We start from the raw sequence: 230,686 nt of genomic DNA on the forward strand, positions 1-230,686 counted from the left end.
CTCGGCGTCGGTGTTGAGCACCTCGACGGTGGTGCCGTCGAGAAGGCGCAGCACGTCGCCCGGGCGGGTGGCCCGGCCCGAGGGCATGTTGTCGGCGATGCAGAGGAACGCCGTCACCCGCACCGGCGCGGCCAGAGCGGCGACCGCACGGAGCACCGCCAGCGCGGTGGCGGCGCCGCACATGTCGTACTTCATGCCGACCATCCCCGACGGGGGCTTGAGCGAGAGTCCGCCGGTGTCGAAGGTGATCCCCTTGCCGACGAGGCTGACGTGACGGGTCGCGCCCTCGGGCGCGTACTCCAGGCGAACCAGCCGCGGCGGCCGGTCGGAGCCCTGTCCGACGCCGAGGATGCCGCCGTAGCCGCCTTCGCGCAGCGCGTTCTCGTCGAGAACCTCCACCTCGACGGGAAGGCCCGCGAGCGACTCCCGGGCGCGCTCGGCGAAGTCCGCCGGGCCGAGCCACTCGGCCGGGACGTTCACGAGGTCCTTCACGAGGGCGACCGCGGACGCCTCGGCGCTGACCGCCGCCAGGGCGGCGGCGTCGGCCGGTGCGGACCCGTGCACGACGATGCGGGATGCGCGGGGCTTGGGCGCCTCGGACTTGTACCCCTCGAAGCGGTAGGCACCCAGCGTCGCCCCTTCGGCGAGTTCGCGCCAGCGGGCCGGGTCGGCCAGCGGCGCGGCGAGTGCGACGGTGGCGAACCCCGTCAGCACGCGCGCCGCGGTGCCCGCGGCATCCCGCACCGCCGCCGCGTCCGGATCGGCTCCCGTGCCGACGACGGCCAGCGGGAGGGCGGTGGCGGCGGGGGCGTGGACCCGCTGGAACGAGGACGGCGATCCGGTGAAGCCGATCGCGGCGAGAGCCTCGACCAGACCGGGCCAGTCCTGCAGTCGAGCCTTCGTCTCGTCGTCGTCGATCGGGGGGAGCGCCAGCACGATCGCGTCGGCATCGGTGTCTCGAATGTCTGAGTCGGTGTAGTCCAGGTCGGGGTACGACATGCGCTCCATCCTAGGGATGCGCCTGTTCGCTGTGAGCGGGATGCGACCGGGCCGGGGTGGGGGAGACGGCTCGTAGCATGGAGGCATGCCCCGTTCCGGATCTCTTTTCGAGCGCGCAGCCTCGGCCCCGCCCGTGCCCGCGGGTCTGCCGCTGGTCATCGCGCTCACCGGGTTCACGGATGCCGGGAGCGCCGTCTCCCGCATGGTCGAGTACTTCCGCGACGAGCTCGACCCGACCCCGCTCGTCGTGTTCTCCAATGATGTGCTCCTCGACTACCGTGCGCGCCGGCCGATCATCACGTTCGAGCAGGACCACCTGACGTCGTTCCGGCCGCCGCGGCTCGAGCTGTCGATCGCACACGATTCGCTGGGCCAGCCGCTTCTCCTGCTCGCCGGGTACGAGCCGGATTTCGCGTGGGAGGCGTTCGCCGAGGCGGTGATCGCCCTCGCGGAGGCGTATGCGGTGTCGACCGTGACATGGGTGCACGCCATTCCGATGCCCGTGCCGCACACGCGTCCCCTGGGTACCACCGTCAGCGGGACCCGCGCCGATCTGACCGAGGCGCACTCGGTGTGGCAGCCGCACACCCAGGTGCCCGCCACCGCCGGGCACCTGCTCGAGTACCGGTTCGCCGAGGCGGGCGCCCGGGTGTCGGGGTTCGTGCTGCTGGTCCCTCACTACCTCGGCGACACCGAGTACCCCGCGGCGGCGCTGGCCGGTCTCGACAGTCTCACCGTCGCCACGGGGCGCGTGTTCTCGGGCGACTCGCTGCGCGAGGAGAATCGCGAGTACCTGGACAAGGTCGAGGAGCAGGTCGCCGGCAGCGAGGAGCTGACCCGGATGGTCGCGGGGCTCGAAGAGCGCTATGACGCGTACATGGCGGGCTCTACCCAGGCGACGGCGATGGTGCACACCGGCGACCTTCCCAGCGCCGACGAGATCGCCGCCGAGCTCGAGCGCTTCCTCGCCTCCAACCCTTCGGGCGACGACGACAAGCGTCCCTCATCCTGAGTGCGTGGGCCGAACGCGGGGATCAGGGGAATGATGTGCGGCGGCCCGGTGTTTCCCTCAGGAGGGCCGCACACGCGTCATTCAGGGTGTGTGCCGCAAGTATGAGACAATGGACGCCTTGACCCGTTGTCGACCGTGATGGCGAGACCTGTTCTCGTCGCCGCAGACTTGACAAGGGTCTTACTAGTGTCCGAAATCGACCGGGGCGTGTGATCGACGTCCGCCGGTGAAAGGCGAAACGTGACCTCAGCCACGAAGACCAGCTCCCGCGCGAGCTCTGCGAAGGACACCGAGAACGAGGCGACCGACGCAGCGGCTTCCGAGGAGGCGACGCAGCAGCCGGCCGCCAAGAAGCCGGCCGCCAAGAAGACTGCGACCAAGGCGAAGGCCAAGGCCGCACCCAAGAAGGCGTCCAAGAAGTCCGCTTCCGACGACGAGGACGACGAAGACGTCGACCTGGCCGACGCCGAGATCGAAGACGACGCCGACGCGGCGAAGACGGACGCCAAGTCCGACGACGACGCGGACGGCGATGACGACGAGGACAAGAAGCCGGCCTTCAGCGAGCCGCTGCCCACCGGGGCGATCGTCATCTCGTCGAGCGACGAGGACGACGTGCCCGTCTACTCGACGCAGATCACCGGTGCGACCGCCGATCCGGTCAAGGACTACCTGAAGCAGATCGGCAAGGTTCCGCTGCTGAACGCGGCCGAAGAGGTCGAGCTCGCGATGCGCATCGAGGCGGGTCTGTTCGCCGAGGAGAAGCTGTCGCAGATGTCGGAGGCCGACAAGCGCAGCCAGCTCGGGCTCGACCTGCAGTGGGTCGCCCGCGACGGCCAGCGCGCCAAGAGCCACCTGCTGGGGGCGAACCTGCGCCTGGTGGTGTCCCTCGCCAAGCGCTACACGGGCCGTGGCATGCAGTTCCTGGATCTCATCCAGGAGGGCAACCTCGGTCTCATCCGCGCGGTCGAGAAGTTCGACTACACCAAGGGCTTCAAGTTCTCGACGTACGCGACGTGGTGGATCCGTCAGGCCATCACCCGCGCCATGGCCGACCAGGCCCGCACCATCCGCATCCCCGTGCACATGGTCGAGGTCATCAACAAGCTCGCGCGCGTGCAGCGGCAGATGCTGCAGGACCTGGGTCGCGAACCCACGCCCGAAGAGCTCAGCCGCGAACTCGACATGACCCCCGAGAAGGTCATCGAGGTGCAGAAGTACGGCCGCGAGCCCATCTCGTTGCACACGCCCCTCGGCGAGGACGGCGACAGCGAGTTCGGCGACCTGATCGAGGACACCGAGGCCGTGGTGCCCGCCGACGCGGTCGGCTTCACCATGCTCCAGCGTCAGCTCGAGTCTCTGCTCGACTCGCTCTCCGAGCGCGAAGCGGGGGTCATCCGCATGCGCTTCGGACTGGGCGACGGCCAGCCCAAGACCCTCGACCAGATCGGCGACACGTTCGGCGTCACGCGCGAGCGGATCCGTCAGATCGAGTCCAAGACGATGGCGAAGCTGCGGCACCCCAGCCGTTCGCAGTCGCTCCGGGACTACCTCGAGTGAGCGCCGAAGCGAACGCCGGCAAGGCGCTGACGGTCGAACTCGAGGGCACCGCCTATTCGCGTATCCCGATCCGCACCCGGGTGGTGATGCCCGGCGATGATCTCGACGCGTTCGTCCGCGAGTACGCGGGCGGTGCGGTGCAGCCCGGGGACATCCTGTTCGTGACCGAGAAGATCGTCGCGATCACCCAGGGTCGCTCGTTCCCGATCGATTCCATCCAGCCGCGCAAGCTCGCCTTCTTCCTTTCGAAGTACGTGACGCGCACGCCCTACGGAATCGGCCTCGGCATGCCCGAGACGATGGAGATGGCGCTGCGCGAGTGCGGGACGCCCCGCATCCTGGTGGCGGCGGCGGTGTCGGCGGTGACCAAGGCCTTCGGTCGCAAGGGCGACTTCTACCGGGTCGCCGGCGACAAGGCTCGCGCCATCGACGGCCCCACCAGCGGAACGATCCCGCCGTACAACAAGGCGGTCGTGCTCGGCCCCGAGCGTCCGCGCGAGGTCGCCCAGCGGGTGAAGTCGCTGCTCGGCGGCGTCCCAGAGGTCGCCGTCGTGGACATCAACGACCTGGGCGGGAACATCCTCGGCTCCACGCTGGACAAGGCGGGGGAGAAGCGCCTCGTGGCGATCCTCAAGGACAACCCGCTCGGTCAGGGCCACGAGTCCACGCCGCTCGGCATCGTCCGCGACGCCTGAGCACCGGCATCACGCACGGAAGGGGGCGAGGGAGCAGTTGCGCTCCCTCGCCCCCTTCCGTGCGTGTCAGAAGCCGATCGCCGCGCGGTAGCGGGGCTTGTGTCCGGTGCGGATGCCGGTGACGCTGGGCTTGTTCTCGTAGACGCCGGCCCCCCAGTTGCCCTCCACGAGCACGGGACCGTCGGGACCGACCACGATGTCCCAGCCGACGTACTGCACCTGCGGGACGACCCGGGCGACCCGGTCGACGAACGCGATGACCTCGTCGACCATCGGCAGCTGGAAATCGGCGATGCGGAAACCGGTGTCGGGGTGGCGCTCATGCACGTGCCCGTGGGAGTCGTATCCCGCGCCGACCGCGCGGCCGCTCTCGTCGAGCATCGTGTAGAAGCCGCCGAAGGTCATCTGGTCGCTCACCGCGCCGCGGCCGAACTTCTGCGCCATCGCGAGGATGTGCGTCTTCTCGCCGTCGAAGAAGGCCGTGACGCGGGTGGTGTTGACCGTGCCGGGGCAGACGGCGGCGAGGTCGTCGTGCTGACGGATGACCTCCTCGATGAGGAGTTCGCCGCGGTCCACGAGCCCGCGGTGGAACTGCCCCCAGTCCGCCACCTCGGCGGCATGATACCGGTGCACGCCGGTGCCGGCCTGACCGACGGGCTCCTTGGTGACCACGGTGCCGTGGCGTTCGACGAACGCCCGCACGGCATCGGCGGAGCCCTCGTCGACGACCATCCACTCGCGGCGCAGGTGATCGCTGAAGACCCGGTCGAACTCGACCTTGTCCTGGAAGATGTAACGGAAGTCGGGGTGATCGAACTTCTGCGAGAGCTGGTTCGACACCGGGTGCGTCATGTACGTCGCGCGCTCGTGCGGCCGGAGGATCGCGAAGTCGTAGTCGATGTAGTCCTGGAATCCGACGTTGCGCAATCCCGCCTGCCAGAGCATGTCGACGACGACGGCGGGAGTCCACTTGCCGTGCTGGACGGACGCCTCCTTCGCGCGCTCGAGGACGGATCCGACGTTGATGCGGCGCGCGCGACCGGCGAGGTAGCGCAGGCGCGGCGCAAGGCCGAGGCCTTCAGTAGCCATGTGTGCTCCGGAATGGGTGGTGGGGGACCCGGATAGTCTAGGGGCGTGAGTTCGACGAACCCTGGGCACGCTCCGTCGGGCTCGGTTCCGCGTGGCGGGCTGCGCACGCGGATCGATCTGGCCGCGCTGGCGCGCAACCTCCGCCGCGCCCGTGCCGCGCTCCCCGAAGGAGTGGCTCCCGCGACAGATCTGAGCGCCGACGCGTGGGGACACGGCCGCACCGCCTGCGCAGCCGTCCTGCGGGAGGCGGGGTTCTCCGTCGATCCCGCGGAGGCGTCGACGGTCGCGCCCGAGGTCGTCTGGGGGCTGGATGCGACGGCTCTCACCGAGCCGGTGATGCGCGCCGCCGGAATCGTGCTCAGCACGAAGGCGCTCCGAGCGGGGGAGGGCGTCTCCTACGGCTACCTGCATCGCGCTCCCCGCGACACCCGGATCGCGCTGGTGACCGGAGGCTATGCGCAGGGAGTCGTGCGCAGTCTCGGCGGCCGCGCCGTCGTCGTCATCGATGGTCTGCGCCATCCCATCGTCGGCCGCGTCGCCATGGATGTGTGCGTCGTGGACATCGGGGATGCCGCCGTCGATCGCGGCGCCGAGGCGGTCTTCTTCGGAGACCCCGCCGATGGCGCTCCCTCGGTGCGCGAATGGGTGACGGCGACGGGGATGACCGCGATCGAACTCGTCGCGGCGGTCGGGGTGCACAGCGAGCGGGAGCACGTCGCATGAGCGCTGTGCTCACCGTCGACCTCGACGTCTTCGCCGCGAACCTCGATCGCGTCCGGGCCGCGGTGGCCCCGGCGCGACTGATGCTGGTCGTGAAAGACGATGCCTACGGCCATGGGCTGCCCGCGATCGTCGGGCGTGCGGTGCGCGAAGGCATCGACTGGTTCGGCGCCTTCGATGTGACCACCGCCCTCGCCGTTCGCGAGACCGCGGGGCCGCGGGCGCGCGTGTTCTCATGGATGGCCGCGAGCGAGGAGGACATCGCGCGGGCGGTCGGCGCCGACATCGACCTCGGGATCGGCGACGAGGCGCTGCTGGAGGATGCCGCGGCCGTCGCCCACCGCACCGGCCGAACCCTCTCCGTGCACCTCAAGATCGACACGGGCCTCCATCGCAACGGCGTGCGCCCCGAGCGATGGCCCGCGTTCGTCGCGCGCGCCGCAGCGCTCGAATCGGCCGGCGCACTGCGTGTGCAGGGCATCTGGAGCCACATCGCAGAAGCCTCGGACGCCGACGACGACGCAGCCCGGTCGGCGTTCGAGACCGCCCTCGCGCAGGCGGCGGAGGCCGGACTGCGCCCCGCGGTGCGCCACCTCGCCGCCAGCGCCGCGTCGTTCGCGCGGCCCGAGTTCCGCTACGACATGGTGCGCGTGGGGGCGTTCACCTACGGCATCCGCCCGGCAGGGGGGCCGTCGAGCGCCGAGCTCGGCATCCACCCGATCGCCGCCCTCCGCACTCGCGTCCACGCGGTGGAGGGCGCGCACGCGGTGCTCGAGGCGGGAATGGGCGACGGGATCCCGTCGCTGCTCGGGGGCCGGGTGGAGGTCGCCACTCCGGCGGGGCCGCGACGGATCCGCGAGGTCGCGGTGCGCACGATCGTGGATGCCTGGCCCGGCGCCGCCGTCGGCGACGAGGTCGTCGTGTTCGGCGCCCGATCGCACGGTGCCGCCGAGGCGACGGACCTGGCGGAGGCGATCGGCACGATCGGCGAGGAGATCGCGCTGCGCGTGTCGCCGCGCGTGCCGCGGGAGTACCGGGGTCGGTGACCCCGGCGCCGGCTCAGCCGGTCAGACGGGTTCGCTCAGACGTGCCGTCTCGTCGTGCCAGGAGGTGGCGACGGCGCGCAGCTTCTCCTCGTACTTGCGACCGTGGTGCGCGCAGAACAGCAGTTCGGATCCGTTGACCTCGGCCGCGATGTAGGCCTGGGCGCCGCAGGAGTCGCACCGGTCCACCGCCGTGAGGCGGTACTCGAGGACGGCGGCGGGCTCGGTCGGTGTGGAAAGCGTGGTCATCTCGGTGCCTCCTCGGTGTCGCGTCGTGCTTAGCGGGTCATGACATACAACCACGGCAATGTTTCGAGAATGCCGCGAACGGGTCACAGTTCGCTCACCGCGTATCCGATCGCGGACCCTCGTGTCTGTGGAGAGGTCCGCATCACTGCACAGATACCCTTGAAGATTGTGACCGCTGAATATTCCGCCCACCACCTGCAGGTGCTCGAGGGACTGGAGGCGGTGCGCAAGCGCCCTGGCATGTACATCGGCTCGACCGATTCGCGCGGGCTGATGCACTGTCTCTGGGAGATCATCGACAACTCCGTCGACGAGGCCCTCGGCGGGCACGGCTCGAGGATCGACATCGTCCTGCACGCCGACGGCAGCGTGGAGGTGCGCGACCGCGCGCGCGGCATCCCCGTCGACATCGAGCCGCGCACGGGGCTGTCCGGCGTGGAGGTCGTCTTCACCAAGCTGCACGCCGGCGGCAAGTTCGGCGGCGGATCGTACGCGGCATCGGGCGGCCTGCACGGCGTCGGCGCCTCCGTGGTCAACGCCCTCTCCGAGCGACTCGACGTCGAGGTCGACCGTGGCGGGAAGACGTGGGCGATGTCCTTCCACCGGGGTGAGCCCGGCATCTTCGACGGCCCGGCGCCGGAGTCGGACTTCCGACCTTTCGAGAGCAGCAGCGAGCTGCGCGTCGTCGGCAAAGCCGCCCGAGGGGTGACGGGGACCCGCATCCGCTACTGGGCGGACCGACAGATCTTCACCAGGGACGCGGCCTTCAACCTCGCCGAGCTCGAGCAGCGCGCGCGGCAGACCGCATTCCTCGTGCCCGGCCTCGAGATCGTGATCCGCGACGAGCGCGGCGACGAGCCGGTGGAGACGGTCCACCGCTACGACGGCGGGATCTCGGAGTTCGCCGAGTTCCTCGCCCCCGACAGCGCGATCACCGACACGTGGCGGCTCACCGGCAGCGGAGGATTCACCGAGACGGTTCCGGTGCTGCAGGCCAACGGCTCGATGGTGCCCACCGAGGTGCAGCGCGAGTGCGAGGTCGACATCGCCCTGCGATGGGGCACCGGGTACGAGACGGTCGGACGCTCGTTCGTGAACATCATCGCCACGCCCAAGGGCGGCACGCACCAGCAGGGCTTCGAACAGGGGCTCATGAAGGTGCTGCGCACCCAGGTGGAGCAGAACGCCCGGAAGCTCAAGGTGGGCAACGACAAGCTCGAGAAGGACGACATTCTCGCCGGCCTCAGCGTCGTGCTCACCGTGCGCCTCCCGGAGCCGCAGTTCGAAGGGCAGACCAAGGAGGTGCTCGGCACGCCGGCCGTGCGCCAGATCGTCTCCAACGTCGTCACCCGGGAGCTCACCGCGCGGTTCTCCTCACCCAAGCGCGACGACAAGGCTCAGACCGCGCTGCTGCTGGACAAGGTGGTCTCGGAGATGAAGGCGCGCATCTCGGCGCGCACGCACAAGGAGACCCAGAGGCGCAAGAACGCCCTGGAGTCCTCGTCTCTGCCCGCGAAGCTCGCCGACTGCCGTTCGAACGACGTCGCCGACTCGGAGCTGTTCATCGTGGAGGGCGACTCGGCCCTGGGGACGGCGAAGCTGGCGCGCAACAGCGAGTACCAGGCGCTGCTGCCCATTCGCGGCAAGATCCTCAACGTGCAGAAGGCGTCGGTGAGCGACATGCTCTCGAACGCCGAATGTGCGGCCATCATCCAGGTGATCGGCGCCGGTTCGGGCCGCTCGTTCGATCTCGATACGGCGCGATACGGCAAGATCATCCTGATGAGCGACGCCGACGTCGACGGCGCGCACATCCGCACCCTGCTGCTCACTCTCTTCTTCCGGTACATGCGCCCGCTGATCGATGAGGGCCGTGTCTATGCCGCGGTTCCGCCGCTGCACAGGGTCGTGGTGATCAACCCGGGTTCGAAGCCGAACGACACGATCTACACGTACTCCGAGCAGGAGCTGCACACGCTCCTGGCGAAGCTGACCAAGTCGGGCAAGCGCTGGCAGGAGCCGGTGCAGCGCTACAAGGGTCTGGGCGAGATGGATGCCGACCAGCTCGCGACCACGACGATGGACCGCACCGGTCGCACGCTGCGCCGGGTGCGCATGCAGGACGCCGAGGCGGCCGCCGCCGTGTTCGAGCTGCTCATGGGCAACGACGTCGCCCCCCGCAAGGAGTTCATCATCGACTCGAGCGATCGCCTGGCCCGGGAGCGCATCGACGCGTGACGCGTCGCCGGCGCCGCTCAGCGGATGCCGGTTCCCACCGAGGCGATCACGCCGTCCAGCGGCATACCCGAGGCGTCGCGCTTGGCGCCCTCCGCGGGGAGCGTCCGGGCCGCGCCGTCGGCAGCCACCGCGCGCGGTCCGGTGCCGACCCACGCGAGGGCGAGGGCGTCCTCGCCCTTGAGGAAGCGCTGCGCGCGAACGCCGCCGGTCGCACGGCCCTTCGCGGGGAACTCGCTGAACGGCGACACCTTGGCGGTTCCCGCATCCGTTCCGGCGATCGCGCCCGTCGCGCCGGCGACGGTGACCACGACCGCGTCGAACTCGGCCGCACCGACCACCTGGAAGGAGACCACGCGGGCGCCTTCCGACAGACGGATGCCGGCCATGCCGCCCGCGGCGCGCCCCTGCGGTCGCACCGAGCCTGCGTCGAAGCGCAGCAGCTGCGCGTCGGACGCGATGAAGACGAGCTCGTCCCCGTCGGCGGCCGGCGCCGCCCCGACGACGCGGTCGCCGGACTTCAGCGAGATGATCTCGATGTCGTGCTTCGTACCGATCTCGGCCGCCGAGACACGCTTGACGATGCCCTGCGCGGTGCCGACGGCGAGGGGCACGGCACCCTCCAGCGGAACGATCGCGACCACGTGCTCGTCGGCGGACAGTCCCAGGTACTGGTCGGCTTTCGTGCCGGCGGCCAGCTGAACCGAATTGCCGGGCACCGACGGCAGGTCGACCGGCGTGAACCGCACCAGGCGCCCCGCGCTGGTCACCGCGCCGAGGTCGCCGCGGGTGGTGGTGTCGACGGCGCTGCGGACGGCGTCGTGCTTGGCGCGGCGCGTGGGCGCGACGATCCCGCCGCCCGGTGCCTCGGCGGTCAGCTCCGCGCGTGCCATGCGTCCCGTCGTGGAGAGGAAGACGCGGCACGGCGCATCGGCGATCTGCAGGTCGGCGACAGCGGCGGCGGCGCGGGAGCGGGGCGCGACCGGGCCGCCGTTGAGCAGGAGGGTGCGTCGCGGCGTCCCGTACGTGTCTGCGGCCGCTTCCAGCTCGCGCGCGACCTGAGCGCGCAGCAGCGTGTCCGAGGCCAGGAGCTCTTCGAGGTGCGCGATCTCGGCCTGGAGGCTGTCGCGCTCCGCCTCCAGCTCGATGCGCGAGAACTTCGTGAGGCGGCGCAGACGCAGCTCGAGGATGTACTCCGCCTGGGGCTGCGAGAGGTCGAACACCTGCATCAGGCGGCCGCGCGCCTGCTCCCCGTCGTCGGAGGCGCGGATGACCTGGATGACCTCGTCGATGTCCAGGATCGCGATCAGGAGCCCCTCGACGAGGTGGAGGCGCTCACGGCGGCGAGCGAGGCGGTACTCGCTGCGGCGGGTCACGACCCGCAGCCTGTGGTCGAGGTACACGCTCAGCATGTCCTTGAGCCCCAGGGTCTGGGGCTGCCCGTCGACGAGGGCGACATTGTTGATGCCGAACGAGTCCTCGAGCGGGGTGAGGCGGTAGAGGTGCTCGAGCACGGCCTGCGGATCGAACCCCGTCTTGATGCCGATCACCAGGCGCAGACCCTTGTGCCGATCGGTGAGGTCGGTCACATCGGCGATGCCCTGGAGCTTCTTCGCCCCCACGGCATCCTTGATCTTCTCGATGATCCGCTCGGGGCCGACGAGGTAGGGCAGTTCGGTGACGATGAGTCCAGTGCGACGGGGGCCCAGGGGCTCGATCGAGACCTTCGCACGCGTGCGGAAGGTGCCCCGCCCGTTCGCATAGGCGTCCTTGATCCCGTCGAGACCCACGATGATTCCGCCGGAGGGCAGATCGGGACCCGGGACGAACTCCATCAGCTCCTCGAGCGTGGCCTCGGGGTGGTCGAGGAGGTGAACGGCCGCCGAGACCACCTCGACGAGGTTGTGCGGGGCCATGTTGGTGGCCATGCCCACCGCGATCCCGCTCGCGCCGTTCACGAGCAGGTTCGGGAAGGCGGCCGGCAGCACCTCGGGCTGCTGGAACTGCCCGTCGTAGTTCGGCACGAAGTCCACGACGTCCTCGTCGAGGTTCTCCGTCAGCGCGAGCGCCGGGGGCGCCAGTCGCGCCTCGGTGTAGCGGGGCGCGGCCGGGCCGTCGTCGAGCGAGCCGAAGTTGCCGTGCCCGTCGACGAGCGGAACCCGCAGGGAGAAGGACTGCGCCAGCCGCACGAGGGCGTCGTAGATCGCCGCATCTCCGTGCGGGTGGAGCTTGCCCATGACCTCGCCGACCACGCGCGCACTCTTGACGTGGCCGCGGTCGGGGCGCAGCCCCATGTCGGCCATCTGGAAGAGGATGCGCCGCTGGACCGGCTTGAGTCCGTCGCGGGCATCCGGCAGGGCGCGGGAGTAGATCACGGAGTACGCGTACTCCAGGAAGGAGCCCTGCATCTCGGTGGCGACATCGACGTCTTCGATGCGCCCGTGGTCTGCGGGGGAGGAGTCTGTGCGGGAAGCAGGCATGACGATTCGGCCTCGGGTGACGGCGGTCGGAGAGGGCGGCTCAGCGGTGTGCGAGACTTGCCCGGATGTCCCTCAGCCTACCCGTCGACTCGCCGCGGACCCGGAGCCTCACCGAGGTGGTGCCCGAGATGCTGGCGGCCATGGAGGGCGGCGGGTCGTGGCTCGCCCCTGCCACCAGCGCGATCGTCGTCGTCCTCGACGGCCTGGGTGCGCGCAATCTGGCTGCGCGGGCGGGGCATGCACGCTACCTCGCTCAGGCGGGTGGCCGGCGTGACGTGGCCCGCTCGGTGTTCCCGAGCACGACGGCCACGGCCCTGACCGGGCTGCTGACCGGGGCGAGCGCGGGGGAGCACGGCGTGGTGGGCTACCGCGCGCGGGTTCCGGGGACCGATGCCGTGGTCAACCAGCTGCGCGGCTGGGAGGGGGGCGAGCTCCCCGACGGGTGGCAGCGGGCGGCCCCGCTCACCGCCGGCCGCCGGTCGTTCGCCGTCTCCAAACGCGAGTATGCGGAGACGGGCTTCACGCGGGCGACCCTCGGCGGTGCGCAGTTCCATGGCGAGGACGACCTGTCCGCACGCGTCGACATCGCCGTCGACCTCGCTGCGCGGCATCCCGGATCGTTCACGTACCTGTACGCCCCCGACCTCGACATGGTCGGGCATCGGCGCGGGTGGGAGTCCGACGAGTGGATCGCCGCGCTCGAGGGCGTGGATGCCGCGATGCGGCGCCTCGGCGAGTCGCTGGCCCCGGAGGTCGGAGCGATCGTGACCGCGGACCACGGCATGGTCGACGTGCCACGTCACCGACACGTGCTGCTCTCCGACGGCGACGACCTCGTCGAGGGCGTGCGGCTGATCGGCGGCGAACCGCGGATGCTCCACCTCTACACGCAAGGCGGTGCGGCCGCCGACGTGCTTCGGCGCTGGGACACGGCCGAGGGGCACCGCGCGTGGGTGCTCAGCCGTGCGGACGCGATCCAGGCCGGCCTCTTCGGAGCGGTCGACGCGGCCGTGCGCGAGCGGATCGGTGACGTGCTGGTCGCGGCGCGCGGCGGGATCGCCTACTACGACGATCGGCTCGCCGACAAGGGACCGCAGCGGATGGTGGGCCAGCACGGCTCACTCACCGATGAGGAGCGCACGGTGCCGCTCATCAGGCTCGGCGCTTTCGCGACGCGCTGACGACGCCCGGTCAGTCCTCGCTGCGGGCGCCGAAGACGATCTCGTCCCAGGACGGCATCGAGGTGCGGCCCTTGCGCCGCCCACCCGCCTCGGCGACCGCCGCCGGCGAGGGCGGCGCCGCGTCTTCGGGCTCCTCCGGCGTCGCCGGCTCGTACCCCGGCTCGAGGGCGTCGAAGAGCGCGACAGGCGCGGCGGGACGCGTGGGTGCGGGGTCGGTGATGCCCGGCAGCGGCTCGCGCTGACCACGCCGCCGGCGCAGCGCCTCCAGCAGATCTGCGGTCTCCGCCGACGTCATGACGGGCTCCGTGGCGCGCTTGATCGCCGCCTCCTGGACGGCGGTGGCAGCCGGTGTCGGAAGCTCGGGTGCCTCATCGGTCTCCGAGGTGCGGCGCGGGCCGAACGCGCCACTGTCGAACCGCGGCTCGTCGGCGCCCGAGTCGGAGTCGAGGGCGCGCAGGCGCGGGATGAGGCCGTCGGGGAGGGACCCCTGCCGCGACAGCTGCACCGCGTCGGCGTTGGAGGGCGAGAGGGTGCTGCGGCGCGGGTCGAAGCCCCAGCGCGCGTCGTGCTCGACCTCGTTCGCCGTGAATGAGAGCTTGACGATCCAGCCGGTCGGCTCCTTCCAGCTCGTCCACCGCTCACCGGTGGCTCCCGCGTCGGCGAGCTTGGCGCGAACCGCGGAGCCGAAGGTGTGCGGTGCGTCGGCGTCGAAGTCCCCGCCGAGGAGCACGGGCACCGCCAGCGCCTGTCCGACCACGTGCTCGCGCTCGGCGAGCACCGGGCCTTCGAAGCGGCGGACGTCCTCCACCCGGCATCCGAGCAGCTCGGCGACGTCCGGAGCGGACAGTCCGGCGCGGATCTGGGCCTGGATCTCTCGGGGGCTGGGACGAGACTCCCGGGGTTCGATCTCACGCTCGCGCCGCGCCCGGCGCAGCTCCAGCCTGAGCACGTCGTCGACGGCGAGAGCGAACCTCTCGCCGGAATCGGTCGCCAGGACGAGTCGATCGTCCTCCGTTCCGATGACCTTGAGCTGTTCCATGCGAACGCCCCTCCGATCCAGCCGTGTGCGCCCCATGGTGTCACAGACGTCCCCGGGTGCCGGGAATATCGCGCGCGTGGCGTGGGTTTCAGGCGTCGCACCACGGATCGCGCAGATGACATTTGCGAAATGCGCCGCGTTCGTGCAAACTATGCCCGCCCGTTTTGCGGGCGCACCGACTTCACCACCGGAAGAAGAGATATCACCGAATGGCCACCGACTACGACGCCCCCCGGAAGTCCGAAGACGACAGCGAGTCGATCGAGGCGCTCAAGGAGCGCGTTCCCGACAAGATGTCCGGCTCGGTCGACGCGGAGGACGCCGACAACCCGTCGGGCTTCGAACTGCCCGGCGCCGACCTCTCGGACATCGATCTCGACGTGGTGGTGCTGCCCCCGCAGGACGACGAGTTCACCTGCATGAGCTGCTTCCTCGTGAAGCACCGCTCGCAGCTCGACCACGACGGCGCGTCGGGTCCTATCTGCGCGGAGTGCGCAGCCTGACCTCGCTCTGAGCGCGGCGCACCGCCGCAGCCAGACGATCCGGCGTCCGGGTGGAGATGATCCATGCGGGCGCCGGATCATTCTCATCGCGCACCTCGACGACCACGATCCCGTCGATCCCCCGCGGACCAGGTGCCAGGCACGTCGGTCCAGACCCGGCCCCGCGCGTGGGCGGCCTCGTCGCCTGTGAGCGCGACCGCTCGGCCCAGATGCTCCACCTCGATGCGCGCGCGGCCGGCACGCAGCATCCCGTTCTCGACGACCACCAGGGGGGATGCCGCCACCAGCAGCGCGACGACGGCGATCGCCACGACCGCACCGGCGATGAGCGCGACGGTGGTGTCGAGCGGCACGAACACGAGCGCCGCCATGGGCGCGACGACCGCTGCCGCCACCAGCACCCACAGCGACGGCGCGAGGCGCTCCCGGTAGCGTGATCCGACCTCGACACCGCTCATCGTGATCTGCATTACCCTCGTTGCGTGACTCAAACCGTGGACGTCCCCATTATCGCCCCCGACGTTCCGGCCTACGCCCACCCCGGCGATGCCGGGGCCGATCTGGTCGCCGCCGAAGCGGTGCGCCTGGCGCCCGGAGCGCGCGCGCTCGTCGGAACGGGCGTGCGCATCGCCCTGCCCGAGGGGTTCGCCGCGTTCGTCGTGCCGCGCAGCGGATTGGCGGCCCGGCACGGCATCACCATCGTCAACGCGCCCGGGACCGTCGATGCGGGCTACCGGGGCGAGATCAAGGTCGCGCTGCTGAACACCGACACCCAGCAGCCCTATGACATCGCTGTCGGCGACCGCATCGCACAGCTCATCGTGATGCCGGTGACCACGGCCCGATTCCTGCCCGTCGACGCGCTCCCCGACAGCGCGCGCGGCGAGGGCGGGTTCGGATCCACCGGCTACCAGAAGGACGGAACCCCCGCATGACCGATACCACCCCCGCCGACAACTCTGGCAAGTCCGCGCCTGCAGACCGCGCGTCCGCAGGGCCGTTCGACGAGTCCGAGGCCAACCCGGTACGGCCGTACATCGACCTCGGCGGCATCAAGGTGCTCCCGCGCGAGGGGCTCAATCTCCGCCTCGAGGTCGAGGAGCAGACCAAGCGCATCGTCGCGGTCGGTCTCGACTACGCCGGATCCACGCTGCAGGTGCAGCCCTTCGCGGCGCCCCGCTCGTCGGGGCTGTGGGAGGAGACCCGAGAGCAGATCCGGGCACAGGTGCGCCAGCAGGGCGGGCGCGTCGAAGAGCGCGAGGGGCCGCTCGGCCCGGAGCTGCTCGCGGAGGTTCCGGTCGTGGCCGGCGCCGACGGTGCGGTCGGCAAGCGGCTGGCGCGCTTCATCGGCGTGGACGGACCGCGCTGGTTCCTGCGCGGCGTGATCGGGGGAGCCGCCACCGGCGACCGCGAGGCCGCTGCGAAGATCGAGGACCTGTTCCGTTCGATCGTGGTCGTGCGCGGCGGCACCCCCATGCCGCCGCGCGACCTCATCCCGCTGAAGATGCCCGCGGCCCCGGGAACGGCGTGAGCGGCGGCGGAGGCGACCAGACCGGCCGACCCGGCGAGGAGCGGCCCGATCCGGATGCCCCCCGGGCCTCCGAGGTGCTGGGCGCGGCACTCGGCGACGCCGCCCGCCGCGCAGGACTCGATCCGGCCGACGGCGCCGGCACCGGCCATGTCGTCTGGCGCGCGATGGGCGGCTGGCGCGGAGTGCTGGAGTCCGTCCTGCCGACGCTGGTGTTCGTGGTGGCCTTCACCGTCACCTACGACGCGCAGTCCGGCACGGGCGATCTCTGGCTCTCGCTCGGCCTGTCGGTGGGCCTCGCCGCGGTGTTCACCGCGGTGCGCCTCATCCAGAGGTCTCCGGCGACGGCGGCCTTCGGGGGACTGATCGCGACCGCCGCCGCGGCCGCACTCGCCCTGTTCACCGGCCGCGGGCAGGACAACTTCGTCTGGGGCTTCGTCACGAACGGCGCCTACGGCACCGCCCTGCTGGTCTCGGCCCTCGTGGGCTGGCCGCTGATCGGACTCGCCGTGGGGTTCCTCATGAACGAGGGGACGCGCTGGCGGACGGATCGACGCAAGCGACGCGTCTTCTTCTGGCTCACGATCGCCTGGGCGGGGCTGTTCGCCGCGCGCCTCGCGGTGCAGCTGCCGTTCTACTTCGCGGGCGATGTCACGGCCCTCGGTACCTTCAAGCTCGTCATGGGACTGCCGCTGTTCGCGCCGATGGTGGCCGTCACGTGGCTCGCCGTGCGTGCACTCTATCCGCCGCGCACCACCTGATACATTTATCTTGACATCAAGATAATTTCGCCCCGGCTCCGGTAAGGCCGCCCTCACTGGCAGCGAACCGCGGAGCGGGGGAAGATGGGCGGTGGCGAATCGCATCGCCCCCGCCGACGAAGGAGACCCGCGTGTCCACGGTTGACAGCTTCGGTGCGAAGAGCACCCTGACGGTCGGCAGCACCGACTACGAGATCTTCCGCATCGACAAGGTCGAGGGCTTCGAGAAGCTGCCCTTCAGCCTCAAGGTGCTGCTCGAGAACCTCCTGCGCACCGAAGACGGCGCCAACGTCACCGAGCAGCAGATCCGTGCGCTCGGCTCGTGGAATCCCGACGCCGAGCCCGACACGGAGATCCAGTTCACGCCCGCGCGCGTGGTGATGCAGGACTTCACCGGCGTGCCCTGCATCGTCGACCTCGCCACGATGCGCGAGGCCGTCACGGCGCTCGGCGGAGACCCCAGCCGCATCAACCCGCTGTCGCCGGCCGAGATGGTCATCGACCACTCGGTCATCGCCGACCTGTTCGGCTCGGAGAACGCGCTGGAGCGCAACGTCGAGATCGAGTACGAGCGCAACGGCGAGCGCTACCAGTTCCTCCGCTGGGGCCAGACCGCCTTCGACGACTTCAAGGTCGTGCCCCCCGGGACCGGCATCGTCCACCAGGTCAACATCGAGCACCTCGCCAAGGTCATCTACGACCGCAACGTCGGTGGAGTGCTGCGGGCCTACCCGGACACGTGCGTCGGCACCGACTCCCACACCACGATGGTCAACGGCCTGGGCGTGCTCGGCTGGGGCGTCGGCGGCATCGAGGCCGAGGCGGCCATGCTCGGCCAGTCCGTGTCGATGCTGATCCCGCGCGTGGTCGGCTTCAAGCTCACCGGCGAGATCCCGGCGGGCGTGACCGCGACCGACGTCGTGCTCACGATCACCGACCTGCTCCGCAAGCACGGCGTCGTCGGCAAGTTCGTCGAGTTCTACGGCGAGGGCGTCGCCTCGGTTCCGCTGGCCAACCGCGCCACCATCGGGAACATGAGCCCCGAGTTCGGCTCGACGGCCGCCATGTTCCCCATCGACGACGTGACGCTCGAGTACCTGCGCCTCACCGGGCGCGACGAGCAGACGGTCGCCCTCGTGGAGGCGTACGCCAAGGAGCAGTCGCTCTGGCACGACCCGGCACGTGAGCTCGTGTTCAGCGAGTACATGGAGCTCGACCTGTCGACGGTCGTCCCCTCCATCGCCGGACCCAAGCGTCCGCAGGACCGCATCCTGCTCGCCGAGGCGAAGACGCAGTTCAACGCCGACCTCACCAACTACGCCGACGCCGACCACGACCTCGTCGACCTGACGATCTCGGAGTCGTTCCCGGCGTCCGACCCGCCCGGGTTCACCCCCGAGGACGAGCACAGCCACCACGAGCACCACCACCACTCGCACGCCCCCGTGTCGGTGTCCAAGCCCACTCCGGTCACGACGGCCGCAGGCGATGCGTTCACCCTCGACCATGGTGCCGTGGCGCTTGCCGCCATCACCTCCTGCACGAACACGTCGAACCCGTCGGTCATGATCGCCGCCGGCCTGCTGGCGAAGAAGGCGCTCGACAAGGGCCTCAAGAGCAAGCCGTGGGTCAAGACCACGCTCGGCCCCGGCTCGAAGGTCGTCACGGACTACTACGAGAAGTCGGGACTGGACAAGGCGCTCGAGGGACTCGGCTTCTTCACGGTCGGCTACGGCTGCACCATCTGCATCGGCAACTCCGGTCCGCTGATCGAGGAGGTCTCGGCCGCCATCAACGACAACGACCTCGCGGTCACCGCGGTGCTCTCGGGCAACCGCAACTTCGAGGGACGCATCAGCCCCGATGTGAAGATGAACTACCTCGCCTCGCCACCGCTGGTGGTCGCGTACGCGCTGGCCGGTTCGATGAACTTCGACTTCGAGACCGACCCGCTGGGCAAGGACTCCTCCGGCGCCGAGGTGTTCCTCAAGGACATTTGGCCCGCTCCCGACGAGGTGCAGGAGATCATCGACTCCTCGATCTCCCGTGAGCAGTTCATCACCCAGTACGCGACCGTCTTCGAGGGCGATGACCGCTGGCGGAACCTCCCCACCCCGACCGGCCCCGTCTTCGAGTGGGACGCCGACTCGACCTACGTGCGCAAGGCGCCGTACTTCGACGGGATGACGATGGAGCTGACGCCGGTCTCCGACATCCACGGAGCGCGCGTGATGGCGACGCTCGGCGATTCCGTCACGACCGACCACATCAGCCCCGCCGGCAACATCAAGGCGGGCACTCCCGCCGCGCAGTACCTCACCGAGCACGGTGTCGGGCAGAAGGACTTCAACTCCTACGGCTCGCGCCGCGGCAACCACGAGGTCATGATCCGCGGCACCTTCGCGAACATCCGCCTGAAGAACGAGCTGGTCTCGGCCGTCAACGACGGACAGATCGTCGAGGGCGGCTTCACGCGCGACTTCACGCAGGAGGGCGGCCCGCAGTCGTACATCTACGACGCGAGCATGAACTACCAGGCGCAGGGCACCCCGCTCGTCGTCTTCGGCGGCAAGGAGTACGGCTCGGGCTCGTCGCGCGACTGGGCGGCCAAGGGCACGAGCCTGCTCGGCGTGAAGGCCGTCATCACCGAGAGCTTCGAGCGCATCCACCGCTCGAATCTCATCGGCATGGGGGTCGTGCCGCTGCAGTTCCCCGCCGGCGAGAGCTGGAAGTCGCTGGGCCTCGACGGCACCGAGATCGTCTCGATCGAGGGCCTCGAGCAGCTGAACGCGGGGGAGACCCCCAAGACGGTCACGGTCACCGCCGCGCCGAGCGAGTTCTCGCCCGCGGGCAAGGAGCCGGTCGTCTTCGAGGCTGTCGTGCGCATCGACACCCCCGGTGAGGCCGACTACTACCGCAACGGCGGGATCCTGCAGTACGTGCTGCGTTCTCTCGTCTGACACCCATCGTCGCGGAGGGCCGGGTGCTGTGGCATCCGGCCCTCCGCCGTGTCCGCAGGTACACTGGACTGGCCCTTCCGGGCCCGGAAAGGAGCGGGAATGTCGTTGTTGAGGACGATCACCGGCCCCCGTGATCTCGATGCGCTGAGCGTCGCCCAGCTGGGTGAGCTGGCCACCGAAGTACGAGAGTTCCTCGTCGAGAACGTGTCCCGCACCGGCGGACACCTCGGACCGAACCTCGGGGTCGTGGAGCTGACGATCGCGCTGCATCGCGTCTTCGACTCGCCCGCCGATCCGATCATCTTCGACACCGGGCACCAGTCCTACGTGCACAAGCTGCTCACCGGTCGTCAGGACTTCAGCGGCCTGCGCACGCGGGAAGGACTGGCCGGCTACCCCCAGCGCGCGGAGAGCGAGCACGACGTCGTCGAGTCCTCGCACGCATCGAGCTCCCTCAGCTGGGCCGACGGCGTGTCTCGCGCGCTCACGCGCACCGGCCGGCGTGACCGGCACGTCGTCGCCGTCGTGGGCGACGGCTCGCTGACCGGCGGCATGACGTGGGAGGCGCTGAACAACATCTCCGACGACAACGACCGCAATCTCGTCATCATCGTCAACGACAACGGCCGCTCGTACGCGCCCACGATCGGCGGGATGGCCCGCTACCTCAACCGCGTCCGCACGGCCGACAGCTATGAGAGCCTGCGTCGGGGATCGACGACTCTCTTCTCGAAATTCGGTCCGGCGGGGCGTGCGCTCTATCGCGGCGTTCGCGGCGGCACGCACGGGTTCCTCTCCCGGTTCACCAACAACGCGGCGCTCTACTCGAACCTCGACATCAAGTACCTCGGCCCTGTCGACGGCCACGACATCGCCGCGCTCATCGAGACGCTGAAGCTCGCGAAGTCGTATGGGGCGCCGGTGATCGTGCATGCGATCACCGAGAAGGGGCGCGGCTTCCAGCCCGCCCTCGACGACGAAGCCGATCAGTTCCATGCCGTCGGCCGGATCGATCCCGTGACGGGCGTCACCATCGGCGGCTCCTCCGGTGCGCAGGCGTGGACCGAGGTGTTCGCCTCCGAACTCGTGGCCGTCGGCGAAGAGCGCGAGGACATCATCGCGATGACCGCGGCGATGCTGCGCCCGACGGGTCTGCTTCCGTTCGCGCAGCGATTCCCCGAGCGCGTCTTCGACGTCGGCATCGCCGAACAGCACGCGGTCGCCTCCGCGGCCGGCCTCGCCTTCGGGGGTCTCCACCCCGTCGTCGCCATCTACGCGACGTTCATGAACAGAGCGTTCGACCAGGTGCTGATGGATGTCGCGCTGCACCGCGCCGGGGTCACCTTCGTGCTCGACCGTGCGGGTGTGACCGGTCCCGACGGACCCAGCCACCACGGCATCTGGGATCTGGCGATGCTGCAGATCGTGCCGCACATCCGCATCGCCGTGCCGCGCGACGAGACCCGATTGCGCGAGGAGCTGCGCGAGGCTGTCGCGGTTTCCGACGCGCCGACGGTCGTCCGCTTCCCCAAGGGCGCGGTGAGCGCGGAGCTTCCGGCTCTGGAGCGTCTCGATGACGGCGTCGATGTGCTGGTGCGCTCCGAGGCCGAGGACGTGCTGCTGGTGGGCATCGGCCCCATGGCGCACATCGCCGTGGCTGTCGCGGAGCGGCTGCGCGATCAGGGCATCGGCGCGACGGTGATCGATCCGCGCTGGGTCGTCCCGGTGCAGCCCTCGGTCGTCCGCCTCGCGGCATCCCATCGTCTGGTCATCACGATCGAGGACGGCATCCGTGTCGGCGGGATCGGCACGCGCGTGCGCCAGGTGCTGCGCGAGTCAGGCGTGGACACCGCTGTCGACGAGCTCGGCGTGCCCGACGAGTTCATCGACCATGCCAGCCGCGAGCAGATCCTCGAAGACGCCGGGCTCACCCCCGCGAAGATCGCCCAGGACGTCGTCGCGCAGGTGCTCGGCACGCGCATCCCCGTGGCCCGGGGAGCGCAGACCAGCGAGATACCGGTGCAGCGTCTGACGCGCGTGCCCGACGGCGACGACACCGACCTGGCCTGACGCTTCCGCCGCTGCTCACCCGGTCCGTCTGGGGTTCGCGGGCGTGAAAACATGGAGGGATGCGCGCTTCCGACCACGACCGCTCCGCCGTCCTCACCCGTGACGAGACCTCGGCCCGGGCCGAGCGGATCACGCTCCACACCGCATCTGTCGCCCTCGATCTTCGCGAGGCGCGCGACCTGACGCGGGCGAGCTTTGCGACGACGACGACGCTGACTTTCGATGCGGAGGGCGACCGGACGTGGGTCGATTTCATCGGCGAGTCGGTCGACGAGGTGGTGGTCAACGGCGAGTCGCACCGAGTCGACTGGGATGGCGCGCGGGTGAGGCTCTCGGGACTGCGCGCGAGCAATGTCGTGACGATCGCGGGCCGCGGGCTCTACAGCCGCTCGGGCGAGGGGATGCACCGGTTCGTCGACCCGGTGGACGGCGCGGTCTACCTGTACACGCAGTACGAGCCGGCGGACTGCCGCCGGGTGTACCCGTGCTTCGAGCAGCCCGACCTCAAGGCGCGCTGGAGCGTGCGCGTAACGGCGCCCGCCGATTGGGTGGTTCTCGGCAACGGTGCGCAGATCTCCCGCGACGAGCGCGGCGACGACGCCGTGGTGTCGTTCGCCGAGACGCCCCCGCTCTCCAGCTACGTCACCGCCGTCGCGGCCGGCCCGTATCACCGGGTCACCGGGGAGTGGGCGGCGGACGACGGCCGGGCCCGTGTCGACCTGGGGGTGCTGTGCCGCGCGTCCCTTGCCGAGCACCTCGACGCCGACGAGATCCTCGACGTCACCCGCAGGGGACTCTCGTTCTTCACGGCGGCCTTCGCGCAGCCGTACCCGTGGGGCAAGTACGACCAGATCTTCGTGCCCGAGTACAACCTCGGCGCCATGGAGAACCCGGGGCTGGTGACCTTCACCGAGGCGTACGTGTTCCGCGGCGCATCCACGCTGGCCCAGCACGAAGCACGCGCGAACACGATCCTGCATGAGATGGCGCACATGTGGTTCGGCGATCTGACCACGATGACGTGGTGGAACGATCTGTGGCTGAAGGAGTCGTTCGCCGACTTCATGGGAGCTCATGCCGCGGTCGAGGCGGGCGGGTTCCCCGACGCCTGGGTCACCTTCGCGAGCCGGCGCAAGGGCTGGGCGTACGAGCAGGACCAGCTGCCGACGACGCACCCGATCGTGGCCGAGATCCCCGACCTCGAGGCGGCGAAGCTCAACTTCGACGGCATCACCTACGCGAAGGGCGCATCCGTGCTCAAGCAGCTGGTGGCCTTCGTCGGAGAGGACGCCTTCTTCCGTGGGGCGCAGCGCTACTTCGCCGAGCACGCGTACGGCAACACGACCCTTCCCGACCTGCTGGCGGCGCTGGAGGCTGCCTCGGGACGCGAGCTCGGCGTCTGGAGCCACGCGTGGCTCCAGACGACCGGGGTCTCCGAGCTGCGTGTGGAACGCTCGGCCACGGGCGAGGCCGCCGTGGTGCAGACCGATCCGCGTCCGCACCGGGTCTCCGTCGGACTCTACGGGGAACACCGTGGTCGGCTGGTGCACCGCGATCGCGTCGAGATCGACATCGTCGGCGAGCGCACGGCGCTTCCGGTCGCAGCGGCGGCCCTCGACGGCATCCTGCTCATCATCCCGAACGTGGACGACCGCACCTACGCGAAGGTGCGGCTCGACGCGCGCTCGGTCGACGCGGTGGAACGGAGCCTGGCGACGCTCGACGATCCCCTCGCGCGCTCGGTCGTGTGGGCGGCCCTGTGGAACGCCGTGCGCGACGGCGAGCTGGCGGTGGCGCGCTATCTCGGCATCGTCGGCCGTCACGCGCCGACCGAGACGAACACCGCGCTGCTGGCCGACGCGATCGCGCACGGCCGGTTCGCCGTCGCGCACTATGCCGCCGATGCGGCGCGCGAGGAACTCGCGGCGCAGTGGCTCGAGACGGCCTGGGCGGCGCTGTGGGATGCCGCGCCCGGCAGCGACGCGCAGCTGGCCTGGGCCCGAGGCGTCGGAGCGGCGGCGACGGCCTGCGCCGCGCGCGCGAGCGAGCTTCGCCATCTGCTCTCCGGCGAGGCCGACGCCCCGCGAGGGCTCTCCCTCGATGCCGATCTGCGCTGGCTCTGGCTCATCGCCCTCAGCAGCACCGGCGATGCCACGGTCGCGGAGGTCGACGCCGAGCTCGCGGCGGACCCGACGGCGGTCGGACGACTGGCGCATCGCACCGCGCTGGCCGCCCGGCCCGATGCCGATGTCCGCGCACAGGCATGGTCCGCGGCGTGGAACGACGCGGCGCTCAGCAACGACGAGTTGGATGCGACGATCGCGGGCGTCCGCGCGGGCGGGCGCAGGGACCTCGTCGCCGCGTTCGACGACGACTACTTCTCGCGTATCCGGCCCGTGTGGTCGCAGCGCAGCATCGAGATCGCACGTCGCCTCGTGCGGGGTCTCTTTCCGGCCTCGGAGTCGCTGGACGCCGCCGACGCGTGGCTCGACGCCAACGCCGACGCGCCCGCGGCGCTGCGGCGCATCGTGCTCGAGCAGCGCGATGGGCTGGCCCGGGACCTTCGCGTGCGTGCCGCGCAGTCGCGCGCCGCGGCGCACCTGCAAGCGGGCGCGTGACGAGAAGGGGCGCGCCCGGCCGGACGCGCCCCTTCTGTCGGTCAGCCGCCGATGCCGCGGATCACGGGGTCATGGAAGGTCGCCCCGAAGACGCGCTCCGATGCTCCCTCACGATCGAGGTAGGGGGATGCCCCGCCATCGATGAACGGCCATCCTGCCCCGAGGATGAGGCACAGGTCGATGTCCTCGACCTCGGGAACCACACCCTCGTCGAGCATGATCTTGATCTCCTGGGCGAGCCCGTCCTGCACGCGGGCGAGGATCGTCGCCGGCGCGGCCGGCTGGGTGCCGACAGCGGGCTTGAGCACCTTCTCCGCCGCCTTCGTCCAGCCGGTGACCCGCCCGCCCTTGTCCTTCTCGACGACCTCGGGCAGCTCGGCCAGAGCGTGGAAGTTCTCGTTCGCGTAGAAGCGCTCCGGGAACGCCCGCACCATCGTGTCCTGTACGTGCGCGGCAACCTTCCATCCCACGAGATCGATGAGCTGGAACGGACCCATCGGCAGCCCGAGCGGCGCGAACGCCTTCTCGACCTCGGCGACCGGCGTGCCCTCGTAGACCGCGCGGGCCGCCTCGCCCATGACCTTGGCGAGCAGTCGGTTCACCACGAAGCCGGGCGCGTCGGCGGTGAGCACCGCGTTCTTGCCGAGTCCCTTGGCGACGACGAACGCCGTGGACAGCGCCGCCTCGGCGGTGCGGGGGGTCTTCACGATCTCGATGAGAGGCATCACCGCGACCGGATTGAAGAAGTGGAAGCCGACGAGACGTTCCGGGTGGGCCAGCTTCGCGCCGATCTCCTCCACCGACAGCGAGGAGGTGTTGGTCGCGAGGATCGCGTCTTCGGCGATGATCTGCTCGATCTCGCCGAAGACCTGCTGCTTCACGCCGACCTCTTCGAAGACGGCTTCGATCACGAAGTCGCAGTCGGCGTAGAGGCTCTTGTCGGTCGTGCCCGTGACCAGCGATCGGAGCTTGTTCGCGGCATCGCCGTCAAGGCGCCCCTTCGCCTCGAGCTTGCCGATCTCGTCGTGGATGTAGGCGATGCCCTTGTCGACGCGCGCCTGGTCGATGTCGGTGATGAGCACGGGAACCTGGAGCTTGCGCACGAACAGGAGCGCGAACTGGCTGGCCATGAGGCCCGCCCCGATGATTCCGACCTTGGTGACCTTCTTGGCCAGCGCCTTGTCGGGGGCTCCGACGGGACGCTTGGCACGCTTCTGCACGAGGTCGAACGCGTACATGGATGCCGCGAACTGGTCGCCGGCGACGAGATCGGCCAGCGCCTCATCCTCGCGGGCGAAGCCTTCGGCCTTCGTGCCGCCCTTCGCCTTGTCGAGCAGGTCGAGTGCGGCGTAGGGGGAGCGCGGAACCGTGCCGATCTTCGACTCGAGCATCCCGCGCGCCATCTTGATGGCGATGGGCCACTTGGTCAGGCGCTCGATCTTCCCGGGCTCGTTCTTCCGCTCGACCTTGACCTTGCCGGTGAGCACGCCATCGGCCCAGCGCAGCGAGTCCTCGAGGTAGTTCGCGGCCGGGAAGATCGCGTCGACGACCCCGTAGTCGAACGCCTGCTGCGGCTTGAGCATGCGGTTCTGCTTGAGAGGGTTGGAGATGACCACCTCGAGCGCGTTCTCGATGCCGATGAGGTTGGGCAGCAGATACGCACCGCCCCAGCCGGGGATGATCCCGAGGAACACCTCGGGGAGCGCGATCGCGGCAGCGGAGGAATCCACCGTGCGGTAGGTCGAGTTCAGCGCGATCTCGAGACCGCCGCCCAGGGCGAGGCCGTTGACGAATGCGAACGTCGGCACGCCCAGCTCCGTGAGCTGTCCGAACACCTTGTGGCCGAGCTGCGCGACCAGGCGCGCGTTGTCCTTCGAGCCGACCTTGGTGATGTCGGACAGGTCGGCGCCGGCGGCGAGGATGTACTGCTTGCCGGTGATGCCGACGGCCTGGATCTCACCGGCCGCGGCACGCTGGGCGAGTGCGGTCAGCGTCTCGCCCAGCTGGAACATCGTCGCCGGGCCGAGGGTGTTCGGACGGGTGTGATCGCGGCCGTTGTCCAGCGTGATCAACGCGAGCACCTTTCCCGAGGCGAGCCGGATGTCGCGCACGCGGGAGTGCGTGATCACCTCGCCCTCGGTGAGCGCCAGGATGGGGGAGAAGTCGATCTCGTCGTAGTTCGTCATCGGTGATTACTTCCGCTTCCTGCCGTCGAAGTGCGGGTTCTCCCAGACGACCGAGCCGCCCTGGCCGAGGCCCACGCACATCGCCGTGAGGCCGTAGCGCACATCGGGACGTTCGGCGAACTGGGCCGCCAGCTGGATCATGAGACGGACGCCGGATGCCGCGAGCGGGTGGCCCAGTGCGATGGCGCCGCCCCACTGGTTCACACGCGGGTCGTCATCGGCGATGCCGAAGTGGTCGAGGAGCGAGATCACCTGGATGGCGAACGCCTCGTTCAGCTCGAACAGGCCGATGTCGTCGATGGTCAGGCCCGCCCGGCGCAGTGCCTTCTCGGTGGACGGAATCGGGCCGATGCCCATGATCTCGGGCTGCACGCCCGCGAACGCGAACGACACCATGCGCATCTTGGGCGCGAGGCCCAGTTCCTTGACGGCGGCGCCGCCCGCCAGCAGCGACATGGTCGCGCCGTCGGTGAGAGGCGAGGAGGTGCCGGCGGTGACCCGCCCGTGCGGCCGGAACGGCGTCTTGAGAGCGGCGAGGTCGTCCATGGTCGTCTGCGGACGACGGCCCTCATCCTCGGTGGCGAGGCCCCACGAGCCGTCGGCATCCTTGATCGCCACCGACACCAGGTCGGGCTGGATCCTGCCTGCGTCGTACGCGGCCTGCGCCTTGTGCTGGCTCAGCATGCCGAAGCGGTCGGAGCGCTCCTTGGTCAGGTGCGGGAAGCGGTCGAAGATCCGCTCTGCGGTCACGCCCATGTTGAGCGCTCCCGGGTCCACCATGCGTTCCGCGACGAAGCGGGGGTTGGGATCCGCGTTGCCGCCGATCGGGTGGTGACCCATGTGCTCGACGCCGCCGGCGAGGGCGAGGTCGTACATGCCCATGCCGATGGAGCCGGCCATCGTCGTCACGCTCGTCATCGCGCCGGCGCACATGCGGTCGATCGCGAAGCCGGGCACCGACTGGGGGAGCCCCGCGAGGATCGCGACCGAGCGGCCGAGGGTCAGGCCCTGGTCGCCGGTCTGCGAGGTCGCGGCGATGGCGACGTCGTCGATCCGGTCCCTGGGAACGCTCGGGTTCCGCTCCATCAGGCCGATCGTCGCCTTCACTGCAAGATCGTCCGATCGGGTGTTCCAGTACATGCCCTTCTCGCCGGCGCGCCCGAAGGGGGTGCGCATTCCATCGACGAAGAAGACGTCCGAAATCTCGGCCACTCTGCCTCCAAAAATAGGGATGCCGTCAGCCTAGGAGCCGGTCGGAACGGGGATGAATCGGTTGGGTCGAACCTACGAAGCGCTCTCCGGGGCGCCCGACGTCGATTGCACGGAATCCACAAAGGCTTGCGCGATGACCTGTGCAGTCTGCTCAACCTGCCATGCCCGCGCACCCAGGGCGATGAGCGCTTCGCCGATCGAAAATGCCGTCAGGTCCGCCGGCGGCTGCCACGCGACGCGGCGGAGCAGCTCCGGTGTGAGGAGGTTCTCGGTCGGCATCGACAGCGCCTCGGCGCGCTGCTCGACCTGGGGCCGTGCGGCCTTCAGGCGCGCGTCCGCTGCCGGGTTGCGGTCCGCCCACGCCCGCGGAGGCGGGAGGGAGTCGCCGCCCGATGCGCGCTCGGGAGGGAGATCCTTCGCCGCGCGCCCCGCCTCGATCGCGGCCCACCAGCGATCGATCTGCGATCGGCTGGCGCGGCCGGTGAACTCCTTCAGCCCGGCCAGCGCCTGCTTGGACGGCGGATCGGCGAGCACCGCGGCGACGAGGGATCGGTCGGGAACGAGCCTGCCCGGTGCGACATCCTGCTCGCGCGCGTACTCCTCGCGTGCTGTCCACAGGGCCCGCGCGACCGCCAGCGACCGCCGGCCGCGCACGGTGTGCAGGCCGCTCAGACGGCGCCAGGGGTCTTCGCGGGCAGGCTTGGGCGCACGATCGAGCACCGCCTGGAACTCCTCGCGCGCGAACGCGGACTTGCCCTGCTCGGCGAGCTCTTCGACGAGCACATCGCGCACGTCCACCAGATGGAGCACATCGAGCGCGGCGTACTCGAGCCAATCCTGGGGGAGCGGACGGGTGGACCAGTCGGAGGCCGAGTGCGCCTTGGCGAGCGTGATGCCCAGGGCGTCTTCGACGACCGCACCCAGTCCCACCCGCTCGTGGCCGAGCAGCCGCGCGGCCAGTTCCGTGTCGAACATCGAAGGCGGCTCCAGTCCGAGCTCGCGCAGCGACGGAAGGTCCTGACTGGCGGCGTGGAGGATCCACTCCACCTCGCCGATGGCGTCCTGCAGGGACGTGAAGTCCTCGATGGGCGGGGGATCGAACAGGAAGACGCCGGCGTCGCGGCGGAAGACCTGCACGAGGTAGGCCCGCTGCGAGTACCGGAACCCCGACGCCCGCTCGACGTCGACCGCAACCGGACCTGTCCCCGCCCGAAGACGGTCCGCCGCTTCCTCCAGGCCGTCGAGGCCATCGATCACGCGGTAGTCACCCACGCGGCGACCTGCGCGTTCCGAGCATCGCGATTCCTTCCGATCCGGGCGGGAGCCCCGCCAGCATGCACACGAGCTCCGCCCACGCCTCGACATGCGGCGTCAGCGCTCCGTGCGGGGACCACGACGCGCGCAACTCGATCTGCGCCCCGTCGCCTTCGGCGGCGAGTGAGCCGAATCCTTTGGACTGGGTCTTCGTCACGGTCCCCGAAGCCGAATGGTACCCCGCACCCCGGGAGTCCAGCGCATCGGTCAGCCACGCCCAGGCCACATCCATCACGAGGGGGTCGGCGCCGATCTCCGGCTCGAACGGCGCCTGAGCGAAGGTCACGATGCGCCATGGCCCGTTCCACTGCGCGGGCTCGTCGTGGTCGTGCAGCAGCACGAAGCGCCCCGTCCCGTAGACGGAATCGCCCGTCACCTCGTCGGGCCGCACATCCCCGGCCAGGGCGATCGCCGCGGGTGCGAGGCCATTCGGAGCGGAGATCTCGTGCACCGCCAGATCCGCTCGGAAGGCGGTGGCGCGCACCTGCTCGGCGGCGCGTGCGAACGCCGCCGACGACGGTGGATCACGGTCCTCGGCCACGTCGACAGACTAGAGTGATGCCTCGATGGTCTCCTCCAGGCGCGCCGCCTCTCCCGCATTCATCGCCGCGATCCGCACGTCGCTCACCCTGTTGAGCGCTGCGCTGGCGGCCTCGCTCGCGCTGTTCTCGCTCGCGGCGCTGCGCATGGCGCGCAAAGTCGTCACTCCGGCCGGACGGGTGCCCGACACCCGCATCGTCGCGCTCGACACGAGCGCGCAGACCATCACGCTCAGCCGCACCCCCGACACCGCCCTTCCCGGCCGGTACGGCCTGTTCACCACGGGCACGAGCGCGTACGTGAAGCTCGGCTCGGTTCTCTCCGAGAACGACGCGACGGTCACCAGGAAGCTCCTGACCCACGTGCCCGACACCGCGCAGCTCGCCGCCGATGCGGCCTTCAGCGGGTGGTATTACGACCGGCCCGACCAGCTTCAGCTGCCCTACAGCCCCGAGCTGATCGGCTCAGCCGTAGGCCCGTGCCCGGCGTGGCAGTTCCCGGCCGGCGACGGAGACGTCTGGGTCATCCAGATCCACGGGCGCGGCACCAACCGCGTCGAGTGCCTGCGCGCCGTGCCCGTCTTCCACGCCGCAGGGATCACGTCGCTGCTCGTCTCGTACCGCAACGACGGCGAGGCGCCGCGCAGCCGGGCCGGCTCCTACACCCTCGGTGCGACCGAATGGCGCGATGTGGATGCCGCGGTCGGCTTCGCCCGACGGCGGGGCGCCCGGCGCATCCTCCTCATGGGCTGGTCGATGGGCGGAGCGATCGCTCTCCAGCTCGCACTGAACTCCGCGCACCGCGACATCATCGCCGGCGTGCTGCTGGAGTCGCCGGTGATCGACTGGCGGATCGTGCTGGACTACCAGGCGCGCATGCTGCATGTCCCGTCCGCCGTGACGGGGATGGCCATCGGCGCGCTCGGGTCGGACTGGGCCTCGCCCGTCACCCGCACCGGCGGAGCGATCCCCTTCGACCGGCTCGACATCGTCGCGCGCGCGGCGGAGCTGCGCCATCCGGTCCTCATCCTCCACAGCGACGACGACGGCTACGTGCCCTCCGATGCGTCGCACGACCTCGTCGTCGCCCGTCCGGACATCGTCGAGATGGAGACGTTCGAGGTCGCCCGCCACACGAAGCTGTGGAACTACGACCAGGAGCGGTGGAGCGGACGCATCCGCACCTGGCTCGACACGCACGGATTCAGTGCGGAGCGCACCGCGTGAGCGCGGACGCCGCGCGCACGGGCATCGTCCACCTGGTCGATCGCGCGCCGCAGATCTCCGGCGCCGAGATGGTCGACGCTCTCGTTCCTCCGCCGCAGTTCGCCGACGCGTCCTTCGCGTCGTACCGCGCCGACGGCGACTTCCCCTCCCAGCAGGAGGCGAAGGATCTGCTGACCGCCTTCGCCGGCGGCGCGGGAGCCGCGCCGGTGCGCGGCGGACTCTTCCGCCGGGCCAAGCGCGCCCCGGAGATGAAGCCGGGCGTGTACCTGGACGGCGGGTTCGGTGTGGGAAAGACCCACCTGCTCGCATCCATCTACCACGCCATGCCTGCCCGCCGGAAGTACTTCGGGTCGTTCATCGAATACACGGCCCTGGTGGGCGCCATGGGCTACCAGCGCACGGTCGAGCTGTTCCGTGGCGCTGATCTCCTCTGCATCGACGAGTTCGAGCTGGACGATCCGGGCGACACGATGGTGATGACCCGTCTGCTCGGCGAGCTCGTCTCGTCGGGGACGCGGCTGGCGGCGACCTCGAACACGCCGCCCAACGCACTCGGTGAGGGCCGGTTCGCGGCGCAGGACTTCCTCCGGGAGATCCATGCGATGGCGGCGAGCTTCCAGACCATCCGCATCGACGGGACCGACTATCGCCACCGCGCCGTCGACGGGCACGCGGTGGCCCTCGACTCCGGCTCGTACGAGCGGGCCGTCACCGACGCGGCCGCGACGGCCGTGGCATCGGACGACGACTTCGAGGCGCTCGTCTCGCACCTTTCCACCGTGCATCCCTCTCGGTACGTGCGGCTCCTCGACGGAGTGGATCTCGTCGGGCTGCGCGATGTCCACCCTTTCGAGGATCAGTCGGCCGCGCTGCGGTTCGTGGCGTTCGTCGACCGCGTGTACGACGCGCAGCTGCCGATCCGCGCCACCGGCCTCACCCTCGACCTCGTGTTCCCCGACGAGATGCTCGCCGGCGGCTACCGCAAGAAGTACCTCCGCGCGGTCTCGCGCCTGGTCGCCTCTACCCTCGCGTCATCTCCCGCACCGCGCGCGTCGCACTGATTCTCGGCGCGCTCACGTCCAGCCGAAACGTGATGTTTACGTTCGGGTCGGTCGCGTAACCGTTGCGAAACACGACACGCACGGCGCTCGAAATCCTCACTCGGGAGACTGGCTTCGCCCGGACAGCCCGCGACCCGAAACGCGGCGGCTTCGGCACCTCGAGTAACACGACACATGGATGAGGAATCTCATGGATAGCGGAAATTTCGCGTGGTCGATCACAGCAACCGCGTTGGTTCTGTTCATGACCCCGGGCGTCGCCTTCTTCTACGGCGGCCTGGTCAAGGCGAAGAGCGTCGTCAGCATGATGATGATGAGCTTCGGCGCACTGGGTCTGATCAGCGTGCTGTGGATCCTGTACGGGTTCAACATGAGCCTGGGCGGCGGCACGTTCGCCTTCTCGGGCAACCCGTTCGCCGACTTCGGCCTGGCCGGCGCTGACAGCGCCACGCTCGTGGGAGCCACCTTCGGCGCCACGTTCGCCATCATCACGGTGGCGCTCATCTCGGGCTCGATCGCCGACCGCGCCAAGTTCGGCGCGTGGATGATCTTCGCGGGCATCTGGGCGACCGTCGTCTACTTCCCCGTCGCGGCCTGGGTCTGGGGCGACGGCTGGATCTTCAACTGGGGCGACAACACCGGCCTGCCGGCGGTCATCGACTACGCCGGTGGAACCGCGGTGCACATCAACGCGGGTGCCGCGGCCCTCGCCCTCGCGCTCGTGCTCGGCAAGCGCATCGGCTTCCAGAAGGGCATCCAGAAGCCCCACAACGTGCCGCTGACGCTGCTGGGCGCCTCGATCCTGTGGTTCGGCTGGTTCGGCTTCAACGCCGGTGCCGAGGGCACCTTCGGGCTGCTGGGCCCCGAGAACACCGGCGCGGGCCTCATCGTCGTGAACACCCTGGGCGCGACCGCAGCGGCCATCCTCGGCTGGCTGATCGTCGAGAAGCTCAAGGACGGCAAGGCCACGTCGGTGGGCGCCGCCTCGGGTGCTGTCGCCGGCCTCGTCGCGATCACCCCGGCCTGCGCGAACCTCACGCCCGGCTGGGCCCTGCTCCTCGGTGTCATCGCCGGTGCCGTCTGCGCGCTCGCGATCGAGTTGAAGTGGAAGCTCGGCTACGACGACTCGCTCGACGTCGTGGGCATCCACATGGTCGGCGGCATCCTCGGCACGCTGTACCTCGGCTTCTTCGCCACCGGTACCGGCCTGTTCCTCGGCGGCGGCGCCGGCCAGCTGGTCTCGCAGACGGTGGCCGCCCTGGGCGTCCTGCTCTACTCGTTCATCGTCGCGTTCATCATCGGCTTCGTGATCGAGAAGACGCTCGGCTTCCGCATCAAGAACGAGGACGAGCTCGCCGGTGTCGACACCGTCGTGCACGGCGAAGAGGGCTACCTCCTCGACGAGCGCGTCTGATCTGCTCCACAGCACGGCGAGGGCGTCGCGGCGAAAGCCGCGGCGCCCTCGCCGCGTCCGCACGGTCGCTGCTCTCCCGTGGAGCTAGGGTGCAGGGGTGAGTGCGCGCACCGGCATCCTCGGCTTCCTGTCCAGGCTTCTGAAGCCCTCGTCATCCGCACGCTCGTCCGCACGCGTCGCCGCGCCCATCGACGGACGCGCCGGCGCGACGGCGACCGTGGAGATCCGCCCTCCCGCGGCCGACGCCCTGCGCATCACGTACGCGCCGGAGCGCGACGGCGACCCGGATGCGGGGGAGATCGTGTGGACCTGGGTGCCGTACGCCGAGAACGACGGGCGGGGCAAGGACCGTCCCGTGCTCGTGATCGGGCGGCAGGACGCGGACCGCGTCTACGCGGTGCGACTGACGAGCAGGTCGCACGAGGGCGACCGGGACTATCTGGCGATCGGTTCGGGTCCGTGGGACGGTCGCGGACGCGATTCGTGGGTCGACGTCGATCAGCTCTACTCCGTGCACCGGCGCGGGATGCGTCGCGAGGCGGCGGCGCTGGATCTCGACCGATTCGTGCGCGTCGCCGACGTGCTGCACCGCCGCTACGGATGGGCCGTGGGGGAGTAGGTCGAACGCGACGAAGGCCGCTGCTCCCGGGAGCAGCGGCCTTCGTCGCGTGGTGGGCGATACCAGACTCGAACTGATGACCTCTTCCGTGTGAAGGAAGCGCGCTACCAACTGCGCCAATCGCCCGTGTCCCCGAGGGGCACGAGTAACGATACTAGCCCATCCCGGCAGGTGTCGTTGACCACTCCCACCCACGCGAACGTGACACGCGCGAGGCGCGCTCGGTTTTGCGCTCGCACGCGAATCAGGTAATGTTCTTGGAGTCGCCGGAGAGATCCGGAGGACGGAATGCGGATGTAGCGCAGTTGGTAGCGCATCACCTTGCCAAGGTGAGGGTCGCGAGTTCGAGTCTCGTCATCCGCTCGAGTGCAGAGGTTTCCAGCCAGGAAGCCGGGCACGTGGGGTCAAACCACACGCGGTGGCGTGGCCGAGCGGCTAGGCACCGGCCTGCAAAGCCGTTTACACGGGTTCGAATCCCGTCGCCACCTCGCCTCTTCAACTGAATAGCCTTTTCAGGCGCGATTGGCGCAGCGGTAGCGCGCTTCCCTGACACGGAAGAGGTCACTGGTTCGATCCCAGTATCGCGCACGACAGAGCCCCCGGAGATCCGGGGGTTTTCTCGTCGGCCGGAGCGATCCGGCACGCGGATGTAGCGCAGTTGGTAGCGCATCACCTTGCCAAGGTGAGGGTCGCGAGTTCGAGTCTCGTCATCCGCTCCATGAACAAGCCGCCGGCCCCGGGCCGGCGGCTTTCGTCTTCCCCGGCATCCCCGCGTACACTGGGCGGCATGGAACCGCGCCGTCTGACCATCGCGACGATCGTCGCCGTCACGGGCACGCGAACGCTCCAGGCCTGAGCGGGCAGGACGCCGCAGCGTCCGAAGCTGAGCCGAACCCCGGCACCCTCGCGCACGCGCGCGGCGACGCGCCGGGTAGCCTTGATCCGAGCCACCCCAGGAGAGTTCCCTTGACTGACCTCGCCCTTCCGTCGGACGTGTCGTACCCCGCCGACGGCTTCGCCCTGTTCCCCGATCGCTCCGTCGTCGCGCTGCGCGTCAACGGCGAGCTGAAGGACCTCGCCACCACGGTGACCGCCGACGACATCGTCGAACCCGTCGTCGTCAGCAGCCCCGATGGCCTCGACATACTCCGCCACTCGACGGCGCACGTGCTCGCCCAGGCCGTCCAGCGCATCAAGCCGCAGGCGAACCTCGGCATCGGCCCTCCCATCCAGGACGGCTTCTACTACGACTTCGGCGTCGACGAGCCCTTCACCCCGGAGGACCTCAAGGCGATCAAGAAGGAGATGGAGCGCATCGTCCGCGAGGGCCAGCGCTTCGTGCGCCGCGTCGTGACCGATGACGAGGCCCGTGCGGAGCTCGTCGACGAGCCCTTCAAGCTCGAGCTCATCGGCCTCAAGGGCGGCGGCGCCGAGGCCGCAGAGGGTGCCTCCGTCGAGGTCGGCGCCGGCGAACTGACCATCTACGACAACGTCGCCCGCGACGGCGAGACGGTCTGGAAGGACCTCTGCCGCGGACCTCACGTGCCCGGCACCCGCATGGTCGGCAACGGGTGGGACCTCACCCGTGTCGCGGGCGCGTACTGGCGCGGCAGCGAGACGAACCCTCAGCTGCAGCGCATCTACGGCACCGCGTGGCCGACGAAGGACGAGCTGCGCGCGTATCAGCACCGTCTCGAGGAGGCGGCGCGACGCGATCACCGCAAGCTGGGCGTCGAGCTCGACCTCTTCTCGTTCCCCGACGAGATCGGTCCGGGCCTCGCGGTCTTCCACCCGAAGGGCGGCATCGTCCGCTACGAGATCGAGCGGTACATGCGCGAGCGTCTCCTCGCCAACGGCTACGAGGTCGTGAACACCCCGCACATCACCAAGGGCGACCTGTTCATGACCAGCGGCCACCTGCAGTGGTACGCCGACGGCATGTACCCGCCGATGCACCTGGACGAGTTGCACGACGACGAGGGAAACGTCACCCGAAAGGGCCAGGACTACTACCTCAAGCCCATGAACTGCCCGTTCCACAACCTCATCTTCCGGTCGCGGGGTCGCAGCTACCGCGAGCTGCCGCTGCGGCTGAGCGAGTTCGGGTCCGTATACCGCTACGAGAAGAGCGGCACGCTGTCGGGGCTCACCCGTGTGCGCGGCATGACCCAGGACGACACGCACATCTACGTGACCCCCGATCAGGTCAAGGACGAGCTCACCCACAGCCTCGAGTTCGTGCTCCAGACGCTGCGCGACTACGGGCTGAACGATTTCTACCTCGAGCTGTCGACCAAGGAGGAGGGCAACCCGAAGTTCATCGGCGACGACGCGCTGTGGGCGGACGCCACCGCGACCCTCCGCGAGGTCGCCGAGTCCTCCGGACTCGAGCTCGTGCCCGACCCCGGTGGGGCGGCCTTCTACGGGCCGAAGATCTCGGTGCAGGCGCGTGATGCGATCGGCCGCACCTGGCAGATGTCGACGATCCAGCTCGACTTCAACCAGCCTGAGCGCTTCGAGCTCGAGTACACCGGACCGGACGGCGCGAAGCACCGCCCGGTGATGATCCACCGTGCACTGTTCGGATCCATCGAGCGCTTCTTCGCGATCCTCGTCGAGCACTACGCCGGTGCATTCCCCGTGTGGCTGGCTCCCGTCCAGGTCGTCGGCATCCCCGTCGCCGAGGAGTACGCCGACTACCTGTCCGAGATCGTCGCGCGCCTGCGGGCCGCCGGCGTCCGCGCCGAGGTCGATCACTCCGACGACCGGATGCAGAAGAAGATCCGCACCCACACGACGCACAAGGTGCCGCTGCAGCTGATCGCCGGTGAGCAGGACCGCTCCGGGGGACCGTGTCGTTCCGCTTCCGGGACGGCTCGCAGACCAACGGGGTGCCGGTGGACGACGCCGTTGCGCTCATCCTCGCGTCGATCGAGGCGAAGCGCCTCGTCGACACTGCCGAGGATCTCGCGTGACCGACACGCCGGCGGGGGAGCGGGCGGAGGATGCCACCCGCCTCGCCGGCGTGCCGGACGGCTTCCAGCGCCTGTGGACGCCGCACCGCATGGCCTACATCGCCGCGGGCCCTGAGGTGCTTCGCAAGGCCTGCCCCTTCTGCGAGGCCCCGGAGAAGTCCGATGCGGACGGTCTCGTCGTCGCGCGCGGCCGCACCGCCTACGCGCTGCTCAACCTCTTCCCGTACAACTCCGGGCATCTTCTGATCTGCCCGTACCGCCATATCGCGACGTACGACGAGGCGACCGCCGAGGAGGTCGCCGAGATCGGCGAGATGACCCAGACGGCGATGCGGGTGCTGCGCGGCGTCTCCCGCTGCGACGGCTTCAACATCGGGATGAACCAGGGCAGCGTCGCCGGTGCCGGCGTCGACGAGCACCTTCACCAGCACGTCGTGCCGCGCTGGGCGTCGGACGCGAACTTCTTCCCGATCATCGCGCGGACCAAGGCCCTGCCGCAGCTGCTGGGGGAGGTCCGCGAGGCGGTCGCCGGGGCGTGGCCGGCCTGAGCCTGCCGACGCCCCCGCGGGTCAGCGCACGCGCTCGACCGCGAACTGCATGCGCGGATTCGCGTAGAACTCCTGCGCCTCGATGAGCTGAAGCTCACGTCGTCCGGATTCGTGGGTGAGCGCGAGCAGGTCGAAGACGCTCGAGGTCGTCCGCGCGAGGGCGTCGGCCGCATCGCCCGAGGCACGCAGATGAGCCGTGAACAGCGCGGCCGTGACATCGCCCGACCCGTTCGCCTTCATCGGGATGTGCGGGGTGCGCACGATCCAGGCGCCCTCGTCGGTGACGGCCATCATCTCGATGGTCCCCTCCGGACGCTCGGGGCGCTCGACGCTCGTCACGAGCACCGTGCGCGGGCCCATCTCGCGGGCGAGGTCCGCCGATGCCAGCGTGGATTCGAGGTCGGTGGGCTCTGTCTCGGTGAGGAATCCGAGCTCGAACTGGTTCGGCGTGATGATGTCGGCTGCCGGTACGACGCGGTCGCGCAGCAGCACGGGGATGGCCGGGGCGACGAAGCAGCCCGACTTCGCGTTGCCCATGACCGGATCGCAGGCGTACACGGCCGCGGGGTTGGCCTCCTTCACGCGGGCGACCGCGTCGAGGATCACGTCGGCGATGCCCTCTCCGCCCTGGTAGCCGGAGAGCACGACATCGGTCTCGCCGAACACGCCGCGCTCCTCGACGCCGGTGATCACCTCGCGCACGTCGTCGGGGGCGATGAGCGGTCCGCGCCAGGCACCGTAGCCGGTGTGATTGGAGAAGTTGACGGTGTACACCGGCATCACCTCCACGCCGATGCGCTGCAGCGGGAAGACGGCGGCCGAGTTGCCGACGTGCCCGTAGGCGACGGCGGACTGGATCGAGAGGATCTTCACCGATCGATCATCCCACCTCGGCGCGGGCGCGCTGCGCCGAGGCGGCGGCGATGGCCGCGGCGATGTCGTCCGCCAGCTGGAGCGCATCGCCGTCGCCGAGGTCGTGGATCGTGAGGCGCAGATGGTCGGGGCCGGCCCCGGGGCCGAGCAGGAACTCGTCGCCGCCGCGCGCGAGCCACCCGCGCCGCATCAGCTGCTCCGACACGTCGCGCGCCGGAACCGGCAGCGGCACCCAGAGGTTGAGCCCGTCGCCGACGGGGGTCGGGATGCCGCGCGCGGCGAGCAGACCGGCGAAGTGCTCGTTCCGTCGTGCGTAGTGGGCGCCCGCCTCACCGATTGCGCGACGGACGCCCGGGTCGCGCACCAGGGCGAGAACCAGTCGCTGGAGGAGGTGGCTCACCCAGGTGGTGCCGGGGGTCAGTCGCATGGCGAGGCGGTCGGCGGTGTGGGTGTCGGAGGCCACGACAGCCAGGCACATGTCGGGTCCGAGGAATTTCGACACGGAGCGGATGAGGGCCCACCGGCGCTGCCCGGGGCCGATCACGCTGTGGAAGGGCTGACGGGAGAGCATCGAAAAGTGGTCGTCCTCGATCACCAGCACGTACGGGTGATCGCTCAGAACCTCCTGCAGCTGCGCGGCGCGGGCCGCCGTGAGGCTCGCGCCGGTCGGATTGTGGGCGCGCGGGGTGCAGATGACCGCACGCACGCCCTGTTCGAGCGCCGCCCGCAGCCCCGCCACCGTCATCCCCTGGTCGTCGACGGCCACCGGGACGGGCCGGTACCCGCCGACGCGGATGGTGTGGATGCTGGTCAGGAAGCACGGGTCCTCCAGCGCGATCGCGTCATCACGGGTGAGTGCCTGCGCGAGCAGCCGATCGATCGCATCCGCCGCGCCGCTGGTGACCGTGATGTGCCCGCCATCGACGGCCGCGAGATCGCCCGCGATCCACTCGCGCGCCCAGGCCTCCAGCTCGGGGTCCACGACGGGCTCGCCGTAGAGCACGGGGCGGCCCGCGATCGCCCCCAGCGCGCGCGAGGGGTCGGGGATGAGCGAGGGATCGGGGTTGCCCGTCGCGACATCGCGCAGCACGCTGTCGGATGCGAAGCCCTCGAGGGCGACCGCGGATCGGGGTGCGACCCTCGTGCCGCCGCGCCCGCGCGCGACGAGCAGCCCGGCTTGCGTGAGCTGCCGATAGGCGGCGACCGCGGTGTTCCGGTTCACCCCGAGGCTCTCCGCGAGGGCGCGCACCGGGGGCAGCGGGTCTCCCGGGCGCAGCGCGCCGCGCTCGACCAGGGTCCTCAGGCTCTCGGCGATCTCCGCCGCCGTGCGTCCGTGGATCTCGAGGGTCATGTCACCATCCATCGCCGTTCCGAGTGTAGGGCGGATGCCATGCTATCTTTTGGCCTAGGCCAATGCCATCCATCGTTTGCTCGTCTTGCGCGTCGCCCGGCGCGATCCAGGAAGGAAGACCCGTGACCACTCCCGACACCGGAACCAGCCGCGTCAAGCGCGGCCTCGCCGAGATGCTGAAGGGCGGCGTCATCATGGATGTCGTCACCGCCGATCAGGCGAAGATCGCCGAAGACGCCGGGGCCGTCGCGGTGATGGCGCTCGAGCGCGTACCCGCCGACATCCGCGCGCAGGGGGGCGTCGCGCGCATGAGCGACCCCGACCTCATCGACGACATCATCGCGTCGGTCTCCATCCCCGTGATGGCCAAGGCGCGCATCGGGCACTTCGTCGAGGCGCAGGTGCTGCAGGAGCTCGGCGTCGACTACATCGACGAGTCCGAGGTGCTCTCGCCCGCCGACTACGTCAACCACATCGACAAGTGGAACTTCACCGTGCCCTTCGTGTGCGGAGCCACCAATCTCGGGGAGGCCCTGCGCCGGATCACCGAGGGAGCGGCCATGATCCGCTCCAAGGGCGAGGCCGGCACGGGTGACGTCTCGGAGGCCACGAAGCACATCCGCAAGATCCGCGGGGAGATCAACGCCCTGCGCTCGATGAGCCCCGACGAGCTCTACGTCGCCGCGAAGGAGCTGCAGGCCCCCTACGAGCTGGTCGCCGAGGTCGCCGCCACCGGCACCCTCCCGGTCGTGCTGTTCGTCGCGGGCGGCGTGGCCACACCCGCCGACGCCGCCATGATGATGCAGATGGGCGCCGACGGCGTGTTCGTCGGCTCGGGCATCTTCAAGTCGGGAAACCCCGCGCAGCGCGCCGCCGCGATCGTGAAGGCGACCACGTTCTTCGACGACCCGAAGGTGATCGCCGACGTCTCGCGGGGGCTCGGCGAGGCGATGGTGGGCATCAACGTCGCCGACCTCGCCGCCCCGCACCGCCTTGCCGAGCGCGGCTGGTAGCGCGCCCGTGTCGCGACCTCGCGTCGGAGTGCTCGCGCTGCAGGGCGATGTCCGCGAGCACGCGCGGGTGCTCGCGGACCTCGGCGCAGATGTCACCCTCGTCCGCCGCCCGGAGGAGCTCGCCGTCGTCGACGGCCTGGTGATCCCGGGCGGCGAGTCGAGCGTGATCGACAAGCTCTCACGCTCCTTCGGCATGCAGCAGCCGATCCGCGACGCCATTCAGGGAGGGATGCCGGTGTACGGCACGTGCGCCGGGCTGATCCTGCTGGCAGACCGGATCGTCGACGGGATCGCCGGCCAGGAGACGTTCGGGGGACTCGATGTGACAGTCCGCCGCAACGCCTTCGGGAGCCAGGCGGACTCGTTCGAGGTCGATCTCGCGGTCGATGCGTTCGACGGCCCCCCGGTTCATGCCGTCTTCATCCGTGCGCCGCTCGTGGAGACGGCCGGCCCCGGAGTGGAGCCGCTGGCCGCCCTGCCCGACGGGCGGATCGTGGCGGTGAGGGCCGGAGCGCTGCTCGGCACGGCGTTCCACCCCGAGGTATCGGGCGAGCACCGCTTCCATCGCCTGTTCCTGGACACGGTGGGCGCGGTGTGAGCAGGCCTCACGGCATGCCTAAGATTCCATAGATGATCAACGACTGGTGGCGCGAGCGCCCGGAAGAGCGCTACTGGATGATCGCACCCTCGCGCAGCGGTGTGGGCGAGGCGCTGTCGGCTCCCAAGGCCTCCGACGAGCGCCGCTTCGAGTGGTCGCACGAACTCGTCGGCTTCACCGAGCCCGGCGACACCCTGTTCGTCTGGGACCGCACGCTGCCCGTTCCGGGCATCGCCGCGTGGGGACGGGTGCTCGGTCCGCTCGGCGAGGAGTCGCGCACGCGGCGCGGGGAGGAGCTCGCGCACTGGCACATGCCCGTCAGCGACACCCTCCGTCTCGCCTCGCCCATCACGATCTCGAGCCTCCGGCGCATCGGCGGTGAGGTCGTCTCGGTGCGCGACGACCTCGAGGCGAACACGGACGGCCCGGTGTACTTCCCGTTCATCGGATCGGCCGACACGCTCGGTCCGGCTCCCGCCTACCTGACCAAGATGCCGCGCGACCTCGTCGCCCTGCTCTCCGCGCGCTTCGGATTCGCCTTCGCGCTGTAGAGGCGTCCGGCCGGCATGTATCACGGGGCGCCCGGCGAGCTCCTCTTCCCCGTGACCACGAACGACTCCGCCGCGAAGGCTCAGCCTGCTCCCGCCTGGGGATGCCGCACCGACGACATCCTCGTGGCCCACGCCGTCTTCCGACGGCTCTTCTCCCTGCTCCCACCCGCCGTGCGCGCCGCCGAAGACTTCGACCAGGCGCACGCTCGGCGCGTCTGCGCGCGCATCCGACTCGCCACCAGCGGCCTGCACCATCACCATCGCACCGAGGACACCATGCTGTGGGATCGGCTCGAGGACCGCGCGCCGACGTGCGCGCTGCACGTCGGCCTCATGCGCGCCCAGCACGATGACATCGCCGCCCAGCTCGAGGTCATCGACGGTCTCGCCGCCGCGTGGCGCCTCGACGGCGATCCTGACATCCGCGACCGGCTCGCCGAGCGCCTCGTCGATGTCGATCACGCACTGCGCACGCATCTGCGCGACGAAGAGGCGAAGGTGCTCCCGGTCGTGGCGGTCGTCATGTCGCAGCTCGAGTGGGACGACGTCGGCGCGCGGGCGCGGCGCGGCACCGCGCCGCAGACGGCCTTCGCGATGCTCGGGCTGATGCTCGCGGAGGCCGATCCCGCGCAGCGCGCCGAGTTCGAAGCCCACATCCCGCGCATCGCACGCGTGCTCTACTCGCTGTTCGGGCATGTCCAGTACGACCGCCTCCTCGCCGACCTCGCCCCCGCGCCGGCGTCGCCCGGCACCGGCTTCGGCGCGGCGCCGTCGACCGGCGCCCGCGTTCCGCGCGCGGCCTGAGCGGCCGGCATCCACACATCGACTCGGCGCGACCGAGCCCGCCCGTAGACTGGAGCGCATGTCCGGACACTCCAAATGGGCGACGACGAAGCACAAGAAGGCGGTCATCGACGCGCGCCGTGCCAAGTCGTGGGCCAAGCTCATCAAGAACATCGAAGTGGCTGCCAAACTCGGCGGCCCCGATCTTCAGGGCAACCCGACGCTGTTCGACGCCGTGCTCAAGGCGAAGAAGACGTCGGTCCCCAAAGACAACATCGACCGCGCGATCAAGCGCGGCGCGGGGATCGGCGGCGAGTCCGTCGAGTACGCGTCGATCATGTACGAGGGCTACGGCCCGAACGGCGTGGCGCTCATGATCGAGTGCCTGACCGACAACAAGAACCGCGCCGCCGCCGAGGTGCGCACCGCCCTCACCCGCAACGGGGGCACCCTCGCCGACCCCGGCAGCGTCGCCTACAACTTCTCTCGCAAGGGCGTGATCGTCGTCTCCGGCGACGGGACCAGCGAAGACGACGTGATGCTCGCGGTGCTCGAAGCCGGCGCCGAGGAGGTCGAGCCCCACGCGCAGGGATTCGAGGTGATCACCGAGGCCTCCGACGTCGTCACCGTGCGCACCGCCCTCCAGGACGCGGGCATCGAGTACGAGTCCGCCGACGTGGAGTTCGTGCCCAACCTCAAGGTCGAGATCGACGCCGACACGGCGCGCAAGATCTTCCGCCTCATCGACGCGCTCGAAGACAGCGACGACGTCCAGAACGTATACAGCAACTTCGACCTGACCGCCGACGTCCAGGCCGAGCTCGAGAACGACGACTGACCGGCTCGGCCGGCCCGCCGACGGCGGCCCGCGCGCCTCGGGCGCGCGCGGCCGCCGTTCGCCTACCGTGGGGGAGTGTCAACCACCGTGCGCAATCGGCTCCGGGTGCTCGGCATCGATCCGGGGCTCACGCGCTGCGGGGTCGGCGTGGTCGATGTCGCGGACGACCGGACGGCGCGCCTCGTGCACGTCGGGGTGATCCGATCGGCCGCGGACGCGCCGATCGAGGATCGCCTCGCCACCATCGCACGCGGCCTCCGCGCGGTGATCGCCGAGCACACCCCCGACGTCGTCGCCGTCGAGCGGGTCTTCGCCCAGAACAACCGTCACAGCGTGATGGGCACCGCCCAGGCAAGCGGCGTGGCGCTGCTGGTCGCCCGCGAGCACGGGCTCGCCGCCGCCACGCACACGCCCAGCGAGGTGAAGGCGGCCGTCACCGGCTATGGGTCCGCCGACAAGCTCCAGGTGCAGACGATGGTGGCCCGGATCCTCCGACTCGACGAACTGCCCACTCCCGCCGACGCCGCCGACGCGCTCGCCCTCGCCCTCTGCCACGCGTGGCGCGGCGCGCCGGCGGGCTCCGCGCGCGGCGCCGCCGTGCTGACGCCGGCGCAGCGGGCCTGGGCCGAGGCGGAGCGCCGCGGCCGTCGATGAGGGGGATGCCGCGACCGAGCGTGTCGCTCGAACAAAACTCCGAATCGCTTCGTAGGATCGACGCATGATCTCGTCAGTCCGGGGCGCGTGCCTCCACATCGATTCCGACCACCTGGTGGTCGAGGTCGGCGGTGTCGGCCTCTCGGTCGCGGTGACCGCCCAGCAGGCGCGCTCGTGCCACGTCGGCGATATCGTGATGCTGCACACGGCGCTGATCGTGCGGGAAGACGCGCTCTCGCTGTTCGGCTTCGCGACCCGCGACGAGCTCGCCGTCTTCCAGCTGCTGCTCGGAGTCACCGGGGTCGGGCCGAAGTCCGCGCTCGGCGTGCTGTCGGCCCTCACCGTCGGCCAGATCGCCGACGCGGTGGGCGCCGACGACGACGCTCCGTTCCGACGCGTATCCGGGATCGGGCCGAAGACCGCGAAGCTGATCGTCGTGCAGCTGGCGGGCAAGCTGGCCTCCGTGACGCCCGCATCTCCGCCCCGCGTGGGCGCGAGCGCCGATCTGTCGAGCCAGGTCGTCGCGGCGCTGGTCGGCCTCGGCTGGTCGGAGCGGATCGCGACCGACGCCCTGGCCACCGTCCTCGAAGATGCGGGCGACACCGAGCGCGCCTCGGTGCCCGCACTCCTCAGACTGACGCTCGGCGCGCTCGGTCCGGCGCGCAAGGAGACGGCCGTTGGCTGAGGACGTGCGGGATTCGACCGAGCCGGTCGACGAGGCGGAGCTCGCCATCGAAGGCGCGCTGCGCCCCACCTCGCTCGGCGACTTCGTCGGGCAGCAGAAGGTGCGCGGCCAGCTGCAGCTGCTGCTGGATGCCGCCCGCATCCAGCAGCGCCCCGCCGACCACATCCTGCTCTCGGGCCCGCCGGGTCTGGGCAAGACGACTCTGGCGATGATCGTCGCCCACGAGAGCGGCCGACCGCTTCGCATGTCGAGTGGTCCGGCCATCCAGCACGCGGGCGACCTGGCGGCGCTCCTGTCGAGTCTCACGCCCGGCGAAGTGCTGTTCATCGACGAGGTCCACCGCATGGCGCGCGCGGCCGAGGAGATGCTGTACCTGGCCATGGAGGACTTCCGGATCGACATCATGGTCGGCAAGGGCGCCGGGGCCACCAGCATCCCGCTGGATCTCGCACCGTTCACGCTGGTGGGCGCGACGACGCGCTCGGGCCTGCTGCCCAACCCCCTGCGCGACCGTTTCGGCTTCACCGCCCACCTCGAGTACTACGAGCCCGCGGAGCTCGAGCGGGTGATCGGCCGCTCGGCCGCGATGCTCGGCGTCGAACTGACGCCCAGTCCGCGGGCGGAGATCGCGCGGCGATCGCGCGGCACTCCGCGCATCGCCAACCGGCTGCTGCGCCGCGTGCGCGACTACGTGCTGGTCCACGGGCGCGGGCAGCTGGCCGACGCCGCGATCGTCGACGCCGCCCTCGATCTGTACGACGTCGATCCGATCGGGCTCGACCGCCTCGACCGGGCGGTGCTCGATGCCCTGATCCGGCGCTTCCGCGGAGGTCCGGTCGGGCTCAACACCCTCGCGGTGACGGTGGGCGAGGAGGCGGAGACGATCGAGTCGGTCGTCGAGCCCTACCTGGTGCGCATCGGATTCATGGGGCGGACCCCGCGCGGGCGCGTGGCGACTCCCGAGGCGTACCGCCACCTGGGCGTGCCGACCGCGGAATCGGTGCTCGGACTCGATGACCTATAATCACTGGAGGCTTTCGCCCACCCCCCACTTCAAAGGCAGCGCCGCCACGGTGCGCGCCTGACCCGAAAGGTCCCACCGCAGCCATGCCGATCGACTTCCTGCTCCCGGCCCTCCTCGTCGTCCTCCTGATCTTCATGTTCTGGAGTTCGCGCCGCCGCATGCAGAAGCAGAAGCTCGAGCAGGAGCAGAAGGCCCGCGAGACCGTTCCCGGTGCGGAGGTCCTGCTGCAGGGCGGCCTGTACGGCACGATCGTGGCCTTCGACCCCGACAACCTCGACCAGCCCGCCCTCGTGGAGATCGCCCCGGGCGTGGAGATCAAGGTGCACAGCCAGGCGATCCTCCGCGTCGTGACCGCGACCGAGGACGACGAGCTCGAGGCCGATGAGGAGCACGACGACGCGGACGACGCGACGGTCGACGAGGTCGAGCAGACGCCGGCCGTCGACGCCGAGCCCGACGCCGACGGCACCACCGCCCCCAAGGCCTGACCCGCTCTCGCGGGTCCGTGAGAAAGCTGATCTCGTGGCGACATCCACACCTGTCCGGCACGCCTGGCGCGCCCTGACCGGACTGCTCACCATCACCGCCGTCCTCTTCGGCATCAACGCGCTCGGCGTGTACGTCTTCCAGCAGAGCTCCTGGACGCCGGAGCTCGCGCTCGATCTCCAGGGCGGCACGCAGATCATCCTCGAGGCCCAGACCGCCGATGGCGCGAACCCTTCGGCCGAGCAGATGGACCAGGCGGTCACCATCATCCGCCAGCGCGTCGACGCCTCGGGCGTCGGCGAAGCCGATGTCACCACCGAGGGCGGCAAGAACATCGTCGTCCAGATCCCGGGCCAGGCCGACGAGGAGACGCGCCAGCGCATCGAGGCCTCCGCGCAGCTCCAGCTGCGCGCGGTTCTGGTGGCAGGCGCCCCCGCGAACACCTTCGTGGGCGAGGACGGGAACGCCACGCCGTACCCCAGCCCCGATCCGACCCTGGTCGCCACCCCGACCGTGGAGCCGACGGACGGAAGCGACCTGAACTGGGTCACGCCGGCGCTCGAGGCGGAGTTCCTCGCGTACGACTGCAACGACCCGGCGAACGACCCGGCCAGCGCGCCCGCCGACGAGCCGCTGATCACGTGCGACATCGACGGCACCGGCAAGTACATCCTCGGCCCGGTGGAGCTCGACGGCTCCTCGATCACCGACGCGACGTTCGGCCTTCAGCAGACCAACGGCCTGTGGGCGGTCAACCTCACCTTCGACGGCGAGGGCACCACCACCTTCGGCGAGATCAGCCAGCGTCTGTTCGGGGCGCAGGATCCGCTGAACCGCTTCGCGTTCGTGCTCGACGGCTCGGTGCTGTCGGCACCCTCGATGAACGGCGTGATCCTCGACGGCAAGCCGAGCATCACCGGCAGCTTCACGCAGGAGACCGCCAAGGTGCTCGCCGACCAGCTCAAGTACGGCGCACTGCCGTTGAGCTTCGAGGTGGTCAGCTCCGACACGATCTCGGCGACCCTCGGCTCGCAGCAGCTGCAGATCGGCCTCATCGCCGGTCTGATCGGTCTCGCCCTGGTCGCCGTCTACTCGCTGATCGTCTATCGGGCCCTCGGCTTCGTCATCATCGCCTCTCTCGTGGTGATGGGCGTTCTCACGTATGTGACGCTGTGCATCCTGGCGTGGCGCATGGGCTTCCGCCTGTCGCTGGCCGGCGTCGCGGGTCTGATCGTGTCGATCGGCTTCACCGCCGACTCGTTCATCGTCTACTTCGAACGCATCCGCGACGAGCTGCGCGACGGCAAGTCGATCACGGGAGCCGTCGAGGACGGCTGGGCGCGCGCCAAGCGGACGATCTACATCTCGAAGTCGATCAACATCCTCGCCGCCGTCGTGCTCTACATCCTCGCCGACGCGACCGTGAAGGGCTTCGCCTTCACGCTGGGTCTGACCACGGCCATCGACGTGCTGATCTTCATCCTGTTCACCCACCCGGTGATGCAGCTCCTGGCCCGCACGCGGTTCTTCGGCTCCGGCCACCCCCTGTCGGGCATGGATCCCGAGGCCCTCGGAGCGGTCTACCGGGGACGCGCGCAGTTCCGCGCCCCGGCAGCCGCCACAGCCACCACCCAGGCGGGCAAGCGCGCGGCGCGATCGCGCAACGAAGCGGTGCGCCGACAGACGATCGCCGAGCGCAAGCAGGCCGAGCTGGCGAGCTCGGACAGCGCACGAACGACCACCGCCACGAAGGAGGGAGACCGCTGATGCGCTCCATGAGTCAGCTGGGCAACGACCTCTACACGGGCAAGACCTCCTTCCCGTTCGTCGGCCGCCGCCGCCTGTGGTTCATCATCGCCGCCGCGCTGGTGATCGCCTCGGCCCTCGTGCCGCTGGTGCGCCCCGTCCAGTTCTCGATCGAGTTCACGGGCGGTTCGCAGTTCACCGTGTCGGGCCTGTCCAGCCCCGACCAGTCCCTTGCGACCGACGCCGTGCAGACGGTCGTGCCGGGCGCCGCCACCAAGGTGACCACCGTCGGCGACACCGCCGTGCGCGTGCAGACCGACCAGCTCACCGACGCCGACACCCGGGCGGTCGCCACGGCCCTCGCCGACGCCTACGCGGTGCCCGAGTCCGAGGTCACGACCTCCTTCATCGGGCCCAGCTGGGGCGCCGACGTGACGCGGCAGTCGCTGTGGGGACTCGCGATCTTCCTCGCCCTGACCTTCATCATCCTGTCGCTGTACTTCCGCACCTGGAAGATGTCGGCCGCCGCCATCATCGGCCTCATCGACGTGCTGGTCATCACCGTGGGCGTCTACGCCCTCTGCGGGTTCCCGATCTCGCCGGCCGCCGTCATCGGATTCCTCACGATCCTCGCGTACTCGCTCTACGACACCACCGTCGTGTTCGACAAGATCCGCGAGAACACCAGTGAAGACGGCGAGGTCTCCGGCCGCACGTTCGGCGAGTCGGTCAACCTGGCCGTCAACCAGACGCTGGTGCGATCCATCAACACGTCGGTCGTCGCCGTGCTGCCTGTGGGCGCGATCCTGTTCATCGGCTCCTTCTGGCTCGGTGCCCAGACGCTCACCGACATCTCGCTGTCGATCTTCGTCGGCATCATCGTCGCCGCCTACTCGACGCTGTTCGTCGCGGCGCCGCTGTACTCGCTTTTCCGCGAGAACGAGCCCGGCATCAAGGCGCGCGACCAGCGCGTGAGCGCGGCCCGCGAACTGGCCGGGACGCCCTCCTGACTCCGACCATCCCCTCCGCAGGCGTAGGATTGACGAATCCTGCGGAGGGGAGGCGAGAGTGACAGAGACGGTTCCACCCGCCCAGTCCTCGTCGCTCCGGCGTCTCGTTCCGCGAATCTTCTCGCGCGCCGCGCGCCGCGACGACGTCGAGCAGCTCCTCCGCACGGTGCGCACGCACCATCCGAAGGGTGATCTGACGATCGTCGAGCGGGCATACGGCGTCGCCGACCGTGCGCACGCGGGCCAGACCCGCCAGAGCGGCGAGCCGTACATCACCCACCCGCTGGCCGTCGCCCAGATCCTCGCCGACCTCGGGCTCGGTCCCAAGGCGATCGCCGCAGCGCTGCTGCACGACACCGTCGAGGACACCGACTACCCGCTCGACACGCTCGCCGCGGACTTCGGAGACGAAGTGGCGATGCTCGTCGACGGGGTGACCAAGCTCGACAAGGTCAAGTACGGCGAGAGCGCACAGGCGGAGACCGTGCGCAAGATGATCGTCGCGATGTCCAAGGACATCCGCGTGCTCCTCATCAAACTCGCCGACCGACTCCACAATGCGCGCACCTGGGGGTTCGTGCCCCCGGAGAAGGCCGCCAAGAAGGCGACCGAGACGCTGGAGATCTACGCTCCGCTGGCGCACCGCCTCGGCATCCAGACGATCAAGTCGGAGCTCGAGGACCTGAGCTTCGCCGTGCTCCACCCCAAGCTCTACGCGGAGATCGAGAGTCTGGTCCGTCAGCGCACGCCGCAGCGCGAGCAGTACGTGCAGAACGTGATCGACGCCGTCGACGGTGATCTGAGGGAGCTGCGCATCCGCGGCCGGGTCATGGGCCGCCCCAAGCAGCTCTACTCCGTGTATCAGAAGATGGTCGTGCGCGGACGAGAGTTCGACGACATCTACGATCTCATCGGCATCCGGATCCTCGTGGGCAGCGTGCGCGACTGCTATGCCGTGCTCGGGGCCATCCATGCGCGCTGGACTCCGCTTCCGGGGCGGTTCAAGGACTACATCGCCACGCCGAAGTTCAACCTCTACCAGTCGCTGCACACGACGGTCATCGGCCCGGCGGGCCGCACCGTCGAGATCCAGATCCGCACCAATGAGATGCACCAGCAGGCGGAGTACGGTGTCGCCGCCCACTGGAAGTACAAGGAGCGGATGAACGGCGGCAAGACCGACGCCAAGGCGCTCGACACCGACATGGCGTGGCTCGCGCACATCTCCGACTGGCAGGCCGAAACGGCCGATCCGGGCGAGTTCCTCGATTCCCTCCGCTTCGAGATCGGCGCCAAGGAGGTGTATGTCTTCACCCCCAAGGGGCGCGTGATCGGGCTGCCCGCCGGCGCGACACCGGTGGACTTCGGCTACGCGGTGCACACCGAGGTGGGCCACCGGACGATGGGCGCGAAGGTGAACGGCCGTCTCGTGCCGCTGGAGTCCGAGCTCAAGAGCGGCGACGTCGTCGAGGTGTTCACATCGAAGAATCCGGATGCAGGCCCGAGCCAGGACTGGCTCACCTTCGTCAAGAGCACGCGGGCGCGCAACAAGATCCGCGGGTGGTTCACCAAGGAACGCCGCGAGGAGGCCATCGAGCAGGGCAAGGAGTCGATCGCCCGGGCGATGCGGCGGCAGAACCTGCCCCTGCAGCGTCTGATGAGCCAGGACTCCTTCACCGAGGTCGCCCAGCAGCTGCGCTATGAGGACGTCTCCGCCCTGTACGCCGCGGTCGGCGAGGGGCACGTGTCCACGCAGTCCGTGATCGAGAAGGTCACCGCGCTGGTCAGTGCGAACGACACCGCGACCGGCCCGATCGACCTGCCGCCGGTCGGACGCGCGCGGGCCCCCCGCAATGGCGACTCCGGGGTGCTGGTGCGCGGCGCCCCCGACATCCTGGTCAAGCTCGCCAAGTGCTGCACCCCCGTGCCCGGCGACCAGATCCTCGGCTTCGTGACGCGCGGCAGCGGTGTCTCGGTGCACCGTGCGGACTGCACGAACGTGAAGAGCCTCATGGCGTCGCCCGATCGACTCATCGACGTCGAGTGGGGTGCGACGAGTAAGAGCGTCTTCCTCGTGCAGATCCAGGTCGAGGCACTCGATCGTTCGGGGCTCCTCAGCGATGTGACGCGCGTGCTCAGCGAGCACCATGTCAACATCCTCTCGGCGACGGTCTCCACCTCGAACGATCGGCTCGCGCTGAGCAGGTTCGTCTTCGAGATGGGCGACATCGTGCACCTCGACCGGGTGCTCAACGCCGTGCGCCGCATCGACGCCGTATACGACGTCTATCGCGTCACCTCGTCGTGAACTGATCCCGCAGGAGGCTCAGCGCACGGCGCTTGTGGGGGAGGACCGGCGCGGCCTCGAGCCAGGAGATGGCTGCCGCGACCGCATCGGGGAAGGCGGCCGCCATGCGCGCGGCGACGAGGTCGTCCACCGCATCGGCGGTCCGCGCGAGATCGGCGAGCGTGCGCGCGGGAGTGGTCACGCGCGCGCCGCAGTGCACTTCGAGGTCGGCCTCGCCGATGTGCGGATCCCGGTAGATCGTGCGACGTCCGATCACGTGGTGCAGCCGCTTGGGCACGGCGCGCTGCACGCTGTGACGGGCGGGCGGATCGTCGAGCGCCCCGTGGACCCACGCGGCGCTCGCATGGGTCGCCGCCAGATTGTCGCCCAGGAGCGGACGGAGGGAGCCGGCGCGCAGCGCCCGCGTCTCGACCGCGTCGCCGGGGATGTACGCCTCGCCCAGTCCGTACAGATCGCCATCGAGGCACGCGGCGGACAACTCGGCCACCGACAGCCGATCATCGGCGAAGTACAGCAGATGCGAAGCCATGAGGGCAGTGTGCCCGACCTCCGCACCGCACGACGCAGCCCGCGGGCATCCTGTGGAGAACGGATGCCCGCGGGCTACGGTGCAGGACGGTCGGCGTCAGCCGCCGATGGCGCGGAGCCAGGCCTTGCGGGCGTCGAGCGCCTCGGCCGCTTCCGCGACGGCCTTCTTGTCGCCGGCCTTCTCGGCGGCGGCCAGTTCGTCCTCGAGCTTCTCGATCGCGTCGCTGAGCTGGCGCGTCATGTCGTTGGTGCGCGCCTTGGTCTCGGGGTTGTTGCGCTTCCAGTCGGCGTCCTCGCGCGTGCGCAGCGCCTGCTCGATCTTGCGGAGGTCGTCGTCGAGAGCACGCTCGGAGTCGCGGGGGAAGATCCGCCCGATGTCATCCCACTGGCGCTGGATCGTCGTCAGGAGCGCGCGAGCCTTCCCCAGATCCGCTTCGTCGGCGACGGCGGCGGCCTCGGTCAGGAGTTCCTTCTTCGCGTCGATCTTCTCTCGCGACGCCTCGGCGTCTGCGGCCTCACGCTCGCTGCGGGCGCCGTAGAGGGCGTCGCCCGCTGCCTTGAAGCGGGCCCACAGCGCATCGTCGGCCTTCTTGCCGGCGCGTCCGGCCGTCTTCCACTGGTCGAGGAGCTCCCGGTACGCGCCGATGCCGTCCTCTCCCTTGGGGGCGAGCGCCTCAGCCTTCTCGACGAGGCGCGTCTTGCGATCGCGCACCACCTTGTGGGCCTCGTCGAGCTCGGCGTAGAACTCCCGACGGTGCTTGTCGACCGTGGTCCGGGCGTCGCGGAAGCGCTTCCAGAGCTGCTGGCCGGCTGCGCGGGGCAGGCGCGGACCGTTCTGCTGGTGGGACTGCCACTGGTCGAACAGGGCGGTCATCTCGGCGGAGGCCTGTTTCCACTGCACGGTGCGCGGGTCGCGGGCGGCGATCGCCTCGGCCTTCTCGACGATGTCGGTGCGGACCTTCAGCGCCTCGTCGACCGCTTCGCGCTGCGCGGCCGATTCGGCCTCCGTCGCGGCGGCGAGGGTCTCGGTCAGTGCCGTGATGCGCCCCTCGAGCGCGGCGAGGTCGCCGACCGCGGAGGCGCCCACGATCTTCTCGCGCACAGCGGCCGCAGCCTTGCGCAGGTCGGCGGCGGATGCGCCGCCTCGACGGTGTCGCACCTCCAGGAGCCCGACCTCGGAGGCCAGATCCGCGTATTTGCGCTCGAAGTACGCGAGCGCCTCCTCGGGCGGTCCGTCGGGGAACTGACCCACCACACGCCAGTCGTCGCCTTCGCGCACCGACACGGTGCCGTCGTCGTCGACACGGCCCCAGGGCTGGTCGGGAGTGATCTCGGGGGTGGGTTCTGCTTCGGCAGTCACGGAATGCACCTCATCGCGGCGGCGCCGCCTGTGGGGGGATGGACGGCCCCAGCCTAGTACGGCCGACGGTCGCGCCGGGATGCCGCATTCACTCCGAGGGGGAGTCGGTGGGGGAGGGCGACGGCGTCGTCGAACCCGACGGCGAGGGCTCGGGCGTCTCGACGGGCTCCTCGGTCGGGGCGGGCGAGGTGCTCGGCGCGGGGGTGGAGACCGGGCTCGGGGCGGGAGCTCCCGGACCGCTCGTGAAGTAGATCGCCTGCGAGGCGATCAGCCCGGCGATCAGAAGCCCGCCCACGATGCCCGCGACGAGGTTGTCGCGCCGGCGGCGCGCGCCCTGCCCATCGTGGAACGCCTGGCGCGCCTGGTACACCCGGGTGCGCTCGCGGGCCTCACGGGCCTCACGGTCCTTGCCTCGGCTGGCCACGGATCCTCCTCGCCCGGACGGGGTGGACGCGGCGCCGGGCGCGACGATCCTATGGCGCCCGCCGAGCACGGGCCAAACCGTCTCCGCAGCGGGCGCCGGTGTGTCCCCTCCCGCCGTTAGCCTGGTGGGGTGACGAGTCCGACGGCCCTCTTCCAGGGGCAGACGCCGCTCGCCGTGCGGATGCGTCCCACCTCGCTCGCGGAGGTCGCCGGTCAGGGCCACCTGCTGCGACGCGGATCGCCCCTGATGACCCTCGCCGACGCCGACGCGCGCGCCACGGCGACATCCGTCATCCTCTGGGGGCCGCCCGGCACCGGCAAGACCACGCTCGCCCAGGCGATCGCGCGGTCGTCGGGTCGTCGGTTCGTCGAACTGTCGGCCGTCACGGCGGGCGTGCGCGACGTGCGCGAGGTGATGCAGGAGGCTCTCACCCAGCGCGACCTCTACGGTCAGTCCACGATCCTGTTCCTCGACGAGATCCACCGCTTCACCAAGGCGCAGCAGGATGCCCTGCTCCCCGGGGTCGAGAACGGCTGGGTGGTCCTCATCGCCGCGACGACCGAGAACCCGTCGTTCTCGGTCATCTCGCCGCTGCTCTCGCGCAGTCTCCTGCTCACTCTCAAGCCGCTCACCGACGACGACCTGCGCATGCTCGTCGATCGTGCCGTCGCCGACCCGCGGGGCCTGGCCGGCCGGGTCGTCGTCACCGACGAGGCGAAGGACGCGCTCGTGCGCCTGTCGTCCGGCGATGCGCGCCGGGCGCTCACCGCGCTGGAGGCGGCGGCGACGCTCGTTCCGGCCCCCGAGGGCGATGCCGAGGACGCCGAGGGCGCCGACGAGGCCGGTGCCGCCACCCTGCCCGAGATCGGACCCGACCACGTCGCGCAGGCCGTCGACCGGGCCCTCCTGCGCTACGACCGGCAGGGCGATGAGCACTACGACGTGATCAGCGCGTTCATCAAATCGATCCGCGGCTCGGACGTGGATGCCGCGATGCACTACCTCGCGCGGATGATCGAGGCGGGCGAAGATCCGCGCTTCATCGCCCGGCGCCTAATCATCTCCGCCGCCGAGGACATCGGCCTGGCCGACCCGCAGGCGCTGCCCATCGCCGTGGCCGCCGCCGATGCGGTGCAGTTCATCGGCATGCCGGAGGGTCGAATCCCGCTGGCCGAAGCCACCGCCTACCTCGCGACGACGGCGAAGTCCAACGCCGCCTACCTGGCGATCGACGCGGCGATCGCCGATGTGCGCGCGGGCGGGTTCGGGCGCGTCCCCACGCACCTGCGCGACGCGCACTATCCGGGAGCGAAGCGCCTCGGGCATGGGCGGGGCTACGTCTACCCCCACGATCTCGAGGTCGGAGTGGCGGCCCAGCAGTACCTTCCCGATGAACTGCAGGGCAGGCGCTACTACCAGCCGACCGGCCGCGGCGTCGAGCGCGACATCGCCGCGCGCGTCGAGAAGATCCGCCGGATCCTCGGCCCCGAGTCCTGAACCGCTCCTCGGCGCGGCGCACGATGCCGCCGCTCAGCGGCCGATCGGCCGCCGTCTGCTAAGCTTGACCGGCTCGAAACGGAGTTTTCGGGCATCCCCTCTTCTCTACAGACCTTCCGGCATGCCCCGGCGTGCAGTCCGGATCGGGCGGGGAGAGGGCGATACGCCCGCGAGCCGTGAAAGACACGGCCGCGTCACCGAAAGGAACACTTCGTGGTCACGAAGTCCCAGGACCGCCGCAAGGTCCGCCTGTCGCGCGCGCTCGGCGTCGCGCTCACCCCGAAGGCCGCCCGCTACCTCGAGAAGCGTCCCTACGCTCCGGGCGAGCACGGCCGCACCAAGCGCAAGGCCGACAGCGACTACGCCGTCCGTCTCCGCGAGAAGCAGCGTCTGCGCGAGCAGTACGGCATCCGCGAGAAGCAGCTGCGCATCCAGTTCAACGAGGCACGTCGCACCCAGGGTCTGACCGGTGAGAACCTCGTCGAGCAGCTGGAGATGCGTCTGGACGCGCTCGTCCTGCGCGCCGGCTTCGCCCGCACCACCGCACAGGCCCGCCAGCTCGTCGTGCACCGTCACATCCTCGTCGACGGCCAGCTCGTCGACCGCCCGTCGTTCCGCGTGAAGCCGGGTCAGCTCATCCACGTCAAGGCCAAGAGCGAGGGCCTCGAGCCCTTCCAGGTGGCAGCCGCCGGCGGTCACGCCGAGGTCCTGCCCCCGGTTCCGGGCTACCTCGAGGTCGAGCTCGACAAGCTGCAGGCCCGTCTCGTGCGTCGCCCCAAGCGCGCCGAGGTCCCGGTGACCTGCGAGGTCCAGCTCGTCGTCGAGTACTACGCGGCCCGCTGAGGCCCGCGTTCCGCAACGCGCACACGGAGGGCGTCGGGGAGACCCGGCGCCCTTCGTCGTTTGCGCTTACGATGGGGGATGCCGCGCCCGGCGGCATCCAAGGAAGTGGTGACATGAAGAACGTGCTGTGGTTCGTGCTCGGCATCGCGGGCGGCTTCGTGCTCGCCCACTTCGTCAACAAGGACCCGCGCGGGGCCGAGGTGCTCGCCGATGTCGACGCCCGGATCTCCGAGTTCACCGACCGCATGGCGGACGCCTACCGGGAGCAGGAGGCGCGCTTCTCCGACATCGTCGACGAGGTCAAGGACGCCGCGGCCGGCGCTGCGGGCGCCGTCAAGGACGCCGCCTCGGGTGCTGCCGGCGCCGTCAAGGACGCCGCCTCCGACGCCTTCGACGCCGCGGGCGGCGCCGCCTCCGACGTCGCGAAGAAGCTCGACGACTAGACCCCACGATTCCCGCTCCCTCGCCGACGCGGGGGAGCGCACGCACGCACGAGGACGACGTACCACCGCATGAAGACCGCTGAGATCGCCAAGCGCTACCTCGACTACTTCGAGAAGCAGGGGCACACGATCGTGCCCTCGGCCTCGCTCGTCACCGATGACCCGGCCCTGCTGTTCACCGTGGCCGGCATGGTGCCGTTCATCCCGTACCTCTCGGGCGACGTGCCCGCGCCGTACCCGCGCGCAGCGGACAACCAGAAGTGCATCCGCACGAACGACATCGAAGAGGTCGGCAAGACCCCGCGCCACGGCACCTTCTTCCAGATGCTCGGCAACTGGTCGTTCGGCGACTACTTCAAGAAGGGCGCGATCACGTTCGCGTGGGAGCTGCTCACCTCGCCGGAAGCCGAGGGCGGCCTCGGCTTCGACCCGGAGGATCTGTGGGTCACCGTCTACGAGGAGGACGACGAGGCCCTCGCGCTGTGGCTCGAGATCGCCGGGCTCCCTGAAGAGCGCATCCAGCGCCTCGGCAAGGACACGAACTACTGGTCGACCGGTCTGCCCGGCCCCGCCGGACCCTGCTCGGAGATCTTCTTCGACCGCGGCCCGGCGTACGGCATCGACGGCGGCCCGGCCACCGACGACGACCGCTACGTCGAGATCTGGAACCTCGTGTTCATGCAGTACGAGATCACGAACGTTCGCTCGAAGTACGACTTCGACATCGTGGGGGAGCTGCCCGCGAAGAACATCGACACCGGCATGGGGCTCGAGCGCGTCGCCTTCATCAAGCAGGGCGTCGACAACATGTACGAGACCGACCAGGTGCGTCCGGTGCTCGACAAGGCCGTGGCGCTGTCAGGCCGCACATACGGCGCGAACCACGACGACGACGTGCGCTTCCGCGTGGTCGCCGACCACGTGCGCTCGTCGCTCATGCTCATGTCCGACGGCGTGACCCCCTCCAACGACGGGCGCGGCTACATCCTCCGCCGCCTCATGCGTCGTGCGATCCGCTCGATGCGGCTGCTCGGCGTCGACGGACCGACGTTCGAGGTCCTGTTCACCGTGTCGCGTGACGCGATGAAGGAGGCGTATCCGGTCGTCGAGACGGACTGGGCGCGCATCTCGCAGTACGCCCTCGCGGAGGAGGCGACCTTCCTGCGGACCCTCGCCGCGGGGGAGACGCTCCTCGACGAGTCCGTCGCGGCCACCCGGAAGTCCGGCGGCGCCGCGATCGCCGGGGCCGAGGCCTTCCTGCTGCACGACACGTACGGCTTCCCCATCGACCTCACCCTCGAGATCGCCGAGGAGGCGGGCCTCACCGTCGACCGCGCGGCGTTCGACACGCTCATGCAGGAGCAGCGCGCCCGCGCGAAGGCCGACGCGCGCTCGCGCAAGCGCCAGCTCGCCGACACCAGCGTGTACCGCGACCTGCGCGCGCAGGGCGAGACCGTCTTCACCGGCTACACCGATCTCGAGGCCGAGAGCCGCGTGCTCGGCATCCTCGTCGACGGAGTTCCGGTCGACCGCGCCTCCAGCGGCCAGATCGCCGAGGTCATTCTCGCCGAGACCGCTCTGTATGCCGAGTCGGGTGGCCAGGTCGCCGACAAGGGCGTGATCGTCGGCCCCGGCTTCGAGCTCGAGGTGCTCGACGTGCAGAAGCCCGTTCCGGGCCTGGTCAGCCACACGGTCGAGGTCACCTCGGGCGAGGTGGGTGTCGACCAGACGGCGCGGACGATCGTGGATGCCGCCAACCGGCGCTCCGCCCGCCAGGCGCACTCCGCAACCCATCTCGTGCACGCGGCCCTGCGCGACACCCTCGGCAAGACCGCGACGCAGGCCGGCTCGCTCAACCGCGCCGGCTACATGCGCTTCGACTTCTCGTGGGGCCAGGCGCTGTCCGAGGCGACCAAGAGCGAGATCGAGGAGATCGCCAACAACGCCGTGCGCGACAACCTCGAGGTGACCACCCGCGTCCTTCCGCTCGACGAGGCCAAGGCGCTCGGCGCCATGGCGCTGTTCGGCGAGAAGTACGGCGACACCGTGCGCATGGTCGACATCGGCGGCCCGTGGTCGCGCGAGCTCTGCGCCGGCACGCACGTGGCCACCAGCGCAGAGGTCGGCCTCATCAACCTCGTCGGCGAGCAGAGCGTGGGCGCGTCGAACCGCCGCGTCGAGGCGCTGGTGGGGCTCGACGCCTTCCGCTCGCTCGCCTCCGAGCGTGCGATCGTCTCGCAGCTGAGCTCTGCGCTGAAGACTCCGCGGGAGCAGCTGCCCGATCGCATCGCGGAGCTGACGGCCAGCCTCAAGGCCGCCGAGAAGAAGATCGCGGCCTTCGAGGCCAAGGCGCTCGGCGATCGCGTCCCCGCGCTCGCCTCGTCGGCCACGCAGGTCGGAGCGTACCGCGTCGTCGCGCAGTCCGTCGGCGCCGCGGGCTCCGGCGACGACCTCCGCTCCCTCGCGCTGCAGGTGCGCGAGCGCCTCTCCGCAGAGACCGCCGTGATCGCCCTGGGCGCCGAGGTCTCGGGCCGCCCGGTCGTGATCGTCGCGACGACCGAGGCGGCGCGCGCAGCCGGCGCCAAGGCGGGCGTGCTGGCGAAGACCGCGGCCGGCGTGCTCGGCGGCGGCGGCGGCGGTCGCGACGACGTCGCGCAGGGCGGCGGCAGCGATGCGGCGGCCCTGCCGGCAGCGCTGACCGCCGTGACGGAGGCACTGACCGCGTGAGCGACTTCCGCCGCGGCAGGCGGCTCGGCATCGACGTCGGCAAGGCCCGCGTCGGAGTCGCCTCGTGCGATCCCGACGGAATGCTGGCGACGCCGGTCGAGACGGTGCGGCGCGACGCGGCGGCCGTCTCCCGCGTCACGGCGCTCGCGCAGGAGTACGACGCCGTCGAGATCCTCGTGGGACTGCCGCTGAACATGCGCGGTGAGGACACCGCCTCGACGGCCGACGCCCGCGCCTTCGCTGCGGAGATCGCGCGGGTCGCGGGCCGACCGGTGCGGCTGGTCGACGAGCGTCTCAGCACCGTGTCGGCGCACGCCGCGCTGAGGGAGTCGGGGCGAACTCAGCGTTCGTCTCGTACCATAGTTGATCAAGTCGCGGCCGTCGTGCTCCTCCAGCAAGCTCTCGATGTCGAGAAGCGCACGGGTCGGCCCGCCGGAATCCCCGTCCCCCAGGAGCCCGCCTGATATGTCCGACACCCGTTCCGACGATCCCTTCGCGGATCTGTTCGGCCCCCGACCTGCCGCCCCGACCGGCGCGGTGACCTCCGGCGGTGCCGCCGCACCGGTCCCGCCGGAGACCTCGTCGACACCCGCCGCGCCCGGATCGCGCCGTGCGGCCCGCGAGGCCGCCGCTCGCCAGACGCCGGCCGACGGCATCCCCGCTGCGAGCACCCCTCCGACGCAGGGCGCGTCGCCGGACCCGCAGGGCACGACACCCGCCGGACGGAGCACGCCGGCACCCTCGTTCGACGTCGCACCCGGCGATGATGCGGCGACGCCGGCACCCGCTCCGGCCGCCGCACCCGCATCCGCATCCTCCGCCGCCACGGCGTCGTTCGCCGCGACGGCGGCCGCCGCCCCGACGCCCCGCGATCCGGAGCCCGTCCGCACCGCCGCGATGCCGGTCGCCGACGAGGACTGGCTGTTCGCGGCCGACCGCCCGGGTGGCGCCCCCGCGATGCCGTACAGCCGTAGCGCCGGCGCCCGCACCGCCGACGCCGAGCAGGTCGCCTCCTCGCGCGCCGCCTCGACCGCCACGCTCGAAGACCTCTTCAGCGGTGCGAGCTCGACCGACGACATCGGCGCCCCCCCGCCCCCGCCCGACCGTCGGCGCCGCCGCATCGCCGGCTGGGTCGCCCTCGGGGTGATCCTCGCGATCCTCGGCGGCATCACCGCGGGCGTCTGGTACGTCTGGACCACGTACGAGGAGCAGATCCGCGAGGTCATGGGCTGGGAGGAGCCGAAGGACTACGAGGCGGGGCTCGCCAACGGCGAAGCGTTCGTCACGATCGCCTCCGGCGACACCGGCTCGCCCATCTCGCAGAAGCTGTACGAGGCAGGGGTCACCAAGACGCCCGAGGCGTTCTACGACTACCTCATCGACAACGGCGAGAACCCGCCGTTCGTGCCGGGTGTCTTCCAGCTCCAGAAGCAGATGACCTCGGCGGCGGCGCTCGAGGCGATCCTCGACCCGGCCAACAAGCTGGAGAACACCGTTCAGCTCCGCGAAGGGCTCACGGTCGAACAGTCGCTCCCGCTCCTCGCCGAGGGCCTGGAGATACCGCTCGCGGACTTCGAAGCCGCCGTCGCGGACCCGTCCGCTTACGGTGTCGAGGCGGACAGCCTCGAGGGATGGCTGTTCCCCGCAACCTATCCGTTCGAGCCCGGCGTGACGGCTCAGGATGTCATCGCCCGGCTCGTCGAGCAGACGCGCACCGAACTCGGCAACGCGGGCGTGCCCGCGGAGCTCCAGCAGGAGATCCTGACCGAGGCATCCATCATCCAACGCGAGGTCCGCTTCGAGGATGAGATGAAGAAGGTCGCCCGAGTGATCGAGAACCGCCTCGACCCGAGCAACCAGGAGACCTTCGGCCTTCTCCAGATGGACTCGACGGCACAGTACGGCGCCGGCGAGGTGGGGCTCACGGCCAGTACCTCGGAGGCAGCCCAGAACGACCCCAACCCGTGGAACACCTACGTGCATCCCGGGCTGCCGATCGGGCCGATCTCCAACCCCGGCTTCGCCGCGATCGACGCCGCCATGCATCCGGCCGACGGCCCCTGGCTGTACTTCGTCACGGTGAACATGATCACGGGCGAGACCGTCTTCACGGAGACCTACAACGAGCACCTGCGATATGTCGACCAGATGGTCGACTGGTGCGCCGACAACCCGGGCTCGGGGTGCTGAACCCCGAACGCACTCGGCTCGCCGTCTGGGGGGACCCGATCGCCCACAGCCGCTCTCCGCAGCTGCATGACGCCGCCTATGCGGTGCTCGGCCTGCCGTGGTCGTACGACAGGCGGCGTGTCGACGATTCGTCGTTCGCCGAGGCGCTCGGGGGACTGGATGCCTCGTGGCGCGGGCTGTCGCTGACGATGCCGCTGAAGGGCGCCGCCTCCGCGGCCGCGGCGGTGCGGGATCGGCCGGCCGAGCTGACCGGTGCCGTCAACACACTGCTGCTGGGCGCGGACGGTCCCCGCGGCTTCAACACCGACGTCGGCGGCATCGTGCGCGCCCTCGCCGACGGCGGAGTGCACGAGGCGACGACCGCGCGCATCATCGGCGCCGGGGCGACAGCGACCTCGGCGCTGGTCGCGCTCGGCGCGATCGGCGTGCGGCAGGTCACGGTGGTCGCCCGTCGCCCCGCCGCGTCCGCACCTCTGGCCCGGCTCGGAGATCGCCTGGGGATCGCCGTGGCCGCGGCATCCATCGATGCGCCCGCGCAGGCGTCGAGCGACCTGACCATCGCGACTCTTCCCGGCGATGCCCCCCTGGCCGACGACACCGCCGACGCCCTCGTGGCCGGCGGCGGCCCCCTGCTGGATGTCGTGTACGGCCACTGGCCGACCGCGCTGTCCCGCGCGTGCGCACGTGCCGGCACCGCCGCCGCGTCGGGACTCGGGATGCTGCTTCATCAGGCGCTGCTGCAGGTGCGCATCTTCGCCACCGGTGATCCCGACGAGCCGCTCCCGCACGAGGACGCCGTGCTGGCGGCGATGCGCGAGGCGCTCGAACACACCGCGTAACCACGCCGGGCGCTCGTGGGAGACTAGAGCAATGCTTCGCGTCATGACGGCCGGCGAATCGCACGGCCCCGAGCTGATCGCCATCATGGAGGGTCTGCCGTCGGGCGTCCCCGTCTCGCGGGAGGCCATCCAGGCCGACCTCGCCCGCCGGAAGCTCGGCTACGGGCGCGGGTCGCGGATGAAGTTCGAGGAGGACGAGCTCTCGATCTCCGGCGGCGTGCGCCACGGGCTCAGCCTCGGCAGCCCCGTCGCGCTGCGCATCGGCAACACCGAGTGGCCGAAGTGGGTCGAGGTGATGAGCCCGGATCCCGTCGAGCTCACCGACAAGTCCCGCGGCCGCGGCGCGGCGCTCACCCGTCCCCGCCCCGGGCACGCCGACCTCGTCGGCATGCAGAAGTACGATTTCGACGAGGCGCGACCCATCCTCGAGCGCGCCAGCGCGCGGGAGACCGCCGCACGCGTGGCGCTCGGCGCCGTCGCACGCTCGTTCCTCGCCGAGCTCGGGATCCGCCTGGTCAGCCACACGCTCTCGATCGGTCCCGTGCGCGTGCCCGACAACGCCGCACTGCCCGCCCCCGACGACGTCGATGCGCTGGATGCCGATCCGCTGCGCTGCTTCCACGCCGCGACGAGCGAGCGGATGGTGGCCGAGGTCGACGACGCCCGCAAGGACGGCGACACGCTCGGCGGCATCGTCGAGGTGCTGGCCTACGGGCTTCCGCCCGGCCTCGGCTCGCACGTGCACTGGGATCGCCGCCTCGATGCCAAGCTCGCGCAGGCGCTCATGAGCATTCAGGCCATCAAGGGGGTCGAAGTCGGGGACGGCTTCGAGACCACCCGTCGTCGCGGCTCCGCGGCGCACGACGAGCTGTTCGTCACCGGCGAGGGCATCTCGCGCTCCAGCGACAGGGCCGGCGGCACCGAGGGGGGCATGTCGACCGGCACCGTGCTGCGCGTGCGGGCCGGCATGAAGCCGATCGCCACCGTGCCCCACGCGCTGCGCACCGTGGACGTCGCCACGGGCGAGACGGCGTCTGCGCACCACCAGCGCTCCGACGTGTGCGCGGTGCCCGCCGCGGGCGTCGTCGCCGAGGCGATGGTCGCGATCGTGCTGGCCGACGTCGTGCTCGAGAAGTTCGGGGGCGACAGCGTCGGGGAGACGCGACGGAACCTCCGGTCCTACCTCGCCGCCATCCCCGACACCCTGCGCACCACCACCGCGAGCGACACCGCCCTCGCCGAGCATGACCTCGCGCGCTGACGCGATCGTTCTGATCGGCCCGATGGGCGCGGGCAAGACGAGCATCGGCAAGCGCGTGGCCAAGGCGCTCGGGGTGGCCTTCTACGACTCCGACGTCGCCGTGGTGCGTGCGCACGGTCCGATCGAGGCGCTGTTCGCGACCCACGGCGAGGGCCACTTCCGCGCGCTGGAGCGCGAGGCCGTGCGGGCGGGGCTGGATGCCGGGGGAGTGGTCTCGCTCGGCGGCGGCGCCGTGCTCGATCCCGCCACCCGCGCCGCGCTGGACGCGCACCGCGTGGTGCTGCTGACCGTGGAGCCCCAGGTCGTGGCGGGGCGCGTGCGCGACAGCGCGCGTCCGCTCTTGGCCGGCGCCGACGCGATGGCCCGGTGGAGCGAGATCTACGCCGAGCGCCTGCCCCTGTACGAACAGCTGGCCGATGTCGTGTTCGACACGTCGCACGGCCCGCTGCAGAACGTCGTCGACGACATCGTCGCGTGGGCGCGCAGCACCGAGGAAGAGGAACGATGACCGACGCCACCACCATCTCCGTCGCGGGTGAGTCCGCCTACGACATCACCGTCGGCCGAGGGGTCCTCACCCGCCTCGGCGCCACGCTGCCGCCGGCCGCCCGCAAGGTTCTGGTGATCCACCCGCCCACGCTCGCCGCCCCGGCCGAGTCGCTGCGCGCCGCGCTGGTCGGCGATCGCGAGGTCCTTCTCGCCGAGATCCCCGACGCCGAGGCGGGCAAGCGCATCGAGGTGGCCGCCTTCTGCTGGCAGGTCATGGGCAAGGCCGATTTCACGCGCACCGATGTCGTGGTCGGCTTCGGCGGCGGCGCGGTGACGGACCTCGCCGGCTTCGTCGCAGCCACATGGCTGCGCGGTGTCGAGGTCGTGCAGGTCCCGACGACCGTGCTCGGCATGGTGGATGCCGCCGTGGGCGGCAAGACCGGAGTGAACACCGCCGAGGGCAAGAACCTCGTGGGCGCCTTCTGGGCGCCGCGGGCGGTGCTGTGCGACCTCGACCTGCTCGACTCGCTGTCGCGCAACGAGCGGGTCGCCGGCTACGCCGAGGTCGTCAAGGCCGGCTTCATCTGGGCGCCCGAGATCCTCGACCACATCGAGGCCGACCCCGAGCGCGCCACGGACCCCCGCAGCGACGAGTTCCGACGCACGATCGAGCTCGCGATCGAGATGAAGGCGCGCGTGGTGGGGGAGGACCTCCGCGAGGCGGGACTGCGCGAGATCCTGAACTACGGTCACACGCTCGGCCACGCCATCGAGCACGCCGAGCGCTACCGGTGGCGCCACGGTGCCGCGATCTCGGTCGGCATGGTCTTCGCCGCCGAGCTGTCGCGCCTGGCGGGGCGCCTCTCCGATAGCGCGGCGCAGCGTCACCGCGACGTGCTCGACAGCCTCGGCCTCCCGACCACCTACCGCTCCGGTGCGTGGCAGCAGCTTCTGGCGACGATGCAGCGCGACAAGAAGAGCCGCGGCGGCATGCTCCGCTTCATCGTGCTCGATGACATCGCGAAGCCCACGGTGCTGCAGGCGCCCGACGAATCGCTGCTGTTCGCGGCGTACCAGGAAGTCGCCGGGTGACAGCGCCGGTCGCCGTGCGCCGCGTCCGCCTCCACGAGTGGGAGCAGGTCCGCGCGCTGCGGGTGGAGGCGGTCGGCGACCCGGATGCCGCGATCGCGTTCCTGTCCACCCGGGAGGACGAGCTGGCCCGCGATGAGGCGTTCTGGCGCGAGCGCGCCGCCGGGGCTGCGCTCGGGGAGAACGCGGCGCAGTTCGTGGCCGTCGAGGGCGAGCGCTGGGTCGGAACGGCGACCGTACTGCTGCGCGAGGCGGGCGAGCGCGATCACCTCGGCCGCGAGCTGTCGGCATCGCGCGCGGACGTCGTCGGCGTCTACATCGCTCCGGACCACCGCGGCACCGGTGTCCTGGGTCTGCTGATGGGCGCGGCGCGCACGTGGGCGGCCGATCGCGGCCACGGTGCACTCACCCTCGATGTCCACGTCGAGAACATCCGGGCGCAGTCGGCGTACCGGAAGGCCGGCTTCGCTCCCACGGGAGTGACGTTCACGAGCGTGATCGGTCCGGAGCTGGAGATGCGCTCGACGTCGGCGGGTTCTTCGGGGCAGTAGGGTGCTCAGGTGACCGCTCCTCGTCGACTGCTGCTCGTCAACGGCCCGAACCTGAACCTGCTCGGAACCCGGGAGCCTGCGGTGTACGGCTCGCAGACCCTCGACGACGTCGAGCGCCTCGTGGCCGCCTCGGCGGCAGCCCACGGCTTCGAGACCCGGTCGGTGCAGAGCAACCACGAGGGCGTGCTGCTGGACGCGATCCACGCGGCGCGGACGGACTGCGCGGGCATCGTCATCAATCCCGGCGGGCTGACCCACACCTCCGTCATCCTGCGCGACGCCCTCGCCGGGGTGGCCCTCCCGGTCGCCGAGGTGCACATCTCCAACGTGTACGAGCGCGAGCCGTTCCGCCACCACTCGCTCGTGGCGGATGTCGCCATCGTGCACGTGGTCGGGGAGGGTGTCGCCGGCTACGCGACGGCCGTCGACCGCCTCATCGCCGTGCTCACCGGGCAGGCGGAGGGCTGAATCCGGGGCGCCGGGCGCGGCATCCCGTAGAATGATCTGTCGGCTGTGTCGCGCCCAGGCGCACCGGCCTCCCCGAACTCTCACGAAACGGAACGCAACGCGCATGGCATCGACCGCAGACATCAAGAACGGCGTCGTCCTCAGCATCGACGGACAGCTCTGGAGCGTCATCGAGTTCCAGCATGTCAAGCCCGGCAAGGGCGGCGCGTTCGTCCGCACGAAGCTCAAGAACGTCCTGACCGGCAAGGTCGTCGACAAGACGTACAACGCGGGCGCCAAGATCGACATCGAGAACGTCGACCGCCGTGACTTCCAGTACCTGTACAACGACGGCGACAGCTTCGTGTTCATGGACCAGCAGGACTACGACCAGATCAACGTCCCCGCCGCCACCGTCGGCGACGCGGCCAACTTCCTGCTCGAGAACCAGCAGGTTACGATCGCCCTCAACAACGGCAACCCGCTCTACGTCGACCTCCCGGCCTCGGTCGTGCTCGAGATCACCTACACCGAGCCGGGCCTGCAGGGCGACCGCTCGTCGGCCGGCACCAAGCCCGCCACCGTCGAGACCGGCTACGAGATCCAGGTGCCGCTGTTCCTGGAGACCGGCACCAAGGTGAAGGTCGACACCCGCACGGGTGACTACCTCGGCCGCGTGAACTGACGCGACGGCGCCTCCTGCATGAGTGCCCGCACCAAGGCGCGCAAGCGCGCCCTCGACATCCTCTTCCAATCCGACGTCCGCGGTGAGGCGCTCTCGACGACGCTGGCCGCCGAGGCCAAGCGCGCCGTGAACGAGCCCGCCCGCGAGGCGTCGTGGCTGTACGCGCGCGACATCGTCGATGGCATCATCGACAACCGCGAGGCCATCGACGAGCAGATCACCACCTTCGCCAAGGACTGGTCGCTGGCCCGCATGCCCGCCGTCGATCGCGCCCTGCTGCGCATCGGGGTGTGGGAGATCGTGTACAACGACGAGGTCCCCACCGGCGTCGCCATCGACGAGGCGGTGGAGCTCGCCAAGGAGTTCTCCACCGATGAATCCGGCTCCTTCATCCATGGGGTGCTCGCCCGCATCGCCCGCGGCTCCTGAGCGACCCCGACGTCGGCGGACGCTGGCAGGATAGCCGCATGCGTTCGCCGTACGTCGACCCGGAGGCGATCCGGCGGCAGGCCGATGGCGGCGGCTACGACCGCGGCGTGGCCTACTACCGCGGCGGCGCGGTCGAGAAGGTCGCGTGGGACGATGAGACCGGCATCTTGAGCGCCGAGGTGCGCGGGAGCGGATCCCGCCCCTATCGCTGCGCCGTCCGGCTCGCCCCGGGCCAGCCACGGCCGATCCTGTCGGCCCGCTGCACCTGCCCGATGCAGGTCAACTGCAAGCACACCGTGGCGGCGCTGCTGGCGGCCAACTCGATCACCGAGGGCCGCCCGACTCCGGCGGGCTCCGCGGCCGCGCCCGCCGCGGGTCGCCCATCCCGCATGCCCGAGTCGGCGGGGCCGTCCTGGCGCGACGTGCTCGGCGGCGCTGCGCCGACCGGCGACGCCGTGGCACTGGCGCTGTGCGTCGATCTCCGCCAGCGCGGCCGGCGCCAGAGCTCGGCGTGGGGTCCCCGCCGCGTCGAGGCCGCCACGCCCCGAAGCATCCTCGAGCGACCCCACGACGTCGTCGTCGGCCTTCGCCCCTTCATGCGCAGCGCGAGCACGGGTGCCTGGGTGAAGGGGTCGGCGTCGTGGGACGCGGTCCGCCGTCCCGGAGGGCCGTTCCTGGCGGCCCACGCGCGCTGGTTCGCCGAACTCCACAGCATCGCCCGCGAGGTGCGGAGTCTGACGACCTACTCCGATCTGGCGGACTGGCTCGTGCTCGACACCATCGAGTCCTCGTTGCTGTGGCATCATCTCGCCGCGGCTCCCACGCTGGGCATCCCGTTCATCGGCACGAGCGGGCGGCGCCCCGTGCGGCTGGCCGGCTCCGCCCACGCGGCGGTGCGCATCGACCGGGCCCCCGGGGGCGGACTCCTGCTGGCCCCGCAGGTGCGCATCGACGACGAGCCGGTGGATGCCGCCTCCGTGCGCGCGATCGGGGCGACGGGCATCTACCGGTTCGCCGTCGAGGGCGAGGAAGTGTCTCTCGTGCTCGCACCTGCCGCCCTCGACCCCCGCACCCGCGCGCTGCTGGCGGCGGACGGGCCGGTGCCGGTCCCCGCGGAGGACACGGCGGAGTTCTGGCAGGAGCACGCGCCTCGCCTCGCCCGCCGTGTGCCGATCGAGCCGGGCGAGGGCGTCGAGATGCCGGCGCCCCCGGCGCCGGCGCTGCGGCTGCGCATCGCGCATCGCCCGAACGACCATGTCGAGATCGACGCCGCATGGGTGTATGCGGGGCTGGCGCCGATGCCGATCGGCAGCGCCGGCGGTCAGGCCGAACCCGATCGCGATCCCGAGGGCGAGGCGGTGGTCGAAGCAGCCGTCGTCGGCGCGTGGCAGGCCGTCCTCGACGAGCCGTTCTCCGCCGCGACCTCGCTCGAGGGCGTCGCCGCCGCCGAATTCTCCGTGCACGTGCTGCCGGCGTGGGAGGCCCTGGAGGGCGTGCGGGTGGAGATCACCGGCACGCCGCGCCGCTACCGCGAGCTCACCGGGTCGCCGCACATCTCCGTCACCACCGTCGACAGTCCCGACCCGGACTGGTTCGACCTCGGCGTGATCGTGACCATCGACGGGCGCCGCATCCCGTTCACGCCGCTGTTCACCGCACTGTCGCAGCGGCGCAGGAAGCTCCTGCTCGCCGACGGCGGCTACTTCTCGATCGCCCATCCCGCGCTCGATCGCCTGCGCGAGCTCATCGACGAGGCGAAGGACCTCGTCGAGTGGGAGGCGGGCCCGCGCATCAGCCGCTACCAGCTCGCGCTGTGGAGCGATTTCGAGGACCTCGCCGACGAAGCCGAGCCCGCGCTCGCGTGGAGGGCGGCGGCCGCCGCGCTGCGCGACGTGACCCGCGTGCCCGCCGCACCCCCGCCCGAGCGCCTGCGCGCGACCCTCCGCCCCTACCAGCGCGCCGGATACGACTGGCTGGCCTTCCTCTGGCAGCACCGGCTGGGTGGGATCCTCGCCGACGACATGGGCCTCGGCAAGACCCTGCAGGTGCTCGCGCTGATCGCGCGCACCCGCGAGACGGGGGAGACGCGCCCGTTCCTGGTCGTCGCCCCCACCAGCGTGCTGTCCACGTGGGCCGAGGAGGCCGCGCGGTTCGCGCCGCACCTGCGCGTGCACGTCGCCGGCCAGACCAGCGGCCGATCCTCCGTCCCGCTGCGGGAGGCGGTGCCCCTCGCCGACGTCATCGTGACCTCCTACACGCTCCTGCGACTGGACGAGGACGACTACACGAGGGTGGAGTGGGCGGGCGCGGTGCTCGATGAGGCGCAGTTCGCCAAGAACCCGCAGACTCGCGTGCACCGGGCCGCCAAGGCCCTCCGGGCCGACGTGCGCTTCGCCCTCACCGGAACGCCCCTCGAGAACAGCCTCACCGAACTGTGGGCGCTCCTGTCGATCACCTCGCCCGGCCTGTTCCCCTCGGCGCGGCGCTTCCGCGAGGAGTACGTCGGCCCGATCGAGAAGGGCAAGGTGCCCGAGAACCAGGAGGGCGGGGCGTTCCGCGCCGGCCGCCTCGCGCGGCTGCGCCGCCGCATCCATCCGCTCGTCCTGCGCCGCACGAAGGAGGTCGTCGCCGCCGACCTCCCGCCCAAGCAGGAGCAGCACCTCCACATCGAACTCAGCCCCGCCCACCGCGCGGCCTACGACACGACCCTGCAGCGCGAGCGGCAGAAGGTGCTCGGCCTTCTCGACGACCTCGACCGGAACCGCTTCATCGTCTTCCGCTCGCTCACCCTGCTGCGCATGCTGAGCCTGTCGCCGCGCCTGGTCGACCCGGCCTCGACGGTCGCCTCCAGCAAGCTCGACGCGCTGCTCGGCCACCTCGCCGAGGTCGTGGCCGAGGGGCACCGCACCCTGGTGTTCAGCCAGTTCACCTCGTTCCTGGACATCGTCGCCGAGGGGCTGGATGCCGCGGGCATCGCCCACACCCGTCTCGACGGCGCGACCCGCCGCCGCGGCGAGGTCGTGGAGGGCTTCCGCGCGGGCGACACGCCCGTCTTCCTCATCAGCCTCAAGGCCGGCGGATTCGGTCTGACCCTCACCGAGGCCGACTACGTGTTCCTGCTCGATCCGTGGTGGAACCCCGCCGCGGAAGCCCAGGCGGTCGACCGCGCCCACCGCATCGGCCAGACCCGCACCGTGATGGTCTATCGCCTGATCGCGGCGGGAACCATCGAGGAGAAGGTCATGGCGCTGCAGGAGCGCAAGGCGCGGCTGTTCCGGGCTGTGCTCGACGATGACGACCTGTTCTCCCGGGCCCTCGACGCCGACGACATCCGCGCGCTGCTCGAGCCCTGACGTGCGCGCCGGCGGTGCCGTCGCATCGGAGCGGCGGGGTGCGCCAAGTAGACTCCCCTGAGGTTCGAACCAGGAGGAGTCATGCGGATCACGGGCCTCGGTCACGCCGGGATGTTCATCGAGACGGCGGGCGGCAGCATCCTCTGCGACCCGGTCGTCAAGCCGTCGTTCTTCGGCTCCTGGTTCGTCTTCCCCGACAACCGCGCGCTCGACTGGGAGCGCTACGGCAAGGCCGACTTCCTCTACATCTCGCACCGCCACCGGGACCACTTCGATCCGTGGCTGCTGCAGAGCCACGTGCCGAAGGACATCAAGGTGCTCCTCCCGGAGTATCCGACCGACGACCTCGAGCAGGACATCCGCGGGCTGGGGTTCGAGAACATCGTCTACACGCAGGCGGGCATCCCGCTCGAGTTCGGCCCCCTGAAGCTGATGGTAACCCCGCTGCGCGCCCCCTCGGACGGCCCGATCGGCGACTCGTCGCTGTCGGTCGACGACGGGACGGCCAGCATCCTGAATCAGAACGACTCGCACCCGCTCGATCTCGAGAAGCTGCTCTCGTTCTCCAAGCCCGAGGCCTACTTCACGCAGACCTCCGGTGCGATCTGGTGGCCGATGGTCTACGACCTGCCGCAGGATGCGAAGCAGAATTTCGCCAAGCTCAAGCGCGACGCGCAGAACAAGCGGGCGATGTACTACATCGAGAAGGTGGACGCCCCGCACGTCTTCCCGATGGCGGGGCCGCCGATGTTCCTGCGCGAGGAGCTGTTCCGCTACAACGGCTTCGGCCTCGAGGACGACGCGATCTTCACCGACTCGGTGCAGTTCCTCGCGCACATGAAGCAGGAGCGCCCCGAGCAGGCCGGTCACCTGTTCATCCCCGGCACGGTGGTCGACATGGACGGCGGCGAGCTGACCGTCACGCAGTCGCTGTACTCGGATGCCGAGATCGAGCGCATCTACAACGACAAGTGGGCGTACCTGGCCGAGCAGCGCGACACCCGCCAGCACGAGATCGCCGAGGAGGAGGCGACCCGCGCGGCCGTGCTGCCGCCCGCCGAGATGCTCGCGGCGATCAAGGAGTGGTGGGAGCCGCTGCTGCGCCGCGCCCGCACGATCCGCAACGGCGTGGGGGGCAACGTGCGGTTCCGCATCGGCGACCTCGACATGGTCGTGGACTTCCCCAAAGCGAAGGTGCGCGAGTACGCGGGGGAGGAGTGCGTGTACTGGTACACGATCCCCGCCGACCTGGTCTCGACGAACATCGCCGACCACGAGATCGACTGGTCGAACTCGATCTTCCTGTCGATGCAGTTCGAGGTGGGCCGCAGCGGCAAGTTCAACGAGTTCCTCACCACGTTCCTCAAGTGCCTCTCGCGCGACCGCATCGAGTACGTGGAGAACTGGTACGCGGAGCAGACCGACCAGACCGAGGACGCGCAGCTGGGCGACTGGGTCGTGCAGCGCCGCTGCCCGCACCTGCGCGCCGACCTCACCAAGACCGGCAAGATCGAGGACGGCGTGCTGACCTGCAGTCTGCACGACTGGAAGTGGGATCTCGCCACCGGGCGGTGCCTCACCTCGCAGGGGCACCCGATCCGCGCCGGTCGCGCCGAGGAGCAGGAGAGCGACGCGGCGACTCCGGCCGCGTAGCCCTTTGTGGCATTCCCACAACGGAATGCCGCACGCCGCCTCCGTCGGCTGTCGCTGGGCGGAATCTCGCCGGCCCGCGGTATCAGCGGGACCGTGCTCGAGGTCTTGATCCGCGTGTCCGCATTCGGGCGGACCGCCGATCACGATCCGAGGAGTCTCACGCCATGACCACCGTTCCCCTCTCCGGCGGCACCGCCGGCGTCGTCCGACCCGTCCGTCCGTCGATCACCGGGCTCGTCACCGCCTCCCTCGCCCTCGAGCGCCGTGCCGAAGCATCCGTCAAGGCCGTCCTGCAGCGCTGGAGCGTCCCCGCCCTGCGCGTCGCACTCGGCACGGTCTTCGCCGTCTTCGGCGCGCTCAAGCTCATCCCCGGCGCAAGCCCCGTGGAGCAGCTGGTGATGCAGACCTGGGAGAAGCTCACCTTCGGGCTCGTGGGCGGGCAGGCCGCGATGATCGCCACGGCGGCGATCGAGGTCGCCGCCGGCGTGCTGCTGATCCTCGGCGGCGCCTTCGCACGGGTCGGGCTGATCGTCGTCGCGTTCGCGTTCGTCGGCATCCTCTCGCCGATCGTGCTGCTGCCGCAGGAGGTCTTCGGTGCGGCGGGACCCACCCTGACCGGCCAGTACATCTTCAAGAACGTCGTGCTCATCGCCGCCGTGCTCGTGGTCGCCTCCGCGGCGCTGCGCGGTCCGCGTGACGCGCGCGACTGATCAGCGGGCATTGCGCGCGACGTCCGATTCGACGAGGTGGCCGGTCCCGGTTCGGGATCGGCCACCTCTCGTTCTAGACTGGTCTGTCGACAGCAACCTTTAACACCGTCCTGTGAGGCGGAGAAGGGAGCGGCGGATGAGCACGCGCACCGTGCTGCATGAGGCCGACATCGCCCGGGCCCTGACTCGGATCTCCCACGAGATCCTCGAGTCCAACAGGGGACCCGATGACCTGGTGCTGCTGGGCATCCCGACGCGCGGGGTGACCCTCGCCGCCCGCATCGCCGGCCTCGTGGCCGAATTCGGCGGCGCAGCGGTGCCGGTCGGCGCGCTCGATGTCACGATGTACCGCGACGATCTGCACCGCAACCCGACGCGGGCGCCGCAGCCCACCGAGATCCCCGGAGGCGGCATCGACGGCAAGGTGGTCGTGCTCGTGGACGACGTGCTGTTCTCGGGCCGCAGCATCCGCGCCGCGCTCGATGCGCTCCAGGACATCGGCCGCCCGCGCGCGGTTCGGCTGGCCACCCTGATCGACCGCGGCCACCGCGAGCTGCCGATCCGCCCCGACTTCGTGGGCAAGAACCTGCCGAGCGCCCGCGATGAGCGGGTGAACGTGCGCCTGTCGGAGATCGACGGCGCGGAGGAGGTGACGATCGAGTCATGAGGCACCTGCTCGACACGCGATCGCTCGCGCGCGAAGACGCCATCCGCATCCTCGACGTCGCCGAGGACATGGCCGACACCCAGCAGCGCGAGGTGAAGAAGCTCCCGACCCTGCGCGGCAAGACGGTGGTCAACCTCTTCTTCGAGGACTCCACGCGCACCCGCATCTCCTTCGAGGCGGCCGCCAAGCGCCTGTCCGCCGACGTCATCAACTTCTCGGCCAAGGGGTCCAGCGTCTCCAAGGGCGAATCGCTCCAGGACACCGCACAAACCCTCCAGGCGATGGGCGCCGACGCTGTCGTGATCCGCCACGGCGCCTCCGGCGCACCCCGCACGCTCGCCACGAGCGGCTGGATCACCGCCGGCGTGGTCAACGCCGGCGACGGCACGCACGAACACCCCACCCAGGCGCTGCTCGACGCCTTCACGATGCGCAAGCGCCGGTTCGGCGCCGACAGCCGCGGCCGCGACCTGACGGGAATGAAGGTCGCCATCGTCGGCGACATCCTGCACTCGCGCGTCGCGCGCTCGAACGTGTGGCTGCTGCGCACGCTCGGGGCGGAGGTCACCCTGGTGGCGCCGCCCACGCTGGTGCCGCAGGATGTCTCGGCCTGGCCGGCCACCGTGCGCTACGACCTCGACGAGGCGATCGCCGACGCACCCGACGCCCTCATGATGCTGCGCATCCAGCTCGAGCGCATGAACGCGGCGTATTTCCCGACTGAACGGGAGTATTCCCGCCGCTGGGGCCTGGACGCACGACGGCTTTCGGCGCTCGGCTCGACTAGCATTGTCATGCACCCGGGTCCGATGAACCGGGGTCTGGAGATCTCCGCCGAAGCCGCCGATTCCCCGCGCTCGACCGTGCTCGAACAGGTCGCGAACGGCGTCTCGGTGCGCATGGCGGTGCTGTACCTGCTGCTGGCTGGAGCCGGCGACGAGATGAAGGAGGGCGAACGGTGAGCGAAACCCTCCTGTTCCGCGGAGCACGAATCGAGGGCGTCGAACCCGCCGACATCCTCGTCCACGACGGTGTGATCGCCGAGATCGGCCGCGGCCTCAGCCGTGACGGCGCCACCGTCGTCGACGTCGCCGACCTCATCGCGCTGCCCGGCCTCGTCGACCTGCACACGCACCTGCGCGAGCCCGGCTACGAGGCCTCCGAGACCATCCTCACCGGCTCGCGCGCCGCGGCCGCGGGCGGCTATTCCGCCGTCTTCGCCATGCCCAACACCTCGCCAGTGGCCGACACGGCCGGGGTCGTCGAGCAGGAGCTCGCCCTCGGCGAGGCGGCCGGCTTCGTGACCGTGCAGCCGATCGGGGCCGTCACAGTCGGCCAGAAGGGGGAGCGGCTGGCCGAACTCGGCGCGATGGCCGATTCCCGCGCACGGGTGCGCGTGTTCAGCGACGACGGCTTCTGCGTGTGGGACCCGCTGATCATGCGCCGCGCGCTCGAGTACGTGAAGGCGTTCGACGGCGTCATCGCCCAGCATGCGCAGGACCCGCGCCTCACCGAGGGCGCGCAGATGAACGAGGGCGCCGTCTCGGCGGAGCTCGGCCTCGCGGGCTGGCCCGCCGTCGCCGAGGAGTCGATCATCGCTCGCGACGTCCTACTGGCCGAGCACGTCGGCTCCCGCCTGCACGTGTGCCATCTCTCCACGGCAGGCTCCGTCGAGATCATCCGGTGGGCGAAGAAGCGCGGCGTGAACGTCACCGCCGAGGTCACGCCCCATCACCTCCTCCTCACCGACGAACTCGTGCGCGGCTACGACGCGCGCTTCAAGGTGAACCCGCCGCTGCGCCGCGAAGAAGACGTCCTCGCCGTGCGCGAGGGCCTCGCCGACGGCACGATCGACATCGTCGCCACCGACCACGCCCCGCACCCTGCCGAGGCGAAGGCCTGCGAGTGGCAGGCCGCCGCCAACGGAATGGTGGGGCTGGAGAGCGCACTGCGGGTCGTGCATCAGGCGATGGTCGAGACCGGCCTGCTCACGTGGGGCGATGTCGCGCGGGTCATGTCGCGCGAACCCGCCCGCATCGGTCGCCTGAGCGGACACGGAACCCCCGTGACGGTCGGCCAGCCGGCATCGCTCGCCTTCTACGACCCGGCGCCCGCGCGCCCGTTCACCGCCGACGACCTCCGCGGCCGCAGCATGAACTCGCCGTACCTCGGCAGGGACCTGCCCGGCGAGGTGCGCTGGACGCTCCATCAGGGCACGGTGACCGTCGCCGACGGCGCGGTGCTCGAGGCACCGGGGGTGCGCGCATGACCCGTGAGGGCGCCCTCGTGATCATCGTGCTCGTCGCGGTCGGCCTTCTCGCACTGCTGGTCTGGGCGTGGTCGCGGCGGTCCCGCCGCGACGCCCAGCCGCTCGTGCAGGCGGGGGAGCTTCCGGAAGATGCGCGCGTGGTCGCCGTCTTCGAGGCCCTCTACGTCGCCACGACCGCCTACGAGCTGCCCCTCGAGCGGATCGCCGCGCCCGGGCTGGGCATGCGCTCGCGCGCGACGCTCACTGTCACCGACGCCGGCGTCGCGGTCGACCTCACCGGGCAGGCGCGCTTCGTGCTGCCGACCTCGCGGATCCTCGCGGTCGGTCAGTCCACGGTGGCCATCGACCGCGTCGTGGAGCCTGGCGGCTTGACCCGCCTCACCTGGCGCACCGACGCCGACACGGTCGTCGACACCTACTTCCGACCCCAGGATGCCTCGGCGCGCGCCCTCGCGGACGCGATCGCCGACACGCTCCCCACCACCACCCCGACGGGAATGGACGCATGACCCTCTTCACCACCGAGCCCGCCGTGCTCGTGCTCGAGGACGGCACCCGCCACGTCGGCCGCGCCTACGGTGCGCGCGGCACGACGCTGGGCGAGGTCGTCTTCGCGACCGGCATGACCGGCTACCAGGAGACCCTCACCGACCCCTCGTACGCGGGCCAGATCGTGCTGCAGACGGCGCCGCACATCGGCAACACCGGCATGAACGACGAGGATCCCGAATCGCGCCGCATCTGGGTGTCCGGATACATCGTCCGCGACCCCTCCCGCGTGGTCTCGAACTGGCGCGCCGACGAGTCGCTCGACGAGGCGCTCGTCAGCGACGGGGTCGTCGGCATCAGCGGGATCGACACGCGCGCGGTGACCCGCCGCATCCGCTCCGAGGGCAGCATGCGCGGAGGGATCTTCTCTGGCGAGGCCGCCGCCCTCGACCCCGACGAGCAGCTGCGCATCGTGCGCGAGGCCCCGCCGATGGCGGGCCGCAACCTGTCGGCCGAGGTGTCGGTCGCCGTCGCGGAGGTCACCCCCGCGACGGGCGAGCGCGTCGGCGCTCTCGCGGTGCTCGACCTCGGCGTCAAGCAGGCCACCGTCGACAACCTCGCCGCGCGGGGATTCGACGTGCACGTGCTGCCGCAGGCGGTCACCATCGATGAGATCCGCGCGATCGATCCGGTCGCGGTGTTCTACTCCAACGGCCCCGGCGACCCCGCGGCCTCCGACGACCACGTCGACCTGCTGCGCGGCGTCCTCGACGACGGCCTCCCATTCTTCGGCATCTGCTTCGGCAACCAGCTCCTGGGCCGCGCCCTGGGCCTGGGCACCTACAAGCTGCCCTTCGGCCACCGCGGCATCAACCAGCCGGTGCTCGACAAAGCCACCGGCCGCGTCGAGATCACCGCGCACAACCACGGCTTCGCCGTCGACGCCCCGCTGGAGGGAACCTTCGACAGCCCGCACGGGTACGGCAAGGTCGAGGTCAGCCACGTCGGGCTCAACGACAACGTGGTGGAAGGGCTGCGCGCCCTCGACATCCCCGCGTTCTCGGTGCAGTACCACCCCGAGGCCGCGGCCGGCCCGCACGACGCCAACTACCTGTTCGATCGCTTCCGCGACCTCGTCGTCGCCACCCTGGAGAAGAAGAATGCCTAAGCGCGACGACATCAAGAGCGTCCTCGTCATCGGCTCGGGACCCATCGTCATCGGCCAGGCGTGCGAGTTCGACTACTCGGGCACCCAGGCCTGCCGCGTGCTGCGCGAGGAGGGCGTGCGCGTCATCCTCGTCAACTCCAACCCGGCGACGATCATGACCGATCCCGACTTCGCCGACGCGACCTACATCGAGCCGATCACGCCCGCCGTGATCGAGACGATCATCGCCAAGGAGAAGCCCGACGCGATCCTCCCGACCCTCGGCGGCCAGACCGCGCTCAACGCCGCCATGGCGCTGCACGAGCAGGGCATCCTCGACAAGTACGGCGTCGAGCTGATCGGCGCGAAGGTCGACGCCATCCAGAAGGGCGAGGACCGCCAGATCTTCAAGCAGCTCGTCCTCGACGCGGGCGCCGATGTCGCGGCATCCGTCATCTGCCACACCATGGATGATCTGCTCGCCGGCGCCGAGAAGCTCGGCTACCCGCTCGTGGTGCGTCCGTCGTTCACGATGGGCGGGCTCGGCTCGGGCTTCGCCTACGACGAGGAGGATCTGCGGCGCATCGGCGGCGCGGGCCTGCGCGACTCGCCGACCACCGAGGTGCTCCTGGAGGAGTCGATCCTCGGCTGGAAGGAGTACGAGCTCGAGCTCATGCGCGACACGGCCGACAACACGGTGGTCGTCTGCTCGATCGAGAACGTCGACCCGGTCGGCGTGCACACCGGCGACTCGATCACCGTCGCCCCGGCGCTCACGCTGACCGACCGCGAGTACCAGAAGCTGCGCGACATCGGCATCGACATCATCCGCGCCGTGGGCGTGGACACCGGCGGCTGCAACATCCAGTTCGCGGTGAACCCCGAGAACGGGCGCATCATCGTCATCGAGATGAACCCGCGCGTGTCGCGCTCGTCGGCGCTCGCCTCGAAGGCGACGGGCTTCCCGATCGCCAAGCTCGCCGCCAAGCTCGCGATCGGCTACCGCCTGGACGAGGTGCCCAACGACATCACGCGGGCCACCCCGGCCAGCTTCGAGCCCACGCTCGACTACATCGTGGTGAAGGTCCCGCGCTTCAACTTCGAGAAGTTCCCCGCCGCCGACACCACCCTCACCACGACCATGAAGTCGGTGGGCGAGGCGATGGCCATCGGCCGCAACTACGCCACCGCGCTGCAGAAGGCGCTCCGGTCGCTGGAGAAGCGGGGCTCCAGCTTCCACTGGGGCGAGGAGCCGCGCTCGATGGAGGAGCTGCTCGAGATCGCGCAGACGCCCACCGACGGCCGCATCGTGGTGCTGCAGCAGGCGATGCGCAAGGGCGCGACGATCGAGCAGGCCTTCGAGGCCACCAAGATCGACCCCTGGTTCCTCGACCAGATCGCGCTGATCAACGAGGTCGCCGAGTTCGTCCGGCAGGCCGGTGAGCTGGATGCCGCGACCCTGCGCATCGCGAAGGAGCACGGCTTCTCCGACGCGCAGATCGCGCAGCTGCGCGGCGACACCGAGGCCCAGGTGCGCGGCGTGCGGCACGGCCTGGACGTGCGCCCGGTGTACAAGACGGTGGACACGTGCGCGGGGGAGTTCCCGGCCCTGACCCCGTACCACTACTCCAGCTACGACCACGAGACCGAGGTCACCCCGTCGGAGCGCACCAAGGTGGTCATCATCGGCTCCGGGCCCAACCGCATCGGGCAGGGCGTGGAGTTCGACTACTCGTGCGTGCACGCCTCGTTCGCGCTCTCGGACGCCGGCTATGAGACCGTCATGGTCAACTGCAACCCGGAGACCGTGTCCACCGACTACGACACGTCCGACCGGCTGTACTTCGAGCCGCTCACGCTCGAGGACGTGCTCGAGGTGCTCCACGCCGAGTCGCAGTCGGGCACCATCCTGGGCGTCATCTGCCAGCTCGGCGGCCAGACTCCGCTGGGCCTGGCCAAGGGCATCGAGGAGGCCGGGTACAACATCCTCGGCACCAAGCCCGCCGCGATCGATCTGGCCGAGGAGCGCGAGCTGTTCTCCCGCCTCCTCGACGAGGCCGGCCTCGTCGCACCGCGCAACGGCACGGCGATCGACGTGGAGGGCGCGGTGGCGGTCGCCGAGGAGATCGGCTATCCCGTGCTCGTGCGCCCGAGCTTCGTGCTCGGCGGCCGCGGCATGGAGATCGTGTACTCGACCGAGGCGCTGCGCGACTACTTCGTGCGGGTCGCCGGCGAGGCGATCATCGGCCCGGGCCTGCCGCTCCTCGTGGACCGCTTCCTCGACGACGCCATCGAGCTCGACGTCGACGCGCTCTACGACGGCCAGGAGCTGTACATCGGCGGTGTCATGGAGCACCTCGAGGAGGCCGGCATCCACTCGGGCGACTCGTCGTGCACGCTGCCGCCCATGAGCCTCGGCCGCAGCGATGTCGACCGGGTGCGCGAAGCCACCCGCGCGATCGCGGAGGGCGTCGGCGTGCGCGGCCTGCTCAACGTGCAGTTCGCGATCTCGGCGGGCGTGCTCTACGTCATCGAGGCGAACCCGCGCGCGAGCCGCACCGTGCCGTTCGTGTCGAAGGCTCTCGGCATTCCGCTGGCCAAGGCCGCGTCGCGCATCATGGCGGGCGCGACGATCGACGAGCTGAAGGCCGAGGGCCTCCTGCCCGCGCAGGACGGGTCGCGCGTTCCGCTCGACGCCCCGGTCGCCGTCAAGGAGGCCGTGCTTCCCTTCAAGCGCTTCCGCACCGCCGACGGCCAGACCGTCGACTCGGTGCTCGGCCCCGAGATGCGCTCGACCGGTGAGGTCATGGGCATCGACCGCGACTTCCCGACGGCGTTCGCGAAGTCGCAGGATGCCGCGTACGGCGGCATGCCGCAGACCGGCACCGTGTTCATCTCCGTGGCCGACGCCGACAAGCGCGCGGTGATCCTGCCCGCCCACCGCCTGCAGGAGCTCGGCTTCGACCTGGTGGCGACCGAGGGCACCGCCGAGATCCTCGCGCGCAACGGCATCGCCGTGCGCGTGGTGGGCAAGTACTCCGAGACCCAGGCCTCCGGCGCGACGAACATCGTCGACCTCATCAACGCCGGCGAGATCGACATCGTCGTGAACACGCCTTCGGGCGGTGCCGCGCGCGCGGACGGGTACGAGATCCGCGCCGCCGCCGTCGCCGGCGACAAGGCGCTGTTCACCACGATGGCCGTCCTCGGAGCCGCCGTCAGCGCGATGCCGGTGCTGCGCCAGGGCTTCGAGGTCAGAAGCCTGCAGGAGTACGCGGCCGACCGGGCGGTGCGCGCGTGAGCTCGTTCGGACAGCGTCTCGGCGCCGCCCTCGCGGCGCACGGTCCGCTGTGCGTGGGTATCGATCCGCATGAGCACCTCCTCGCGCAGTGGGGGCTGGATGCCGGCGCCGCCGGCGCCCGCGAGTTCGGCCTGCGCGTGGTCGAGGCCGCCGCGGATCACGTGGGGGTCGTCAAGCCGCAGGTCGCGTTCTTCGAGCGCTTCGGCTCGGCCGGGTTCGCCGCGCTCGAAGACGTGATGTCGGCCGCCCGGGCGGCGGGGCTCATCGTGATCGCCGACGCGAAGCGGGGCGACATCGGCTCGACGATGGACGGCTACGCGGCCGCGTGGCTCGCAGCCGGATCGCCGCTGGAGGCCGACGCCGTGACGGTGACGCCCTATCTCGGGCCGGATTCGCTGCGCGAGACGCTCGCGTTCGCCGTGCGCGGGGGCAAGGGCGTGTTCGTGCTGTCGGCAACGAGCAACCCGGAGGCGGCCCCCGTGCAGACGGCCCGCACCGTCGATGTGGCGTCCGAGGACGACCAGACGGTGGCTGCGCGCGTGGCCCGCGACATCGCGTGGGTGAACGGCTCGGCCGCGTTCGAGGGCGGGCTCGGCCCCGTCGGCCTCGTGATCGGCGCGACGATCGATCGGGCGGAGTTCGGCCTGACCGACGAGCTGCTCCAGCGCGCTCCCATACTGGCCCCGGGGTTCGGCACGCAGGGTGCGGAGCCCGCCGACCTCGGCGCGCTGTTCGGCGCCGTCGCGGCGCAGGTCGTCGCCTCGGAGAGCCGCAGCATCCTCTCGGCCGGACCCGACGGCATCGCGGCCCGCATCGTGGAGCGCGCCGGGCTCTACCAGGAGGCCGTCCATGGCTGATTCGCGTACCCCGCCGGAGGTCGACCGCGCCGCAGCGTCCCGCCGGGCCGTGGCCGCGCGCCGCGAGAGGGCGTCGCTGAAGAAGGATGTCGCGATGCGCGTCATCTCTCCGCAGGAGCTGCTGCGCCGCGCGCTGGCCGCGCCGGATTCTGCGGCCGGCGCCATGCGGGTCACGGAGTTCCTCACCAGCATCCCCGCGATCGGAGAGGGCAAGCGCGATCGCATCCTCGCCGACCTCGGCATCTCGCCCGTGAAGCGGCTGGGCGGTCTCGGCGTGCGTCAGCGTGTCGCGCTGCAGGGGTACCTCGATGCGCGCTGGCCCGAGCCCGCCCCGCGCGAGGGGCGCAGCCGTCTGGTCGTGCTCGCCGGCCCCACCGCGGTGGGAAAGGGCACGGTCGCGGCGCACATCAAGGCGCACCATCCCGAGATCCACCTGTCCGTGTCGGCGACGACGCGCGCACCGCGCCCGGGCGAGGTCGACGGCGAGCACTACTTCTTCGTCGACGACGCCGAGTTCGACCGTCTGATCGCGGCGGGCGAGCTGCTCGAGCATGCGACCGTGCACAACCGGCACCGCTACGGCACGCCGCGCGGCCCCATCGAGCGGGTGCTCGCCGAAGGACGCACGGCCCTGCTGGAGATCGACCTCCAGGGCGCGCGCCAGGTGCGCGAGGCCGATCCGTCCGCCACGCTCGTGTTCCTGCTGCCGCCCAGCTGGGACGAGCTGGTGAGCCGCCTCGTCGGGCGCGGCACCGAGGGCGACGAGGAGCGCGCCCGGCGCCTGCGCACGGCCAAGGGCGAGCTGGCGGCCCAGCAGGAGTTCGATTTCCGCGTCGTCAACGACGATGTGGCACGCGCCGCGGCGGAGGTCGCGAGCGTTGCGCGCTGACCCCGGCGCTCTCACGTAGAATGGTGGGATGCCTCGACGCCGTGCGAGGCATCCCACCGTCTTCGCATCCGTCATCCGATCCAGGAGGTCACCATGGCCGGAACGAACCAGGGCATCATCGAGCCCCCCATCGACAAGCTTCTCGAGAAGGTCGACTCCAAGTACCAGCTCGTCATCTACGCATCCAAGCGGGCGCGTCAGATCAACGACTACTACTCCGACCTGCACGAGGGGAACCTCTTCGACAACGTCGGCCCGCTGGTCGACTCGAACGTCGAGGACAAGCCCCTCACCATCGCGCTCCACGAGATCCACGAGGACAAGCTGCGCCTCCGCCACGCCGAGTGATCTCCCGCACCGCCGGTGCCGTGACGTCCTTCGTCATCGGCACCGGCGGTGTCGCACGTACCGGGCATACTGGTGCCCGACCCCACCCGATCGTCACTCCCCGGGAGCCGCGATGACCGCCCTGCGCCTGTTCACCTCCGAGTCCGTCACCGAGGGTCACCCCGACAAGATCTGCGACCAGATCTCCGACAGCATCCTCGACGCGCTGCTGGCCGTCGACCCGGGCAGCCGCGTCGCCGTCGAGACCCTCGTGACCACGGGCCTGGTCCACGTGGCGGGGGAGGTGCGCACCGAGGGCTACGTCGACATCCCCGGCACCGTCCGCCGTGTCGTGAACCAGATCGGCTACACCTCCAGCGACACCGGCTTCGACGGCGACTCGTGCGGGGTCAGCGTGTCCATCGGCGAGCAGTCCAGTGACATCGCCAGCGGCGTCGACACCGCGATCGAACATCGCGAGGGCGGTTCGACCGACCCGATCGACGCGCTCGGCGCGGGCGACCAGGGCATCATGTTCGGATACGCCACGAACGAGACCCCGCAGCTCATGCCGGTCGCGATCCACACGGCGCACCGCATCGCCGAGCGCCTCACCGAGGCCCGCCGCACCGGGCACCTGCCCTTCCTGCGCCCCGATGGCAAGACCCAGGTCACGATCGGCTACGACGGCACGACGCCGCGCACCGTGGAGACCGTCGTGCTGTCGACGCAGCACAACCCCGGCATCACCCTTCCGGCGCTGCGCGCCGCCGTGCGCGCCGAGGTCATCGATCCCGTGCTCGAGCAGACCGGCCTCGACATCGGGCACGTCGATGCGATCATCAACCCGGCGGGCGACTTCGTCATCGGCGGCCCCAAGGGCGACGCCGGGCTCACCGGCCGCAAGATCATCATCGACACCTACGGGGGAGCCTCCCGTCACGGAGGGGGCGCCTTCAGCGGCAAAGACCCCTCGAAGGTCGACCGCTCGGCCGCCTACGCCATGCGCTGGGTCGCCAAGAACGCCGTCGCCGCCGGACTCGCCGACCGCCTGGAGGTGCAGGTCGCGTACGCGATCGGCCGCGCCCGCCCCGTCGGCCTGTACGTCGAGACGTTCGGAACGGGCCACGTCTCCGACGAGGCGATCACGCGGGCGATCCTCGACGTGTTCGACCTGCGGCCGCAGGCGATCATCGACGACCTCGACCTGCTGCGCCCGATCTACGCGCAGACGGCCGCCTACGGCCACTTCGGGCGCGAGCTCCCCGACTTCACGTGGGAGCGCACCGACCGCGCCGACGACCTGCGCGCGGCCGCCGGACTCTGACGTGGAGGCACGGCGCGTCGCGCGCGTGCTCATCGACTCCCCGCTGCCCCAGCTGGACCGGCTCTTCGATTACCTCATCCCGGCCGGGCTCGGCGACGAGGCGGCTCCCGGCGTCCGCGTGCGCGTGCCGCTGCGCACCGCGGGCCGCGTCGTCGACGCGTGGATCGTGGAGATCGCGCCCCACACTCCCGGGGAGCGACCGCTGTCCGAACTGGAGAGCGTCGTCTCGCCCGTGTCCGTGCTCACCTCCGGGCTGTACCGGCTCGCCCGCCGCGCGGCCGATCGCGCCGCCGGCTCGGCGAGCGACATCCTGCGCCTGGCCATCCCCAAGCGCATGGTGCGCGCCGAGAAGGCGCATCTGGCGGCCTCTGCGCCGGAGCGTCCGCGCGTGGACGCGACGTGCGCGGCGGCTGCGCGCGACGAGCTGGCGCGATTCCCGGGTCTGGAGCAGGCGATCGTCGGCGGCGACCGCATCGCTGTCGACGCCCCGCCCGCGCCCGCGCTCCGTGCCGACGGCTCGACCGTCGGATCGTGGGCGCTGCTCCTGGCCGCCGCCGCGGTGCGCACCCTCGAGGCCGGCCGCAGCGCGATCCTCGTCGTGCCCGACCATCGGGACCTGGCGCAGCTCGATGCGGCACTGGCCGGCATGGCGCCGGCCGACGCGGTCGTGCGCGACGACGCGAAGCAATCCGGGCCGAGCCGCTATGCGGCCTTCCTGCGCATGCTCGCCGACGCACCGTGCATCGTGATCGGCAACCGCTCGGCGGTGTACGCCCCCGTCTCCGTGCTGGGCCTGGTCGCCATCTGGGATGACGGCGACCCGCTGCTCGCCGAACCCCTCAGCCCCGGCGTGCACGCGCGCGATGCGGCGCTGCTGCGGCAGGAGCTCGATGGCGGCGCCCTGCTCCTGGCCGGCCACACCCGCACCACCGACGTGCAGAGGCTGGTGGAGATCGGGTGGCTGCGCGAGGTGGCCGCCGCCCGGCGAAGCAGTCCGCGCGTCGTGCTCAGCGCCACGCGCGAAGGGGAGGGGCGCGGCCAGCGCGTGCCGTCGGCGGCGTTCGCCGCAGCCCGGGAGGCGCTCGGCCACGGGCCCGTGCTCGTGCAGGTGGCGCGGCCGGGCTACGCGCCGGTGCTCGTGTGCGCGCAGTGCCGCCGGCCCGCCCGCTGCGCCCACTGCGCAGGCCCCCTTCACGCCGCCCGGCCAGGCGCCGCACCCGCGTGCAGCTGGTGCGGTCGCACCGCCCACGGATGGTCGTGCGGAGACTGCGGCTCCCCCCGCGTGCGCATGGCGTCGTCGGGCAGCGAGCGCACCGCCGACGAGCTGGGTCGCGCATTCCCCGGGGTGCGCGTCATCCTGGCCGACGGAGAGCACCCGGTGCGCGAGGTCGACGCGCGTCCCGCGCTGGTGGTCGCCACCCGTGGGGCCGAGCCGGTGGCATCCGGCGGCTATGCCGCCGTGATCCTCCTCGACGGGGATCGCATGCTGCAGGCCGACGACCTGCGCATCGGCGAGTCGTGCCTGCGGTGGTGGTCGAACGCCGCCGCCCTGGCCTCGCCCGGGGCGCCCGTGCACCTGGTCGGCGTGACCGGCGGCGTCGCGCGAGCACTGGCCACGTGGACGCAGCCCTCCTACGCCCGGGCCGAACTCGCCGACCGCGCCCCGCTGCGCATGCCCCCCACCGTGCGCGTCGCCGCGGTCGAGGGCACGCGCGCCGCCGTGGATGCCGCACTCGCCGCGGTACGAGCCGGGGTCGCGGACCTCGACACCGGCGGAGTCCTCGGCCCCGTGCCGACCAAGGACGATAGGGTCCGCGCCCTGGTGCGGTTCGATTACGCCGCCGGCGCGCGGGTGGCCGCCTCCCTGCGGGCCTCCGTCGTCGCCCAGGCCGTCTCGTCGCGCAAGCGCCCGAAAGGGCGCGAGGGCGGCGTGCGCAATACACTCAAAGTTCGGGTCGACGTGCCCGACCTGGATCTGTGAGGAACCCGATGCGCCTCGTCTTCGCCGGCACCCCCGAGCCTGCAGTCCCCTCTCTGCGGCGCCTGGCCTCGTCGCGCCACGAGATCACGGCGGTGGTCACCCGGCGGGACGCACCGCTCGGACGCAAGCGCGTGCTCACGCCGTCGCCGACGGCGCAGGCCGCCGAGGAGCTGGGGCTCCCGACGATCCGCACCGACCGTCTCGACGCCGCCGCGACCGAGCAGATCACCGCCCTCGCGCCCGATCTCGGCGTCATCGTCGCCTACGGCGGCCTCGTGCGCGAGCCGCTGCTGTCGGCGCCGCGGCACGGCTGGATCAACCTGCACTTCTCGCTGCTGCCGCGCTGGCGCGGCGCGGCGCCGGTGCAGCACGCCCTGATCGCGGGCGAGGCCGAGACGGGGGCGAGCGTCTTCCAGCTGGTGGCCGAGCTCGACGCGGGAGACGTGTACGCCGAGCGGAGGATCACGCCCGCCGAGACGGCGACGGCCGGCGACCTGCTCGCGATCCTCGCCGAGGAGGGCGCCGACCTGCTCGCCGAGGTCGTCGACGGCATCGCCGACGGCACGGCCCGCGCCGTGCCCCAGGTCGGCGAGCCGACGTACGCTCCGAAGCTCTCGCTCGCCGACGGACTGCTCGACTGGACGCGACCGCGTGCGGAGATCCTCGCGCGGCTGCGCGGGGTCACCCCGGAGCCGGGCGCCCATACGACGTACGACGGCGAGCGTCTCAAGATCGCGAGCGCGCGTGCCGCGAGCCCGGACGCGCCGAACGGTTCCCCCGGTGCCCTGTCGCTCCACGCACGCCAGGTGATCGTGCAGGCGGCCGATGCTCCTCTGGTGCTCGAGCGCGTGCAGCCGGCGGGGAAGGGCGTCATGAACGCCGCAGACTGGTGGCGAGGGCTTCGCGCAGAGGCTCCGGTGGTGGGCCGATGAGCGGTGCACGCGCCTCGCGACGCGTCGCGTTCGACACCCTCCGCGCCGTCCACGAGTCCGACGCGTACGCCAACCTCCTCCTGCCGAAGGCGATCCAGCGCGCGGGCCTCGATCAGGCCGATGCCGCCCTGGCGACCGAGCTCACCTACGGGACGCTGCGGCGTCAGGGGACCTACGACGCCGTCGTCGAGCTCGCCGCCGACCGCGCGGCCGCGGAGATCGATCCCGCGGTGCTCGACGCGCTGCGACTCGGTGTGCATCAGCTCCTCTCGACCCGCGTGGCGTCGCACGCAGCGGTGAACGAGTCCGTCGAGCTGGCGCGTTCGGCCTCCGGACGCGGCGCGGCGGGATTCGTCAACGCCGTGCTGCGCCGCGTCTCACGGGACACGCCGGGGGATTGGATGACCCGCGTCGCCGACAGCGCACGTTCCGACGACGAGCGGATCGGGCTCTCGTTATCCCACCCGGTGTGGATCGTGCGTGCGTTGCGGCGCGCGCTGGCCGCCGAGGGGCGCGCCGACGAGCTCGAGGCGCTGCTGCGCGCCGACAACGCCTCCCCGCGGGTGACGATGGCCGCCCTGCCCGGACTCGCCGAGGCGCCGGAGAACGCCCGCCGCACGCCCTACTCGCCGTTGGGCTTCCGCACCGCCGGCGGTGACCCCGAAGGGATGGTCCGCGGCTCCGAGGGGCGCATCCGGGTGCAGGACGAAGGATCGCAGCTGGCCGCGCTCGCACTGACCCGCGCGGTCCCCGTCGCCCCGGGCGAGCGCTGGCTCGACCTGTGCGCCGGCCCCGGCGGCAAAACGGCGGTGCTCGCGGCGGAGGCGCTCGCACACGGCGCGCACCTCGAGGCGAACGAGATCTCCCCGGCGCGGGCCGGACTGGTGCGGCAGGCCATCGCCGGCGTGCCGCTGGAGGTCGTCGTGTCAGAGCAAGACGGCCGCACGCGCGCGGCTCAGGCTCCCGAGACCTACGATCGCATCCTCGTCGATGCGCCGTGCACGGGCCTCGGAGCGCTGCGCCGGCGCCCGGAAGCCCGCTGGCGCAAGGTCCCCAGCGACGTGCCCGCGCTCACGCAGCTGCAGATGGAGCTGCTGACCGCCGCCCTCGGCGCGCTCAAGCCCGGCGGCATCGTCGCATACGTGACCTGTTCTCCGCACCTCGCGGAGACCGCGGGGGTCGTCGCCGAGGTGATGCGCGCATGGGGTCCCGGAGTCGAGGAGATCTCCGCGCGCGAGGTGGTCGCCCGCGTCGCCGAGGCCGACCCGGACCTTCCCGAGCAGTCGGACGGCTCCGGGCGGGCCCAGCTGTGGCCGCATCGTCACAACACCGACGCCATGTCGATCTCGCTGCTGCGGCGCGTCTGACGCTCACTCGCGAAGTCGGAACCCGGCCGGCATCACCGCGAACTCGTCGCGCAGCGCGACCATGGCGGCGGGGTGCGTGCGGGCGAGCTCGCGCGCGTCCACGGTCACCCGCGTCCCGGGAGCGACGGCGCCGGCGAGCTCCTTCAGCACGGCGGCGACCCGCTCGGTACCGGCGAAGCCCAGCTCGCCGCTCAGCTGCACGATGCGTTCGGCGCCGCGCGAGCGCACGGTGATCGCGGGCACCGCGATGCTGTCGTGCGGCTCGAGCAGGTGCATCCCGAACCGATCGGCGATGGATGCCACGGCCGCGCCCGCGCGCACGCTGTTGCCGTGCTCGTCGAGGCGGGGGCTGAACGCCGCCACGCCGAACTGGGAGGGAGCGACGGCGAGCAGGCCGCCGCTGACGCCGCTCTTGGCGGGAAGACCCACCCGCAGCAGCCACTCGCCGGAGAAGTCGTACATGCCGCAGCCGGCCATGATCGAGAGCACGTCCCGCGCCACGTGCTCCTCGATGACACGATCCCCGGTGGCCGGGTTCACACCGCCGAAGGCAAGAGTCGCCCCCATCACTGCGAGGTCGCGCACGGTCACCAGCAGCGCGCACTGACGGAAGTAGGTCTCGACCGCGGTGTCGACCGCGCCTTCGATCACGCCGTACGAGCGCAACAGATGGGCGAGAGCGCGATTGCGGTCGCCGGTGGCCGACTCCGAGGCGTAGACGGCCTCGTCGACCCACAGCGAGCGGCCCGCGAACGCGGAGAGCGTCTCGACGATGCGGGTCGTGCGCTCCTCGATTCCCGCGCCGGGAACGAGCGACGTGGTGGCGATCGCGCCGGCGTTCACCATCGGGTTGGCGGGCCGGCCGGTGCCCTCCTCCAGGCTGATCGCGTTGAAGGGCTCGCCGCTGGGCTCGACGCCGACGGTCGCCAGCACCGCGTCGCGACCTCGCTCCTGGAGGGCCAGAGCCAGGACGAACGGCTTCGAGATGGACTGGATCGTGAACTCGACCCGGTCATCGCCCACCCCGCGCACGCGCCCGCGCGGTCCGACCACCGCCAGCGCAAGGGGCTCCGGGTCGGCGTCGGCGAGCTCGGGGATGTAGTCGGCGGTCGCGCCGTGGCGCAGGGAACGGCTCTCCTCGAGCACGCCGTCCAGCAGCGCGGTGATCGGATCCACGGCTCGACCATAATGGACGCGTGCCCACCCCCGACCAGACCGGCCGCAGCGACGGCATCCGCATCAATCCGAGCATCCTCGCCGCAGACTTCGTCAATATGCAGGCCGAGCTCGCGCGCATCGCCGCCGCGGACTTCGTGCACGTGGACGTGATGGACAACCATTTCGTGCCGAACCTCACCTTCGGACCCCAGATGGTCGAGCGCATCCAGGCGACGAGCCCCGTTCCGCTGGATGTGCACCTCATGATCGCCGACCCGGATCGCTGGGCGCCCGGCTACGCGGAACTCGGGGCCGCGTCGGTCACGTTCCACCTCGAGGCGGCCACCGAGCCGGTGGCGCTGGCGCGGCGCCTGCGCGCGATCGGCGCGCGGGCCGGAGTCGCCGTGAAGCCCGCCACCGCCGTGGAAGGGCTGTTCGATCTGCTCGAGGACTTCGATCAGATCCTCGTGATGACCGTCGAGCCGGGCTTCGGCGGGCAGTCGTTCATGCCCGAGACGATGCCCAAGCTCCGGCGGCTCGCCGACGAGGCGCGCCGGCGCGGCTCGCAGGTCTGGCTGCAGGTCGACGGCGGCATCGGCGAGTCCACGATCGCGCAGGCCGCCGAAGCGGGCGCGGACACCTTCGTCGCCGGCAGCGCCGTCTTCGGCGCCGGCGATCCGGCGTCGGCGATCGCGGGGCTGCGGGCCGCGGCATCCCACGCACACGTCCACTGAGCACCCCCGTCGTCGACGCGGCGCGTCATGCGGCGCCGAGCGCGGGCGGCCGTTCGCTACCCTGTCAGGGTGAAGACGTTCGACACGCTGTTCGCTGAACTGGCCGCCAAGGCGACCGAGCGCCCGGAGGGCTCGGGCACCGTCGCGCAGCTGGATGCGGGCGTCCACGCCATCGGCAAGAAGATCGTGGAGGAAGCCGCCGAGGTCTGGATGGCGGCCGAGTACGAGTCGGACGAGGCGGCCGCCGAGGAGATCTCCCAGCTGCTCTACCACCTGCAGGTGCTCATGCTCGCGAAGGGCCTGTCGCTCCAGGACGTCTACCGACATCTCTGAGCCGCTCCGCCCCCGTTCCCGCGACTTCAGAAAGCCATTCATGCTCCGCATCGCCGTGCCGAACAAGGGCTCGCTCGCCGAGACCGCCACCGACATGCTGCGCGAGGCCGGATACACCGGCCGCCGCGACCCCAAGGACCTCCACGTCGTCGACGCCGACAACGAGGTCGAGTTCTTCTACCTGCGCCCCAAGGACATCGCCACCTACGTCGGGTCCGGCGCGCTCGATGTCGGCATCACCGGGCGCGATCTGCTCCGCGACGCGCGGATGCCCGGCGCCCGCGAGATCGAGGCGCTCGGCTTCGGCCGGTCGACGTTCCGCTTCGCCGCGCCGCCGGGCCGCTTCGCCGAGATCGGCGATCTGGAGGGCGTGCGCATCGCCACGTCGTACCCGGGCCTGGTCGACGCCTTCCTCGACGAGCACGGCGTCGCCGTCGACCTCGTGCCGCTGGACGGCGCGGTCGAGTCGGCGGTGCGCCTGGGAGTGGCCGACGCGGTCGCCGACGTCGTCGAGACGGGCACCACTCTCCGCCAGGCGGGGCTCGAGGTCTTCGGGCCGCCGATCCTGCAGTCGGAGGCCGTGCTGATCACGGGGCCGTCCGATGCCGCGGGCACGGACACGCTCCTGCGACGCCTGCGCGGCGTGATGGTCGCCCGCCGCTACGTCATGGTCGACTACGACCTGCCCGCAGCGCTGGTCGACGAGGCGGTGGCCATCGCCGGCGGCGTCGAGTCGCCCACGATCTCGCCGCTGCGCGACCCCGAGTGGGTGGCCGTGCGGGTCATGGTGGCCCGCTCGAGCGTCAACAAGGTGATGGACGCGCTGTACGCGATCGGCGCGCGGGCCATCCTCGTCACCGCGATCCACAACGCGAGGCTGTGATGAGCCTCGTCTGCCGTGTGATCCCGTGCCTGGACGTGGCGGCCGGCCGGGTCGTCAAGGGCGTCAACTTCGAGAACCTGCGCGACATGGGCGATCCGGTCGAGCTTGCCCGCGAGTACTTTCGCCAGGGCGCCGACGAGCTCACGTTCCTCGATGTGACGGCGACGGTGGATGACCGGGCGACGACCTACGAGGTGGTGCAGCGCACCGCCGAGGAGGTCTTCATCCCGCTCACCGTGGGCGGCGGCGTGCGCTCCGCCGACGACGTCGCGCGCCTGCTCGGGGTGGGCGCCGACAAGATCGGCGTGAACTCCGCCGCCATCGCCCGCCCCGACCTGCTCGACGAGATCGCCGACCGCTTCGGCGCGCAGGTGCTCGTGCTCTCCCTGGATGTGAAGCGCTCCTCTGCCACGGCATCGGGCTTCGTGGTCACCACCCACGGGGGCCGCACGGAGACCTCGCTCGACGCCCTCGAGTGGGCGCGGGAGGCCATCGAGCGCGGCGCCGGCGAGCTGCTGGTGAACTCCATCGATGCCGACGGCACCAAACAGGGCTTCGACCTCGAGCTCGTCTCGCTCATGCGGGAGCTCTCCAGCGTCCCCGTCATCGCCTCCGGCGGGGCGGGCAGGGCCGAGGACTTCGCCCCGGCGATCGCCGCGGGCGCCGACGCGGTGCTCGCCGCATCCGTCTTCCACTCCGGGCAACTGACGGTGGGCGACGTGAAATCGGCCATGAAGGCCGGGGGAGTGGCCGTACGGGAGGTCGGATCGTGAGCACGCCGGTCGACGATCGCATCGCGCGCGTCGCCTTCACCGAGAACGGGCTCGTCGCCGCCGTCATCCAGCAGTGGGACACCCGCGAGGTGCTGATGCTGGGCTGGATGGATGCCGAGGCCCTGCGCCGCACGCTGACCGAGGGGCGCGTGACCTTCTGGTCCCGCTCGCGGCAGGAGTACTGGCGCAAGGGCGACACATCGGGCAATATCCAACTCGTGAGGGGCGCCCGGCTGGACTGCGACGGCGATGCCGTGCTGATCTCGGTCGAGCAGGTCGGACCGGCCTGTCACACCGGAACCCGCACGTGCTTCGACGCCGACGATCTCACCCCGCTGGTCGCCGACCTGCGTGCCGATCCCTCCGCCGCCGACCCGGGCATCGACGTCCCCGGAGCATAGGGCGATGCGGGGGCGGGGCCGGCAGCGCTCAGGCGCGCTGGTCCTGGCCGCCCTCACCGTCGCGGCCCTGTTCGCCGCCCCCGCCGCGCCCGCGGCAGCCGCCGTCGCCTCCGTGCAGCGGCTCGCCGGCGACGACCGCTTCGAGACGTCGGCGGCCATCAGCGCCTCGACCTTCTCGCCGGGAGTCGCGACGGCCTACATCGCCGCGGGACTCGACTTCCCCGACGCGCTGTCGGGGTCGGCAGCGGCTCGGGCACGCTCGGCGCCGGTGCTGCTCACCCTCGCTGCGTCGCTGCCGGCCGCGACCGCGGGCGAGCTCACCCGGCTCCGCCCCGGCCGCATCATCGTGCTCGGCGGAGAGGGCGTCATCTCGGCGGGGGTGATGAACGCGCTGGCCGCGTACACCGCGGGCGCGGTCACCCGCATCGCCGGCGCCGACCGCTACGCGACCTCCGCCGCCGTCAGCGCCGCGACCTTCGCCGCCGGCGCCCCCGTCGCCTACCTCGTCGACGGGACGACCTACGCCGATGCGCTGGCGGCGGCGCCCGCCGCCGGACGACAGGGCGGCCCGATCCTGCTCACGGGGCGCACGGCGCTGCCGGCGGCGGTGCGGGCCGAGCTCGTCCGGCTGCGCCCCGCACGCGTCGTCATCGCCGGCGGCACCGGCGCGGTGAGCGCGGCGGTCGCCGATGCCGCCGCGGCCGCCACCGGGGCGCCCGTCCAGCGGCTGGCCGGCGCCGATCGGTACGCGACCGCCGCCGCCATCGCCGCGGCCACGTTCCCCGACGGCGCGCCGACCGTGTCGGTGGCGAGCGGAGCCGACTTCCCCGATGCGCTCTCCGGTGCCGCGGCGGCGGCGGACGGACCGCTGCTGCTGACCACACCGGGCTCCGTGCCCGTCGCGACGGCGCGCGAGATCATCCGTCTCGCCCCCGGCCGCATCCTCGTGCTCGGCGGCGCCGGCGCGGTCTCGGCCACCGTCTCCGACCGGCTCACGGTCGTCGGAACCTCTCTCACCGCGGCGACCGGCGGAGTCATCACGTCATCGACCGAGGTGCGCGCAGGCTCCTGCCTGACCTCGCCCGATGCATCCCATCGCCTCTGCGTCGGCATCGACGGCGAGATCAGCGTGCACCGCGGAACGACGCTGCGGTGGCGATCGTGGTCGGCGGACGCATCGCCGCGCGCCCTCCGCGTCCGCGGCGACGGCAACGCCGTGCTCTACAGCGTGGACGGCCGGATCATCTGGCAGACGAGCACCTCGGGAACCGCCGCGACCTCGCTGACGATGGCCGACGCCGGAGACGCCCTGCTGCGCACCTCCGCCGGCGCCGTCCTGTGGTCGACGATGACGAGCCCCGGCTCGCCGGTCTGGCGCCTCCCGTACGCCACCGGGCAGAGCTGGGCCGCCGGCGCGCCGCACTCGTCGTTCGGCACCGGACAGGGCGCACGCGGCTCGCTCGACTTCGGACCGCGAGCAGGGGGGTCCACGCGGGTGCTCGCGATCGCGCCCGGCACCGTCTACCGCGTCCAATGCGGCGCCGGATCCTACCTCGGCATCAGTCACGCCGGCGGCTGGCAGTCCACCTACTACCACCTCGTCAACGAGCAGACGCAGCTGGTCGGCACGACCGTGGCCGCCGGCACCTACCTCGGCGATGTCGGGCGGACGCTGCCGTGCGGCGGGGGAGCGACCTTCGACCACGTGCACCTGACCATCCGACGCGCCGGTGCGCCGGTCTCCGTCGAGGGGATGACCTTCGGCGGCTACACCGTGCGCAGCGGCGGCTCCGACTACTGGGGCCACTGGGTGGATGCCACGGGCCGGCGCGTCGTCACAGCACCCGGCGGCGCCGCCTGCTGCCTGCTGGCGCGCTGACCGCGTCCGATCCCGACGGCGCCGGTCGCCGACTACCCTGGACAGGTGATCCGCCGTGCCCGCCTCCTGTCCGTCGTGGCCGTCGTCGCCTCCGGTGCGCTCGGTGTCATCTCCTCGACCCAGGTCTGGCTGGAGGTCTTCCTCGCCGACGGCGCCGCCGAGCCGCTCGCCGTCCCGGGTGCCGACGCGGTCGCGCTGCTGGCACCGCTGAGCCTCGCCGCGCTCGCGCTCGGGGGCGCGCTGAGCATCGTCGGCCTCGCGCTGCGCTACGCCTTCGGCGCGCTGTCGCTCGTGATCGGCGTGACGCTGCTGATCCTCACCGCGCGTGTGGCGCTGGAGCACCCCGTCGATGCCGTGGCGGGCGCCGTCACGGCGGCGACCGGCATCACCGGCCCTGCCGCGGTGTCGGAGCTCGTCCTGTCGATCAGCGCGACCCCGTGGCCGGCGGTCACGGCAGCGGTGTGGGTGGTGCTGATCGCCGCGGGCGTGTTCACCCTCGCCACGGCGCGGCATTGGCGCGGCGGCGACCGGCGCTACCGCTCGGAGGCCCCGAGCGCTCAGCCCTCCGGCCCGGCGGGCTCGCGCCCCCACGACGCGATCGACTCCTGGGACGACCTGTCACGCGGCGACGACCCGACCGCGTGAAACGCTAGACTGACCAGGCCCACGCACTTCCGGAGGACATCCATGAGCAACCCCATCGGCGATCCCGGCCACGGACACTCGCCCGCCGCCTGGACCGCTGTCGTGATCATGCTGGTCGCCGTCGCGATCGGCACGACCGCATTCTTCTTCGAAGTCGTCTGGCTCGTCTGGGCCTCCGCGGTCCTCGTCGTCATCGGACTCGTGGTGGGCTGGGCCATGGCCAAGGCCGGCTACGGCGTGAACGGTCCGAAGTACACGCCGAAAGCGCACTGATCGTGCTCGCCGACCTCACGGCCGGCGCGGTGGAAGACGCCGAGACGCGCGCACTCGGGCGGCCGCTGGCCGCGGTCGAACGCGACGCCCTCGCGCAGCCCTCCGCACTCGACGCACTCGGCGCGCTCGCACCGGCTGATCGGGTGAAGATCATCGCCGAAGTCAAGCGCGCGAGTCCCTCGCGCGGCGATCTGGCCGAGATCCCCGACCCGGCGCTGCAGGCGCGGCGGTACGAGACCGGTGGCGCGTCGACCATCTCGGTGCTCACCGAAGGCCGACGGTTCAAGGGCAGTCTCGCGGACCTCGAGGCCGTGAAGTCGTCCGTGTCGCTGCCGGTGCTGCGCAAGGACTTCATCGCCACGGAGTATCAGGTGCTCGAGGCGCGCGCCGCCGGCGCCGACCTCGTGCTGCTGATCGTCGCCGCCCTCCCGCAGGACGTGCTCGCACGTCTGCACGCCCTCGCGCTCGAGCTCGGGATGACGCCGCTGGTCGAGACCCACTCCGCGGAGGAGGTCGACCGGGCAGCCGACATCGGCGCGCGCCTGATCGGGGTCAACGCGCGCGACCTGTCGACATTCGAGCTCGATCGGGATCTCTTCGGCCGGCTCGCCGAGCGCATCCCCGCCGATGCCGTGCGGATCGCGGAGTCGGCGGTGCTCGCGCCGGCCGACGTCGAGCACTACCGGCGCGCGGGAGCCGATGTCGTCCTCATCGGCGAGGCTCTCGTGACCAACGACCCTGTTTCGACGCTCGCCGCGTTCCTCGCGGCGGGATCGTTCGACACCCCGAGCGATCGGAGCGAGATCCCGTGAGTCTGCGCGAGGTCACCGGCCCCTTCTTCGGCGAGTTCGGCGGGCGCTACATGCCCGAGTCGCTCATCGCCGCCATCGACGAGCTCACCCTCGAGTACGAGGCGGCCAAGGCCGACCCCGAGTTCCAGGCCGAGTTCGTCCGGCTTCTGAATTCGTACGCGGGACGCCCGTCGCCCATCACCGAGGTGCCGCGCTTCGCCGAGCACGCGGGCGGTGCGCGCATCTTCCTCAAGCGCGAGGACCTCAACCACACCGGCTCGCACAAGATCAACAACGTGCTCGGCCAGGCGCTGCTGACCCGGCGGCTGGGCAAGACACGCGTGATCGCCGAGACCGGCGCGGGGCAGCACGGCGTCGCCACCGCCACGGCGGCCGCGCTGTTCGGCCTGGACTGCACGATCTACATGGGCGAGGTCGACACCGAGCGCCAGGCGCTCAACGTCGCGCGCATGCGGCTGCTGGGCGCGGAGGTGGTGCCGGTGACGACCGGATCGCGCACCCTCAAGGACGCCATCAACGACGCGTACCGCGATTGGGTCGCCTCGGTCGAGACCACCAACTACATCTTCGGCACGGCGGCCGGACCTCACCCGTTCCCCGCCATGGTGCGGGACTTCCAGAAGGTCATCAGCGAAGAGGCGCGCTCCCAGCTTCTCGAGGAGGCCGGACGCCTGCCCGACGCGGTGCTCGCCTGCGTCGGCGGCGGCTCCAACGCGATCGGCATGTTCGACGCGTTCCTGGACGACGCCGAGGTGCGCCTCTACGGTGTCGAGGCCGCCGGTGACGGCGTGGACACGACCCGTCACGCGGCCTCGATCGAGCGCGGCCGTCCCGGCGTGCTGCACGGCGCGAAGACCTTCGTGCTGCAGGACGAGGACGGGCAGACCATCGAGTCGCACTCGATCTCGGCGGGTCTGGACTACCCCGGCGTCGGACCGGAGCACGCGTGGCTGGCGTCGATCGGCCGCGCCGACTACATCCCGGCCACCGACGACGAAGCCATGCAGGCCCTGCGGCTGCTGTCGCGCACCGAGGGGATCATCCCCGCGATCGAGTCCGCCCACGCGCTGGCGGGCGCTCTGCGCATCGGCCGCGAGCTCGGGCCCGACGCGATCCTCGCCGTCTGCCTGTCCGGCCGCGGCGACAAGGACATGGACACCGCAGCCCGGTACTTCGGCCTGTACGACGAAGGAGCCGCCTCGTGACGTCCCGGGTCGCCGCGGCCATCGACGCCGCGCGTGCGGCGGGGCGCGGCGCGTTCGTCGGGTACCTTCCGCTCGGCTTCCCCGACCTCGAGACGAGCATCGAGGCCGCCGTCGCACTGGCCGACAGCGGCGCCGACGTGCTGGAGCTCGGGCCGCCCTATTCCGACCCGGTCATGGACGGAACGGTCATCCAGGAGGCCACGCAGACCGCCCTCGCGGGCGGATTCCGGCTGCGCGACACCTTCACGGCCGTGCGCGAGATCACGCGGCGCGTCGATGTGCCGGTGCTCGTGATGACGTACTGGAACCCGGTGCTGCAGTACGGCGTGGACCGGTACGCCGACGACCTGCTCGCCGCCGGCGGAGCCGGACTGATCACCCCGGACATCACGCCTGAGGCCGCGGGGGAGTGGATCGCCGCGAGCACCCGCACGGGTCTGGACCGCGTCTTCCTCGCCGCCCCCACCTCCACCGACGACCGGCTCGATCTGATCGTCGAGCATTCCACCGGATTCGTGTACACGGTCTCGACCATGGGCATCACCGGTGAGCGCGCACAGCTCGACGCGGCGGCCCGGACGCTCGTGACCCGTCTGCGGGCGCGCGGCGCGCAGCACGCGTGCGTCGGCATCGGCATCTCCACCGCCGAGCAGGTCGGCGGCGTCGTCGACTACGCCGACGGGGCGATCGTCGGCACCGCGCTCGTGCGCGCGCTCCGCGACGGAGGCCTCGACGGCCTGCGCGCGACGGCCGCCACGCTCGCCGCGGGCACCGTCCGGCCCGCGGTTTAGACTTCACAGGTCGGCTGTCGCCGGCATCCCCTCAGCAAGGAACGCCCACATGATCACCGCCGCACAGACCCTGCTCGCCCAGGGCGTCGCCGCCAGCATCCCGAGCCCGACGATCAGCTTCATCGAGATCGGCCCTCTGCGCATCCACTTCTACGCGCTGTGCATCATCACGGGCATCATCGTCGCCACGCTGTGGACGAATCATCGCCTGACCAAGCGCGGCGCCGAGCCCTGGGTGGTCATCGACATCGCGCTGATCGCCGTTCCCCTCGCGATCATCACGGCGCGCATCTACCACGTGCTCACCCACTGGGGGTTCTACTTCGGCGAGGGCGCGAACCCGCTCTCGGCGCTGTTCATCTGGGAGGGCGGGATCGCCATCTACGGCGCCCTGATCGGCGGCGCGGTCGGCGCGTGGCTCGGGTGCCGCTGGACCGGCATCCGCTTCTGGACCTTCGCCGATGCGCTGGCACCCGGCCTCCTGCTCGCCCAGGCGATCGGCCGCTTCGGCAACTGGTTCAACCAGGAGCTGTTCGGGCTGCCCACCGACCTGCCGTGGGGCCTGGAGATCGACAGCGACAACGCCGCGTTCCCCGCCGGCCTCGAGCCCGGCACGCTGTTCCACCCGACCTTCCTGTACGAGGTGATCTGGAACACTCTCGGCGTGCTGGTCATCGTCTGGGTCGGCCGCCGGTTCCGCCTGCAGTGGGGTCGCCTGTTCGGCGTGTACCTCGTCTGGTACAGCGCCGGCCGCATCGTGTGGGAGTCGATCCGCATCGACCCGAGCGAGATCATCCTCGGCCTGCGCACCAACGTCTGGGCCGCCATCATCGGTGTCGTCATCGGTCTCGCGATCATCGTCGCGCAGGCCCGCCGTCACCCCGGCTACGAGCCGTCGCCGTATGTTCCCGGTCGCGAGTGGAGCCCGGAGGGGGCTGTACAATCGCAGAACACCGACGACTTCGTCGACGTCAGCGATCCGACGACGACCGAAGCCACCGCGAACGCCACAAGCACAGTCGCCACGAAGTAAGCACGCTCGATCGCATTCCCTTCGAGCACTCCCGGGCCGACGTCGTCCCAACTTTGAGTATCAACGTGAGGACGGTAGGTATGGCTTCGAGCCCCCGTCGCAGCGCCTCAGCGCAGCCGAGCACTTCTCTGACCGACGCATTCCCCGCCAAGCAGGGGATGTACAACCCGGCGTTCGAGAAGGACGCGTGCGGCCTCGCCATGGTGGCGACGCTGCGCGGCGAGCCCGGCCACGACATCATCGACCTGGCGCTGACCGCCCTGCGCAACCTCGAGCACCGCGGCGCCATCGGGTCCGACGCGGGCACCGGCGACGGCGCCGGCATCCTGACGCAGATGCCCGACGCGTTCCTGCGGGCCGTCGTCGACTTCACCCTGCCGCCGGTGGGCGAGTACGCGGCCGGTCTGATCTTCCTCCCGCGCGATGACGACGCCCGCGCGGCCCAGAAGGCCGGCATCGAGCAGATCGCCCGGAGCGAGAACCTCGACGTGCTCGGCTGGCGCGAGGTGCCGACCGCCGAGGAGAACCTCGGCAAGCTGGCCTTCGAAGCGCGACCCGTGTTCGAGCAGCTGTTCGTCGCCCGTCCTGCGGTCGGCGACCAGCCCGCGCTGTCGGGCATCCAGCTGGACCGGCGCACCTTCCGTCTGCGCAAGCGCTCCCGCACCGAGCTCGGCGCCTACTTCGTGTCGCTGTCCTCGCGCACCCTCGGCTACAAGGGCATGGTCACCACCCTGCAGCTGGAGCCGTTCTACCCCGACCTGCAGGACGAGCGCTTCGCCTCGGAGCTCGCGGTCGTGCACTCGCGCTACTCGACCAACACCTTCCCGTCCTGGCCGCTGGCCCAGCCTCTGCGCATGCTCGCGCACAACGGCGAGATCAACACCGTCAACGGCAACCGCAACTGGATGCGGGCCCGCCAGTCCCAGCTCGAGTCCGAGCTGCTCGGCGACATCGAGCCGCTCCTGCCGATCTGCACCGACGGCGCGAGCGACTCGGCCTCGTTCGACGAGGTGCTGGAGCTGCTCACCTTGACCGGGCGCAGCCTCCCGCACGCGATCATGATGATGGTTCCCGAGGCGTACGAGAAGCAGCTCGACGTCGACCCGAAGCTGCGCGCGTTCTACGAGTTCCACTCGATGCAGATGGAACCCTGGGACGGCCCCGCCGCCCTGATCTTCACCGACGGCACGCTCGTGGGAGCGACCCTCGACCGCAACGGCCTGCGTCCCGGCCGCTGGACCGAGACCACCGACGGCCTGGTCGTGATCGGCAGCGAGACCGGCGTGCTCGACTTCGAGCCCGAGCGCATCAAGCGCCGTGGGCGCCTGCGCCCCGGCCGCATGTTCCTGGTCGACACCGCGCAGCGCCGCATCATCGAAGACGACGAGATCAAGACGCAGCTCGCGGACATGCACCCGTGGCAGGAGTGGCTCGACGCCGGCAGGGTCAAGCTCGCCGATCTGCCCGAGCGCGAGCACATCGTTCATCCGATCGCCTCGATCACGCGCCGCCAGCGCACGTTCGGCTACACCGAGGAGGAGGTCCGCATCCTGCTGACCCCCATGGGCCAGAACGGTGCGGAGCCGCTCGGCGCGATGGGCAGCGACACTCCCGTCGCCGTGCTCAGCGAGCGGCCGCGCCTCCTGTTCGACTACTTCACGCAGCAGTTCGCGCAGGTGACCAACCCGCCGCTGGACTCGATCCGCGAAGAGGTCGTCACCTCGCTCGCTCTGGGCCTTGGCCCCGAGCGCAACCTGCTGGACTGGGGCCCCGAGCACACGCGCACCGTCACACTGGACTTCCCGGTGATCGACAACGACGAGCTGGCCAAGATCCAGCACATCGACACCGCGCTGCCCGGGCGCACCTCGGTCACCATCCGGGGCCTGTACCGGGTCGAGGCCGGGCACAAGGGGATGAAGAAGCGCCTCGAGCAGATGTGCCGCGAGGTCGACCAGGCCATCGAGGACGGCGCCGAGTTCATCGTGCTCAGCGACCGCGACTCCAACAAGGACCTCGCGCCGATCCCGTCGCTGCTCATGCTCGCGGCCGTGCACCACCACCTCATCCGCAACCAGACGCGCATGAAGTGCGGGCTCGTCGTGGAGGCCGGAGATGTGCGCGAAGTCCACCACGTCGCCACCCTGATCGGCTACGGCGCGTCGGCGGTGAACCCGTACCTGGCGATGGAGACCGTCGAGTACCTGGTGCGCGCCGGTTACATCACGGGCGTCTCTCCGGAGAAGGCCGTGAAGAACCTGATCTACGCGCTCGGCAAGGGCGTGCTGAAGATCATGTCGAAGATGGGCATCTCGACGGTCTCGTCGTACGCGGGCGCCCAGGTGTTCGAGGCCGTGGGCCTGTCGCCGGAGTTCGTCGACGACTACTTCACCGGCACCGAGACCAAGCTCGGCGGAGTGGGCCTGGACGTCGTGGCGTCGGAGAACGCCGCCCGCCACGCCTACGCCTATCCCGAGGACGCCGCCGTGCGCGCCCACGAGCGGCTGTGGACCGGCGGCGAGTACCAGTGGCGCCGCGACGGATCGCCCCACCTGTTCAACCCCGAGACCGTGTTCCGGCTGCAGCACTCGACGCGAGAGCGCCGGTACGACATCTTCCGCGAGTACACGAAGCTCGTCGACGACCAGGCGCAGGAGTTGAAGACGCTGCGCGGCATGTTCAAGCTGCGCGCGGGCACCCGTCACCCGGTCCCGATCGACGAGGTCGAGCCCGTCTCGGCGATCGTCAAGCGCTTCTCGACCGGCGCGATGAGCTACGGCTCCATCTCCAAGGAGGCGCACGAGACCCTCGCCATCGCGATGAACCGCATCGGCGGCAAGTCGAACACCGGCGAAGGCGGCGAGGACGTCGATCGTCTGCTCGACCCCGAGCGCCGCAGCGCGATCAAGCAGGTGGCCTCCGGTCGATTCGGCGTGACGAGCATGTATCTCACGCACGCCGACGACATCCAGATCAAGCTCGCGCAGGGCGCGAAGCCCGGCGAGGGCGGGCAGCTGCCCCCGGCGAAGGTCTATCCGTGGATCGCGCGGACACGCGGCGGCACCGCCGGTGTGGGTCTGATCTCCCCGCCGCCGCACCACGACATCTACTCGATCGAAGACCTCAAGCAGCTGATCTTCGATCTCAAGCGCGCGAACCCCGACGCCCGCGTCCACGTCAAGCTCGTGAGCCAGTCCGGGATCGGCGCGGTGGCGGCGGGCACGGCCAAAGCCCTCGCCGATGTCATCCTCGTCTCCGGCCACGACGGCGGCACCGGCGCGAGCCCGCTGAACTCGCTCAAGCACGCGGGAACGCCGTGGGAGCTCGGCCTCGCCGAGACGCAGCAGACGCTCATGCTCAACGGCATGCGCGATCGGGTCGTGGTGCAGGCGGACGGCCAGCTCAAGACCGGCCGCGACGTCATCGTCGCCGCGCTCCTGGGCGCGGAGGAGTTCGGCTTCGCCACCACCGCTCTGGTGGTGGAGGGGTGCATCATGATGCGCGTCTGCCACCTCGACACCTGCCCGGTCGGCGTGGCGACCCAGAACCCGACGCTGCGCGCGCGTTTCGGCGGCAAGCCGGAGTTCGTGGTCAACTTCATGGAGTTCATCGCGCAGGAGGTGCGCGAGTACCTCGCCGAGCTCGGATTCCGATCGCTCGACGAGGCGATCGGCCACAACGAGCTCCTCGACGTCGACGGCGCGATCGCGCACTGGAAGGCCAGCGGTCTCGACCTGACGCCGATCCTCGAGGGCCCCGCATTCGCCGAGGACGAGCCGCGCCGCAACGCGCGCGGCCAGGACCACGAGCTCGACGACCACTTCGACGTGCAGCTCATCGAGCGCGCGCAGGACGTCATCGCGCACGGCGGACGGATCACCATCGACCTGCCCGTGCGCAACACCGCGCGCTCGGTGGGCACGATGCTCGGCAACCGCGTCACCCGCGCGCACGGCGAGAACGGGCTGCCCGCCGGGGCGATCACCGTGAACCTCACCGGCTCGGCCGGCCAGTCCTTCGGCGCCTTCATGCCCGCCGGCATCACGCTGCGCCTCGAAGGCGACTCCAACGACTACGTCGGCAAGGGACTGTCGGGGGGTCAGATCGTCGTCCGGCCCCCGCGCTCGGCGACGTTCGACGCGTCGCAGAACGTGATCGCCGGAAACGTCATCGGCTACGGGGCGACGCAGGGGACGATGTTCCTGCGCGGCGTCGTGGGCGAGCGGTTCCTGGTGCGCAACTCCGGTGCGACCGCCGTCGTCGAGGGCGTGGGCGACCACGCGCTCGAGTACATGACCGGCGGCCTCGCCGTCATTCTCGGCCAGACCGGCCGCAATCTCGGCGCCGGAATGTCGGGGGGAACCGCCTACATCCACCGGCTCGACCGCAACCTCGTCAACCGCGAGGCGCTGGCCGCGGGAGAGCTCGTCCTCGGCGAGCTCGGCTCCGGTGATGCCGAGATCCTGCGCGACCTGCTCGAGCAGCACCGCACCGAGACCGGCTCCACCCTGGCCGCAGCTCTCCTCGATGACTTCGAGGCCGAGCTGGAGAACTTCGTCCGCGTTCTTCCGCGCGACTACGCCGCTGTGCTGCAGACCCGGCAGGCCGCGGTGGCGGAAGGACTCGATCCCGACGGCGATGTCGTCTGGACACGCATTCTGGAGGTGACGGGTGGCTGACCCGAAGGGCTTTCTCAAGGTCACCGAGCGCGAGCTGCCGCCGCGCCGGCCGGTACCGGTCCGCATCATGGACTGGAAAGAAGTGTACGAGCCCGGTGATTCCGGCGTGCTCCGGCGCCAGGCGGGGCGCTGCATGGACTGCGGCGTGCCGTTCTGCCACCAGGGCTGCCCGCTGGGCAACCTCATCCCGGAGTGGAACGACCTGACCTGGCGCGGCGAGGGCCGTGCCGCGATCGAGCGTCTGCACGCGACGAACAACTTCCCGGAGTTCACGGGCCGACTGTGTCCGGCGCCGTGCGAGAGCTCGTGCGTGCTCGGGATCAATCAGCCCGCCGTGACGATCAAGCAGATCGAGGTCTCGATCGTCGACGAGGCCTTCGGCAACGGCTGGATCGAGCCCGAACCGCCGGGCAGGCTCACCGGAAAGACGGTCGCCGTCGTGGGCTCCGGACCGGCCGGCCTCGCCGCGGCGCAGCAGCTCACGCGCGCCGGCCACACGGTGGCCGTCTACGAGCGCGACGACCGCATCGGCGGGCTCCTGCGTTACGGCATCCCCGACTTCAAGATGGAGAAGAAGCACCTCGAGTCGCGCCTCCGCCAGATGCAGGACGAGGGCACGCGATTCCGCGCCGGTGTGGAGATCGGCAAGGACATCACGTGGAGCGATCTGCGCGCCCGCTACGACGCGGTCGTCATCGCCACCGGCGCCACGGTGCCGCGCGAGCTGCCGATCCCCGGTCGCGATCTCGCCGGCGTGCACTTCGCGATGGAGTACCTCGTGGAGTCGAACCGCGCCGTGGCCGGAGACGCGGTGGCGAACCAGATCACCGCAGAGGGCAAGCACGTCGTCGTCATCGGCGGTGGCGACACCGGCGCCGACTGCATCGGCACGGCCCACCGCCACGGCGCGCTCAGCGTCACGAACCTCGCCATCGGACGCCGCCCCCCAGGGGAGCGGCCCGACAGCCAGCCGTGGCCGATGATGCCGCACGTCTTCGAGATCTCCTCCGCGCACGAGGAGGGCGGCGAGCGGAGCTACCTCGCATCGACGGTCGAGTTCCTCGGCAACGGTGCGGGCGAGGTGCGCGCCCTGCGTGTGGCCGAGACCGAGTTCGTCGACGGCCGCCGAGTGCCCAAGAGCGGCACCGAGCGAGAGATCCCGGCCGACCTCGTGCTCATCGCCATGGGCTTCACCGGCCCCGAGCGCGCCCTCCTCGAGGAGCAGCTCGGCACGCAGTTCACCGCGCGGGGCAATGTCACGCGCGAGAACGACTACCAGACGACCGCCCCCGGCGTGTTCGTGGCCGGCGATGCCGGCCGCGGCCAGTCGCTCATCGTGTGGGCCATCGCGGAGGGCCGCGCCGCCGCTGCGCGCGTCGACGAGTACCTCATGGGAGAGACCGCACTGCCCGCTCCCGTGCGCCCGACCGATGTCGCGATCGGTCTGCAGCCCGCGTAGGCTGGCCACGGCCTTTCCGCCACTTCACACCCCACCCGGAGATCACACGGATGAGACGCGCCAAGATCGTCGCCACCCTGGGACCTGCGACCTCGTCGTACGAGATGGTTCGCGCCATCATCGACGCGGGTGTCGACGTCGCCCGGTTCAATCTGAGCCACGGCGACTACTCGGTCCACGAGAACAACTTCGCCAATGTCCGCAAGGCCGCTGACGACGCCGGCCGCGCCGTCGCCGTCCTCGTCGACCTGCAGGGCCCCAAGATCCGTCTCGGCAAGTTCGCCGACGGACCCCACGATCTCGCCGAAGGCGACATCTTCAAGATCACCATCGAGGACATCGCCGGAACCAAGGAGATCTGCTCGACGACGTTCAAGGGCCTGCCCCAGGACGTCAAGCCCGGCGACACCCTGCTGATCGACGACGGCAAAGTGCGCGTCGAGGTCGTCGAGACCGACGGCACCGTCGTCACGACCAAGGTCATCGTCGGCGGCCCGGTCTCCAACAACAAGGGCATCAACCTTCCCGGCGTCGCCGTCAACGTGCCGGCACTGTCCGCGAAGGACGAGGCGGACCTGCGCTGGGGTCTCAACGCCGGCGCAGACCTGATCGCCCTGTCGTTCGTCCGCGACGCGAAGGACGTGCAGCGCGTCCATGTGATCATGGCCGAAGAGGGTCGCCACGTACCCGTGATCGCCAAGATCGAGAAGCCGCAGGCGGTCGAGAACCTCGAGGAGATCATCGACGCGTTCGACGGGATCATGGTCGCCCGCGGCGACCTGGGCGTCGAGCTGCCGCTGGAGGCGGTGCCGATCGTGCAGAAGCGCGCGGTCGAGCTGTGCCGCCGCATGGCCAAGCCGGTCATCGTCGCGACCCAGATGCTCGAGTCGATGATCAACAACCCGGTGCCCACCCGCGCCGAGACCAGCGACGTCGCCAACGCCGTCCTCGACGGCGCCGACGCGGTCATGCTGTCGGGCGAGACGAGCGTGGGCGACTACCCCGTGGTGGTCGTGGAGACCATGGCCCGCATCATCGCCTCGACCGAGGAGCATGGGCTCGAGCGCATCGCGCCGCTGACCACCAAGCCCCGCACGCAGGGCGGCGCCATCACGCTGGCCGCCATGGAGGTCGCCGAGTTCGTCGAGGCGAAGTACCTCTGCATCTTCACCGAGTCGGGCGACACCGCCCGGCGCATGTCGCGGCTTCGCCCGCGCATCCCGATGATCGGCTTCGCCCCGGAGCCCGCGATCCGCCGCCGCATGGCGGTGACATGGGGCGTGCAGTCCACGCTCGTGGAGCACGTGGCCCACACCGATCGCATGTTCATCCAGGTGGACGACTACCTGCTGTCGAACGACCTCGCCGAGGTCGGCGACCGGGTCGTGGTGATCTCCGGCTCGCCTCCCGGGATCATCGGCTCCACCAACGACATCCGCATCCACAAGGTGGGCGACGCGGTGCACGGAAAGGCGCCGGTCTACCGCGAGTAGCGATGTGAACATCGGGAACGGTCGCTCCACTAGTGTGTGAGCGACCGTTCTCATTTCCATCGAAAGGACGCAGATGTTCTTCTGGGATCTGTTCTGGATCCTGCTGTGGAGCTTCTACTTCGTCGCGTACATCTTCGTGGTGATCCTGATCATCACCGACCTGTTCCGCGACGAGAGGCTCAACGGCTGGCTCAAGGCGCTGTGGATCGTGTTCCTGATCTTCCTGCCCTTCCTCACCGCCTTGGTCTACGTGATCGCCCGAGGACGCGGCATGGCCGAGCGCTCGCGGGCGCGCGGCAGCGCGACGGTCGCCGAGAACGACGACTACCGTCCCCGGGCCTCGGCGAGCCCCTCGGATGACATCGCCAAAGCGAAGGCCCTGCTCGATGCGGGCACGATCAGCCAGGGCGAGTTCGACGCCCTCAAGAGCAAGGCGCTCGGCAACCAGTACTTCGGCGCCTGACGCCGAACGCGAAAGGAGAGTGGATGCCTCGCCCGAGGCATCCACTCTCCTTCGTCTGCGGTGCCGGTGGTGGGAGTCGAACCCACACGCCCTCGCGGGCAACCGAGTTTGAGTCGGTCGCGTCTGCCATTCCGCCACACCGGCGCGATCTCAACCGCGCATCGAGATTACCGTAGGATTCTAGGGTGACTGAGCACGAGCAGAACGCGGCCGCATCCTCCACCGCCCCCCGACGCGTCGTCGTCGCCGAGGACGAGTCGCTGATCCGCCTCGACATCGTCGAGATCCTCCGGGACAACGGCTACGACGTGGTCGGCGAGGCCGGCGACGGTGAGACGGCGGTGCAGCTGGCCACGGAGCTGCGCCCCGACCTGGTCATCATGGACGTGAAGATGCCGCAGCTCGATGGCATCTCGGCGGCCGAGAAGCTCAGCAAGAACCACATCGCCCCCGTCGTGCTGCTGACGGCGTTCAGCCAGAAGGAGCTCGTCGAGCGTGCGAGCGAGGCGGGCGCCCTCGCGTACGTCGTGAAGCCCTTCACGCCCAACGACCTCCTGCCCGCGATCGAGATCGCGCTGGCGCGCTACGAGCAGATCATCACGCTCGAGGCCGAGGTCGCCGACATGGTGGAGCGGTTCGAGACCCGCAAGCTCGTGGATCGCGCCAAGGGCCTGCTCAACGAGAAGATGGGGCTGTCCGAGCCGGAGGCCTTCCGCTGGATCCAGAAGGCGTCGATGGACCGCCGCCTCACGATGCAGGACGTCGCGAAGGCGATCATCGAGCAGCTCGCGCCCAAGAAGGGCTGACGCACAGACATCCGACGAAGGGCGCCGCGGGATCGCGGCGCCCTTCGTCGTCAGCGGGTCGGTCGATCGATGATGTGGTTGGTGATGCGCACCGTCGAGCAGCGGCGCCCCTGATCGTCGGTGACGACGATCTCGTGCACGGTGATGCTGAGCCCGAGGTGCACGGGCGTGCACACCCCGGTGACCACGCCGGAAGTCGCCGAGCGGGTGTGGGTGGCGTTGATGTCGACGCCGACGGCGAGCCGTCCCTCGCCGGCGTGCAGGTTGGCCGCCATCGACCCGAGGGACTCGCCCAGCACGACGTATGCTCCGCCGTGCATGAGACCCACCGGCTGGGTGTTGCCCTCGACCGGCATGGTGGCGACGCACCGATCGATCGAGAACTCGACGAAGCGCATGCCCATCTTCTCGGCGAGCGCGCCCATGCCGCGGCGGCTCGCCCACGACAGGGCGTCGACGGCGGGAGCGGATGCGGGGGAGGAGTCGACCATGGGCGCGCCTTCGTGCGTGACGGGGGAGAAGAGGTGTCTGCGCCCCTGACTAGAGTTGCAGGGTGCCAGACTCCGCAAAGCCTACCCTCCTGATCGTCGACGGCCATTCGCTCGCCTATCGCGCGTTCTACGCACTGCCGATCGACAACTTCTCGACGAAGGACGGCCAGCACACCAACGGCATCTACGGGTTCCTCGCCATGCTGATCAACCTCATCAAGGCGGAGAAGCCGACCCACCTCGCCGTCGCCTTCGACACGTCGCGGCAGTCTTTCCGCACGCGGGAGTACAGCGAGTACAAGGCCAACCGCTCCGAGACGCCGTCTGAGTTCAAGGGGCAGATCCCGCTGCTGCAGGAGTGCCTGGCCGCGATGAGCATCACCGTCCTCCAGCAGGAGGACATCGAGGCCGACGACATCCTCGCCACCCTCGCGACCCAGGGCGCGGCCGAAGGGTTCGACGTGCTGGTGTGCTCGGGCGACCGCGACACGATCCAGCTCGTGAACGATGACATCACCCTGCTGTACCCGAACGTGCAGGGCGTGTCCCAGCTCAAACGGTACGACCCGGCCGCCGTCGTGGAGAAGTACGGACTGCCCCCCGCGCAGTATCCCGACATCGCGGCGCTGGTCGGCGAGACCAGCGACAACCTGCCGGGCGTGCCGAAGGTGGGGGAGAAGACCGCGGTCAAGTGGCTCACCCAGTTCGGCACCCTCGACGATCTGCTCGAGCGGGCGGGCGAGATCAAGGGCGTCGTCGGGGGCAACCTCCGCGACCACCTCGACGATGTCCGGCGCAACCGCGCTCTCAATCGCCTGCTGCGCGATGTCGAACTCCCCGTCGGCCCCGCCGATCTGGCCGTGCGGCCGATCGACGCCGAGGCCGTGCGCGACATCTTCGCGCGCCTGGAGTTCCGCACCCTGCTCCCGCGGGTGTTCGAAGCCGCCGGCGTCGACCCTGCGATGGCGGCGGCCCCCGCCGCGCCCGCCCAGCCGATGCCGACGCCCGCCGAGCCCGACGCCGAGGGCCTTCGGGCGTGGCTGAGCGACACCTCCGACGAGATCGGCGTCACCGTCACCATCGCCGAGTCGCTGCCGACACGGATCGGGCTCGCACGCGCCGACGATGCGGTGGAGGTCGCCTGGACGACCGAGACGGCCCAGGCGCTGGCGCCCTGGTTCGCCTCCGACGCACCCAAGGTGTTCAGCGACGCCAAGCCGCAGGTCAAGGCTCTGCGCCGAGCCGACGTGCGTGTGAGCGGGCTCGCATTCGACACGATCGTGGCGGGCTGGCTGCTGCGCCCGAGCTTCCCCGACAAGTCGCTCGCCGATCTGGTCGGCCGCTACCTCGACGAGAAGCTGCCCGAGGCCGACCCGACCCAGCTCGTGCCCGAGACGGAGGGGGCGACCCCCGGTCAGCTCTCGTGGTTCACGCTGCGGGTGGCCACCGCCCTGCGTGCGGAGCTGCCTGCCTCCGTCGCCGGCGTGCTCACCGAGATCGAGCTGCCGACCCTGCTCGCGCTGGCCGACATGGAGCTGGCCGGCGTGTCGGTCTCCCACCAGAAGCTGTCCTCGTTCTCTCAGGAGCTCGCGGCGCGCGCCGACGCCATCGCGGCAGATGCCTACACCGCGATCGGGCGCGAGGTGAACCTCGGCTCGCCCAAGCAGCTCCAGGAGGTGCTCTTCGACGAGCTGCAGCTGCCGAAGACCCGCAAGACCAAGACCGGGTACTCCACGGATGCCGCGGTGCTGGCAGACCTCCAGGAGAGCAATCCGCACCCGTTCCTCGATCTGCTCCTCCAGCATCGCGAGGCGACCAAGCTCCGCCAGATCATCGAGTCCCTCGACGGCTCGATCGCCGCCGACGAGCGCATCCACACGACCTACGTGCAGACGGGCAGCCAGACGGGGCGCCTCTCGAGCACGGATCCGAACCTTCAGAACATCCCCGTCCGCACGGCGGAAAGCCGCCGCATCCGGGCGGCCTTCGAAGTCGGGCCCGCGTACGACACGCTGCTGACCGCCGACTACTCGCAGATCGAGATGCGCATCATGGCGCACCTGTCGGAGGACCCCGGGCTCATCGAGGCGTTCAACTCCGGTGAAGACCTCCACCGCTTCGTCGGCGCCCGCGTGTTCGGCGTCGCACCCGAAGACGTCACCGCGGCGATGCGCACGAAGGTGAAGGCGATGTCGTACGGGCTCGTGTACGGCCTGTCCGCGTTCGGCCTGTCCAAGCAGCTGCGCATCGAGCAGTCCGAGGCCAAGTCGCTGATGCTGGAGTACTTCGCCCGCTTCGGCGCGGTGCGGGACTACCTGCGCTCGTCCGTCGAGCAGGCCCGCATCGACGGATACACCGAGACGATCTTCGGCCGGCGCCGGCCGTTCCCGGATCTGGCGAGCCCCAACCGCGTGCTGCGCGAGAATGCCGAGCGCGCGGCGCTGAACGCCCCGATCCAGGGCAGCGCCGCCGACATCATGAAGATCGCCCTGTTCCACATCCACGACCAGTTCGTGGCGGACGGGCTCCGCTCCCGCGTGCTCCTGCAGATCCACGACGAACTCGTCGTGGAGGTCGCCGAGGGGGAGTGGGATGCCGCCGAGCGCATCGTGCGCGAGCGCATGGGCGATGCCGCTCAGCTGTCGGTGCCGCTGGACGTGCAGATCGGCCGCGGCGGCGACTGGGACGAAGCCGCGCACTTATCCGGGCCGGTCCGGCCCCGGGCGGCGACCTCGCCGTCCGGGGTTTTGCCGTCCCCGCCGCGGAATCTAGGCTCGAGGGCATGAGTGAATCCCGCACCCCCACGCCGATCGACCAGATCGCCGACGCGTGGGTCGACACCCTCGCCGAGCTCGAACCGATGCTCGCGACCTACATCGGCCGCTCGGAGCACAACCACCGCTTCGGCGACCAGTCACCCGAAGGCCACGCCCGGCTGGCCGACGCCGCACGCGGCACCCTCACAGCGCTGCAGGCCGCGTCCCCGGTCGACGACATCGACGCCGTCACCCAGGACGACCTCTCGCGCGAGCTGCAGCTGCACCTGGACCTCCACGAGGCGAAGTGGCACCTGCGCGACCTGAACGTCATCGCCTCGCCGGCGCAGGAGCTGCGCTCGGTCTTCGACCTGATGCCCACCGACACCGCGGACGACTGGGCGACCGTCTCGACGCGCCTGAAGGCGCTGCCGGAGGCGATCGACGGCTACATCGCCACGCTGCGCGAGGGCATCCGCGAGGGGATCGTCCCCGCACGTCGCCAGGTCGAGGAGGTCGTCACCCAGATCGCGCGCTACACCGCCGACACCGGGTTCTTCGCCTCCTTCGCCGCCAACGCGGCCCCCGCCGACGGACAGCTGCCGGCATCCCTCGCCCGTGACCTCGCCGACAGCGCGGGGGCGGCCCGCGTCGCCTACGACGCGTTGGCGGCCTTCCTCGGCGGCGAGCTCGCCCCCGCCGCGCACGAGAAGGACGCCGTCGGTCGCGAGCTCTACGCGCTGCACTCGCGCCGCTTCCTCGGCGCCGAGATCGACCTCGACGAAACCTATGAGTGGGGCGTCGAGGAGCTTGCCCGCATGGTCGCGGAGCAGGAGTCGATCGCCGATGAGATCCTGCCGGGAGCATCGGTGGCCGAGGCGGTCGCCTTCCTGGAGAAGGATGCCGCGCGCAAGCTCCACGGCACCGAGGCCCTCCAGAAGTGGATGCAGGAGACCAGCGACCGCGCCGTGGAGGAGCTCGGCCGCACCCACTTCGACATCGCGGAGCCGATCCGCAAGCTCGAGTGCATGATCGCCCCGACGCAGGAAGGCGGCATCTACTACACGGGTCCGACCGACGACTTCTCGCGTCCGGGCCGCATGTGGTGGTCGGTGCCCGAGGGCGTCACCGAGTTCGACACGTGGCGCGAACTGACCACCGTCTACCACGAGGGCGTCCCGGGTCACCACCTGCAGATCGCCCAGGCCGTGTACAACCGCGCACAGCTCAACTCCTGGCGTCGCCTTCTGGGCGGCACCAGCGGCCACGCCGAAGGCTGGGCCCTGTACGCCGAGCGCCTCATGGAGCAGCTCGGCTACCTCGACGACCCGGCCGACCGCCTGGGCATGCTCGACGGCCAGCGCATGCGCGCCGCCCGCGTCGCGCTCGACCTGGGCGTGCACCTGGAGAAGCCGCGTCCCGACGGCGAAGGCACGTGGGATGCCGCGTACGCGCTGGAGTTCATGCGCGCGAACGTGAACATGCCCGACGAGTTCGTGCGCTTCGAGGTCAACCGCTACCTCGGCTGGCCCGGACAGGCCCCGTCGTACAAGGTGGGTCAGCGCATCTGGGAGCAGCTGCGCGACGAGCTCGCCGAGCGCGAGGGCACCGCGTTCTCGATCAAGCAGTTCCACAAGCGCGCGCTCGACATCGGCGGCGTGGGGCTCGACACCCTGCGCGCCGCGCTGCTGCGCTGACGTCGCGCCTTTCCGTCAGTCCGGGAGGTCGCCCGCGAGAAGCCGGGCGACCTCCTCGTCTTCTGTCTGACGGAAGTCGTCGTAGAAGGAGCCGACCGCCCAGAACGGATCCATGCGGTGGGGGCAGACGAACTCGTCGGCGATCGATCGCGCGGGCTCGTAGGTGCGCGGTGCCACGGGCACGGCCAGCACGAGGTGACGCGTGCCGGCAGCGCGCAGCGATCGGCATGCGGCTTCGGCCGTGGCGCCGGTGGCGATGCCGTCATCGACGACGATCACGGTGCCCGCCGGGTCGCGGGCACCGGTGGCTCCGAACGCCCGCGTCCGGCGCTCGAGCTCGGCGCGCTCGCGCTCCTCGATCGCCGACAGCGCGGCGGAGGTCACCCCCTCCCGGCGCAGGGCCCGCTCATCGACGACCCGCACTCCGGGCGCGATCGCACCGACGGCGTACTCCTCCCGCCTCGGCGCCCCGAGCTTGCGCACCACCACGGCGCCCAGGCGCAGATCGAGAGCGGCGGCGACGCGCGCGGCCACGACGACCCCGCCGCGCGGGATGCCGAGCACGACCGCATCGACGCCGCGCCAGCGCGCGAGCGCCGCGGCGAGGACGTCTCCGGCCTCGATCCGGTCCGCGAACAGCGACACGGCGCCACCCTACGCCGATTCGACAGGACCGGGGGCGCGCGCCGATGGCGGCCGCGCACGTCCCCGGCGGCGTGATCCTCCCGTCCGTCCGTTCCGTAGCATGACCTCATGACCGACTCGGCCTCCGACACCGACACCGTCGCGGCGCGCCTCGATGCCCTTCCGTTCACACGGCGACACCTCCGGGTGCTCACCGGGTCGGGGATCGGCTGGGCGCTGGATGCGATGGACGTCGGCCTGATCTCGTTCATCCTGGCCGCCCTCGCCGTGCAGTGGCAGCTCGCACCCGGCGAGACGGCCTGGATCGCCTCGATCGGCTTCGTCGGAATGGCGGTCGGCGCGGGACTGGGCGGACTGCTGGCGGACCGCTTCGGCCGTCGGCAGGTCTTCGCGCTCACTCTGCTCGTGTACGGGCTCGCCACCGGTGCCAGTGCGCTCGTGGGCGGCCTGGCCGCACTGCTGGTGCTCCGCTTCCTGGTCGGCCTGGGTCTCGGCGCGGAACTCCCGGTCGCCTCGACCTACGTCAGCGAGTTCGCCCCCGCGCGCATGCGGGGCCGGCTCATCGTGATCCTCGAGGCGTTCTGGGCCGTCGGCTGGACCGCTGCCGCCCTGATCGGGTACTTCGTCATCCCGCTCTCCGACGACGGCTGGCGCTGGGCGTTCGCGCTGGGCGCTCTCCCCGCCGCCTACGCCCTCATCGTGCGCTGGGGGCTTCCCGAGTCACCGCGATGGCTGGCGCGCCGTGGCCGCATCACGGAGGCCGAGCGGATCGTCGCGGAGTTCGCGGAGGCGGCGCCCGCGGCATCCACATCGCTGCCGCCGTCCCGCACCACGCAGGCGCCGGCGGAGATCCGCGGAGCGCAGCGGGTGGGGGAGTTCCGCGGAGCCCAGCGGGTGCGGGCGCTCTGGCAGCGAGAGCTGCGCGGCCGCACCGCGAGCCTCTGGCTGGTGTGGTTCTGCGTGAACTTCTCGTACTACGGCGCGTTCATCTGGATCCCCTCCATCCTGGTCGCCCAGGGATACGACCTCGTGCGCTCGTTCGGGTTCACACTGGTCATCACCCTCGCCCAGCTGCCGGGCTACGCGGCGGCGGCGTGGCTGATCGAGGTGTGGGGGCGACGCCTCACGCTCTCGGTCTTCCTGGTCGGCTCGGCGGTGGCCGCCGTGCTGTTCGGCACCGCTGCCGCGCCCGCAGCGATCATCGCGGCCGGCATGGCGCTGTCCTTCTTCAACCTCGGGGCGTGGGGCGCGCTGTACGCCGTGACGCCCGAGACCTATCCGACCTCGCTGCGCGCGACCGGCGCGGGGTGGGCGGCGGGCGTGGGCCGCATCGCGTCGATCGTCGCGCCGCTCACGGTGCCGTGGCTGCTCGGCATCGGGGGCGCGCCCACGCTGTTCGTGGTCTTCGCCGTGTTCTTCGCGGTCGCCGCCGCCGGCGCGTGGGGACTCGCCGACCACCGCGGACGCGCGCTCGATGATCGCTGACCCTCCTAGGCTGGAACGATGACCGGCATCAGGTACGTCGCGATCGGGGACTCCTTCACCGAGGGTGTGGGTGACGAGCTTCCCGACGGGCACGTGCGCGGGTGGGCCGACCTGGTCGCCCAGGGATGGGCGGATGCCGCGGGGACGCCGATCTCGTACGCGAACCTGGCGATCCGCGGCAAGCTCGTGCAGCCGATCGTCGATGAGCAGCTCGAACCGGCCCTGGCCCTCCGGCCCACGCATCTGTCGTTCAACGGCGGGGGAAACGACATGCTGCGCCCCCGCACCAGCGTGTCCCGCGTCGTGGCGGCCTTCGAGCACGTGCTTCGCCGCTGCGACGAAGAGGGGGTCACGCTCATCGTTCTCTCGGGCGCGAATCCCTCCGGCCAGCTGCCCCTCAGCCGCGTGATCCAGCGCCGCGGCGACCTCCTCTCCTTCGCGGTCCAGGAGCGCCTGGCCGCGCGCGCGGATCTGGTGCGGGCCTACAACTGGTTCGACCGCGAACTCGCTTCACCGCCGTACTGGTCGGAGGACCGCCTCCACATGAACGCACGCGGCCACCACCGCGTCGCCGCGCGCGTGCTCACCGCCCTCGGCGCCGAGCCTCCGGCCGGGTGGTGGTCGCTGCCCGCCCTTCCGGCGGCCACACCGCGCGGCGCCTCGTACTACCGCGACCACGTCGGCCCCTGGGTGCGCCGTCGCCTCACGGGAACGTCCTCGGGAGACGGCCGGGCGCCGAAGTTCGGGGAGTGGTCGACGATCGACCCGTCAGCCGCCTGAGGGCGTGTCCGCCCCGATCGGCCCCACCGCGTAGGTGAGCTCGGCGAAGGCCCCCGCCTGCCGCAGGGCGGTCAGTCGCAGCCGCTCCGCGCCCAGGCGACGCGGCATGAGGGGCTTTCCCGAGACGACGGTGGCGGGTGCGACGGAGACGACGATCTCGTCCAGGAGACCGGCGTCGGCGAACTGACCCGCCAGATCTCCGCCGCCCACGATCCAGACGTCGCGCTCACCCGCAGCGGCGCGGATGTCGGCCCACTGATCGCGAACCGACCCCGAGGCGAACCGGATGTCGGCGCCCGGCACGACCGGCAGGTCCCGTGAGGTGAACACCCAGGTCGGCCGGTCGCCGTAGTACGACGGCCACTTCTCCGGATGTTCCAGGAGCTCTTCGTGCCGCAGCACCCACTCGTAGGTGGACGATCCCTGAACCAGGACACCGACGCCGGACAGGAACGCGGTGAAGTCGTCGCCTCCGCCGTCGCCTCCGGGAACAGAGAAGAGCCAGTCGAGCGAGTCCTCGTCGTCGGCGAGGAAGCCGTTGAGCGTGGTGGCGGTGTAGAAGATCACGCGGGTCATGCCGGACACGATAACGACCGGCTGCGACACCCGACAGGTCAGAGCGCGCCCGCTCTGCGCAGCGCGTCGAGCGCGAGACGGCTGCCCGCGCCGGCGGCCACGACCGGGGTGGCGCCCTCCGCGGCCGCGCAGAGGAATCCCGCTGCGAACGCGTCGCCGGCCCCGGTGGAGTCCACCACGTCCGCGGCAGGCTCGACAGGCACCTCGGTGCCCGTGAAGCCGTCGACGAGGAGGACCGGGTCGGGGCCGCGCTTGACGACGAGCAGACACCCGGGCGGCATCCCCGTCCCCGCTTCATCCGCCCACGCGGCCTCCTCTGCGTTGGCGAACACGATGTCGGGCGCCAAGTCGAAGACGATCCGCCGAACCCCCGCGGCGCCGAGCGCCTCGAGGGTGGCGACGCTCGAGAGATCGAGGCTCACCGCTCCGCCTCGCCCCCGGACGATGGCCACCGCCTCGCGCACCGCGGCGCGCGACGTCTGTCCGGCGAGCCCGTACAGCGGGACGTGCAGGCGTCCGACACCGGTGAGCCAGCTCGGGTCGAGCGCCTCGAGGTCGGCCGACGCGCCACGGTCGGTGATCATCGTCCGCTCGCCGTCCCGGTCGACGAGGACCACGATCGCCCCCGTGCGTCCCTCGCGCTGCACGCGAACGTCCACGCCTGCGGCCTCGAGCTCGCCGACCAATGCCAGCCCGAGGATGTCAGAGCCCACGCGACCGAGGAAGCGCACGGGGAATCCCGCGGCGGCCGCGGCCGCCGCGACGTTGGCGGCGCTCCCGCCCCGCGTCAGGCGCACCTCGGCCGGATTGTCGGTGCCGCGCTGGAGGTCCCCGCCACCCAGCACGATGAGGTCGGCGACGAGGTCGCCCAGCACCGCGAGCATCACGCGTCGCCGGCGAGGCTCAGCGCGATCTGCGCGCCGAGGTCGACGTTGCCGCGGTAGACGGCCACGTTGACGTCGAGGCTGCGACCACCGGTCTCGCGCTGCATCGCATCCAGCAGGAACGGCGTCGTGTCGTGGCCCGAGACCCCCGCTGCATCGGCGGCGGCGAGGGCACCGGCGAGCACCGCGTCGTGGAGCTCGGGCGAGAGCTGCACCGCCTCGTCGACCGGGTGGGCCACCAGCAGCGTGGAGGGGATGCCGAGCGCATCGCGCGCACGGGCGATGCGCGCCACCTCGTCGGGGGAGTCGACGGAGAAGTCGAGGTCATAGCCGGAATCTGTGATGTAGAACGCGGGGTAGTCGGTCGTGCGGTAGCCGACCACGCCGAGCCCCAGGGTCTCGAGCCGCTCGAGGGTGAGACCGATGTCGAGGATCGACTTCACCCCGGCGCTGACGACGACGAGGGGGAGGGCTGCGAGGGTCGGGAGGTCCGCTGACTCGTCGAAGCTCTCGCTCGCGCCGCGGTGCACGCCTCCGAGCCCGCCCGTCGAGAACACCCGCACCCCGGCCCGATGCGCGAGGTGCGCGGTCGCCGCCACCGTCGTGCCCGCGCTCAGCTCCTTCACGACGATCGGGGCGAGATCGCGCACGCTCGCCTTCACCACACCGTCGGCAGTCGCGAGCCGCTCGATCTCGGCGGGGGAGAGGCCCACCGTCGGCCTCCCGTCCACGACGCCGATCGTCGCCGGCACCACGCCGACCCCGCGCACGCGCTCCTCGGCGTCGAGGGCGACCTCGAGGTTGCGGGGGCGGGGGAGGCCGTGGGTGAAGATCGTCGATTCGAGCGCCAGCACGGGGTGTCCGGCATCCACCGCCTCACGCACCTCGTCGGAGGTCTTCATCGCATCCATGACCGCCCCTCTCGCATCTGTTGATCACATTGCCACACGAATTGTCAACCCCCTGTGCATTCCGAGGTGCGTGCGGGATTCTGACGAACGGTCGTCGCCAGCAGACGGCCGACCAGTTGGGGGCACGTGCTCCCCGGAAAGGAACCTCGCATGAGCATCGGAACGGGAATCGTCCTGTTCGTCATCGGAGCCATTCTGGCGTTCGCCGTCAACGTGGAGACCGAGTGGGTGAACCTCGACCTCATCGGCTACATCCTCATGGGCGCGGGAGTCGTGGTGTTCCTCATCGGCATCGTGCTCATGGCACGCCGCCGCCAGACCGAGACGGTGGAGCGCACCGCGGTCGACCCGGCCTCGAACGAGCGCGTCACGCGTCGCAGCACGAGCGCGCCCGACGACACGGCCGGCCTCTGACCCTCGCAGCCTCACGCCGGTGGAGGGGCGGGTCCTGCGGGATCCGCCCCTCCGCCTGTCCCGGCTCGTCCGCGCCGGGGGCTCAGCGACGGCGCCGCGGGCGGGGCTGATCGAGTCCGATGTGGATGCGGGTGCGACGCCGCTCCCGCGCGATGAAGAAGGCGCCCACGGCCCAGAGCGGCACCTGGGTGAGGAAGGCGATCCGGAACGCGTCGAGGGTGTACGTGGAGGGCGTTCCGGCGCCCTGCAGGTCGAGCGCGAGGCCGATTGCGTAGATGGCGATCAGCGCCGCGAGGAATCCGCCCGCGTTCGTGACTCCCGTCGCCGTACTGAGTCGATGCGCGGGATTGTGCGTGCGGGCGTGGTCGAACGCGATCATCGAGGCCGGGCCGCCCATCGCGAGGGCGAACGCGAGGGCGTACAGCAGCCACAGGGGAGCGGGACCGCTCCAGGAGATCACGACGAGCCACGCCACGGCCTGCACCGCCACCGCCGGCAGCACCAGCGCTCTCGAGCGCATCGTGGGAATGCGGCGCGACAGTTCGCCCATGATCGGGCCGATGACCATCCCGATCAGGACGTACGTCGACAGGATGCCGGCAGCGGCGGCCGTGGAGAGCCCTTCGCCTGCGGTGAGGAAGGGCATTCCCCACAGCAGCACGAAGGCAGTGCCGGCGAAGGGCGTCGTGAAGTGCGACCAGAAGGCGAGCCGCGTGCCGGGGTGCGCCCACGCCGCCCGGATGCCCACGCCGGTGTCGACGGCGGAGGTCACCACGCGGATGGCACCGGTGTCGGTGTCGACGGTGATGTCCCGGTCGACCTCCGGCGGGTGGTTGCGCACGATCACGAAGACGAGCACGGCGAACAGGATGCCGAGCCCGGCGATGCTGCCGAAGGTGATGGTCCAGGAGGTGCTGTGCAGGAGGGCCGCCAGCGGGATGACGGCCACGAGCTGCCCGGACTGGCCGAGGATGCCGGTCATCTGCACCATGATCGGACCGCGCTGCGCGGGGAACCAGGTCGCGATCAGCCGGAGCACGCCCGGGAAGATCGCCGCATCGCCCGCGCCCAGCAGCACGCGTGCCGCGATCGCGACACCCACTGTGGGGGAGAACGCCATCACGAGCTGCCCGGCGGCCATGAGCAGCATCCCGATGGTCATGATGGGGCGGGAGCCGTACTTGTCGAGCATCACGCCGATGGGGATCTGCATCCCGCCGTACACCGCGAGCTGTACGACCGCGAACAGCGAGAGCGTAGACGCGTCGGCCTGGAAGCGTTCGGCGGCATCGACGCCGACGGCGCTCAGCGACGAGCGGTTGGTGATCGCCAGCACATACCCCGCCACGGCGACGACCCAGATCAGCCACGCCTGCCAGCCCGGTCCCACCGGAGCGGGGCGGGAGAGGGCGGGCACGCGTCTACGCTATCGCCGCCCGCGATGGCGCCGGTCGCGTCCTTGAGCTGACATAATGTGCATTATCGGCGTTATCGGTCGTGAGTGATTCCGGCGTCCACAATGTCTTGCCAGCCGCGCCCTTGCGTCATGCGACGCCACGCCGCACGGAGTGTGTCGAGCGATGTAGACCGGACGATCCCGCGTATGACGGTATGAACTATGCCGTCTGGCTGATCGCGCCGGATCCAGCCACCGCGATCACCGAGTTTTCGAACACCGTCACCCGACTTCGGCGTGTAGCTCTCACGATGGCGATACTGCGCAACTGACACTTCATGTGCATCATCGGCGCGTCCGCGATGTTCCGCGGAGCGGGCCGGATTGGATGCGCGGACACGGCGCCTTCTAGGCTCTGAGCATGCTGGAGTCGCTCACCGGGTTCGTCGTGGTGGGCGTGGCGATCGTCGTCGGCTGGATCATCGGCCGCATCGATCTGCTCGGCGAGCACGCGCGACCCGTGCTCGCGCGGCTCACGTTCTTCGTGCTGTCGCCGTTCCTGCTGTTCGTCGTGCTCGGGCAGGCCGATGTGCGGAATCTGTTCTCCGCGCTGCTGCCGGTGTCGGCGATCGCCGCCGTGGTGATCTTCGCCGTGTACGCGCTGCTGGCGAGGCTCGTGTGGCGGCGCTCGGTCGGCGAGACCGTCATCGGCGCCCTCAGCGCCGGTCAGGTGAACTCGAACAACATCGGCATCCCGCTCTCGCTGTACCTGCTCGGCAGCGCCGCCTACCCGGCGCCGGTGATCCTCCTGCAGCTGCTGGCGTTCACGCCGGTGACGATGGCGATCCTGGATGCCGTCACCGCGGGCCGCACGTCGCCATGGCGTACTCTCACCCGCACGGTGGGCAACCCCATCGTGCTGGGATCGGTGCTCGGAACGCTCGTCTCCGTCTCCGGGCTGGAACTGCCCCCGATCGTCCTGGAGCCCGCGATCCTCATCGCAAACGCCTGCGTGCCCGTGATGCTGATCAGCTACGGCATCTCGCTGCACGGCCAGCGCGTGCTGGGCGCGTCGGGCCGTCGCCGCGACATCGTGCTGGCGACCACGCTGAAGCTGATCGCCATGCCGGTCGCCGCCTGGGCGACGGCCGAGTTCTTGTTCGGGCTGAGCGCGCAGGACGTGCTGGTGGTCACGGTGCTGGCGGCGCTCCCGACGGCGCAGAACGTCTTCAACTACTCGCAGCGCTACGGCATCGGTGAGACGATCTCCCGCGACACCGTCTTCCTCACCACCATCGGCTGCGTGCCGGTGCTCATCGTCATCACGCTTCTGCTCGGGTGAACCCGGCGCGCTCGCCTCACGCCCAGTGCAGCTCCCGCAGCATGCCGAACCGCAGCCGCACCGGCTCGCTCGGACGCAGCACGACGAACAGCGTGTGCGTGCACGCGCGGCACCGCACGATCGCCGCGTCGTCGTCGAGTTCGACGACCGTCTCCGCCAGCGGCGCATGTGCACCGCAGCCGCCGCACACGCCGATGAGCATGGTCGCATCGTCGCCGAACATGCCCGAGAGCATTCCCGCCAGCGCGTTGCCGTCGACCACGGCCCGGGCGATCTCCTCTCTCATCATCACGAACCTCCGAACCTCTCCGTCCTGATGCGCGCCGGATCGTGGCCGAGGCCCACCAGCGCGTCGGCCACGTGCTCGACGAATCCCGTCGGGCCGCACACGAACACCAGCGGCGCCGCGTCGGGCGCCCACGTGTGCGCACGCAGCGTCCCCTCGTCGACGCGGCCGACCCGCCCCGGCCAGCCTGGCGGGGCGACCCGCGTGTAGACCCAGTCCACCGCCGCTCCCCCGGCCGCGGCATCCCGCTCCAGCTCCTCGCGATATATCGCGTCTTCCGAGGTTCGGGTGGAGTACAGCAGACGGACGGATGCCGCGGCGGCGGCATCCCGCGCCGCTCGCGCCATCGCCATGAGCGGCACGATCCCCGAGCCGCCCGCGATCAACTGCACAGGCCCCTCTCCCCCGGGCTCCCACACGAAGTACCCGCCCAGCGGACCCTTCACCTCGAGCTGGTCGTCGACGGCGATGTCGCGCACGAGATACGGGGAGACCTCTCCGTCGGGAACCTCGTCGACGCCGAGTTCGATCTCCCCTCCCCCGCCGTACGAGCCCAGCGAGTACGAACGCACCGCCTGGTACCCGTCTTCGGCCGTCAGGCGCACGTCGACGTGCTGTCCGGGCCGGCTCCCCGGCCACTCCGACACCTCCAGGCGCAGCAGACGCGCCGTCGCCGTGGCGGGAAGGGCCGCGGTCACGCGCGCGGGACGCCAGCCGCCCGTGATCACCAGTAGCGCTCTTCCGTCCAGGGGTCGCCGTGCATGTTGTACCCGTTCTGCTCCCAGAAGCCGGGCGCGTCCGCCGTCATCAGCGACAGGCCGCGCACCCATTTCGCGCTCTTCCAGAAGTACAGGTGCGGAACGAGCAGTCGCGCGGGGCCTCCGTGCTCCGGCGCGAGCGGCTCACCCTCGAACTCGAAGGCGACCCACGCCCTGCCGCCGCGGAGGTCCGCGAGCGGCAGGTTGGTCGTATAGCCCCCGTACGAGTGCGCCATCGCGTGGGTCGCAGACGTGCTGACGCCCGCCAGCAGCGTGTCGACCGAGACGCCCCGCCACCGCGTGCCGAGCTTCGACCACCGCGTCACGCAGTGGATGTCGGTCGTGATCTCCTCGATGGGCAGGGCGAGGAACTGCTCCCACGTCCAGGTGGTCAGCGCTCCCGCCTCGGTGCGGATGCCGAAGCTCCACTCCGCGGCATCCACCTTGGGCGTCGGACCCGCCGAGAGCACCGGGAAGTCCTCGGTGAGGTACTGCCCCGGAGGCAGCCGCTCGTCACTCTCACGTCGACGCGACCCGAAACCGCGGGAGAAGATCGCCATCGCACCCCCTGCGCTCGGATCCTGGACCACACGGTAGCGCTCCCCGCCCGCTGAGCGCGAGTGTCGCGCACACCGCCGCGCGCCGATTCCGCCACGGCTTCACCCACGGGTCTAGGCTTGGGGGGCAATCTCCCAGGAAACATCCAGAAAGGACGCACCCATGTCCCTTGATGCCTCGGCCGAGCGGTCCGCCGTCAACGGCGTGCGAACCGCACTCGGCATCGGCGGCGTTCTCGCCGTCATCGTCGGAATCCTCATCCTCGTCTGGCCCGGCAAGACCGCCATGGTGGTCGCGGCCATCGTCGCGATCTACGCGATCGCCGCGGGACTGGTCTACGCCGGTCTCGGAATCTTCTCCAAGACCAAGGGCGGATGGGCCCGTGTCGGCCACATCGCGCTCGGCGTGCTGTTCATCATCGCGGGCGTGCTCGCGTTCCTGAACCTCGGCGCGACGGCCGCCTGGCTGGCCGTCTTCCTCGGGATCCTCGTGGGAATCATGTGGATCATCGAGGGCGTCGTCTCGCTGTCGACCCTCGGCGACGCGTCGTCGAAGGGCTGGACGATCTTCTTCGCGATCATCAGCATCATCGCCGGCATCGTGCTGCTGTTCTCGCCGCTGTGGGGCGCCCTCGTGCTGTGGTGGATCCTCGGCATCTCGCTGATCATCCTCGGCATCATCCAGGTGGTGCGCGCCTTCACGTTCGGCAAGTAGTCCGCACAGAAGAACAAGGCCGGTCCCGGAGTTCCTCCGGGACCGGCCTTGTGCGTGCGCGGTGCGTCAGTCGACGGGCAGATGGCGCGCCCACCAGTCGAGCACCGCGTCGAAGCGCTCGACGCGGTGGCGCGGCTGCCCCGACCGGGTGAGTTCGTGGTTCTCGCCGGGGAACACCAGCATCTCGGCATCCACCCCACCGCGCAGCAGCGCGCTGTAGTAGCGGGTGGCCTGCTCGAGGGGGCACCGGAAGTCGAGCTCCGAGTGCAGCACGAGCGTGGGGGTGCGCACCTGATCGACGACCGCCATCGGACTCTGCCGCGCGATCGCCTCGGGATCGGTGCCGACGTACTCGTCGCCGAAGAAGGAGCCGATGTCGCTCGTCCCCTGGAACGAGACCGGGTCGAGGAACCCGCGCTCCACGATCGCTCCGGCGAAGCGGTGGTCGTGGGCGATGACCCACGCGGTGAGATAGCCGCCGTACGAGCCGCCCATCACACCGACCCGCGCCCCGTCGAGACGGGCGTCGGCGGCGATGGCGCCCTCGAGGAAGTCGATCACGTCGGCGAAGTCGACGGTTCCCATCTGCTGACGGATGCTGCGCCCGTGCGCGCGCCCGTAGCCGGCCGAGCCGCGCGGGTTGCCGTAGACGACCGCGTAGCCCGCGTCGACGAGCACCTGGGTCTCGTCGAAGACGTGCACGCCGTACGCCGCGTACGGGCCGCCGTGGATCTGCAGGATCACCGGGAACGGCCCGTCGCCCTCGGGGGTCGCGACCCATCCGTGCACCGGGTAGCCGTCGCGGCCGTCGACGGTGAGCTCGACCGGATCGACGATCCCGGTGGCCTGAACGGCCTCGCCGAAGGCGGTGAGCGCGCGGGGGGCCGCGTCGCCCTCGACCAGCAGCAGCTCGCCCAGGGCGCGGGGAGTCGAGACGGATGCCACGACACGGCCGCCGGCGGCGGCGTGCCCGTTCACCTCCACGTCGCCGGTGATCACATCGGCGATGGCGCCGTCGCGCGCCACGCGCAGGAGATGCACCCGGCCGCGGGTGCGCCGGTGCACGAGGAAGTCATCGCCGACGGGGGTGATGTGGCTGCCGACCTCGCCGAGATCGATCGACTCGGCATCGGTGAGCGCGCGCGGTCCGTCGGACTCGAGCAGCCACAGGCCCACGCCGGGCGCGACGAAGTCCACGCCGTCGCCGACCTCGTGGCCGAGGAGGGCGATCGTGCCGTCGTCGGCGATGGCCAGGTCGTAGAGCGCGAGCCCGGCATCCTGCGTCAGCACGTCGCGCCGGCCCGAGCCGTCGGTCGCCAGGGCGACCACGTGGGATCGGAGGTCTGCGCGGCGTGCGCGCGGGTCGTCGACCGTCGTGAGGATCTCGCTGCCATCCCGTGAGAACACGAGACCCTCGTAGGACAGCGGGCCCTCGGTCAGCGCGCGGGCCTCGGCGGCCACGACGGTCTGCGCCGGCGCGGCCTCGCCCTCGGGACGCACGGCGGCGGCCGGCGCGTAGAAGGGCTCCGCGTCGGTGGCGGGGGCGTCGATGACGAAGACGTGCGACGGCCGATCGGCGGTGTACCCGAGCCCGTTGGAGTGCCATTGCGCCCCGACGATGCGACGCGGAGCCTCGCTCGCGGCATCCAATCCCTCGACGCTGCCGTAACGCCCCTTCTCGGGCACGCGCGAGGTGAAGGCGAGCCGGTCGCCGGCGGGCGACCAGTCGAACCCGGACACCCCCGCGGCAGCGTCGGTGGCCTGCACCGGCTCACCGCCGGTCGCGTCGACGACGTAGACCTGTGCCTTGCCCTTCGCGTCGGCGCGGACGAACGCGACGCGCGCGCCATCCGGTGACAGACGCGGAGCCGCATCGGCCGTGCCGCGCGTGAGGCGGCGCGGAGTGCCCCCGGGCAGATCCACACGCCAGATCTGCCCCACCGCGCGGTTGGCCTCGATGTCGGGACGGGAGGAGGCGAAGACCGCGTACGCCCCGTCGGGCGCGATCGCGGGCCGCCCGACGGAGATCAGCGTGACGATGTCGGCGGCGCGCATCGGGTCACTCCCCCGCGAACGAACCGGTGTCGCCCACGAGGCGCGTGTTGTCGGCGGGGACCGGGTCGACGGCCGCCAGCGCGACCTCGGCGGCGAACTCCGACACGTTGTAGAGCTTTCCGGCCGACTCGCGTCGCGTCGCGATCGCGCCGGGGTTGGCGCGCTCGAGCAGCGTTGCGGTGATGGTTCCCTCGATCATGTCGCCCGAGACGACGACGAAGCCGATCCCGCGCTCCTGGAGGGCCGGGATGCGCTCGCGCAGCGCATCCTCGCCGGCGCGCTTCGACAGCGCGACCGGCTCGTACTCGGGCATCGTCGGGGTGGTGCGGATGAAGTGCGCCTGGTGGCTCGTGACGAACACGACGCGGGATCCGTCGCGCAGCACCGGCAGCGCCGTCTCGAGCACGCTGACCTGTGCGTCGCGGTTGAGCTGCAGGGCGTAGTCCTCCGCCATGCCGGACTCCATCCCGCCCGACGCGTTCAGCACGAGCACGTCGAGGCCGCCGAAGGTGCGCTCGACCTCGGCGAACATCGCCGCGACCGACTCCGGGTCGGTGAGGTCGGCGCCCACCACGAGCACCTCGACACCGAGCCCGCGCAGCTCGGCGGCCAGCTTCTCAGCCCGCGGCGCCTTGTTGCGGAAGTTGATGACGACGTTCGCGCCGGCCTCGGCGAGGTAGCGGACGGTGTCGGCGCCGATGCCGCGGGACGAACCGGTCACCAGGGCGGTGCGGCCGGCGAGCGAGCCGGGGGCGAGGGGCTGGGTCATGACGAACTCCTGAGAGGGTTGTGCGCGTGCGAACCCGCGCGGACACGGGCCCCTCGACCCTATCAATGGCCCCACGTGCGGGCTGGGGCTTGTAGGGTCGGAGCAGGGACGGGAAGGACGCGCGATGCTGCCGGATCTCACGGAGTACATGTGGATTCTCTGGCTGTCGCTGGCGCTGCTGTTCGTGATCATCGAACTGCTCACGCTGGAGTTCACGTTCCTGATGCTCGCGGTCGGCAGCCTCATCGGCGGACTCGGGGTGAACCTCCTCGGCGGGCCCTGGTGGCTGCAGATCGGCGCGGCGGCCGTGCTGTCGGCACTGCTGCTGTTCACCATCCGCCCTCTCCTGCTGCGTGTGCTGCGCAAGAGCTCGCGCGCGGTCGCGACGAACGTCGATGCCATCTACGGGATGGGCGGCCGCGTGGTGGCCCCCTTCGTCGACGGCGCCGGGTCGGTGAAGCTCGACAACGGCGAGACCTGGACCGCGCGACTGGGTGAGGATCTCGCCGACGGCGACGCGGGCGTCGGCACACGCGTGACCGTCTCAGCGGTGCTCGGGGCCACCGTCGAGGTCGCGCCCGCCGCCCGCCCCGCGCCCGCGGAACCGCCGCGCACGGACACGCCCCCCAAGGAGAGGACCACCGACGATGGTTGACATCGGCGCGTTCATCGGACAGATCTTCATCATCATCCTGCTGCTGGTCGTCGCGATCTTCGTGGTCGTGGTGATCTTCCGCTCCATCAGGATCATCCCGCAGGCATACGCGGGCGTCGTCGAGCGGCTCGGTCGCTACCAGCGCACGTTGCAGCCGGGACTGAACCTGCTGGTCCCGTTCATCGATCGGCTCCGCCCGCTCGTCGACATGCGCGAGCAGGTGGTCTCCTTCCCCCCGCAGCCGGTGATCACCGAGGACAACCTCGTGGTCTCCATCGACACCGTCGTGTACTTCCAGGTGACCGACGCGCGCGCGGCCACCTACGAGATCGCGAACTACCTGAGCGCCGTCGAGCAGCTCACCACGACGACGCTGCGAAACGTCGTGGGAGGGCTCAACCTCGAGGAGGCCCTCACCAGCCGCGACAACATCAACGGACAGCTCCGCCTGGTGCTCGACGAGGCCACGGGCAAGTGGGGTCTGCGCGTCTCCCGGGTCGAGCTGAAGGCGATCGACCCGCCGCACTCGATCCAGGACTCGATGGAGAAGCAGATGCGCGCCGAACGCGACCGGCGCGCCGCGATCCTCACGGCAGAGGGGTCGAAGCAGTCGCAGATCCTCGAGGCCGAGGGACGGCGTCAGGCCGAGATCCTCAAGGCGGAGGGCGACAAGCAGGCCGCGGTGCTGCGCGCGCAGGGCGAGGCGGAGGCGATCGAGATGGTTTTCGGCGCGATCCACCACGGCGATCCCGACGACAAGCTCCTCGCCTACCAGTACCTGCAGACGCTCCCCAAGATCGCCGAGAGCCCGTCGAGCAAGATGTGGATCATCCCGAGCGAGTTCACCGAGGCCCTGCGCGGCATCGGAGATGCGTTCGCCGGCCGGGCTCCGGCTCCCGATCCGTCCCGCGCCCCGTCGCCCCGCCCCCGTCCGTCGTCGGCAGGCGGCGCCGGCACGAGCGCGGCGGCCGAGGCGGTCGCGGCGGCACGCGAGGCCGCGTCGGCCGCCGACGACATCGCGTCGGAAGCGATGGCACGCACGCCCGGTCTGGGCGACGCCGCCGATGACCCGCGCTGAACCGGCGCGTGCGGCCCATCCGTGGTTCGCGGGCGAGCACCCGCGCGTGCTCGCCCATCGGGGCCTCGTTCCCGACCCGGGGGGCGAGGACATCGTCGAGAACTCCTTCAGCGCCGTCGCCGCCGCCCACGCGGCGGGCGCCGAATACGTCGAGTCCGACTGCCACCTCACGCGCGATGGAGTCGTCGTGCTCTTCCACGACGACGACCTCTCGCGGGTCACCGGAGACCCCCGGCGGGTGTCCGACGTCACGGCGCGCGAACTGTCGGTGCTGATGGCGCCCCGGGGCGGCCTGATCACGCTCGAGCAGGCGCTCGAGGCCTTTCCGACGGTCCGATTCAACCTCGATGTCAAAGCCGACGACGCCGCCGACGCCGTCGGCGCGGGCGTCGCGGCCCACCCTGATCGGGTGCTGCTCACGAGCTTCTCCGACGTGCGCCGCCTCGCCGCCCTCGAGGCGGTGCAGCGCGCGGGCGCGGATCGTCCCGCAACCTCCGCCGGCACCGCCACGATCCAGCGGCTGGTCGCGGCGGTGGCGATGCGCTCGGAGCGGGTCGCGGCGCGCGTGCTGCGCGATGTGGACGCCGTGCAGGTGCCCGAGCGCAAAGGCCGCATCCGCGTGGTCACGCCGCGGATGATCCACTACGCGCACGCCGCCGGCGTCGAGGTTCACGTGTGGACCGTCAACGACGCCGACGACATGCGACGCCTGCTGTCGATGGGAGTCGACGGCATCGTCACCGACCGCGCAGACGTCGCCCTCGAACTGGTCGCGCACTGACGCCGAGCCCGCTGGGCATCGGCTGTGAATGAGGCCGCGCACGGGCCCGTTCGGATGATGCGCACAGGTGGGTTCGTTATACCTGAACAGCGACGAGAGGACCACACAATGGCAGACCGCAGTCTGCGCGGCATTCGACTCGGCGCCCAGAGCCTACAGAGCGAAGAGGGCGTCGTGTTCCATGAGCGCGCACAACACATCTACTCGTGCACGTCCTGCGGACGTGACACCACCCTGACCTTCGCCGCCGACGCAGAGGTTCCCGAAGCCTGGGAGTGCCGCACGTGCGGCGCCGAGGCTCTCCTGCGCATCGGCGACGGCACCGCGACAGTCGACCACAGCGGTGACAAGACGCCCCGCAGCCACTGGGACATGCTGCTCGAGCGCCGTACGATCCCCGAGCTGGAGGAGCTCCTCGAAGAGCGCCTCGCTCTGCTGCGCGCCCGCCGCGGTGACGCCGCGACGGACAAGATCAGCGCCTGATCCGCTAAGCACCACGCTCGACGCCGGTCCCCGACGGGGCCGGCGTCTTCGCGTGCGCCCGGGAACGACGCCACGCCGTGACGCCGAGGAGTGCGAAGGCGACGACGCTCCCCCATCCCAGGACGAACTGGATGCCGCCCCCGGCCACCACGGCGGGGGTCAGCCCAGAGCGCAACGGCACATCGGTGAGCATCGCGCCCGCTTCGCCGGCGGGGAGTCCGTCGATCGTCGATCCGTCGGGAGCGATGACCTGGCTCGTGCCCACGGTCGAGAGGTTGACCACGGCGCGGCCCGTCTCGATAGCCCGCATGCGGGCGAATGCCAGCTGCTGGAGGTTCTCGTCGGTGTCGCGGAAGTCGGCATTGTTGGTCTGGAACATGTAGACCTGCGCGCCGTCGCGGGCGCCGTCCCAGATCACCGCGTCGTAGATGACGTCGAAGCAGATCGCCAGCCCCACACCCACCCCCTCGACATCGAAGAACGGCGGGTTCGTGCCGGGCGTGTACTCCCGCTGGATGAGGCCGATGAGGTCGGGCACGATCATCTCGTAGAACCAGCGATCGGGGACGTACTCCCCCATCGGCACCGGATTCGCCTTGTCATGCAGGGCGACCGCGCCCTCGCCGGCGACCCACAGCATCGACGTGTTGAAGGTGTCCTCGCCGCGGGTGGTCGCCGCGTTGACGATGAGCGGAGCATCCACCCGTTCGGAGAGCGCGTCGAGCACCGACGCGGTGGACGCGTTCTGGAGCGGATCGGAGTCGATGCCGCCCTCCGGCCACAGCAGCACGTCCATCTCTTCCCCGAGGAGGGGCGCGGTGGCCTCGAGCTGCGCGTTGAGCACCGAGTTGCGCTCGCGCTCGTCGAAGTATCCCGATGGACCGTTGCCCTGCACGGCGCCCACCCGGAGCGTGCCGGCTGAGGCTGTCGTCCACGCCGGCGTGACGAGCAGGACGACCGCGAGGATGGCGGCCGGCGCGGCGGTGCGCACATCCCGCACCCGGCGCGCACGCAGCCACTCGATGACCGCTGCCGAGAAGGCGACCATGAGGAAGGTGAGACCCGACACCCCGACCCACGACGCCAGGTGCGCGAGCGGACTCTCGGACTGGCTCATGCCGATGCGGCCCCACGGGAACCCCGTATACGGCCACGAGCCCATGAACAGCTCCCGTGCGGTCCACAGTCCCGCGATCAGCAGGGGAAGGAGAGTCAGCTGCGCCCATCGCGCGGGCAGCACCCGCGGCATCCAGCGATACGCCAGGGCGATGGGAATGGATCCGACCGCCAGGAACAGCGTCTCGATGCCGGCAAGGGCGAACCACGGGATGACACCGAGGTAGCGCGTGATCCACATGATGTGGATCAGGTGGAACGACGCGCCGAAGGCGAGCCCCGACAAGAGGGCGCCTCCGACGCCACGGCCGATGAGCGCCACGAGCGACATCCCGACCCCGACCACCGCGAGCGGCCACCAGCCGACGTCGGGGAACGACAGATCGAGCACCGCTCCTCCCGCGATGGAGACGAGCAGCGCTGCCCACAGGGGCAGCAGCGGACGCATGCGCGGAATCGGACTCGGCACGGATTCCAGCCTAGGCGGGTGCGCCGCCCGGTCCGGTCCCCCGCTCACCGCGACCACGGCGTCACACCGACGAGTACGCGACGATGCCGCGCCGCACCGCCTCGAGCGCCCTGCGGGCGGTCGAGGCGAGGTCGGGTTCGGCGACGATCGAGAGCTGGTCGAGCAGATCGATCGTCTGCTTGGCCCAGCGCACGAAGTCGCCGGCGGCCATGTCGGCATCGTCGAGCACCCGCTCCAGCGGCAGTCCGCGGGCCCAGCCGTACATGGCCTGGGCGAGCCCCGCCGCCACGGGCTCGGAGCCGGGCAGTCGGCTGTCGCGCTCGAGGTCGTCCAGTCGCTGCCACAGCTCCTGCGTCGACGCCAGCGCCCGACGGAACGCCCCGCGCGGCAGCGCGTGATCGCCGGGTGCGCCGTCGTCGCGCCGCGGCTCGTAGACCAGGCAGCACGCGAGAGCCGCGAGGGACGCGGCATCCACGTCGTTCCACAGTCCGAGGCGGAGGCACTCGGCGACGAGGAGATCGCGCTCGCCGTAGATGCGGCGCATGGTGCGGCCGGCGTCGGTGAGCTCTGCGCGCTCGCCGTCGAGCCGCACGTAGCCGAGCGCCGCGAGCACATCGATCACGCGGTCGAACACGCGCGCGACGGTGCCGGTGCGGGTCTCGATCTGGCGGCGCGTGCGGTCGATCTCGCGCTTGAGCTTCCAGTACCGCTCGGCCCAGCGGGCGTGGTGCTCCCGTTCGGGGCACTGGTGGCACGGGTGTCGCTGCATGCGCCGGCGCAGACCGCCGATCTCCCGCAGACGCTTGTCGCGCGTGGACCGAGATGCGGTGGCATCCTTGCGGTTGAGCTTCTCCAGGTCGCTGAGCTCTCGCCGGATCGAGGAGTACTCCGCGAAGTCGCCGCGATCGCACGTCATCGACTTCTCGTACCCGGCGAGCGACTCCTCCTGCTCCTTGACGCGGCGGGCGAGGCCGACCACCGCCCGGTCGGCCTGGAACTGGGCGAACGACGACTCCAGGATCTCGCGGGCCTGGGCGCGGCCGAACTGATCGATGAGGTTCACCGCCATGTTGTACGTGGGCCGGAAGCTCGAGTTGAGTGGATAGGTGCGTCGCGAGGCGAGCGCGGCGACCGCCTGCGGATCGACGCCTTCCGTCCACTGGATGACGGCGTGACCTTCGACGTCGATGCCGCGCCGCCCCGCCCTCCCGGTCAGCTGCGTGTACTCGCCCGATGTGATCGCGACCCGCGCCTCGCCGTTGAACTTCTCGAGCTTCTCCAGCACCACGGTGCGCGCGGGCATGTTGATGCCCAGGGCCAGCGTCTCGGTGGCGAACACGACCTTCACCAGCTTGCGCTGGAACAGCTCCTCGACCACCTCCTTGAAGGCGGGGAGGAGGCCGGCGTGGTGCGCGGCGACGCCGCGCTCCAGGTTGTCGAGCCACTCGTCGTAGCCGAGCACGGCGCGATCCTCGTCGAGGATGGTGCGCGTGCGATCCTCCACGATCGAACGGATCGTGACGCGCTCCTCGTGACTGGTGAGCCGGACTCCGCCCCGGCGCACCTGCTGCACCGCGGCGTCGCAGCCCACGCGGCTGAAGATGAAGAAGATCACCGGCAGGAGGTTGGCGCGCGCGAGCAGCTGCACGACATCGGGGCGGTCGAGGCGCTCGATGCGGCGCACGTTCGCCGACCGCACCGGCCGCTTGCCGCCCCGGTGCGGCCGGCGCGCCGAGGAACCGTATCCGTCCCGGTCCCGCGCGCTGCGCATCTGCTGCGCCTGGCGATTGCCCTGGTACGTCGGTCCCTTGAACGACCGGATGCGCATCAGCTCTTGATTGACCTGTGCCGTGGCCACTCCGGCGCGATCGTCGAACAGGGGCAGCAGATCACCGCGGACGAGCACATGCTGCTCCAGCGGGACCGGTCGCGTCTCCGAGACGATCACCTCGGTGTCTCCACGAACGGTGTCCAGCCAGTCGCCGAACTCCTCCGCGTTCGACACGGTGGCCGACAGCGACACGAGCTTGACGCTCGCCGGCAGGTGGATGATGACCTCTTCCCAGACCGCGCCGCGGAAGCGGTCGGCGAGATAGTGCACCTCGTCCATCACCACGTACCGCAGCCCCCGCAGGGCGGGCGAGTCCGCGTACAGCATGTTCCGCAGCACTTCCGTGGTCATCACCACGACGCGCGCGCTGCCGTTGATGTTGGTGTCGCCGGTGAGCAGCCCGACCTCGTCGGCGCCGTAGACCTCCTGGAGCTCTCGGAATTTCTGGTTGGACAGGGCCTTCATCGGCGTCGTGTAGAAGGCCTTGTCACCGGGCTCGCGCATCGCCAGATGCACCGCGAACTCGCCGACGATCGTCTTACCCGCGCCTGTGGGCGCGGCCACAAGCACGCTCCGCCCGTCTTCGAGGGCGCGGCATCCCTCGAGCTGGAACGGGTCGAGGATGAATCGCTGGCCCGCCGCGAAATCCGCGGTGATCGGATGGCTCCGATCCTGGCGCGCGCTCTCGCTCGCGCGCGCATAGCGCTCGGCCGGATCGGCCGCCGTCACTCGCCGGCCTCGGGCGGCAGGAACGCCGCCTCGCGCTTGGCCCGACGCCGATCGAACAGGAGGGAGATGCCGGCCGCCGCGAAGAAGAGCAGCATCATGATGCCGGCCAGCAGGAATGTCGTCGCCACATCTGCCGGCGGTGTGGCCAGCGCGGCGAACACGACCGAGACGATCACCGCGATGCGCCATCCGTGCAGGATCGCCTTGCCGGAGACGATCCCCGCGAGGTTCAGCGCGACGAGGAAGACCGGCAGCACGTACGCGACGCCCACGAACAGCAGCAGCTTGAACACGAAGTCGTAGTAGTACGACGCGTCGTAGAACGCGGCCGCACCATCGGGCACGAACTGCGCCATGAGGCTGACGATGTTCGGCATCACGTACAGTCCGGTCGCCGCGCCCAGGAAGAACAGGGGCACGGCGGCGCCGAGGAACCCGACCGTGTAGCGGATCTCCTTGCGGGTGAGTCCGGGCATGACGAACGCCCACACCTGCCACAGCCAGATCGGCGCCGACAGCAGGAGACCGATCGCGATGGACATCCGCAGCCGCAGGTCGAAGCCCGAGGTGACGGTGCTGAACATGAGCTCCACCTTCGCGCCCTCGCCGCGGTCGTCCGCGACCATGCGGATGGGCTCCGTGATCAGCGTCAGCACCGGATCGGTGATGATGAACGCCACCACCATGCCCACGACCAGCGCGATGGCGCCGATCATGAGGCGCTTGCGCAGCTCGACGAGGTGTCCGCCCAGCGACATGCGCTTGTCACGCCGCGGCGAGTCGGCATCCTCCACGCGCGGCGGTCCCGCCGTCACCACCCTCAGCTGCTTGCGCTGGGAGTGCTGCCCGCGTCGGGGCGAGCCTTCTCCGAAGCCTCGGACGTCGTCGGTGCCGGCTTCGCCGTCTCGGTGTCGCCCGTGCGGGCGGCGTCCTCGTCTTTCATCGCCTTCATCTCACCCTTGAAGACGCGTGCGGACTGTCCCATGCTCTTGGCCAGAGCGGGCAGCTTCGCCGCACCGAACAGGAGCAGGATGACGGCCAGGATCAGCAGCCACTGCCAGCCTTGAATGCCCATGGGAAAGTCCTTTCGAGGGGTTCGCCTTAGTGTAACCCCGGCCGAGGCGCGAGAGTCGTCACCCGGCGCCCGGCCGGTGAACGTCAGCGGTACTGCTCGAGTGCGGCTCGTGCCCATTCGGCCGCAGCCTGTCGCGCCGAGGCGGGCTCGAGGATCTCCACCAGTCCGCCGCGGCGCGCCGCGAGGCGGCGCAGCGCCGTCTCATCCGGCATCCGCATCGTCGCGACCGCGAACGCGCCGTCTTCCTCGATCGTCGCGCCGTCGAGGAACTCGCCCAGCAGCGGCGCGACATCCCTGGGGAAGCGGATGCGGGCGACCGCTCCGCGATCGCGATCGGCGAACCACGCCGGGACCTGCTCCTGGGCGTGGGTGATCGGGATGTCGGTGAGGGCGATGTCGCTGACACGGTCGAGATGGAACGTGCGCATCGCCTGGCGCAGGTGGCACCAGCCCTGCAGGTACCACTGGCCGCTGGCCACGTTGACCTTCACCGGATCGACGGTGCGCGTGGTGGGCGCCGCGTCGGGCGCCTTGTACGTGAACGACACGGCGACGCCGCTCGCGAGCGCCTCGGCGACCGTGATCCGCACATGGTCGACCGGTCCTGGGGCGACGATCACCTCCGCCGGCGTGCCCGACCCGCCGCGCGACAGCTTGGCCAGCAGCCCCTCGTAAAGGGCGGAGTCGCCGACCCCGGGGATGCTCCGCGCCAGCTGAAGGCCCGCCAGCAGCGCCGCGACCTCCCGCGCCGTGAGCCGCGGGACGCGCTCCAGGCCCACCGTGTTGGTGATGACGATGAGATCCTGCGTGTCGAGGAGGTCCCAGTCGATATCGAACAGGTCATTGGGCATCTGGTAGAAGCCGGCCTCGCCCGGGCGCCCGAGGATCGTGATCTTCTCGACCATCCCCCGCATCTGCTCCGGCTCCACCGCGAAGGCGTCGGCGGCTTCCGCGAGGGAGACCTCGCCCTTGCCGATGAGATACGGCACGAGCTGAAGGTAGAGGGCGGCACGGTCGACGGCCATCGACGGCATGGGACTCATGCGGCATCCCCCTCCGTGCGGGCGTTCGCCGCCGCCGCCGCTTCCAGCCGCGTCACGACGAGGTCGCGCAGCGTCGCGGGCTCGACGACCCGCACCTCGGGTCCGTACGAGGCGAGCTCGTCGGCGAAGATGTGCGCGTCGACGTAGGGCACGCGGATGCCCTGGTCCGCCGGAGCGGACCGCCGCCCCAGACGCAGCGCCGCCTCGGTGCCCGGATCGACCTCCAGCAGCGCGGACTGGCGCTGTGCCAGCTGCGCGAGCCCACGCAGCGCCCGCGCGCCCGCGCCCTCCACGAGTGCCGCGTCGAACGCGGTGCGGGTCGTGCGCACCGGGCCGACGATGCGCGAGAGCAGGAACGTGCGGTCGGCCTCCATGTCGATGTCATAGCCGTACACGTGCCAGCGCCCCTCGTATTCGAGCAGCGCGAGGGGCTTCAGATGGCGCGTGCGCGGCGCGGTGCCTCCGGGCATGAGGTAGGGGAAGACCACCACCTGCAGCCGCTCGATCGCCCGGTTGAGAGGGTCGAACGCCGCTTCGTTCACGGCGATGCGCGGGGCGAAGCCCTGGATCGGCTGGTCCACGGCGATCCCCAGCGCGCGGATCTTGCGCACGCCGCTGCGGGCGTCCTCCGACATCGAGCTCTCGCTCCAGACACCGCCTGCCAGGGTGAGCAGCGCCAGCTCGGCGGGAGTGAAGGAGATGTCGACGGGGAGCTCGTACTCGGCCGTGGGCACCCGGTAGCGCGCCTCGCGGAGGTCGTCGGGGTCGGCGGAGTCGCCGATGGTCTCGATCGGAACGCCCAGCCGGCGGAGATTCTCCTTGTCGCGCTCGAACATCTTCTCGAGCGCGTCCTTGCCCACTCCCGCGCCCGCCTGTTCGCGGTAGCCGGCGACCGACGCCAGGATCGTCTCCTTGGTCAGGCCCTGGTCGGTCGCCGTCAGGGCGACGACGAGGTTGACGAGCCGCTCCTCGGGGGACTCTTCGCGGGGGCTTTGGCGGGCACTCCCTCATCCTAGGACGGGGTCGCGGCCACGCCGGCGACCGGAGCGGATCAGGCGGCGGGCTCGTCGATGCCGAGGATGTCGATGACGAAGACGAGCGTCGATCCGGCCGGGATCGACCCCTGCTCCTGGTCGCCGTAGCCGAGCTCCGGCGGGACGACGACCATCACCTGGGAGCCGACGGTCTGACCCTCCAGCGCGGCGGCGAAGCCCGGCACGACGCCGTCGAGCTCGAAGCTGGCCGGCTCGCCGTCCCACGAGGTGTCGAACACCGCGCGGTCGGCCCAGGTCACGCCCGTGTAGTGGGCGCGCACCGGCGCACTGCCGTCGACGACGTCGCCGTCGCCCTTCTTGAGCGTCTGGATCACGAGCTCGTCCGGGGCATCCGCCTCGGGCATGATCACGCCCGGTCGGCCGTCGGGTGCGCGCACGACGGCGGGAAGGCCCAGGCCGCTGTTGAACTGAAGTGCGCCGTCCGCCTTCGGAAGGTAGAGCTTGCGGATGTCGACGACCGCGATCGCCGCGTCGTCCTCGGCAAGCCCCAGGCTCGCGGCGGTCTCGGCCTCGACATCGCCCGGCGCGAGCGCGATCGCCACGCGCGACCCCTCGGTGGCGCAATCGAGCGCCGTCTCGAAGCCCGGGAACGACTGCAGCCACTGCGACATCGACAGCACTCGCGTGAGGTCTCCGTCGTACGGGGTGGAGACGATCGTCTCGCCCGTCGAGCCGTTCACCAGGGTGACATCGATCACCCCGAGCTGGTCGTCGGAGGTGAGCGCGACCCCCTCGCCGGTCTCGACGTCCTCATACGCGGTCGCCTCGAAGCGCAGCGGCGTATAGGTGTCGACGCGGGCGGCCGCATCGGTGGAGCCCGACACGGAGATGAGCTCCATCGTCTCCGCGCCGGATACGGCAGGGCGTTCGCAGCCCGCCCCGGTGCCCGGAAGGGAGCACCCGGTCAGGCCGACGACGGCGAGGGCGATGATCGCGGAGGCAGCGGGGATCTTGCGCACCGGAACAGTCTAGATGCGCCGCACCTCAGTCCTGCGACGCAGCCTGCCGAGCGCCGTCGGCAGCCTTCTGCGCCTCGCGCACGCGCTTGCGGAGGTTCTTGTCGGTGATCTGGCGATCTCCGACGGCGCCGGGCGTCCACAGCTCGACATCCTCGTCGCCGTAGCTCGACTTGGACGCGCGTCGCTTGACCTCCGGCGGCACCGCGCCGGGGGCGAGCCGCCGCGCCCACACGAGGAATCCGGTGTGGGCGACCATGCGATGGTCGGGACGCACGGCGAGCCCCTCGACGTGCCAGCCGCGCACCATCGTCTCGTTGGCGTCGGGCTCGGTGAACAGCCCCGTGCCGCGGATGTACTCGGCGACCCGGCTGAGCTGCGTCGCCGTGGCCACGTAGCAGACCACCACGCCACCCGGAGTGAGGGCGTCGGCGACCACGTCGATGCACGCCCACGGCGCGAGCATGTCCAGCACGACGCGGTCGACGGATGCCGGTTCCACCGCGCCCGGGAGGGACTCGACCAGGTCTCCCACCACGACATCCCAGTTGCCGGGCTCGGCGCCTGTGAAGGTCTCGACGTTCGCGCGCGCGACCTCGGCGAACTCGGGCCGGCGCTCGAACGAGACCAGACGACCCTCGGCGCCGATCGCCCGCAGGATCCACAGCGACAGCGCGCCGGAGCCGACGCCGGCCTCGACCACCGTCGCGCCGGGGAAGATGTCCGCCTCCGCGAGGATCTGCGCGGCATCCTTCGGATAGACGATCGCCGCGCCGCGGGGCATCGACATGACGAAGTCGCGCAGGAGCGGCCGCAGCGCCAGGTACTCGTGCCCGCCGCTGTTGGCGACGACCGAGCCGTCCGGTTGGCCGATGAGGTCGGCGTGGCGCAGCACGCCGTGGTGGGTGTGCAGCTCGCCGTCGGCGCGGAGGGTCACGGTGTGCAGGCGCCCCTTGGGGCCGGTCAGCTGCACGCGATCTCCGACGCGGAAGGGGCCGCTCGGGCGCTGGGTCATCGGTCGTGCTCCTCGGTGCGGTGGGCGGCGTGGAAGGCCGCGATGTCGTGGGCCTGGCGCCCCTCCAGGGTCGGCCAGACGGCGTGCGCCCCGGCGCCCGCGACCGAGACCATGAGCGGCACGCCGATCACCGATGCGCCGGATGCCACGGCCGAGCGCAGCCCGTTGGGCGAGTCTTCGATCGCCACCACCTGGTCGGGGGTGACCCCGAGCGCCTCGCAGGCCTGCAGGTACGGGTCGGGGAAGGGCTTGGGTCGCGTCGCGTCGTCTCCGGCGATCACGACGTCGAAGGCCTCGAAGTCGATCAGGTCGACCACCGTCTGCGCCATGCGCCGCATCGACATGGTGACAAGGCCGGTCTTGATTCCCGCGGCCCGCAGGCTCCGCAGCAGCTCCTGAGCACCGGGGCGGAACGGCACGCCCTTGTCGGCGAGCTGTCCCATCACGTCGTCGGTGAGGTGATCGATGATCTCGCGCACGCCCATGCGCACGCCTGCCTCCTGGAAGATCCGCGCGGAATCCTCGAGTCCGAGTCCGACCAGGCCCAGGGCCTGCTCGTGCGACCAGGTTCCGCCGAAGCTCTCCACGAGCGGGGTCTCGGCGGCCATCCAGTACGGTTCGGTGTCGACGAGCGTGCCGTCCATGTCCCACAGGACGGCGGCGAGAGCGGGCGCATTCACCTGTCGATCCTACCGAGGAGCGTCCCCGAGCACCGGACTCGCCGTCATCGCGGCCCGGCGCGGGCGGGGGGAGCCTATTCTTGAGGGAACCCCGAGCGGGGCGCGGAGGAGGTCGCGTGAACGGACTGGGACGCCGAGTGCTCATCACCGCGTTCGACGGGTGGAACGACGCCGGTGAAGCGGCCTCGTCCGCCGTCGCGCAGCTGAGGGAGGCCGCGGATTACGAACCGGTCTTCTCGGTGGACCCCGAGCTGTACTTCGACTACCAGTACACGCGACCGCACATCTCGGCCGACGCCGACGGCCGCCGCACGCTGCGCTGGCCGGAGGCCACGCTCTATCGCCCGAAGCGGGCCACCCGCGGCACCCAGCTCTGGCTGCTGACCGGTGTCGAGCCGGCGCGGGCCTGGCAGGCGTTCGCGGGCGAGTTCGTCGACGCCGCGCTCGCGGAGGACATCACCGGCATGGTCGCCCTCGGGTCGATGATGTCGGATGTCCCGCACACGCGTCCGATCTCGATCTTCGCGGGCAGCGACAACGAGCAGCTCCGCGTCAGCCAGGGCCTCGAGCGCAGCACCTACGAGGGCCCCGTCGGCATTCTCAGCGCGCTCGGCCATGCCGCCGAGGCGGCCGGAATCCCGACCGCCGCGCTGTGGGCGAGCGTGCCCCATTACGTGGCGGGTCACACGCCGTCGCCGAAGGCGACGCTCGCCCTCCTCGACCGGCTCGAGGACCTCACCGGTGCGCGCATCGACCGCGGCGACCTCGCGACCGCGGCCGCCGCGTGGGAGGCATCCATCGATGCCGCCGCGGCAGACGACGAGGAGATGACCGAGTACATCCGTCAGCTCGAGCGCACCCGCGACACGTGGGACTCGCCCGAGGCGTCGGGCGACGCGATCGCGCAGGAGTTCGAGCGGTATCTGCGGCGCGGCGGCGAAGGTCACGGCAAGCCCGGTCGCGACGATCCCCGCCGCTGACCGGGCCCGTCGGGCCTCAGGCCGAGATCACGCCCATGCTCAGCAGCACCAGCAGGAGTGAGCCGAGCGCGACGCGGTAGACCACGAACGGCAGGAAGCTGCGCTTGGAGATCCAGTTCATGAAGAACGCGATCACACCGAGGGCCACGATGAACGCCACGACCGTGGCGAGGGCCGTCTCGCCGAGGGTGAACACGCCGGGCTGATCCCAGCTCTTGAACAGCTGGTAGAAGCCGCTGCCGAACACGGCCGGGATCGCCAGGAGGAATGCATAGCGGGCGGCGGCGGCGCGCTCGTACCCCATGAACAGACCCGCCGTGATGGTGCCGCCCGAGCGGGACACCCCGGGAATCAGCGCGAGCGCCTGGGCGAAGCCGTAGATCACGCCGTGGCCGACGGTGATGTCCTGGAGCCTGCGGCGCTTGGCCCCCACGTGGTCGGCGATTCCCAGGAGCACACCGAAGAAGATCAGCATCCCGGCCACCAGCCACAGGGAGCGGAACGTCGTCTCGATCTGGTCCTGGAACAGGAGCCCGAGCACGACGATCGGGATGCTGCCGATGATGATGAGCCAGCCCATCTTCGCGTCGGGGTCGTTGCGCGGGATGCGCCCGGCGATCGATCGGAACCAGTTGCCGATGATGCGCACGATGTCGCGCCAGAAGAAGACGACGACGGCCGCCTCGGTGCCGATCTGCGTGATCGCGGTGAATGCGGCACCCGGATCCTCGGCGGAGGGCAGGAACTCGCCGAGGATGCGCAGGTGGGCGCTGGAGGAGACCGGCAGGAACTCGGTGAGTCCCTGGACCAGCCCGAGGATGATCGCCTCGAACAGCATGGATGCCTTTCGGAACGGCGGTGACGACGCGGATCGCGCCGCACCGGGGGTCGTCAGTACGTGCGCAGGAGGTCGGCGAGGACCGTGTGTCCGAAGACCAGCGCGTCGATCGGCACCCGCTCGTCGACCCCGTGGAACATGCCGGTGAAGTCGAGGTCGTCGGGGAGCCGCAGGGGTGCGAAGCCGTAGCCGGTGATGCCCAGGCCCGCGAGGGCCTTGTTGTCGGTGCCACCGCCCATCAGGTACGGGATGACGGGCACGCCGGGATCGTGTCGACCCAGCACTGCCACCATCTCCTCGACGAGATCGCCCGCGAAGGGGACCTCGAGCCCGATGTCGGCGTGCACGACCTCGACCGCGATGTCGGGTCCCACGATGTCCTGGATGTCGGCCAGAGCCGCCTGCTCGGTTCCCGGCAGCACGCGCACGTCGACGAGCGCCTCGGCACGATCCGGGATCACGTTGTGCTTGTAGCCGGCCGTCAACCCCGTCGGGTTGGTGGTCGTGCGCAGGGTCGACCGGAGGAACCCGGATGCCGCGCCCGCGCCGGCGGCCACCGCGTCCGGATCGGCGGGGTCGAGACCGGTGAGCGCGGCAAGGCCGTCGACGGTGCGGCGGGTGGTGTCGGTGAGACGGATCGGCCAGGCGGTGCGCCCCAGGCGCGCGACGGCTTCGGCCAGCGCGGTGACGGCGTTGTCGGGGTGGAAGCTGGAGCCGTGCGCCGCACGGCCGTGGGCGACGAGGCGGATCCACAGCAGGGCCTTCTCCCCCACCTGCAAGAGGTAGGCGCGGCGGCCCGCCGCCGCGATCGAGTAGCCGCCGACTTCGCTGATCGCCTCGGTCGCGCCCGCGAACCAGTGCGGCCGGTCCTGGACCACGAGCGCGGAGCCTTCGACGCCGCCGTTCTCCTCATCGGCGAAGAAGGTGAGGATGAGGTCTCGCTCGGGCTGGTCCCCCGCACGGAGGATGTCGGCGACGGAGGTGAGGATCATGGCATCCATGTCCTTCATGTCGACCGCGCCACGGCCCCACAGCATCCCGTCCTGCACCACGCCGGCGAAGGGGTCGACCGACCAGTCCTCGGCGATCGCGGGCACGACGTCGAGGTGACCGTGCAGCACCAGGGCGGGCTTCTCGCGATCGCGGCCGGGCACCCGCGCCGAGACGTTCGTGCGGCGCGGGATCGGCTCGTAGAACTCCGGCTTCAGCCCGAGTGCCTCGAGGTAGGCGCCCACGTACTCCGCAGCCTCGCGCTCCCCGGCGGCGCGACCGCCGCCGTGGTTCGTGGTGTCGAACCGGATGAGGTCTCGCGCGACGGCGGCCACCTCGGGCAGAGGGGCGTCGGATGCAGCGGGGGCCTCGGGCATGCGCACCAATGTATCGCGGCCGCACCACAGGCCCGTGCACACCCCGACGCGCCCGGGATGCGCGTGGGCCCGCCCCGATTCGTGCGTCTGTCGGGAACGTGGTAATGTCGTTCCTCGGTTGCGAAACCGAAAACCACCTGCGCGGGTGGCGGAATAGGTAGACGCGCTAGCTTGAGGTGCTAGTGCCCGTATAGGGCGTGGGGGTTCAAGTCCCCCCTCGCGCACAGAATGTCCTGAGTCGCGACATCGTTTACACGATGTTGCGACTCAGGGCTTTTTTGTTGGGTTCGTGGTGTTGACGGTGACGGCGTGCTGGTGAGTCGGGTCATCGTTGACGGGCGTTCTCATTGCTTTCGGGGCTGGTAGTTCCGGGTCGGGTCGATGGTGTGTTCGGCGATGATCTCGCCGGTGTTCATGTCGCTGACGGAGACTTCGCGGTCTTTGATGAGCATGAGCACGGGTGTGCCGGCGTGGGCTTTCCCGACGCCGAGGTGGCGGAGTGTGCCGGCGTATCGGACGGTGAGCTTTCCGTGCTGGTCGACTTTGTCGGTGCGGGTCCGCCACTCGGAGGTGGGCTTGCCGTTCGGGGTTGCTTTCGGGAGGGCCTGTAGGCCTGCTCCGGGGTGCGGCGGTTGAGAGAGCGGTGTGGGCGGGCGGTGTTGTACCAGGTGCGGAACTCGTCCAGCAGGGTCTGCAGATGCTCGATGGTGTCGGGTAGCGGGCGGGCGGCGAGCCAGCGTTTCAGGGTCTGGTGGAAGCGTTCGATCTTCCCCTGGGTCTGCGGGTGTCCGGGGCGGCCGTTCTTCTGGGTGATGTGGTGCGCGGCGATCAGTTTCTCGAACCCGCCGCGGGCGCCTTTGTGGCGGGCGAGGCGGGTGGTGAATACCAGTCCGTTATCGGTCAGTGTTGACGCGGGCGGGCCGTATCGGCTGATCAGGTCGGTCATCGCGGTGACGACCATCGGGCCGGTGAACGCGGCTGCGGCGTGGATGGTGAGGAGGTAGCGGGCATGGTCGTCGAGGAAGTCGAGGATCTCGACCCGGATACCGGTGGACAGGTGCCAGTGGGTGATGTCGGCCTGCCAGCACTCGTTGGGCAGATCTGCTTCGAACCGGATGTATGAGGAGCGGGGGCGTTTCTCGGGTGCGGGGGTGATGAGGCCCGCGGTGTGCAGGATGCGGCGGATCGTCGCGGTTGACGGCCCGTGGTGGCCCTCTTGTTCGAGGTGCCATGCGATCGTCGCCGGTCCCGCGTCCGCGCCCGATCTGACCAGCTCGTGTCGCAGCTCGATGACGCGGGTGACCACCGCGTCGGGTGTCGCGCCGGGGCGGGTCTTCGGCGCCCGCGACCGGGGTGTGACACCGTCGGGGCCGTCCGCGTCGTAGCGGCGGACGAGGACGTGCACCCATTGCCGGGTGACTCCGTATCGGGCGGCGGCTTCCGCGTGCGTCAGGCCCTGGTCGCGGACAGCACGGACGATGACAAGATTCTTCGGCTTCACCACCGCATCGTCCCGACGCCGGGGCGTCAACGATGACGCGACTCACCCGTCAACGATCACGACGTCGGTGGTGTCAACGATGTCCCGACTCACGTGTCAACGATCACGAGCCCGATCCACGCGAACAGGCGTCAACGATGTCCTGAAACCAGACACCCCCTCGCGCACAGAAGGAAAAGGGCCCCGAAAGGGGCCCTTTTCCCGTTTCCGGCCTCTGTTCTCCGCGGGCGAGCGGCCGACGTCGCCGGATCCAGCGAGCAGGACGTCAGGCCACGCTGACGCCGAACGCGAGGCCGAGGCCGTACGTCACGGCCGCGGCGCCGAATCCGATCGCGAGCTGGCGCAGGGCGCGCGCGAGCGGCGGCGCACCGCTGAGCAGCCCCACCGTCGCACCCGTCGCCAGCAGCGCGATGCCGACGAGCACGAGTGCGAGCACGACGGCGACCAGTCCGCTCAGGCCGAAGATCCACGGCAGCACCGGGATGATCGCGCCGGACGCGAAGAAGAGGAAGCTGGAGACGGCCGCGCCGAGGGCGCCGCCCACCACCTCATGGGCGTCGCCGTTCTCGTCGGGGAGCCGGTAGGGCTGCGAGCGATCGGCGGAGTGCGCGTCGGCGAGCACCGCCCGCGCACGCTCCAGCGCATCTGGCGTGCTCATCCCCCGCGTGCGGTACACCAGCGCGAGCTCGTTCGCGTCGAGGTCGAGGTCGGGCAGCACGTGGTCGGCGTCGTTGTTGGGTTCGGTGGCGGCGAGCAGCTCCCGCTGCGACCGCACCGAGACGAACTCCCCCGCCCCCATCGACAGCGCCCCCGCCAGGAGTCCCGCGATGCCGCTGAAGAGCACGAACTGCGGGGCGACACCGGTCGCGCCGATGCCCATCACGAGGGCGAGGTTGGAGACCAGTCCGTCGTTGGCGCCGAACACCGCGGCGCGGAAGGTTCCCGACAGCCGCCGCCGCCCCCGGGCGGCGAGCCCGCGCACGACCTCGTGGTGGATGCGCTCATCGGCCGCCATCGCGGGGGTCGCGTACGGCTCGCTGTCGTAGGGAGAGCGCGCCTCGGCGTTCTGTGCCAGTGCGAGCACGAAGATCGATCCGAAACGCTGGGCCATCGACCCGAGCAGCTGCGTGCGGGCGTCGGGGCGCGGCAGTCGAGCGGGCTCACCGCCGAGCAGACCCAGCCAGTGCGCCTCGTGGCGCCCCTCGGCATCGGCGAGGGCCAGGAGGATGTCCCGCTCCTCGCCGGCGCGCCGTGCGGCGAGCCGGCGGTACACGCGCGCCTCGGCACGCTCGTTCACCAGATACTGCGCCCAGCGACGACGATCGCGGGCGGTCGGCGGCGGAAGCGATGCGGACAGGGGGTCCTCCTGACGGCGACGGTGGTCACCACCGTAGCGATCCCGCACGGCGCCGGAGCGCACGTCGGCGGATTGCCAGCGTTTCGGGTTTCCGAGAAGCGCCTCGCCCGATTCAGGAGTGCACGCGTCGGCGCAGCAGGTCGATGCGGGCCTGCAGCTGTGTGACGGTCGCGTGCGAGACCGCCGGGCCCCCGCACACCCGCCGGAGCTCGGCGTGCACCATGCCGTGCGGTTCGCCCGACTGACGCGCGTAGAGGCCGACCAGGCTGTTCAGCAGCTGCCGCTGCTCGGCGAGGGTGCGGTGCAGCGCCTGAGGTGGGGCGTCGGCCGTGGACGCCTCGGCCCCCGACTCCCGCGCCTCCCGCACGCGCCGGTGGCGTCCCTGGCGCGCCTGGCGCTGCATGAGCAGCTCGTGCACGTGCTCGGGCTCGAGGAGGCCCGGAAGGCCCAGGAACTCCTCCTCCTCGGGGGTGCCCGGCACCGCCAGCTGCCCGAACTCCTTGCCGTCGAACATCACCCGGTCGAAGTGGGCCACCGAGCCGAGGGCCTGATAGGTGAACTCCTCGGTGAGGGCGTCGGATGCCTTGTCCTCGCGCTCGGCGGCATCCATGAGGTCTTCTTCGGCGTTCCACTCGTCATCGCCGTCGCTGTCGCGATCGAGGGCGTGGTCGCGCTGACGCTCCATCTCCCCCGCCAGCGAGGTCAGCTGCGGCACCTGGGGCAGGAACACGCTCGCCGTCTCGCCGCGCCGCCGGGCGCGCACGAAGCGCCCGATCGCCTGCGCGAAGAACAGCGGGGTCGATGCGCTCGTGGCGTAGACGCCGACCGCGAGCCGGGGGACGTCCACGCCCTCCGACACCATGCGCACGGCGACCATCCACCGGCTCGCGCCGGTGGAGAACTCCTCGATGCGCGACGACGCCTCGGCTTCGTCGGAGAGGACCACGGTGGGCCTCTCGCCGCTGATCGACTCCAGGATCGCCGCGTACGCCCGGGCGGCGGTCTGATCGGTCGCGATGACCAGTCCTCCGGCATCCGGGATCTGCTCGCGCACCTCGCTCAGGCGGCGGTCCGCCGAGCGCAGCACCGCCGGGATCCACTCCCCCTCCGGGTCGAGCGCGGTGCGCCACGCCTGCGCGGTGATGTCCTTCGTGTTGTCCTGGCCGAGCTGCGCCTCCATCTCGTCGCCGGTCTTGGTGCGCCAGCGCATCTGGCCCGCGTACACGAGGAAGATCACGGGCCGTACGACGCCGTCCTCGAGCGCCCGCCGGTATCCGTAGGCGTAGTCGGTGCGCGAGAGGCGGATGCCCTTCTCATCGGGGTGGTACTCGACGAACGGGATCGGGGCGGTGTCGCTGCGGAACGGCGTGCCCGACAGCAGCAGCCGGCGTGTGGCGCGACCGTACGCGTCGCGCAGCGCGTCGCCCCAGCTGAGGGCGTCGCCGCCGTGGTGCACCTCGTCGAGGATCACCAGGGTGCGGGCATCCATCGTCAGCCGCTGGTGCACGGACGACTTCACCGCGACCTGCGCGTAGGTGACCGCGACCCCGTGATACTGCCGCGAGGGGGCGGCGTGACGGTTGCTGAAGCGCGGATCCAGGCGGATCGACACGCGGGCGGCGGCATCGGCCCACTGCGTCTTCAGATGCTCGGTGGGTGCGACCACGACGATGCGGTCGACGATGCGTCGGCGCAGCAGCTCACTGGCCAGTCGCAGGGCGAAGGTCGTCTTCCCGGCGCCGGGCGTCGCGGCTGCCAGGAAGTCGCGCGGACCGCCCCCCGGTCCGTCGGGCCCGTCCATCGCGAAGTACTGGTCGAGCGCCTCGGCCTGCCACGCCCGCAGACGCTGGGCGGTCCCCCACGGCGCGCGCTGCGGGTACGACGGCGACAGGTGCTCAGCGGCGAAGCTGCCGATGTGCGCCTCTTCCGTCGGCGGCGCGTCGTGCATCGGCATCCCTCCCCTGGATCGCGACAGCGAGTCTCCACGATAGGCGACGCCGGCGACATCGCCGCGCCGGGGACCGCGTGCCGTTCCCGCGCGGATAGTCTGATCCGAGGTCACGAACCGAGGTACACGATGCACCCGAACGACAACCGCACCCCGTACATCCCGAACGCGCAGCCGCACCCGTGGCGGCGCTACGTCGCGGTCGGCGACTCCTTCACCGAGGGGATCGGCGACCCCGAGCCGTCATCGCCGGGCGGGCACCGCGGGTGGGCGGACCGCGTCGCCGAGGTGCTCTCGGCGTCCGTCGACGACTTCGCCTACGCCAATCTCGCGATCCGCGGCCGGCTCATCGGTCAGATCGTGGCGGAGCAGCTCGAGCCCGCGCTGGCTCTCAAGCCCGACCTCGTGACCTTCTCGGCGGGCGGCAACGACGTCATCCGACCCGGGTCCGACCCCGACGCGGTGGCGGAGCAGTTCGAGGACGCCGTGGTGCGCCTCGGGGGCGACGGCGCGACGGTGGTGGTCTTCACCGGCATCGACACGAACTTCACGCCGGTGTTCCGCGGCATCCGCGGCAAGGTCGCGATCTACAACGAGAACATCCGCGCGATCGCCGACAAGTACGACTGCATCGTCGCCGACCAGTGGGCGCTCAAGGAGATCCAGGACATGCGGTTCTTCGACGACGACCGCCTGCACCTGAACCGGCTGGGCCACCACGAGGTCGCCCGCATGGTGCTGCGCGCGCTCAACGTGCCCAACGACCTGCTCCCGATGCAGCCCGACCCGGTGCCGACGCGCACGTGGCGCGCGGCGCGCGGCTCCGACCTGGTGTGGGCGCGTGAGTTCCTGATGCCCTGGGTGCTGCGGCGGCTGCGCCACCAGTCCTCCGGCGACGACATCACCGCCAAGCGCCCGGCCGCGCTGCCCTACACGACCGCTGCGGCCGAGCCGCTGCCGAGGGATGCCGCGCCCGACGCCCCCGCCGGGGACTAGCCTGCGCTGCGCCTAGCGTCCCGGTCGCAGGGCCCACAGGGCCACCGCGCTGGCGGCGGCCACGTTGAGCGAGTCGACCCCGCCGGCCATCGGGATCGTCACCACCGTGTCGGCGGCCCGCAGCGCCGCCCGGCTGAGCCCGTCGCCCTCCGAGCCGAAGGCCAGCGCGACGCGATCGTGCCGGGCGTCGGCGAAGGCGTCGAGCGACACCGCGTCGTCCGCGAGGGCGAGCGCGGCCAGGGTGAACCCCGCGCGGTGCAGGATGCCGCCCGCGACGTCCCACTCGGGCAGCCGCGTCCACGGCACCTGGAAGACGGTGCCCATGCTCACCCGCACGCTGCGGCGGTACAGCGGATCCGCACAGCGCGGGGTCACCAGCACCGCGTCGGCGCCGAGGCCCGCCGCCGCCCGGAAGATCGCGCCGACGTTGGTGTGGTCGACGATGTCCTCGAGCACGACGACCAGTCGCGCGCCCGCGACGACGTCCTCCACAGCCGGGAGCGCCGGCCGGTGCATCGCGGCGAGCATGCCCCGATGCACGGCGTAGCCGGTCACCCCTTCGGCGACCTCGGCCGGGACCACGTACACCGGCACCTCGGGCACCCCGGCGAGCAGCCGCTCGGCATCGGGGAGCCACCGCTCCTGGGCCAGCACCGAGCGCGGGCGGTGCCCCGCGCGCAGCGCCCTTTCGAGCACTTTGGCGCTCTCGGCCATGTAGAGCCCGCCCTCGGGCTCGATCACGCGCCGCAGGGCGACATCGGTGAGATCCCGGTAGTCCCGCAGCCGCTCATCGGCGGCGTCGGCGATCGGCACGATCGACATGTGCACCTCCACCGCCCACTCTCTCAGGTCGGGCGCGGGACGCGCCCGTAACATCCGCGTAAAGCCCGCCCCGTACACTCGCCGACAGAGGAGGTGCCGCGTGACGATCACGACCGAGCTCGCGCCCGAGACCGCCGACGGCATCGCCCGCGCGGTGGACGTTCTCGCCGGCCGCCGCATCGCCGTGCTCACCGGCGCCGGCATCTCCACCGACTCCGGCATCCCCGACTACCGCGGTCAGGGCGCGCCCGTGCGCACGCCGATGACCGTGGACCAGTTCCTCGGGACCGATGCCGCCCGCCGCCGGTACTGGGTGGGCAGCCACCTGGGCTGGCGCTCGTTCGCCGGGGCGGCGCCCAACGCGGGCCATCGGGCCCTGGCCGACCTCGAGTCCCGCGGCATCGCGCGCGGCGTGGTCACCCAGAACGTCGACGGACTGCATGTGCGCGCCGGCAGCCGGCGGGTCGTGGAGCTGCACGGCACCATGCGGCGCGTCTTCTGCACCCAGTGCGGCCAGGTGTTCGACCGCCGCGATCTCGCGGTGCGCGTCGAGGCCGACAACCCCTGGATCGCCGTGCCCGACGCGGTGGCGCTCGGACCCGACGGCGACGTGCTGCCCGAGAGCACCGACGGCTTCGTCGTGCCGACGTGCAGCGTCTGCAGCGGCGTCCTCAAGCCCGACGTCGTGTTCTTCGGCGAGTTCATCCCGGCCGAGAAGTTCCGTGAGGCGGAGCAGCTGGTCCACACCAGCGACGCGCTCGTGATCGCCGGCTCGTCGCTGGTCGTCAACTCCGGCATCCGGCTGCTCGAGCGCGCGCGCCGTCGGCGCCTGCCGGTGGTGATCGTCAATCGGGGCGCGACGCGCGCCGACGCCCGCGCGACCGTGAAGATCGACGCCGGCACCAGCGAGGTGCTGGGCGCGATCGCGGCTCAGCTCCCGGCGGTCGGGTGACCGCCGTCCACCGGCCGTTCAGCCTTCTCCCCCCGGGCGCCGCGTAGGCTGGTCGACCGTGACCGTCCTCACCCTCATCCGCCACGGCGAGACCGACTGGAACCGCGACCGACGAATCCAGGGGTCGACGGACATCCCCCTCAACGACACCGGACGCGCGCAGGCGCGCGCTGCCGCGGCGGCGCTTCGGGACACCCTGGATCTGACGCAGCCGGTGTCGGTGGTCGCCAGCGATCTGTCGCGCGCGGCGGAGACGGCCGCGATCATCGCCCACGAGCTGGGCCTCGACGCGCCCGCGCTCACCCCGGCACTGCGCGAGCGCTCCTACGGCGTGGCCGAGGGCATGGATATCGCGCAGTTCCGCGCGGAATACGGCGAGACCTGGGCGCGCGCGGTGCCGGGCGCAGAGACGCTGCCGGACCTTCGCGCCCGTGGGCTGGCGGCCCTCGAGCGCGCGGTCGCCGACGTGCGCCGGCAGACGGCGCCTGCGGCCGCGTCGCTGATCGTCGTCGCTCACGGCGGGCTGATCCGCGAGCTCATCGCACACGCCTCGGGCGGCGCGCTTCCGCTCGCAGGTGAGCGCCTGCAGAACGGCTCCGCCCACACGATGCTCTACGAGCGCGAGCGTCTGCGCCTGCTCTCCTACGCCGGCGTCGCCTGATTCAGCCCCCGGCGTCGCCTGATTCAGCCCCCGGGTTCACCTGATTCAGCCCCCGGCGCGACGCAGCAGCGCGCGCGCGTGCCGCAGCACGGGCTCGTCGACCATGCGCCCCTCGTGGGCGAAGACCCCCCGCTCGGCCTGTGCCGCCGCGAGCACCCCGCGCGCCCAGGCGACCGAGGTCTCGTCGGGGCGATACGCGCCGCGGATGACGGCGACTTGACTCGGGTGGATGCAGGCGGTCGCGGCGAATCCCGAGGCCGCCGCGTCGGCGGCCTCGGCCGCGAGGCCCGCGGAGTCGCCGATGTCGAGGTGCACTGCGTCGATCGCGGCCTTGCCGCGCGCCGCGGCGGCCAGCAGCACGCGGGAGCGCGCGTAGCGCGCGACGTCGCGGTACCGCCCGTTCGCGGCACGGCTGGAGGTGCCGCCGATACTGGCGACCAGGTCTTCGGCACCCCACATGAGCGCCGACACGTTCTCGAGCGCCGCAATGCGATCGGCCTGGGCGATGCCCTTGGCCGTCTCGCACAGTGCGACGAGTTCGAACCGGGCATCGACGCGGGCGAGGCGCTTCGGCGACTGGGCCTTCGCGATCATGATGCGGCGGTAGTCGGTCTGCGACAGCGTCGACAGGTCGGAGACGAACTCCTCTGACTCGGGAGGGTTGACGCGCACGATGACGCGTGCAGGATCGAGCTCCGAGTCGATGATTGCGCCCCGCGCGGCCGTCTTGTCGGCGGCGGCGACGGCGTCCTCGAGGTCGAGGATCACCGCGTCCGCACGATCGAGCGCCTTCGCGAAGCGCTCCGGACGGTCTGCCGGGCAGAACAGGAGGGCGGGTCCGAGATCGAACATCACGCGGATCCCTCGGGTGCGGCATCCCGGCACCACATCAGGGCCACGCGGGTGGCGACGGCGACGACGACGTCGTCCTGGTTGCGGCCCGTGTGGCGGAGGGTCGCGATGCCCTGCCCCGGCCGCGACGCCGACAGTCTCATGTCCACGATCTCCGTCTCGACGTACAGGGTGTCGCCGTGGAACAGCGGCGCCGGGAACGACACATCGCTCAGACCGAGCTGGGCGACGAGCGTGCCCTGCGTGAGCTGGGTCACCGAGGCGCCGACCATCGTGGACAGCGTCCACATCGAGTTCATGAGGCGTCGGCCGAACGGCTGCGTCGCCGAGTACGCCGCGTCGAGGTGCAGCGCCTGCGTGTTCATGGTGACCGAGGAGAACAGCACGTTGTCGGCCTCGGTGGCGGTGCGGCCCGGGCGGTGGAGATACCGCTGACCGACCTCGAGCTCGTCGAAGTAGCGTCCGCGCTGGACGATTCCGCCGGCCGCGTCGGTGTCGGGCATGTCCTTCACGCTACCCCCAGCGCGCGGGCGATCACGAGCAGCTGCACTTCGCTCGTCCCCTCGCCGATCTCGAGGATCTTCGAGTCGCGATAGTGCCGCGCGACGGGGTACTCGTTCATGAAGCCGTTGCCGCCGAACACCTGCGTGGCATCGCGCGCGTTGTCCATCGCGGCATCGCTCGCGGTGAGCTTGGCCAGGGCAGCCTCGGTCTTGAAGGGCTTGCCCGCGTCGCGCAGCCGCGCCGCGTGATGCCAGGCGAGCCGGGCGACGTGCACGCGCTGGTGCATGCGGGCCAGGAGGAACTGGATGCTCTGGCGGGTCGCGAGCGCCTCGCCGAACACCGTGCGCGAGCGCGCGTAGTCGACGGCTGCCTCCAGGCACCCCTCGGCGGCGCCGGTCGACAGCGCGGCGATCGCGATGCGCCCCTCATCGAGGATGTGGAGGAAGTTCGCGAATCCCCGGCCGCGCGCGCCGAGCAGGTTCGCCTCGGGCACGCGGGCGTCGCGGAAGGTGAGCGGGTGGGTGTCGGAGGCGTGCCAGCCGACCTTGTCGTAGGGCGGCTCGACCGTGAACCCGGGGGTCCCGGTGGGCACGATGATGGTCGAGATCTGCTTGCCGCGCTCGTCTTCGCCCGTGACGGCCGTGACGGTCACGAAGCGGGTGATGTCGGTACCCGAGTTCGTGATGAACTGCTTGGAGCCGTTCACGACCCACTCGCCCGCGTCGAGCCGTGCCGTGGTGCGGGTGGCGCCCGCGTCGGAGCCCGCTTCGGGCTCGGTCAGGCCGAAGCCGGCCAGAGCGCGACCGGCGAGCAGGTCGGGCAGCAGCTCCCGCTTCTGCTCCTCGGTGCCGAACCGGAACACGGGCATCGCGCCCAGGCTCACGCCGGCCTCGAGGGTGATGGCGATCGACTGGTCGACGCGTCCGAGCGCCTCGATCGCCAGGCACAGCGCGAAGTAGTCGCCGCCCTGTCCCCCGTACTCCTCCGGGAAGGGCAGGCCGAACAGGCCCATCTCCCCCATCTGGGCGACCACGTCCATCGGGAGGGTCTTGGTGCGATCGGCCTCGTAGGCGACCGGTGCGACGACGTCGTCGGCGAAGGCGCGTACCAGGCCGGCCAGCTCGCGCTCCTCGTCGGTGAGGTCGTAGGTGTCGTAACGGGTGTCCATTGTGCGATCCCTCGGGGTCAGGAGGCGGGGGTGGATGCCGGGGCGGCGGGGTCTGCGGAGGGCGGTGCGACGTGGGCGAGCACCTGGTCGCGGCGCACCTGGGCGCCGACCGGGGTGTCGAGGCGCACGATCCCGTCGTGAGGGGCCACCACGGGGTGCTCCATCTTCATCGCCTCGATGGTGAGGATGCGGTCGCCGGCGCTCACGGCGTCGCCGTCGCCGACGTGCACCGCGACGACCGCTCCGGGCATGGGGGCGCGCAGGTCCGGATCGGCGGCGGCCTCCACCCGCGCGCGCGCCGCGAGGCGCGCCGCCGTCGCCGCGCTACGGGTGAGGGGCCGGAGCCGTCGCGCGGTCCCGCCGTCGTGCACCCACACCGTGCCGTCGCCGCCGGTCGCGCTCTCGTGGGCGGCGTCGCCGCCGGGCCGGTCCGGGGCGGGCACGACGTCGTGCACGACGCCGGTCACGGCATCCTGCAGGTGCACGCGCGCGGGCACCGGCTCGGCGCCCAGACGCCAGCCCGATCCCGACGACCACAGCGCGCCGACCCGCGTCGCACCCGACATCGCCGGCCTCGCCGCGCATGCGGCCGCCGCCAGCGCACCGGGTGAGGGAGCGGGGGCCGCGTAGGGCGGCAGCCGGTCGATGAGGCCCGTGTCGAGCTCGCCACGGCGCACCCGGTCGTCGGCCAGGAGCGCGCGGAGGAATCCGATGTTCGTCTCGAGCCCGAGCAGCACGGTGTGCGCGAGCGCGTCGTCGAGCCCGGCGAGCGCCTCCGCGCGGTCGGAGCCCGACGCGATGACCTTGGCGATCATCGGGTCGTAGTCGGCGGTGACGACGCTGCCGGTCTCGACGGCGCCGTCGGTGCGGGCGCTGCGCGGTGCCCGCCACCTCAGCACCTCTCCCGTGTCGGGGAGGAAGCCGCGCGCGGGATCTTCCGCGTAGACGCGGGCCTCGACGGCGTGGCCGCGGAGCACGATGTCGTCCTGCACCAGCGCGAGGGGCTCGCCCGCCGCGATCCACAGCTGCTGCTCGACGAGGTCGACGCCGGTCACGATCTCGGTGACGGGGTGCTCCACCTGCAGGCGGGTGTTCATCTCGATGAAGAAGAACTCCTCGGGGCGGTCGCCGGCGACGAGGAACTCGACGGTTCCCGCACCCCGGTAGGCGACCGACGCGGCGGCGGCGCACGCGGCGGCCCCCAGTCGGGCGCGCGTCGTGGCGTCGATCACTGGCGACGGGGCCTCCTCGATGACCTTCTGGTGACGCCGCTGCAGGGTGCACTCGCGCTCACCGAGGTGGATGACCGCGCCGGCCGCGTCGGCGAGCACCTGCACCTCGATATGGCGCGGGCGCTCGATGAGGCGCTCCAGCAGCAGGGTGTCGTCGCCGAACGAAGCCGCCGCCACCCGGCGGGCGGTCGCCAGTGCCTCGGGCAGCTCCGCGTCCGATCGCACGATCTGCATGCCCTTGCCTCCGCCGCCTGCGGAGGGCTTGACCAGCAGCGGGAAGCCCGTCGCCGCCGCGTGCGCGGCGATCTCGTCGTCGGTCATCCCGACGGCGCTGAACCCGGGGACGGTGGGCACGCCGTGCGCGGCCACGTGCTCCTTGGCCCGGATCTTGTCGCCCATCACCTCGAGCGCGCGCTCTCCGGGGCCGATGAACGTGATCCCCGCCTCCTCGCACGCCCGGGCGAACGCCGCGTTCTCGGAGAGGAACCCGTAACCCGGATGCACCGCCTGGGCTCCGCTCGCCTGCGCGGCGGAGACGACGGCCGCGATGTCGAGGTAGGAGGCGGCCGCCGCGGCAGGGCCGATCCGCACCGAGGCATCGGCCTCCCGCACGTGGGGGGCGTCGGCATCGGCGTCGCTGTAGACGGCGACGGAGCGGATGCCCAGCTTCCGGAGCGTGCGGATGACCCGGCGGGCGATCTCACCGCGGTTGGCGACCAGGACCGTGTCGAACGGGCGGGACGGAGAGGGCGAAGTCATGGGGCTCACATCCGGAAGACGCCGAAGCGGGGTTCGGGCAGGGGGGTGCGGGAGACGACGTCGAGGGCGAGCCCGAGCAGATCCCGGGTGTCGGCCGGATCGATCACGCCGTCGTCCCACAGGCGGGCGGTGGCGTAGTACGGGCTGCCCTGCTCGTCGTAGCGCGCGCGGATGCCGTCCTCGAAAGCGGCCCGGTCGGCGGCAACCCATTCCTCGCCCCGGCCGGCGAGCTGGTCGGCCTTCACCGTGGAGAGCACCGACGCCGCCTGCGGCCCGCCCATCACCGAGATGCGGCTGGCGGGCCAGGTCCACAGGAACCGCGGCGAGTACGCACGCCCGCACATCGAGTAGTTTCCGGCGCCGAACGACCCGCCGATGACGACGGTGAGCTTGGGCACGCGGGTGGTGGCCACGGCGGTCACCATCTTCGCGCCGTCCTTCGCGATGCCGCCGGCCTCGGCGTCGCGGCCGACCATGAAGCCGGAGATGTTCTGGAGGAACAGCAGGGGGATGCCGCGCTGGTCGCACAGCTCGATGAAGTGGGCGCCTTTCTGGGCGGACTCGCTGAACAGCACGCCGTTGTTGGCCACGATGCCCACGGGGTGGCCGTGGATCCGGGCGAACCCGGTGACGAGCGTGTCGCCGTACTCGCGCTTGAACTCGTGCAGGGCGCTGTCGTCGACCAGTCGCGCGATCACCTCGCGCACGTCGTAGGGCTGGTTCACATCGACCGGCACGGCGCCGTACAGATCGCGCGGATCGACGGCGGGCGGCGACGAGGCGACGACCTCCCACGCGGGTTCGGCCGGCGGCGGAAGCGTCGCGACGATGTCCCGCACGATCTCCAGGGCGTGCTCGTCGTCTTCGGCGAGGTGGTCGACCACCCCCGAGCGGCGGGCGTGGAGCTCTCCCCCGCCGAGCTCCTCCGCCGTGACCACTTCGCCGATCGCCGCCTTCACCAGCGGCGGGCCGCCGAGGAAGATGGTGCCCTGGTTGCGCACGATCACGGTCTCATCGCTCATCGCGGGCACGTACGCGCCGCCGGCGGTGCACGATCCGAGCACCGCCGCGATCTGCGGGACGCCGTCGGCGGAAAGTCGGGCCTGGTTGTAGAAGATGCGGCCGAAGTGGTCGCGGTCGGGGAAGACCTCGTCCTGCATCGGCAGGAACGCGCCGCCGGAGTCGACCAGGTAGACGCACGGCAGTCGGTTCTCGAGCGCGATCTCCTGGGCGCGCAGGTGTTTTTTCACCGTCATCGGGAAGTAGGTGCCGCCCTTGACGGTCGGATCGTTGCACACGACCATCACGTGCCGGCCGTGGACGAGCCCGATGCCGGCGATCACACCCGCCGCCGGCGCTTCCCCGTCGTAGAGTCCGTCCGCCGCCAGCGGCGCCACCTCGACGAAGGGACTGCCCTCGTCGAGCAGCCGCGCCACCCGATCCCGTGGCAGGAGCTTGCCGCGGGCGACGTGGCGCTCGCGGGACGCGGCGGGCCCGCCGAGGGATGCCGCGGCGAGCCGCTCACGCAGATCGGCGGCCAGGGCCGCCTGGGCCTCGCGGGCGCGGGCGAAGGCGTCGTCGTGCGACAGCGCGGTCTGCAGCGTGCTCATGAGATCTCCGTCGACGTCACGATCGGATCACGCCGGTTGTCGCGGCGGGATCGCTCCGGTTAGTGTTCACTAACTGAGAGTCAGGTTAGCGAGGATTAACTGAAATGACAACAGGGGCGACCGAACGCGACCGCGCGAAAGCGGATCGACACGCGGCGATTCTGCGGGAAGCCGCCCGCCTGTTCGCCGAGCGCGGCTTCAGCGGGGTGAGCCTGGAAGACCTCGGCTCCGCCGTCGGCGTCTCGGGCCCGGCGCTGTACCGTCATTTCGCCAACAAGCAGGCGCTGCTGAGCTCCCTGCTGATCGAGGTGAGCAGACGCCTGCGGGACGGCGGCCGCGAGGTCGCCTCGTCGTCGCCCGACGCGCTGTCGCGACTGCGCGCGCTCGTGGACTTCCACGTCGACTTCGCCCTGCATCAGGCCGATGTGATCCGCGTGCAGGACCGCGACCTGGCGAGCCTCGCATCGGACTCCGCCCACGAAGTGCGCCGCCTCCAGCGGGAGTACGTCGAGGTCTGGATCGGGGTGCTGGCCGATCTCCACCCCGACCGCACTGCGGGCGACTTGCGCGTGCGCGCGCACGCGTGCTTCGGGCTCATCAACTCCACGCCCCACGTGCTGCACGCCCATCGAGGCGCGACCCGGCCCGCCGTCTCCGACGTCGAAGCGCGCCGCATCCTCGCCGACATGGCGCTCGCCGCGCTGCGCGCCTGACCGGTCGGCCGCACCGGCCGGTCAGGCGCGCACGCGCCGGTCAGCGCATCAGCATGGCGCGACCCGGCTCGCGCAGCACATCCGCGACGTCGACGAGGAACCGCGCCCCCTGCTCCCCGTCGACGAGGCGGTGGTCGAACGACAGCGCGAGGGTCGTGACCTCGCGCAGCGCGATCTCCCCGCGGTGCTCCCACGGCTGACGGCGCACCGCGCCCAGGGCGAGGATGCCTGCTTCACCGGGGTTGAGGATGGGCGTGCCCGCATCGACGCCGAACACTCCCACGTTCGTGAGGGAGAACGTTCCGCCGCGCATGTCGGCGGGGGCGGTGCGGCCCGATCGCGCCGTCTCGGCCAGTTCGCGGATCGCGTCGGCCAGCTCCACCAGCGTCAGCTCCTGGGCGTCGCGGATGTTCGGGACGACCAGGCCGCGCCCGGTCGCCGCGGCGATCCCCAGGTTGACGTAGTGGTGCGCGACGATCTCCCCGGCCTCCTCGTCCCACCGCGAGTTCAGCTCCGGGGTGCGAGAGAGGGCGAGGCACACCGCCTTGGCCGCGACGGCGAGGATGCCGATGCGATGGTCCTGCAGCGCGCGGTCGGCCTTGAACGAGGCGAGCAGCTCGGTCGTGGCGGTGACATCGACCGTGAGGAAGGTGGTCACGTGGGGCGCGGTGAAGGCGCTGCGCACCATCGCGTCGGCGGTCGCGCGCCGCACGCCGCGGATCGGCGTGCGGGTGGTGCGGTCGGCGCCCGTCGATACGGCGGCAGGCGCCGGCGCCGTGGTGGGGGTCGCCGACGGCGGAGCGGGCGCCGCGGCCACATGCTCGGCGTACGCTTCGACGTCGGCGCGCGTGATGACGCCATCCGCCCCGGTGGCCTCGACGAGGGCGAGATCGACCCCGAGCTTCTTGGCGAGCATGCGCACCGGCGGCGTCGAGCGCGGGCGCTCGAGCACCCGTTCGCCCGCCGTGTCCAGCGGCCGCACCGCATCGTGGGGCGCGGCCTCCAGCACCGCGGTGTCGGCGCTCGCCCCGCCGCCCGCACTCACGCGGGCGCGGCGCCGAGGTCGCGCGGCGCTGCGGGGCGCGGCGCCGTAGCCGACGAGATTCGGCCCTCCAGCCTCGTCGGCGGCATTGGCGGAGGACTCCGCCGGGTCGCCGTCGTCGACCGAGGCGGCGGCATCCGGAGCGGCCGAGGTGGGCTCCGCAGCGGCCGGCGCGGTGGGCGCGGCATCCGCCTCATCGTCGCCGGCGATGGCGAACGCGATGATCACCGAGCCGACTTCGATGACATCGCCCGCGGCGGCGTGCAGCCGCGCCACCGTCCCCGCGAACGGCGACGGAAGCTCGACCACCGCCTTGGCGGTCTCCACCTCGGCGATGGTCTGGTTGAGGGCGACCTCGTCGCCCTCGGCGACCAGCCACTGCACGAGCTCCGCCTCCGGGAGCCCCTCGCCGAGATCGGGCAGACGGAACTCCTGCATCACAGCTCCACCCCCGTCATGCTGTTCGGCCGGTCGAGCACGCGGTCGACCGCATCGAGGATCCGATCCAGGTCGGGCAGATGGTGCTTCTCGAGCTTGGCGGGCGGGTACGGGATGTCGTGGCCGGTGACGCGCACGGGGGCGGCCTCCAGGTGGTTGAAGCAGCGTTCGGTGACGCTCGCGATGAGCTCCGCACCCACCCCCGCCTCGCGGGCGGCCTCGTGGGTGACCACGACGCGCCCGGTCTTTCGGACCGATGCGGTGACCGTGCGGTAGTCGACGGGTGAGATCGACCGCAGGTCGATCACCTCGATCGAGACGCCGTCGTCCTCGGCGGCGGTGGCGGCATCCATCGCCGTCGCCACCTGCGATCCGTAGGTGAGCAGCGTGACGTCGCTGCCGGGGCGCGCGACACGGGCCACGCCCATGGGCGCGGCGTCGGCGAGGTCGGCGTCCAGGTCGACCTCGCCCTTCTGGTGGTACAGCCGCTTGGGCTCGAAGTAGACCACCGGGTCGTCGCACGCGATCGCCTGACGCAGCATCACGTAGGCGTCCTGCGGGTTCGAGACGGCGACCACGCGCAGACCCGACGTGTGCACGAAGTACGCCTCGGGCGACTCGGAGTGGTGCTCGGCGGCGCCCACTCCCCCCGCCCACGGGATGCGGATCGTGATCGGCATCTTCACGTTGCCGCGGGTGCGGTAGTGGAGCTTGGCGACCTGGCACACGATCTGGTCGAAGGCCGGGTACACGAAGCCGTCGAACTGGATCTCCACGACGGGGCGGTAGCCGCGGAACGCGAGACCGACCGCAGTGCCCATGATGCCGGCCTCCGCCAGCGGCGTGTCGATGACCCGCTGCGCGCCGTACGCGTCGAGCAGGCCGTCGGTGATGCGGAAGACGCCGCCGAGCTTGCCGATGTCCTCGCCCATCACGAGCACCTTCGGGTCGTCGGCCATCGCGCGGTGCAGGCCCGCGCCAATGGCCTTGGCCATGGTGAGCTGCGTCATCGTGCCGCCTCCTCGGTCTCGAAGCCGGCGAGGTAGCGCGAGAACCATTCGCGCTGCTCCTCGAGGCCGGTGTGCGGCTCCTCGTACACGTGATCGAGCACGCCGATGGGCGCGCGGGAGGTCGCCCCCATGGCGGCGGCGCGCACCTCGGCCGCGAGGGTGTCCGCCTGGGCGGCGACCTCACGGGCGAACTCGTCGTCGAAGCCGCCCTCGGCGCGCAGCACCGCTTCGATGCGGGCGATCGGATCGCGCCGGCGCCAGCGCTCGACCTCCTCCTTGTCGCGATAGCGCGTCGGGTCGTCCGACGTGGTGTGCGGGCCGATGCGGTAGGTCACCGCCTCGAGGAACACCGGCCCCTCGCCGCGCCGGGCGTGGTCGACCGCCCACCGCATGGCCGCGAGACAGGCAAGGGCGTCATTGCCGTCGACGCGCAGGCTCGGGATGCCGAATCCCGGCGCGCGACCGGCGATCGGGAACTTCGCCTGCACCGTCACCGGCTCCGAGATCGCCCACTGGTTGTTGGTGCACACGAACACGACCGGAGCGCGGAACGACGAGGCGAACACCATGGCCTCGTTGACATCGCCCTGACTGGAGGCACCGTCGCCGAAGTAGGCCGCGGCGACCTGATCGGTCCCGTCGCGCTGGATGCCCATCGCGTAGCCGACGGCGTGCAGCGACTGGGCGCCGATGATGATCTGCGGCGTCGCGGTGTTGATGTCGTAGGGGTTGTAGGTCGAGTGCTCTTCGCCGCGCCACGCCAGCACGAAGTCTGCGGGCTTCGCGCCGCGCACGAAGTTGACGCCGATCTCGCGGTAGCTCGGGAACACGAAGTCGTCGCGGCGGAAGGCGCGCGCGGTGCCCACCTGCACGGCCTCCTGTCCCAGGCACGGCGCCCAGAGGCCGAGCTGGCCCTGGCGCTGCAGTGCGACGCCCTCGGTGTCGATGCGCCGCACGAGCATCATGTCGCGATACAGGTCACGCAGGCCGGCGGCGTCGACATCGGCCACCCACCGCTCGAGGTCGGGGTCGGAGACGCGCTCGCCTCCGGGGGTCAGCAGCCGCGCGACGTCATCGATGTCGGTCGCCGGTTCGGCTGTCGGAGTCAGGGTGTGCGTCATCGTCATCCCTCTCGTCTCGGCCGCCTTCGTGGGGGGCCGTCGTAGGTCACCCGGCGTCGTCGCCGGACACTGCCGACGATACGTCGGGCGCGCACCTAGCTCAAGCTTGTGCGTGGTGTTTGAGCATGTTGCGTATCATCGGGCCTCGAAGCAGTGCTATCGTTTCGCAGTATGAGCGCAATGGATCACGTGGACCTCGAGCTTCTCGCGGCCCTCTCGGCCGATCCCCGTGCGACGGTCGTCGCCCTCGCCGAGCGCCTGGGCCTGTCCCGCAACACGGTGCAGGCGCGCATGGCCCGCCTCGACCGCGCAGGCGTGTTCCTGTCGTATGAGCGGGCGATCTCCTCGGCCTCGCTCGGGTTCCCGATCGAGGCCTTCATCAACGTGATCGTGCGTCAGGCAGACCTGCCCCGCATCACCGCGGAGATGCTGCGCGTGCCCGAGATCGTGCAGGCGCACGGACTGAGCGGCCAGGTGGATCTCCTCGTGCGGGTGGCATGCCGCGATACGCAGCACCTCTTCGACACCGATGCCCGCATCCTCGCGATCGAGGGCGTCGAGCGCACCGAGACGTCGCTGGCGATGGGCGAGGTGATCCCCTACCGCGTCGCTCCGCTGATGGAGCTCGCGCGACGGGACTCGTAGCGCACGTCGTCGACCTTGATCAGCACCACCCCGGCGAGGATCAGCGCACCGCCCACGAACTGCATAGCGACGGGCACCTCGCCCAGGAACACCCACGCGAACCCGAGGGCGAACAGCACCTCCGACAGCCCGACGAACGAGGCCACCCGCGACCCGACACGGGGCACGGCCATGACCCCGAGCGCATAGCCGAGGGTCGTCCCGATCGCCGCGACCCACAGCAGCGGCATCCACCAGGGCACCGTCACGCCGGCGAGCACCACCTCCACCGCCGGTGCGCGGAACGGCATCACACCGGTGAGGCACAGGCCCGCCATCACCGCGGCACCCAGCAGCAGACCGCCTGCGGCCAGCGCCAAGGGCGGCAGGTCGTCACCCGTGCGCTCGGCGATCACGAAGTATGCGCACACGCACACCGCCGCCCCCAGGGCGAACACCGTGCCCAGCAGCTCGAACGACGCGCCGCCGATGTCGACCACCATGACCAGTCCCGTGATCGCGACGACCGACCCCCAGAGCACGAGCGACGAAGGCCGCCGTTTCGTGCGCAGCCACACGAAGGCGACCAGCATCACCGGCGCGAGGTACTGGATGAGCAGGGCCACGGCCACCGGCATCCGCTGCATCGCCGAGAAGAACAGGAGCTGGCAGCCGAGCACGGGCATGAGCCCGAAGCCCACGAACATGCGCCAGTGCGCCCGCAGCAGGCCCGGGTTCGCGCGCATCGCGCGGATGAGAGCGGGCGACAGGACCAGGCCCGCGACCCCCATGCGCACCAGCAGCGCCGCCCCCAGCGACCAGCCTGCCTCCAGGAGCGGCTTGACGAACGGCCCGCTGGAGGAGAACGCGAAGGCGGAGGCCACGGCGAGCACGAGCCCGCTCGTGCGCAGCCGCGCGGGGGCGGGTGCGAGGATCACCGGGATGGGAGCGGTGGGAGCGGTCATGCGCGAGTCCGACTGTCAGGAGTGAAGCGTGATTACACTGGTGACAGTATCGATGCGGATGTCAGGAGTCAATATGGTTTTCATCCATGACACGAAGCGGACGCTCATGATGGTCGTCGACCTCGTCAACACCCTGCCGGGATTCGATGGCGACGACACGCTCACCTCGCTCGCCGACCTGGACCGATTCCTCGCGGCCAACCCCTACTCGGGAACCTTGCGCAAGGACGCCGCAGCCCTCGCCGCGGTCCGGGAGGTGAGGGCGCGGCTGGCCGCCCTGTGGCAGGTCGACCGGGACGGCGCCGTGCCGTTGGTCAACGCGATGCTCGCCGACGGCGAGGCACTCCCCCGGCTCGTGATCCACGACGAGTACGACTGGCACATCCACGCGACCTCCGACGAGTCTCCGCTGGCGACGCGCATCATGGTGGAGGCGGCGATGGCCTTCATCGATGTCATCCGCGCCGACGAGTACGGGCGCGTGCGCACGTGCGACGCCGACGACTGCGACGCCGTCTACGTCGACTACTCGAAGAACGGCTCGAAGCGGTACTGCGACACCGGCAACTGCGGCAACCGCATGAACGTCAACGCGTACCGGCGTCGGAAGGCGCGAGAAAGCGCGTGATCGCCTCGGCCGCGGCGGCCGGCGTCTCGTAGTGGATCAGGTGGCCGACGTCGGGGATCTCGACCAGCTGCGCGGACGGGAACATCGCGGCCAGGGCGCGCTCGGCCTCGATCGGCGTGATGTCGTCCTTCTGGGCCGCCACGAGCAGGGTCGGCTGAGCGATGCGCGGGGCGAACGCGCGCACGTCGTGCGACACCGACGCCAGGAAGGCGTCGTGCAGCACATCGCGGTCGGCGAAGCGCGAGAAGTAGGTGTCGTGCTGATCGTGGATGAAGCGCCGCAGCGCGGCATCCTTCGTCTTGGCCATCGACTCGCTCATGACCCGCACGATCAGACCGTTGCGCAGCAGCGCGTCGCCGAGCGCGCGCGGCAGCCGGGCACCGGCCCAGTAGTAGAAGACGGCGAGGCGCGTGAGGATGCCCCGGGGACCCTGCAGCGCCGGTGCTCCGATCGGGTTCACGAGGATCACGCGCGGCGTCTCGAGCGCGCCGGCGACCGCGGCTGCCACGACGATCGATCCGAACGAGTGGCCGAGGATGACGGCCCCGGGAGCGACCGCGGCGACGAAGGAGGTGAGCCACTGGGCGTAGGTCGTCAGATCGTGGGTACGGCCGGGCAGCGGCGCTGTCTCGCCGAAGCCCGGGAGATCGGGTGAGACCACCCGCACGTGCGGCAGATGCGCGACCACCGGTTCGAGACCGTGGTGCTCGCCGCGGAATCCGTGCACCGCGACCACCGTGACCTGGGCATCGAGAGGGCCGTACACCCAGTACGCGGTCGTGCCGCCGAGCACGGGCACCTCGTGCCGCTGCACGGGGATGGCGTCCAGGAGCGTCGCGTAGGGATGGGATGCGGCCACCCGTCGAGTCTACGAGCCCCGGCGGTGCGCCTCGGCGGCGATGTCGGCGGTATCGCATACCGTGAGCGGCATGGACCAGAGCACGGCGGAGCCGCTCCCCCTGTTCGCGACCCCCGACTGGGTGCGCGTCGTGGGCGTGTTCGACCTCGAGACCACCGGTGTCGACGTCACCCGAGACCGCGTGGTCACCGCGCACGTCGGCCTGCTCGATGCGACCGGGCGGGCGATCCGCTCACAGGACTGGCTGGCCGATCCCGGCGTGGAGATCCCCGCGGGCGCGACGGCCGTACACGGCATCACGACGACCCGGGCGCGCGCAGAAGGCCGCCCGGCGCGGGAGGTGGTGGAACAGGTCGTGCACGCGCTGCGCGGTCTGCTCGATGCCGGCATCCCGGTCGTCGCCTACAACGCCCCGTACGACTTCTCGCTGCTCAAGCACGAGGCGGTGCGGCACGGCATCCCGCCGATCATCGATCCGTTCCCGGTGATCGATCCGCTCGTGGTCGACAAGCGCTACGACCGCTACCGGCGCGGCAAGCGCACCCTCGACGTCGTCGCGGCCCACTACGCCGTGCGACTCGACGCGGCGCACGAGGCCTCCGCCGACGCCGTGGCCGCCGGTCGCGTCGCCCAGGCGCTCGCCGAGCGCTATGCGCCGTGGCTGCCGGAGAGCGCGCGCGAACTCCACACGCAGCAGGTGGCCTGGGCGCGCGCGCAGGCCGCCAGCCTCACCGAGTACTTCGTGCGGATCGGGCGCATCGATCCCGATGACGAGGTCGACGGGCGCTGGCCGATCCGCTGACGGGCGCCGCCCTCCGGTCGCCACAACGCAGAAAAGCCCCGCCGGAGCGGGGCTTTTCCGGGATGGGGTTACTTGCTGGAACCACCGAAGTTCTTGAAGCGCTGGTTGAACTTCTCGACACGACCGGCCGAGTCCATGATGCGCTGCTTGCCCGTGTAGAACGGGTGCGAGGCCGACGAGATCTCGACGTCGATGACGGGGTACTCGACGCCGTCGAGCTCGATCGTCTTGTCGCTGGTCACCGTCGAACGGGTGAGGAAGGTCTCGCCCGAGCCGAGGTCGCGGAAAACGACCGCCTGGTAGTCGGGGTGGATGTCAGTCTTCATGGGAGTCCTTTGAATGTGGTGCCCTGGATTTTGCCAGGGCGGACAAAGCCTGTGGTGCGATCGCACCAAAGAGCCATCTTACCAGGCTCGGGTCCGATCCCGGAATCGGGCTCAGGATGCCGCGCGGGCGGCGTAGCGGCCCTCGTCGTGCGTCAGCACGATCGGCACGCCGAAGGTCTCGGTGAGGGCCTCTGCGGTGAGGGTCTCGGCGATCGGCCCGGCCGCCACCACGGCGCCGTCGCGCAGGAGCAGGACATGCGTGAAGCCGACGGGGATCTCCTCCACGTGGTGGGTGACCATGATCATCGCCGGAGTCGAGGGAGCTTTCGCGTACCCGCCGAGCAGGATGAGCAGCTCTTCCCGTGCGCCGAGATCGAGGCTCGCGGTGGGCTCGTCGAGGAGCAGGAGCTCGGGATCGGTCATGACCGCGCGGGCGATCTGCACGCGCTTCTGCTCGCCGTCGCTGAGGGTTCCGAAGGTGCGGTCGGCGAGGTGGTCGAGGTGCCACTCGGCCAGCACGCGCAGCGCGCGGCGCTCGTCGATGTCCTCGTAGTCCTCGCGCCAGCGCCCGAGAACCGAGTATGCGGCGGTGAGCACGACATCGAGCACCGTCTCCTCCGGTGGCACGCGGCGCGCCATGGCGCTGGAGGCGAAGCCGATGCGCGGGCGCAGCTCGAACACGTCGGTGCGGCCGAGGCGCTCGCCCAGGATCGTGACCGCGCCGGAGGTCGGGTGCAGCAGCGTGTCGGCGAGCTGGAGGACGGTCGTCTTGCCCGCGCCGTTGGGACCGAGGATCACCCAGCGCTGGTCGTCGTCGACCGACCAGTCGAGGTGGTCGACGATGTCTCTGGCGTTGCGGCGGACGACGACGTCGGAGAAATCGAGCACCTGAGGCATGTGCTCCAGCCTATCGGCCGGAGGCGACCACCTCCGCGTACAGCGCCGCGGTCTGCTCCGCGATCCGCCCCCAGCTGAACTCCTCGGCGGCGCGGGCGCGCCCAGCCTCGCCGTAGACGCGCGCGCGGTCGGGATCGGACACGACCTCGGTGAGCACGCGGGCCAGATCCGCCACGAACCGGTCGGGATCGATCGGGGTGCCGGTGCCGTCCTGCACCTGCTCGATCGGCACGAGCCGGCCGGTCACGCCGTCGGCGACGACTTCGGGGATGCCGCCGGTCGCGGTGCCGACCACGGCCGCGCCGCAGGCCATCGCCTCGAGGTTCACGATCCCGAGCGGCTCGTAGACGGAGGGGCACACGAAGGTCGTCGCCGCGGTCAGCACGGCGCACAGCTCGTGGCGCGGCAGCACGCGGTCGATCCAGACCACGCCGTCGCGCGTGCGCTGGAGTCCCTCCACGAGCGCGGTCACCTCCGCCATGATCTGCGGCGTGTCGGGGGCTCCGGCGCACAGGACCAGCTGCACGTCGGCCGGGAGCTGCTCGGCGGCCCGGAGCAGGTACGGCAGCCCCTTCTGGCGCGTGATGCGTCCCACGAACACGACCGAGGGTCGCGCGGGGTCGATGCCGAGCTCCGCCAGGAACGCATCATCGGCGACGGGCTTCCACTGCTCGGTGTCGATGCCGTTGTAGATGACGCGCACCTTCGCGGCATCCAGGGCGGGGTAGCTGCGCAGGATGTCCGCGCGCATGCCCTCGCTGACGGCGACGACGGCCGCGGCCGATTCGTAGGCGGTGCGCTCGATGTAGCTGGACACCGCGTAGCCGCCGCCGAGCTGCTCCGCCTTCCACGGTCGCAGCGGCTCGAGGCTGTGCGCGGTGACGATGTGCGGGATGCCGTGCAGCAGCGACGCGAGGTGGCCGGCGAAGTTCGCGTACCAGGTGTGGCTGTGCACGACATCGGCGCCGGCGATGTCGGAGACGATCGCCAGATCGGTGCCGAGCGTCTGCACCGCGGCGTTCGCGGCGGCCAGTTCCGCCGGCACGCCGTAGGCGGTCGTGCCCTCCTCGTCGCGGGGCGCGCCGAAGGCGCGCACCTGCACGTCGAGGCTCTCGCGCAGCGCCTTGACGAGTTCGGCGACGTGCACACCCGCGCCGCCGTAGATCTCCGGCGGGTATTCCTTCGTGACGATGTCGACGCGCATGTCTCGAACGCTAGTACAGGTGCCGAGATGCGTCATAGTGTGGTGCCATGCCTGCAGCGCCGAAGGTCTTCGGAATCATCCTCGCCGGCGGCGAGGGCAAGCGCCTCATGCCGCTCACCGCGGACAGGGCCAAGCCCGCCGTCCCGTTCGGGGGTCAGTATCGCCTGATCGACTTCGCCATCTCGAACCTCGTGAACTCGGGACTGCGACAGATCGTGGTGCTGACCCAGTACAAGTCGCACAGCCTCGACCGACACATCTCCCAGACGTGGCGCATGTCGCCCATGCTGGGCTCGTACGTCACCTCGGTGCCCGCCCAGCAGCGCCTCGGCAAGCGCTGGTTCTCCGGCTCGGCGGATGCGATCCTGCAGAGCCTCAACCTGATCAACGACGAGCGTCCCGACATCGTCGTGGTCATCGGCGCGGACCACGTGTACCGGATGGATTTCCGGCAGATGCTCGACGCCCACGTCGAGTCGGGGGCGCGCGCGACCGTGGCGGGCATCCGCCAGCCGCTCAGCCTGGCCAATCAGTTCGGCGTCATCGACGTCGAAGACGACGACCCGACGCGAATCCGGGAGTTCCTGGAGAAGCCGCAGAACGCCACCGGGCTGGCCGACGCGCCCAACGAGGTGCTCGCCTCGATGGGCAACTACATCTTCGATACCGATGCCCTCATCGAGGCCGTCGAGGCCGATGGCGAGCTGCCCACGTCCAACCACGACATGGGCGGCGACATCATCCCCTACTTCGTCGGCCGCGGCGAAGCCGGCGTGTACGACATGAAGCGCAACGACGTGCCCGGCTCGAGCGATCGCGACCGCTACTACTGGCGCGACGTGGGAACGATCGACTCGTTCTTCGACGCCCACCGGGATCTCATCTCGACCCTGCCGATCTTCAACCTGTACAACACGACGTGGCCGATCCACTCGCAGGCTGTCAACTCTCCGCCGGCGAAGTTCGTGCGGGACTCGGTGGGCCGGATCGGCAACGCGATCGACTCGATCGTGTCGCTCGGATCGGTTCTGTCGGGAACCCACATCGAGCGCAGCGTGGTCGGCCCGTGGACGCTGGCCGGCGGCGGATCCACGATCACCGACTCCGTGCTGTTCGACCACGTGCACGTCGGCGCGGGCGCGCGCATCCACCGGGCCATCCTCGACAAGAACGTCGTCCTCGCCGACGGCGCGACCGTCGGGGTGGACCGCGAGAAGGATCTCTCGCGCGGCTTCACCGTGACCGACTCGGGCATCACCGTCGTCGGCAAGGGCGTGCGCGTCGAACGGTGACGGGCCGCGTCGGGGCGGCCCGACCGCGCCGGTAGCGTAGGGGCATGCCCCTCGCGCCCGCACGGTTCCTGGTCGTCTTCGACGCCGATTCGACACTGATCCGCAACGAGGTGATCGAACTCATCGCCGACGAGGCCGGCCGCGGTGCGGAGGTGGCCGCGGCGACCGAGGCCGCGATGCGCGGGGAGGTCGATTTCGCGACCAGCCTGCGCTCGCGCGTGGCGGCGCTGCGCGGCATCCCGACGGCGGCCTTCGCCCGCGTGATCGACCGCATCCAGCCGACGCCGGGCGTGCGGGAGCTCATCGCGGCGATCCACGAGCGCGGCGGCGCCGCCGGGGTCGTCTCGGGCGGGTTCCACGAGGTGCTCGACACGGTCGCACCCGACCTGGGCGTCGACGTGTGGCGCGCGAATCGTCTGTCCGTCGCCGATGCGGCGCTGTCGGGCGCGGTGGACGGGGAGATCGTGGATGCCGAGGCCAAAGCCACGGCGCTGACGGAGTGGGCCGCCGACGCCGGCGTGCCCCTCTCGCGCACGATCGCGATCGGCGACGGCGCGAACGACCTGCGCATGATGGCCCGCGCCGGCCTCGGCGTGGCCTTCAACGCCAAGCCCGCGGTGCGCGCTCAGGCGGACATCGTGGTCGGACCGGTGGATCTGCGCGAGGTCATCCCGTTCCTCCCGTGAGCCCGGCCCGCGATGTCGGTCGTACCGCGTAGCGTCGCGGTATGGACATCATCCTCATCCCCGGCCTGTGGCTCGACGCGGACTCGTGGCAGGAGGTGGCCACCGTGCTCGAGGAGGCGGGGCACCGCCCCCTCCCCCTGACCATGCCCGGGGTGGGGGTGCCGGGCACGGACTGCGCGGAGATCGGCATGGCCGACTGGGTGCGAGCGGCTGTCGAGGTGATCGACGCACTCGGCGATCCCGTCGCGCTGGTCGGGCACAGCGGCGGCGGCAACGTCGCCTACGGCGCGCTCGACGCGCGCGTCGGGCGGGTGAGCCGCATCGTGTTCCTCGACACGTTCCCGCCCCAGGACGGCGGGACGATCTGGGAGTTCCCGATCGTCGACGGCGTGATCCCGTTCCCGGGGTGGGACTTCTTCGAGGAGGGCGAGACCGCCGACCTCGACGCGGCGACCCGCGATCGCGCGGCAGCCGCCGCCCGGAGCGTTCCCCCGCGCGTTCCCACCGATCCACTCGTGCTGACCGACCCGCGTCGCCGGTCGGTGCCGGCCACCATGATCACCGGCACAGTGCCCGCCGCCGAGATCCGCGAGTACGTCGCCGCGGCACCGGACTGGGCGGCCGAGCTCGCCGCGCTGGAAGACCTCCAGATCGTCCAGCTCAACGAGGAGGGCGAACCGACCGGCCACTGGCCGCAGTTCTCCCAGCCGGCGAAGGTGGCCGATGCCATCCTCGCGGCGCTTCGGTGACAGCCGGCCCCGAGGCGTCGGGGCTCAGTGCCCCATTCCGAGTCCGCCGTCCACCGGGATGACCGCGCCGGAGATGTAGGCGGCCTCGTCCGAGGCGATCCAGGTCACCACTCCGGCGACCTCGTCCGCGGTGGCGAAGCGCCCCGCCGGGATGTTCTTCTTGTACTCCGCCTGCGTGTCCTCGGGAAGGGCGGCGGTCATGTCCGTCTCGATGAATCCGGGCGCGACCACGTTCGCGGTGATGCCGCGCCCGCCGAGTTCCCGCGTGAGCGAGCGGGCGAAGCCGACCAGCGCGCTCTTCGACGCGGCGTAGTTCACCTGCCCGGCCGACCCGTACAGGCCGACGACGCTCGAGATCAGCACGACACGACCGAAGCGCGCCCGGAGCATGCCCTTGGAGGCCCGCTTGACGACGCGGAACGCGCCGCCGAGGTTGGTGGCGACGACACTGTCGAAGTCGTCCTCGGTCATGCGCAGCAGGAGCGTGTCCTTGGTGATGCCGGCGTTCGCGACGACGATCTCGACCGGGCCGAGCGCGTTCTCCACCTCGGTGAACGCCGCGTCGACCGCTGCGGCGTCCGTGACGTCCGCGCGCACGGTGAGCGTGCCTTCGGGGCCTTCGCCCGAGCGGGCGGTCACGGCCACGCGGTGCCCCTCCGCCACGAAGCGCTCGGCGATCGCGCGGCCGATGCCGCGGTTTCCGCCGGTGACGAGGACGACGCGTGGGCTGGACATGGCTGCTCCCGGATGAGGACGAGGACGGATCCGCACCAGCCTAGCGGCGCACGTTTGACACTCCGCATCCGCGCTGGAACAGTGGAGGGCGCACCCGCGAGAAAGGCCTGCCGTGAGCGACCCGCAGCCCCCGCAGTACGGCACTCCGCCCGCCCAGCCGTACGGAACGCCGCAGCCCCACTACGGCACCCCGACACCGCCGTACGACGACGCCCAGCCGACGCAGCCGTACGGGACGCAGCCGTACGGGACGCAGCCGTATCCGCCCGCGTGGGGCGCCCCGGCTCCCGGGTACATGTTGCCGCCCAAGACGAACGCCCTGGCGATCGTGTCGTTCGTGGCATCCCTCGTGGGCATGACGCTCATCCCCTTCCTCGGCTCGATCGTCGGCGTGATCACCGGCCACATGGCGCTGTCGCAGCTCAAGACCTCGGCGGAGCAGGGCCGCGGACTCGCTCTCGCCGGCACGATCATCGGCTGGGTCGGCGTGGGCTTCTCCCTGCTCGTGCTCGTCGCGCTGTTCGCCTTCATCCCGTTCCTGTTCAGCGTCGCCCAGGTCGGCTCCCTCGCCTGAGGCGCCGTTCGTGCCTCCGGAGACACGTTCGTGCCTCCCGAAGCGCCCATGCGGCGTACTCTGGAAGCACCGTGAAAAGCTCCCACCACGCCCAGTCGGCGACGTCTCTGCCGCGATCCCCTCGCGACGAGGCCGGCGCGCGCTCGCGGCGCTATCTGATCATGATGGGCGTGCGCATCGTGTGCTTCGTGCTCATGGTGCTCATCACCCCGTACGGCTGGTACACGTGGGTGCTCGGGGCGGCGGCGATCTTCCTCCCCTACATCGCGGTGGTCTCGGCCAACGTCGGCGACAACGTGCGCTCGGTCGGCCCGGAGAACCCGGAGCGGGCGCTCCCCGCGGCGGCCGACGCCGCGCCCGACGAGGCTCATGTCGGCGGCGCCGACGATCGTGTCATCCGCATCGACGAGACTCGCCCCCACGAGACGTTCCCCGACGAGACCCGCCCCGACGGCGATCCGCGATGAGCGGCGGCGATCACGGCGAGCCGCAGTGCTCGCGCGCAGGATGCCGCGCCCGGGCGCACTGGCGCGTGGAGTGGCGCAACCCCAAGATCCACACGGCCGATCGGGTGAAGGTGTGGACCGCGTGCGACGAGCACCGCGAGTACCTCCGTGAGTTCCTCGCCGCGCGCAGCTTCCCCGTGCGCGTCGTACCGATGGATGCCGCATCCGGCGTGGAGGGCGTGACGAGGTGAGCGGGCGCAGTGTGAGCATGCAGCGGCTTCCCACCGCGGGCCGCTGGGCGATCTACATCGCGCTCGCGGTGGTCTTCGCGATCGCGTGCGCGTTCCTGTCGAACTGGCAGTTCGCCCGCAACGAGGAGCGCGGGCATCAGCTCGCCCTCGTCGCGCAGAACTACGACGCCGCGCCCGTTCCGCTCGCGCAGGTGATCCCCGCCGAGGGCTCCCTGGCGGCGGACGACGAGTGGCGACCGGTCACCCTGACCGGCGAGTACGTCGACGATGAGCAGCTGCTGGTCCGCAATCGCCCGCACGGCGGCACGGCCGCCTTCGAGGTGCTGGTGCCGTTCCGCCTCGATGACGGGCGCGTCCTCCTGGTCGACCGCGGCTGGGTTCCGCCCGGCCAGGATCAGCCCGACCCCGACGTCGTGCCCGCCGCCCCGGCGGGCGAGGTGACGGTCGTCGTGCGCCTCCGGCCGGGAGAGCCCCTCCCCGGCTCAGGGCGGTCCGCTCCGGCGGGACAGGTCCCGACCATCAACCTGCCGCTCATCGCGGACACGGTCGACCCGCAGACTGGCGCTGCCCTGGAGCAGAGCGCGTACGGACTCATGGTGTCGGAGGATCCTGCGCCGGCCGAACGCCCTCAGACGGTCGCTGCACCGTCGGAGGACCCCGGCCCGCACCTGTCGTACGCGATCCAGTGGATCCTGTTCGCGATCATGGGATTCGTCTTCATCGTGTACGTCATCCGCTCCGAGCTCAGGCATCGTCGCGAGGACGCCGACGACGACGAGCACATGCCCCGGCCGCCCGTCCGCGCACGGCGCGACCGCGACGCCGAGGACGAGGACGCGCTCGTGGACGCTCAGGCGAGCGTCACGAGATCGACGTAGTCCCTGCCCCAGATGTCCTCGACCCCGTCGGGCAGGATGAGCACGCGTTCCGGGTTGAGGGCTTCGACGGCCCCTTCGTCGTGCGAGACGAGGATCACGGCGCCCTCGTAATGCGCCAGTGCGCCGAGGATCTCCTCGCGGGAAGCCGGGTCGAGGTTGTTGGTCGGCTCGTCCAGCAGCAGCACGTTCGCGCTCGAGACCACGAGCGTCGCGAGCGACAGCCGGGTCTTCTCCCCGCCCGAGAGCACTCCGGCGGGCTTGAGCACATCGTCGCCGGTGAACAGGAAGGAGCCGAGCACCTTCCGCGCGTCGGTGGCGTTGATGTCGGGCGCCGCGGACATCATGTTCTCGAGCACGGAGCGGTTGACGTCGAGATTCTCGTGTTCCTGGGCGTAGTAGCCGATCTTCAGCCCGTGGCCGGGCTCGACCGCACCGGTGTCGGGGGCATCGACGCCGGCGAGGATGCGCAGCAGGGTGGTCTTGCCCGCGCCGTTCAGCCCCAGCACGACGACCTTCGAGCCGCGATCGATCGCGAGGTCGACGTCGGTGAAGATCTCGAGCGATCCGTAGGACTTCGACAGCCCCGACGCGGTGATCGGGGTCTTGCCGCACGCCGCCGGCTTCGGGAAGCGCAGCTTGGCGACCCGATCCTCCTGGCGCACCTCTTCCAGCCCGGACAGCATCTTCTCGGCGCGCGCGACCATCTGGTGGGCCGCCGCCGCCTTCGACGCCTTGGCGCCGAAGCGCGCCGCCTGTAGCTGCAGCGCGGATGCCTTCTTCTCGATGTTGGCGCGCTCCTTCTTGCGGCGCTCCTCATCGGCCACCCGCTGGCGCAGGTAGTTCTTCCAGTTCATGTTGTAGACGTCGATCACCTGACGGTTCGCGTCCAGGTAGAACACGCGGTTGACGGTCTCGCCGACGAGTTCGACATCGTGGGAGATGACGATGAGTCCGCCCTTGTATCCCTTGAGGAATTCCCGCAGCCACACGACGCTGTCGGCGTCGAGGTGGTTCGTGGGCTCGTCGAGGATCATCGTCTGGGCATCGGAGAAGAGGATGCGCGCCAGCTCGATGCGGCGGCGCTGACCACCCGAGAGCGTCTTCAGCGGCTGCTCGAGGATGCGGTCGGGAAGGGAGAGGTTGTGGGCGATCGAGGCGGCCTCCGCTTCGGCGGCGTAACCGCCCAGCGCCTCGAAGCGCTCGGTGAGATTGGCGTACTTGCGCATCGCGCGCGCCGCGACGTCGGGATCGTCGTCCCCCATCGCGTGAGAGGCGTCCCGCATGCCGATCGCGATCGTTCCGAGGCCCCGGGCATCGAGGATGCGGGTGCGGGCGAGCATCTCCGGATCGCCCGAGCGCGGGTCCTGGGGGAGGTAGCCGAGCTCTCCCGATCGATCCACACGGCCGTCGCTGGGCAGCACGTCTCCGGCGAGCACCTTCGTGAGCGTGGTCTTGCCGGCGCCGTTGCGGCCGACGAGCCCGATCTTGTCGCCGTCGGACACACGGAAGGACACGTCGGACATGAGCACGCGGGCGCCCACGCGGATCTCGAGGTCATGCACGGCGAGCACAGCGGATGTCCGTTTCGTCGAGGAAAGAAGGGTGGCCGACCGGCCAGCCTCCCAGTATAAATCGCTGCACCGGCGGCGCCGACCGCGACGGCCATTGTCGATTCGCACAGCGATCCACGCGATCGTTGGTGGACGGCGTTCAATAACCCGGGCACGGGCACCCCTAGGCTGAGTGCCATGTCATCGATCGCCGCAGTTCCCTCCGCCCGCCGTCGGGTCCTCGCCGACGTCATTCCGCACCCGTCGTCGCGCACGCGTGCGCTCGCCGTGGACGCCGCCCTCGTGGTCACCGGCGCACTCGTGGTCGCCGCCTTCGCGCAGGTCTCGATTCCGCTCTGGCCCGTGCCCATCACCGGCCAGACCCTGGCCGTCGTCGTGGTCGGCGCCGCTCTCGGAGCACGCCGCGGCGCCGCGGCGCTGACGACCTACCTGCTCCTCGGGCTCGCCGGCCTGCCCGTGTTCGCCGAGTTCACCGGCTCGGTCGCGGCGGTCGCCAAACCGAGCTTCGGGTTCATCCTCGGATTCATCCCGGCCGCATTCCTCGCCGGCTGGTTCGCCGAGCGTGCGTGGGACCGCAAGCCCTGGCTGGCCTTCCTCGGATTCGTCGCCGCCAGCGCGGTGCCGTTCCTGTTCGGCATCCCGTACATGGCCCTGATCCTCAATGTCATCACCGGGGGGACGTTCACCCTGTGGCAGCTGCTCGAATTCGGCCTGTTCCCCTTCATCGTCGGCGGGCTGATCAAGGCGGCGATGGCCGCAGTGCTCATCCCCGGCGCCTGGGCGCTCGTACGCAGGATCGAGTCGTCGACGCGCTGAGCGTTCACGCACGACAGAGGGTCCCGTGCCGGGTGGCGCGGGACCCTCTGTCGTCTGAGGGAGGGGCCGGATTGGCGCGCACGCGATCCGTGAGTAAAGTTAGCCTGTCCTAACCACCCGCCTCCGAACCGGAGCCGGGAGCCTCTCACCCTGGAGCCCCTGTGCCTCGTCACCCCCTTGTCCTCGGCGTCGCCGCCGCGACCACCGCCCTGCTGCTGTCCGGCTGCGCGACCGGCACCGGCGAGCCCACCTCGGACGACACCGCGGCGAACGCCGTCGACACCGCCGCGGTCTTCCCGGTCACGATCTCGCACGCCTACGGCGAGACGACGATCTCCGAGAAGCCGGAGCGCGTCGCGACGGTCGCCTGGGCGAACCACGAGGTGCCGCTCGCGCTGGGCGTCGTCCCGGTCGGCATGAGCAAGGCGACGTGGGGTGACAACGACAACGACGGCGTGCTCCCGTGGGTCGAGGACCAGCTCGCCGAGCTCGGCGCCCAGACCCCCGTTCTCTTCGACGAGACCGACGGCATCGACTTCGAAGCCGTCGCCGACACCCAGCCCGACGTGATCCTCGCCGCGTACTCCGGCCTCACGCAGGAGGAGTACGACACCCTGTCGAAGATCGCCCCCGTGGTCGCCTACCCGGAGGTGGCCTGGGGCACGTCCTACGAGGACATGATCACCCTGAACTCGCAGGCCCTGGGCCTGGCCGATGAGGGTGCGGCGCTGATCGACGAGCTGCACGCCGAGGTGGATGCCGCTCTCGCCGCGCAGCCCGCACTCGTCGACTCCACAGTGCTCTTCTCGTTCATCGACCCGTCCGACCTCAGCCAGGTCGGCTTCTACACTACGCTCGACACCCGCCCCGGCTTCCTCTCGAGCCTCGGACTGCCCACCCCGGCGGTCGTCACCGAGGAGAGCGAGGGCAGCGACGCGTTCTACCTCACCGTCAGCTCCGAGCAGGCCGACCGTTTCGAGGACGTCGACGTGTTCGTGACCTACGGCGAGGCCGACGGCGCGATCATCGAACAGCTCCAGGCCGACCCGCTGCTCTCGCAGATCTCGGCGATCGCCGACGGCCGCATCGCGATCCTCGAGAACAACACGCCGCTGGCCGCCTCCGCCAACCCCTCGCCGCTGTCGATCGGCTGGGGCATCGACGAGTACTTCGCCCTGCTCGCCGGCGCACTGGACTGAGTCGGAACCGAGCGACCAGCATGACCGACACCCGCCTGCGCGCACCGCAGCCCGACGCCCGCCTGCGGCGCCCGGCAGCGGTGCGCCTGGCGTGGATCGCGGCGGCGCTGGTCGTGCTCGCGGGGCTGTGCGTGGCATCCATCGCCTTCGGCGCCCGGGAGGTCTCGCTCGGCGAGATCTGGGCGGCACTGGGCGGCGACACCAGCACCGTCTCGACCGCCGCCGTCGTCGCGCGCGTGCCCCGCACCGTGCTGGCGCTCGTCGTGGGCGCTGCCCTGGCCCTCTCGGGCGCGGCGATGCAGGCCGTCACGCGCAATCCGCTCGCCGACCCCGGCATCCTCGGCGTCTCGGGGGGCGCGGCGCTAGCCGTCGTCATCGGCATCGCCTTCTTCGGCCTGACCGCTCCGTACCCCACGATGGCGCTCGCGATCGTCGGCGCGGCGGTGGCGGCCGTGTTCGTCTACGCCGTGGGCTCGCTGGGTCGCGGCGGCGCCACCCCGCTGAAGCTCGCCCTCGCCGGCGCGGCGAGCTCGGCGGCGTTCCTCTCCCTCGTGAGCGCAATCCTGCTGCCGCGCGTGGACATCATGGAGACGTTCCGGTTCTGGCAGATCGGCGGCGTCGGCGGGGCGACGTGGGACCGCATCGGTCTGGTCGCACCGGTGCTCGCCGTGGGCGCCCTCATCGTGTTCGCCACGGCGCGCGGGATGAACTCGCTCGCCCTCGGCGACGACATGGCGGCCGGACTCGGCGAGAACGTGGCCCGGACCCGAATGATCTCGGCCGCCGGAGCGGTGATCCTGTGCGGCGCCGCCACCGCCGTGGCCGGCCCGATCGCCTTCGTCGGGCTGGTGATCCCGCACCTGTGCCGTCTGCTCGTGGGAACCGACCACCGCTGGCTGCTGCCCTTCTCCGCGATCGCCGGGGCCGGTCTGCTCGTGCTCTCCGACGTGATCGGGCGCGTCATCGCCCGACCCGATGAGATCGAGGTGGGCATCATCACGGCGCTGGTGGGGGCGCCGGTGTTCATCTGGATCGTGCGTCGGCAGAAGGTGCGGGAACTGTGAGCGTGCTCGAACGCACCGCCGAGGCGCCCGGCACCGAGCTGGGCGCGATCGTCGCCGGGCGGCGGCGGCGACTGCGCCGTCGCGCCGCAGCCACCGCCGTCCTGACACTGCTGACCGCCGGCGTGTTCGCGCTCTCGCTCATGCTCGGTCACACCTTCTACTCGCCGGCGGAGATCGTGCGCGTGATCCTCGGGGAGACCGTGCCCGGTGCGTCGTTCACGGTGGGCGAGCTGCGCCTGCCCCGCGCGGCGATGGGACTGCTGGCCGGCTTCGCGTTCGGGCTCGCGGGGGTCGTCTTCCAGACGATGCTGCGAAACCCGCTCGCCTCGCCGGACATCATCGGCATCAACGTCGGCGCGAGCGCCGCGGCGGTGTTCGCGATCATCATCCTCGGTCTGAGCGAGACCGCCGTCTCGCTCTTCGCGCTCGCCGGGGCGCTCCTGACAGCGGGCGCGATCTATCTGCTGTCCCATCGCGGCGGCTTCACCGGCACCCGCCTGATCCTCATCGGCATCGGCGTGGCGGCGATGCTCAACTCCGTCGTCACCTGGGTTCTCTCCAAGGCCTCGAGCTGGGACCTGCCGACCGCGATGCAGTGGCTCACCGGGAGCCTCAACGGAGCGACATGGGGCGCCATGCTTCCGCTCGCGCTGGCGTTCGTCGTCGTCGTGCCGCTCCTCATGACCGAAGGTCGCAACCTCGGCGCGCTCCGTCTCGGCGACGACTCCGCCGCGGGGCTGGGCGTGCGCGTCGAGCGCACGCGCCTTCTGCTGCTGGTGGGCGCGGTGGCACTCCTCGCCTTCGCGACAGCCGCCGCCGGACCGATCGCCTTCGTCGCCTTCATGTCGGGGCCGATCGCCGCCCGCATCGTCGGTTCGGGCGCATCCCTCCTGCTGCCCGCCGGTCTCGTCGGCGCCCTGCTCGTGCTGACCAGCGACCTCGTCGGCCAGTTCGCCTTCGACACCCGCTACCCCGTCGGGGTCGTCACGGGCGTGCTCGGCGCCCCGTACCTCATCTATCTGCTCGTCAGGACGAACCGCTCGGGAGGCTCGATATGAGCGAACACCATACGCTCGCCGCGGAGGCCCTCACCCTCTCGTACGGCGAACGCACGATCGTCGACGGACTGGACCTGCACGTCCCGCCCGGCCGCATCACCGCGATCATCGGCGCCAACGGCTGCGGCAAATCCACCCTGCTGCGCGCGCTCGCCCGGCTCCTCCCGCCCCGGACCGGCCGGGTGCTCCTCGACGGCAAGGACCTGCACGGCCGCCCGTCCAAGGAGGTCGCCCGCACGCTGGGGCTTCTCCCCCAGAGCCCCGTCGCCCCGGAGGGGATCGCGGTGGCAGACCTCGTCGGACGCGGCCGCCACCCGTACCAGAAGCTCCTCGCCCGCTGGAGCGAGCGCGACTACACGGTCGTGGCGCAGTCGCTGGAGGCGACCGGCATCGCCGAGCTCGCCGACCGCTCCGTCGACGAGCTCTCCGGCGGGCAGCGGCAGCGGGTGTGGATCGCGATGGCGCTCGCGCAGGAGACCGACATCCTGCTGCTGGACGAGCCGACCACCTTCCTCGATGTCGCCCACCAGGTCGAAGTGCTGGATCTGCTGACCGACCTCAACCGCGACCGCGGCACGACGATCGTCATGGTCCTGCATGACATGAACATGGCAGCCCGCTACGCCGACCACATCATCGCGGTGCAGGCGGGGCGCATCGTCGCCGATGGGCCGCCCGCCGAGGTGATGACCGGCGAGCTCATCCGGGCCGTCTTCGACCTCGACGCGCTCGTCGTGCCCGACCCCGTCTCGGGAACGCCGATCGTGCTGCCGCGCGGCCGCCACCATGTGCTGGCTCCGTCCGCCGCCCCACCGCCCTCCCCCGCATCCCCTTCGACCGCCGCGCCCGCAGGAGCACCCCATGGCAGCTAGCACGATGAGATTCTTCCGCGTCCGCGTGAGCGCGATCACCGACCTCACCCCGAGCTTCCGCCGGTTCACCTTCCGCGGCGACGACCTCGCCGAGTACGGCGATCCGGGATTCGACCAGCGGATCAAGGTGGTCTTTCCGACGGAGGAGCTCGGGCTCGACGCGATGCCCACCGGCGACGACTGGTGGGACCGCTGGCGCACGGCTCCGACCGAGGAGCGTCTGCCGTTCCGCACCTACACGACGCGTGCCGTGCGCCACGGCCTGCGCGAGGTCGACGTCGACATGGTCGCGCACGAGGTGGTCGGTCCGGCATCGGCCTGGATCGCCCGCGCGCACATCGGCGACGAGGTGCTGATCCTCGCCCCCACCACCGCGCACACGGGCGTCAGCTACGGCATCGACTTCGTTCCGCCCGCCGCGACGGAGAACGTGCTGCTGGCCGGCGACGAGACCGCCGCGCCGGCGATCGCCGTCATCCTCGAGCAGCTTCCCGCGGACGCCACCGGCGTGGTCGTCCTCGAGGTGCCGCATGAGGACGACGCCGCCTACCTCCCCGCCCACCCCGGCTTCGACGTCCACGTGAGCGCCCGCGGCGACGCGGCGCGGCACGTACACCTCATCCCGGCCACCGAGGCCGCCGTGGCCACGCTCGCACCCGAGGGTCGCGGCGCCGCGGTCGAGGAGATCGACATCGACCACGACATCCTCTGGGAGGTGCCGCGCACGGCCAAGGGCGGCGCCGCGCTCAAGAGCGCGCCGCTCTACTCGTGGCTCGCGGGCGAAGCCGGGGCCATCAAGGCTCTGCGGCGCCATCTCGTCACCGACCAGGGCGTCGACCGCCGCGCGGTGGCGTTCATGGGCTACTGGCGGCTCGGCAAGTCCGAGAACTGAGGGCTGCCCAGGCGAACGCCCGGCACCAGCGCCAGCAGCGCGAGCCCGGTCGCGAGGGCGAACACCGTCGCGAACGCCGCGCCGGTGCCGGCCAGCGCCGTGAAGACGAGTCCCAGCAGCGCGATCGACATCGCGGCGCCGACATTCTCGGCGATCGAGAGCGCGGCCGAGTTGAACCCCTGGTTCTGCGGCGTCGAATATGCCAGGGTCAGCACGGTCAGTCGCGGGTACATGAGGCCCATGCCGGCGCCGGCCGCCGCCCATCCCGCCACGATGACGCCCGGCCAGAGCGCCCACCACGCGGTGACGGTGGCGGCGGCGATCGCGCCCGCCAGGAGCGCGACGCCGATCACGGCGATCCGCCGGGTGCCGATGCGGTCGCTGTAGCGGCCCTGCACCTCCGACGCGGCCGCCCACGCGACGGCGCCCGCCGTCAGCCCGGCGCCCGCCCATACCGGCGAGAACCCGTACTCGTCGATGAGCAGATAGGGCACGTAGATCTCGGCGCCGAACAGCGCACCCGAGATGAGGCCCCGCATCGTGACGACGCTCGGCAGCCCCCTCCCGAGCCGGAGCGTCCCCGGCGGGAGCAGCGGTCGCACGCTGACGATGATGAGCACGAGGGATGCCACCACCGCCACGCCCGCGAACCGGTCCAGCTCGCCCGCCAGCGTCACCCCGAGCGCTCCGGCCGCGACCGCGACGGCGCAGACGAGGCGTCGCGCGAGCGGCGCGTGGGAGGGCTCATCGGGCGCGAGGTGCCGGCCGCGCAGTCGAGCGGCGACGAGCGCGAACGCCGCGACGGCCAGGATCGCGACTCCGAGGAAGACCCATCGCCAGCCGACGAGTTCGGCGACCGCGCCGGCCAGCGCGGGACCGACCAGCGACGGCACGACCCACGCGGCCGAGAACACCGCGAACACGCGACCATGGAGCGCACCGGGGTACACGCGCGCGACCACCACGTAGAGGGCCACGGTCTGCCCGCCGGTGCCGAGCCCCTGCACCAGGCGCCCCGCCACGAGCACCGGCATCGATGTCGCCAGTCCGGCGATCACGAGGCCCACGACGAACAGGACCACGGCGGTCGTCAGCGGTGCCAGCACATCGCCGCGATCGCACCATGCGCCCACGACCACCATGCCGATCACGCTGGCCGCCAGCGTCCCCGAGAAGGCCGCCGCGTAGAGCGCGGCGCCGTCGAGGTCGTCGCTGACGACCGGCATGACCGTGGTGATCGCGAGGGCCTGCGTGGCCGCCAGGAAGATCAGCGCGACCGCGCCGACCGTCACCCAGAGGTAGCTGCCGCCCCAGACGCTCGCGGGACGCTCGACCGGAGCGTTCACTCCACGAGGGCCCCGATGCGCGCGACGGCCTCGCGCAGCACCTCCGGTGCGCAGCCGAAGTTGATGCGCACGTGGCCCTTGCCCTCCGGTCCGAAGTGCGGCCCGAAGTGGAGGGCGACGTCGGCGTCGCGCCGGATCTTCACGGCCGGATTGTCGCCCCAGCCGAGCGCGCCGAGATCGACCCACGCGAGGAAGCCCGCGTCGGGGATGCGGTAGCGCGCCCCCGGCACATGCTCGTCCAGCAGCTCGGCGAGCAGTCGGCGATTCCGATCGAGCGCCGCCAGCTGCGCATCCAGCCACGCGTCGCTGTCGGGAGCGAAAGCCGCCACCGACGCCAGGGCGCCGAACAGCCCCGTGCGCCACTCGATCTCATCGGGCATGGCGCGCACGATGTCGGCGGTGGCGGGGTCGGCCGTGACCATGAGTGCGCACTTGAGGCCGGCGAGGTTGAACGCCTTGCTGGCGCTGACCACCGCGTAGCCGACCTTCGCGGCGGTCTCCGACGCCGCCAGGAACGGCGTGAAGACGGCGTTCGCGTGGACGAGCGGCGCGTGGATCTCGTCGCTCACGACGGCCGCGCCGAATCCGGCCGCGAGGTCGGCCAGCGCGGCCAGCTTCTCGCGGGTGTGCACGGTGCCGGTCGGGTTGTGGGGGTTGCACAGCAGCACCGCGCGGGCGCCACCGGCCAGCGCCGCCTCGATGCCCAGAAGATCGAGCTCCCACCCCGCGCCGGTGTCGACGAGGGGCACCTGCTCCACGACTCCCCCGGCCTCGGGGATCACATCGAAGAACGGCGGGTAGACGGGTGTGGTGATCACCACGCGATCGCCCGGGTCGATCACGCACCGCAGCAGCTCGACGACGCCCATCATCACGTCGCACGTGGTGCGGATCCGCGCGGCATCCACCTCCCAGCCGAACCGCCGCCGGGCGAAGCCGACATACGCGTCGGCGATCCCCGGGTCCGGCGGCGTGTACCCGGTGTCGCCGAGCTCCACCGCTCGGGCCAGCCGTGCGGTGATGGCGGGCGCCAGCGGGTAGTCGGTCTCGGCCACGAACAGCGGCAGGACGTGTTCGGGGTACTTCCGCCACTTCGTGCTCGACCGCTGCCGCAGCTGGTCGATCGGAAGGGTCTCGAGGGGGGTGACGCTCACCAGACGAGCCTAGCGACCGCGATGGATGCCGGCGCCCGGCGCGTCAAGCGGCGAAACAGGCCGCCTCACGTGCACGTCAGATCGCGAAGCCGAGCGCTCGCATCATGTCGCGCCCGTCGTCGGTGATCCGCTCCGGACCCCACGGCGGCATCCACACCCAGTTGATGCGGAAGCGCTCGACGATGTCGTCGAGAGCCTGTGCCGTCTGCTCCTCAAGCACATCGGTGAGCGGGCAGCCCGCCGAGGTGAGCGTCATGTGGATGACCAGGGCGTCGTTCTCGTCGTCCCACGCGAGGTCGTAGATGAGACCGAGGTCGACGACGTTGATCCCGAGCTCGGGATCCATGACGTCTTTGAGCGCCTCGGTGACCTCGTCGTACTTCTCGGGTGTGAGGGTAGCGGTCATGTGACGGATTCTACGCTCAGGCCGAGGCCACGTCGGCGGGAGCGTCTGCGGGCTCTTCCAGGCCGGCCGGGAGGAAGCGGTCGTAGCCCTCGTCCTCGAGGCGGTCGGCCAGCTCCGGGCCACCCTCCTCGACGATGCGCCCGCCGATCATCACGTGCACGTGATCCGGGTGGATGTAGCGCAGGATCCGCGTGTAGTGGGTGATCAGCAGCACGCCGAGGCCGGTGGCCTCCTTGGCGCGGTTCACGCCTTCCGACACGATCTTGAGCGCGTCGACGTCGAGGCCGGAGTCGGTCTCGTCGAGCACCGCGATCTGCGGCCGGAGCAGCTCGAGCTGGAGGATCTCGTGGCGCTTCTTCTCTCCGCCCGAGAAGCCCTCATTGACGTTGCGCTGCGCGAACTTCGGGTCCATCCGCAGGTTCTTCATCGACGCCTTGACATCCTTCGTCCAGGTGCGGATCGAGGGGGCCTCGCCGTCGATCGCCGTCTTGGCGGTGCGCAGGAAGTTGGTGACGGTCACGCCGGGGATCTCCACCGGGTACTGCATCGCGAGGAACAGGCCGGCGCGGGCGCGCTCGTCGACCGACATCTCCAGCACGTCCTCGCCGTCGAGCGTGATGGATCCGCTCGTGACGGTGTACTTGGGGTGGCCGGCGATGGTGTACGCCAGCGTCGACTTGCCGGAGCCGTTGGGGCCCATGATGGCGTGGGTCTCACCGGTGCGGATCGTGAGCGTGACACCGTTGAGGATCGGCGTGGTGCCGGCTTCCGTCTCGACCGTCACATGGAGGTCGCGGATCTCGAGGACAGACATGTTCATTACCTTCTTCAGTTCACTTCGAGCTTGACGGACGCGTCGATGAGCACGTCATCGCCGTCGATCGTGACCTCGAACACCGGGACGGGCTCGTAGGCCGGGAGATTGAGGGGCTTGCCGGTGCGCAGCGAGAATGCGGAGCCGTGGGCCCAGCACTCGAGCGTCTCGCCGTCGACGAAGCCCTCGGCGAGCGAGATGTCGCCGTGGGTGCAGGTGTCGCCGATGGCGTGCACCTCGCCGTTGGAGTCGAGCACGACGGCGATCGCGATGCCGTCCACCTCGACCCGGGTGGCGGTGTCCTGCTCGAGGTCGCTCAGGGCGCAGACGCGCTGGGCGCTCATCGGCCGACCTCCTGTGCCAGTTCGGTCTCGATCGCGGCGACCAGCTCCTCCTCGAGGGCGGGAACGCCCACCTTCTGCACGATCTCGACGAGGAAGCCCAGCACGACGAGGCGTCGCGCCTCGTCCTCGGCGATGCCCCGCGCCTGCAGGTAGAAGAGCTGCTCGTCGTCGAAGCGCCCCGTGGCCGAGGCGTGACCGGCGCCGCGGATGTCACCGGTCTCGATCTCGAGATTCGGGATCGAGTCGGCGCGCGCGCCTTCGGTGAGGACGAGGTTGCGGTTGGCCTCGTACGAATCGGTGCCGACCGCGTCGGGCCCGATGAGCACATCGCCGATCCAGACGCTTCGCGCGCCCTCCCCCTGCAGCGCGCCCTTGTAGAGCACGTCTCCGGTGGTGTCGGCACCCTTGTGGTGGAGGTAGACCTGGCTCTCCAGGTGCTGACCGGAGTCGGAATAGCTGAGGCCGTACAGCTCGCCGCGCGCACCAGTGCCGGAGAGCTCCACGCTCGGATTCACGCGGACGACCGCGCCCCCGAAGCTCACCACGATGTGGCGCAGCGTCGCGTCCCGCTCGACGCGGGCCTGATGGGATGCCGCGTGCACGGCGTCGTCGTCCCACTGCTGGAGGCTCACCAGTTCGAGGTGCGCGCCGTCGCGGACGATGATCTCGACGTTCTGCGCGAAGGCGGCGGCGCCGTCATGGCGCAGCAGCACCGTCGCGTGCGAGTTCGCTCCGGCCTCGACCACCACGTGGGCGTTGGCGCGGCGGCCGGCGCCCGAGCCCTGCATCCGCACGATCACAGGGGCATCGATCTCGGCGCCGTCGGCGATGCGCACGTGGAGCGCATCTTCGGTGCGGCTCCACGCGATCGCGGCGACGATGTCTTCCGGCTCGAAGACATCGCCGCGGGGCGATTCTCCGATCCGCAGCGAACCCAGCTCGACGCCGTCGCCGGCGGTGATGTTGTAGTCCACAGCGGGGTCACCGTCGCGGTCATCGGACGCGGCGTCATGGAACAGCGTCGCGATCGCTTCGACCGGGGTGTGCTTCCAGTTGACCTCACGACCGGTCGGCACGGCGAAGTCCGCCGGGTCGAACGAGCGCGGACGCTCGGATCGGGTCTGGACGGGGATGAGCGACCATGCCCCGTCGGTGTGCGCGGTGGAACCGGGCACCACGGCGGGTGCCTGTGTCGAGGTCGTCATCTAGCCGACCGATCCTTCCATGCCCATCTCGATGAGCTTGTTGAGCTCCATGGCGTACTCCATGGGCAGTTCGCGGGCGATGGGCTCGATGAAGCCGCGGACGATCATGGCCATCGCCTCGTCCTCGGGCATCCCGCGGGACTGCAGGTAGAACAGCTGCTCCTCGCTGACTTTGGAGACCGTGGCCTCGTGGCCGAGCTGCACGTCGTCGACGCGGATGTCGATCGCCGGGTAGGTGTCGGAGCGGGAGATCGTGTCGACCAGCAGCGCGTCGCAGCGCACCGTGTTCGCGGAGTGGTGGGCGTTGGCATCCACCCGCACCTCGCCGCGGTACCCGGCGCGGCCGCCGCCGCGCGCGATCGACTTCGAGACGATCGAGGACTGCGTGTACGGGGCCATGTGGATCATCTTGGCGCCGGCGTCCTGGTGCTGGCCGGGACCGGCGAAGGCGACCGAGAGGGTCTCGCCCTTGGCGCGCTCGCCCATGAGGAAGATCGACGGGTACTTCATCGTCACCTTGGAGCCGATGTTGCCGTCGATCCACTCCATGGTCGCGCCCTCGTGCGCCACGGCGCGCTTGGTCACGAGGTTGTAGACGTTGTTCGACCAGTTCTGGATCGTCGTGTAGCGCACGCGGGCGTTCTTCTTCACGATGATCTCGACGACGGCCGAGTGCAGGGAGTCGCTCTTGTAGATCGGAGCGGTGCAGCCCTCGATGTAGTGGACGTAGCTGTCCTCGTCGGCGATGATGAGCGTCCGCTCGAACTGGCCCATGTTCTCGGTGTTGATCCGGAAGTACGCCTGCAGCGGGATCTCCACGTGGACGCCCTTGGGCACGTAGACGAACGATCCGCCCGACCACACCGCCGTGTTGAGCGCGGCGAACTTGTTGTCGCCGGCCGGGATCACCGTGCCGAAGTACTCCTCGAAGAACTCGGGGTGCTCGCGCAGCGCGGTGTCGGTGTCCATGAAGATGACGCCCTGCGCCTCGAGGTCCTCGCGGATCTGGTGGTAGACGACCTCGGACTCGTACTGCGCGGCGACGCCGGCGACCAGGCGCTGGCGCTCGGCCTCGGGGATGCCGAGCTTCTCGTACGTGGAGCGGATCTCCTCGGGGAGGTCCTCCCACGACTGGGCCTGCTTCTCCGTGGAGCGCACGAAGTACTTGATGTTGTCGAAGTCGATCTCGCTCAGATCGGCACCCCACGTGGGCATCGGCTTGCGGCCGAAGAGCTGATAGCCCTTCAGGCGGGTCTTCAGCATCCATTCGGGTTCGCTCTTGAGCGCCGAGATGCCGCGCACGACGCTCTCGTCGATGCCTCGCTTGGCCACGGCTCCCGCCGCGTCGGCATCGTGCCAGCCGAACTCGTAGACGCCCAGGCCTTCCAGCTCTGGTCGATCGATCAGCACATCAGACATCGTCACGTTCTCCCTCGGGTCCAGCGGTGTCATCCGCCCCGGCATCCGTCACCTCCGATGGAGATATCGAAGGGGGATGCCGCTTCTCGGCCCACTCATGCGGCGCCGACCATCGCGCCTAGACTGTCATTGCTGCGTCGCGACCCCACCAGTGTGGTCGAGTGCGCGCATCCGACCCCACGATTCTACAGGTTCCACGACATCCCGGCCGATCCCCCGAGCCGGCGGCGGCACCCGGAGGCCCCATGTCCACGATTTCCGCCACGCCCACGACAGAGTCCGGAATCGTCATCCGCCGCCCGCTGCGCGTGCTGGCCTGGCTGTCGTTCCTCGCCGAGGTGATCATCATCGGCACCGGCGGGGCCGTGCGACTCACCGGTTCGGGTCTGGGCTGCTCGGAGTGGCCGCTGTGCACGCCCGAGTCGCTGGTCCCGCTCCCCGAGCAGGGCATCCACGGGATCATCGAATTCGGCAACCGCACCATGACGGGGGTCGTGGGACTGCTGGCCCTGGCCGTGCTCCTGCTCACCCTCGCCGCCATCGGCGGCGCCGCGCTCACCCTGCGTGCCGTGTGGTTCGCCGTCGGCGGGATCGCCGCGGCCGTGCTCGCCTACGCGGTGACCGCCCCCTTCGGCCTTCCCGCCTTCGGCTTCTTCTCGGGCGCGCTCCTGCTGGCGGTGCTCGTCGCGATGGTCGATTCGCTGCGCCGCGCGCCGCGTCGACGCGATCTCGCCGCGCTCGCGTGGGTGGTCCTCGCCGGCGTCATGGCCCAGGCTGTCGTGGGCGGTCTCGCGGTGATCAGCGACCTGAACGCGTTCATCGTCGGGTTCCACTACGTCTCGTCGCTGCTGCTCGTGTGCGTGACGGCCGCGTATCTCGTGCGGATGCATGCGGTCGCCGGCCCGCGCGAGCGCGCGGTGCCGCGCTGGTTCGCCGTGCTCACCCATCTCACCGGACTCGCCCTGGCCGCCACCATCCTGTTCGGCGTGCTCACCACGGGCTCGGGTCCGCATTCCGGCGACCAGAACATCATCCGCACGGGCTTCGATGCGACGGTGCTCGCGCACGTCCACTCCTGGCCGGGCTACATCCTCGGTGTGCTGGTGCTCGTGCTCACCGTCTCAGCCTGGGTGGGCAAGCTCCCCGTCCGCGTCTGGCTGCTCGTGCTCACCGCCGCGATCGTCGTGCAGATCGCGGTCGGCGTGTGGCAGGCGCGGGAGGGGCTCCCCGAGGTCCTCGTCGGCATCCACATGGTGCTCGCCTCGCTCTCGGCCGCCGCGTACACGGTCGTCACGATGGGTCTGCGTCAGCCGGTGGCCGCAGACCGCGACGCGCACACAAGAAACGCATAGGGTCCACCGAGGTCCTGTACGGACAGCACTGCAAGGGTGAGGGATGCCGCGGCCAACCGAGCCGCGCCCAAGAGGAGTGATCGAATGTCCGCCCGTCCCCGCCTGGCCCGCAGCATCCCGTTCTGGGGCCTCATCACCGCTTCGCTGGCCAGCGCCGCCGCCGGCGCGCTCATCCTCGTCGACAAGCTCGGCACGATGACCACGACGCTGCTGGACGGCACCGCCACGGGCGTCGAGGTCTACGTCGGCCAGTCGCTGGCCGTGCTCGGCGCCATCCTCATCGGCGCCGGCGTGCTCGGCCTCCTGCTCGCCTTCACCGTCGGTGCGATCGCGACGCTGCGTCCGGCTGCCGCCGTCGAGGTCGTCGAGCCGCTCGACGACGAGATCGACGAGCCCGTGGATGCCGCACCCGCCGGCCACGGCTACGAGCGCGGCCTCGGCTACACCTCGGCGATCGACACGGTCGATGACGAGAAGGAGCCCGCCGCCGCCCGCTGAGCGGCCACGCGCGTGCGACGAAGGGCCCGGGATCTCCCGGGCCCTTCGTCGCACGCGGGAGTGATCAGAACGGAAGCAGGGGGTCGACCGCGATCGCCACGAACAGCAGCGTCAGATAGGTGATCGACGCGTGGAAGACGCGCATCGGGCGCGGCTCGGTGCCGCGCACCGCGCGATTGTAGAGCACGTGCGACTCGTAGATGAACCAGCCGCCGAACACCAGCGCGGAGACCGTGTACACCAGACCCATCCCGGCGACGGGCACGAGCAGAAGCGAACATGCGACGGTCGCCCACGCGTAGAGGATGACCTGGAGCCCCACCTGCGAGCCGTTGCGGGTGGCGCCGAGCATCGGCACGTGGACGTCCTCGTAGTCGTCGCGATACTTCATCGACAGGGGCCAGTAGTGCGGCGGCGTCCAGAGGAACACGAGGGCGAACAGGATGAGCGGCGGCCACGCCAGCGATCCGGTCACCGCCGTCCATCCGATCAGCACCGGGAAGCACCCCGCGATACCGCCCCACACGATGTTCTGCTCGGTGCGGCGCTTGAGGATCATCGTGTAGATCACGACGTAGAAGAAGATGGCCCCCGCCGAGAGGGTCGCTGCCAGCCAGTTCGTCGTCAGCCAGAGCCAGACGGTGGATGCCGCCGCGAGCGTCCACGCGAAGATCAGCGCGCCGCGCGGCGAGACCTCGCCGGTCACGATCGGCCGGTTGACCGTGCGGCGCATATGCGCATCGATGTCACGGTCGAGGTACATGTTGAAGGCCGCGGCAGACCCGGCGCTCATCGATCCGCCGACGACCGTCGCGAGGACCAGCCACAGACTCGGCAGACCTCCGGCCGCGAGAAGCATGACCGGCACGGTCGTCACCAGCAGGAGCTCGAGGACGCGCGGCTTCGTCAGCGCGATGTACGCCTTGACGGTGCGTCCGATGCTCTGCCGGGTCTCGTGCGGCGCCCGGGTATCGACCCTGGCCGTCGTCGTGGTGTGCATCGCCCCCGCAATCGCCGCCTGCAGATTCACCCAAGTCTAAGCCATCGCCCGCACCTGGCCCGCCCGCCCGGAGCCCTCACAACCGGCATCCCGATCCCGTGAGCGGATCGTCACGTCGCCGACACCGCCGTGACACGGCGGCGGAGGTCGGCCGCGAAAGACTGCGTCACAGAAGCGGACCGCATGGCCGGGGCGACATACCCCTTCGCTATGCTGAGTCCACACGCGCGCCCCGCGCCGAGCCCCCTTCTCCCACACCGGACAAGGGCCGCGGAACGGCTGCTTTCTGGGCGCACATCCACGAAGAAGGGCTGCCGGGTGTCGGAACTGCGTTGGGAAGAGATCGATGGGCGCGCGGTGGACACCGCTCGTGTGCTGGCTGCGGATGCGGTGGAGAAGGTCGGCAACGGTCACCCGGGCACCGCGATGAGCCTCGCGCCGGCGGCGTACCTGCTGTACCAGAAGGTGATGCGGCACGACCCGGCCGACACCGACTGGCTGGGCCGCGACCGGTTCATCCTGTCGGCGGGCCACTCCTCGCTCACGCAGTACGTGCAGCTGTACCTCGGCGGCTTCGGGCTGGAGCTGGATGATCTGAAGTCGCTGCGCACGTGGGGGTCGCTGACGCCGGGCCACCCGGAGTACGGCCACACCAAGGGTGTGGAGATCACCACCGGCCCGTTGGGGCAGGGTCTGGCCACGTCGGTCGGGTTCGCGTACGCGGCCCGCTATGAGCGGGGTCTGTTCGATCCGGAGGCGCCGGCGGGCGAGTCGCCCTTCGATCACTTCGTGTACGTGATCGCGTCGGACGGCGACCTGCAGGAGGGCATCACCTCCGAGGCGTCGTCGCTGGCGGGGCATCAGGAGCTGGGGAACCTCGTCGTGATCTACGACGCGAACCAGATCTCCATCGAGGACGACACCGACGTCGCGTTCACCGAGGACGTCGCGGCCCGGTACGAGGCGTACGGCTGGCACGTGCAGACCGTGGACTGGAAGAAGTCCGGGGAGTATGCCGAGGACCCGGCGGAGCTGTTCGCGGCGATCGAGGCGGCCAAGTCAGAGACCGGGAAGCCTTCGATCATCATCCTCAAGACGATCATCGGCTGGCCGGCGCCGAACAAGCAGAACACCGGCAAGATCCACGGCTCCGCCCTCGGTGGGGACGAGCTGGCGGCGACCAAGGAGATCCTCGGCTTCGACCCGGCCGAGACGTTCGCCGTCGCCGACGACGTGATCGCGCACACCCGGGCGCTGGCCGACCGCGCCGCCGAGCAGCGCGCCGCATGGCAGGTCTCCTTCGACGCCTGGGCCGCCGCGAACCCCGAGCGCAAGGCGCTGCTGGACCGCCTGCAGGCGGGCGAGCTTCCCGCCGACCTCGCCGACGCACTGCCGGTGTTCGAATCGGGCAAGGACGTGTCGACCCGCGCGGCATCCGGACAGGTCATCAACGCGCTCGCCGGGCAGCTGCCCGAGCTGTGGGGCGGATCGGCCGACCTGGCCGAGTCGAACCTGACCACGATCAAGGACGCGAAGTCGTTCATCCCCGCCGAGTGGTCCACCGAGGAGTGGACGGGAGACCGGTACGGGCGGGTGCTGCACTTCGGGATCCGCGAGCACGCGATGGGCGCGATCGTCAACGGCATCGTGCTGCACGGTCCGACCCGCGCGTTCGGCGGCACGTTCCTGATCTTCAGCGACTACATGCGCCCCGCGGTGCGCCTGGCCGCCCTCATGGACGTCCCCTCCATCTACGTGTGGACGCACGACTCGGTCGCCCTCGGCGAGGACGGGCCGACGCACCAGCCGATCGAGCAGCTCGCGACCCTCCGGGCGATCCCGAACTTCACCATGGTGCGTCCCGCCGACGCGAACGAGACCGCGCACGCCTGGCTGGAGCTGCTGCGCCGCCAGGGCGGCCCCGCGGGCATCGCCCTGACCCGTCAGAACATCCCGGTGTTCCCACGCGGCGAAGACGGCTTCGCCACCGCCGACGGCGTCGCCAAGGGCGCGTACGTCCTGATCGACGCCGAGGGTGCCACCCCCGACGTGATCCTCATCGCGACCGGTTCCGAGGTGCAGCTGGCCGTGGCCGCACGGGAGACGCTCGCCGCGGAGGGCGTGAACGCCCGCGTGGTGTCGGCCCCGTCGCTGGAATGGTTCGCGGAGCAGACCCCGGAGTACCGCGAGTCGGTGCTCCCCGCGGCGGTCAAGGCGCGCGTGTCGGTCGAGGCCGGCTCCGCGCTCACGTGGGCCGGGATCGTCGGCGACGCCGGCCGCTCGGTCGCGATCGACCACTTCGGCGCCTCCGCCGACTACAAGACCCTGTTCGAGAAGTTCGGCTTCACCGCCGACGCGGTCGCCGACGCGGCCCGCGAGACCATCGCCGCCGCCGCGGCACTCACGAAGGAGTACGCATGAGCACCCCCACCCAGGCACTGTCGGCCGCCGGTGTCAGCATCTGGCTCGACGACCTCTCCCGCGACCGGATCACCTCCGGCAACCTCGCCGAACTGATCCAGACCCGCGATGTGGTGGGCGTGACCACCAACCCGACCATCTTCCAGGGTGCGATCGGCTCGGGTGCGGCCTCCTACGCCGACCAGATCACCGACCTCGCCAAGAAGGGCGCGACCGTCGACGACGCGATCTTCGCGGCCACGACCGACGACGTCCGGGACGCGGCCGACATCTTCCGCCCCGTCTACGACGCCACCGGCGGCGTGGACGGACGCGTGTCGATCGAGGTCTCCCCCGACCTCGCACACGACACCGACGCGACCATCGCGCAGGCCCAGGCGCTGTGGGCCACCGTCGACCGCCCGAACACGCTCATCAAGATCCCCGCGACCAAGGCGGGCCTGCCGGCGATCACCGCGGTCATCGGAGCGGGCATCTCGGTGAACGTGACGCTGATCTTCTCGCTGGAGCGTTACGCCGAGGTCATCGACGCCTACGTCGCCGGGCTCGAACAGGCCCAGGCGGCCGGGCACGACATCTCCGGCATCCACTCGGTCGCCTCGTTCTTCGTGTCCCGCGTGGACACCGAGGTCGATAAGCGCCTCAGCGCCATCGGCACCGACGAGGCCGCGGGTCTGAAGTCGCTCGCGGGCGTGGCCAACGCGCGTCTGGCGTACGAGCTGTTCGAGCAGAAGTTCGCCGAGCCCGCCGCGGCGGCGCTCATCGCCGCCGGCGGCAACGTGCAGCGCCCGCTGTGGGCCTCCACCGGCGTGAAGGACCCGAACCTCCCCGACACGCTCTACGTCACCGAGCTGGTCGCCCCGGGCACGGTGAACACCATGCCCGAGAAGACCCTCGAGGCCACCTTCGACCACGGCGACATCGCCGGCGACACCATCACCGGCACCTACGGGACCGCGCACCAGGTGTTCGCCGATCTCGCCGCCGTGGGTGTCGACTTCGCCGACGTCACCCAGGTGCTCGAAGACGAGGGCGTCGAGAAGTTCATCGCCTCCTGGCACGACCTCCAGGCCACCGTCAAGGAAGCCCTCGAAGGCGCACTGGAAACCGCCTGATGAGCTTCGAGATCCACCTGACGGGGCACGTCAAGTCGGTCGTCGACGAGACCCTGCCCGGCCTGATCGGCGACCTGGTCGCGTCGGGCGTCACCGCCGGCGACCCCACGCTGTGGGGTCCCGAGGCGGAGACGGAGGCCTCGCAGCGGCTCGGCTGGGTGCAGGCCGTCAGCGTCTCGCGCCCGCTCGTCGACGAGATCCATGCCCTGCGCGACGATCTGCGCGCCCGCGGAGTCGGGCGGATCGTGCTCGCCGGCATGGGCGGTTCGTCGCTCGCGCCCGAGGTCATCACCCGCACAGCCGGCGTGCCGCTGGTCATCCTCGATTCGACCTCGCCGGGCCAGGTGCTGGCGGCGATCGACGGAGACGCGGAGACGGGCGGGCTCGAGAGCACCGCCCTCGTCGTCGCGTCGAAGTCGGGGTCGACGGTCGAGACCGACTCCGCCAAGCGTGCGTTCGAGACCGCGTTCCGCGACATCGGCATCGACCCGGCCGAGCGCATCATCGTGGTCACCGATCCGGGGTCGCCGCTGGAGCTGTCGGCACGTGCCGACGGCTACCGCGTCTTCACCGCCGATCCCACTGTGGGCGGCCGATACTCGGCACTGACCGCCTTCGGCCTGGTGCCGGCGGGCCTGGCCGGTGCCGACATCTCGGAGATCCTCGACGAGGCCGACGCCACGCTCCTGGAGGTGGCGATCGACAGCCCCGAGAATCCGGCGCTGGTGCTGGCGGCGGCCATCGCCGGCGGCGATCCCCGCAGGGACAAGCTGGGCCTCATCACCGACGGCACCCACATCGCCGGACTCCCCGACTGGATCGAGCAGCTCGTCGCCGAGTCGACCGGGAAGGCCGGCACCGGCATCCTCCCCCTCGTGCTCCTGTCTGTCTCGCCCGAAGTGGAGAATGTGCCGGACGACGTGCAGATCGTGCGGATCGTCGACGAGGCGAACGAGTTCCACTTCTTCGAGCACCACCACGGCGAGGTGCTGATCAGCGGCTCCCTGGGCGCGCAGTTCGTCGTGTGGGAGTACGCGACCGCGATCGCCGGGCGGATGCTCGGGATCAACCCGTTTGATCAGCCCGACGTCGAATCGGCCAAGGATGCCGCACGCGGCCTCCTCGATGCCCGTCCCGTCCCCACCGGACCCGCGTTCGTCGAGAGCGGCGTCGAGGTCCGCACGAGCGACCCCGCCCTCGCGGAATCCGGAACGCTCGCCGGTGTGCTGGACGCCCTGTGGAGCCGCATCCCCGACGGCGGCTACGTCGCCGTGCAGGCCTACGTGAACCGTCTGGCCCTGCCGCAGCTGCCCGGACTGCGCGAGCTCGTCGCGGCGGACTCGGGGCGGCCCGCGACCTTCGGATGGGGGCCGCGGTTCCTCCACTCCACCGGGCAGTACCACAAGGGCGGGCCGGCCGACGGCGTGTTCCTGCAGATCCTCGAGCGCAGCGACGTGGACCTGGAGATCCCCGGTCGCCCGTTCACGTTCGGCGAGCTGATCGCCGCCCAGGCGGCCGGCGACGCGCGCGTGCTCGCCGAGCACGGACGCCCCGTCGTCACCCTCACCCTGACCGACCCCCAGATCGAAGTCCTGTCGCTGTTCGAAGCAGCCCAGTAGGAGCAGAACCCACACATGACCGTCGAGATCTCGCGCGGGCACAATCCCCTGCGTGACCCCGAAGACCGTCGCCTGAACCGCATCGCCGGTCCGAGCGCGCTCGTCATCTTCGGCGTCACCGGCGACCTGTCCCGCAAGAAGCTGATGCCCGCCGTCTACGACCTGGCCAATCGCGGCCTCCTGCCACCCGGATTCGCGCTGGTCGGGTTCGCCCGACGCGACTGGGAGGACCAGGACTTCGCGCAGGTCGTGCACGACGCGGTCCGCCAGCACGCCCGCACGGAGTTCCGAGACGAGACGTGGCAGCAGCTCCTCCAGGGAATCCGCTTCGTCTCCGGCGAGTTCGGCGACGAAGCGGCGTTCCGCCGTCTGCGCGAGACGGTCGAGAAGCTCGACGTCGAGCGCGGCACGATGGGCAACCACGCGTTCTACCTCTCGATCCCTCCCAAGGACTTCGCGATCGTGGCCGAACAGCTGCGCGTGTCGGGCCTGGTGGACGACACGGCCGATCGTCCCGATCGCTGGCGCCGCGTGGTGATCGAGAAGCCGTTCGGGCACGACCTCGAGTCGGCGCAGTCGCTCAACGACGCGCTGCGATCGACCTTCCCGACCGACTCGATCTTCCGCATCGACCACTACCTCGGCAAGGAGACGGTCCAGAACATCCTGGCGCTGCGCTTCGCGAACGAGCTGTACGAGCCGATCTGGAACCGCAACTACGTCGACCACGTGCAGATCACCATGGCCGAGGACATCGGCGTGGGCGGCCGGGCGGGGTACTACGACGGCGTCGGGGCGGCGCGCGATGTCATCCAGAACCACCTCCTGCAGCTCATGGCGCTCACCGCCATGGAGGAGCCCATCTCCTTCGACGCCCAGCACCTGCGTGCCGAGAAGGAGAAGGTGCTCGCCGCGGTGACCCTTCCCGCCGACCTTGCGACCACCACCGCGCGCGGCCAGTACGCCGGCGGGTGGCAGGGCGGGGAGAAGGTGCTCGGCTTCCTCGAGGAAGACGGCATGAACCCGCAGTCCGAGACCGAGACCTACGCGGCCATCACCCTCGAGGTGAACACGAGGCGATGGGCGGGCGTGCCCTTCTACCTGCGCACCGGCAAGCGCCTCGGTCGTCGCGTGACCGAGATCGCGGTGGTGTTCAAGCGCGCTCCGGAGCTGCTGTTCTCGCGCAGCGAGACGTCGGGCCAGGGACAGAACGCCCTCGTGATCCGCGTGCAGCCCGATGAGGGCGTGACGATCCGGTTCGGCTCGAAGGTTCCGGGGGCCGGCGCGCAGGTGCGCGACGTCACCATGGACTTCGGCTACGGGCACGCGTTCACCGAGGCCAGCCCCGAAGCCTATGAGCGGCTCATCCTCGACGTGCTCCTGGGCGACCCGCCGCTGTTCCCGCGGCACGAAGAGGTCGAGCTCTCCTGGAAGATCCTCGACCCGATCGAGAAGTTCTGGGCCCAGCAGGGCGGCCCGCTCGAACAGTACTCGCCCGGCTCCTGGGGCCCGGCATCCGCGGATGAGATGCTCTCCCGCGCAGGACGGACCTGGAGGCGCCCGTGATCGTCGATCTGCCCGACACCACCGTCAGCAAGATCTCCCGCGCGCTGGTCAACGTGCGCGAAGAGGGCGGCGCGGTCGCGCTCGGCCGTGTGCTGACGCTCATCATCATCACCCGGCACGGGGCGATGGAGGAGGTCATCGAGGCCGCCAACGACGCGTCGCGCGAGCACCCGATGCGGGTCATCGTGCTGATGATCAGCGATCCGGACGCGCCCTCGTGCCTCGACGCGCAGATACGCGTCGGTGGCGACGCGGGCGCGAGCGAGGTCGTGACCCTCACCGTGCGCGGCGAGGCGGGCAACGCCAACCTCGAATCGCTCGTGACCGGCCTGCTGCTCCCCGATGCCCCGGTGGTGGCCTGGTGGCCGAACAAGACCCCGGGCGAGCCCGCGCGGACCTCGATCGGGCGGATCGCCCAGCGACGCATCACGGACGCCGCGACGAAGTCGGACCCGGCAGCGTGGGTGGCGCAGCTCGGCGGAGCCTACGCCCCCGGATCGACCGATCTCGCCTGGACCCGCCTGACGCACTGGCGCGAGCAGCTGGCCTCGATCCTGGATCAGCCGCCGTACGAGCCCGTCACCGCCGTGCGCGTGCGCGGCGCCTCCGACTCGCCGTCGACGGCGCTGCTGGCCGCCTGGCTGCGTCTGGTGCTCGACGTGCCCGTGGACTGGGCCTACCTCGATCCGTCCGAGTGGCCGCACGGAATCAAGTCCGTGACCCTGGTGCGCGAGAGCGGGGAGATCAACCTCGAGCGCCCCTCGAGCAACGTCGCGGTTCTCACCCAGCCCGGCCAGCCCAGCCACGAGCTGTCGTTCCCCCGACGCACCCTCCGCGAATGCCTCGCAGAGGAGCTCCGACGTCTGGATCCCGACCTCCTGTATGGTCGAGTCATCACCGAGGGATGGGAGCTCCTGGAGCCCCCGGCACAGGAGGCGTGAGTCCGACGCATGGTTGAGGAATGGGCACCGAAGCGCGTCGTCATCGCGACCGATCCCGCGACCCTCGCCGAGTCCGTAGCGGCCCGTTTCGTGACCCGCGTGCTCAAGCGCATCGATGAGGGCAAGACGGTGCACATCTCGCTGACCGGCGGGAGCATGGGTTCGGCGGTGCTTGCGGCGGCGGCACGGAATCCGCGCTGCGCCGCGGTGGATTGGTCGCGCGTGCACTTCTGGTGGAGCGACGAGCGGTTCGTGCCGCGCGTGCACCCCGACCGCAACGAGGTGCAGGCGCGCGCGGCACTGCTGGACGCGCTGTCCATCCCCGCCGGGAACATCCACGCCGTCGCTGCCGCGGACGAAGGCGTGAGCCTCGACGAAGCGGCCGAAGCCTACGCGCGCGACCTCGCGCGGTTCCCATCCTCCCGCGGGCCATGGCCGTCGTTCGACGTCTGCTTCCTGGGCGTCGGGCCCGATGCGCACATCGCTTCGCTCTTCCCCGATCGCCCGGAGATCCAGGTGACCGACCGCGCCGTGGTTCCCGTGCGGCAGTCCCCCAAGCCCCCGCCGGAGCGCGTGACGATGACGCGGCCCGTCATCAATTCCTCCAAGCGCGTGTGGATGGTGCTCGCCGGCGAGGACAAGGCGTCAGCACTCGGACTCGCGCTGGCCGGTGCCAGCTACGAGGGAGTCCCCGCCGCCGGCGCCAAGGGCTGCAAGCGCACGATCTTCTTCGTCGACCAGGCGGCGGCCGCGATGGTGCCGCCCGAGCTCATCGACCGGGAGTACTGAGCGCGAGCTGTACAGACGAGAAGAGCGGATGCCGGCCGGCATCCGCGCTTCTCGTCTGTGCAGGTGTGCTCTAGGCCTGCCCGCGGCGCTCGCGGAGCTGAGTCAGCGCGTCGCCGAGGAGCTCCTCGGCCTCTTCCTCCGTGCGACGCTCCTTCACATACGCGAGGTGCGTCTTGTACGGCTCGGTCTTGGCGACAGCGGGCGGGTTGTCCTTGTCGCGACCGGCGGGGAGGCCCGAGTGCGGGGAGTCGATCACGTCGGGGATCTCCTCCTCGGGGATGCCCGCTGCGAAGTACCGAACGGTCTCATTGCCCATGGCGTCCCAGTACGAGACGGCCACGCGCTCGGCGTGGAAGCCGTGGTCCTGCTCGCCCATCGGGCCGGCACCGACACGGGTGCCGCGGATCGCGTTGCCGCCGGTGGCCATCAGATCCCCTGGAACTTCGTGATCAGGCCCAGCGCGACGATGGCGGCGAACCACGCCAGCGCCAGCACGATCGTGAACCTGTTGAGGTTGCGCTCGGCCAGGCCCGACGAACCCAGCGCGGAGCTCATGCCGCCGCCGAACATGTCGGAGAGACCACCGCCACGGCCCTTGTGGAGGAGGATGAGCAGGGTGAGCAACAGGCTGGTGATGCCCAGCAGCACCTGCAGGACGAACTCGAGGATCTGCACAGTCTTTGAAGCCTTTCGAAGCGGTCCGTCGGACCGCACAGGGGTCAAGTATACGTGTGGTCCCGGGCGCGGCTGTGCGGCCGCGCCCGGGACCGGGGCGGTCAGACGCCGACGTGCTTCTGGTAGCGGATGATCGCCGAGAACTCGTCGACCACGAGGCTCGCGCCACCCACCAGGGCGCCGTCGACATCGGGCTCGCGCATGAAGCTCGCGATGTTCGCGGCCTTCACCGAGCCACCGTAGAGCACCCGGGTGCGTGCCGCCGCGTCGTCGCCGAGTGCGGAGCCGATGACGCCGCGCAGCGCAGCGCACACCTCCTGCGCCTGGTCGGGCGAAGCGACCTGACCGGTGCCGATGGCCCACACCGGCTCGTACGCCACGACGAATTCCGCACCGGCCGGCACGCCTTCCAGGGCGACCCGCAGCTGCGCGACCGACACAGCAGTCGGACCGGACTCCTCGCGCTGCTCCAGTGTCTCGCCCACGCAGATCACCGGCACCAGTCCATGGCGCAGCGCCGCCTGCACCTTCGCCGCGACGACCTCGTCGGTCTCCGCGTGATACTGGCGTCGCTCCGAGTGGCCGATGATCACGTAGCGGGCATCGAGCTTGGCCAGGAACGCTCCCGACACCTCACCCGTGTACGCGCCCGAGTCCTGGGTCGACACGTCCTGCGCGCCCAGGGCGAACGGGATCTTGTCCGCATCGAGCAGCGTCTGCACGGTCCGCAGATCCGTGAACGGCGGGAACACCGCCACCTCCACGTCGCCGTCCTCGTGCTTGGCATCCTTCAGCGTCCAGTGCAGCTTCTGCACGAACGCGACCGCCTGCAGGTGATCCAGGTTCATCTTCCAGTTGCCTGCGATGAGCGGCATCCGATTCACGACCATCCGAGGACCTCCAGTCCGGGAAGCTTCTTGCCCTCGAGGAACTCGAGGCTGGCACCGCCACCGGTGGAGATGTGGCCGAACGCGTCGTCGGCGAAGCCCAGCTGGCGCACGGCCGCTGCCGAGTCGCCCCCGCCCACGACCGACAGTCCGTCGACGTCGGTCAACGCCGCCGCGACCGTCTTCGTGCCCGCGGCGAAGGCGGGCATCTCGAACACGCCCATCGGCCCGTTCCAGAACACCGTCTTCGACCCGCGGATCGCCGCGGCGAACAGCTCGGCCGTCTCGGGGCCGATGTCGAGCCCGAGACCGTCGGCGCCGAACGCCGTGTCCTCCAGCTTGTCGGCGTCGGCGATCTCGTGGGCCGCGTCGGCCGAGAACGATGCCGCCACGACCGCGTCGACGGGGAGCACCAGCTCCACGCCGCGCTGGGCGGCGGTGTCGATGTAGCCGCGCACCGTGTCGAGCTGGTCGGCCTCGAGCAGGCTCTTGCCGACCTTGTGGCCCTGCGCGGCGAGGAATGTGAACATCATGCCTCCGCCGATGCACAGCTTCTGCACGCGCGGCAGCAGGTGCTCGATGACGCCGAGCTTGTCGCTGACCTTCGATCCGCCGAGGACGACCGTGTAGGGCGGCGCCGGGTTCTCGGTCAGACGGTCGAGGACATCGACCTCCTTCTCGATCAGGAAGCCCGCCGCCGAGGGCAGCAGCTCCGCGAGATCGTAGACCGAGGCCTGCTTGCGGTGCACGACGCCGAAGCCGTCCGACACCAGGACATCGCCGAGCGCGGCGAGCTCCTGGGCGAATGCGCGGCGCGCGGCGTCGTCCTTGGCCGTCTCCCCCGCGTTGAAGCGCAGGTTCTCGATGACGGCGACATCTCCGTCCTCGAGCGCGGCGACGGCCTCCTGTGCCGACTCGCCGACCGTGTCGCGCGCGAACGCGACGGGCTTGCCGAGGAGCTCGGAGAGGCGCTGGGCGACGGGCGCGAGGCTGTACTTCGCATCGGGCGCGCCGTCGGGGCGGCCGAGGTGCGAGCACGCGACGACCTTGGCGCCCTGGTTGATCAGGTGGTTCAGCGTGGGAAGTGCTGCCCGAACACGGCCATCGTCCGTGATGACGCCGTCCTTGAGGGGGACGTTGAAGTCAACACGGACGATGACGCGTTTTCCGGCCAGCGAACCCAGCGAATCGAGGGTGCGCAATGCCATGGGACTACCTCAGAGCTTTTCCGCGACGAGCTCGGTGATGTCGACGAGGCGGTTGGAGTAGCCCCACTCGTTGTCGTACCACGACGAGACCTTGACGAGGTTGCCGCTCACGTTGGTCTGACCGGCGTCGAACACCGACGAGTGCGGGTCGAGCTGGATGTCGGTCGACACGATCGCGTCGGTGTTGTACTTCAGGTAGCCCTTGAGCGCACCCTCGGCGGCGGCGGCCTCGTAGGCGGCGTTGATCTTCTCGACCGTCAGTCCCTCGGTGGGCGTGATGATCGTGAGGTCGACGATCGAGCCGGTGGGAACCGGAACACGGTACGACGAACCGCTCAGCTTGCCGTTGAGCTCGGGCAGCACGAGGCCGATGGCCTTGGCCGCACCCGTCGAGGCCGGCACGATGTTCAGCGCGGCGGCACGGGCACGGTGCAGGTCGCCGTGGGGGCCGTCCTGCAGGTTCTGGTCCGCGGTGTAGGCGTGGGCGGTCATCATGAAGCCGCGCTCGATGCCGAAGTTGTCGTTGAAGACCTTGGCCAGCGGTGCGAGGCAGTTCGTGGTGCACGACGCGTTCGAGATGACGTGCATCGTCTCGGGGTCGTAGTCGCCGTCGTTGACGCCCATCACGAAAGTCCCGTCGACGTCGGTGCCCGGCGCCGAGATGATGACCTTCTTGGCACCGCCGGCGATGTGCTTCTTCGCGTCGACGGCCTTGGTGAAGCGACCCGTGGACTCGATGACGATGTCGACGCCCAGGTCGCCCCAGGGGAGGTTCGCGGGGTCGCGCTCCTCGAACACCTTGATGCTCTTGCCGCCGACGGTGATCGAGTCCTCGGTGTACGAGACCTCGGCGTCGAGGCGACCGCCGACCGAGTCGTACTTGAGGAGGTGGGCGAGGGTCTTGTTGTCGGTGAGGTCGTTCACCGCAACGATGTCGAGGTCCGCACCCTGCTCGAGGGCGGCGCGGAGGAAGTTGCGTCCGATGCGGCCGAAGCCGTTGATTCCGATCTTGACGGTCACGGAATGTCTCCTGAGTGTGTCGTGCGCCAATAGCGCGATTTCAGACGGTTGGACAACGGCGTCCCTGCGGTTTCCCCGCAGGGACGCCCGCACTGGCTATGACAGTACCAGCAGGCCTGCGGTCTTCTCACGGGCCGTCGTGAAGCGGGTCTGGACGTTCGCCCAGTCGGCGATGTTCCAGAAAGCCTTCACGTAGTCGGCGCGCACGTTCTTATAGTCGAGGTAGTACGCGTGCTCCCACACGTCGAGCAGGAGCAGCGGCACGGATCCGGCGGCGAACTGCGACTGCTGGTCGAAGAACTGCTGGATGATCAGGTTCTCCCCGATCGAATCCCAGAACAGGCCGGCCCATCCTGAGCCCTGCACGCCGAGCGCGGCTGCCGTGAAGTGCGCCTGGAACTTGTCGAACGAGCCGAAGTGGTCGTCGATGGCCGCGGCGAGCTCGCCGGTGGGCTTGTCGCCGCCATTGGGCGAGAGGTTCGTCCAGAAGATCGAGTGGTTGGTGTGACCGCCCAGGTTGAAGGCGAGGTCCTTCTCGAGCTTGTTCACGTTCGCGAGGTTGCCCGATTCGCGGGCCTCGGCCAGCTGCTCGAGCGCGGTGTTCGCACCGGTCACGTACGCCTGGTGGTGCTTCGAGTGGTGAAGCTCCATGATCGTGGCGCTGATGTGCGGGGCGAGCGCCGCGTAGTCATAGGTGAGGTCGGGCAAGGTGTACTTCGCCATGTTCTCTTCTTCCTGTCGGCGCTGCGCCGAGGCCTCGGCGCAGCGAGGGGACGGAGTTCATCCTAGTGAGGACCGGCGGCCGTGCGCCGGGGTTGCGTCGACGCGTGACGGGGCGCTAGCGAGCGCCGCTCACTCCTGCACGCCGGCCGGCACGGCGGACTCGGTGCCGGGGATGCCGTCGGCTTCCGCCTTCTTGTCGGCCATGGCCAGCAGCCGGCGGATTCGACCGGCGACGGCATCCTTCGTGAGCGGAGGGTCGGCGTGGTGTCCGAGCTCGTCCAGGCTCGCGTCGCGGTGCGCCAGGCGCAGCTCGCCGGCCTCGCGGAGGTGCTCCGGCACGTCGGCGCCGAGGATCTCCAGGGCTCGCTCCACCCGGGCGCATGCCGCCACGGCCGCCTGCGCCGAGCGGCGGAGGTTCGCGTCGTCGAAGTTCACGAGGCGGTTCACGCCCGCGCGCACCTCGCGCCGCTGACGCATCTGGTCCCACTCCGCCGCCGCCCGCTCGGCGCCCATGTGCGCCAGCGCGGTGCGGATCGCCTCGCCCTCGCGCACCACCACGCGGGGCACCCCGCGCACTTCGCGCGCCTTCGCCGCGATCCCGATGCGGTGCGCCGCACCGACCAGCGCCATCGCCGCCTCGCCCGATGGGCAGGTGATCTCCAGCGACGCCGAGCGGCCGGGATCGCTCAGCGCACCCGCCGCCAGGAACGCGCCCCGCCACACGGCGGCGAGGTCGGGGCGCGACCCGGTGGTCAGCTTGTTCGGCAGACCGCGCACCGGCCGGCGCCGCTGATCCAGCAGCCCGGTCTGTCGGGCGAGGGTCTCGCCGCCCTCGATCACGCGCACGGCGAAGTGACCGTTTCCGCGCCCACCCGACCCCTGCACGTGCACGAGCTCGGGGCGGACGCCGTAGATCTCCATCAGATCCCGCGCCACACGGCGCGCGAGCGGGTCGGAATCGACCTCCGCCTCGACCGCGACGCGGTTGGCGATGGAGTGCAGTCCGCCCGCGAAGCGCAGCAGAGACGTGAGCTCCGCGATCCGCACACTCGGACGCGGATCGCGCACTCCGATCAGCTCAGCCTTGACGTCAGCGGTCAGCGACACGGGACTCCTCAGGTTCGGGGACGATCGTCCAGCCTACTCGGACGGCGCCTCACTCGCGCCCGAGGTCGCGATCCTTGACCCGCACCGCGACGCCCGCGACGTCGGACACCCGCGCGGCGAGCTCGCGGGCCATCACGACCGAGCGGTGCTTTCCGCCGGTGCAGCCGACGGCGACGACCGAGTGGCTCTTGTTCTCCCGCTGGTAGCCCTCGAGCACGGGACGCAGCGCCGAGGCGTACGCCTCGAGGAACTCCGAGGCACCCGTCTGGGCGAGCACGAACGCGCGGACGGCTTCGTCCTCCCCCGTGAGCGAGCGAAGCTCCGGGTTCCAGAACGGGTTCGGCAGAAATCGCATGTCGACGACCAGATCGGCATCGGGCGGGAGCCCGTATTTGAATCCGAAGCTCATGAGCGTGACCGTGTGGCGTGCGGCGCCCTCTTCGCTGTACAGCTCGGCCACCCGGGTCGCGAGCTGGTGGATGTTCAGTGCCGACGTGTCGATGATGACGTCGGCACCCTCGCGCACCTGGCCGAGCCGCGCGCGTTCGCGCCGGATTCCATCAAGGATCGTGCCATCGCCCTGCAGCGGATGCGGTCTTCGCACCGCCTCGAAGCGGCGCACGAGCACCTCGTCGGAGGCGTCGAGGAACAGCACGCGGATCTGACGCCCCTCGCGCAGTGCGCTCATCGCCTGGGGAAGCTCGGAGAAGAGGTCACGACCGCGCACATCGACGACCACGGCGACCCGCGGCAGCGACTCGCCGGCGAGCTCGCTCAGGTCCAGGAGCGGCTTGAGCATCTGCGGCGGAAGATTGTCGACCACGTACCAGTCGAGATCCTCCAGAGCGTTCGCCGCGGTCGAGCGTCCGGCCCCCGACATGCCCGTCACGATCAGGATCTCGCCGGGCTCCCGCGGTTCCCCGTCCGTCATGACCACCCCCGTCGTCGCGTTCAGCCTAGTGCGTTCGCATCCGCGTCCGCGTCGGACTCCGCCTCGATCGCGGATGCCGCCTGCTCCTCAGCAGTCGCGAGATCGTCGCCGCCGTCGCGCTCGCCGCCGAGGTGCGCATGCACCGCGGCCGCGAGCCTGGGGCCGACCCCGGGAAGCTCCGCGATCTGCTCCGGCGTGGCAGCACGCAGAGCCGCCACCGAGCCGAAGTGGCGCAGGAGCGCACGGATCCGCGCCGCGCCGAGCCCCGGCACCTCGGACAGGACACTCTGGATGTCGCGCTTGCGGCGCTTGCGCTGATGGGTGATCGCGAAGCGGTGGGCCTCATCGCGCAGCCGCTGCAGCAGGTACAGCGCCTCGGAGGTCCTCGGGAGGATCACCGGGAAGTCCTCCCCCGGCAGCCAGACCTCCTCGAGCCGCTTGGCGATGCCGCACAGCGCGATCTCCTCGTGGCCCGCCTCGCGGAGCGCCCGCGCGGCCGCGGCAACCTGCGGCTGGCCGCCGTCGACGACGAGAAGCTGCGGGCGATAGGCGAAGCGCGGTCGACGTCGCTCGGTCACGACGTTCTCGTCGGCGCTGAGTGCGGCATGCTCGACCGACGCCGCGGGCGCGGGCGCGGCATCCTCCTCGCCGGCCTCGTCGGGGCGATCCAGGTAGGCCAGCCGGCGCGTGAGCACCTGGTGGAGGGAGTCGGTGTCGTCGGTCGTGTCGGCCACCGAGAACGAGCGGTACTGGTCCTTGCGCGGCAGACCGTCCTCGAAGACGACCATCGAGGCGACGACATTCGTCCCGCTCAGGTGCGACACGTCGAAGCACTCGATGCGCAGGGGCGCTTCGGCGAGCCCGAGTGCGCTCTGCAGATCGGTGAGCGCCTGGGTCCGCGCGACGTAGTCGCTGGTGCGCCGGGTCTTGTGGAGCACGAGCGCCTGCTGCGCGTTGAGCTGCGCCGTCTTCATGAGCTCCGCCTTGCGCCCCCGCTGGGCCACGCTGATCGACACGTTGCGGCCGCGCTTGTCGCGCAGCCACTGCTCGAGCTCTTCGGTGTCGTCGGGCAGTGCGGGCACGAGCACCTGCCGCGGGATGTCGGCGGCCGAGGCCTCGCCGTAGGTGCGCTGCAGCACCTGGTCGACCAGGTCGCCGCCGGTGATGTCGAGCTCCTTCTCGAGGGTCGTCGCCCGCACGCCGCGCACGCGTCCGCCGCGGATCACGAAGTGCTGCACGGTCGCCGCCAGCTCGTCCTCGGCGATGCCGAAGAGGTCGGCGTCGGTGTCCGCGGCGAGCACCAGCGCGCTCTTGCTGAGCACGGCGTCGATCGCCTGCAGCTTGTCGCGGTACTCCGCGGCGGCCTCGTAGTCCATCGCCGCCGAGGCCTCCCGCATGCGCGCGGTGAGGTCCTTCGTGAAACGCTGGTCGCCGCCGCCCAGGAACGCGACGAAGTCCTCGACGATCGCGCGGTGCTCCTCGATCGTGACCTTCATCGAGCAGGGTCCCCCGCACCGGCCGATCTGTCCCGGGAAGCAGGGCCGGCCCGTGGCCATCGCCTTCTTGTACGAGGCGTCGCTGCAGGTGCGGATCGGGAAGACCTTGATCATCAGGTCGATCGTGTCGTGCACGGCCCACACCTTCGGGTACGGCCCGAAGTACTTCGCGCCGCGGATGCGGCGGTTGCGGGTGACGATCACGCGCGGCGCCTCGTCGGCGAGCGTGACCGCGAGGAACGGATACGACTTGTCGTCCTTGTACCGCACGTTGAACGGCGGCGAGAACTCCTGGATCCACATGTACTCCAGCTGGAGCGCCTCGACGTCGCTGGCGACGACGGTCCACTCCACCGACGCCGCGGTGGTCACCATGCGTCGGGTGCGCTCGTGCAGCGTGTGCAGCGGCGCGAAGTAGTTCGACAGTCGTGCGCGCAGGCTCTTCGCCTTGCCCACGTACAGGACACGGCCGTCGATGTCGCGGAAGCGGTACACACCGGGGTTGGTCGGGATCTCCCCCGGCCGCGGTTTGTAGGCGACCGTGGGGGCCGAGCGCGGCACGCTATCCCGCCTTGCGGGCGTGGGCGATGTGGGTCGCGGGGGCCTGACCGAGGACCTCTGCCAGGAACGCGCCCGTGTGGCTGCCCTCGGCGCGCGCGACCTGCTCGGGGGTGCCCGTCGCGATGATCTGGCCGCCCCCCGAGCCTCCCTCGGGACCGAGGTCGATGATCCAGTCCGCCGACTTGATCACGTCGAGATTGTGCTCGATGACGATGACCGTGTTGCCCTTGTCGACGAGGCCGTTCAGCACCTCGAGCAGGCGGCGCACGTCTTCGAAGTGCAGACCGGTCGTCGGCTCGTCGAGGACGTAGATGCTGCGTCCGTTCGAGCGGCGCTGCAGTTCGGTCGCCAGCTTCACGCGCTGCGCCTCACCGCCTGACAGCGTGGTCGCCGACTGCCCGAGGCGCACATATCCCAGGCCGACGTCGACGAGCGTCTTCAGGTAGCGGTGGATCGCCTGGATCGGCTCGAAGAACTCCGCCGCCTCGGCGATCGGCATCTCGAGGACCTCGGCGATGTTCTTGCCCTTGTAGTGCACGGCGAGGGTGTCGCGGTTGTAGCGCTTTCCGTGGCACACCTCGCAGTCGACGTAGACGTCGGGCAGGAAGTTCATCTCGATCTTGATCGTGCCGTCGCCCGAGCACGCCTCGCAGCGGCCGCCCTTGACGTTGAACGAGAACCGGCCGGGCTGGTAGCCGCGCACCTTGGCCTCGGGGGTCTCGCTGAACAGGGTGCGGATGCGGTCGAACACGCCCGTGTACGTGGCCGGGTTCGATCGCGGGGTGCGCCCGATCGGGGCCTGGTCGACGTGGACGACCTTGTCGAGGTTGTCGAGGCCCGTGACGCGGGTGTGCTTTCCCGGCACCGTGCGGGCGCCGTTCAGTCGCGAGGCGAGCACTTCGTAGAGGATGTCGTTGACGAGCGAGGACTTGCCCGACCCGCTCACTCCCGTCACGGCGGTGAGCACGCCGAGGGGGAAGTCGACGGTGACGTTCTGCAGGTTGTTCTCGCGCGCGCCGACCACCGACACCTGGCGCTTGCGGTCGATCTTGCGGCGCCTGGCGGGCGTCGGGATCGCCCGCCGCCCGGCGAGGTAGTCGCCCGTGATGGAGGCGGCGTCGGCGAGCAGTTCATCGAGCGGCCCGGAATGGACGACCTCGCCGCCGTCGACGCCGGCGCGCGGGCCGATGTCGACGATCCAGTCGGCGGCATGGATGGTCTCCTCGTCGTGCTCGACGACGATGAGCGTGTTGCCGAGGTCGCGCAGCCGCACGAGCGTCTCGATCAGGCGTCGGTTGTCGCGCTGGTGCAGGCCGATGCTCGGCTCGTCGAGCACGTACAGCACGCCGGTGAGACCGGAGCCGATCTGGGTGGCCAGCCGGATGCGCTGCGCCTCGCCGCCCGACAGCGATCCCGCCGAGCGGCTGAGGTTCAGGTAGTTCAGCCCGACCTGGATGAGGAATTCGAGCCGCAGCCGGATCTCCCGCAGCACCTGCGCGGCGATCTTCGCTTCGCGGTCGGTGAGCTCGAGCCGCGCGAAGTACTCCTGGGCATCCCCCAGGCTCAGCCGCGACGCGTCGGCGATCGAGTGGCCGTGCACGAGCACGGAGAGCACCTCCGGCTTGAGCCGGTCTCCGTTGCACACCGGGCACGGAACCTCGCGCAGGTATTCCGCCCAGCGCTGACGCTGGGTGTCGGACTCCGCCTGCAGGTACTGGCGCTCGATGTAGGGCACCACACCTTCGAAGCCCGAGGCGTAGCGCATCTCGCGGCCGTAGCGGTTCTTCCACTTGACCGTGACCTTGTAGTTCTCGCCTCTCAGCACCGCGTCGCGCACGTCGGAGTGGAGCTTCTTCCACGGCGTGTCGAGCGAGAAGTCCAGGTCGCGGGCGAGCCCCTCCAGCAGCCGCTCGTAGTACTGGAACAGTCCCTTGCCCTGGGTGGTCCACGGCAGGATGACACCCTCCCGGATGGACAGCTCCTCGTCGCCGAGCATCAGTTCGACGTCGACCGACATGCGCGTGCCGAGCCCCGAGCAGGCCGGGCACGCGCCGAACGGGGCGTTGAACGAGAAGGTGCGCGGCTCGATCTCGGTCAGCTGCAGCGGGTGGCCGTTCGGGCACGAGAGCTTCTCCGAGAACGACTGCCAGGCGGCGTCGCCCTCTTCATCGACGAAGTTCACCTGCATCACTCCGCCCGCGAGACCCAGGGCCGTCTCGACCGAGTCCGTGATGCGCGAGAGGATGTCGGGCCCGGCGACGAGGCGGTCGACGACGACGGCGATGTCGTGCTTGTAGCTCTTCTTCAGGGCGGGCGGTTCGGCGAGCTGGATCAGCTCGCCGTCGACGACGGCGCGCGCGTAGCCCTTGGCGCTGAGTTCGCGGAACAGATCGACGAACTCGCCCTTCTTCTGGCTGACCACCGGCGCCACGATCTGGAAGCGCGTGCGCTCGGGCAGGTCGGCGAGCTGATCGGCGATCTGCTGCACGGTCTGCCGCTGGATCTGCGCCCCGCAGTCGGGACAGTGCGGCACGCCGATGCGCGCCCACAGAAGTCGCATGTAGTCATGGATCTCGGTGATCGTGCCGACCGTCGAGCGAGGGTTGCGGTTCGTCGACTTCTGGTCGATCGAGACGGCGGGACTGAGGCCCTCGATGAAGTCCACGTCGGGTCGATCGACCTGGCCCAGGAACTGGCGTGCGTATGCGCTCAGGGATTCGACGTAGCGACGCTGGCCCTCGGCGAAGATGGTGTCGAACGCGAGCGACGACTTGCCGGACCCCGACAGGCCGGTGAACACCACGAGCGAATCGCGCGGGATGTCGAGGTCGACGTTCTTGAGGTTGTGCACCCGCGCACCGCGGACGCTGAGCTTGCCGCCGACGGCCGCGAGCGGGCTCTCGGCACCGCGCAGCGCGGTGTCGTCGGGGCTGGTTCCGGGCAGGGCGACAGGGACGATGGGCACCCGATCAAGTGTAGGCGGGGCCTCCGACACCGGCTCCGCGCCGCCGCTGCCACGTCCGCGCTCCCGATCAGGCGTGGCCGGCCCTCTCCATGGCTCTGAGCTCCTTCTTGAGGTCCTGGACCTCGTCGCGCAGGCGCGCCGCGAGCTCGAACTTGAGCTCCCCGGCCGCGGCGAGCATCTGGTCGCTGAGGTCGGCGATGGTGGCCTCCAGCTGCTGCGCTCCCTCTGCGGCGATGCCCTCTCGGCGGAGGTTCGGCGTGGCGGCCCTCCCCTTGCCGGATTTCGTCTTGGCGGCGGCCTTGCCCGACAGCAGGTCGCGGGTGTCGGATGCCTCGCGGGCGAGCACCTCGGTGATGTCGGCGATCCGCTTGCGAAGCGGCTGCGGATCGATGCCGCGCTCGAGGTTGTACGCGACCTGCTTCTCTCGCCGCCTGTCGGTCTCCTCGATCGCGTTGCGCATCGAGTCGGTCATGGTGTCGGCGTACATGTGCACCTGTCCCGAGACGTTTCGGGCCGCACGGCCGATCGTCTGGATGAGGGAGGTGCCGCTGCGCAGGAAGCCCTCCTTGTCGGCGTCGAGGATCGACACCAGCGAGACCTCGGGCAGGTCGAGGCCCTCCCTCAGCAGGTTGATGCCGACCAGCACGTCGTAGACGCCGGCACGCAGCTCGCTCAGCAGCTCGACGCGCCGCAGCGTGTCGACGTCGGAGTGGAGATAGCGCACGCGCACGCCGTGCTCGCCCAGGAAGTCGGTGAGCTCCTCGGCCATCTTCTTGGTGAGGGTCGTGACGAGCACCCGCTCGTCGCGCTCCACCCGGATGCGGATCTCCTCGAGCAGGTCGTCGATCTGCCCCTTCGAGGGCTTGACGATGATCTCGGGGTCGACCAGACCCGTCGGCCGGATGATCTGCTCGACGACGCCGTCGGCGACGCCCATCTCGTACCGGCCGGGCGTCGCCGAGAGGTACACGGTCTGCCCCACGCGCTCCTTGAATTCGTCCCACCGAAGGGGGCGGTTGTCGAGCGCGCTGGGCAGGCGGAAGCCGTGCTCGACGAGCGTGCGCTTGCGGGAGGCGTCGCCCTCGTACATCGCCCCGATCTGGGGCACCGTCACGTGGGACTCGTCGATGACCATGAGGAAGTCATCGGGGAAGAAGTCGAGCAGCGTGTGCGGCGGCTCACCCGGCGATCGTCCGTCGAGGTGCCGCGAGTAGTTCTCGATGCCCGAGCAGAAGCCGAGCTGCTGCAGCATCTCGAGGTCGAACGTCGTGCGCATGCGCAGGCGCTGGGCCTCGAGCAGCCGGTTCTGGCCCTCCAGCTCGCGGAGGCGCTCCCCGAGCTCGTCTTCGATCGTGCCGATCGCCCGCTGCACGGTGTCGGCGCCGGCGACGTAGTGCGACGCGGGGAAGATCGGCACCGAGTCCATCTTCTGCACCACGTCGCCGGTGAGCGGATGCAGCATGTACAGCGCTTCGATCTCGTCGCCGAACATCTCGATGCGGATCGCGTACTCCTCGTACACCGGGATGATCTCGATGGTGTCGCCGCGCACGCGGAAGTTGCCGCGCGAGAAGTCGACGTCGTTGCGGTTGTACTGCATCGCGATGAATTTGCGGATCAGCGCGTCGCGGTCGTAGACCTCCCCGACCTGCAGGGCGACCATGGCGCGCAGGTACTCCTCGGGGGCGCCGAGGCCGTAGATGCACGAGACGGTGCTCACGACCACGACATCGCGGCGGCTCAGCAACGAGTTCGTCGTGGAATGACGCAGGCGCTCGACCTCGGCGTTGATCGAGCTGTCCTTCTCGATGAACGTATCGGTCTGCGGCACGTACGCCTCGGGCTGGTAGTAGTCGTAATACGACACGAAGTACTCGACGGCGTTGTGCGGCATGAGCTCGCGGAACTCGTTGGCCAGCTGCGCGGCGAGGGTCTTGTTGTGCGCGAGCACGAGGGTCGGCCGCTGCACGGCCTCGATGAGCCAGGCCGTGGTCGCGGACTTGCCCGTTCCGGTGGCGCCGAGCAGCACGACGTCGGTCTCTCCCGCGGTGATGCGGGCCGCCAGCTCCGCGATGGCCTGCGGCTGATCACCCGAGGGCTCGTACTCGCTGATGACCTCGAACGGCCGGACGGAGCGTGTGGTCTGCACCACTCCAGCGTAGGCGGGGGCGCCGACATCGGGGCCGGTCAGCCCCCGAAGCCTCCGCCGTCGAACCCGCCGAACCCTCCGCCGTCGAACCCGCCGAACCCTCCGCCGTCGAACCCGCCGAACCCTCCGCCGTCGAACCCGCCGCCGTCGTACCCGCCGCCGTCCGGCCCGACGAAGCCGTCGCCCGCCCCGATCGATCCCGGCTCGGGAACCACGGTGTCCACGAGCCATGCCGGTTCGGACTCCAGCGCCAGCGAACCCGCGCCGACCGTGAAGTAGCCGACCACGAACGTCGAGTGCATGACGCTCGAGGCGACCATCATCGCGGCCGCGGATGTCAGCAGCACCTGGCGCGGATCCACCGCGTCCCGCGGGTCGGGGCTTCCCTGAGCACCCTCGTCGGCGTCGTCCGCGGCGGCCGTCGTCACGCCGCCCGGCGCCGACGCCGAGCCGCGCCGGGCGCGATGCTCCTCGGCACGCCGCACGAGGCGCGCCAGCGCCGACGGATCGTCGGCCGCGGCATCCTTCTCCTCCTCGGACATGAAGGGACGCAGCTGCTCGAACATCTCGCGCCGGCGCTCGGCCGGCACGTCCGCGAAGGCGGCCGTGTGCGCCTTCTCGATGACCGATGGCGGCAGCGTGTTGAGCAGGTAGACGTAGCGCGACAGGCGCTCGCCCTCGCTCGGCATCTCTTCGCGCCGCCGCGGGGAGAATCGACGGCGGAACCTCGCGAACGCACCCATGGACACCTCCGATGCTGGCACCGATGCTACTCGGGTGTGGTCGGCGCGGATACGTCTCGAGTGGCCGCGTGCTGGAGGTCTTCGTGGGGTCGGGGCTGGCCGCCGTCGTGCTGCTGCGCCGCGCCCGCGGGCGCCGTGCCGCCACGGCGCCGGACCCGCGGAGCTGACGCGTCAGCGTCCTCCCTCGGGCCCGCGCGACCCGCGCGCCGAGATGTGGTCGGCCAGCCGCGTCCAGAGGTCGTCGACCTGCGCGAGGGTCTCATCCAGCGTGCCCGTCGTGTCGATGACGACATCGGCCAGCCGCAGGCGCTGATCGTCGGAGACCTGGGCGGACAGCCGCGCATCCGCCTCGGCCTCACTCATGCCGCGCAGTTCGACGAGGCGCCGGCGCCGCACGTCGGCGGGCGCCTGGGCCACCACCACGAGGTCCCAGGGGTCCGCGGCCCGCGCCTCGGCCAGCAGCGGAACGTCGTAGACCACGACGGCTGCGGGGTCGGCCGCGAAGGCCTCCGCGAAGCGCCGCGCAGACTCCACCCGCACCGCCGGATGCACGATCCGGTTCACGCGCGCCACCGCGTCGGCGTCACCGAAGACCGCACCCGCCAGCGCGGCCCGGTCGAGCGAGCCGTCGTCGCGGAGCATCCCGTCGCCGAACTCCGCCGCGATGGCGGCGAGCACCGGGCCGCCCGGCTGCTGCACGTCGCGGACGATCGCGTCGGCGTCGACGACGTCGGCACCGTGATGGGCGAGGCGCCGGGCGATGGTGGACTTGCCGGAGGCGATGCCGCCGGTCAGCGCGAGAAGAGGCACGTATCGAGGATGCCACGGGCGGGCGCGCGCGCCGACGCAACCTTTGCACACTGCTGAGGTCTCCCTGAGCATTGCCTGAGAGTTCCGAAGTAGGTTCGTTGCCAAGTCGAAGGAGACGGGCTCGCAGCAGGCGGGTCCTGGGGAGGACACGATGGCAGACCGCCGCGACGCTCGATCGTCCGGCATCTGCTCGTCCGTCCGCCTGTCGCGCTCGCCACTGCGCAGCGCGGGAAGCACAACCCGTCTCCGGCGGATCGTCTCGCCCTCCGTGGGGGCGATCGGCGAGACGATCCGCTCGGCTCAGGTGCGTTGCAGCGCGGACGTGGGGACCTGTCCGCCGCAGCGCGTCGCCACTCGTTCCAGCGGGGCGGGCGGCCCGGTGCGCGTGATCGCCACCGGGCGCCCCCTCACTGGCACGGGCGAGTGCACCCCGCGAGCGGGGCGCCGAGGCGAACGCTGCCGGTGATGGGCGCTACGCCGTCGCGCCCGTTCGAGACGGCCTTCTGGGATATCATGACCGACGTCCAGGTGCCGTCGGCCGAACCGGCGCCACCAGAAGGTGGATCCGTGGAAGAATCCCGCGTCGCAGTCGTCATCGAAGACGAGGAAGACATCAGGCTGCTGCTGTCGACCGTGCTCTCGCAGGCCGGGTTCGAGGTCTACGGCGCGCCCGACGGCCCGACCGGGCTGGATCTGGTGCGCGAGCACCGGCCGATCGTGACCACGCTCGATGTCAACATGCCTGGCATGGACGGATTCGAGACGGCCAAGCGCATCCGCGCCGTCAGCACGACGTACATCGTGATGCTGAGCGCCCGTACCGAGGAGATCGATGCCCTGCAGGGTCTCGAGGCCGGCGCCGACGACTATGTGGCCAAGCCCTTCCGCCCGAGGGAGCTCCGTGCGCGCATCGACGCGATGCTGCGCCGGCCCCGGCACCGCACCGATGCGCCGTCCGCCGAGCCCGCCGCGGCGCCGGCCGCGACGACGCCCGCCGCTCCCTCTTCCGCGCACGGCGGGGCGGGAGGCGCGCGATGGCTCGAGCACAAGGGCCTGCGTCTGAGCCCCGACATGCGCATCGTGACGGTCGACGGCAGAGATCTCGAGCTCACCCGCAGCGAATTCGACATCCTCGCCGACATCCTCTCGTCCGGCCGTCGGGTGCGGGCGAAGGGCGAGCTCGCGCTCATGCTCCGCGGCGAGCAGTACACCGGGGCCGAGTACGTCAGCGACAGCGACGCGCGGGCGATCGAGGTGCACGTGGCGAACCTTCGGCGCAAGCTCGGCGAGTCGGCGACGAGTCCGCACTGGATCGAGACCGTCCGAGGAGTCGGTTACCGGCTCACCGCGTCCTGAGCCCTCGCCTCACCGCCCGTCGGCGATGAGAACCGACGACTCGACGCTCGCCATCGCCCGATCGGCCGCATCGCCGGCGAGCCGGATCAGCACGTTCGCGTCGTAGCCTGCGGTGTCGCTCAAGGCGACTCCGACGCCGACCACGGGGATCACGCCGCCGGCCACCTCGCCGAGGTCGTCGAACAGCTCCCGGTAGATCCGCCCCGCCTGGCGCTGGGCGATCGTGGCGGAGTCCACCAAGGTTCCGACCAGCAGCCCGACCAGCCCGTCCTCACCCACCAGGGCGTTCGACGGCGCATGGCGGCGGACCCCTGCCCGCCAGGTCTCCGCGACCGACTGGGCGGTCTCGCTTCCGAACGCCGTGGAGATCTGATCGAGGTCCTCGATGCGCACGGCGATCACGGCGATCATCTCGCGGCGCTGCTCGGCCCGATCGCACAGGCCCTCGAGGGCGAAGGCGATGACGTCGGCGTCGAGGATCCCACCCCGCACCGACCCGCTCTGCCCGGCGTTGAGGTACCCCCGCATGGGTGCGCGGGCGGCGCGCAGCACCGAGAGCACCACGACGCCCACGATCGTGAGCACGACGGTGAGGAAGCTGGTGGGAATCGTGCCGAAGCTGTCGAGGAAGAGCGCGCTGTCGACGCCGCCCACCAGCAGAGCCGTCGTGCGCGCGATGTACCAGCCCGACTGCAGAGCCAGGACGGCGCCCAGAACCCATGCCGTCCGGCTCTCGCGCATCGCGCCGACGATGCACTCGTACGCGCCGAGGGCCGCGAAGACGATGAGGGGCACGAACATCCACAGCACTCCGGCCCAGTCCCCGCCCCCCGGACCTTCGGCGAGCACCGCGGCCCCGGCGGCGAGCGAGGCGGCGATCACGGCGACGACCGACCAGCGCATGGGACGGGCGTTGTACTTGTGGGCGCCGAGCCACATCGTGCCGGTGCCCGCCACGAACGCGGCATTGCCGACGGCGACCGCCCACCACGCCCCCGCGTCCTGCGCCCACACCGTGTAGGCGAGCGTCGTGAGCATCGCCGCCAGGAACGCGATCGACCAGACGCGTCCGGCGCCCTCGTCCCGCCTCAGCAGCGTCTCCGTGATGAAGAGGATCCCGCTGACGTTCACCACCAGCGCGGACATGACCATCACACTCGCGACGTCGAGGTTCATCCATCCATCCCTTCGGCGGGGCCGGCGTGGTCGTTCAGGGTGTCGGGGGCGCCGTCATCGACCGCGTGCGCCGCGCCGGCGGCGGGAAGCTTCACGATGAATGTCGAGCCCACGCCGGGAGTGGAGTGCAGGCCGATCTCGCCGCCGTGCGCGCGCACGATGTCGCGGCTGATGGCCAGTCCGAGGCCCGTCCCGGTGCCGTGCCGGGCTCCCGCGCGGTAGTACCGCTGGAACAGCCGCCCGCGGTCCGCCTCGCTGATGCCGGGGCCGGTGTCGCGCACGAGGATCCAGGTCGAGCGGCCGTCGGTGGTCGTGCCCAGGTGGACAGCTCCGGCGTCGCGGTTGTGGGTGATCGCGTTCGATACCAGGTTGTCGATCACCTGGCGCAGACGCAGCGGATCGGCCCACACCGGCGCGGGCTCGAGCCCGGTCAGGTCGAGGAGCACCGCGCGTGCGTCGGCCCGGGGCTGGGCGGCTTCGGCGGCGGCACGCACGATGTCGGCGGCATCCAGCTCCCGCGGGGTGATCGAGGTCTCCACGGTGCTCGACGTCGAAGATGCCGAGAGGATGTCGGCCACGATGCCCAGGAGCCGCTCGGCGTTGCGCTCCGCGATGTCGAGGTTGGCGCGCACGCGATCGGGGATCTCATCGTCCTCGATCGCCAGGTCGAGGTAGCCGAGGATGGAGGTCAGCGGGGTACGCAGCTCGTGCGAGACCGACGCGACCAGGTCGTCGCGCGCACGCAGCGCCGTCAGCTCGTTCGTCACATCGCGCGAGACCAGCACCGCGCCGCTGTCCTTCCCGTCGGGATCGGTGAGGCGGCGGGCGGTCATCGCGAGTGCCTGACGGGCCCCGTCGGGGGGACCGAACCACACGATCTCATCCTCGAACGCCTCGCCCCGCAGCGCCCGGGCGAGCGGGACGTCGTCGGCCGGCAGCGGGGTCACCCCGTCGTCGCGGTACGCGGTGATCGCAGATTCGTCGGCGAACCTCGTCGCGCGCTGGAGCCGCGCGTGGGCCTCGTTCGTGACCGCGGTCTCCCCCGCCGGCCCGATGCGGATGACGCCGAACTGGACGGCATCGAGCACCTCGGTGAGCTCCTCCTCCTGGCGTCGGGTGCGCTCGAGCGCGCCGCGCAGCAGCAGCGCCTGCTTCGACAGGAGGAGGCGCTGGGCCTCGGACCGCCGGGCGTTCAGATACCCCGTCACGGCAGCGGCGAACAGCACCAGCGGCAGCAGCACCGTGGCGTACGTGAACTCCGGCGAGCCGGTGCCCACCAGCACGATCGTGACCGCCGCGATCGCCGCCAGCGCCGCGAACATCCCGAGGGCGCCGAATCCTCCCGCCAGCCACGTCGTCGGGAACACCCACAGCAGCCCGAGCGCCGAGGCCGGCTGCGAGAGGTGCATCAGTCCGATCGCGGCGATGTCGATCGCCGGAACCGCCGCCAGCCAGCCCTGCGGGAGACGATTCCACGGGATGGTGAGCGTCGCCGCCGTCAGGGCGAGGATCAGCACCACCCCGAAGAAGAAGAGCGCGGCATCCCCGCGGAAGGGACCGATCGCCACGAGCACGGCCACCGCGAACACGACGCCGGACAGCAGCAGCTGGTTCAGCGCCGCCGTGCGCTCACGCGTGCGGTCCGCACGGTCGGCTCCCGGCACCGGCAGGCGGGCGCGCTCTCGCCGCGGATTCGCGCCGTGGGGCGGGCGCGGCGGTGCGAGGTCCATGGTGCGACGGTAGTGGATGCCACCCCCGCCCGCACGGCACCGGGCCAGGCATCCACCCCGGGCGAACGGCGAAGGGCCGCCACCCGGAGGTGACGACCCTTCGCTGAGTCCGTGAGGACGCCGGGATCAGCGACCCGACAGCTTCTCGCGGAGAGCCGCGAGAGCCGCGTCGTCGGCCAGCGTGCCGGCGGGGCCGCTGTCGGACGAGAAGGACGACGAACCGGTCTCGGCGGGAGCCGCAGCCTCGGCCTCGAGGGCCTTGACGACGGCGGCCTTGTGAGCCTCCCAGCGGCCCTGGGCAGCGGCGTACTCGGCCTCCCAGGCAAGGCGCTGCTCGTCGAAGCCTTCCTTCCACTGGTTGGTCTCGGCGTCGAAGCCCTCGGGGTACTTGTACTCGCCGTTCTCGTCGTACTCGGTGACCATGCCGTACAGGGCCGGGTCGAACTCGGTGCCGTACGGGTCGACCGACTCGTTGGCCTGCTTGAGCGAGAGCGAGATGCGGCGACGCTCGAGGTCGATGTCGATGATCTTGACGAAGACCTCTTCGCCGACCGAGACGACCTGCTCAGCGAGCTCGACGTGCTTGCCCGAGAGCTCCGAGATGTGCACGAGGCCCTCGATGCCGTCTGCGACGCGCACGAACGCACCGAACGGAACGAGCTTGGTGACCTTGCCCGGTGCGACCTGGCCGATGGCGTGGGTGCGGGCGAAGACCTGCCACGGGTCCTCCTGCGTCGCCTTGAGCGAGAGCGACACGCGCTCGCGGTCGAGGTCGACCTCGAGGATCTCGACGGTGACCTCCTGGCCCACCTCGACGACCTCCGACGCGTGCTCGATGTGCTTCCACGACAGCTCCGAGACGTGGACGAGACCGTCGACGCCACCGAGGTCGACGAACGCACCGAAGTTGACGATCGACGAGACCGTGCCCTTGCGGACCTGGCCCTTGTGGAGGTTGTTGAGGAACGTGGTGCGCGACTCGGACTGCGTCTGCTCGAGCAGGGCGCGGCGCGACAGCACGACGTTGTTGCGGTTCTTGTCGAGCTCGAGGATCTTCGCCTCGAGCTCCTGGCCCAGGTACGGGGTGAGGTCGCGGACGCGACGCAGCTCGATGAGCGAGGCGGGGAGGAAGCCGCGCAGGCCGATGTCGACGATGAGACCGCCCTTGACGACCTCGATCACCTGACCGGTGACGACACCGTCGTTCTCCTTGATCTTCTCGACGTCGCCCCAGGCGCGCTCGTACTGCGCACGCTTCTTCGAGAGGATGAGGCGCCCTTCCTTGTCCTCCTTCTGGAGAACAAGAGCCTCGACCTCGTCGCCGACCTTGACGACCTCGTTGGGGTCGACGTCGTGCTTGATGGAGAGCTCGCGCGAGGGGATGACGCCCTCGGTCTTGAAGCCGACGTCGAGGAGGACCTCGTCGCGGTCGACCTTCACCACGGTGCCTTCGATGAGGTCGCCGTCGTTGAAGGACTTGATGGTCAGTTCGACCGCGGCCAGGAAGTCCTCGGCGGATCCGATGTCGTTGATCGCGATCTGCTTGGTGGCCGGGGCGGTCGTTGCGGTAGTCATGTAGTGGGTTGTCCTTGGAGTGGATTGTGTCGGGCCTCGCACGCGCACGATCTCCGTTTTCGCCCGGCGAGCCGAACGACACGAAGGACGCGTCGAAGCAGGTGGATTTTGTTCGTGCGTTGTCACCCGCGCGCGCAGAAGCCGCCACACGAGTGACGTTTCAGGCTACCAGATCTGCGCGGCGGCTCGCGAACCGGTCGCCCCGGGCCACGACGGTCAGCGCTGCGGCGGCAGCGGACGGGTGTCGTCGTCGAGGTCGATCTCGCCACGCAGCTCGGCCAGCCGCTCATCCTCCCGCCTGCGCGTGCGCGCGAGCCACTCCCACGTCGCCGCTCCCCCGCCGGCGTCCCATGACACCTCGCCGTCGACCAGCGGCAGCGTCTCGGCGTGGGGCGGCAGGGTGTCCGGCAGCGGCGGCAGGGGCGGGAGAGGGGGCAGCGGCTGCGCGGCGACGGTGCGCACCGGAGCCGAAGCGGGAGCCTGAGCCGGTGGATGCGGCGACCCGCCGAATCCGGCCGGATGGCCGGCATCCCCCCGGCCGACCGAGCCGCGCAGACCCGCCTGCTGGATGACGCGCTGGATCGTGAGGCCGCGCTCGTCGGGGCGTCCCACGTAGGGGATCTCCCGCAGGCCCTGGTCCTGGGCGGCCGACTCGAAGATGAAGTGGCCGTAGCCGAGGATCCGCCCGATGAAGGGCTTGTGCACCGAGATGTCGAGGATGCGCGCGAGCGGCATCGTCGCCATGCGCTGCGAGAGGATGCCGTGCACGCGGAACACCCGCATGTTGGTGACCACGAACCGGTCCATGTGCCGCTCGAGGATGCGCCATCCGGCGTGCATGACCACCGCGCCCCCCGCGATCAGCGGCAGCCACCAGACCAGCGGCGGCGCCACGAGCACGAGCCCCAGCACGATGATGCCCAGGAGCAGCTCGAGCACCGCCCCCACGACCGCCGCCCAGTGCTTGCGCACCTCGTCGACGACGACCTCGCCCTGGTCGGCGATCAGATGGCGCTCGATGCGGGGGTCGAACACGCTCACCCGCCGGCGAGCGAGACGAAGAACTCGACGATCGCGGCCCCCGCACCCCACACGGCGGCTACGGCGCCGGAGACCACGTTGGCGGCGTCTTCGGGGCGCGTAACCAGGTAGAAGACGGCGAAGGCGATCACGAGTCCGAGCGCGATGCGCTTGACGATCTTCACGGTGGGTGGGTCCTCTCGTGGGTCGACGAATTACGGCGATCCCCCCGGACGCACTCCTGCAGTTCTAGCGCAAGACACGCCGAAGGCGCGGCGACGCGCCGCACCTTCGCTACCGTGATGCCATGCGCATGTCCGCGACCTTCCGCGCAGCGCAGCGCGCGCCGGTGCTGCACCTGGCCAAATCCGCCGTGGCGACGGTGGGCGCGTGGATCGTGGCCGGCTGGCTCATCCCGGGGCCTCCCCCGGTGTTCGCCGCCATCGCGGCGCTGCTGGTGGTCCAGCCGAGCGTCAACCAATCGTTCGTCAAGGCCGTGGAGCGCTCGATCGGCGTGATCGCGGGCGTCGTGATCGCGTCCGTGCTCGGAATCCTCCTGGGCTCCGATGCCTGGGTGGTGCTCGTGGCGACCGTCGTCGCGCTCGTGGTCGCGTGGGTGGCCCGCGTGACGCCGGGGACCTCGAACCAGGTCGCGATCAGCGCCCTGCTCGTGCTGACCCTCGGCACGGCCACGCCGAACTATGCGCTGGACCGGGTGCTCGAGACGATCATCGGCGCCGTGATCGGCATCCTCGTCAATCTCGCCCTCGTGCCGCCGGTGCTCGTCGCCCCCGCCCACGCCGCTGTCGACCGGCTGGGCGGAGAGCTCGCCGCGTCGATGGAGCGCCTCGCCGACGCGGTGACCACGCCGCCGGCGGCGGCGCATGTGCAGGGGCTGCTGATCGAGGCGCGCCTGCTGCGGCCGATGAAGGATGCCGCCGACCAGGCGATCGGGGCGGCATCCGATTCCCTGGCTTTGAACCCGCGCAGCCGCCGGCACCGTGACGAGCTGCGCGACGTGCAGACCGCGCTCGACCGCCTCACCCCCGTGATCACCCAGACGATCGGGCTCACCCGCGCGTTCGCGGATCTGTACGACCCGACGCTCGCCGACGAGCCGGTGGCCGCCGCGATCGCCGAGCAGCTGCGCCGCGCGGCGCACGACGTGCGCGTGACGGTGCGGGGGACGGATGCCGCGGCGGCGGCCTCCGAGCTCGTCCCGGCCCTCACCACGCCGCTGATGATCCGCACCCCGTCGGACCGGCACTGGGTGCTCATCGGCTCGATGCTCGAGGATCTGCGCCGCATCCACGCCGCGCTGACCGACCCGCAGCCCTGACGCGGGCGTGCACGCCGAGGTCAGCGCTTCGCGCCGCGCGGCCGTCGGCGACGCGCCGACAGATCCAGCAGCGACACGACGAACGACAGGGCGAGGAAGAGGGCGGCGGCGAGCATGCCGAAGGCGTACGCGTCGTGGAAGACCTGCAGATCGGGCGCGGCGCCGTCGGCCTCGCGGTAGATGGTCGCATAGAAGAGCGAGAGCGCCACGGCGGTGCCGATCGCGGTGCCGATGCGCTGGCCGAGCTGCCCGACCGACCCGGCCAGTCCCCCCTGCTTGACCGGGATCTCGGCGAGGGCGAGCGTCTGGTTCGGCGACAGCACGAACCCGCCGCCCGCGCCGCCGACGAGCATGACCGCCGCCAGGGCCCACGGCACCACCGCGGGTGGCAGGAGCACCCCCACGGCGACCATTCCGACCGTCGCCAGCAGCATGACGGCGAGTCCCCACACCACCAGGGGCCGCCCGAACCGGTTGACGAGGTTGCCGCCGATCCACGACGTCACCGCGCTCGCGACCGCGAAGCCGATGGAGACCATCCCCGCGTACACGGGTGCGAGCCCGAGCCCCTGCTGCAGATAGAGCGTGGTCATCAGGAAGAGCGCGGGCGCGGCGGCGAAGTACGCCGTCGCCAGCAGCGTGCCGTTGCGGTACGACGCCACGCGGAAGAGCTTCAGCGGCACCAGCGGCGCCTTGCCGGATCGCTCGTACCGCCGCTCCCACACGACGAACGCGCCCGCGAACAGCACGAAGACGACCAGCAGCCACCAGCGCAGCGGGTCGTCATCGGGCGATCCGGTGGTGAACAGGAACGGCCACATGAGCGCGAGCACGGCGATGCCGAACAGCAGCACCCCGACCGGGTCGAGGGCCAGCGGTCGGCGCGTGCGCTTGTGGAGGTCGGGAAGCAGCCAGATGGCGAGGGCGATCGCGGCGATCCCCAGCGGCACGTTCATCCAGAAGATCCAGCGCCAGCCGTCCTGCGCGCCGCCCACCGCGATCGCGAGCCCCCCGATGGTCGGACCGAGCGCCGTCGAGATGCCGATGATGGCACCGAACAGTCCGAACGCACGTCCGCGCTCCGGACCGCGGAACAGCTCCTGGATCAGACCGAGCACCTGCGGCATCTGGATGCCGGCGGCGACGCCCTGCACGAGCCGGCCGATCAGCAGCACCAACATCGACGGAGCCAGGGCGCACACGAGGCTGGTGAGCGTGAACAGGCTCAGGCCGATGATGAACAGCGCGCGTCGCGAGCGCTGGTCGCCCAGACGCCCCATCGGCACCAGGACCAGGCCGAACGTGAGCACATAGCCCGACACGATGAAGCCGAGTTCGGTGGATGCCGAGCCGAACGCGGCCTCGATCGAGGGAAGCGCCACGTTGACCTTGGTGAGGTCGAGGATCGTGAGCGAGGCGACCGCGACGCACACCGCGAAGGCGCGCCATCGGTGCGCCACCGACGGCAGGGGGATGTCGGTCGTGCTCGGGGGCCCGGCGGTCTCGGTCATCACCGTCAGGCTATCGGCCGGGGGTCTGGTGAGGCGTGGAAGCCGACTGATAGCGTGCCGACCACGGGACCGGCGACCGGAAGGCGGGGGCATGACGGGTGCGAACGGAGCGGGCGGCACGGCTCCCGCGGCCAAGCCCCGCGAGGAGTGGACCGGCCAGATCGGCTTCATCCTCGCGGCGATCGGCTCGGCGGTCGGGCTGGGCAACATCTGGCGGTTCCCCGGCGTCGCGTACGAGAACGGCGGCGGCGCCTTCCTCGTGCCGTACCTGATCGCGCTGATCACCGCCGGCATCCCGATCCTGTTCCTCGACTACGCGATCGGCCACCGCTTCCGCGGCGCCGCCCCCACCGCCTTCAGACGGCTGGGCGGACGCAGCGGCCGGTGGCTGGAGTCCCTGGGGTGGTTCCAGGTGGCGATCGCGTTCGTCATCGGCCTGTATTACACCGCCGTCATCGCGTGGGCGCTGAGCTTCTTCGTGTTCTCGTTCGACCTGCGGTGGGGCGAGGACGCCGCCGGGTTCTTCTTCGGCGACTACCTCGGGGTTCCCGAGGAGGTCGGCATGACCTTCGACTTCGTGCCGGCCGTGCTCATCCCGCTGGCGATCGTCTGGATCGCCGCCATCGTCGTGCTCGCCCTCGGCGTGGCGAGGGGCCTCCAGGCGGTCAACGTGGTCTTCCTGCCGCTGCTGGTGGTGGCCTTCCTCGTGCTGGTGGTGCGCTCGCTCTTCCTCGACGGGGCGGCCGAGGGGCTGAACGCGCTGTTCACACCGAACTGGGCGGCCCTTGCAGATCCGAACGTGTGGATCGCCGCCTACAGCCAGATCTTCTTCTCGCTGTCGATCGCCTTCGGCATCATGATCACCTACGCCTCCTACCGCCGGCGCAGGGCGAACCTCACCGGCCCGGGCCTGGTCGTCGCCTTCGCGAACAGCTCGTTCGAGATCCTGGCGGGCATCGGAGTCTTCGCGACCCTCGGCTTCCTGGCCTTCCAGCAGGGCGTCGCGGTCGGCGAGCTCGATCGGATCGCCGGCGTCGGCCTGTCGTTCGTGACCTTCCCCGCGATCGTCTCGCAGATGCCGGGCGGGCCGATCTTCGGCGTGCTCTTCTTCGGCTCGCTCACCATGGCGGGCTTCACCTCGCTGGTCTCGGTGCTGCAGGTGGTCTCCGCGGCGATCCAGGAGAAGTTCGACATCAGCCCGCGCGCGGCGGCGCTCTGGCTCGGGATCATCTCGGCCGTGCTGTCGCTGCTGCTGTTCTCGACGACCAGCGGCATCCTCGTGCTCGATGTCGCCGACCAGTGGGCGAACAACATCGGCATCGTCGCCTCGGCCGTGTTCACGACGGTGCTGGTGATGTGGGTGTTCCGCCGCGGCGAGGAGCTGCGCGGCCACCTCAACGCGGTCTCGACCTTCCGCGTCGGACGGGTGTGGAACCTGCTCGTGGGCGTGCTCGCGCCCGTGGTGCTCGGCTACATGCTCATCGCCCGCATCGTCGCGCTCATCGTCGACGGCTACGAAGGACTCCCGACCTCGTTCCTGGTCGTGTTCGGCTGGGGGACGATCGCCGTCATCGTCGTGGTGGCGATCACGATGTCGCTGGTGCCCTGGCGCCGCTCCCCCGACGAGTTCTCGACCTGGCCCGAGTTCCCGGCACGCGAAGGAGTGCGGTCATGACCGGCATCGCGATCACGTTCCTGATCTTCGCGATCGTCATCGTGTGGGGCGGCCTGGTGGTCAGCGCCGTGTTCCTGCGGCGCCGCCCGGAACGCACCGACTACCCTCCCGGCGGCGAAGACGACCACCGAGAGGATGCCGCGCCCATCGAGCACGACACCTGACCCGTCATCACGACAGGCTCGGCCGCACGTCGCTTCAGTTCAGCGCGCGCGTGGTGGCCGGGATGGCGCCGGCGTCGTACAGGGCGGCCGCGAGGTCCTGCAGCGCGGTCAGCGCGACCCGCTGGGTCATCGGGCCGTAGGAGATGCGCGCGACGCCGAGCGCCTCGTACTCCGCGGCCGTGAGCGCGCCGGGGAGCCCGATGACGCTGATCTTCCGTTCGCCGATGCCCTCGACGAGGCGCCGGGTGACGTCCGCATCGAGGATGCCCGGCACGAAGACGATGTCGGCGCCCGCGTCGAGGTACGCGCGACCGCGTTCGACGGCGTCGGCGATCGACGCTTCGACGGGCCGGCCGCCGCCGCGCACGAAGGCGTCGGTGCGCGCGTTGAGCACGAACGGCACACCCTCCGCTTCGCCGGCCGCCACGACCGCGCGCACCGCGGCGACCGCGTCCTCGAGCGGCTGCAGGCGATCCTCGATGTTCGCGCCGACGACGCCCACGCCGATCGCGCGACGCGCCGTATCGCCCGGGTCGCCGTAGCCGGCATCCAGATCGGTGGAGACGGGGAGGTCGCCCGCCGCGGCGACGATGCGGCCGACCATGTCGAGCATCACCTCGCGCGGCACCTCGCCGTCGGGGTAGCCGAAGGTCGCCGCGATCGAGTGTCCGGCGGTTGCGAGGGCACGCGTCTCGGGAAGCGCGCCGATCGCGCGCGCCGAAACGGCGTCCCAGACGTTGACGACGCGGAGGATCTCGGGGGCGGCGTGCAGCTGCGAGAGCAGCTGGGCCTTTTCTGCGTTCGTGGCCATGACGCAGACACTACTGCGCGCGACGCGAACCGGGGCTCATTCCTCGCCCACGTTCTCGGCCAGCCACCGGCACCAGACCGACACCGTTCGCCACCGGTGCCTGATCTCGTCGAGCGCGTCGGGTGACCACATCCAGTCCGCCACCGGTTCGCTGCGACCCACGGCGAGGCGCCGCAGACGCAGCAGCGCGATGCGGGGATGGTCGGCGGGGTAGCCGCGGGGTGCGGTGCGCAGCGCGTCGTCGGTCATCAGCGCGTAGCCGTGCGCGCCGACCTCCTCGAGCGTCGCCTCCAGGTCGCCCGAAGTCCGCGGATCGACGACCAGTTCGCGAAACCGCGAAAGCGCCGCGGGTGCGGGCTGGTATGCACCGCCGCCGGTGAGCAGACCATCCTCGCTCAGCTGGAGGTAGTGGGCGTAGGGCGCGCGCGAGACCAGGCCGATCTGCAGCTTGTACGGCGACTTGTCCGCGCTGAAGCGCACGTCGCGGTGCGGGCGGAAGATCTTCACCGCCCCGAACTCCACCGCGAGCTCCTCGGCCAGCGCCTCGAACGGCTCCCGCACGTTCTGGTCGTAACGGTCCTTGTGCGCGGCCCACCACTCCTTGGTGTTGTGCCCGCGGAGGTCGGCGAAGAACGAGACGGCATCCGGATTCAGGCCCGTGAACTCCACATCGCGAGCCTAGACCGTTGCGCTACGGCGTGACGGTGCCGTCGAGGTACCACCAGCGATCGCTCTGCCGCACGAACCGGGACCGCTCGTGCAGAACGCCGGTGTCGCGCCCCTGACGCCAGTGCGCGCGGAACTCGACCACGCCGCGCCGGTCGCCTTCCGCGCCGCCGACGACGTCGAGGATCTCCAGCCCCGTCCACCGCAGAGCGGGATCGAGCTCGAGCGAAGAAGGAACCGTGCCGGGATGCCACGTCGCGCGCAGGTGGTCGGCATCGCCCACCACGAACGCGGTGTAGCGGGAGCGCATGAGCTGCTCGGGTGTCACGGCCGCGGCACCGCGCAGCACCGGAGCACAGCAGGCGTCGAAGCGGTCCCCGCTGCCGCACGGGCACGGCTGCGCGTCGCCGACGCGGACGAACTCCGGCATGATCTCCTCCCGGCCCGAGCCTACGCGGCGGCCGCCTGTGGATAACCGCAACGCGCCCTCTGCGGGGGCGGCTACGGTGGTCGCGTGAACGCGCGCCTGCTGACCTCGCTCGCCACGATCACCGCGACCGCCGCGCTGCTGTGCGCGTGCGCGCCCCCTGAGACCGCGCCGCCCGAGCCCACCCCGCTGTTCGCCACCGACGAAGAGGCGTTCGCCGCCGCCGAGGCGACCTATCGCGCGTACGTCGACGCACTCAACGCGGTCGACCTCAGCGACCCGGAGACCTTCGAGGACGTGTACGCGTGGACGACCGGTGAGATGAACTCCACGGAACGTCGATCCATGACTCAACTCCACGCAGCTTCGCTGACGTTGGAGGGCCAGGCACGCGTCCTCGGCGTTTGGATGCAGGACCCGCAGGTCGGAGCGCCTCCCCTGTCAATCATCGCTTGCTACGACGTCTCCGAGGTCGACCTAAGGGATGCAATCGGCAACTCGATGGTGTCCGCTGACCGACCGGATGTCCAGAAGTTCGAAGTGACTCTCGTTGAGTCCGCGACGACATCGACATCGCTTCAGATCTCCAAGATGAGTCCGACCGAGACTGGGCGCGCGTGCTAAGCCTGGCGATTGCATTCCTTATCGCATCGGGCTCGCCTACCTCGGATGCGCCACCTTGCACAGGCATCATCGCCTCTGTGACCGGATGCATTGGTGACGCGGGCGAGTCGCTCGATCTCGCTGGTTCACTCGATTTCTTCGGCGGCAACAGACACGACGAAACGTCAGGCGGTGAGAACGAATCAGCGGAAGCTGATGGTCCCCGAGCTGGCAATATCGCAGAACCCGCAGCTGAAGAGGAAGATTGCGGCATCCTCGGCTGCCGGGACATCTATACCGTCGTGACGATCCCCGACGTGACGATCGAGGACCTCGTGTCGTTCCGGCCGGCGGCACCGACCCTCACCGGCGAGCCGGGAGGATTCGGCGTGGTGGGCATGCCGACGAATCTCGTCGCGAGCGCGCAGACGCAGTTCCTCAGCGGCACGCTGCTCGGCAGGGACGTCACGGTGCGCTTCACCCCCGCCGGCTACGTGTTCGACCACGGCGACGGCACGTCCTCGCGCACGACGACGGGCGGCGCGTCGTGGGAGAGCCTCGGCCAGGCCCAATTCACCCCGACCGCGACCGCCCACACCTACCGCGCACGCGGCACGTACCCCGTGACGGTGGCGGTGCAGTACGCCGCGGCGGTCGACTTCGGCACGGGCTGGCGCCCGGTCGACGGGTTCGTCACGACCCCCGGCGCCGCCTACGGCGTGCGGGTCGTCGAGGTGCGCACCGCCCTGGTCGATCGCACCTGCGGCGAGTCGCCCTCCGCGCCCGGCTGCTGATCCCTCGCCCGAGCCGCGTGCAGCGCGCGCCGCACCCGCTGCAGCGCGCGCACCGCCGTGCGGGCGGGCAGTCCGACGGCGAAAGCCACCGCACCGCCCACCGATCGGTCGTGACGGCCGAGCGCGCTCTTTCGCTCCCACGCGTCGCGCAGCAGACCCCCGCGCCGCGCGAACGGCGGAGCGAACGGCAGCGCGCCCGCGCGCCGCGCCTCGACGAGCGCGGCGGTGCGCTCGGCCCAGTCGTCGTCGTGGGGGTTATGGAGGTAGTTGTCCGTGCACCAGGGCGTGCTCGGCACGCGATAGCGGCGCTCGATGACGTCGCGCTCGCCGCCGAGGAGACCTCCGTCGGCGAACACCTCGTTGATGAGCTCGGGCCCGACCCCGAAGGTGTCGATGCCGATGACGGGGATGCCGCGGGCGACGGCCTCGATCGCCGCGGTCGAGCTCACCGTCACCAGTCCCTCCGCGCGATCGAGCGCGCGGCGCATCGATCCCGTCGAGGTCACGAGGTTGGCGGGCAGCGTCTCGCCTCGACCGATCAGGGCGAGAAGCTCGGGATAGCTGTCGGCCTCGGCGTGGGTCTGCTGCTCGCCGGCGGCCGCTCGCAGCTTCACGACCACGCGCCGTGACGGGTCGGCCGCGGCGGCGCGCACCAGCATGCGCGCGAGGCGCAGCCGGTCGCGCCGCAGAGCCGGCACCTTCGCCTGCGCCGCGAAGACGAGGTCGGTGCCGGTCTGCCGGTCCCCCGCGCCGGTGGCGAAGGGCAGGCGCGCGAGCGCGAACCGCTGCATCAGTCCGCGTTCGGCGGCCAGCCGGGCGAACTCGCGGTGCTCCCGGTGCGAGTGCACGACGAACAGGTCGCACTGTGCGCGATAGACGAGCGCCTTGCGCGTGGCCGGGATCGAGATCCCGGGCAGCCCGGTGACGATGACGGGCCGCGGCGCGCTCCGGGCGACGAGCCGCGCGAGCACCCGCACGAGCGGCCCGCGTGCGGCGATGAGCACCGCGTCGGGGCGGCGGTCGGCGAGCAGCCGCGCAAGGTCGTCGTAGTCCGCACGTCGCACGGCGCCGTCGGCCAGCCCGCTCCCGGCCACCGACGCGGCCAGCTGCGCATCGCTGACCACGAGCGGGGTGTCCACGACGAGCAGCTCGGGCTGCCACGCGGCATCCAGCCCGCCCAGCAGG

212 protein-coding genes, 7 tRNA genes and 2 pseudogenes (2 of these 221 running past the window's edge) are annotated in these 230,686 nt (G+C 70.8%); 130 read left to right on the plus strand and 91 right to left on the minus strand.

Annotation, left to right across the window (positions count from 1 at the left end; translation table 11 throughout):
- Positions 1-999: the 5' portion of a leucyl aminopeptidase gene (locus tag HQM25_RS08725; RefSeq protein WP_172989879.1), read on the minus strand. The gene continues 483 nt to the left of window position 1, outside the view; 999 of the gene's 1,482 nt are visible here — the first part of the coding sequence; the start codon lies at positions 997-999; its stop codon lies off the left edge, out of view.
- Between the two features lie 85 nt (positions 1,000-1,084).
- Between HQM25_RS08725 and HQM25_RS08730 the strand changes: the two genes are divergently transcribed.
- The 3 genes from HQM25_RS08730 (at position 1,085) to HQM25_RS08740 (ending at position 4,266) form a co-directional block, all read left to right on the plus strand.
- A complete protein-coding gene (locus tag HQM25_RS08730) occupies positions 1,085-2,011 on the plus strand; it encodes a proteasome assembly chaperone family protein (protein WP_172989880.1) in 927 nt (308 codons plus the stop codon).
- Positions 2,012-2,251: 240 nt separating this feature from the next.
- Positions 2,252-3,571: an RNA polymerase sigma factor gene (locus HQM25_RS08735; RefSeq protein ID WP_172989881.1), complete on the plus strand. Its 1,320-nt coding sequence runs from the start codon at positions 2,252-2,254 to the stop codon at positions 3,569-3,571.
- Positions 3,568-4,266, plus strand: coding sequence for a coenzyme F420-0:L-glutamate ligase (locus HQM25_RS08740; protein ID WP_172989882.1), 699 nt, complete (start codon positions 3,568-3,570; stop codon positions 4,264-4,266). Before HQM25_RS08735 ends, HQM25_RS08740 begins: the two co-directional genes overlap by 4 nt.
- A gap of 66 nt (positions 4,267-4,332) precedes the next feature.
- On the opposite strand, the gene HQM25_RS08745 is transcribed toward HQM25_RS08740, so the two are convergent.
- A complete protein-coding gene (locus HQM25_RS08745; RefSeq protein WP_172989883.1) occupies positions 4,333-5,355 on the minus strand; it encodes a sugar-transfer associated ATP-grasp domain-containing protein in 1,023 nt (340 codons plus the stop codon).
- A 45-nt stretch (positions 5,356-5,400) separates the two neighbouring features.
- On the opposite strand from HQM25_RS08745, the gene HQM25_RS08750 reads away from it, so the two are divergent.
- Positions 5,401-6,078: an alanine racemase C-terminal domain-containing protein gene (locus HQM25_RS08750; protein ID WP_254359229.1), complete on the plus strand. Its 678-nt coding sequence runs from the start codon at positions 5,401-5,403 to the stop codon at positions 6,076-6,078.
- Positions 6,075-7,121, plus strand: a complete 1,047-nt coding sequence (locus HQM25_RS08755) for an alanine racemase (protein WP_172989884.1) — start codon at positions 6,075-6,077, stop codon at positions 7,119-7,121. The genes HQM25_RS08750 and HQM25_RS08755 overlap by 4 nt, the downstream gene beginning before the upstream one ends.
- A 21-nt stretch (positions 7,122-7,142) precedes the next feature.
- On the opposite strand, the gene HQM25_RS08760 is transcribed toward HQM25_RS08755, so the two are convergent.
- Complete coding sequence (locus HQM25_RS08760; RefSeq protein ID WP_172989885.1) at positions 7,143-7,367, minus strand: DUF7455 domain-containing protein; 225 nt, start codon at positions 7,365-7,367, stop codon at positions 7,143-7,145.
- A gap of 168 nt (positions 7,368-7,535) precedes the next feature.
- On the opposite strand from HQM25_RS08760, the gene HQM25_RS08765 reads away from it, so the two are divergent.
- Complete coding sequence (locus HQM25_RS08765; protein ID WP_438803593.1) at positions 7,536-9,605, plus strand: DNA gyrase/topoisomerase IV subunit B; 2,070 nt, start codon at positions 7,536-7,538, stop codon at positions 9,603-9,605.
- Between the two features lie 17 nt (positions 9,606-9,622).
- Here the strand turns inward: HQM25_RS08765 and HQM25_RS08770 are convergent, their stop codons facing one another.
- A complete protein-coding gene (locus HQM25_RS08770; protein WP_172989886.1) occupies positions 9,623-12,082 on the minus strand; it encodes a DNA gyrase/topoisomerase IV subunit A in 2,460 nt (819 codons plus the stop codon).
- 65 nt (positions 12,083-12,147) lie between these two features.
- On the opposite strand from HQM25_RS08770, the gene HQM25_RS08775 reads away from it, so the two are divergent.
- Complete coding sequence (locus tag HQM25_RS08775) at positions 12,148-13,263, plus strand: alkaline phosphatase family protein (RefSeq protein WP_172989887.1); 1,116 nt, start codon at positions 12,148-12,150, stop codon at positions 13,261-13,263.
- A 10-nt stretch (positions 13,264-13,273) separates the two neighbouring features.
- Here HQM25_RS08775 and sepH read toward each other — a convergent pair whose 3' ends face one another.
- Complete coding sequence (gene sepH / locus HQM25_RS08780; RefSeq protein WP_172989888.1) at positions 13,274-14,302, minus strand: septation protein SepH; 1,029 nt, start codon at positions 14,300-14,302, stop codon at positions 13,274-13,276.
- Positions 14,303-14,511: 209 nt separating this feature from the next.
- Between sepH and HQM25_RS08785 the strand changes: the two genes are divergently transcribed.
- Positions 14,512-14,805 carry a DUF4193 domain-containing protein gene (locus HQM25_RS08785; protein ID WP_172989889.1) on the plus strand — a complete coding sequence of 98 codons (294 nt, stop codon included), beginning with the start codon at positions 14,512-14,514 and terminating at the stop codon, positions 14,803-14,805.
- Here HQM25_RS08785 and HQM25_RS18050 read toward each other — a convergent pair.
- Together HQM25_RS18050 and HQM25_RS08790 are read right to left on the minus strand one after the other, a co-directional pair.
- Positions 14,780-14,911: a DUF3093 family protein gene (locus HQM25_RS18050; protein ID WP_367948268.1), complete on the minus strand. Its 132-nt coding sequence runs from the start codon at positions 14,909-14,911 to the stop codon at positions 14,780-14,782. The two genes, HQM25_RS08785 and HQM25_RS18050, sit on opposite strands and share 26 nt — an antisense overlap.
- Positions 14,889-15,275: a DUF3093 family protein gene (locus HQM25_RS08790; RefSeq protein WP_367948269.1), complete on the minus strand. Its 387-nt coding sequence runs from the start codon at positions 15,273-15,275 to the stop codon at positions 14,889-14,891. Before HQM25_RS08790 ends, HQM25_RS18050 begins: the two co-directional genes overlap by 23 nt.
- Before the next feature lie 12 nt (positions 15,276-15,287).
- Between HQM25_RS08790 and dut the strand changes: the two genes are divergently transcribed.
- The 6 genes from dut (at position 15,288) to pepN (ending at position 24,742) form a co-directional block, all read left to right on the plus strand.
- A complete protein-coding gene (gene dut, locus HQM25_RS08795; protein WP_172989890.1) occupies positions 15,288-15,740 on the plus strand; it encodes a dUTP diphosphatase in 453 nt (150 codons plus the stop codon).
- Positions 15,737-16,336: a DUF3710 domain-containing protein gene (locus HQM25_RS08800; RefSeq protein WP_172989891.1), complete on the plus strand. Its 600-nt coding sequence runs from the start codon at positions 15,737-15,739 to the stop codon at positions 16,334-16,336. The genes dut and HQM25_RS08800 overlap by 4 nt, the downstream gene beginning before the upstream one ends.
- Positions 16,333-17,094, plus strand: a complete 762-nt coding sequence (locus tag HQM25_RS08805) for a DUF3159 domain-containing protein (RefSeq protein WP_172989892.1) — start codon at positions 16,333-16,335, stop codon at positions 17,092-17,094. Before HQM25_RS08800 ends, HQM25_RS08805 begins: the two co-directional genes overlap by 4 nt.
- A gap of 131 nt (positions 17,095-17,225) precedes the next feature.
- On the plus strand, positions 17,226-20,054 hold the full coding sequence (locus HQM25_RS08810; protein ID WP_172989893.1) for an aconitate hydratase: 2,829 nt from the start codon (positions 17,226-17,228) through the stop codon (positions 20,052-20,054).
- A gap of 99 nt (positions 20,055-20,153) precedes the next feature.
- Positions 20,154-22,124 (plus strand): 1-deoxy-D-xylulose-5-phosphate synthase, encoded by a 1,971-nt coding sequence (gene dxs, locus HQM25_RS08815; protein WP_172989894.1) that lies wholly within the window; start codon positions 20,154-20,156, stop codon positions 22,122-22,124.
- Positions 22,125-22,183: 59 nt separating this feature from the next.
- Positions 22,184-24,742: an aminopeptidase N gene (pepN, locus tag HQM25_RS08820; RefSeq protein ID WP_172989895.1), complete on the plus strand. Its 2,559-nt coding sequence runs from the start codon at positions 22,184-22,186 to the stop codon at positions 24,740-24,742.
- A gap of 41 nt (positions 24,743-24,783) precedes the next feature.
- Here the strand turns inward: pepN and HQM25_RS08825 are convergent, their stop codons facing one another.
- The 4 genes from HQM25_RS08825 to HQM25_RS08840 form a co-directional block, all read right to left on the minus strand.
- Positions 24,784-26,928, minus strand: a complete 2,145-nt coding sequence (locus tag HQM25_RS08825; RefSeq protein ID WP_172989896.1) for a 3-hydroxyacyl-CoA dehydrogenase NAD-binding domain-containing protein — start codon at positions 26,926-26,928, stop codon at positions 24,784-24,786.
- A gap of 6 nt (positions 26,929-26,934) precedes the next feature.
- Positions 26,935-28,140 carry a thiolase family protein gene (locus HQM25_RS08830; RefSeq protein WP_172989897.1) on the minus strand — a complete coding sequence of 402 codons (1,206 nt, stop codon included), beginning with the start codon at positions 28,138-28,140 and terminating at the stop codon, positions 26,935-26,937.
- Positions 28,141-28,212: 72 nt separating this feature from the next.
- The gene (locus HQM25_RS08835) at positions 28,213-29,412 is read right to left on the minus strand and encodes a ribonuclease D (protein WP_254359232.1); all 1,200 of its coding nucleotides are present in this window, start codon (positions 29,410-29,412) and stop codon (positions 28,213-28,215) included.
- On the minus strand, positions 29,405-29,995 hold the full coding sequence (locus HQM25_RS08840; protein WP_172989899.1) for a DUF3000 domain-containing protein: 591 nt from the start codon (positions 29,993-29,995) through the stop codon (positions 29,405-29,407). Before HQM25_RS08840 ends, HQM25_RS08835 begins: the two co-directional genes overlap by 8 nt.
- Before the next feature lie 25 nt (positions 29,996-30,020).
- On the opposite strand from HQM25_RS08840, the gene HQM25_RS08845 reads away from it, so the two are divergent.
- From HQM25_RS08845 to HQM25_RS08860, 4 genes are all read left to right on the plus strand, one after another.
- Positions 30,021-31,220 (plus strand): alpha/beta hydrolase family protein, encoded by a 1,200-nt coding sequence (locus HQM25_RS08845; protein ID WP_172989900.1) that lies wholly within the window; start codon positions 30,021-30,023, stop codon positions 31,218-31,220.
- Positions 31,217-32,281, plus strand: a complete 1,065-nt coding sequence (gene zapE, locus HQM25_RS08850; protein WP_172989901.1) for a cell division protein ZapE — start codon at positions 31,217-31,219, stop codon at positions 32,279-32,281. The genes HQM25_RS08845 and zapE overlap by 4 nt, the downstream gene beginning before the upstream one ends.
- Positions 32,282-32,471: 190 nt before the next feature.
- Positions 32,472-33,695, plus strand: a complete 1,224-nt coding sequence (locus HQM25_RS08855) for an ammonium transporter (RefSeq protein WP_172989902.1) — start codon at positions 32,472-32,474, stop codon at positions 33,693-33,695.
- Between the two features lie 139 nt (positions 33,696-33,834).
- On the plus strand, positions 33,835-34,314 hold the full coding sequence (locus HQM25_RS08860) for a type II toxin-antitoxin system PemK/MazF family toxin (protein ID WP_438803631.1): 480 nt from the start codon (positions 33,835-33,837) through the stop codon (positions 34,312-34,314).
- 50 nt (positions 34,315-34,364) lie between these two features.
- On the opposite strand, the gene HQM25_RS08865 is transcribed toward HQM25_RS08860, so the two are convergent.
- Positions 34,365-34,440: transfer RNA gene (locus HQM25_RS08865), tRNA-Val, on the minus strand.
- 164 nt (positions 34,441-34,604) lie between these two features.
- On the opposite strand from HQM25_RS08865, the gene HQM25_RS08870 reads away from it, so the two are divergent.
- The 6 genes and pseudogenes from HQM25_RS08870 to HQM25_RS08895 all read left to right on the plus strand — a co-directional run bounded on the left by HQM25_RS08870 (position 34,605) and on the right by HQM25_RS08895 (position 37,837).
- A tRNA-Gly gene (locus tag HQM25_RS08870) sits at positions 34,605-34,677 on the plus strand.
- A gap of 54 nt (positions 34,678-34,731) precedes the next feature.
- A tRNA-Cys gene (locus tag HQM25_RS08875) sits at positions 34,732-34,802 on the plus strand.
- Positions 34,803-34,830: 28 nt separating this feature from the next.
- Positions 34,831-34,902: transfer RNA gene (locus HQM25_RS08880), tRNA-Val, on the plus strand.
- A gap of 55 nt (positions 34,903-34,957) precedes the next feature.
- Positions 34,958-35,033, plus strand: a tRNA-Gly gene (locus HQM25_RS08885).
- A gap of 247 nt (positions 35,034-35,280) precedes the next feature.
- Positions 35,281-37,289: pseudogene (gene thrS, locus HQM25_RS08890) on the plus strand (threonine--tRNA ligase).
- A complete protein-coding gene (locus HQM25_RS08895) occupies positions 37,286-37,837 on the plus strand; it encodes an HIT family protein (RefSeq protein WP_172989904.1) in 552 nt (183 codons plus the stop codon). Before thrS ends, HQM25_RS08895 begins: the two are co-directional and overlap by 4 nt.
- Positions 37,838-37,858: 21 nt before the next feature.
- Here the strand turns inward: HQM25_RS08895 and pdxY are convergent, their stop codons facing one another.
- Together pdxY and HQM25_RS08905 are read right to left on the minus strand one after the other, a co-directional pair.
- Positions 37,859-38,710, minus strand: coding sequence for a pyridoxal kinase PdxY (gene pdxY, locus HQM25_RS08900; protein WP_172989905.1), 852 nt, complete (start codon positions 38,708-38,710; stop codon positions 37,859-37,861).
- 7 nt (positions 38,711-38,717) lie between these two features.
- Positions 38,718-40,061: an aminotransferase class I/II-fold pyridoxal phosphate-dependent enzyme gene (locus tag HQM25_RS08905; protein ID WP_172989906.1), complete on the minus strand. Its 1,344-nt coding sequence runs from the start codon at positions 40,059-40,061 to the stop codon at positions 38,718-38,720.
- Positions 40,062-40,123: 62 nt separating this feature from the next.
- Here HQM25_RS08905 and pdxS point away from each other — a divergent pair, with 62 nt between their 5' ends.
- The 12 genes from pdxS (at position 40,124) to HQM25_RS08965 (ending at position 51,757) form a co-directional block, all read left to right on the plus strand.
- On the plus strand, positions 40,124-41,074 hold the full coding sequence (pdxS, locus tag HQM25_RS08910) for a pyridoxal 5'-phosphate synthase lyase subunit PdxS (RefSeq protein WP_438803594.1): 951 nt from the start codon (positions 40,124-40,126) through the stop codon (positions 41,072-41,074).
- Between the two features lie 7 nt (positions 41,075-41,081).
- The gene (pdxT, locus tag HQM25_RS08915) at positions 41,082-41,672 is read left to right on the plus strand and encodes a pyridoxal 5'-phosphate synthase glutaminase subunit PdxT (protein ID WP_172989908.1); all 591 of its coding nucleotides are present in this window, start codon (positions 41,082-41,084) and stop codon (positions 41,670-41,672) included.
- Positions 41,673-41,704: 32 nt separating this feature from the next.
- Entirely contained in the window at positions 41,705-42,223 is a 519-nt protein-coding gene (locus tag HQM25_RS08920) for a hypothetical protein (protein ID WP_172989909.1), read from the plus strand.
- Between the two features lie 51 nt (positions 42,224-42,274).
- Positions 42,275-43,027 (plus strand): hemerythrin domain-containing protein, encoded by a 753-nt coding sequence (locus HQM25_RS08925; protein WP_172989910.1) that lies wholly within the window; start codon positions 42,275-42,277, stop codon positions 43,025-43,027.
- Between the two features lie 58 nt (positions 43,028-43,085).
- Positions 43,086-43,844 carry a YebC/PmpR family DNA-binding transcriptional regulator gene (locus tag HQM25_RS08930; protein WP_172989911.1) on the plus strand — a complete coding sequence of 253 codons (759 nt, stop codon included), beginning with the start codon at positions 43,086-43,088 and terminating at the stop codon, positions 43,842-43,844.
- Between the two features lie 75 nt (positions 43,845-43,919).
- Positions 43,920-44,498 carry a crossover junction endodeoxyribonuclease RuvC gene (gene ruvC / locus HQM25_RS08935; protein ID WP_438803595.1) on the plus strand — a complete coding sequence of 193 codons (579 nt, stop codon included), beginning with the start codon at positions 43,920-43,922 and terminating at the stop codon, positions 44,496-44,498.
- A gap of 64 nt (positions 44,499-44,562) precedes the next feature.
- Positions 44,563-45,183, plus strand: coding sequence for a Holliday junction branch migration protein RuvA (ruvA, locus tag HQM25_RS08940; protein WP_172989912.1), 621 nt, complete (start codon positions 44,563-44,565; stop codon positions 45,181-45,183).
- Positions 45,176-46,207 (plus strand): Holliday junction branch migration DNA helicase RuvB, encoded by a 1,032-nt coding sequence (gene ruvB / locus HQM25_RS08945; protein WP_172989913.1) that lies wholly within the window; start codon positions 45,176-45,178, stop codon positions 46,205-46,207. Before ruvA ends, ruvB begins: the two co-directional genes overlap by 8 nt.
- Positions 46,208-46,290: 83 nt before the next feature.
- A complete protein-coding gene (locus HQM25_RS08950; RefSeq protein WP_172989914.1) occupies positions 46,291-46,695 on the plus strand; it encodes a preprotein translocase subunit YajC in 405 nt (134 codons plus the stop codon).
- Between the two features lie 34 nt (positions 46,696-46,729).
- Entirely contained in the window at positions 46,730-48,460 is a 1,731-nt protein-coding gene (secD, locus tag HQM25_RS08955) for a protein translocase subunit SecD (RefSeq protein ID WP_172989915.1), read from the plus strand.
- Entirely contained in the window at positions 48,460-49,449 is a 990-nt protein-coding gene (gene secF, locus HQM25_RS08960) for a protein translocase subunit SecF (protein WP_172989916.1), read from the plus strand. Before secD ends, secF begins: the two co-directional genes overlap by 1 nt.
- Positions 49,450-49,507: 58 nt before the next feature.
- A complete protein-coding gene (locus tag HQM25_RS08965) occupies positions 49,508-51,757 on the plus strand; it encodes a RelA/SpoT family protein (RefSeq protein WP_172989917.1) in 2,250 nt (749 codons plus the stop codon).
- Here the strand turns inward: HQM25_RS08965 and HQM25_RS08970 are convergent.
- The 3 genes from HQM25_RS08970 to HQM25_RS08980 all read right to left on the minus strand — a co-directional run bounded on the left by HQM25_RS08970 (position 51,744) and on the right by HQM25_RS08980 (position 54,069).
- Positions 51,744-52,286, minus strand: a complete 543-nt coding sequence (locus HQM25_RS08970; RefSeq protein ID WP_172989918.1) for a type IV toxin-antitoxin system AbiEi family antitoxin — start codon at positions 52,284-52,286, stop codon at positions 51,744-51,746. The two genes, HQM25_RS08965 and HQM25_RS08970, sit on opposite strands and share 14 nt — an antisense overlap.
- A 96-nt stretch (positions 52,287-52,382) precedes the next feature.
- On the minus strand, positions 52,383-53,645 hold the full coding sequence (locus HQM25_RS08975; protein ID WP_254359234.1) for a DUF349 domain-containing protein: 1,263 nt from the start codon (positions 53,643-53,645) through the stop codon (positions 52,383-52,385).
- A gap of 88 nt (positions 53,646-53,733) precedes the next feature.
- Positions 53,734-54,069, minus strand: a complete 336-nt coding sequence (locus tag HQM25_RS08980) for a dioxygenase (protein ID WP_172989919.1) — start codon at positions 54,067-54,069, stop codon at positions 53,734-53,736.
- Between the two features lie 129 nt (positions 54,070-54,198).
- On the opposite strand from HQM25_RS08980, the gene HQM25_RS08985 reads away from it, so the two are divergent.
- From HQM25_RS08985 to HQM25_RS09130, 30 genes are all read left to right on the plus strand, one after another.
- On the plus strand, positions 54,199-55,566 hold the full coding sequence (locus HQM25_RS08985) for a replication-associated recombination protein A (protein WP_254359235.1): 1,368 nt from the start codon (positions 54,199-54,201) through the stop codon (positions 55,564-55,566).
- A gap of 213 nt (positions 55,567-55,779) precedes the next feature.
- The gene (gene rpsD / locus HQM25_RS08990; RefSeq protein WP_172989920.1) at positions 55,780-56,409 is read left to right on the plus strand and encodes a 30S ribosomal protein S4; all 630 of its coding nucleotides are present in this window, start codon (positions 55,780-55,782) and stop codon (positions 56,407-56,409) included.
- A gap of 113 nt (positions 56,410-56,522) precedes the next feature.
- Entirely contained in the window at positions 56,523-56,852 is a 330-nt protein-coding gene (locus tag HQM25_RS08995) for an ATPase (protein ID WP_254359236.1), read from the plus strand.
- 69 nt (positions 56,853-56,921) lie between these two features.
- Positions 56,922-59,579: an alanine--tRNA ligase gene (alaS, locus tag HQM25_RS09000; protein WP_172989921.1), complete on the plus strand. Its 2,658-nt coding sequence runs from the start codon at positions 56,922-56,924 to the stop codon at positions 59,577-59,579.
- Entirely contained in the window at positions 59,576-60,043 is a 468-nt protein-coding gene (gene ruvX, locus HQM25_RS09005; RefSeq protein ID WP_172989922.1) for a Holliday junction resolvase RuvX, read from the plus strand. Before alaS ends, ruvX begins: the two co-directional genes overlap by 4 nt.
- Position 60,044: 1 nt before the next feature.
- Positions 60,045-61,769, plus strand: a complete 1,725-nt coding sequence (mltG, locus tag HQM25_RS09010) for an endolytic transglycosylase MltG (protein ID WP_172989923.1) — start codon at positions 60,045-60,047, stop codon at positions 61,767-61,769.
- Positions 61,736-62,608 carry a shikimate dehydrogenase gene (locus HQM25_RS09015; RefSeq protein ID WP_172991592.1) on the plus strand — a complete coding sequence of 291 codons (873 nt, stop codon included), beginning with the start codon at positions 61,736-61,738 and terminating at the stop codon, positions 62,606-62,608. Before mltG ends, HQM25_RS09015 begins: the two co-directional genes overlap by 34 nt.
- Before the next feature lie 31 nt (positions 62,609-62,639).
- Positions 62,640-63,869, plus strand: coding sequence for a chorismate synthase (gene aroC / locus HQM25_RS09020; protein WP_172989924.1), 1,230 nt, complete (start codon positions 62,640-62,642; stop codon positions 63,867-63,869).
- Positions 63,853-64,377, plus strand: a complete 525-nt coding sequence (locus HQM25_RS09025) for a shikimate kinase (RefSeq protein ID WP_172989925.1) — start codon at positions 63,853-63,855, stop codon at positions 64,375-64,377. Before aroC ends, HQM25_RS09025 begins: the two co-directional genes overlap by 17 nt.
- Positions 64,374-65,450, plus strand: a complete 1,077-nt coding sequence (gene aroB / locus HQM25_RS09030) for a 3-dehydroquinate synthase (RefSeq protein WP_172989926.1) — start codon at positions 64,374-64,376, stop codon at positions 65,448-65,450. Before HQM25_RS09025 ends, aroB begins: the two co-directional genes overlap by 4 nt.
- Entirely contained in the window at positions 65,447-65,998 is a 552-nt protein-coding gene (locus HQM25_RS09035; protein WP_172989927.1) for a GNAT family N-acetyltransferase, read from the plus strand. Before aroB ends, HQM25_RS09035 begins: the two co-directional genes overlap by 4 nt.
- A gap of 9 nt (positions 65,999-66,007) precedes the next feature.
- Positions 66,008-66,466, plus strand: a complete 459-nt coding sequence (gene aroQ, locus HQM25_RS09040) for a type II 3-dehydroquinate dehydratase (protein ID WP_172989928.1) — start codon at positions 66,008-66,010, stop codon at positions 66,464-66,466.
- Positions 66,467-66,569: 103 nt separating this feature from the next.
- The gene (gene efp, locus HQM25_RS09045; RefSeq protein WP_172989929.1) at positions 66,570-67,130 is read left to right on the plus strand and encodes an elongation factor P; all 561 of its coding nucleotides are present in this window, start codon (positions 66,570-66,572) and stop codon (positions 67,128-67,130) included.
- A gap of 18 nt (positions 67,131-67,148) precedes the next feature.
- Complete coding sequence (gene nusB / locus HQM25_RS09050; protein WP_172989930.1) at positions 67,149-67,559, plus strand: transcription antitermination factor NusB; 411 nt, start codon at positions 67,149-67,151, stop codon at positions 67,557-67,559.
- 38 nt (positions 67,560-67,597) lie between these two features.
- Positions 67,598-70,912, plus strand: coding sequence for a DEAD/DEAH box helicase (locus HQM25_RS09055; RefSeq protein ID WP_172989931.1), 3,315 nt, complete (start codon positions 67,598-67,600; stop codon positions 70,910-70,912).
- Between the two features lie 81 nt (positions 70,913-70,993).
- Entirely contained in the window at positions 70,994-72,565 is a 1,572-nt protein-coding gene (locus tag HQM25_RS09060; protein WP_172989932.1) for a Rieske 2Fe-2S domain-containing protein, read from the plus strand.
- Positions 72,566-72,729: 164 nt separating this feature from the next.
- Entirely contained in the window at positions 72,730-73,275 is a 546-nt protein-coding gene (locus HQM25_RS09065; protein ID WP_172989933.1) for a DoxX family protein, read from the plus strand.
- Between the two features lie 136 nt (positions 73,276-73,411).
- Positions 73,412-73,942, plus strand: coding sequence for a bifunctional pyr operon transcriptional regulator/uracil phosphoribosyltransferase PyrR (gene pyrR / locus HQM25_RS09070; RefSeq protein WP_172989934.1), 531 nt, complete (start codon positions 73,412-73,414; stop codon positions 73,940-73,942).
- Positions 73,939-74,904 carry an aspartate carbamoyltransferase catalytic subunit gene (locus HQM25_RS09075; RefSeq protein WP_172989935.1) on the plus strand — a complete coding sequence of 322 codons (966 nt, stop codon included), beginning with the start codon at positions 73,939-73,941 and terminating at the stop codon, positions 74,902-74,904. The genes pyrR and HQM25_RS09075 overlap by 4 nt, the downstream gene beginning before the upstream one ends.
- Positions 74,901-76,211 carry a dihydroorotase gene (locus HQM25_RS09080; RefSeq protein ID WP_172989936.1) on the plus strand — a complete coding sequence of 437 codons (1,311 nt, stop codon included), beginning with the start codon at positions 74,901-74,903 and terminating at the stop codon, positions 76,209-76,211. Before HQM25_RS09075 ends, HQM25_RS09080 begins: the two co-directional genes overlap by 4 nt.
- Complete coding sequence (locus HQM25_RS09085; protein WP_172989937.1) at positions 76,208-76,720, plus strand: PH-like domain-containing protein; 513 nt, start codon at positions 76,208-76,210, stop codon at positions 76,718-76,720. The genes HQM25_RS09080 and HQM25_RS09085 overlap by 4 nt, the downstream gene beginning before the upstream one ends.
- A complete protein-coding gene (gene carA, locus HQM25_RS09090) occupies positions 76,717-77,868 on the plus strand; it encodes a glutamine-hydrolyzing carbamoyl-phosphate synthase small subunit (RefSeq protein WP_172989938.1) in 1,152 nt (383 codons plus the stop codon). Before HQM25_RS09085 ends, carA begins: the two co-directional genes overlap by 4 nt.
- Positions 77,861-81,148: a carbamoyl-phosphate synthase large subunit gene (carB, locus tag HQM25_RS09095; RefSeq protein WP_172989939.1), complete on the plus strand. Its 3,288-nt coding sequence runs from the start codon at positions 77,861-77,863 to the stop codon at positions 81,146-81,148. The genes carA and carB overlap by 8 nt, the downstream gene beginning before the upstream one ends.
- Positions 81,145-82,005 carry an orotidine-5'-phosphate decarboxylase gene (gene pyrF, locus HQM25_RS09100; RefSeq protein WP_172989940.1) on the plus strand — a complete coding sequence of 287 codons (861 nt, stop codon included), beginning with the start codon at positions 81,145-81,147 and terminating at the stop codon, positions 82,003-82,005. The genes carB and pyrF overlap by 4 nt, the downstream gene beginning before the upstream one ends.
- A complete protein-coding gene (gmk, locus tag HQM25_RS09105; protein WP_172989941.1) occupies positions 81,998-82,894 on the plus strand; it encodes a guanylate kinase in 897 nt (298 codons plus the stop codon). Before pyrF ends, gmk begins: the two co-directional genes overlap by 8 nt.
- A 93-nt stretch (positions 82,895-82,987) precedes the next feature.
- Positions 82,988-83,242 (plus strand): DNA-directed RNA polymerase subunit omega, encoded by a 255-nt coding sequence (gene rpoZ / locus HQM25_RS09110; RefSeq protein ID WP_172989942.1) that lies wholly within the window; start codon positions 82,988-82,990, stop codon positions 83,240-83,242.
- Between the two features lie 112 nt (positions 83,243-83,354).
- Positions 83,355-84,548 carry a methionine adenosyltransferase gene (gene metK, locus HQM25_RS09115; protein WP_172989943.1) on the plus strand — a complete coding sequence of 398 codons (1,194 nt, stop codon included), beginning with the start codon at positions 83,355-83,357 and terminating at the stop codon, positions 84,546-84,548.
- A gap of 1 nt (position 84,549) precedes the next feature.
- A complete protein-coding gene (locus HQM25_RS09120) occupies positions 84,550-86,529 on the plus strand; it encodes a primosomal protein N' (protein WP_172989944.1) in 1,980 nt (659 codons plus the stop codon).
- Between the two features lie 8 nt (positions 86,530-86,537).
- Entirely contained in the window at positions 86,538-87,461 is a 924-nt protein-coding gene (gene fmt / locus HQM25_RS09125) for a methionyl-tRNA formyltransferase (RefSeq protein WP_172989945.1), read from the plus strand.
- Entirely contained in the window at positions 87,458-88,828 is a 1,371-nt protein-coding gene (locus HQM25_RS09130) for an RsmB/NOP family class I SAM-dependent RNA methyltransferase (RefSeq protein WP_172989946.1), read from the plus strand. The genes fmt and HQM25_RS09130 overlap by 4 nt, the downstream gene beginning before the upstream one ends.
- Before the next feature lie 3 nt (positions 88,829-88,831).
- Here HQM25_RS09130 and glsA read toward each other — a convergent pair whose 3' ends face one another.
- Positions 88,832-90,004: a glutaminase A gene (gene glsA, locus HQM25_RS09135; protein ID WP_172989947.1), complete on the minus strand. Its 1,173-nt coding sequence runs from the start codon at positions 90,002-90,004 to the stop codon at positions 88,832-88,834.
- A 20-nt stretch (positions 90,005-90,024) separates the two neighbouring features.
- Here glsA and rpe point away from each other — a divergent pair, with 20 nt between their 5' ends.
- The 16 genes from rpe (at position 90,025) to HQM25_RS09215 (ending at position 107,842) form a co-directional block, all read left to right on the plus strand.
- Positions 90,025-90,720, plus strand: coding sequence for a ribulose-phosphate 3-epimerase (gene rpe, locus HQM25_RS09140; RefSeq protein ID WP_172989948.1), 696 nt, complete (start codon positions 90,025-90,027; stop codon positions 90,718-90,720).
- Between the two features lie 69 nt (positions 90,721-90,789).
- On the plus strand, positions 90,790-91,053 hold the full coding sequence (locus HQM25_RS09145) for a phosphoribosyl-ATP diphosphatase (protein WP_172989949.1): 264 nt from the start codon (positions 90,790-90,792) through the stop codon (positions 91,051-91,053).
- Positions 91,054-91,093: 40 nt separating this feature from the next.
- Entirely contained in the window at positions 91,094-91,936 is an 843-nt protein-coding gene (gene hisG, locus HQM25_RS09150; protein ID WP_172989950.1) for an ATP phosphoribosyltransferase, read from the plus strand.
- A complete protein-coding gene (hisF, locus tag HQM25_RS09155; RefSeq protein ID WP_172989951.1) occupies positions 91,936-92,709 on the plus strand; it encodes an imidazole glycerol phosphate synthase subunit HisF in 774 nt (257 codons plus the stop codon). The genes hisG and hisF overlap by 1 nt, the downstream gene beginning before the upstream one ends.
- The gene (gene hisI / locus HQM25_RS09160; RefSeq protein WP_172989952.1) at positions 92,706-93,110 is read left to right on the plus strand and encodes a phosphoribosyl-AMP cyclohydrolase; all 405 of its coding nucleotides are present in this window, start codon (positions 92,706-92,708) and stop codon (positions 93,108-93,110) included. The genes hisF and hisI overlap by 4 nt, the downstream gene beginning before the upstream one ends.
- Positions 93,111-93,114: 4 nt before the next feature.
- Positions 93,115-94,989, plus strand: a complete 1,875-nt coding sequence (locus HQM25_RS09165; RefSeq protein WP_172989953.1) for a cell wall-binding repeat-containing protein — start codon at positions 93,115-93,117, stop codon at positions 94,987-94,989.
- A 45-nt stretch (positions 94,990-95,034) separates the two neighbouring features.
- The gene (locus HQM25_RS09170; RefSeq protein WP_172989954.1) at positions 95,035-95,634 is read left to right on the plus strand and encodes a Trp biosynthesis-associated membrane protein; all 600 of its coding nucleotides are present in this window, start codon (positions 95,035-95,037) and stop codon (positions 95,632-95,634) included.
- Positions 95,635-95,676: 42 nt separating this feature from the next.
- Positions 95,677-95,907 (plus strand): DUF6704 family protein, encoded by a 231-nt coding sequence (locus HQM25_RS09175; RefSeq protein ID WP_172989955.1) that lies wholly within the window; start codon positions 95,677-95,679, stop codon positions 95,905-95,907.
- 2 nt (positions 95,908-95,909) lie between these two features.
- Positions 95,910-96,719: an indole-3-glycerol phosphate synthase TrpC gene (gene trpC / locus HQM25_RS09180; RefSeq protein WP_172989956.1), complete on the plus strand. Its 810-nt coding sequence runs from the start codon at positions 95,910-95,912 to the stop codon at positions 96,717-96,719.
- Complete coding sequence (gene trpB / locus HQM25_RS09185) at positions 96,716-97,924, plus strand: tryptophan synthase subunit beta (RefSeq protein WP_172989957.1); 1,209 nt, start codon at positions 96,716-96,718, stop codon at positions 97,922-97,924. The genes trpC and trpB overlap by 4 nt, the downstream gene beginning before the upstream one ends.
- Positions 97,921-98,715 carry a tryptophan synthase subunit alpha gene (gene trpA / locus HQM25_RS09190; protein WP_172989958.1) on the plus strand — a complete coding sequence of 265 codons (795 nt, stop codon included), beginning with the start codon at positions 97,921-97,923 and terminating at the stop codon, positions 98,713-98,715. The genes trpB and trpA overlap by 4 nt, the downstream gene beginning before the upstream one ends.
- 49 nt (positions 98,716-98,764) lie before the next feature.
- A complete protein-coding gene (gene lgt / locus HQM25_RS09195; protein WP_172989959.1) occupies positions 98,765-99,748 on the plus strand; it encodes a prolipoprotein diacylglyceryl transferase in 984 nt (327 codons plus the stop codon).
- Positions 99,749-99,828: 80 nt separating this feature from the next.
- A complete protein-coding gene (gene gltB, locus HQM25_RS09200) occupies positions 99,829-104,427 on the plus strand; it encodes a glutamate synthase large subunit (protein WP_172989960.1) in 4,599 nt (1,532 codons plus the stop codon).
- Complete coding sequence (locus tag HQM25_RS09205) at positions 104,420-105,886, plus strand: glutamate synthase subunit beta (protein WP_172989961.1); 1,467 nt, start codon at positions 104,420-104,422, stop codon at positions 105,884-105,886. Before gltB ends, HQM25_RS09205 begins: the two co-directional genes overlap by 8 nt.
- 50 nt (positions 105,887-105,936) lie before the next feature.
- Positions 105,937-107,379, plus strand: coding sequence for a pyruvate kinase (gene pyk / locus HQM25_RS09210; RefSeq protein WP_172989962.1), 1,443 nt, complete (start codon positions 105,937-105,939; stop codon positions 107,377-107,379).
- A gap of 73 nt (positions 107,380-107,452) precedes the next feature.
- Positions 107,453-107,842, plus strand: a complete 390-nt coding sequence (locus HQM25_RS09215) for an SHOCT domain-containing protein (RefSeq protein ID WP_172989963.1) — start codon at positions 107,453-107,455, stop codon at positions 107,840-107,842.
- A 61-nt stretch (positions 107,843-107,903) separates the two neighbouring features.
- Here the strand turns inward: HQM25_RS09215 and HQM25_RS09220 are convergent.
- Positions 107,904-107,986 (minus strand) — tRNA-Leu (locus HQM25_RS09220).
- A gap of 41 nt (positions 107,987-108,027) precedes the next feature.
- On the opposite strand from HQM25_RS09220, the gene HQM25_RS09225 reads away from it, so the two are divergent.
- Complete coding sequence (locus HQM25_RS09225) at positions 108,028-108,648, plus strand: ANTAR domain-containing response regulator (RefSeq protein ID WP_172989964.1); 621 nt, start codon at positions 108,028-108,030, stop codon at positions 108,646-108,648.
- A 50-nt stretch (positions 108,649-108,698) separates the two neighbouring features.
- Here the strand turns inward: HQM25_RS09225 and HQM25_RS09230 are convergent, their stop codons facing one another.
- The gene (locus HQM25_RS09230) at positions 108,699-109,139 is read right to left on the minus strand and encodes a hotdog fold thioesterase (RefSeq protein WP_172989965.1); all 441 of its coding nucleotides are present in this window, start codon (positions 109,137-109,139) and stop codon (positions 108,699-108,701) included.
- Between the two features lie 62 nt (positions 109,140-109,201).
- Between HQM25_RS09230 and polA the strand changes: the two genes are divergently transcribed.
- Together polA and HQM25_RS09240 are read left to right on the plus strand one after the other, a co-directional pair.
- Positions 109,202-111,925, plus strand: coding sequence for a DNA polymerase I (polA, locus tag HQM25_RS09235; protein WP_172989966.1), 2,724 nt, complete (start codon positions 109,202-109,204; stop codon positions 111,923-111,925).
- A complete protein-coding gene (locus tag HQM25_RS09240; protein WP_172989967.1) occupies positions 111,922-113,592 on the plus strand; it encodes a DUF885 domain-containing protein in 1,671 nt (556 codons plus the stop codon). The genes polA and HQM25_RS09240 overlap by 4 nt, the downstream gene beginning before the upstream one ends.
- A gap of 15 nt (positions 113,593-113,607) precedes the next feature.
- Here HQM25_RS09240 and HQM25_RS09245 read toward each other — a convergent pair whose 3' ends face one another.
- The gene (locus HQM25_RS09245; protein WP_172989968.1) at positions 113,608-114,237 is read right to left on the minus strand and encodes a phosphoribosyltransferase; all 630 of its coding nucleotides are present in this window, start codon (positions 114,235-114,237) and stop codon (positions 113,608-113,610) included.
- A 108-nt stretch (positions 114,238-114,345) separates the two neighbouring features.
- Here HQM25_RS09245 and HQM25_RS09250 point away from each other — a divergent pair, with 108 nt between their 5' ends.
- Positions 114,346-115,722, plus strand: coding sequence for an MFS transporter (locus HQM25_RS09250; RefSeq protein ID WP_172989969.1), 1,377 nt, complete (start codon positions 114,346-114,348; stop codon positions 115,720-115,722).
- Between the two features lie 18 nt (positions 115,723-115,740).
- Positions 115,741-116,502, plus strand: a complete 762-nt coding sequence (locus HQM25_RS09255; protein WP_172989970.1) for an SGNH/GDSL hydrolase family protein — start codon at positions 115,741-115,743, stop codon at positions 116,500-116,502.
- On the opposite strand, the gene HQM25_RS09260 is transcribed toward HQM25_RS09255, so the two are convergent.
- From HQM25_RS09260 to HQM25_RS09270, 3 genes are read right to left on the minus strand one after another with little or no spacing between them, the layout of a single operon-like run.
- Positions 116,491-117,078 carry a dihydrofolate reductase family protein gene (locus HQM25_RS09260; protein ID WP_172989971.1) on the minus strand — a complete coding sequence of 196 codons (588 nt, stop codon included), beginning with the start codon at positions 117,076-117,078 and terminating at the stop codon, positions 116,491-116,493. The genes HQM25_RS09255 and HQM25_RS09260 overlap by 12 nt on opposite strands.
- Positions 117,079-117,116: 38 nt before the next feature.
- Positions 117,117-117,962: a carbohydrate kinase family protein gene (locus HQM25_RS09265; RefSeq protein WP_172989972.1), complete on the minus strand. Its 846-nt coding sequence runs from the start codon at positions 117,960-117,962 to the stop codon at positions 117,117-117,119.
- The gene (locus tag HQM25_RS09270; RefSeq protein ID WP_172989973.1) at positions 117,962-118,873 is read right to left on the minus strand and encodes a pseudouridine-5'-phosphate glycosidase; all 912 of its coding nucleotides are present in this window, start codon (positions 118,871-118,873) and stop codon (positions 117,962-117,964) included. The genes HQM25_RS09265 and HQM25_RS09270 overlap by 1 nt, the downstream gene beginning before the upstream one ends.
- A 150-nt stretch (positions 118,874-119,023) precedes the next feature.
- Between HQM25_RS09270 and HQM25_RS09275 the strand changes: the two genes are divergently transcribed.
- Positions 119,024-119,287, plus strand: coding sequence for a DUF6458 family protein (locus HQM25_RS09275; protein WP_172989974.1), 264 nt, complete (start codon positions 119,024-119,026; stop codon positions 119,285-119,287).
- An 82-nt stretch (positions 119,288-119,369) separates the two neighbouring features.
- Here the strand turns inward: HQM25_RS09275 and HQM25_RS09280 are convergent, their stop codons facing one another.
- Entirely contained in the window at positions 119,370-120,704 is a 1,335-nt protein-coding gene (locus HQM25_RS09280; RefSeq protein ID WP_254359238.1) for an MFS transporter, read from the minus strand.
- A 400-nt stretch (positions 120,705-121,104) separates the two neighbouring features.
- On the opposite strand from HQM25_RS09280, the gene HQM25_RS09285 reads away from it, so the two are divergent.
- Entirely contained in the window at positions 121,105-122,025 is a 921-nt protein-coding gene (locus tag HQM25_RS09285) for an AEC family transporter (protein WP_172989975.1), read from the plus strand.
- Positions 122,026-122,041: 16 nt separating this feature from the next.
- On the opposite strand, the gene HQM25_RS09290 is transcribed toward HQM25_RS09285, so the two are convergent.
- Genes HQM25_RS09290 through HQM25_RS09300 form a run of 3 tightly spaced genes read right to left on the minus strand, consistent with a single transcriptional unit; the run spans position 122,042 to position 123,629 of the window.
- Positions 122,042-122,311, minus strand: coding sequence for a DUF6510 family protein (locus tag HQM25_RS09290; RefSeq protein ID WP_172989976.1), 270 nt, complete (start codon positions 122,309-122,311; stop codon positions 122,042-122,044).
- A gap of 2 nt (positions 122,312-122,313) precedes the next feature.
- Positions 122,314-123,039, minus strand: a complete 726-nt coding sequence (locus HQM25_RS09295) for an FAD-binding oxidoreductase (protein WP_217275135.1) — start codon at positions 123,037-123,039, stop codon at positions 122,314-122,316.
- Entirely contained in the window at positions 123,036-123,629 is a 594-nt protein-coding gene (locus tag HQM25_RS09300; RefSeq protein ID WP_172989978.1) for a sulfite oxidase-like oxidoreductase, read from the minus strand. The genes HQM25_RS09295 and HQM25_RS09300 overlap by 4 nt, the downstream gene beginning before the upstream one ends.
- A gap of 160 nt (positions 123,630-123,789) precedes the next feature.
- Between HQM25_RS09300 and HQM25_RS09305 the strand changes: the two genes are divergently transcribed.
- Entirely contained in the window at positions 123,790-124,341 is a 552-nt protein-coding gene (locus tag HQM25_RS09305) for a DUF308 domain-containing protein (RefSeq protein WP_172989979.1), read from the plus strand.
- A gap of 66 nt (positions 124,342-124,407) precedes the next feature.
- Here HQM25_RS09305 and HQM25_RS09310 read toward each other — a convergent pair whose 3' ends face one another.
- Together HQM25_RS09310 and HQM25_RS09315 are read right to left on the minus strand one after the other, a co-directional pair.
- Positions 124,408-126,396, minus strand: coding sequence for a S9 family peptidase (locus HQM25_RS09310; protein WP_172989980.1), 1,989 nt, complete (start codon positions 126,394-126,396; stop codon positions 124,408-124,410).
- A gap of 4 nt (positions 126,397-126,400) precedes the next feature.
- Positions 126,401-127,165, minus strand: a complete 765-nt coding sequence (locus HQM25_RS09315) for an SDR family oxidoreductase (protein WP_172989981.1) — start codon at positions 127,163-127,165, stop codon at positions 126,401-126,403.
- Between the two features lie 124 nt (positions 127,166-127,289).
- Here HQM25_RS09315 and HQM25_RS09320 point away from each other — a divergent pair, with 124 nt between their 5' ends.
- The 4 genes from HQM25_RS09320 (at position 127,290) to HQM25_RS09335 (ending at position 130,162) form a co-directional block, all read left to right on the plus strand.
- Positions 127,290-127,820 (plus strand): NfeD family protein, encoded by a 531-nt coding sequence (locus tag HQM25_RS09320; RefSeq protein WP_172989982.1) that lies wholly within the window; start codon positions 127,290-127,292, stop codon positions 127,818-127,820.
- The gene (locus HQM25_RS09325; protein ID WP_172989983.1) at positions 127,813-128,898 is read left to right on the plus strand and encodes an SPFH domain-containing protein; all 1,086 of its coding nucleotides are present in this window, start codon (positions 127,813-127,815) and stop codon (positions 128,896-128,898) included. The genes HQM25_RS09320 and HQM25_RS09325 overlap by 8 nt, the downstream gene beginning before the upstream one ends.
- Complete coding sequence (locus HQM25_RS09330; RefSeq protein WP_172989984.1) at positions 128,885-129,679, plus strand: glycerophosphodiester phosphodiesterase family protein; 795 nt, start codon at positions 128,885-128,887, stop codon at positions 129,677-129,679. Before HQM25_RS09325 ends, HQM25_RS09330 begins: the two co-directional genes overlap by 14 nt.
- Positions 129,680-129,787: 108 nt before the next feature.
- The gene (locus tag HQM25_RS09335; RefSeq protein WP_172989985.1) at positions 129,788-130,162 is read left to right on the plus strand and encodes an RNA polymerase-binding protein RbpA; all 375 of its coding nucleotides are present in this window, start codon (positions 129,788-129,790) and stop codon (positions 130,160-130,162) included.
- 4 nt (positions 130,163-130,166) lie between these two features.
- Here HQM25_RS09335 and lnt read toward each other — a convergent pair whose 3' ends face one another.
- The 9 genes from lnt to HQM25_RS09380 form a co-directional block, all read right to left on the minus strand.
- Positions 130,167-131,726, minus strand: a complete 1,560-nt coding sequence (gene lnt / locus HQM25_RS09340; RefSeq protein ID WP_172991594.1) for an apolipoprotein N-acyltransferase — start codon at positions 131,724-131,726, stop codon at positions 130,167-130,169.
- Positions 131,727-131,808: 82 nt separating this feature from the next.
- A complete protein-coding gene (locus HQM25_RS09345; RefSeq protein WP_172989986.1) occupies positions 131,809-134,307 on the minus strand; it encodes a DEAD/DEAH box helicase in 2,499 nt (832 codons plus the stop codon).
- Positions 134,304-135,065, minus strand: coding sequence for a twin-arginine translocase subunit TatC (gene tatC / locus HQM25_RS09350; protein ID WP_172991595.1), 762 nt, complete (start codon positions 135,063-135,065; stop codon positions 134,304-134,306). Before tatC ends, HQM25_RS09345 begins: the two co-directional genes overlap by 4 nt.
- 62 nt (positions 135,066-135,127) lie before the next feature.
- Positions 135,128-135,382: a Sec-independent protein translocase subunit TatA gene (gene tatA, locus HQM25_RS09355; RefSeq protein WP_172989987.1), complete on the minus strand. Its 255-nt coding sequence runs from the start codon at positions 135,380-135,382 to the stop codon at positions 135,128-135,130.
- 83 nt (positions 135,383-135,465) lie between these two features.
- Positions 135,466-136,425 carry a helix-turn-helix transcriptional regulator gene (locus HQM25_RS09360; protein ID WP_172989988.1) on the minus strand — a complete coding sequence of 320 codons (960 nt, stop codon included), beginning with the start codon at positions 136,423-136,425 and terminating at the stop codon, positions 135,466-135,468.
- Entirely contained in the window at positions 136,422-137,285 is an 864-nt protein-coding gene (locus tag HQM25_RS09365) for a helix-turn-helix transcriptional regulator (RefSeq protein ID WP_254359240.1), read from the minus strand. Before HQM25_RS09365 ends, HQM25_RS09360 begins: the two co-directional genes overlap by 4 nt.
- Before the next feature lie 191 nt (positions 137,286-137,476).
- Positions 137,477-138,439 (minus strand): FKBP-type peptidyl-prolyl cis-trans isomerase, encoded by a 963-nt coding sequence (locus HQM25_RS09370; RefSeq protein ID WP_172989989.1) that lies wholly within the window; start codon positions 138,437-138,439, stop codon positions 137,477-137,479.
- A 25-nt stretch (positions 138,440-138,464) separates the two neighbouring features.
- Entirely contained in the window at positions 138,465-139,451 is a 987-nt protein-coding gene (locus HQM25_RS09375) for a tRNA (adenine-N1)-methyltransferase (RefSeq protein ID WP_172989990.1), read from the minus strand.
- Positions 139,448-140,131, minus strand: a complete 684-nt coding sequence (locus HQM25_RS09380) for an HAD family hydrolase (protein ID WP_172989991.1) — start codon at positions 140,129-140,131, stop codon at positions 139,448-139,450. Before HQM25_RS09380 ends, HQM25_RS09375 begins: the two co-directional genes overlap by 4 nt.
- A 116-nt stretch (positions 140,132-140,247) precedes the next feature.
- Between HQM25_RS09380 and HQM25_RS09385 the strand changes: the two genes are divergently transcribed.
- A complete protein-coding gene (locus HQM25_RS09385; RefSeq protein ID WP_172989992.1) occupies positions 140,248-141,111 on the plus strand; it encodes a PAC2 family protein in 864 nt (287 codons plus the stop codon).
- 16 nt (positions 141,112-141,127) lie between these two features.
- Here the strand turns inward: HQM25_RS09385 and HQM25_RS09390 are convergent, their stop codons facing one another.
- Positions 141,128-141,949 carry an undecaprenyl-diphosphate phosphatase gene (locus HQM25_RS09390; protein WP_172989993.1) on the minus strand — a complete coding sequence of 274 codons (822 nt, stop codon included), beginning with the start codon at positions 141,947-141,949 and terminating at the stop codon, positions 141,128-141,130.
- Positions 141,950-142,002: 53 nt separating this feature from the next.
- Complete coding sequence (locus tag HQM25_RS09395; RefSeq protein WP_172989994.1) at positions 142,003-143,316, minus strand: M20/M25/M40 family metallo-hydrolase; 1,314 nt, start codon at positions 143,314-143,316, stop codon at positions 142,003-142,005.
- Between the two features lie 139 nt (positions 143,317-143,455).
- On the opposite strand from HQM25_RS09395, the gene HQM25_RS09400 reads away from it, so the two are divergent.
- A tRNA-Leu gene (locus tag HQM25_RS09400) sits at positions 143,456-143,540 on the plus strand.
- A gap of 120 nt (positions 143,541-143,660) precedes the next feature.
- Here the strand turns inward: HQM25_RS09400 and HQM25_RS09405 are convergent.
- The 3 genes and pseudogenes from HQM25_RS09405 to HQM25_RS09415 form a co-directional block, all read right to left on the minus strand.
- Positions 143,661-144,817, minus strand: a pseudogene (locus HQM25_RS09405) (IS481 family transposase).
- Positions 144,818-145,082: 265 nt separating this feature from the next.
- Positions 145,083-146,117, minus strand: a complete 1,035-nt coding sequence (locus tag HQM25_RS09410) for a VIT1/CCC1 transporter family protein (RefSeq protein WP_438803632.1) — start codon at positions 146,115-146,117, stop codon at positions 145,083-145,085.
- A gap of 169 nt (positions 146,118-146,286) precedes the next feature.
- Positions 146,287-148,122: a DEAD/DEAH box helicase gene (locus HQM25_RS09415; protein WP_172991598.1), complete on the minus strand. Its 1,836-nt coding sequence runs from the start codon at positions 148,120-148,122 to the stop codon at positions 146,287-146,289.
- 129 nt (positions 148,123-148,251) lie between these two features.
- On the opposite strand from HQM25_RS09415, the gene HQM25_RS09420 reads away from it, so the two are divergent.
- Positions 148,252-149,118: an SGNH/GDSL hydrolase family protein gene (locus tag HQM25_RS09420; protein WP_172989995.1), complete on the plus strand. Its 867-nt coding sequence runs from the start codon at positions 148,252-148,254 to the stop codon at positions 149,116-149,118.
- A gap of 12 nt (positions 149,119-149,130) precedes the next feature.
- Here HQM25_RS09420 and HQM25_RS09425 read toward each other — a convergent pair whose 3' ends face one another.
- The gene (locus HQM25_RS09425; protein WP_172989996.1) at positions 149,131-149,940 is read right to left on the minus strand and encodes a TrmH family RNA methyltransferase; all 810 of its coding nucleotides are present in this window, start codon (positions 149,938-149,940) and stop codon (positions 149,131-149,133) included.
- A 100-nt stretch (positions 149,941-150,040) separates the two neighbouring features.
- Here HQM25_RS09425 and HQM25_RS09430 point away from each other — a divergent pair, with 100 nt between their 5' ends.
- Together HQM25_RS09430 and HQM25_RS09435 are read left to right on the plus strand one after the other, a co-directional pair.
- The gene (locus HQM25_RS09430; RefSeq protein ID WP_254359241.1) at positions 150,041-150,892 is read left to right on the plus strand and encodes a Sir2 family NAD-dependent protein deacetylase; all 852 of its coding nucleotides are present in this window, start codon (positions 150,041-150,043) and stop codon (positions 150,890-150,892) included.
- A gap of 58 nt (positions 150,893-150,950) precedes the next feature.
- The gene (locus HQM25_RS09435) at positions 150,951-151,553 is read left to right on the plus strand and encodes a histidine phosphatase family protein (protein WP_172989998.1); all 603 of its coding nucleotides are present in this window, start codon (positions 150,951-150,953) and stop codon (positions 151,551-151,553) included.
- A gap of 45 nt (positions 151,554-151,598) precedes the next feature.
- On the opposite strand, the gene HQM25_RS09440 is transcribed toward HQM25_RS09435, so the two are convergent.
- Genes HQM25_RS09440 through HQM25_RS09460 form a run of 5 tightly spaced genes read right to left on the minus strand, consistent with a single transcriptional unit; the run spans position 151,599 to position 157,678 of the window.
- Positions 151,599-152,405 (minus strand): HpcH/HpaI aldolase/citrate lyase family protein, encoded by an 807-nt coding sequence (locus HQM25_RS09440; protein WP_172989999.1) that lies wholly within the window; start codon positions 152,403-152,405, stop codon positions 151,599-151,601.
- Complete coding sequence (locus tag HQM25_RS09445; protein ID WP_172990000.1) at positions 152,405-152,908, minus strand: MaoC family dehydratase; 504 nt, start codon at positions 152,906-152,908, stop codon at positions 152,405-152,407. Before HQM25_RS09445 ends, HQM25_RS09440 begins: the two co-directional genes overlap by 1 nt.
- 5 nt (positions 152,909-152,913) lie before the next feature.
- Positions 152,914-154,077, minus strand: a complete 1,164-nt coding sequence (locus HQM25_RS09450; protein WP_172990001.1) for an acyl-CoA dehydrogenase family protein — start codon at positions 154,075-154,077, stop codon at positions 152,914-152,916.
- 17 nt (positions 154,078-154,094) lie between these two features.
- Positions 154,095-156,068: an acetyl/propionyl/methylcrotonyl-CoA carboxylase subunit alpha gene (locus tag HQM25_RS09455; protein ID WP_172990002.1), complete on the minus strand. Its 1,974-nt coding sequence runs from the start codon at positions 156,066-156,068 to the stop codon at positions 154,095-154,097.
- A 5-nt stretch (positions 156,069-156,073) separates the two neighbouring features.
- The gene (locus HQM25_RS09460; RefSeq protein ID WP_172990003.1) at positions 156,074-157,678 is read right to left on the minus strand and encodes a carboxyl transferase domain-containing protein; all 1,605 of its coding nucleotides are present in this window, start codon (positions 157,676-157,678) and stop codon (positions 156,074-156,076) included.
- 104 nt (positions 157,679-157,782) lie between these two features.
- Between HQM25_RS09460 and HQM25_RS09465 the strand changes: the two genes are divergently transcribed.
- On the plus strand, positions 157,783-158,391 hold the full coding sequence (locus HQM25_RS09465) for a TetR/AcrR family transcriptional regulator (protein WP_172990004.1): 609 nt from the start codon (positions 157,783-157,785) through the stop codon (positions 158,389-158,391).
- A 40-nt stretch (positions 158,392-158,431) separates the two neighbouring features.
- On the opposite strand, the gene HQM25_RS09470 is transcribed toward HQM25_RS09465, so the two are convergent.
- The 3 genes from HQM25_RS09470 to pdhA are packed head-to-tail and all read right to left on the minus strand — an operon-like array spanning position 158,432 to position 162,008.
- Positions 158,432-159,874 carry a dihydrolipoamide acetyltransferase family protein gene (locus tag HQM25_RS09470; protein WP_172990005.1) on the minus strand — a complete coding sequence of 481 codons (1,443 nt, stop codon included), beginning with the start codon at positions 159,872-159,874 and terminating at the stop codon, positions 158,432-158,434.
- Positions 159,871-160,881 carry an alpha-ketoacid dehydrogenase subunit beta gene (locus HQM25_RS09475; RefSeq protein ID WP_172990006.1) on the minus strand — a complete coding sequence of 337 codons (1,011 nt, stop codon included), beginning with the start codon at positions 160,879-160,881 and terminating at the stop codon, positions 159,871-159,873. Before HQM25_RS09475 ends, HQM25_RS09470 begins: the two co-directional genes overlap by 4 nt.
- Positions 160,878-162,008 carry a pyruvate dehydrogenase (acetyl-transferring) E1 component subunit alpha gene (pdhA, locus tag HQM25_RS09480; protein ID WP_172990007.1) on the minus strand — a complete coding sequence of 377 codons (1,131 nt, stop codon included), beginning with the start codon at positions 162,006-162,008 and terminating at the stop codon, positions 160,878-160,880. Before pdhA ends, HQM25_RS09475 begins: the two co-directional genes overlap by 4 nt.
- 165 nt (positions 162,009-162,173) lie before the next feature.
- Here pdhA and HQM25_RS09485 point away from each other — a divergent pair, with 165 nt between their 5' ends.
- Positions 162,174-162,647, plus strand: a complete 474-nt coding sequence (locus tag HQM25_RS09485; RefSeq protein WP_172990008.1) for an Lrp/AsnC family transcriptional regulator — start codon at positions 162,174-162,176, stop codon at positions 162,645-162,647.
- On the opposite strand, the gene HQM25_RS09490 is transcribed toward HQM25_RS09485, so the two are convergent.
- Positions 162,602-163,591 (minus strand): DMT family transporter, encoded by a 990-nt coding sequence (locus HQM25_RS09490; protein WP_172990009.1) that lies wholly within the window; start codon positions 163,589-163,591, stop codon positions 162,602-162,604. The genes HQM25_RS09485 and HQM25_RS09490 overlap by 46 nt on opposite strands.
- Positions 163,592-163,664: 73 nt before the next feature.
- On the opposite strand from HQM25_RS09490, the gene HQM25_RS09495 reads away from it, so the two are divergent.
- Positions 163,665-164,219: a CGNR zinc finger domain-containing protein gene (locus HQM25_RS09495; RefSeq protein WP_172990010.1), complete on the plus strand. Its 555-nt coding sequence runs from the start codon at positions 163,665-163,667 to the stop codon at positions 164,217-164,219.
- On the opposite strand, the gene HQM25_RS09500 is transcribed toward HQM25_RS09495, so the two are convergent.
- The gene (locus HQM25_RS09500) at positions 164,179-165,078 is read right to left on the minus strand and encodes an alpha/beta fold hydrolase (protein WP_172990011.1); all 900 of its coding nucleotides are present in this window, start codon (positions 165,076-165,078) and stop codon (positions 164,179-164,181) included. The two genes, HQM25_RS09495 and HQM25_RS09500, sit on opposite strands and share 41 nt — an antisense overlap.
- Before the next feature lie 70 nt (positions 165,079-165,148).
- On the opposite strand from HQM25_RS09500, the gene HQM25_RS09505 reads away from it, so the two are divergent.
- Complete coding sequence (locus HQM25_RS09505) at positions 165,149-165,880, plus strand: 3'-5' exonuclease (protein WP_254359244.1); 732 nt, start codon at positions 165,149-165,151, stop codon at positions 165,878-165,880.
- Between the two features lie 68 nt (positions 165,881-165,948).
- On the opposite strand, the gene HQM25_RS09510 is transcribed toward HQM25_RS09505, so the two are convergent.
- From HQM25_RS09510 to glgA, 3 genes are all read right to left on the minus strand, one after another.
- Positions 165,949-166,206 (minus strand): type B 50S ribosomal protein L31, encoded by a 258-nt coding sequence (locus HQM25_RS09510; RefSeq protein ID WP_067246295.1) that lies wholly within the window; start codon positions 166,204-166,206, stop codon positions 165,949-165,951.
- A 111-nt stretch (positions 166,207-166,317) separates the two neighbouring features.
- Positions 166,318-167,103 carry an ABC transporter ATP-binding protein gene (locus HQM25_RS09515; RefSeq protein WP_172990013.1) on the minus strand — a complete coding sequence of 262 codons (786 nt, stop codon included), beginning with the start codon at positions 167,101-167,103 and terminating at the stop codon, positions 166,318-166,320.
- 10 nt (positions 167,104-167,113) lie between these two features.
- Positions 167,114-168,307: a glycogen synthase gene (gene glgA, locus HQM25_RS09520; RefSeq protein ID WP_172990014.1), complete on the minus strand. Its 1,194-nt coding sequence runs from the start codon at positions 168,305-168,307 to the stop codon at positions 167,114-167,116.
- A 47-nt stretch (positions 168,308-168,354) separates the two neighbouring features.
- Here glgA and glgC point away from each other — a divergent pair, with 47 nt between their 5' ends.
- From glgC to HQM25_RS09535, 3 genes are read left to right on the plus strand one after another with little or no spacing between them, the layout of a single operon-like run.
- A complete protein-coding gene (gene glgC, locus HQM25_RS09525; RefSeq protein WP_172990015.1) occupies positions 168,355-169,599 on the plus strand; it encodes a glucose-1-phosphate adenylyltransferase in 1,245 nt (414 codons plus the stop codon).
- A gap of 44 nt (positions 169,600-169,643) precedes the next feature.
- A complete protein-coding gene (gene serB, locus HQM25_RS09530; RefSeq protein WP_172990016.1) occupies positions 169,644-170,285 on the plus strand; it encodes a phosphoserine phosphatase SerB in 642 nt (213 codons plus the stop codon).
- 41 nt (positions 170,286-170,326) lie between these two features.
- The gene (locus HQM25_RS09535; protein ID WP_172990017.1) at positions 170,327-171,034 is read left to right on the plus strand and encodes an alpha/beta fold hydrolase; all 708 of its coding nucleotides are present in this window, start codon (positions 170,327-170,329) and stop codon (positions 171,032-171,034) included.
- A 24-nt stretch (positions 171,035-171,058) separates the two neighbouring features.
- On the opposite strand, the gene fabG is transcribed toward HQM25_RS09535, so the two are convergent.
- The gene (gene fabG / locus HQM25_RS09540; RefSeq protein ID WP_172990018.1) at positions 171,059-171,769 is read right to left on the minus strand and encodes a 3-oxoacyl-ACP reductase FabG; all 711 of its coding nucleotides are present in this window, start codon (positions 171,767-171,769) and stop codon (positions 171,059-171,061) included.
- A 112-nt stretch (positions 171,770-171,881) separates the two neighbouring features.
- Here fabG and HQM25_RS17820 point away from each other — a divergent pair, with 112 nt between their 5' ends.
- The 4 genes from HQM25_RS17820 to HQM25_RS09560 all read left to right on the plus strand — a co-directional run bounded on the left by HQM25_RS17820 (position 171,882) and on the right by HQM25_RS09560 (position 173,918).
- A complete protein-coding gene (locus HQM25_RS17820) occupies positions 171,882-172,343 on the plus strand; it encodes a DUF4190 domain-containing protein (RefSeq protein WP_254359247.1) in 462 nt (153 codons plus the stop codon).
- 71 nt (positions 172,344-172,414) lie between these two features.
- Positions 172,415-172,810, plus strand: coding sequence for a DUF3099 domain-containing protein (locus tag HQM25_RS09550; RefSeq protein ID WP_172990019.1), 396 nt, complete (start codon positions 172,415-172,417; stop codon positions 172,808-172,810).
- Positions 172,807-173,040, plus strand: coding sequence for a hypothetical protein (locus HQM25_RS09555; RefSeq protein ID WP_172990020.1), 234 nt, complete (start codon positions 172,807-172,809; stop codon positions 173,038-173,040). The genes HQM25_RS09550 and HQM25_RS09555 overlap by 4 nt, the downstream gene beginning before the upstream one ends.
- Before the next feature lie 17 nt (positions 173,041-173,057).
- Positions 173,058-173,918 carry an SURF1 family cytochrome oxidase biogenesis protein gene (locus HQM25_RS09560; RefSeq protein WP_172991600.1) on the plus strand — a complete coding sequence of 287 codons (861 nt, stop codon included), beginning with the start codon at positions 173,058-173,060 and terminating at the stop codon, positions 173,916-173,918.
- On the opposite strand, the gene HQM25_RS09565 is transcribed toward HQM25_RS09560, so the two are convergent.
- Complete coding sequence (locus HQM25_RS09565; RefSeq protein ID WP_172990021.1) at positions 173,891-175,489, minus strand: ABC-F family ATP-binding cassette domain-containing protein; 1,599 nt, start codon at positions 175,487-175,489, stop codon at positions 173,891-173,893. The genes HQM25_RS09560 and HQM25_RS09565 overlap by 28 nt on opposite strands.
- A 177-nt stretch (positions 175,490-175,666) precedes the next feature.
- On the opposite strand from HQM25_RS09565, the gene HQM25_RS09570 reads away from it, so the two are divergent.
- From HQM25_RS09570 to HQM25_RS09595, 6 genes are all read left to right on the plus strand, one after another.
- Positions 175,667-176,305, plus strand: a complete 639-nt coding sequence (locus HQM25_RS09570) for a biotin transporter BioY (RefSeq protein WP_172990022.1) — start codon at positions 175,667-175,669, stop codon at positions 176,303-176,305.
- Positions 176,306-176,466: 161 nt separating this feature from the next.
- Positions 176,467-177,504, plus strand: a complete 1,038-nt coding sequence (locus HQM25_RS09575; protein WP_172990023.1) for an iron-siderophore ABC transporter substrate-binding protein — start codon at positions 176,467-176,469, stop codon at positions 177,502-177,504.
- A 20-nt stretch (positions 177,505-177,524) separates the two neighbouring features.
- The gene (locus HQM25_RS09580; RefSeq protein ID WP_172990024.1) at positions 177,525-178,568 is read left to right on the plus strand and encodes a FecCD family ABC transporter permease; all 1,044 of its coding nucleotides are present in this window, start codon (positions 177,525-177,527) and stop codon (positions 178,566-178,568) included.
- Positions 178,565-179,626: a FecCD family ABC transporter permease gene (locus tag HQM25_RS09585; protein WP_217275136.1), complete on the plus strand. Its 1,062-nt coding sequence runs from the start codon at positions 178,565-178,567 to the stop codon at positions 179,624-179,626. The genes HQM25_RS09580 and HQM25_RS09585 overlap by 4 nt, the downstream gene beginning before the upstream one ends.
- Positions 179,623-180,498 (plus strand): ABC transporter ATP-binding protein, encoded by an 876-nt coding sequence (locus HQM25_RS09590; RefSeq protein WP_172990025.1) that lies wholly within the window; start codon positions 179,623-179,625, stop codon positions 180,496-180,498. Before HQM25_RS09585 ends, HQM25_RS09590 begins: the two co-directional genes overlap by 4 nt.
- Complete coding sequence (locus HQM25_RS09595) at positions 180,488-181,390, plus strand: siderophore-interacting protein (protein WP_172990026.1); 903 nt, start codon at positions 180,488-180,490, stop codon at positions 181,388-181,390. Before HQM25_RS09590 ends, HQM25_RS09595 begins: the two co-directional genes overlap by 11 nt.
- On the opposite strand, the gene HQM25_RS09600 is transcribed toward HQM25_RS09595, so the two are convergent.
- The 7 genes from HQM25_RS09600 to sufB form a co-directional block, all read right to left on the minus strand.
- Complete coding sequence (locus HQM25_RS09600) at positions 181,360-182,736, minus strand: MFS transporter (protein WP_172990027.1); 1,377 nt, start codon at positions 182,734-182,736, stop codon at positions 181,360-181,362. The genes HQM25_RS09595 and HQM25_RS09600 overlap by 31 nt on opposite strands.
- Positions 182,733-183,890: a MalY/PatB family protein gene (locus HQM25_RS09605; protein ID WP_172990028.1), complete on the minus strand. Its 1,158-nt coding sequence runs from the start codon at positions 183,888-183,890 to the stop codon at positions 182,733-182,735. The genes HQM25_RS09600 and HQM25_RS09605 overlap by 4 nt, the downstream gene beginning before the upstream one ends.
- Before the next feature lie 76 nt (positions 183,891-183,966).
- Positions 183,967-184,296, minus strand: coding sequence for a metal-sulfur cluster assembly factor (locus HQM25_RS09610; RefSeq protein ID WP_045298811.1), 330 nt, complete (start codon positions 184,294-184,296; stop codon positions 183,967-183,969).
- A 16-nt stretch (positions 184,297-184,312) separates the two neighbouring features.
- Positions 184,313-185,110 (minus strand): Fe-S cluster assembly ATPase SufC, encoded by a 798-nt coding sequence (sufC, locus tag HQM25_RS09615; RefSeq protein ID WP_172990029.1) that lies wholly within the window; start codon positions 185,108-185,110, stop codon positions 184,313-184,315.
- A 14-nt stretch (positions 185,111-185,124) separates the two neighbouring features.
- A complete protein-coding gene (locus tag HQM25_RS09620; protein ID WP_172990030.1) occupies positions 185,125-185,454 on the minus strand; it encodes a non-heme iron oxygenase ferredoxin subunit in 330 nt (109 codons plus the stop codon).
- The gene (gene sufD / locus HQM25_RS09625) at positions 185,451-186,659 is read right to left on the minus strand and encodes a Fe-S cluster assembly protein SufD (protein ID WP_172990031.1); all 1,209 of its coding nucleotides are present in this window, start codon (positions 186,657-186,659) and stop codon (positions 185,451-185,453) included. The genes HQM25_RS09620 and sufD overlap by 4 nt, the downstream gene beginning before the upstream one ends.
- The gene (sufB, locus tag HQM25_RS09630; protein ID WP_254359250.1) at positions 186,660-188,078 is read right to left on the minus strand and encodes a Fe-S cluster assembly protein SufB; all 1,419 of its coding nucleotides are present in this window, start codon (positions 188,076-188,078) and stop codon (positions 186,660-186,662) included.
- A gap of 245 nt (positions 188,079-188,323) precedes the next feature.
- On the opposite strand from sufB, the gene HQM25_RS09635 reads away from it, so the two are divergent.
- Together HQM25_RS09635 and HQM25_RS09640 are read left to right on the plus strand one after the other, a co-directional pair.
- Positions 188,324-189,430 (plus strand): COX15/CtaA family protein, encoded by a 1,107-nt coding sequence (locus HQM25_RS09635; protein ID WP_172990033.1) that lies wholly within the window; start codon positions 188,324-188,326, stop codon positions 189,428-189,430.
- An 84-nt stretch (positions 189,431-189,514) separates the two neighbouring features.
- The gene (locus tag HQM25_RS09640) at positions 189,515-189,928 is read left to right on the plus strand and encodes a dinucleotide-utilizing enzyme (RefSeq protein WP_172990034.1); all 414 of its coding nucleotides are present in this window, start codon (positions 189,515-189,517) and stop codon (positions 189,926-189,928) included.
- 64 nt (positions 189,929-189,992) lie between these two features.
- On the opposite strand, the gene HQM25_RS09645 is transcribed toward HQM25_RS09640, so the two are convergent.
- On the minus strand, positions 189,993-190,928 hold the full coding sequence (locus HQM25_RS09645; RefSeq protein WP_172991602.1) for a heme o synthase: 936 nt from the start codon (positions 190,926-190,928) through the stop codon (positions 189,993-189,995).
- A gap of 318 nt (positions 190,929-191,246) precedes the next feature.
- Between HQM25_RS09645 and tkt the strand changes: the two genes are divergently transcribed.
- From tkt to pgl, 6 genes are read left to right on the plus strand one after another with little or no spacing between them, the layout of a single operon-like run.
- Entirely contained in the window at positions 191,247-193,349 is a 2,103-nt protein-coding gene (gene tkt / locus HQM25_RS09650; protein ID WP_172990035.1) for a transketolase, read from the plus strand.
- Positions 193,346-194,464, plus strand: coding sequence for a transaldolase (tal, locus tag HQM25_RS09655; RefSeq protein WP_172990036.1), 1,119 nt, complete (start codon positions 193,346-193,348; stop codon positions 194,462-194,464). Before tkt ends, tal begins: the two co-directional genes overlap by 4 nt.
- Positions 194,464-196,083, plus strand: a complete 1,620-nt coding sequence (locus HQM25_RS09660) for a glucose-6-phosphate isomerase (protein ID WP_172990037.1) — start codon at positions 194,464-194,466, stop codon at positions 196,081-196,083. Before tal ends, HQM25_RS09660 begins: the two co-directional genes overlap by 1 nt.
- Positions 196,084-196,098: 15 nt before the next feature.
- A complete protein-coding gene (gene zwf, locus HQM25_RS09665) occupies positions 196,099-197,649 on the plus strand; it encodes a glucose-6-phosphate dehydrogenase (RefSeq protein ID WP_172990038.1) in 1,551 nt (516 codons plus the stop codon).
- Positions 197,646-198,590, plus strand: a complete 945-nt coding sequence (locus tag HQM25_RS09670; protein WP_172990039.1) for a glucose-6-phosphate dehydrogenase assembly protein OpcA — start codon at positions 197,646-197,648, stop codon at positions 198,588-198,590. Before zwf ends, HQM25_RS09670 begins: the two co-directional genes overlap by 4 nt.
- 9 nt (positions 198,591-198,599) lie before the next feature.
- Positions 198,600-199,379 (plus strand): 6-phosphogluconolactonase, encoded by a 780-nt coding sequence (gene pgl / locus HQM25_RS09675; protein WP_172990040.1) that lies wholly within the window; start codon positions 198,600-198,602, stop codon positions 199,377-199,379.
- Positions 199,380-199,449: 70 nt separating this feature from the next.
- On the opposite strand, the gene HQM25_RS09680 is transcribed toward pgl, so the two are convergent.
- The 13 genes from HQM25_RS09680 to coaE form a co-directional block, all read right to left on the minus strand.
- Complete coding sequence (locus HQM25_RS09680; RefSeq protein WP_172990041.1) at positions 199,450-199,806, minus strand: RNA polymerase-binding protein RbpA; 357 nt, start codon at positions 199,804-199,806, stop codon at positions 199,450-199,452.
- The gene (gene secG, locus HQM25_RS09685) at positions 199,806-200,054 is read right to left on the minus strand and encodes a preprotein translocase subunit SecG (protein ID WP_172990042.1); all 249 of its coding nucleotides are present in this window, start codon (positions 200,052-200,054) and stop codon (positions 199,806-199,808) included. Before secG ends, HQM25_RS09680 begins: the two co-directional genes overlap by 1 nt.
- A 101-nt stretch (positions 200,055-200,155) precedes the next feature.
- Positions 200,156-200,944 carry a triose-phosphate isomerase gene (gene tpiA / locus HQM25_RS09690; protein WP_172990043.1) on the minus strand — a complete coding sequence of 263 codons (789 nt, stop codon included), beginning with the start codon at positions 200,942-200,944 and terminating at the stop codon, positions 200,156-200,158.
- Entirely contained in the window at positions 200,935-202,149 is a 1,215-nt protein-coding gene (locus HQM25_RS09695) for a phosphoglycerate kinase (protein WP_172990044.1), read from the minus strand. Before HQM25_RS09695 ends, tpiA begins: the two co-directional genes overlap by 10 nt.
- 9 nt (positions 202,150-202,158) lie before the next feature.
- The gene (gene gap, locus HQM25_RS09700; protein WP_172990045.1) at positions 202,159-203,169 is read right to left on the minus strand and encodes a type I glyceraldehyde-3-phosphate dehydrogenase; all 1,011 of its coding nucleotides are present in this window, start codon (positions 203,167-203,169) and stop codon (positions 202,159-202,161) included.
- Between the two features lie 96 nt (positions 203,170-203,265).
- Positions 203,266-203,892 carry a superoxide dismutase gene (locus HQM25_RS09705; RefSeq protein ID WP_172990046.1) on the minus strand — a complete coding sequence of 209 codons (627 nt, stop codon included), beginning with the start codon at positions 203,890-203,892 and terminating at the stop codon, positions 203,266-203,268.
- A gap of 129 nt (positions 203,893-204,021) precedes the next feature.
- On the minus strand, positions 204,022-204,999 hold the full coding sequence (gene whiA / locus HQM25_RS09710) for a DNA-binding protein WhiA (protein WP_172990047.1): 978 nt from the start codon (positions 204,997-204,999) through the stop codon (positions 204,022-204,024).
- Between the two features lie 49 nt (positions 205,000-205,048).
- Positions 205,049-205,930: an RNase adapter RapZ gene (gene rapZ, locus HQM25_RS09715; RefSeq protein ID WP_172990048.1), complete on the minus strand. Its 882-nt coding sequence runs from the start codon at positions 205,928-205,930 to the stop codon at positions 205,049-205,051.
- A gap of 20 nt (positions 205,931-205,950) precedes the next feature.
- On the minus strand, positions 205,951-207,987 hold the full coding sequence (gene uvrC, locus HQM25_RS09720) for an excinuclease ABC subunit UvrC (RefSeq protein WP_172990049.1): 2,037 nt from the start codon (positions 207,985-207,987) through the stop codon (positions 205,951-205,953).
- A 1-nt stretch (position 207,988) separates the two neighbouring features.
- Positions 207,989-210,901, minus strand: coding sequence for an excinuclease ABC subunit UvrA (gene uvrA, locus HQM25_RS09725; protein WP_172991603.1), 2,913 nt, complete (start codon positions 210,899-210,901; stop codon positions 207,989-207,991).
- Positions 210,902-211,019: 118 nt separating this feature from the next.
- Positions 211,020-213,101: an excinuclease ABC subunit UvrB gene (gene uvrB / locus HQM25_RS09730; RefSeq protein WP_172990050.1), complete on the minus strand. Its 2,082-nt coding sequence runs from the start codon at positions 213,099-213,101 to the stop codon at positions 211,020-211,022.
- 38 nt (positions 213,102-213,139) lie between these two features.
- Positions 213,140-213,844, minus strand: coding sequence for a hypothetical protein (locus HQM25_RS09735; RefSeq protein WP_172990051.1), 705 nt, complete (start codon positions 213,842-213,844; stop codon positions 213,140-213,142).
- A 171-nt stretch (positions 213,845-214,015) separates the two neighbouring features.
- Positions 214,016-214,654, minus strand: a complete 639-nt coding sequence (gene coaE / locus HQM25_RS09740) for a dephospho-CoA kinase (RefSeq protein WP_172990052.1) — start codon at positions 214,652-214,654, stop codon at positions 214,016-214,018.
- A 513-nt stretch (positions 214,655-215,167) separates the two neighbouring features.
- On the opposite strand from coaE, the gene HQM25_RS09745 reads away from it, so the two are divergent.
- A complete protein-coding gene (locus HQM25_RS09745; RefSeq protein WP_172990053.1) occupies positions 215,168-216,010 on the plus strand; it encodes a response regulator transcription factor in 843 nt (280 codons plus the stop codon).
- Positions 216,011-216,019: 9 nt separating this feature from the next.
- On the opposite strand, the gene HQM25_RS09750 is transcribed toward HQM25_RS09745, so the two are convergent.
- From HQM25_RS09750 to HQM25_RS09770, 5 genes are all read right to left on the minus strand, one after another.
- A complete protein-coding gene (locus HQM25_RS09750; RefSeq protein ID WP_172990054.1) occupies positions 216,020-217,186 on the minus strand; it encodes a hypothetical protein in 1,167 nt (388 codons plus the stop codon).
- A complete protein-coding gene (locus tag HQM25_RS09755) occupies positions 217,183-218,916 on the minus strand; it encodes a sensor histidine kinase (protein ID WP_172990055.1) in 1,734 nt (577 codons plus the stop codon). The genes HQM25_RS09750 and HQM25_RS09755 overlap by 4 nt, the downstream gene beginning before the upstream one ends.
- Before the next feature lie 126 nt (positions 218,917-219,042).
- Complete coding sequence (rpsA, locus tag HQM25_RS09760) at positions 219,043-220,491, minus strand: 30S ribosomal protein S1 (protein ID WP_172990056.1); 1,449 nt, start codon at positions 220,489-220,491, stop codon at positions 219,043-219,045.
- A 216-nt stretch (positions 220,492-220,707) separates the two neighbouring features.
- Positions 220,708-221,532 (minus strand): PH domain-containing protein, encoded by an 825-nt coding sequence (locus tag HQM25_RS17610; RefSeq protein ID WP_217275137.1) that lies wholly within the window; start codon positions 221,530-221,532, stop codon positions 220,708-220,710.
- Positions 221,529-221,696 (minus strand): hypothetical protein, encoded by a 168-nt coding sequence (locus tag HQM25_RS09770; protein ID WP_172990057.1) that lies wholly within the window; start codon positions 221,694-221,696, stop codon positions 221,529-221,531. Before HQM25_RS09770 ends, HQM25_RS17610 begins: the two co-directional genes overlap by 4 nt.
- 122 nt (positions 221,697-221,818) lie before the next feature.
- Between HQM25_RS09770 and HQM25_RS09775 the strand changes: the two genes are divergently transcribed.
- Positions 221,819-222,850 carry an FUSC family protein gene (locus HQM25_RS09775; RefSeq protein ID WP_172990058.1) on the plus strand — a complete coding sequence of 344 codons (1,032 nt, stop codon included), beginning with the start codon at positions 221,819-221,821 and terminating at the stop codon, positions 222,848-222,850.
- Between the two features lie 20 nt (positions 222,851-222,870).
- On the opposite strand, the gene HQM25_RS09780 is transcribed toward HQM25_RS09775, so the two are convergent.
- Positions 222,871-224,361 (minus strand): MFS transporter, encoded by a 1,491-nt coding sequence (locus tag HQM25_RS09780; RefSeq protein ID WP_172990059.1) that lies wholly within the window; start codon positions 224,359-224,361, stop codon positions 222,871-222,873.
- A gap of 91 nt (positions 224,362-224,452) precedes the next feature.
- On the opposite strand from HQM25_RS09780, the gene HQM25_RS09785 reads away from it, so the two are divergent.
- Both HQM25_RS09785 and HQM25_RS09790 read left to right on the plus strand, forming a co-directional pair.
- On the plus strand, positions 224,453-226,036 hold the full coding sequence (locus tag HQM25_RS09785; RefSeq protein ID WP_172990060.1) for a sodium-dependent transporter: 1,584 nt from the start codon (positions 224,453-224,455) through the stop codon (positions 226,034-226,036).
- Positions 226,033-226,200, plus strand: coding sequence for a methionine/alanine import family NSS transporter small subunit (locus tag HQM25_RS09790; RefSeq protein WP_172990061.1), 168 nt, complete (start codon positions 226,033-226,035; stop codon positions 226,198-226,200). Before HQM25_RS09785 ends, HQM25_RS09790 begins: the two co-directional genes overlap by 4 nt.
- Positions 226,201-226,234: 34 nt before the next feature.
- Here HQM25_RS09790 and HQM25_RS09795 read toward each other — a convergent pair whose 3' ends face one another.
- The 3 genes from HQM25_RS09795 to HQM25_RS09805 are packed head-to-tail and all read right to left on the minus strand — an operon-like array spanning position 226,235 to position 228,107.
- The gene (locus tag HQM25_RS09795) at positions 226,235-227,011 is read right to left on the minus strand and encodes an isocitrate lyase/PEP mutase family protein (protein WP_172990062.1); all 777 of its coding nucleotides are present in this window, start codon (positions 227,009-227,011) and stop codon (positions 226,235-226,237) included.
- A 36-nt stretch (positions 227,012-227,047) separates the two neighbouring features.
- Complete coding sequence (locus HQM25_RS09800) at positions 227,048-227,680, minus strand: DUF2461 domain-containing protein (protein WP_172990063.1); 633 nt, start codon at positions 227,678-227,680, stop codon at positions 227,048-227,050.
- A 22-nt stretch (positions 227,681-227,702) separates the two neighbouring features.
- The gene (locus HQM25_RS09805; protein ID WP_172990064.1) at positions 227,703-228,107 is read right to left on the minus strand and encodes a YchJ family protein; all 405 of its coding nucleotides are present in this window, start codon (positions 228,105-228,107) and stop codon (positions 227,703-227,705) included.
- An 84-nt stretch (positions 228,108-228,191) separates the two neighbouring features.
- Between HQM25_RS09805 and HQM25_RS09810 the strand changes: the two genes are divergently transcribed.
- A complete protein-coding gene (locus HQM25_RS09810) occupies positions 228,192-228,728 on the plus strand; it encodes a hypothetical protein (RefSeq protein ID WP_172990065.1) in 537 nt (178 codons plus the stop codon).
- A gap of 281 nt (positions 228,729-229,009) precedes the next feature.
- Complete coding sequence (locus tag HQM25_RS09815; RefSeq protein ID WP_172990066.1) at positions 229,010-229,501, plus strand: PKD domain-containing protein; 492 nt, start codon at positions 229,010-229,012, stop codon at positions 229,499-229,501.
- On the opposite strand, the gene HQM25_RS09820 is transcribed toward HQM25_RS09815, so the two are convergent.
- Positions 229,420-230,686 carry the 3' portion of a DUF6716 putative glycosyltransferase gene (locus HQM25_RS09820; RefSeq protein WP_172990067.1) on the minus strand. Its footprint extends 65 nt past the window's final position, so only the last 1,267 of its 1,332 coding nucleotides appear in the window; its start codon lies beyond the right edge, outside the window; the stop codon is at positions 229,420-229,422. The genes HQM25_RS09815 and HQM25_RS09820 overlap by 82 nt on opposite strands.

The organism is Microbacterium hominis (assembly GCF_013282805.1).
GTDB lineage: Bacteria > Actinomycetota > Actinomycetes > Actinomycetales > Microbacteriaceae > Microbacterium > Microbacterium hominis_B.

Bases quoted from the DNA above. Each gene is read 5' to 3' on its own strand.
- HQM25_RS08730 (WP_172989880.1), top strand. From the start codon at position 1,085: ATGCCCCGTTCCGGATCTCTTTTCGAGCGCGCAGCCTCGGCCCCGCCC.
- HQM25_RS08745 (WP_172989883.1), bottom strand. From the start codon at position 5,355: ATGGCTACTGAAGGCCTCGGCCTTGCGCCGCGCCTGCGCTACCTCGCC.
- HQM25_RS08755 (WP_172989884.1), top strand. From the start codon at position 6,075: ATGAGCGCTGTGCTCACCGTCGACCTCGACGTCTTCGCCGCGAACCTC.
- HQM25_RS08760 (WP_172989885.1), bottom strand. From the start codon at position 7,367: ATGACCACGCTTTCCACACCGACCGAGCCCGCCGCCGTCCTCGAGTAC.
- HQM25_RS08770 (WP_172989886.1), bottom strand. From the start codon at position 12,082: ATGCCTGCTTCCCGCACAGACTCCTCCCCCGCAGACCACGGGCGCATC.
- HQM25_RS08775 (WP_172989887.1), top strand. From the start codon at position 12,148: ATGTCCCTCAGCCTACCCGTCGACTCGCCGCGGACCCGGAGCCTCACC.
- sepH (WP_172989888.1), bottom strand. From the start codon at position 14,302: ATGGAACAGCTCAAGGTCATCGGAACGGAGGACGATCGACTCGTCCTG.
- HQM25_RS08785 (WP_172989889.1), top strand. From the start codon at position 14,512: ATGGCCACCGACTACGACGCCCCCCGGAAGTCCGAAGACGACAGCGAG.
- HQM25_RS08790 (WP_367948269.1), bottom strand. From the start codon at position 15,275: ATGCAGATCACGATGAGCGGTGTCGAGGTCGGATCACGCTACCGGGAG.
- HQM25_RS08800 (WP_172989891.1), top strand. From the start codon at position 15,737: ATGACCGATACCACCCCCGCCGACAACTCTGGCAAGTCCGCGCCTGCA.
- dxs (WP_172989894.1), top strand. From the start codon at position 20,154: ATGTCGTTGTTGAGGACGATCACCGGCCCCCGTGATCTCGATGCGCTG.
- pepN (WP_172989895.1), top strand. From the start codon at position 22,184: ATGCGCGCTTCCGACCACGACCGCTCCGCCGTCCTCACCCGTGACGAG.
- HQM25_RS08825 (WP_172989896.1), bottom strand. From the start codon at position 26,928: ATGACGAACTACGACGAGATCGACTTCTCCCCCATCCTGGCGCTCACC.
- HQM25_RS08845 (WP_172989900.1), top strand. From the start codon at position 30,021: ATGGTCTCCTCCAGGCGCGCCGCCTCTCCCGCATTCATCGCCGCGATC.
- HQM25_RS08855 (WP_172989902.1), top strand. From the start codon at position 32,472: ATGGATAGCGGAAATTTCGCGTGGTCGATCACAGCAACCGCGTTGGTT.
- HQM25_RS08905 (WP_172989906.1), bottom strand. From the start codon at position 40,061: ATGACCCTCGAGATCCACGGACGCACGGCGGCGGAGATCGCCGAGAGC.
- pdxS (WP_438803594.1), top strand. From the start codon at position 40,124: ATGCCATCCATCGTTTGCTCGTCTTGCGCGTCGCCCGGCGCGATCCAG.
- HQM25_RS08920 (WP_172989909.1), top strand. From the start codon at position 41,705: ATGATCAACGACTGGTGGCGCGAGCGCCCGGAAGAGCGCTACTGGATG.
- HQM25_RS08930 (WP_172989911.1), top strand. From the start codon at position 43,086: ATGTCCGGACACTCCAAATGGGCGACGACGAAGCACAAGAAGGCGGTC.
- ruvA (WP_172989912.1), top strand. From the start codon at position 44,563: ATGATCTCGTCAGTCCGGGGCGCGTGCCTCCACATCGATTCCGACCAC.
- HQM25_RS08950 (WP_172989914.1), top strand. From the start codon at position 46,291: ATGCCGATCGACTTCCTGCTCCCGGCCCTCCTCGTCGTCCTCCTGATC.
- secF (WP_172989916.1), top strand. From the start codon at position 48,460: ATGCGCTCCATGAGTCAGCTGGGCAACGACCTCTACACGGGCAAGACC.
- HQM25_RS08970 (WP_172989918.1), bottom strand. From the start codon at position 52,286: ATGGCTTCGCATCTGCTGTACTTCGCCGATGATCGGCTGTCGGTGGCC.
- HQM25_RS08995 (WP_254359236.1), top strand. From the start codon at position 56,523: ATGAAGAACGTGCTGTGGTTCGTGCTCGGCATCGCGGGCGGCTTCGTG.
- alaS (WP_172989921.1), top strand. From the start codon at position 56,922: ATGAAGACCGCTGAGATCGCCAAGCGCTACCTCGACTACTTCGAGAAG.
- mltG (WP_172989923.1), top strand. From the start codon at position 60,045: ATGTCCGACACCCGTTCCGACGATCCCTTCGCGGATCTGTTCGGCCCC.
- aroC (WP_172989924.1), top strand. From the start codon at position 62,640: ATGCTTCGCGTCATGACGGCCGGCGAATCGCACGGCCCCGAGCTGATC.
- HQM25_RS09025 (WP_172989925.1), top strand. From the start codon at position 63,853: ATGACCTCGCGCGCTGACGCGATCGTTCTGATCGGCCCGATGGGCGCG.
- aroB (WP_172989926.1), top strand. From the start codon at position 64,374: ATGACCGACGCCACCACCATCTCCGTCGCGGGTGAGTCCGCCTACGAC.
- efp (WP_172989929.1), top strand. From the start codon at position 66,570: ATGGCATCGACCGCAGACATCAAGAACGGCGTCGTCCTCAGCATCGAC.
- nusB (WP_172989930.1), top strand. From the start codon at position 67,149: ATGAGTGCCCGCACCAAGGCGCGCAAGCGCGCCCTCGACATCCTCTTC.
- HQM25_RS09055 (WP_172989931.1), top strand. From the start codon at position 67,598: ATGCGTTCGCCGTACGTCGACCCGGAGGCGATCCGGCGGCAGGCCGAT.
- HQM25_RS09060 (WP_172989932.1), top strand. From the start codon at position 70,994: ATGCGGATCACGGGCCTCGGTCACGCCGGGATGTTCATCGAGACGGCG.
- HQM25_RS09065 (WP_172989933.1), top strand. From the start codon at position 72,730: ATGACCACCGTTCCCCTCTCCGGCGGCACCGCCGGCGTCGTCCGACCC.
- pyrR (WP_172989934.1), top strand. From the start codon at position 73,412: ATGAGCACGCGCACCGTGCTGCATGAGGCCGACATCGCCCGGGCCCTG.
- HQM25_RS09075 (WP_172989935.1), top strand. From the start codon at position 73,939: ATGAGGCACCTGCTCGACACGCGATCGCTCGCGCGCGAAGACGCCATC.
- HQM25_RS09085 (WP_172989937.1), top strand. From the start codon at position 76,208: ATGACCCGTGAGGGCGCCCTCGTGATCATCGTGCTCGTCGCGGTCGGC.
- carA (WP_172989938.1), top strand. From the start codon at position 76,717: ATGACCCTCTTCACCACCGAGCCCGCCGTGCTCGTGCTCGAGGACGGC.
- carB (WP_172989939.1), top strand. From the start codon at position 77,861: ATGCCTAAGCGCGACGACATCAAGAGCGTCCTCGTCATCGGCTCGGGA.
- gmk (WP_172989941.1), top strand. From the start codon at position 81,998: ATGGCTGATTCGCGTACCCCGCCGGAGGTCGACCGCGCCGCAGCGTCC.
- rpoZ (WP_172989942.1), top strand. From the start codon at position 82,988: ATGGCCGGAACGAACCAGGGCATCATCGAGCCCCCCATCGACAAGCTT.
- metK (WP_172989943.1), top strand. From the start codon at position 83,355: ATGACCGCCCTGCGCCTGTTCACCTCCGAGTCCGTCACCGAGGGTCAC.
- fmt (WP_172989945.1), top strand. From the start codon at position 86,538: ATGCGCCTCGTCTTCGCCGGCACCCCCGAGCCTGCAGTCCCCTCTCTG.
- HQM25_RS09130 (WP_172989946.1), top strand. From the start codon at position 87,458: ATGAGCGGTGCACGCGCCTCGCGACGCGTCGCGTTCGACACCCTCCGC.
- hisG (WP_172989950.1), top strand. From the start codon at position 91,094: ATGCTCCGCATCGCCGTGCCGAACAAGGGCTCGCTCGCCGAGACCGCC.
- hisF (WP_172989951.1), top strand. From the start codon at position 91,936: ATGAGCCTCGTCTGCCGTGTGATCCCGTGCCTGGACGTGGCGGCCGGC.
- HQM25_RS09165 (WP_172989953.1), top strand. From the start codon at position 93,115: ATGCGGGGGCGGGGCCGGCAGCGCTCAGGCGCGCTGGTCCTGGCCGCC.
- HQM25_RS09175 (WP_172989955.1), top strand. From the start codon at position 95,677: ATGAGCAACCCCATCGGCGATCCCGGCCACGGACACTCGCCCGCCGCC.
- lgt (WP_172989959.1), top strand. From the start codon at position 98,765: ATGATCACCGCCGCACAGACCCTGCTCGCCCAGGGCGTCGCCGCCAGC.
- gltB (WP_172989960.1), top strand. From the start codon at position 99,829: ATGGCTTCGAGCCCCCGTCGCAGCGCCTCAGCGCAGCCGAGCACTTCT.
- pyk (WP_172989962.1), top strand. From the start codon at position 105,937: ATGAGACGCGCCAAGATCGTCGCCACCCTGGGACCTGCGACCTCGTCG.
- HQM25_RS09215 (WP_172989963.1), top strand. From the start codon at position 107,453: ATGTTCTTCTGGGATCTGTTCTGGATCCTGCTGTGGAGCTTCTACTTC.
- HQM25_RS09230 (WP_172989965.1), bottom strand. From the start codon at position 109,139: ATGGTCGACTCCTCCCCCGCATCCGCTCCCGCCGTCGACGCCCTGTCG.
- HQM25_RS09240 (WP_172989967.1), top strand. From the start codon at position 111,922: ATGAGTGAATCCCGCACCCCCACGCCGATCGACCAGATCGCCGACGCG.
- HQM25_RS09250 (WP_172989969.1), top strand. From the start codon at position 114,346: ATGACCGACTCGGCCTCCGACACCGACACCGTCGCGGCGCGCCTCGAT.
- HQM25_RS09255 (WP_172989970.1), top strand. From the start codon at position 115,741: ATGACCGGCATCAGGTACGTCGCGATCGGGGACTCCTTCACCGAGGGT.
- HQM25_RS09260 (WP_172989971.1), bottom strand. From the start codon at position 117,078: ATGACCCGCGTGATCTTCTACACCGCCACCACGCTCAACGGCTTCCTC.
- HQM25_RS09265 (WP_172989972.1), bottom strand. From the start codon at position 117,962: ATGCTCGCGGTGCTGGGCGACCTCGTCGCCGACCTCATCGTGCTGGGT.
- HQM25_RS09270 (WP_172989973.1), bottom strand. From the start codon at position 118,873: ATGGATGCGATGAAGACCTCCGACGAGGTGCGTGAGGCGGTGGATGCC.
- HQM25_RS09275 (WP_172989974.1), top strand. From the start codon at position 119,024: ATGAGCATCGGAACGGGAATCGTCCTGTTCGTCATCGGAGCCATTCTG.
- HQM25_RS09285 (WP_172989975.1), top strand. From the start codon at position 121,105: ATGCTGGAGTCGCTCACCGGGTTCGTCGTGGTGGGCGTGGCGATCGTC.
- HQM25_RS09290 (WP_172989976.1), bottom strand. From the start codon at position 122,311: ATGAGAGAGGAGATCGCCCGGGCCGTGGTCGACGGCAACGCGCTGGCG.
- HQM25_RS09300 (WP_172989978.1), bottom strand. From the start codon at position 123,629: ATGGCGATCTTCTCCCGCGGTTTCGGGTCGCGTCGACGTGAGAGTGAC.
- HQM25_RS09305 (WP_172989979.1), top strand. From the start codon at position 123,790: ATGTCCCTTGATGCCTCGGCCGAGCGGTCCGCCGTCAACGGCGTGCGA.
- HQM25_RS09310 (WP_172989980.1), bottom strand. From the start codon at position 126,396: ATGCGCGCCGCCGACATCGTCACGCTGATCTCCGTCGGGCGGCCCGCG.
- HQM25_RS09315 (WP_172989981.1), bottom strand. From the start codon at position 127,165: ATGACCCAGCCCCTCGCCCCCGGCTCGCTCGCCGGCCGCACCGCCCTG.
- HQM25_RS09320 (WP_172989982.1), top strand. From the start codon at position 127,290: ATGCTGCCGGATCTCACGGAGTACATGTGGATTCTCTGGCTGTCGCTG.
- HQM25_RS09325 (WP_172989983.1), top strand. From the start codon at position 127,813: ATGGTTGACATCGGCGCGTTCATCGGACAGATCTTCATCATCATCCTG.
- HQM25_RS09330 (WP_172989984.1), top strand. From the start codon at position 128,885: ATGACCCGCGCTGAACCGGCGCGTGCGGCCCATCCGTGGTTCGCGGGC.
- HQM25_RS09335 (WP_172989985.1), top strand. From the start codon at position 129,788: ATGGCAGACCGCAGTCTGCGCGGCATTCGACTCGGCGCCCAGAGCCTA.
- lnt (WP_172991594.1), bottom strand. From the start codon at position 131,726: ATGCGTCCGCTGCTGCCCCTGTGGGCAGCGCTGCTCGTCTCCATCGCG.
- tatC (WP_172991595.1), bottom strand. From the start codon at position 135,065: ATGTCGCTGGGCGGACACCTCGTCGAGCTGCGCAAGCGCCTCATGATC.
- tatA (WP_172989987.1), bottom strand. From the start codon at position 135,382: ATGGGCATTCAAGGCTGGCAGTGGCTGCTGATCCTGGCCGTCATCCTG.
- HQM25_RS09360 (WP_172989988.1), bottom strand. From the start codon at position 136,425: ATGAGTCCCATGCCGTCGATGGCCGTCGACCGTGCCGCCCTCTACCTT.
- HQM25_RS09375 (WP_172989990.1), bottom strand. From the start codon at position 139,451: ATGACCCAGCGCCCGAGCGGCCCCTTCCGCGTCGGAGATCGCGTGCAG.
- HQM25_RS09390 (WP_172989993.1), bottom strand. From the start codon at position 141,949: ATGCTGTTCGAGGCGATCATCCTCGGGCTGGTCCAGGGACTCACCGAG.
- HQM25_RS09395 (WP_172989994.1), bottom strand. From the start codon at position 143,316: ATGCCCGAGGCCCCCGCTGCATCCGACGCCCCTCTGCCCGAGGTGGCC.
- HQM25_RS09415 (WP_172991598.1), bottom strand. From the start codon at position 148,122: ATGCACGACGCGCCGCCGACGGAAGAGGCGCACATCGGCAGCTTCGCC.
- HQM25_RS09420 (WP_172989995.1), top strand. From the start codon at position 148,252: ATGCACCCGAACGACAACCGCACCCCGTACATCCCGAACGCGCAGCCG.
- HQM25_RS09425 (WP_172989996.1), bottom strand. From the start codon at position 149,940: ATGTCGATCGTGCCGATCGCCGACGCCGCCGATGAGCGGCTGCGGGAC.
- HQM25_RS09440 (WP_172989999.1), bottom strand. From the start codon at position 152,405: ATGTTCGATCTCGGACCCGCCCTCCTGTTCTGCCCGGCAGACCGTCCG.
- HQM25_RS09445 (WP_172990000.1), bottom strand. From the start codon at position 152,908: ATGCCCGACACCGACGCGGCCGGCGGAATCGTCCAGCGCGGACGCTAC.
- HQM25_RS09450 (WP_172990001.1), bottom strand. From the start codon at position 154,077: ATGGACACCCGTTACGACACCTACGACCTCACCGACGAGGAGCGCGAG.
- HQM25_RS09455 (WP_172990002.1), bottom strand. From the start codon at position 156,068: ATGACTTCGCCCTCTCCGTCCCGCCCGTTCGACACGGTCCTGGTCGCC.
- HQM25_RS09460 (WP_172990003.1), bottom strand. From the start codon at position 157,678: ATGAGCACGCTGCAGACCGCGCTGTCGCACGACGACGCCTTCGCCCGC.
- HQM25_RS09465 (WP_172990004.1), top strand. From the start codon at position 157,783: ATGACAACAGGGGCGACCGAACGCGACCGCGCGAAAGCGGATCGACAC.
- HQM25_RS09475 (WP_172990006.1), bottom strand. From the start codon at position 160,881: ATGACGCAGCTCACCATGGCCAAGGCCATTGGCGCGGGCCTGCACCGC.
- pdhA (WP_172990007.1), bottom strand. From the start codon at position 162,008: ATGACGATGACGCACACCCTGACTCCGACAGCCGAACCGGCGACCGAC.
- HQM25_RS09485 (WP_172990008.1), top strand. From the start codon at position 162,174: ATGAGCGCAATGGATCACGTGGACCTCGAGCTTCTCGCGGCCCTCTCG.
- HQM25_RS09490 (WP_172990009.1), bottom strand. From the start codon at position 163,591: ATGACCGCTCCCACCGCTCCCATCCCGGTGATCCTCGCACCCGCCCCC.
- HQM25_RS09495 (WP_172990010.1), top strand. From the start codon at position 163,665: ATGGTTTTCATCCATGACACGAAGCGGACGCTCATGATGGTCGTCGAC.
- HQM25_RS09505 (WP_254359244.1), top strand. From the start codon at position 165,149: ATGGACCAGAGCACGGCGGAGCCGCTCCCCCTGTTCGCGACCCCCGAC.
- HQM25_RS09510 (WP_067246295.1), bottom strand. From the start codon at position 166,206: ATGAAGACTGACATCCACCCCGACTACCAGGCGGTCGTTTTCCGCGAC.
- HQM25_RS09515 (WP_172990013.1), bottom strand. From the start codon at position 167,103: ATGCCTCAGGTGCTCGATTTCTCCGACGTCGTCGTCCGCCGCAACGCC.
- glgA (WP_172990014.1), bottom strand. From the start codon at position 168,307: ATGCGCGTCGACATCGTCACGAAGGAATACCCGCCGGAGATCTACGGC.
- glgC (WP_172990015.1), top strand. From the start codon at position 168,355: ATGCCTGCAGCGCCGAAGGTCTTCGGAATCATCCTCGCCGGCGGCGAG.
- serB (WP_172990016.1), top strand. From the start codon at position 169,644: ATGCCCCTCGCGCCCGCACGGTTCCTGGTCGTCTTCGACGCCGATTCG.
- HQM25_RS09535 (WP_172990017.1), top strand. From the start codon at position 170,327: ATGGACATCATCCTCATCCCCGGCCTGTGGCTCGACGCGGACTCGTGG.
- fabG (WP_172990018.1), bottom strand. From the start codon at position 171,769: ATGTCCAGCCCACGCGTCGTCCTCGTCACCGGCGGAAACCGCGGCATC.
- HQM25_RS09555 (WP_172990020.1), top strand. From the start codon at position 172,807: ATGAGCGGCGGCGATCACGGCGAGCCGCAGTGCTCGCGCGCAGGATGC.
- HQM25_RS09560 (WP_172991600.1), top strand. From the start codon at position 173,058: ATGCAGCGGCTTCCCACCGCGGGCCGCTGGGCGATCTACATCGCGCTC.
- HQM25_RS09570 (WP_172990022.1), top strand. From the start codon at position 175,667: ATGTCATCGATCGCCGCAGTTCCCTCCGCCCGCCGTCGGGTCCTCGCC.
- HQM25_RS09580 (WP_172990024.1), top strand. From the start codon at position 177,525: ATGACCGACACCCGCCTGCGCGCACCGCAGCCCGACGCCCGCCTGCGG.
- HQM25_RS09590 (WP_172990025.1), top strand. From the start codon at position 179,623: ATGAGCGAACACCATACGCTCGCCGCGGAGGCCCTCACCCTCTCGTAC.
- HQM25_RS09595 (WP_172990026.1), top strand. From the start codon at position 180,488: ATGGCAGCTAGCACGATGAGATTCTTCCGCGTCCGCGTGAGCGCGATC.
- HQM25_RS09610 (WP_045298811.1), bottom strand. From the start codon at position 184,296: ATGACCGCTACCCTCACACCCGAGAAGTACGACGAGGTCACCGAGGCG.
- sufC (WP_172990029.1), bottom strand. From the start codon at position 185,110: ATGTCTGTCCTCGAGATCCGCGACCTCCATGTGACGGTCGAGACGGAA.
- HQM25_RS09620 (WP_172990030.1), bottom strand. From the start codon at position 185,454: ATGAGCGCCCAGCGCGTCTGCGCCCTGAGCGACCTCGAGCAGGACACC.
- sufD (WP_172990031.1), bottom strand. From the start codon at position 186,659: ATGACGACCTCGACACAGGCACCCGCCGTGGTGCCCGGTTCCACCGCG.
- sufB (WP_254359250.1), bottom strand. From the start codon at position 188,078: ATGTCTGATGTGCTGATCGATCGACCAGAGCTGGAAGGCCTGGGCGTC.
- HQM25_RS09635 (WP_172990033.1), top strand. From the start codon at position 188,324: ATGTCCACGATTTCCGCCACGCCCACGACAGAGTCCGGAATCGTCATC.
- HQM25_RS09640 (WP_172990034.1), top strand. From the start codon at position 189,515: ATGTCCGCCCGTCCCCGCCTGGCCCGCAGCATCCCGTTCTGGGGCCTC.
- HQM25_RS09645 (WP_172991602.1), bottom strand. From the start codon at position 190,928: ATGCACACCACGACGACGGCCAGGGTCGATACCCGGGCGCCGCACGAG.
- tal (WP_172990036.1), top strand. From the start codon at position 193,346: ATGAGCACCCCCACCCAGGCACTGTCGGCCGCCGGTGTCAGCATCTGG.
- HQM25_RS09660 (WP_172990037.1), top strand. From the start codon at position 194,464: ATGAGCTTCGAGATCCACCTGACGGGGCACGTCAAGTCGGTCGTCGAC.
- zwf (WP_172990038.1), top strand. From the start codon at position 196,099: ATGACCGTCGAGATCTCGCGCGGGCACAATCCCCTGCGTGACCCCGAA.
- pgl (WP_172990040.1), top strand. From the start codon at position 198,600: ATGGTTGAGGAATGGGCACCGAAGCGCGTCGTCATCGCGACCGATCCC.
- HQM25_RS09680 (WP_172990041.1), bottom strand. From the start codon at position 199,806: ATGGCCACCGGCGGCAACGCGATCCGCGGCACCCGTGTCGGTGCCGGC.
- tpiA (WP_172990043.1), bottom strand. From the start codon at position 200,944: ATGGTCGTGAATCGGATGCCGCTCATCGCAGGCAACTGGAAGATGAAC.
- HQM25_RS09695 (WP_172990044.1), bottom strand. From the start codon at position 202,149: ATGGCATTGCGCACCCTCGATTCGCTGGGTTCGCTGGCCGGAAAACGC.
- HQM25_RS09705 (WP_172990046.1), bottom strand. From the start codon at position 203,892: ATGGCGAAGTACACCTTGCCCGACCTCACCTATGACTACGCGGCGCTC.
- rapZ (WP_172990048.1), bottom strand. From the start codon at position 205,930: ATGACGGACGGGGAACCGCGGGAGCCCGGCGAGATCCTGATCGTGACG.
- HQM25_RS09735 (WP_172990051.1), bottom strand. From the start codon at position 213,844: ATGGGTGCGTTCGCGAGGTTCCGCCGTCGATTCTCCCCGCGGCGGCGC.
- HQM25_RS09745 (WP_172990053.1), top strand. From the start codon at position 215,168: ATGACCGACGTCCAGGTGCCGTCGGCCGAACCGGCGCCACCAGAAGGT.
- HQM25_RS09750 (WP_172990054.1), bottom strand. From the start codon at position 217,186: ATGAACCTCGACGTCGCGAGTGTGATGGTCATGTCCGCGCTGGTGGTG.
- HQM25_RS09755 (WP_172990055.1), bottom strand. From the start codon at position 218,916: ATGGACCTCGCACCGCCGCGCCCGCCCCACGGCGCGAATCCGCGGCGA.
- rpsA (WP_172990056.1), bottom strand. From the start codon at position 220,491: ATGACTACCGCAACGACCGCCCCGGCCACCAAGCAGATCGCGATCAAC.
- HQM25_RS09775 (WP_172990058.1), top strand. From the start codon at position 221,819: ATGCGCATGTCCGCGACCTTCCGCGCAGCGCAGCGCGCGCCGGTGCTG.
- HQM25_RS09780 (WP_172990059.1), bottom strand. From the start codon at position 224,361: ATGACCGAGACCGCCGGGCCCCCGAGCACGACCGACATCCCCCTGCCG.
- HQM25_RS09785 (WP_172990060.1), top strand. From the start codon at position 224,453: ATGACGGGTGCGAACGGAGCGGGCGGCACGGCTCCCGCGGCCAAGCCC.
- HQM25_RS09790 (WP_172990061.1), top strand. From the start codon at position 226,033: ATGACCGGCATCGCGATCACGTTCCTGATCTTCGCGATCGTCATCGTG.
- HQM25_RS09795 (WP_172990062.1), bottom strand. From the start codon at position 227,011: ATGGCCACGAACGCAGAAAAGGCCCAGCTGCTCTCGCAGCTGCACGCC.
- HQM25_RS09805 (WP_172990064.1), bottom strand. From the start codon at position 228,107: ATGCCGGAGTTCGTCCGCGTCGGCGACGCGCAGCCGTGCCCGTGCGGC.